The following is a 224,836-nucleotide window of genomic DNA, read 5'->3' on the forward strand; positions in this document are numbered from 1 at the left end:
CCAGCTCCTAAAGTACGCAGCTCTTGCTGTCGAACAGGGCGAAGGAAATGCGTAGTCGGGAAATGATCAGGATGATCGAGGAGGATGGCTGGTATCTGGTCGCCGTCAAAGGTAGTCACCACCAATACAAACATCCGGGCAAGCCAGGGAGGGTGACGATCAAGCATCCGGATTCGGATCTTCCCAAGGGTACGATCAACAGCATCTTGAAACAGGCGGGTTTGAAATGAAGCCCTTGATTGGAAACGAAAGTCCCTTTATGGACATGTCAGAGGAAGGATTCACTTACATGAAATTCCCGGTCGTTCTGCACAAGGATGCCGACTCAGACTACGGAGTGATTATCCCGGATGTACCGGGCTGTTTCTCCGCAGGCACAACGGTAGCCGAAGCTTTTGACAACACTCAGGAGGCACTGGCCTTGCACTATGAGGGATTGGTCGCTGATGGCGCGCCGTTGCCTCGGGTTCAGGACATTGATGCCCATCTAGAGAATCCGGATTACGCCGGCGGTATCTGGGGTGTAGTCGAGTTTGATATCACTCCCTACTTCGGCAAGTCGGTGCGCTTCAACGCTACGCTGCCGGAGCAGTTGCTGGAGCGTATTGACCAAACTGTACGACGGGATCAGCGTTACAGCTCTCGCTCCGGATTTCTGGCTGCTGCTGCCTTGCGTGAATTGTCGGCTTAAGGCCGGTTTACAGAATTTGGGGTCAGGTACTTTCCCGCTCGATGACTTGGCATTGCAGCAAATTAAGTCGCTGCACCTCATCGCTCGGCAGCACGCCCAGACTTTCCAGTACTCGCGTCGCCGCCAGTACGCCGATCTCCAGCGCCGGCGGTTTGATCGTGCTCAGACTCGGCAGCAGCATCTCGGCGAACGGGTAGTCGCCGAAGCCGAGGACGGCGCAGTCTTCGGGAATCTTGAGGCCGGCCCGTTGCCCGGCGAGCAGGCCGCCGGCGGCGAGGTTGTCGTTGGCGAAGATGATGGCGTCCGGGCGCGGTGAGGTGTTCATCAGCGCTTCCATCGCTTGCTTGCCGGCCTCGAACGGGGCGCGATCGGCATCTGGTGCGAATACCCACGGTTCCAGACCGAACTCGCGGACGGTCGCTGCGTAACCGTCGCGGCGTTCCAGTGCGCTGAAGTCGCCGGGTGCGCTGTTCTGCACGAAGGCGATTCGCCGATAACCTTTGCCGTGCAGATAACGAGCGGCGCTGACACCCACCTCGAAGTGCGAAAAACCGATCTGCATCGGCTCGCGATCCGGCTGGTAATCCCAGGTTTCGATCACCGGGATATCCGCTTCGGCGAGCATCTTTTCCGTGCCCGCGCTGTGAAAGTGACTGGTGACCACCAGCGCCGCCGGCGACCAGCCGAGGAAGGCCCGTACCGCGTTTTCTTCTTGCTCGGCGCTGAAGTAACTCGAGGCCAGCAGCAACTGATAACCGTGGCGGCTGAGGGTGTCGCTGAAGCCTTGAATGGTGTTGGCGAAGATCGGCCCGGAGATGTTCGGGATCACCATGCCGACGATTTTTCCCCGCGCCGAGGCGAGTCCGCCGGCCACCAGATTCGGTACATAACCCAGCTCGGCGACTACAGCTGCGATCCGTTCACGGCGTTCGGGCGACACCTGGTCCGGCTGGTTGAAGTAGCGTGACACGGTAATTGCCGAAACACCGGCCTGGCGCGCCACCGCGTTGAGGGTCACGCGACCGGCGCCACGGCGTTTGCGGGGCTTTTCTTCGCTCAAGGCTCGATCCTTCTTAAAAACCAAAACGCATATAAAAGTAATTTTTCAGTATTGGACGGTCTATGTCCGGCTTGCCAATACTGGCGATGTTAGCGCTAACAAGGCGCATTGTCTGCTACTCGCTCGAGCGAATGCCCAAGACACCGAGACAGGCGCTGTCGTCGCAGAACGGCAGCGGTTCAGGGCAACTTTTCGAGCGGGCAAACATGCACAACATTCCTGGGGCGACACACAAACTGGCGCAATCGATCCGCGCTGCGGGCTGGCTACTCACCGGGCTGGCCGCGCTGCCGCTGCCCGCCGCGTTCGCCGCCGACAGCACCGATCAGGAGCCGACACTCAAGTCCGTCACGGTCACCGCCACCCGCCGCGAAGAGTCGCTGCAAAAGGTCCCGGTGGCGGTGTCGGTAATCGACGGCGAGCAACTGGAGCGCGACAACCGCAACAGCGTGGCGAGCATCGTCCAGCAAGTGCCGTCGCTGAATTTCCGCACTGGCGCGTCGAACAAGGACACCTCGTTGTTCGTGCGTGGCGTGGGGACGATTTCCACCTCGCCGGGTGTCGAGCCGACGGTGGCCACGGTGATTGACGGCGTGGTTTATGCGCGTCCCGGTCAGTCGACCCTCGATCTGCTGGACCTGGAGCGCGTCGAGGTTCTGCGCGGCCCGCAAGGCACGCTGTTCGGCAAAAACGCGTCGGCCGGCGTGCTGAACATCACCAGCAAGGCGCCGACCGCCGAGACCCACGGTTACATCGATCAGTCGTACTACAGCGGCAACGAAAGCCGCACCCGTTTCGGCATTGGCGGCAGCCTGATTCCAGACACGCTCAAGGGTTCGATCAGCACCTTGTTCGGCACTTACGACGGCAACGTCGATAACAAGCACAATGGCCAGGAGGTCAACGGTTACAACCATCGCGGTGTACGCGGCAAACTGGAATTCACCCCGAACGACGACGTCACCTTCACCCTGATCGCCGACTACATGCAGTCCCACGATGACGGCCCCAACGGCGTCGTCACCAAGTCGTTGACTCCGGCCTTCGCCAACGCGCTGAGTCCGGTCAGCGCCACCAGCCACAACCGCGACATCAACACCGACACCCGCACCCACGTCGAAGACACCAACAAGGGCCTGTCCGGCCAGCTCGACTGGCAACTGGGCGATTACACCCTGACGTCGATCACCGCGTGGCGTGGCTGGGACAACACCCAGTATCAGGACGGCGACCGCCTCGGCACGGTGACGGCCGCGTTCCCCGGCACGGCGGACAAGGGCGATCTGGCCTTCGACCAGTACTCGCAGGAGTTGCGTCTGGCCTCGCCGAAAGGCGAGTTCCTCGAATACGTTGGCGGCCTGTTCTACATGCACGGCAAGGATGACGAGACCTATCAGCGCACGCTGACCACGACCACGCGGACTGATCGCGGCGTCGCCGATTACAGCACCACCAGCGACAGCTACGCGGTGTTCGGCGAGAGCACGCTGAATTTCACCTCGGATTTCCGTGGCATCGCCGGCCTGCGCTATACCCACGACGATCTGGAATACGATCACCGTCGCGTTTCCACTTCTGCAACCACGGTCAGCGGCATTCAACCGGCGACCAGCAGCTCTGGCTCGGTGGACGAGGACGGCTGGTCTGGTCGGCTCGGTTTGCAGTACGACCTGAGCGATACCGTCACCACTTATCTGACCTACTCGCGCGGCTACAAAGGCCCGGCCTACAACGTGTTCTTCAACATGCAGCCGCGCGATACCGAAGCACTGAAACCGGAAACCTCCAACACCTGGGAGGCGGGGATCAAGGCTTCATCCTGGAACAATCGCCTGACCACCAACCTCGCGGTTTTCCACAGCGATTACGACAACTATCAGGCGAACTTTTTCGACACCGTCGCCGGCCAAGTGGTAACGCGCCTGATCAACGCCGGCAGCGTCAGCACCGAAGGCGTGGAACTCGATTACGCCTTGCAGGCGACCCAGCAACTGAAGTTCTCCGGAGCGCTGGCTTACACCCGCGCCCGCATCGACCAGTTCGCCTGCCCGGCGGGTGCGGCGGCGTCGTGCAACGTCAATGGCAAGCCGCTGCCGTTCAGCCCGGACTGGAAAAGCTACGTGCGCGCCGACTACACCATCCCGCTGGAAAACGGTCTGGATATCGAACTCGGCACCGACTACAGCTGGCAGAGCGAAGTGCAGTACGACATCAGCCAGAACGCCGACACCAAGCAGGGCGCCTACGGCCTCTGGAACGCCAGCGTCGCCCTGGCCGATTACACCAACGGCTGGCGCGTGGCGTTGCTGGGCAAGAACCTCACCGACAAGTCGTATTCGCCGTTGCTCGCCAGTGGTGGCAATTACATCTACCGCGCCGTGCCTCGCGACGACGAGCGCTACTTCGGCGTGCAACTGCGCAAGGAATTCTGAGATGAGCAGACAGCTGAAACTCGGCGCGTTTCTCATGGCCACCGGGCACCATGTCGCCGCGTGGCGTCATCCGGATGTGCCGGCCAACGCCGGGCTGGATTTCGCCCATTACAAACGTCTGGCGCAGATTGCCGAGGCAGCGAAGTTCGATACGTTGTTCGTCGCCGACAGCGTCGCTGCGCCGACCCAGGATATCGCCAGCCGGATGGCCCGTTCGGATCACTTCGAGCCGCTGACGTTGCTCTCGGCCTTGAGCGCCGTGACCGAACGCATCGGCCTGATCGCCACCGCCACTACCAGCTACAACGAGCCGTATCACGTGGCGCGTAAATTCGCTTCGCTCGATCACCTCTCGGGCGGGCGAGCGGGGTGGAATCTGGTGACCTCGGACAACGCCGCCGAAGCGCAGAATTTCGGCCGCGACGAACACATCGGCCATGCCGAACGCTACAGCCGCGCCCGGGAGTTTCATCAGGTGGTCACCGGACTTTGGGACAGTTGGCAGGACGACGCCTTCCTCCGCGACAAGGCCAGCGGAGCGTATTACGACCCGGAAAAATTGCATGTGCTGGATCACGTCGGTGAGCACTTCCGGGTCAAGGGCCCGCTGAACGTCGCACGTTCGCCACAGGGTCAACCGGTGATCGTGCAGGCTGGCTCGTCGGAAACCGGGCGTGAACTGGCGGCGCAGACGGCCGAAGTAGTGTTCACCGCGCAGACCTCACTGGCCAGCGCCCAGGCGTTTTACGCCGACCTCAAGGGACGCTTGCCGAAGTACGGACGCAGCGCCGACTCACTGAAAATCATGCCCGGTGTGTTTGTCGTCGTCGGGCAGACGGAAGCCGAAGCGCAGGAAAAATGTGAAACGTTTCAGCAATTGGTCGAACCCGAGGTTGGTGTCGCCCTGCTTGGGCGTATGCTGGGCAACTTCGACCTGTCGAAGTACCCGTTGGACGGGCCGCTGCCGGAATTGCCGCTGACTGAAAGCGGCCAGCAAAGTCGGCAGAAACTGCTGACCGAACTGGCCGGCCGGGAGCATCTGACCCTGGCCGAACTGGGCCGCAGAATCGCCGGCGGTCGCGGGCATTACAGCGTCGTCGGCACGCCGGCGCAGATTGCCGACCGCTTGCAGGAATGGTTCGAGCAGGGCGCGGCAGACGGTTTCAACGTGCTGGTGCCGCACTTGCCCGGCGGGCTCGAAGACTTCGCCAATGGCGTGGTCCCGGAACTGCAACGGCGCGGACTGTTCAGAACCGAATACGAGGGCCGGACCTTGCGCCAGAACCTTGGCCTCGCCCGTCCCGGCAATAGATTTGCGTAGCAATCGACACCCATTTCAAGACCGACAAGAGAGGATTCGATGACTTACACCGCTGCCGAAAACCGTTATGACTCCATCCCTTACCGCCGCGTCGGACGCAGCGGTCTGGTGTTGCCGGCGCTGTCCCTGGGCCTGTGGCACAACTTCGGCGACAGCACGCCGATCGACACCCAGCGTGCCTTGCTGCGCACCGCGTTCGATCTGGGGATCAACCACTTCGACCTGGCCAACAACTACGGCCCTCCCTACGGCAGCGCCGAGACCAATTTCGGCCGCTTGCTGCGCGAAGACTTCAAGCAATATCGCGATGAACTGATCATCTCCAGCAAGGCCGGTTGGGACATGTGGCCCGGCCCTTACGGTCAGGGCGGCGGTTCGCGCAAATACGTGCTGGCCAGCCTCGACCAGAGCCTGCAACGCCTGGGCCTGGACTATGTGGATATCTTTTATTCGCACCGCTTCGACCCGGACACCCCGCTGGAAGAAACCGCCAGCGCCCTCGCCACTGCGGTGCAGCAGGGCAAGGCGTTGTACATCGGCATCTCGTCGTACTCCGGCGTGAAAACTCGTGAGATCGCCGCGCTGCTCAAAGAGTGGAAAGTGCCGCTGTTGATTCACCAGCCGGCCTACAACCTGCTCAACCGTTGGGTGGAAAAAGACCTGCTCGACACCACCGAAGAACTCGGCACTGGCGTGATTGCGTTCACCCCGCTGGCGCAGGGTCTGCTGACCGACAAATACCTCAACGGCGTGCCGGCGGATGCGCGAGTCAATCGTCCGGGGGGTGGTTCGTTGCAGGCTTCACATTTGTCCGAGGCCAACATCGCTCATGTGCGGGCGTTGAATGAAATCGCCAAGCGTCGTGGCCAGAGCCTGGCGCAACTGGCATTGGCGTGGACGCTGCGGGATCCGCGAGTGACCTCGGCGCTGATCGGCGCGAGCCGGCCGGAGCAGATTGTCGAGAACGTCGGGGCGTTGAAGAACCTGAGTTTCAGTGCGGAAGAGTTGGCGGAGATCGACCGGTTTGCCCAGGAGGGCGGGATCAATCTTTGGGAGAAGCCTTCGACGGCGGAATAACGACACACTGATCGTTCCCACGCAGAGCGTGGGAACGATCAATTGTTCAGCGAAAAAACGGCACATCCCCCAACACCGTAGCCCGCTGCATCACCCGCTGCGCCGGCCGGTAATCATCCACCGCGTAATGCTGCGTCACGCGGTTATCCCAGAAAGCAATGTCGTCCTTCTGCCAGCGCCAGCGAATGGTGAACTCCGGCCGCGTCGCGTGGGCGAACAGGAACTTCAGCACCGCTTCACTCTCGGTTTCCGACAGCTCATTGATCTTCGACGTGAAGCCTTCGTTGACGAACAGCGAACGCCGTCCGCTCACCGGGTGCGTGCGAATCACCGGATGCGACAGCGGTGGATTCTTGCGCCGCGCCTCTTCCCACTGCGCCCGTGCTTCTGGCGTGTTGCCATAGCGCTCCAACGGAAACGAGCGGGTGAAGTCGTGAGTCGCGGTCAGCCCTTCGAGCAGCGCTTTCATCGGCGTCGACAGCGCTTCATACGCGGCAATCCCGCTGGCCCACAACGTATCGCCGCCGAACTCCGGCAACAGCTTGGCGCTGAGCACCGCGCCCATGGCCGGGGTTGGCAGGAAGGTGACGTCGGTGTGCCAGATCGCGTTGTCGCGCACGTCGGTGACGGCGGTATCGAGGATCAGCACTTCCGGCTGTTCCGGCACGTTCGGGTAGATCGGGTGAATGTGCAGATCGCCAAAATAGTGGGCGAAGCGCGCCTGTTGCGAAGGTTCGATCGGCTGATTGCGGAAGAACAGCACTTGATACTTGAGCAGCGCCTGCTCGATGGCGTCGCGCTGTTCCAGGTTCAGCGGCTGGCTGATGTCGACGCCGCTGATCTGTGCGCCGAGGGCCGAGCTTAACGGGGTGATGTTCAGGCTGCTCATGGTGGTTCTCTTCAATTCCGGGGCCCCGAAACTGTCGGGGTAGTCAGTGCTGAAAAATCAGTGGGCCTGGCCGTGCCACGGCACCAGTTTGCGTTGCAGGGCGCGCAGGCCCATTTCCATGGCGAAGGCGATCAGGGCGATGACCAGAATCCCCAGCACCACCACATCGGTGACCAGGAACTGCGCGGCCGACTGCACCATGAAGCCCAGGCCACTGGTGGCCGCGATCAATTCGGCGGCGACCAGAGTCGACCAGCCGACACCCAGGCCAATGCGCACACCGGTCAGAATATCCGGCAGCGCGCTCGGCAAAATCACGTGGCGAATCAGTTGTGCGCGAGTGGCGCCCAGCGATTGCGCAGCGCGCAGTTTGGCCGGGTCGACGGTGCGCACGCCGGTGGCAGTGGCAATCGCGATCGGGGCGAAAATCGCCAGGTAGATCAGCAGCACTTTCGACAACTCGCCGATGCCGCACCAGATCACGATCAGCGGCAGATACGCGAGCGGCGGAATAGGGCGGTAGAACTCGATCAGCGGATCCAGCACACCTCGGGCGATGCGGTTGGCGCCGATGGCGATGCCCACCGGCACGGCAGTCAGAATCGCAAAACCCAGGCCCAGACCGATGCGGCTCAGGCTCGCGCCCAGGTGCTGCCACAACGTCGAATCCATGTAACCCGTGGTCGCCAGTAACCAGCCTTTTTGCAGCACGGCGGACGGTGGCGGCAGGAACAGTGGTTCGATCAGGCCGGTGGCCGTGACGGCCCACCAGATCACCAGCAACGCGAACAGAGTCAGCAGGCTGATCCAGCGAGTGCTGAGGCTGCGGCGCACGGGAATCACCACCGACGTGGCGGCGGGTTTCACTGCGGTGGCGGAAACGTCGTAACTGCTCATGCGCGCTCCTGCCGCTGAACGGCGCTGCGTTGCGAGAACACTTTGGCGAGCACGTGTTCGCGGGTTTCGATGAAGCGCGGATCGGACTTGATCGACCGCGCCGATTCGCCGGCGGCGTAGCGCTGGCCGAAGTCGAGGTGCAGGCGTTCGACGATCTGCCCCGGATTCGGCGCCAGCAGAATCAGGTCGGTGGCGAGGAACACCGCCTCTTCAATGTCGTGGGTAATCAGGAACACCGGTTTGGCGGTGCGTTGCCAGACTTGCAGCAACAGTTCCTGCATCTGTTCGCGGGTGAAGGCATCGAGGGCACCGAAGGGTTCGTCCATCAGCAGCACGCGCGGGTCGGCTGCGAGGGCGCGGGCCAGGCCGACACGTTGCTTCTGGCCACCGGAGAGTTGCCAGATGCGACGTTTTTCGAAACCGGAGAGATCGACCAGCGCAAGCATTTCCCGGGCGCGTTGTTCGCGTTTGTCCTTGGGCACACCGGCCAGTTCAAGGCCGAAGGCGACGTTGGCCAGCACGTCCTGCCAGGGCAGTAGGGCGTCGTCCTGGAACACCACGCCGCGCTCGGCGCTCGGGCCTTTGACTGGCACGTTGTCGAGGGTGATGCGGCCGGCGCTCGGTTCGACGAAGCCGGCAATCAGGTTCAACAGCGAAGTCTTGCCACTGCCGGACGGGCCGAGGGCGACCAGCAATTGCTGGGGTCCCAGGGTCAGAGAGATATCCGCCAGCACCGGTTCCGGGCTGCCGGGATACTGTGCGCTGATGCGCTCCAGCTGTAGCAAGGCCATCGCAATTAACTCCCGATCAGTTGGTGATGTACTTGGCGCTGACGTACGGCGCGTAGTCCGGCAGAACCGCTTCGACCTTGCCTTGCTCCTTGAGGAACGCAGCGGTGTCGGTGATGGCTTTGGTGGTCGGCGCGCCGAGGTCACTGACCTGATCCGCCGCCAGCGGGTAGACGTTGCCTTGCAGCAGCAAAGGAATGTCGCTGGCCTTGGCGCCGGAGAGTTTCACCAGTTTGTCGACGTTGCTCTGATTGGCGATCCAGGCTTTCGGATCCTTGCGGTAGTCGGCGTAGGCGTCGAGGGTGACCTTGGCGAATGCGGTAACGATTTCCGGGTGCTTCTCGGCGAAGTCTTTACGCACGATCCAGGCGTCGAAAGTTGGCGCGCCGAACTTGGCCAGCTCTCCGGAAGTGATCAGCACTTTGCCGTTTTCCTTGGCCACACCCAGCGCCGGATCCCAAACGTAGGTGGCATCGATGTCACCGCGCTTCCACGCGGCAATGATCGCTGGCGGGGCGAGGTTGAGGACGGTGACTTTCGAAGGGTCGATGTTCCAGTGCTTCAGCGCGGCCAGCAGGCTGTAGTGACCGGTGGACACGAATGGCACGGCGATTTTCTTGCCGACCAGATCCTGCGGCGTCTTGATGCCGGAACCGTCGCGAGCGACCAGCGCTTCAGCAGCGCCGATCTGTGTGGCGATGAGGAAGGTTTCCACCGGGACTTTGCGGGTGATCGCGGCAGTCAGGGGGCTGGAACCGAGGTAACCGATCTGCACATCGCCGGAAGCGATGGCGGTGATGACGTCCGCGCCGTTGTCGAACTTGCGCCAGCTGATGTCGGCCTTGGTGGCTTTTTCATAGGCGCCGTCGGCCTGGGCGACTTTCGCCGGGTCAACGGTGGTCTGGTAGGCGACGGTGAGGTCGGCGGCCTGAGCCAGGAAACTCGCGGCAGCCAGAGAGGCCACGGCCAGCAGGCGAAGCGGGACATTCAGTTTCATTGAAGAGCTCCATATCAGGCGACCGAGCGTCGGCGTGAAAGGAGACTAAATGATCTAAGAATCTAGAAATAAATAACTTTTTAGACTTAGCTTATGAGCGGAAAAATCTAAGGGAAGGCAGAGCAGATCGTTCCCACGCTCTGCGTGGGAACGCCTCAATGGACGCTCTGCGTCCCGGCGATAGTGACGCGGTGCGTCAGGAGCTGCATTCCCACGCGGAGCGTGGGAACGATCGGAGAAGGAAGTGTCAGTTGCTGATCGCCAGAATACTCGCCTGATACGACCCGACAAACACGTCGAAATCGCCCACCTCGTTCTGCTCCAGCTCAGCCTGTTGCGCCAGCGACGACCGCGCCAGTTCTTCAAACTTCGCCTGTTCCTCAGCCGCCAACGGCTCGCTGCGGAAGAACTCGGCGTGAGCCTGGCTCTGGCGCAGGGAGAATTGCGCGAAACTTTCCTTGTGCTCGGCCATCGCCGCCAGCACCTGGGCCGAAGGCGTCAGGGACGAATCCTTGACCTTGGCCAGTTGTGCGTCGAGTGCCTTGCTGTGGGCATCGCCGCCATGGCTTTGATCCAGCAGCGCCGCCAGCGGAGCGATTTTTTCCAGCAGTTCGGCGGCCCATTCCTTCAGTTCGACCGGTTGGCCGTCACGCTGCAATTGCAGGCCTGGACGACGACCTTCCTTGACCACGCTGAGGAAGTTCGACGTGGCGTTGCCGCAGCTGATGTTGGTCAGCAGCGGGCTGTCGTTCAGTGCGCAGTACAGCAGGAACGCGTCGAGGAAGCGCGATTCGGTGAGGTCGATGCCCATCGGCAGGAACGGGTTGATGTCCAGGCAACGCACTTCGACGTACTGGATGCCACGGGCGACCAGCGCCTGGATCGGCCGCTCGCCGGTGTAGGTCACGCGTTTCGGGCGGATGTTGGAGTAGTACTCGTTTTCGATCTGCAGGATGTTGGTGTTCAGTTGCACCCACTCGCCATCCTGGTGCGTGCCGACTTCTACGTACGGCGCGTATGGCGTGGCCACCGCCTTGCGCAGACTGTCGGTGTAGCTTGCCAGGTCGTTGTAGCAAGGGGTCAGGCCAGCCTGGGCGTTGCTCTGGTAACCGAGGTCACTCATGCGCAGGCTGGTGGCGTAAGGCAGGTACAGAGTGTCCGGGTCCAACTGTTCCAGCTGATGCGAACGGCCGCGCAGGAACCCCGCGTCCAGCGCCGGCGAAGCACCGAACAGGTACATCAGCAGCCAGCTGTAGCGACGGAAGTTACGGATCAGCGCGATATAGGACGACGACTGGAAATCCCGGTCGGTGCCGACGAAGCCTTCGGCTTCTTTCAGCAGCGGCCAGAGTTTTTCCGGCAGGGAGAAGTTGTAGTGAATCCCGGCGATGCACTGCATGGTCTTGCCGTAACGCAGGGCCAGGCCCTTGCGGTAGACATACTTGAGCTGACCGATGTTGGAGGTGCCGTAATAGGCGATCGGGATGTCTTCCTCGGCCGGCAACGGGCACGGCATCGATGGACTCCACAGGTACTCGTTGCCGAGCTTGCTGTAGGCGAAGCGATGAATCTTGTCCAGGCTGGCCAGGGTGTCGGCCGGGTCTGGCAGGGCAGGCGTGATGAATTCCAGCAGCGACTCGGAATAGTCGGTGGTGATCTGTTCGTTGGTCAGCGCGGAACCCAGGCTTTCAGGGTGCGGCGTTTGCGCCAGACGTCCCTCGCCGGTCACGCGCAGGCATTCACGTTCGATACCGTGCAGGCACTGCTCGAGCAGAGAGAGGTTGGCGCGCTCACCGAGCAGAGCCAGGCGGCGGTTGAGAAGTTCGCTCAATTTGGATTCCTTCACGCGTCAGTCGCCCCAATATGGGGGTGGGCAGGACGGTCTACAAGGGTGAAGTTGAAACTGGCGTTTTCGCCTGGTTTTCGGGCCATGAAAGCCCCATTGGAAACGCCAACTTCAGTCCCTGAATCTGGCAGACGCGGGCGAGGAAAATTCCGACGCTGCGATCACAGCGCCGAAATTAACTCAAAATGATGAACAACATCTACAGGACAGCGAACGTGCCTTGCGCTTTTGCGACCAGTTTGTCGCCCTGCATCACGTCGGCTTCGACCACCAGCGTGCGCCGGCCCGGGTGGATCACCCGCGCCGTGCACATCACCTCGCCCTCGGAGACGGCGCGGATGTAGTTGATCTTGCACTCGATGGTCGCGCTTTGCTGGTCAAAGCCGTGGGTGCTGGAGCAGGCCAGCCCCATGGCGATATCGACCAGACTGAACAGCGCGCCACCGTGCAGCTTGCCGCCGCGGTTGCGCAGTTCGGGTTCCAGCACCAGGGCGACTTGCGCCACCCCGGTTTCCAGGCTGTGCAGGCGGCAGCCCAACAGCTTGAAAAACGCGCTCTCGACGAGCCCGGCCGGAATTTCCATCAGCGTTTCTTCAACTGCTTGGCGTTGGCGAACAGCGACGCCATGGCGTTGTTCGCCGGAGCCGCCGGGGTGCTTTCCTTGCGCGGCGCCGAACCCTGCGACTGGCGTGGCGCCGAGCCTGGACGCGCGCCACGGGCACCGTCGATTTTCTCGCCCGGGGTGTCGCTCATGCGCATCGACAGGCCGACGCGTTTGCGCGGGATGTCGACTTCCATGACCTTCACTTTCACCACGTCACCGGCCTTCACCGCTTCGCGCGGATCCTTGATGAACTTCTCCGACAGCGCCGAGATGTGCACCAGACCATCCTGATGCACGCCGATGTCGACGAACGCGCCGAACGCGGTCACGTTGGTCACCACACCTTCGAGGATCATCCCCAGTTGCAGGTCTTTCAGGTCCTCGACGCCTTCCTGGAACTCGGCGGTCTTGAACTCCGGACGCGGGTCGCGGCCCGGTTTTTCCAGTTCCTGCAGGATGTCGGTGACGGTTGGCAGACCGAAGGTCTCGTCGGTGAATTTCTTCGGATCCAGACGCTTGAGGAACCCGGTGTCGCCGATCAGCGAGCGGATGTCGCGGTCGGTTTCAGCGGCGATGCGTTGCACCAGTGGATAGGCTTCCGGGTGAACGGCCGAGGAATCCAGCGGGTTGTCGCCGTTCATCACGCGCAGGAAGCCGGCGGCCTGTTCGAAGGTTTTTTCGCCCAGACGCGCGACTTTCTTCAGTGCAGCGCGAGTCTTGAACGCGCCGTGCTCGTCACGGTGAGTCACGATGTTCTGCGCCAGGGTCGCGTTGAGGCCGGAGATCCGCGCCAGCAGCGCCACGGAAGCGGTGTTCACGTCCACGCCCACGGCGTTTACGCAGTCCTCGACCACAGCGTCCAGGCCGCGTGCCAGTTTCAGTTGCGACACGTCGTGCTGATACTGACCGACACCGATGGATTTCGGATCGATCTTCACCAGCTCGGCCAGTGGATCCTGCAGGCGACGGGCGATGGACACGGCACCACGGATCGACACGTCCAGATCCGGGAATTCCTTGGCTGCCAGTTCCGATGCCGAGTACACCGATGCGCCGGCTTCGGAGACCATGACCTTGGTCATTTTCATCGCTGGGTATTTTTTGATCAGCTCGATGGCCAGTTTGTCGGTTTCACGGCTGGCGGTGCCGTTGCCGATGGCGATCAGGTCGACCGAGTGCTTGGCGCACAGGGCGGCCAGGATCGCGATGGTCTGATCCCATTTGTTGTGCGGCACGTGCGGGTAAACCGTGGCGTGATCCAGCAGCTTGCCGGTGGAGTCGACCACCGCAACCTTGCAGCCGGTGCGCAGGCCCGGGTCGAGGCCGAGGGTTGCGCGCGGGCCGGCCGGAGCGGCCAGCAACAGGTCGTGCAGGTTGTGGGCGAACACGTTGATCGCTTCGGTTTCGGCGCCATCGCGCAGCTCGCCGAGCAGGTCGGTTTCCAGGTGGGTGTAGAGCTTGACCTTCCAGGTCCAGCGCACCACTTCACCCAGCCATTTGTCGGCCGGACGGTTCTGGTTCTGGATGCCGACTTGCTGGCCGATCATGCCTTCGCACGGATGCATGGTGCCCGGCAGTTCGTCGCCAACCTTCAGTGCGGAGCTGAGAATGCCTTCATTGCGGCCACGGAAAATCGCCAGCGCGCGGTGCGACGGCATGCTTTTCAGTGGTTCGTCGTGTTCGAAGTAATCGCGGAACTTGGCGCCTTCCTCTTCCTTGCCGGCGATCACGCGGGCACTGAGGGTGGCTTCCTGCTTCAGGTAAGTGCGCAGTTTTTCCAGCAGGTTGGCGTCTTCGGCGAAGCGCTCCATGAGGATGTACTTGGCGCCTTCCAGCGCAGCCTTGACGTCGGCCACGCCTTTTTCGGCGTCGATGAAGCGTGCGGCTTCGGCTTCCGGGGCCAGGCTCGGGTCGTTGAACAGACCGTCGGCCAGCTCGCCGAGGCCGGCTTCCAGGGCGATCTGGCCCTTGGTGCGGCGCTTCTGCTTGTACGGCAGGTACAAGTCTTCGAGGCGGGTCTTGGTGTCGGCGAGTTTGATTTCGCGCTCCAGTTCAGGGGTGAGTTTGCCCTGCTCCTGGATGCTGGAAAGGATGCTGATGCGCCGTTCGTCGAGTTCTCGCAGGTAGCGCAGACGCTCTTCCAGATGACGCAACTGAGTGTCATCGAGGCTGCCGGTCACTTCTTTCCGGTAACGGGCGATGAAGGGAACGGTAGAGCCTTCATCGAGTAGCGCGACGGCCGCTTCGACCTGTTGTGGGCGTACGCCGAGTTCCTCGGCGATGCGGCTGTTGATGCTGTCCATAAAACCACCTGACAAATTGTGAAAGCAGGCTCGCAGGCACGTAAATAAAGGCCCGGAGTCTGGTTGGGCGGCCTGACGCTTGCCGCTGCCTGGGTCAAAAGGCATCCCATTGACCCGTGAAATCGAACAATTACTGCGAGGGCCGGGAAAATAAGAGACGGCCACCTGCGGTAACGATTCAGACGTTGCCTGACACAAAAGGCCGCGCATTATAACCAGCGTTCTGTCATTCGGGGGCGACGCAGTCTGTAGGCTCAAGCCCCGGTTTTCTGGCAGTGAAGGAAAAATCTGCTAACAATGCACACGGTGCGTATAACGGCAGCTACGCCATAATGCGCGCCGAGCTAAAAGGAGCATCCAATGAGCAGCACTGCACAAACTGCTGAAGGCGAAAAAATTCTTATTGTTGACGATGATCCGGGGCTGAGCAGCCTGCTGGAACGCTTCTTCGTCAGCAAGGGCTACCGCGCCCGCGCCGTACCGAATACCGAGCAGATGGATCGTCTGCTGTCGCGTGAAGTGTTCAACCTGGTCGTCCTCGACCTGATGCTGCCGGGCGAAGACGGCCTGACCGCTTGCCGTCGCCTGCGTGGCGCGAACAATCAGATCCCGATCATCATGCTCACCGCCAAGGGCGACGAGTTGAGCCGTATCAAGGGCCTGGAACTGGGCGCCGACGACTACCTGGCCAAGCCGTTCAACCCGGACGAGTTGATGGCCCGCGTCAAAGCCGTGCTGCGCCGTCAGGCCGCACCGGTGCCGGGCGCGCCGGGCAGCGAAGAAGAGAACGTCACGTTCGGTGACTACGTGCTGTCCCTGGCCACCCGCGAACTCAAGCGCGGCGACGAAGTGCACATGCTCACCACCGGTGAGTTCGCGGTACTCAAGGCCCTGGTGATGAACGCCCGTCAGCCGCTGACCCGCGACAAACTGATGAACCTGGCCCGTGGCCGGGAGTGGGATGCCCTGGAGCGTTCCATCGACGTGCAGATTTCCCGTCTGCGCCGGATGATCGAACCCGATCCGTCCAAACCGCGCTACATCCAGACTGTCTGGGGCGTGGGTTATGTGTTCGTGCCGGATGGCAACTCCACCAAGTGACGGGTGATTTGTAGGAGCGGGTCTGCGGGGAGCGGTCAAAATTGCCGCCTCCGCAGACTCGTTATCCGCAATATGCGAGCATTGCTCGCTCCTGCAAGTGCGTAGCGGTTATCCATGAAAACCCCTGTCTGGTTCCCCCAAAGTTTCTTCTCCCGCACCCTCTGGCTGGTGCTCATCGTCGTATTGTTTTCCAAGGCACTGACCCTGGTTTATCTGCTGATGAACGAGGACGTGCTGGTGGACCGTCAATACAGCCACGGCGTCGCCCTGACGCTGCGTGCCTATTGGGCTGCCGATGAAGAAAACCGCGCGAAGATCGCCGATGCCGCGACCCTGATCCGGGTGGTCGGTGCCGGTGTGCCGGAAGGCGAGCAGCACTGGCCGTACAGCGAAATCTACCAGCGGCAGATGCAGGCGGAACTGGGTGCCGACACCGAGGTTCGCTTGCGCATGCATTCGCCGCCGGCGTTGTGGGTGCGTGCGCCGAGCCTGGGTGATGGCTGGCTGAAAGTGCCGTTGTACCCGCATCCATTGCGCGGCCAGAAAATCTGGAACGTACTCGGCTGGTTCCTCGCCATCGGGTTGCTCTCGACCGCGTCGGCATGGATCTTCGTCAGCCAGCTCAATCAGCCTTTGAAGCGTCTCGTATATGCCGCACGGCAACTCGGCCAGGGCCGCAGCGTGCGCCTGCCGATCAGTGACACACCGAGCGAAATGACCGAGGTTTATCGCGCCTTCAACCAGATGGCCGAGGACGTCGAACAGGCCGGCCGTGAACGTGAACTGATGCTCGCCGGGGTTTCCCACGACCTGCGTACGCCGCTGACCCGTCTACGGCTGTCGCTGGAACTGATGGGTGACCGCACCGACCTGACCGACGACATGGTGCGGGACATTGAAGACATGGACGCGATTCTCGACCAGTTCCTCGCGTTCATTCGCGATGGTCGGGACGAGTCGGTGGAAGAAGTGGATCTGAGCGATCTGGTGCGCGAGGTCGCGGCGCCGTACAACCAGAGTGAAGAGAAGGTGCGCTTGCGTCTGGAGCCGATCCAGCCGTTTCCGCTACGCCGGGTATCGATGAAGCGTTTGCTGAACAACCTGATCGGCAACGCGTTGAACCATGCCGGCAGCGGCGTCGAAGTCGCGGCTTACGTATCCGGCGATACCAGTGCGCCGTACGTGGTGTTGAGTGTGATGGACCGTGGGGCGGGGATTGATCCGTCGGAGCTTGAGGCGATTTTCAACCCGTTCACCCGTGGCGACCGTGCGCGGGGCGGAAAGGGTACCGGGCTGGGGCTGGCGATCGTCAAGCGGATTGCTTCGATGCATGGCGGCAATGTCGAGCTGCGCAACCGCTCCGGTGGCGGGCTGGAGGCGCGGGTGCGCTTGCCGCTGGGGTTGATGCTGCCGCGAGACGCGGTTTAAGTTTCAGGCGGCCTTGCGGCCGCCTGAATCAAGGTTCATCCCTTGCCTTTGGTGCGGGTCATGTTTGGCCCGCCATTCTTCTCGAGATGCTCGATGATGATCCCCGCCACGTTCTTGCCGGTGGTGGTCTCGATCCCTTCCAGGCCCGGCGACGAGTTCACTTCCATCACCAGCGGCCCGTGATTCGAACGCAGGATATCCACACCCGCCACCGCCAGGCCCATGACCTTGGCGGCGCGCAACGCGGTCATGCGCTCTTCCGGGGTGATCTTGATCAGGCTGGCGCTGCCGCCCCGGTGCAGGTTGGAGCGGAACTCCCCGGGCTTGGCCTGACGCTTCATCGCCGCGATCACCTTGTCGCCGACCACGAAGCAGCGGATGTCCGCGCCGCCGGCCTCCTTGATGTATTCCTGCACCATGATGTTCTGCTTGAGGCCCATGAACGCCTCGATCACCGACTCCGCCGCCGTCGCGGTTTCGCACAGCACCACGCCGATGCCCTGAGTCCCTTCCAGCACCTTGATCACCAGCGGCGCGCCGTTGACCATGTCGATCAGGTCGGGAATGTCGTCCGGCGAGTGGGCGAAGCCGGTCACCGGCAAACCGATGCCCCGGCGCGACAGCAATTGCAGCGAACGCAGCTTGTCCCGGGAACGGGCGATGGCCACCGATTCGTTGAGCGGAAACACCCCCATCATTTCGAACTGGCGCAGCACCGCGCAGCCATAGAACGTCACCGATGCGCCGATCCGCGGGATCACCGCATCGAAACCTTCCAGCGGCTTGCCGCGATAGTGGATCTGCGGCTTGTGGCTGGCGATGTTCATGTAGGCGCGCAAGGTGTCGATCACCACCATTTCATGCCCGCGTTCGGTGCCGGCTTCGACCAGACGACGGGTGGAATACAGACGCGGATTCCGCGACAGCACAGCGATCTTCATGCAACACCTGTGGAGGAGGTAGATACCGGGAACACCGGCTTGTCTTGTACATACTTGATACCCGGATTGACCACCAACTGGCCGTCGATCAGGGCTTTGGAACCGAGCAACAGGCGATAGCGCATGGACTTGCGGCAGGCGAGGGTGAACTCGACCGGCCAGACCCGATCACCGAGGGCCAGGGTGGTGCTGATCACATAGCGCACCTGGGCCTGGCCGTTGGAACTCTTGATGGTCTTGCGGGTGACCAGCGGTGCTTCGCAACGCCGGTGGCGCAATTGCACCACCGTGCCCAGGTGCGCGGTGAAACGCACCCACTTCTCGCCGTCCCGTTCGAACGGCTCGATATCGGTGGCGTGCAGGCTGGAGGTACTGGCACCGGTGTCGATTTTCGCCCGAAGGCCTGCGACTCCCAAACCTGGGAGCGCCACCCACTCGCGCAGACCGACAACGGTCAAATGGTCAAATGTCTTCAAAAAAATGCTCAACCGGTGAAAACCGATCAGCCCGCAGGGGGCCGGATTTGCGGTATTCACGCAGAATAGTGGTTAAAAGGCGACAGATATCTACGGCCCGGATTTGCGCGCTCTCAAGCACGCCCCGGAATGTGTGCATTGTAATCCGGGACAGCACAATTCATGGCACGACAGAAACGGTAGTACAGTTCATCAATATTTCAGAATGAGGAAATTCCATGGCACAAAAAAGCGAAGAGGACGACAAGGTCCGTCTCGACAAATGGCTGTGGGCTGCACGTTTTTTTAAAACCCGCGCCTTGGCCAAAGCCGCCATCGAAAGTGGCAAGGTGCATTGTCGGGGAGAGCGCTGCAAGCCTGGCAAAGAGCCACGCATCGGCGATGAATTCGAGATTCGTACCGGCTTCGATGAAAAGACTGTCGTGGTCCAGGCCCTGTCGATCGTGCGCCGTGGCGCGCCGGAAGCGCAGACGCTGTATGCGGAAACCGAAGCCAGTATCGCCAAGCGCGAGGCGGCTGCAGCGATGCGCAAGGCGGGCGCGTTGGGTGTGACCACCGACGGCAAACCGAGCAAGAAACAGCGTCGGGACTTGTTTAAATTTCGTGGGAACAGTAGCGGCGAATAAAAAATCGCAGCCTGCATGCGCTCCCTGAGGAGCTGCCGGCGGCTGCGATCTTTTCAGGCGCATCGAATTAGCGGAGCGCCACCACACTCATCCGCGAAACCACCGGCAACTTGCCCACCAGCGCGAAAATCGGCGCTGTGATCTTCAGCCAGAAGTTCGCTGCGTGATAGGCAAACGGTGTGTAGTAACCCCAGCCCAACGCCCATACCGCCAACAGCAGGCCACCGATGTAATCGTCCTGGCCCCAGTGCGCGCCGGCCACCAGACGCGGCAGCATGAACAGCAGCGCCAGGCCCCAGACCGTCAGGAACTGGCCGGCGGAGCGACTGAAAACGCCCATGAACAGCGCCCAGATCAACAGCACCGAAGCATGGTCACCGGGGAAACTCTGGCTCGAGCGATCCTTCAGCTCAAAGGTCTTCTCGAGATGCGGGAAGTAGTCGCTCATATGAACGGCGCCCTGGAGCACCATGGATGGGCTATTGTGCTGCCAGCCCATGTGGTCGGCGAATTTGGAAAACAGCGCGCGGATCACCACCATCAGCAGCAGGATCGAGAAAAATCCGAAGAAGGCGCGACGCACGTCAATCGCCTTGAACACCCAATCGCCCTTGATCAGCAGGGTCAGCAGGATCAGTCCGACGACAACGTCGAACGGGCGCAGACTTGCAATTGCCCAGATGTGGAGCCATATGGGGTTGCTGGCCAGCGGTGCATTGAGTGAGCGGAACAGCCACTCGTCGAAAATCACACACAGCATCTGACCCGTAGGCCATAACCAGAAAGCCAGTAGTGCCAAAGGCACTGCATTGCACAGAACCAGCCGGCCGAGGTTCCACCTTGATTGGAACAAACCCGGATTGTTCATAAAATGCCTCCCGTGGCTGAACATAGGCATCAAAATGGATGCCAGAAGCGCGGGATTTTCATTCTTTGTAACCTTTTTGTCATTAAAATCAGATACCTAGACCTATGACCGATTTCCTCGATACCGATTACACCCAACGCTTCATCTTCGATGACAGCGACACGCGCGGCGAACTGGTGTCGCTGGAACGCAGCTACGCCGAAGTGCTCGCCAAGCACCCGTATCCGGAGCCGGTTGCGCAATTGCTGGGCGAACTGATGGCTGCTGCGTCGTTGCTGGTAGGCACCCTGAAATTCGATGGCTTGCTGATACTTCAGGCGCGCTCCGAAGGCCCGATCCCGCTGCTGATGATCGAGTGCTCCAGTGACCGCGAAATTCGTGGCCTGGCCCGTTATGAAGCCGACTTGATCGCCGCTGATGCGACCCTCTCCGACCTGATGCCCAACGGCGTGTTGGCGTTGACTGTCGATCCGACGGTGGGCCAGCGCTACCAGGGCATCGTCGACCTCGACGGCGAAACCCTGTCCGACTGCTTCACCAACTACTTCGTCATGTCCCAGCAGGTTGGCACCCGCTTCAAGCTGTGCGCCGATGGCCGTCGCGCCCGTGGCCTGCTGCTGCAGCAACTGCCTGCCGATCGCCTGAAAGATGAAGAAGAACGCGCCGCCAGCTGGCAGCACATCACCGCGCTGGGCAACACCCTGACCGCTGATGAACTGTTGAGCCTGGACAACGAAACGGTTCTGCATCGCCTCTACCATGAAGAACAGGTCCGTCTGTTCGATGTGCAGAAACTGCGCTTCCATTGCAGCTGCTCCCGCGAACGCTCGGGCAACGCACTGGTCAGCCTGGGTCTGGAAGATGCGCAGCAATTGGTGGCCGAGCAGGGTGGCAGCGTCGAGATCGATTGCCAGTTCTGCAACCAGCGCTACCTGTTCGACGCGGCGGATATCGCTCAATTGTTCGCTGGTGCGGGTGTCGAGACGCCGTCAGATACCCGGCACTAAAACGGTTCAGCGCAGGTAAATTCACTGCTCAACGACGGAATAACGCCGTTACGACGGGAGGGCCCTACTCTTTTTGGGCTTTTCTGGCATAATCCGGCCCACTTTTTTCGCGGTAGTAGTGCACGACTTTCTACTACAAAACGTTTGGAGCACACTCGGCCACTGGCCGACGGGGAACCTCATGACGCAAGCCAATAACGCCGTGTACACCGATCTGAGTGTTGATGATCTGGTAAAAGAAGCCCTGAAACGCGGTGAAGGCGAGCTTGCCGATACCGGCGCTCTGGTAGTTCGCACCGGTCACCGCACCGGCCGTTCGCCAGTCGACCGTTTCATCGTTGAAGAGCCTTCCACCCAGGACGCAATCGCCTGGGGCCCGATCAACCGCAAGTTCCCGGCCGACAAGTTCGACGCGCTGTGGGCTCGTGTTGAAGCATTCAACAACGCGCAAGAGCATTTCGTTTCCCACGTGCATGTAGGCGCGGCCGAAGATCACTACCTGGCCGTGAAGATGACCACCCAGACTGCCTGGCAGAACCTGTTCGGTCGTTGCCTGTTCATCAACCCGGCTCAGTACAACCCGGCCGGTCGTGACGAGTGGCAAGTGCTGAACGTGGCCAACTTCGAGTGCGTGCCTGAGCGTGACGGCACCAACTCCGACGGTTGCGTGATCCTCAACTTCGCCCAGAAAAAAGTGCTGATCGCCGGCATGCGTTACGCCGGTGAAATGAAGAAAGCCATGTTCTCCGTGCAGAACTTCCTGCTGCCGGCCGCTGACGTGCTGCCAATGCACTGCGCTGCCAACATCGGCGAAGAGGGCGACGTGACCCTGTTCTTCGGTCTGTCCGGCACCGGCAAGACCACCCTGTCCGCCGACGAAAGCCGTTACCTGATCGGTGACGACGAACACGGCTGGGGCGAAGGCGTTGTCTTCAACATCGAAGGCGGCTGCTACGCCAAGTGCATCGACTTGTCCGAGAAGAACGAGCCGGTCATCTGGAAAGCCATCAAGCACGGCGCTGTGCTGGAAAACGTCGTGATCGACGATGCCAAGCACGCCGACTACGCCGATGTCAGCCTGACCCAGAACAGCCGCGCAGCCTACCCGCTGGAGCACGTTGCCAAGCGTTCCGAGAAGAACCTGGGCGGCGAGCCGAACGCTGTGATCTTCCTGACTTGCGACCTGACCGGCGTACTGCCGCCAGTGTCGATCCTGAACAACGAGCAGGCGGCCTACCACTTCCTGTCCGGCTACACCGCACTGGTGGGCTCGACTGAAATGGGTTCGGGCAGCGGCATCAAGTCGACCTTCTCCACCTGCTTCGGCGCACCGTTCTTCCCGCGTCCGGCTGGCGAATACGCTGAGCTGCTGATCAAGCGCATCAAGGGCTTCGGCTCCAAGGTCTACCTGGTCAACACCGGCTGGACCGGCGGTGGCTACGGCGTCGGCAAACGCTTCAACATCCCGACCACCCGCGCCGTGATCGCAGCGATCCAGAGCGGTGCACTGATCGGTGCCGAAACCGAACACCTGGACACCATCAACCTGGATGTGCCACTGGCCGTACCAGGCGTCGAAACCAACCTGCTCAACCCACGCAACACCTGGGCTGACAAGGCTGCGTACGACGAAGCTGCCAAAGCACTGGCCGGTCTGTTCATCGAGAACTTCAAGAAGTTCGACGTGAGCGATGCGATCAAGGCTGCCGGGCCTAAGTTGTAAGACTTAGTTCTGGTGAATGAAAAAGCCGCCTCTTGTGGGCGGCTTTTTTGTGGGCGTTCAGTTATCGAGTAAGTGCCATTATTCCCGCACGATACGGTGTGAACTGCCAGAATTCTGCTACTTAAGATGCAAGCTTTTCGCCAATGCAGCGATCAAAAATTGCCTCAAGGCCCCGGTAATCGCATGCCACAGCATCGATGTTTGCCGGAATCCAGGCCTCATCCTTGATCAACCACCAATCTACTGCAAAACCAGCATTGATGATGATGTGCTCAAAAAGAATGCGTTGGGCACGACCATTGCCTTCACGAAAAGGATGAATGACGTTCAGATCGCCGTAGGCTTCAGCAACTTTTACTACAAGATCTGACCTTTCCAGCCCCTCGAACCATGCGGAGCGTTCCATAGAGAGAAAAATTTTGTCAGCTTCCGGGAGGATCCTCTCCGCAGTGCAAAAAAATGTTTCGCCTTTTTGGATGTTAACGGTACGCAGCAGTCCAGCCCAATCATAGACGTCGCAAAAAAGAACTTCATGGACGTGCTGCAAGCGCCTGAGGTCATAAGGAGGGGGGAGAAGATGAAATCGGCTGATTGCGATTTCAGAGAGCTCTCGCTCTGCTTTTTGAAGTTGTTCTTCACAATGGATGTTGAGCAAATTACGCAAAACATCGGTGCCAGGGTAACAATAAGGGTCTTGCCCAACCCCGTACTTGTCCACCATTAACGGCCGTTTTGACGATATTTTTCGATAACCGATTCCCGCGAAGGAAGTGGTTTTTCAGCGTCGGCACGGGTGGTGTCAAAGCCTTCAAGCCGCAGACTCGCCAGATAGTTGGACCGGCGGACCTTGTCGTAATAAGCCTGCTTTTGCTGGAACGTCAACTCGCTCATGTCATATGCCTCTTTGTGCTGGATTCCAGTGTAGCGCAATCGTGTTCCCGGATCGGTCGGGATTTTCGATGCTTACAGATGTGTTGCCTGTCATTGGGTTGATGGGGTTCTTTGGGAAATCCATCGATACTCGATTGGCAGTCGGTTCGGTGCTGACGGCGAAAGATTTCATCTGCCTGTTTGACGCTTTCCATCAGCTCATCAAAAAATTTGCTCACCGGAATCTCCATTGTTCGATTGCTGTTTTTTAGATCGCTCTCAGGTAATGCGTGAGAGCGATTCGATCACTCAGCTTCAGGCCGGGGCTTTCCAGCTGAGCATTTTCTGCTGGGCGACTTGCAGCAGGTCACAGCCGTCAAGGGCATGCATCAGTTATCTCTGTTTTTCAGGTGACCAAAGCTGAATCGCGGCTTGGGCAGCGACAGTCACAACTATAGATTTTGGCCAATCAGCGCCGATAGAAGACAAGGCGCCACTTCCTGTAGGAACGGGATGCAGATTTGGGCAGGCCGTTCCTACAGATCAATCACGGTTTTCAACAAATAGCCCGATACCCTTCAACATCCAGCACACTCGTCGTCAGTCCACTCGCCGGGCTGTAGATCGTGCCTTTCACTGTCGAAAACGGGACGCCTTTGCTGCCCAGCGACACGTAGCGTTCACCCTGGTCCAGTTCGGTGAACCAGGTGTAGGAGCATTTCTCCATGGCCTTGTATTTCGCTGCCGCGTTGACGAGGGCCGCGGTGTGGTTTCGCAGGGTGGCGTCGGTGAGGTTGAGGTTTTTGTCGAGTACGGTGCCCCAGCGTTTCAGGCAGACCTCGGCAAAGTGGCGGACGATGAGGCCGGGTTCGGCCAGCACTTTGGGACCACTGTTGCCATCGGCGGAGGCGTTACCGACCAGTGTGGCGTGACGGCCAGGCATGGGGAAAATGCTGGTTTTGGTGCCGGTCGCGGTTTGCGGGATGACGCAGCTGAAGCCTTTCGAGCGTTCGTCCCGTGCATAGAAGCCTACATATTCTTTTACGTTGGAATTGAGCTTTACCCGATGTTCCTGAAAGTTACCAATACCTGGCACGGGATCAATGGCGAAGATATTTACCGGGATGTTTTTCAATGCGTTGTCCTTGAACATTGCGTTTGCCAACATGTGGCAACTAATACCGCCGCGGCTCCAGCCCACCAGATTGACTTTTGTTGGAATAACTCCGTCCTTGCGAAAGGTTTTAATAATTTGCTCCTGTAACTTCTGTTGCGTGACGCTGCGATCGCCATAGTTATATTTACGCCACAGCCAGGAACCTTCGACTTTTACATCTTCAATGGGAATGCCTGCAGCCTTGAGGCGGTTGTATTCCGCTTCGGTCAGTTGCTCGCGCTGCCAGTCGCATTGGCCTTTGATGATGTTCATCGCGTGCTGGACGTTTTCCTCCCAGCCCTTGCCGAACAGGGTTCCGCTGAGGCCGTAGTCCTTGGATCGGGTGAACAGTTCATCGGCTTGCAGGTTGCTGGTGCCGGGGCCGTCGACCACGATCCATTCGGCGAACTCGCGACCGGTATGATGGGAGGCCAGTGTGGAGACCAATTCGCCATCCCAATAGTTTTCGTGGGCGTTATCAAACTTTGTCGAACCTGTACCGCAAAAGAAAATAGTCAGCGTAGTCATGTTGTTGCTCTTGGTTGATGTAAGAACAAACAGGCTAGTTCTGAATTTTGCAGTAATGGAAGCGATGGGTTGTTGCGAACTTTGTAAGTTTGGCTGGCGGTGTTAATTATTTATTCGTTGTCTGGCAACTTCCAGCAAGTCACAGCCGTCCTGCGTCAACAAATACAGCGCATTGACGATGTTGGGGATGTCTTTCACGTCAGCCTGTTTGAAACACAGGCAGTAAAGAGTTTCCAGCAGATCACTGGCGGCACGGAGGCGTTGATCGGCAGCATTGAGCAGATCCCCAGGTTTGGCTTCGGTGTCGATGACCATGACCGGGATGTCGCCGTCGCAGGTTTTGAGAGGGCGAAAACGAGTATTCAGCGGTTTGAACATGTTCATGATTGAGGCGTGTCCTTTACGAAGTCGCGTCGGTGGGCCGACACAGTGTTTTCAGCCGCGCCGGCCACTATAGAAGGGCGCCATCGAGTGGGACAAGACAGCCACAATGGACAGGATTCGTAGGGGTTTTTCCGGGGTTCGGGCATTTGCCCTACGCGGTTTTGCGGCGTTTTCACAGCCAAACCCTGAGGAGAGAAATTTCCCACGTGTTTGTCGGGCGATTCCCGGTAAACCTCTGTATGGTGCGCGCCAGAATCCGTAGGGCGTTTCCAGACGTCCGACACACGCTTAAAGGGAATTAGGTATGCAGTGGCTACGAATGGCCTCGATCATTTTGCTGTGGGCCAGTGGTTGTCGTTTGGCGGTGGCCTCCGACACGGGCAACGGGCTGGCGCTGGCCAACCTGGAGCGCAGCGGTTGGCCCGATGCACTCACCACTCAGGCCAGCATCGACACAGCCTCCCGCGCTGAGGTGCTGATCTTCGGCAAGGCTCTGTTGGCGAGCGAAGCGCTGGACGAAACAGGACTCAAGCAACGACTGGGCGTGCAGCAAATGCAGCTCAAGTCGATCAGGCAAGTGCGCGACGGTCTGTGGGATCGCTTGCTCAACACCTACCGCAACGCCAGCCAGAACTGCGACGAGCAAGCGTTTTGCCCGCGGGTGCGCAGCGTCGCCGACTTGCGTCAGTTGGCGGCGGCATTCACTGGCGGCATCAGCCCGGCCCATGCACTGTGGGCGAGCAAGAGCCTGGATGTGCATGAGCGGGTACTGGATGAGCAATTGCGGGTAGCCGTATTGCGGCCATAGCAGCGCGCTTGCGGCTGCTAAGTCGACGAGGCTTCATCCGCTGTCACGGCGATCGCCAAGGGCGGTGGGAAGCCATCGGGAACTGGCGTGCATGCGCCCAGCAACAGGGATGCAAAGACCAGGGCGACAGGCAGTTTCAGGTTGTTTGACATATTCACTCCTTGATAAAAATCCATGCGCCTCGGCCGTCCTGGCTCGAGGCGTGACGGACATTACCCTCGGGTCGATTCACGCGGCGATGAACAAAGTGTTTCATTTGTTTGATCCCGTGGCGGAGCTGCCGACGCTGTATCATCCCGTATCGATTTGCCCCCCGACCTTTTCTCGATTCGCTGCGATCGCCCGCTAGGCTGTTGGCATCACAGCGGTCAACGGAGTGACAGCGAATGCACAACACCCTGGAACAGGTTTTCGGTTATCCACAATTTCGACCCGGTCAGGAAGCGGCAATCAGCGCCGTGCTGGCCGGGCGCTCGGCGGCGGCGATCTTTCCCACGGGCTCCGGAAAATCCCTTTGCTACCAGGTGCCGGCTCTCCTGCTGCCGCACCTGACGCTGGTGGTCTCGCCGTTGCTCGCGCTGATGCAGGATCAGTTGGCGTTTCTGCAGCGACATGGCATTTCGGCAGGCAGCATCGATTCGGCGCAGAGTCGTGAAGACGCCAACGATGTGATGGCCCGTGCCCGTTCCGGCGAACTGAAGATCCTGATGATTTCCGTGGAGCGCCTGAAGAACGAGCGCTTCCGCAATTTTTTGCAGCAGGTGCCGATCTCGCTGCTGGTGGTGGATGAGGCGCACTGCATCTCCGAATGGGGCCACAACTTCCGGCCTGATTACCTCAAGCTGCCGGACTACCAGCGTCAGTTCAACATCCCGCAAACCTTGCTGCTGACCGCCACGGCAACACCGAAAGTCATCGCCGACATGCAGGCGAAATTCGCCATCGCTGCCGAAGACGTTGTGACCACGGGTTTCTATCGGCCCAATCTCAATCTGCTGGTGGAGCCGGTGCGCGGTGAGGACAAGCGGCGACGGCTGGTGCAGTGGATGGCCGAGCGGGCGGGTCAACCGAGCATCGTCTACGTCACCCTGCAGAAAACTGCCGAGCACATCGCCGAGCATTTGGGGCGCAATGGTATTCAGGCCGAGGCTTACCACGCCGGGCTGCCCCACGAACAACGGGAAGCGATTCAGAAACGCTTCATGGGTGGGCAGTCCAATTGCATCGTCGCGACCATCGCGTTCGGCATGGGCATCGACAAGAGTGACATCCGCAATGTGGTGCATTTCGACCTGCCCAAATCCATCGAGAACTACAGCCAGGAAATCGGCCGCGCCGGTCGTGACGGGCAACCGTCCGACTGTCTGGTGCTGGCCAACCGCGACAGCCTCAATGTGCTGGAAAACTTCGTCTATGGCGACACGCCGGAGCGCGACGGCATTCGCCATGTGCTGGACGAGTTGCAGGCCGCTGCGCCTGAAGGTCAGTGGGAGTTTTTGCTCGGGCCGCTGGCGGATCAGAGCAACATCCGTGCGCTGCCATTGAAGACATTGCTGGTGCAACTGGAGCTGCGAGGGCTGATTGCCCCGCGATACGCGTACTACGCCGAATACCGCTTCAAGTACCTGCTGGAACCCGAGGTGTTGCTTGAGCGTTTCGAGGGTGAGCGCAGGGATTTCGTCGCGGCGATCATCCAGACCTCGAATCGCGCGCGGACCTGGGCCACGGTGAATTTCGAGGCGATGTACACGCAACATTCCGCTGAGCGCAACCGCGTGGTGAAGGCGCTGGATTACTTCCAGGAAAAGGGCTGGGTCGAGCTGGAAAGCAAACAGATGACCGAGGTCTACAACGTGCTGCACAGCAGCTTCGACAGCCAGGTCTTGAGTGGCGAGCTGCATGATTATTTCTCTCGCCACGAACAGACCGAAGTGGCGCGGATTCACGCCATGCTCGAATTGTTCGCCACCGAGCGCTGCCTGGGCTATCGACTGGCGGAGTACTTCGGTGATCACAACGCCCCCGAGCAGTGCGGGCATTGCTCGGTGTGTCACGGGCAGGTTGCCCGGCTCCCGGCGCCTCCGGAATTGCTGGCGCTTGTGGATAAAAGTTTCCCGGCGTTGTGCGGCGATTTTATCCACAGGCATGAGCAGCAGACAGGCAGTGCGCCTTCAGCGGAGCGGCTGACGCGCTTTCTGTGCGGGATCAGTGTGCCGCTGTTCACCAAGCTCAAGGCACGGACCATTTCCGGGTATGCAGCGCTGGAGGCGTATCCCTACGCGGACGTGCGGGCTTGGGCTCAGGCGCATCTCTGAAGCAACGAATCCATTTGCTGAATGTCGATCATCACAGCAATAAACTTCAAAAATACCCGTTGGCTGACTATGGTGAAGGCTGTCTTTGGATCTCCAACAAGAGAACAACAATGAGCCAGACATCCTTCGAAATTCGGCAGGCCGCCGTGATCGGCGCCGGCACCATGGGCCGTGGCATTGTCATGTGCCTGGCCAACGCCGGCGTGTCAGTGCAATGGGTCGATAACAATCCACAAATGCTTGAGCAGGCGCTGAAGACGGTGGCCGATACCTATGCGCACAACGTGCGTCAGGGGCGGATCGATCAGGCCGAGGCCGATGCGCGAATCGCCCGGATCAGTGCGGCGGCGGATTATGTGGCGATCCGCAATGTCGACCTGGTGATCGAAGCGGTGTACGAGAATCTCGAACTCAAGCAGAAGATCTTCCGTGAGCTCGATGGCTTGCTGAAACCCGAAGCCCTGCTGGCAAGCAACACTTCGGCACTGGACATCGATGCGATTGCCGCCGCGACACGACGGCCGACGCAAGTGCTGGGTCTGCATTTCTTCAGCCCGGCGCACATCATGAAACTGCTGGAAATAGTCCGTGGTGCACAGACCTCGCCAGCCGTGCTTGAGGCTGCACTCGAGCTGGGCAAGCGTATGGGTAAGGTCAGTGTGGTGTCGGGCAACTGCCACGGATTCATCGGCAATCGCATGCTCCATCCTTACGTGCTCGAGGCGCGCAAGATGCTGCTTGAGGGGGCCTGGCCGCAGCAGATCGACGCGATATTGCAGGGCTTCGGTTTTGCCATGGGGCCGTTTCGCATGTACGACGTGGTCGGCATCGATCTTGAGTGGCGTGCTCGTGAGCTGGCCGGCAAGGGCCAGGATGCGCCAGAGGTTCAGGTGGATAACCGCTTGTGCGAGTTGGGTCGGTTCGGGCAGAAGTCTGGCAATGGTTACTACCACTACGAACCGGGCAGTCGTCAGGCCGAACATGATCCCGAGGTGGATGCACTGGTGTTGAGTGTCAGTGAAGGTCTGGGGTTTCATCGCCGTGAGATCGGATCTGAGGAGATCCTTGAGCGCTGTCTTCTGGCGTTGGTCAATGAGGGCGCAAAGATTCTGCAGGAAGGGATTGCCGAGTCGGCGCATGACATCGATCAGGTGTACCTGAACGGCTATGGCTTCCCGGCGGAGAGAGGCGGGCCGATGGCCTGGGCGGACGATCAGGGGCTGGCAGACATTCATAAACGACTGCTGGCGCTGGAAACACGACAGGGTGATCAATGGCGGCCGGCGCAACTGATTGGCGAGCTGGCGGCACGAGGCAAAGGTTTTTACCTTTAGACTGGGCCGATCACTCAAGGAATCGACACTGATGTCCAACCCGATGCCGCAACGCGCCGATTACCCACATTTCCAGCCGATCACCACGCGCTGGCATGACAACGATGCCTACGGCCACGTCAACAACGTCACCTACTACAGCTTTTTCGATACGGCCGTGAACACCTACCTGATTCAGGTCGGTGGCCTGGATATCCACGATGGCGAGGTGGTGGGGTTTGTGGTGAGTTCGTCTTGCGATTATTTCGCCTCGATTGCGTTCCCGGACTTGATCGAAGTTGGTTTGCGGGTCGGCAAACTGGGCAACAGTTCAGTGCAATACGAGCTGGCCGTGTTCAAGGCTGGCGAGCATGAAGCCTGTGCGGCGGGGCGTTTCGTGCATGTGTTCGTTGATCGTGCATCGAATCAGCCGGTGGCGATCCCTGCGGGGTTACGCGGAGCGCTGGAACGGCTGGCGGTTTGACAGGCAAAAAAAATCGCAGCTCGGGGGAGCTGCGATCTGGCTGTACCGGCAACGAGGTCAAGCCTCAGTCGCGGTAGTAGCGGTGATGCTTGCGATGGCCGTAGGCGTGGCCACGACCACGGTGGTCGTCGCGGTAGTAGCGACCACGGTCACGGCCGCGATCGTAACTGCGGTCTTCGCGATTACTCTCGTTGCCCATGTAGTTACCCAGCGCGCCACCGGCGCCGCCACCTGCTGCGGCACCGATCAGGCTGCCGGTGGTGCCGCCCATGCTGCGGCCAACCACGTTACCGCCGGCTGCGCCCAACGCACCGCCAATGGCCGCTTCGCCACGGCTGTGTTTGTTGGCGCCTACCGCGCTACCACCCGCGCCGCCCAGGGCCGCGCCAATGGTTGAACCTGTGCTGCCGCCTAAAGACTGACCGACGACCGAGCCAAGAACCCCGCCCAATGCGCCGCCCACACCTGCTTCGGTGGTGCCTCCGGCAGAAGCGAAGCCACTGACCAGGCCAAGGGACAACAAGAGAATCTGGGAGAACTTCATAGAGGAGCCTCAAAGGGATGACGGCGCGATCCTGAGGCTGTGTAACAAGGCTGACAATCGAAATCCGACGAATAACACGACTTGTATACAATTATGCAAGTTACTGATTTTTGGGTGGAACTTAACCGATTTTCACCGGTCTTTAACTGCTTCGGACAGGCCGCTTTTATACAAAAGCGGCCTTTTTTGTGGGCGCTGAAAAGTTTGGTGTCAGGCCGACCTGGCCATGATCAGCCCTGTCTCGCTCGCCGCTTCCAACCGGATCGCGATGAACTTCGACGTCGGCGTATGGCTGCCGTCCCCGGTGCTTTCGAGCGGCACCAGCGGGTTCACCTCAGGGTAATAAGCCGCCGCTTGCCCCGCCGGAATATCGAACGCCAGCAGTGTGAAGCCTTTCACGCGACGCTCACGGCCATCGTCCCACAGCGACACGATGTCAGCCTTCTGCCCAGGCTTGAAGCCCAGACGGATGATGTCCGCCTCGTTGGCGAACAGCACGTCACGCTGTCCCTTCACCCCGCGATAACGATCGTCTAGACCATAAATCGTGGTGTTGTACTGATCGTGAGAGCGCATCGATTGCAAGATCAGATCCGGCAGTTGCCCGGTGGCGCGAGTGCGCTCATGGATCAGATCCTTGGGCAGCATGTTCGGCTTGAAGTTGGCCCGGCCCGACGTGGTGTTCCACTTGCGCGCGCCGGCACTGTTACCGAGGTAGAAACCGCCCGGGTTCTTGACCTTCTCGTTGAAGTCCTTGAAGCCCGGGATGGTGTCGGCGATCAGTTCGCGGATGCGCCGGTAGTCGGCCACCAGCCAGTTCCAGTCCACCGGTTTGCTGCCCAGGGTCGCGGCGGCGATGCCGGCAATGATCGACGGCTCCGAGCGCATCTGGTTCGACAGCGGCTGCAACTGGCCGTTGGAGGCGTGCACCATGCTGAACGAGTCTTCCACGGTGACGGCCTGCGGGCCTTCGGTCTGGATGTCGATGTCGGTACGACCCAGGCACGGCAGGATCAATGCGTCTTTGCCGTGGGCCAGGTGGCTGCGATTGAGCTTGGTGCTGATCTGCACGGTCAGGTCGCAGTTGCGCAGGGCCTGGAAGGTGCGCGGGCTGTCCGGCGTGGCCTGGGCGAAGTTGCCGCCCAGACCGATAAACACTTTGGCGCGGCCTTCAGCCATCGCGTGAATCGCTTCGACCACGTTGTGCCCGTTATGACGTGGCACCTTGAACTGGAAGCGACGCTCCAGGGAATCGAGAAACGCCACCGGCGGACGCTCGTTGATGCCCATGGTGCGGTCGCCCTGCACGTTACTGTGACCGCGCACCGGGCACAGACCGGCGCCGGGCTTGCCGATGTTGCCGCGCAGCAGCATCAGGTTGGCGATTTCCTGGATGGTCGGCACCGAATGGCGGTGCTGGGTGATGCCCATCGCCCAGCACATGATGACGTTCTTGCCTTTGGCGTACATGCGCGCCGCTTGCTCGATTTCAACCAGCGTCAGGCCGGACTGCGCAACAATCTGCTCCCACGGCGTGTCATCGACGACACCGAGGTATTCCAGCACGTTGACGCTGTGTTCATTGAGGAAGTCGTGATCGAACACCGCCGGCGCACCGGCCTTCTGCGCATCGCGTTCCCATTGCAGCAGGAACTTGGCCATGCCGCGCAGCACCGCCATGTCACCGCCCAGTGCCGGGCGGAAGTACGCGGTGTTGGTCGGCTTGTCGCCGTTGGTGAGCATTTCGATCGGGTGCTGCGGATGCTGGAAGCGTTCCAGTCCACGCTCTTTCAGCGGATTGATGCACACCACCTGAGCGCCGCGTTTCACCGCTTCACGCAGGGGTTCGAGCATGCGCGGGTGGTTGGTGCCGGGGTTCTGACCCCAGACGAAAATCGCATCGGCGTGTTCGAAATCGTCGAAGGTTACGGTGCCTTTGCCGACACCGACGCTTTGCGCGAGCGCCACGCCGCTGGCTTCGTGGCACATGTTCGAGCAGTCGGGGAAATTGTTGGTGCCGTAGGCGCGCACGAACAGTTGATACAAATAGGCGGCTTCGTTGCTGGCACGACCCGAGGTGTAGAACTCGGCCAGGTCCGGACTCGGCAGGGCTTGCAGGTGCTTGCCGATCAGCGCGTAGGCATCGTCCCAACTGATCGGCTTGTAGCGGTCGGTTTCGGCGTCATAGACCACCGGTTCGGTCAGACGGCCCTGATATTCGAGCCAGTAGTCGCTCTGCTCCAGCAACGAGGTGACGCTGTGTTTGGCGAAGAACTTGCCGTCCACGCGGCGCTTGGTCGCTTCCCAGTTCACTGCTTTGGCGCCGTTCTCGCAGAACTTGACCATGCCGCTTTCCGGCGAGTCGCCCCAGGCGCAACCCGGGCAGTCGAAGCCGCCGTTCTGGTTGGTCTTGAGCATCATGCGCAGGTTCTTCAGCGCGTTGTCACTGGTCAACCAGGCCTGGGCCACGCTGATCAGTGCGCCCCAGCCGCCGGCTGCGCCCTTGTAGGGCTTGTAGCGCGGGACGGGTTTCTGGTCGGCTTGATGGTGTTGGCTCACGAGTGTTTCTCCATTTCTGGGCTATACACCCGCGGCGCGTTTTTCTGCGGCAGGTGGATGAGATTGAGGTTGTGGCGGCGGGCCCATTGCACGGCGAGGCCGGTGGGCGAGGACAGACTGACGAGGGTCTGGATCCCGGCGCGCAGGACTTTCTGGATCAATTCGAGGCTGCAACGGCTGGTGACAATCGCCAGGCCGCCGGTTGTGGATATCTTTTGCCGGATCAGGCCACCGATCAGTTTGTCGAGGGCGTTGTGTCGGCCGATGTCTTCGCGGCCCAGCAGCAATTCACCGCTGGCGTTCATGAACACCGCCGCGTGCACCGCGCCGCAATGCTGGCCCAGCGGCTGGAACGCACCGATGCGCTGGCGCAAACCGTCGAGCCATTCAATCGGCGGCAAAGGGGCGCCGGGCAAGACCTTGAGATCGGGCAGCGCCTGTTCCACCGCTTCTACGCCGCACAGCCCGCAACCGCTGGTGCCGGCCAGTTGCCGACGCTGCTGCTTGAGATTCCAGAAGGCGCGGTTGGCGATGGTCACCTGGGCGTATTGCGCCGAGCCTGAACCGATCAGTTGCAGGTCATAGATGTCCGAGGCGTCTTCGATGATGCCGCTGCCCAGGCTGAAGCCGACGATGAAGTCTTCGAGGTCGGTGGGCGTCACCAGCATCACGGCCTGGCTGATGCCGTTGTAGGCAATCGCCAGTGCGACTTCCTCGGCCAGCGCGGTGCTGGCCGACTCCGCCAGGGGCAGGTCGCTGTAGCTGTAGGTCTGACTGGCGGCGGGCGCGGGCGTTTCGAGTGCAGGCGCCGCGCAGGCCGGGCGCTTGGCGTTCATGGCATCACCGACGGATTGATCAACGTTAAGACTAGGCGCGGCAACTTGTCGCGTCTAATCGCTAGTGTCGATCTATCGATAGATGCCGTCGATCAAGCGGCCGCTGGCGATTTCTGATAGAGCGCGAAACAGGCCTCGGCCAGTGCCGAACGCGGGGCGCCGCGGCGCATGATCAGGCCCAGCCGGGCGAGAGTCTGGGCGTTTTCGATCGGTTGCAGGCGCAGGTGATCGGTGAGGCGTTCGAGGCCGCCGTCCAGCGGCATGATCGCGCAGCAGAATCCGCCGTGCACAGCTTGTAACAATTGATGCACGGCGTCGGTCTGCAACAACGGCTGCGGTGTCAGGCCCCGGCTGTGGAAGTTGTGGTCGATGGACTGGCGAAAGTGCATACCGCTGGTGAGCATGCCCAGCGGCAGTTCGATCAGCGCCTGCCAGCTCAATGGCGCCTCGCCGAAGCTGAAGGAACGCTGATCGTAGAGCAGGCCCATGCGGGTTTCGTCGAACGCCAGGGATTCGAAACGCTCGTTGTCGAGACGATCCAGGTAGGACACGCCGATGTCGATCCGATTGTCTGCCAGTTGTTCGAGGATCTGCTCCGAACTCAGTGCAGACAATTCGAAGCGCAGCTCCGGGTGTGCAGCGTGCAGGCGTTGCATCAGCGGCAGCGGATCAAAACTCGACAGCGGCACCACCCCCAGGCGCAAGGTGCCGATCAGGTTGCCGCGACAGGCTGCCGCTTCCGCTTGCAAGCCGTCGTAAGCCGCCAGCACCGTACGCGCCCAGGCCAGCACTCGCTCGCCTGGCGCGGTGAAACCTTCGAAGCGCTGGCCGCGATTGACCAGCGGCAGATCGAGCTCTTCTTCGAGGCTGCGCAGGCGCATTGATAGAGTCGGCTGGGTGATGTGGCACCGGGCGGCGGCCTGGCCGAAATGGCGGGTTTCGTCGAGGGCGATGAGGAATTTCAGCTGCTTGATGTCCATCTTCGCTCCGGGGCGCTGACAAGGGTGGGCGATTCTACCGTTTGCGCGGCGACAGGGTCATTGGTCGGTCTGGAACCGGGTTGGTTTGTGGTGGTCTAGGCTTGGGCGTCTGGAACTTAAATCAAGGAGTGTGCGCTATGAGTCTTTTGAGCTTTGTAAAAGAGGCCGGTGAGAAGCTGATCGACCTGCTGACCCCTGGCAACGCCAATGCCAGCGAGCAATTGAAGGAACACATCAGCAAGGTCGGGTTGGGTAACCCGAATGTTCAGGCGACGGTGGATGGCGACAAGGTGACGGTCACCGGCGAGGTGGCGAGCCAGGAAGAGAAAGAGAAGATTCTGCTGGCGGTGGGCAATATTGAAGGTGTCGGCAGTGTCGATGACCAGATCACGGTCACTGGGCCGGTGGTGGCTGCCGCACGTTTCGTGGTGGTGAAAAAGGGCGACACCCTCAGTGCGATTTCCCTGGCGGTGTATGGCAATGCCAACCAGTACAACAAGATTTTCGAGGCCAACAAGCCGCTGCTCAAGGACGTGAACAAGATCTATCCGGGGCAGACGCTGCGTATTCCTGAGTAACAACAGACTTGCAGGAGCTGCCTCTGGCAGCTCCTGCAACGTTCAGAGTCCTGCTATCAAGTCCCGATAATCTTCGACGGCCACAAACTCCGCCGTGTCCTTCGGTCCCTTGCGACTGTCCGGTTCCTTTACGGCCAACAGATGCGCCACACCAAAGTCCCGTGCACTGCGCAGGATCGGCAGGGTGTCGTCGATGAACAGGCTGCGCGCCGGGTCAAAACCGATATCGGCCTGCAAGGCATCCCAGAACTGCGGGTTCTCCTTGGGAAAACCGTAATCGTGGGAGCTGATCAGCCGCTCGAAGTACGGCGCCAGTTCAACCCGTTCCAGTTTCAGCGACAGCGAATCGCGGTGCGCGTTGGTGATCATCACTACGCGTTTACCGGCCCGTTTGATCGCGGCCAGAAAAGTGTCGGCGTCCGGGCGCAGGGCAATCAGGTGTGCGGTTTCCAGCTTCAGCTCGCGCACCGACAGCTTCAATTCCGCGCTCCAGAAGTCCAGGCAATACCACTGCAATTGACCGGCATGACGTTCGAACAACGGCTGCAATTCCATTTCCGCCATCGCCCGGCTTACGCCATGCAGCTCGGCGTAGCGCTGCGGCAAGTGTTCCAGCCAGAAATGGTTGTCGAAGTGCAGATCCAGCAACGTGCCGTCCATGTCGAGCAGAACGGTATCGATGTCGGACCACGGTAATGAAGGCATGGCAACGTCTCGAACGGTAGAAAGATATCCGACGCAAACAATCGGAAAAGCCGCGTTATAGTAGCGCGTTCACGCCAAGGAGCTTTGCATGCGCCAGAAACCAACCGTACTTGCCCGCGAAATCGTCGCCACCAGTCGTCTGTTCTGCGTGGAAGAGCTGAAACTGCGCTTTTCCAACGGCGTGGAGCGCACCTACGAGCGGCTGGTGGGCAAGGGCGCCGGTTACGGCGCGGTGATGATTGTGGCCATGCTCGATGCCGAGCACGCAGTGCTGGTCGAGGAATACTGCGGCGGTACCGACGAGTACGAGCTGTCCCTGCCCAAGGGCTTGATCGAACCGGGTGAGGATGTGCTGGCGGCGGCCGAGCGTGAGCTCAAGGAAGAGGCGGGCTTTGGTGCCCGGCAATTGGAACACCTGACCGAGTTGTCGTTGTCCCCCGGCTACATGAGCCAGAAAATCCAGGTGGTGCTTGCCAGCGATCTGTACGAGGAGCGACTGGAAGGCGACGAGCCGGAGCCGATGCGGGTGGACAAGGTCAACCTGCGGGATCTCTCTTCATTGGCGCAAAATCCGCAGTTTTCCGAAGGTCGTGCCTTGGCGGCGTTGTACCTGGCCCGCGATCTGCTGACCCAGCGCGGTTTTTTCCAGTCATGAGTGAGATGTCTATGAGTTTTTCCCATCCGTTGATGGCGCCGGTGGTTGAACTGGCGCTGCGGGCCGGCGAGGCGATTCTGCCGTTCTGGCGCGCCGATGTGGCGGTGACCGCCAAGTCCGATGATTCGCCGGTGACCGCTGCGGATATCGCCGCGCACCATGTGATCGTTGCGGGCCTGACCGCCCTGGATCCGAGCATCCCGGTGTTGTCCGAAGAGGACGCCAACATCCCGCAAAGCGTGCGTGCCGGCTGGCAGCGCTGGTGGCTGGTGGATCCGCTGGATGGCACCAAGGAATTCATCAGCGGCAGCGAAGAGTTCACCGTCAACATTGCCCTGATCGAAAATGGCCGGGTGGTCTTTGGCGTGGTATCGATGCCGACCAATGGGCGTTACTACGTTGGCGGTGCCGGGCTCGGTGCCTGGCGTGGCGACACGGGCGGCACGCCGGTGGCGATTCAGGTTCGTGACGTGCCGGGGCCTGGCGAAGCCTTCACTGTGGTTGCCAGCCGCCGTCATTCGAGCCCGGAACAGGAACGCTTGCTGGCCGGTTTGAGCGCAAGCCTTGGCGAGTTGCAATTGGCCAACATTGGCAGTTCGCTGAAGTTCTGTCTGGTGGCCGAAGGTGCGGCGGATTGTTATCCACGACTGGCGCCGACGTCCCAGTGGGACACAGCGGCGGCTCAGGGCGTGCTGGAAGGTGCCGGTGGCGAGGTGCTGGATTTGAACGGTGATGCGTTCTGTTATCCACCACGGGAGTCGTTGCGCAACGCATTCTTTCTGGCGCTGCCGGCGAAAGCGGCGTGGCGTTCGAAGTTGCTGGAACTGGCCCGTTCGTAAGCGCGTTCCCGGACTCGGGAACGCTCAGCCTTCAGCGGTGCAGAACGTACTGCCCGCTGAAGGTCACCGCATCCTCATCGCTCCCCGCATTGACGACTCGCGTATGCAGCGTCAATCGCGCCCGCCCGTAGCGCTGATACATCGTCAGAAATTTCTTCCATACGGCTGCGTTCGGCGCCGCGCAGATGGCGTTGGCATCGCCGGTTACCGGCAGCGGATAACTGATCTGTCCTTCCTGGATCACGATGTGTCCGTCGGTGATGCCTTCTTCTTTCAAACGCAAGTGCAGCCAGCCCCAGCCGGCCAGCACCGCGCCGCAATACAGACTGCCGCCGAACATGGTGCTCTTGTGGTTGACGTTGGCTTCCAACGGCAGATGCAGGCGTAGTTGCTGTTCCTGCCAGTCGAGCACCTTAAGGCCCATGTCCCGGGTCAGCGGAATGTCGTGATGGAGGACGGATTCCAGATAGCGGCTGTCGCGATTCATTCGGATTCGTCTCCATGGCTGCTGCTGTCGGCGAAATTCAGACCGTGCTTGCGCAGTTTGTCGTGCAGAGTCTTGCGCGGAATGCCCAAGGCTTCGGCGAGACTGCGTACCGAGCTGTGCGAGCGGGCCAGCTCGGCGGCGATCAATGACTTCTCGAAATTCTCCACCTGTTCACTGAGGCCACCGCTGGTGACCTCGATGGCGGTGCTGCTGCCGTCAGGCTGAGTGTTGTCCAGCGCCAGCTCCAGGCCAAGGGCGAAACGCTCTGCCGCGTTCTGCAATTCCCGCACATTTCCCGGCCATGAGTGACGCAGCAGCAATGCCCGTTGCGCCGGTTGCAGTTCATGAGGCGGCAAACCGTGGCGGGCGCTGGCTTCGTCGGCATAGTGCTGGAACAGCACCAGCGCGTCTTCGCCCCGTTCGCGCAATGGCGGGATACGTAGTGGCGCTACATTGAGGCGGTAATACAAGTCGGCCCGGAACCGCCCTTGATCGGCGGCCTGGCGCAGGTCTTCCTTGGTGGCGGCGATGACGCGGATGTCCAGCGGGATCAACTGATTGCCGCCCAGCCGTTCGACGACTCGCTCCTGCAGCATGCGCAGCAGTTTGACCTGCACGTCCATGCTCATGCTCTCGATTTCATCGAGGAACAGCGTGCCGCCATTGGCGAATTCGAACTTGCCGATCCGGCGCTTTTGCGCACCGGTGAACGCGCCGGGCTCATGGCCGAACAGCTCGCTTTCGACCACCGACTCGGCCAGTGCCCCGGCGTTGATCGCCACGAACGGGCCGTTGCGCCGGCTCGACAGGTCGTGCAATGCGCGGGCGACAACTTCTTTGCCGGCACCGGTTTCGCCGAGGATCAAGACGTCGGCCTTGGTCGCGGCCAGTGCGCCGATCTGCTCGCGCAGGCGCGCCATCGGGGCCGACTGGCCGACCAGTCGCGCGCTCAGTTCGTTGCGGTCGCTCAGGGCCATGCGCAGGCTGCGGTTGTCCAGCACCAGACGCCGCAGGGCCAATGCGCGGCGTACACTGTCGAGCAGGGCGTCACTGGCGAACGGTTTTTCGAGGAAGTCGTAGGCGCCGGCACGCATGGCCTGCACGGCCAGCGGTACGTCGCCGTGGCCGGTGATCAGCAGCACGGGCAGCTCAGGGTCCTGCGCGTGCAGTTCGCTCAATAACTCAAGACCGTCCATGCCGGGCATGCGGATGTCGCTGACCACCACGCCCGGCCAGTCACGCTCCAGTTGGGCGGCCAGCCCCTTGGCTTCGGACAGCGGAAGGATTTTAAGGCCGGCCAGATCCAGCGTCTGGCCCAGGGCCTGACGCAGGTGCGGATCGTCGTCGATCAGCACCACCTGAATGCGGTTGTCGATGGTCATGCACTTCGATCCTCGGACGGTTGCAGGCTGACCCCGGGCGCGCCGGCGCGCAGCCGCAGGGTGATCAAGGCGCCACCTTGCTTGTGGTTGGCGAACGACAGTTCACCGCCGAAGGCGCGCATCAGGGTTTCGCAGATGGCCAACCCCAGGCCAAGCCCCTGTGTGCGGGTCTTGGTGGTGTAAAACGGTTCGCTGGCGCGGCCCAGCGCTTCCATGCAGAAACCCGGGCCGTTGTCGCGAATGTACAGATTGACGCCCTCGCCGGTGGATTCGGCACTCAGCCACAATTTGCGCGGCGGGCCTTTCTCGGTCAGGGCATCGAGGGCGTTGGCCAGCAGGTTGCCGAGGACCTGGCGCAGACGGGTTTCCCCGGCTTCAACCCACAAGGTTGCGGCGGGCAGGTCGCGGATCAGCTCGACGTCCATGCTCCGGCGACGTTTGGCCAGCAGCGCCAATGCATCGTCCAGTGCCGGTTGCAGGGCCACGCTTTCCGGGGCGTGGCGATCGCGGCGGGCGAAGGCGCGCAGGTGAGCGATGATCGACGCCATGCGCCCGGTCAGTTCGCTGATCAACTTGAGGTTGCCGCGAGCGTCGTCGGTGCGCTGATGGTCAAGCAGCACCTCGGCGTTTTCCGCGTAACTGCGGATCGCCGCCAGCGGCTGGTTGAGTTCGTGGCTGATGCTCGCCGACATCGTCCCGAGCGCTGACAGTTTGCCGGCCTGCACCAGATCGTCCTGGGCCCGGACCAGTTCCTGCTGAGCCTGTTCGCGCTCCAGCACTTCCTGTTTCAGGCGCCGGTTGAGTCCTTCCAGATCGCTGGTGCGCTCGGCGACCCGGCCTTCGAGTTCCCGTCGCGCCTTGGCTTCGAAAGCGATCCGTTCCAGGTAATGGCGGCGGCGCTGCATCATCAGCCCGAGCAACAGCATGACCACCAGCAACGTGGCGCCGCCGACGGCCACCACGGTGCGCACCGGACGGTCGATCAGGGTGCGCGGTGCAAGAATGCTGACGCTCCAGCCGGTTTCTTCGATGTCCCGGGTCTGGGTCAGCCAGGCGGTCGGGCTGAGGTTCAATGGCCGCGGCTCGCGAGTCGGATACGGCTGGATCGCGGTGATTGCCGAACGTTCGTCGTTACTCAATGGACGGGTGGAGCGGAAGCGCCACTCCGGGCGCGAGGTGAGAATGACCACGCCGTTGTGATCGGTCACCAGCAGTTGTTCCGGGGTTTTGCCCCACAGGCTTTCGGTGTGGTCGAGGTCGACCTTGATCACCAGCACACCGATGATTTTCTCGCCATTGCGCACGGCGGCTGCGAAGAAGTAGCCGCGTTTGGCGGAGGTGGTGCCAAGGCCGAAGAAGCGGCCCAGGCGTCCGGCCATGGCTTCGCTGAAGTAGGGCCGGAACGAGAAATTGCGCCCGACGAAACTGTCGTGCTTGTCCCAGTTCGACGCCGCCAGCGTTCGGCCAGTGGTGTCCATCAGGTACATGACTTCGGCGCCGGTCTGGGAAGCGATGTTCTTCAGCAGGCGGTTGGCATTGCCCTGGGTGACACCGTCGTCCGGCGCGCCGACGACCGCGCGCAGGGCCGGCAGATCGCCGAGGATCTGTGGCAGCACTTCGTAACGATGCAGAGTGCCCAGCAGGTTGGCGACGTAGAGGTCGAGAGTCTGGCGGTTCTGGCCAGCCAGCTCACTGCGGTAGTAACGCTCGGCGAGATGCTCCAGCGGCCACAGCAGCGGGGCCAGGCACAGGGCCAGCAGGGCGAGGCTGCGCCAGCGGGGGCGGCGGGGAAGGGTCGGAGTCATGAGCATCGAGCGCCTGTGGATACAGGCGCATTATGCCTAGGCTTGCAGTCGCAGTCTGCGCACCCGTTGTCGGGTGCACAGCAGCGCTGAAGTTTCACACAGGCATTCAGGAAAAGACGTCGGCGTCCTTGAGGAGTGCGCCCGCCTGATCCTTGGCCGACAGTTTCGGTTCTTCGTCCAACTGCCAGTCGATGCCCAGATCCGGGTCGTTCCAGCGAATGCTGCGCTCCGCGGACGGGGTGTAGTAGTTGGTGGTCTTGTAGAGGAACTCGGCGAATTCGCTCAACACCACGAAACCATGGGCGAAGCCTTCCGGTACCCAGAGTTGGCGGTGGTTTTCGGCCGACAGCCGTACAGCAACCCATTTGCCGAAGTTCGGCGAGCTGCGGCGGATATCTACCGCCACGTCGAGCACTTCACCAACGGTGACACGGACCAGTTTGCCCTGAGTGTTTTCCAGTTGGTAATGCAGGCCGCGCAGCACGCCTTTCTGCGAGCGCGAATGGTTGTCCTGGACGAATTGCGTATCCAGACCGGTCGCTTCCTGAAAAGCCTTGGCATTAAAGCTTTCGTAAAAGAAACCACGCTCGTCACCAAACACCTTGGGTTCGATGATCAGAACGCCGGGCAGATCGGTAGCGATTACATTCATGAGTTTTTTCCAGTGAGAGGTGTGAATGGTCGACATTCTTGCGCAAAGTGCCGGTGGGCGCGAGTGGTCTGAAACATTTCGCCCGAACTTGCGATCCCGTCCGACGGAGCAGGGGTTGCGAATCGTCCAAAGCAATGGCGATATAGGCGTCTAATAAAATTTCAGGGGTCGTTCCATGTCGTTCGCCACGTTGATTCATCGCGCCAGTCTGCCAGGCCCACAGGTCGCTGCGGAGCAGGCGTTGCAGGTTCTGGCGCAGCATTACGGGCTGAACGGCACGTTGCAGGCACTGGGTAGCCAGCAGGACCTCAACTATCGCGTGGACAGCGAGCGCGGGCGATTCGTGCTGAAAATCTGCCGGGGCGACTATTCGCTGGTGGAGTTGCAGGCCCAGCATGCTGGCCTGAAATATTTGGCCGAACACTGCGATGTCCATGTTCCCCGGGTCATCCCGGCCAATGACGGCCAGGACCTGTTGTCGCTGGAGATCGGCGGTGAAGCGGTGCATGTGCGGTTGCTCGATTACATCGAAGGCCAGCCGCTGACGGCGCTCGATCATCTCGGCCACGAAGTCGTCGCCGGATTCGGCCGGCTCTGCGGTGAAATGGACCTGGCCCTGGCCGGGTTCGACCATCCGGGGCTCGTGCGCACGTTGCAATGGGATGCGCGCCACGCCAGTGCCCTGATCGAGCATTTGCTGCCGGTGATCGAGGATCAGCGCCAGCGCGCACTGATCGCCGAGGCCGCCGAACAGGCTGGTCGCCGTCTGCAACCGTTGCTGGAAAAGCTGCCGGTGCAGGCGATCCACATGGACATCACCGACGACAACGTGGTCTGGCAGCGTGATGCCCGGCGACACTGGCAGTTGCAGGGCGTCATCGATTTCGGTGATCTGGTGCGCACCTGGCGTATCACCGATCTGTCGGTCACCTGTGCGGCGTTGCTGCATCACGCCGGGGGCGATCCGTTCGTGATCCTGCCGGCAGTGCAGGCCTACCACGCGGTCAATCCGTTGCAACACGAAGAATTGCAGGCGCTGTGGCCGCTGATCGTGGCGCGCGCGGCGGTGCTGGTGCTCAGCGGCGAGCAACAGGTCAGCATTGATCCGGGCAATACCTACAGCCGCGACAACCTTACTCATGAGTGGGAAATCTTCCGGGTCGCCACTTCGGTTCCGCTGGCGCTGATGGAGGCGGCGATTCTCTCTGCAGTCGAGCAGACGTTGCCGGCCATCGACAGTGAAGGCTTCGCGCCGTTGTTGCCCGGTCTGGTCGGGCGCGAGTTCGCGCTGATTGATCTGGGTGTGTTGAGCGCGCACTTCGAGGCGGGCAATTGGGAGCAATCGGGCATTGATCAACGTCTGTTGAACGAGGCCGCCGCCATCCACGGTCTGGCCGCCAGTCGATACGGGCAATACCGTCTGTCTCGTACCCGGCCTGACAGTGCCGAGGAGCCAGAAACATTCCCGCTGCACGTTGAGTTGCGCGTACCTCAGGGTACGACGGTGGAAGCGCCGTTTGCGGGCGTTCTGCATCTGTCGGCTGACGGCGCGCTGCGACTCGATGGCCCGCAACTGAGCGTGCGCCTGTGGGGCGTGACGCCGTCGCTGCACAGCGGCGCGGCGCTGGTCAAAGGCCAGGTGCTGGGTTCGGTGGACGGTCCGCTGATTGTGCAACTGGTTCGCGATGCGCACCTGGAGGCACCGCTGTTCTGCACGCCGACCCGCGCGCTGGCGTGGCAGGCGCTGTCCCCATCGCCAGCGGCGCTGCTGGGCCTGGCCTGCGACGCGGAGCCGGAGCTGGATGCGAAAACCCTGCTGGCGCGCCGTGATGCCAGTTTCGCCCGCACCCAGAAACATTATTACGTCGACCCGCCGCGCATCGAGCGCGGCTGGCGCAATCACCTGATCGACATGCAGGGCCGTTCCTACCTCGACATGCTCAATAACGTCGCGGTGCTCGGGCACGGTCATCCGCGCATGGCCGCGGTTGCGAGCCGGCAGTGGTCGTTGCTCAACACGAACTCGCGGTTCAACTATGCGGCGGTCGCCGAGTTTTCCGAACGCTTGCTGAAACTGGCGCCGGAAGGCATGGACCGAGTGTTTTTGGTCAACAGCGGCAGCGAGGCCAATGATCTGGCGATCCGTCTGGCCTGGGCCTACAGCGGCGGGCGCGACATGCTCAGTGTGCTGGAGGCCTATCACGGCTGGACGGTCGGCGCGGATGCAGTGTCGACCTCGATTGCCGACAACCCGCAGGCACTGAGCAGTCGTCCGGACTGGGTGCACCCGGTGACTGCGCCGAATATCTATCGTGGCGAATTCCGAGGCCTCGATTCGGCGCCGGACTACGTGCGCAGCGTCGAACACAACCTGGCCAAAATCGACGAGCAGAAGCGGCAACTGGCCGGGTTCATCTGCGAGCCGGTCTACGGCAATGCGGGCGGGATCTCGCTGCCGCCGGGCTATCTGAAAAAAGTCTATGAATTGGTGCGCGCCCGGGGCGGCGTGTGCATCGCCGACGAGGTGCAGGTCGGTTACGGGCGCATGGGCCACTTCTTCTGGGGCTTCGAAGAGCAAGGCGTGGTGCCGGACATCATCACCATGGCCAAGGGCATGGGCAACGGCCAGCCACTGGGCGCCGTGATCACCCGCCGGGAAATCGCCGAAGCGCTGGAAGCCGAGGGTTACTTCTTCTCGTCCGCGGGCGGCAGTCCGGTGAGTTGCCAGGTCGGCATGGCCGTGCTCGATGTGATGGAAGAAGAAAAACTCTGGGAAAACGCCCAGGTGGTCGGCGGGCACTTCAAGCAGCGGCTGGAGGCATTGATCGATAAACATCCGCTGGTCGGTGCGGTGCATGGCTCGGGGTTCTATCTGGGGGTCGAACTGATCCGCAATCGGCAGACCCTGGAGCCGGCAACCGAAGAAACCACGTTGCTGTGCGATCGCCTGCGAGAGCTGGGGATCTTCATGCAGCCGACCGGTGATGACCTGAATATCCTCAAGATCAAACCGCCGATGGTCACTTCGCGTCAGAGCGTGGATTTCTTTGTCGACATGCTGTCGAAGGTGCTGGAAGAAGGCCTCTGAGCCTGTGATAGGTCGATTAATGCCGATTTGTATCGGCATTAATCGGTAGATTCAAAAGCGATCATTTGTTTTTAGCTTTTAAAGTCGATATTTATCGTTTATAAAGTCGCCATAGTCCGTCGTCCAAACCTGTTCGGCGCGTTGAACACCCTCGACCGTTCCCTGGAGTCCTGATCGACATGACCACCTTGAAAAGTACCCCACGCGCCGATGGCTTCCACATGCCGGCCGAATGGGCGCCGCAAACCCAGACCTGGATGATCTGGCCCGAGCGTCCGGACAACTGGCGTCTGGGCGGCAAGCCCGCGCAGGCCGCTCACGCCGCCGTGGCCAAGGCCATCGCGCGTTTCGAACCGGTGACCGTGGCGGTGTCCGCCGGCCAGTACGAAAACGCTCGCGCTCGCCTCGATGTACCGAATATCCGTGTGGTCGAGATGTCCAGCGATGACGCCTGGGTCCGCGACAGCGGCCCGACCTTCGTGATCAACAACAGCGGCGAAGTGCGCGGTGTGAACTGGGACTTCAACGCCTGGGGCGGCTTTGACGGCGGCCTGTATTCGCCGTGGAACCGTGATTCTCAGGTTGGCGGCAAGATCCTCGAGATCGAACGCAGACCACGCTACCGCACTGAAGGTTTCGTGCTTGAAGGCGGCTCGATTCACGTCGACGGCGAAGGCACCCTGATCACCACCGAAGAATGCCTGCTCAACCGCAATCGCAACCCGCACCTGGGCCGCGACGAAATCGAAGCGGTGCTCAGCGAAAACCTGTCGGTGGACAAGATCATCTGGCTGCCGGATGGCCTGTTCAACGACGAAACCGACGGCCATGTGGATAACTTCTGCTGCTACGTGCGTCCGGGCGAAGTGCTGCTGGCGTGGACCGACGATCCGCAGGATCCGAACTACCCGCGCTGCCAGGCTGCGATGAAAGTGCTGGAAAGCAGCACCGACGCCAAGGGCCGCCCGTTCACGGTGCACAAGATGCCGATTCCGGGGCCGCTGTTTGCCACCGAAGAAGAGTGCGCGGGCGTGGACCCGGTGGACGGCACTCAGGAGCGCAACCCGAGCGTGCGTCTGGCCGGTTCCTACGTGAACTTCCTGATCGTCAACGGCGGCATCATCGCACCGAGTTTCGACGATCCAATGGACGCCCCGGCCCGCGAAATCCTGCAGAACCTGTTCCCGCAACACGAAGTGGTGATGGTGCCGGGTCGTGAACTGTTACTGGGTGGCGGCAACATTCACTGCCTTACCCAACAGCAACCCGCGCCGCACAAAGAGTGAGTGCGGATGTAACAGCTTGAGTTGATTGAAAAATCGACCGGGCAGTCATTTGTTGCCCACGCTTGAAGAGAAACCCGCAGCCCGTCAGGACTGCGGGTTTCTTTATGTCCGCTGGTCGACAATTTCACTACGTTGGCATAGCTCTTGTATCGCTCATGACGCACTAGGGAGGGGGGAGAACTTCAACAGTTCTGTCATAAACCTTGGATAACGTAGCCGCTCACGAACGGGGAGAGAGCGCTGAAATGAACGCCGAAGTGAACGTAATCAGCGAGCGGACGTTGCATCCCATGGCTGTAAATAGTGAGTCGCTCCAGATTGTCGCGCACTGGTTGAAATCCAATGGAACGCGTCAGATCAGGGAACCTGATCCGCGCCGGATGATGATCGAGCGTTACCCCGCTGGCCTGTTCAGCGAGGCCGAACTGGACGCATTGTGGGATGTGATGGAAGGATAAGAAGAACAAACAAGGATTGTAAAAAGCGCTGCCGGGATGGCAGCGCTTTTTTTATGGGCGTGAATCAGAAGCTGTAGGTGCCGGTCATGACCAGGCTGCGTGGTGCGCCTGGCTGGATCTGGAAGGCGCTGGTGGCCGACGAGTAATACTCGCGGTCGGTGATGTTGTTCAGCGCTGCGCGCAAGTCCCAGTCCTTGTGGCGGTAGCCGACCAGGGCGTCCCAGCGACCGTAGCCCGGCAACACGGTGGTGTTGGTGTTGTCGGCGTAACGCTGACCGACCAGGGTCAGACCGGTTTCGCCGTACCAGCCCATCTCCGGTTTCCAGGTCAGGAACAGGCTGCCGTTGTGCTTGGCGACGTTGTTGACGCGTTTGCCTTCCAGGCCGTTGTTGTCCTTCTCGATGGTCGCGTCCTGCACACCAACGCCACCGCGCACGTACCAGTTGCCGACGATCTTGCCAGTACCGGTCAGTTCGATCCCGCGCGAGCGCTGCAAACCGCTCATCACGGTCAGCGTCGGATCGACCGGGTCGGTGGTGCGGCGGTTGTAGAGTTCCAGCTCGTAGACGGCGAGGGTGGTGCTCAGGCGATCGTCGAGCCAGTCGCTCTTGACGCCGATTTCCTTTTGCTTGGTCAGCTCCGGGCTCAGGTCGTTGGTGTTGCCGGCCGCGCCGGGGGTGATACCGATCAGACCGCCGCCAACCGGCGAAAACGTCTTGGTCCATGAAGCGTAGAACGAGTGATTCTGCAGCGGCGTCCAGACCACGCCGAAACGCGGGCTGGTGCTGTGGCTGTCGCGGTCCTCGGAGATGTTGCGCAGTTTGTTGGTCGACTCGATATCGAAAGTGTCGTAGCGCAGACCGGCCAGCAGTTGCCATTCATCGTTCAGGCGCAGTTGATCCTGAACATAGATCGCGCGGCTTTCGACTTCGGTGTGGCTGCTGCTCGACACCTGCATGCGCCCGGTGTGGCGCTGGCTGCGATCCGGGTTGTACAGATCCAGCGACGGCACCGGTTGGGTGCCACGGCCGGTGGCCGCGTTGTACAGGGTCGGGTCGCGGCGCTGGCTGCCGGTTTCGATTCCGGTCAGCAGTCGATGTTCGAGGCCGAAGGTATCGAAGCCGCCTTCCAGTTCGACGTTGTTGAACACGTTGCGGGTGGTCAGGTCCTGTTGCCAGTGCTGGCGGGTGACCTTGTTGGTCTTCGCATCGAAGCCGGTGAGGTAGGTGTTGTCGAAATCGCTGTCGAGCTTGAACACACCGAGCGTGTGGCGCAGTTGCCAGTTGTCGTTGATTTCATAGCTCAGTTTCGAGCGCAGGGACTGCGTCTTGTCGTCGATGAAATCGTGATCGTTGCCGTAGGTCGTGTCCCGGCCGACATCCGCCGGACGTCCACCGACCCCGGGAATGCCGCGATCCGGCGTGCGGTTGTAGCGGCTGTATTCGTATTGCACCAGCCAGTTCAGGTCAGGGGTAAGCTGCCAGCTCATCGACGGCGCGAACAGTTTGCGGTTGCCGCTCACGCCGTCGCGGAAGCTGTTCTCGTCCATGTTGCCCATGTTCAGGCGCAGGCTGATGTTTTCGCTCGGGTCGGCGCTGAGGTCGGCGTACAGGCTGCGCAGATCTTCGCTGCCGCCCTGGGCCTCAATGGTCGAGCGGCGGCCGGCCTCGGGCGCCTTGCTCACCCGGTTGACGATCCCGCCCTGGCTGCCACGGCCGTACAGCACGGCGGCGGGGCCCTTGAGCACTTCGACGCGTTCGATGTTGTGCAGATCGCGCTTGTACTGGCTGTCGTCGCGGATGCCGTCCAGATAGAAGTCGTTGCTGGCGTCGAAACCACGGATGCGCAGGCTGTCGAAGCGCGTGTCGCCTCCGCCGCTGACGTTGGGAATCCCGCTCAGGGCATCTTCGATGTCATTGACGCCGTAATCCGCAACGTTGGCGGTCTTGATCGAATCGATCGCCTGCGGCACGTAACGCACGGGGGTGGACGTGCGGGTTGCGGTGTTGCTGACCTTTACGCGCGGGTCGTCGGCCTGCGCTTCAGCACTGATCGAAGTGGTGGGAAGTTCGGTCGCGGAGTAAGCGAAACCGGAGGACAAAAAGGCAGAAAGCCCAAGCGTGACGGGCGTGAGACGGAACGGGGCAGGCATTGAAAAGCGCATCCGGAAGGGTGGAAGAATTCGAGTGCGCGAATGGTAATGCTTTGCATTTGCTTCCGTTAATTATTCCGGAAAAGTTCCGTGGTTTGATTGTGTCAATTTGTTTCGTGTCTGTTTCAAGACTGTCACGGGACTCACAACAAGCGCATTCGACCGATTGCCGAAACAGACTGAAAGCCATTCCGGCGTTTTTCTGCAACGGCCGAGGGACTAACGTGGCCGCCATCGATTTCCGGAGTTTTCAGATGATCCTTCACTACATCTACGACCCTCTGTGCGGCTGGTGCTATGGCGCCAAACCGTTGGTACAAGCCGCACAACAAGTGCTGCCGGTGATCGCCCACGCGGGCGGTATGATGACCGGTGCCAACCGCCAGAGTGTTTCACCGCAACTGCGCAATTACGTGATGCCTCACGACCGACGCATCGCCGAATACACCGGACAGCCGTTTGGCGAAGCCTATTTCGAAGGTCTGTTGCGCGATCACACGGCGGTTTTTGATTCCGCGCCACCGATTGCTGCTGTCATGGCAGCAGAAAGCATCGATGAGCGTGGCCTGGAACTGCTTGGCCGTTTGCAAACCGCACACTATGTAGAAGGCCGGCGTATTGCCGATGAAGCCGTGCTCGTGGAGTGCGCGGCAGAGATGGGCTACGAGGCGGATACGTTCCTCAAAACCCTCAAAGCGACTGACACCGATCAACACATAAAGAACAGCCGCGCATTGTTGGCGAAACTCGGTGGCCAAGGCTTTCCGACCTTTGCGCTGGAACAGGACGGGCAGTTCACCCTGATCGATATCGGCCCGTGGCTCGGCAAACCGCAGGCCTTTGCACAGTGGTTGAGCGAGTCGATTCCGTCGGCACCATCGGCGCAAACCTTGCCGGTTTGCGGCCTCGACGGTTGCGCGTGAGACGGCATCAAAATCCCTGATTACAGGCGTTTCCCTGCACGCAGCCATCGAAAAATTTACTTTTTTTAGACGATTTTTGCCTATTTAAAGACGATTCTTGAAATTGACACATTGTTCAGGGCGCGGCTACGATTCGGCCCAACGCCTGTGGCCAACCGCCATGACTCAAAAATAATAAGAAGGCCCGCCACGACTTTGTCGTGGGCGGGCCTTTTTGTTTCGGGGTGAAAAAAGAGTGCATTAGCGCCGTTTCAGCCGTTCGACACAGCGCGTTTCAACCCGTAATAAGGAAAACAAAATGTTGAACAAGCGGATCAGTCTGATCGCATTGGGGATGTTGAGCGCCACTCAGGCCATGGCTAACGACCAGGCAGAGTCCAAGGGTTTTGTTGAAGACAGCAGCCTCAAAGTGCTGCTGCGCAATGCCTATATCAATCGTGACTATAAAGACGGCAACAAGGACAAATCCGAGTGGGGCCAGGCGGCCATCGGTACGTTCTCGTCCGGTTTCACCCAGGGCACCGTCGGTGTCGGTGTGGACGCATTCGGTCTGTACGCCCTGAACCTGGAGCGCAGCGAAGATCGCAGCGGCGCCCAAGGTATCGACTTCTTCAAGAAGGGCGATAGCGGCCACCCGGCCAATGACCTGTCCAAGGGCGGCGCAGCGGTGAAATTCCGCCTGTCCAACACCACCCTGACTTACGGTGACCAGATGCCGGCCCTGCCGGTGCTGAACTACGACAACTCGCGTCTGCTGCCGGAAAGCTACACCGGTACCTTGATCACTTCCAAAGAGATCAAAGGTCTGCAACTGGATGCCGGTCGTTTCACTGCCGAATCGCGCAAAAGCGCTGAAGGCCGTGACAGCGGTGGTCTGAAGTCGATCAACGTGTTGGGCGGTAGCTACCAGTTCACTGAACAGTTCAAGGCTGCGCTGTACGCTTCCGACGTCGAAGACGTGCTGAAGAAGCAATACGTGAACGCCAACTACGTGTTCCCGATCGACAAGGATCAGTCCCTGACCCTGGACTTCAACGGTTACCGCACCAAGCTGGACAACTCCTATGTCCGCGAAAACGGTGTGACCGGCGACGACAACAAGATCTGGAGCCTGGCAGCGACCTTCGCTACCGGCCCGCACTCGTTCACCGTGGCGCACCAGCGTTCCACCGGCGACAGCAACCTGGGTTACGCCTATGGCGGCTACCAGAAAGGTCAGGGTCGCGTGGGTGACGGTGGCAACACCATCTACCTGGCCAACTCCTACTGGTCGGACTTCAACGCTGAAGACGAGCGCAGCTGGCAGTTGGGCTACGGCCTGGACTTCGGCGCATTCGGCGTACCGGGTCTGAGCTACAACTTCGCTTATGTGCGTGGCGACAACATCACCACGTCCACCAGCGAAGGCGGCACCGAGCGCGAAATCTTCAACCAGTTCAAGTACGTCGTGCAAAGTGGCCCGGCCAAAGACCTGAGCGTGAAACTGCGCAGCTCGATCCTGCGTGTTTCGCAGAAATCCAGCGAATACAACGTCAGCGGCAACGAGCTGCGTGTGTTCGTGGATTACCCGATCAACATCTTCTGATGATCGGTTAAGGCTGCGAAACGCCATAAAAAACCCCGACTGGTTCGGGGTTTTTTTTTGACGTTTTTTGAAAAAAAAGCATAAAAACCCGTGTTTTTGTCATTTGAAACGCACTTTGAAGGCGTTTCAAATCGCGTTTCAAACAGGGCTTTAAATGCCTGAAATTCTTTCTCATGGACGCAAATTCTCCACCTAATAGATTAGGCCGCTCAATGCAGCGGAGAATTTGGTAATGATCGTTTTAACCAGAGAAGTGGGCGAATCGCTACGGCGTGACAAGTACGCCAATGTGCAGGGTGCTGACTTCAATCTCTACGGTCATTTCGCCGACTTCGTCAGACTGACCAAAAGTTGGGAAAACATGGAGCCTGACAGTTACTACGGTCAGGCCGAAGCCGGCATGCGTTACCGTCGTTACAGCGACTTTGAGTACAACCCCAAGACACGCGAACTGAAGCAACTGGAACATCGCGCGTACGTGCAGTCCAAGGAAAACAATGCTTACGTGGGCGGCGTTGTACGGCACTTCCAGGACTTCTCTGATGAAGTCATCAGTTCGCCGGTGATGCGCAGCCTGATCGACACCGATTTCGAAGTGTACAAAAGCGTGTTGCCGGAAGAGCTGCACGATGAAATCTGGCAATGCCAGATCCATCAGATCCGCATCGAGATCAAACCCGGCAAACAACTGGAAATCACGCCGGAAGGCATTCATTGCGACGGTTACCCGTTCAGCGGTGTGCACTTCTGGGGCCGCAACAATGTCGAGGGCGCCGAAAGCCGTCTGTACGACATTCACGAGCAGCAACTGGCGTCGACCACTTACCTGGAAATCCTCGACACCACTTACTTCCTCGACCGCGACATGCGCCACTACGTGACACCGGCACGCAATACCCACTCCCATGCCATGGCGTACCGGCAGATTCTGGCGATTTCCTTCTCGCGGCCCGGGACCGCTTTCGACATTGTTCGCTAATCAGATCACTCAAATTGACGGCGTCGAATGCTCGACGCCGGTGGTGCTGCGGCGCGCGACGGCCAAGGATGCGCAGCGCATGGAGCGCTTCTTCCGCCAGTTCGACGAAGTGTCGTTCTGCGAATGGCAGGACGCCAAATGCCTGCGCGGCGTGCTGATCCAGAAGACCACCACGGCGTATCTGGCCTTCGATGTCGAAGGCGAGATCGTCGGCGCGGTGCTGGGCGGCATGCTGGGCAGTCGCGGCACGATCAACCATCTGGCGGTCAGCGCGCGCTATCGCAGCCAGGGCGTCGGCCAGCGGCTGGTGGAAGCGGCGTCGGCCGACATGAAACGAGTCGGTGTGCTGCGGATGTTCCTGTTCGTCGATGATGCTAACCTCGCGGGCAAGCGTTTCTGGACTGCCCAGGGTTTTTGCGAACCACACGGCGAGCGGACATTTGAGAGGGATCTATGAATGAAACATCCGGCAGTGCGCCGCTGATGGTCGACCGTCAGCCGTCGCGCACTTTTGCCGAAGCCAGCCCGGTGGTGGCCGGTTATTTCACCGTGTCGTTCGTGTTCGGGCTGATGGCGGTCAACGCCGGGCTGCCGCTGTGGCTGCCGGTGGCCATGTGTCTGTTCGTGTATGCCGGGGCTTCGCAATTCGCGGCGCTGGCGCTGATCAGCAGCGGGGCGTCACTGACCACCATCGTGCTGACCACGTTTCTGATCAATGCGCGGCACATGCTGATGTCGGTGTACATGGCGAAGGCCCTGCGGGCGCTGGGCCTGAGCCGCATGGAGCGTTGGTGCTACGCCGGTGGCCTGACCGATGAATCGTTCGCCTTCCACAGCGTCAAGCTCGGCACCGGGGTGCCGGTGAACATCCGTTATCTGATCGGCTTCAACCTGTTCTGCCACACCTCCTGGGTGATCGGCGGATTGCTCGGCGCCCTGTGCGCGCAGTACGCGTCGCATCTGATCAAATACCAGCTCGACTATGCGCTGACCGCGATGATGCTCTACGTGCTGGTCTCGCTGTGCAACACCCGCAACAAACTCATCGCCGCACTGGCCGCTGTGGTCTGCATGGGCGCACTGAGCCTGGTCGGCAGCTCGCCATTCAACGTTTTCATCGCCACGTTTGTGGGCTGCGGAGTGGGTGTATGCCTGACCAAACGTTCCTGATTCTGGTGGTCGCGCTGATGATGGCCGTGACCTTCCTGCCGCGTGCCTTGCCGTTGCAGGTCAACACCGAGCACTGGCCGCCCTTCATCGCCCGGGCGCTGGAATACCTGCCGGTGGCGATCGTCGCTGCGATCAGCCTGACTCCCTTGTTGATCAAGGATCAGCACATACAGCTCGATCGCCCGGAATTCTATGCAGCGATTCCGACGCTGTTATGTGCGTATTTCAGCAAAAACCTCTTTCTCAGTGTGGCGGTTGGGACGGCTGCGTACATTGCGCTCGGCTCGTTCATGTAGCGGCAAATCGACCACATCGTTCAACGCCTGGCCGGACAGATCCGGGTTGTTCACCGCCAGGCGCACTTCGAGGAAATCCTCGAACCCGGGGAAAATCGTCAGACCGTTCTTCTGTGCGGCCTCGCGGGAGACCATGCCGACCGCGTCCATCTGCGTGATGAGCGACAGGGTCAGCGTTTCGCTACAGGAATAAATCGTCCGCTGACTGTTCTCGTGATTACCCAGCCCGGCGTCGAGAAAACGCAAAAAGCTGTGGGAATACGGACAATCCTCTGCCGGACGCACCTGAAACTTGTTGCCGAGCAACGTCAGCGGATCGTTTTCCTGACCGCAATGCGCGCCGACCACTTGCACCTGCACTTCAGGCAGGACAATGCTCGGCAAACCCGGACGCTGCGGGCCGATCAACACCGCGAGGTCGAAGTCCTCGTTCTTCAGCTTGCTGAGGTTTTCCATCGACTCGGCGTAGCTGAATTCCATCTGGTAGTCGGGAAACACGTCGATCAGGCGTCCGATCAATCGTCGGTTGAAGTCCGGGTCCAGCGTGGTGTTCAACGCCACTTTCAACGTGCGCTGTCCCGGCACCTTCAATGCTTCGACTTTCTCTTCCATCTGCCGCGTGGCAATCAGCACTCTGTCCATATAGGGCGTCAGCTCCGTGCCTTGCGGCGTCAGCGTCAGCCCTTTGTTGGAACGGCGAAACAAGCGGAAACCGAACTGTTCTTCGACCTTGTTCAACTGTGCGGCCAGGGCCTGCACAGTCAGGCACGAATGCTCGGCTGCGGCCGACAACGAGCCGGTCTGCACGATGCGCATGAGGTTGCGTAAGGTTCTGCTATCCATGGGTAATGCCCTCTGAAGTGGGCTGGGTATTGTTGTGTACGTGACGGCCTGAACGGCTCCATTTGCCGGCTATATTCCTGCACCTGAGCATAGTTGTCGCGCAATTAGTAGCGAATTGATGTCCCTGCCGATGGCTGGAGGCTGACACAGGATCGGGGTTTTTGGTGACGCTGGGGTGATTGGGGTCAAAAAAAGTGCACGGTTTGGGTGCGTTTCCGGGGTTTTTCAAAGGGAAACGACTGACACGAATGGGGGCTTTCGCCCGCAAATTTTACGGATAGGTCTCAGAGATCACTGCGAATGAGCTGATATCGGACGCGGTCTTTTGCTCAAATTCAGGCCTGGTTGTGACAAGTTATTCATTACACCACCTCACAAATGAAGTACCCCACCCCTACTTTTTCCCCTCCCGGCACACGCCTAAATTGAGCTCCAACACCTGACCATCATCCCGAGGCCAGGTCACTGGAGTAATCGTCATGCCATTTGTCAGCGTACGCATCACCCGCGACGGTGTTACCCGTGAGCAGAAAGCTCAGGTGATCGCCGAAATCACGGAAACCCTGGAACGCGTCCTCAACAAACGCCCGGACCTGACCCACATCGTGATCGAAGAAGTCGACACCGATAACTGGGGCTACGCCGGTATCACCACCACCGAATACCGCCGACAACTGGCGGAACGGGGCCAGTCATGACCCCGACTGTGACCATCGATTTCATCTCCGACGTGGTGTGCCCCTGGTGCGCGCTCGGGGCGACAGCGCTGGAGCAGGCGATCGGCAATCTGGCCGGCGAGGTTTCGGTGGAGCTGACCTACAAACCCTTCGAACTGAACCCGGACATGCCCGCTGAAGGCGAACCGGCGGTGCAGCACTTGATGCGCAAATACGGCCGCACCGCCGAAGACGTTGCTGCCGGCAAGAAGATGCAGATCGAACGCGGCAAGGCCATCGGTTTCAAGTTCGACTTGGAGAAACGTACGCACTTCCACAACACCTTCGATGCCCATCGATTGCTGATGTGGGCGGCGCAGGAAGGGCGGCAGATTGCGCTGAAGAAGATCCTGCTGCGGGCTTATTTCCGCGACGGCGACAACCCGAACGACCACCCGACACTAATACGTCTGGCGAGCGAAGCAGGACTGGATGCAGCGAGGGCCCGCAAGGTGCTGACCAACGACGAATTCGCCAGCGAAGTGCGGCAACTGCAGGCGTTCTACCGGCAGCACGGGATCAATTCGGTGCCCGCGCTGATCCTGAACGGCAAGCACCTGGTGTCTGGTTCGCAATCGGTCGAGTACTACGAACAAATGCTGAAACAACTGGCTGCGGCCTGATTCAACACTTACTTATTGATTGAGGATTTCATCATGAGCCATTCGAAAAAAACCGTCGTCATCACTGGCGCCTCCCAAGGTCTGGGCGAAGGCATGGTCAAGGCCTTCCGTGAACTGGGCTACAACATCGTCGCCACCTCGCGCTCGATCAAACCGTCGAACGACCCGCAGATCCTGACCATCGCCGGCGATATCGGCGACCCGGTCACCGCTCAACGCGTGATCAGCGAAGGCGTGGCACGCTTTGGCTGCATCGACACCCTGGTCAACAACGCCGGCATCTTCGTCGCCAAACCGTTCACCGCCTACACCCCGGAAGACTACGCCGCAGTGCTGTCGGTCAACCTAAACGGCTTCTTCTACATCACCCAACTGGCCATTGCCGAAATGGAAAAACAGGGCAAGGGCCACGTGGTCAACATCACCACCAGCCTGACCGACCACGCGGTCGACGGCGTGCCCTCGGTTCTCGCCTCACTGACCAAGGGCGGCCTAAACGCCGCCACCAAATCCCTGGCCATCGAATACGCCAAACGCGGGATCCGGGTGAACGCGGTGTCGCCTGGCATCATCAAGACGCCGATGCATGGCGAGGAAACCCACGCGGCACTGGGGGCTCTGCACCCGGTTGGGCACATGGGCGAGGTCGACGATATCGCGCAGGCCGTGGTGTATCTGGATAACGCGGCGTTTGTGACCGGTGAGATTCTGCATGTGGATGGCGGGCAGAGCGCCGGGCACTGACCGTTGGTGTGTCGATCGGGCGCAGTTGATTGACCTGATGCGGCTGGCCGAGGCTTCGGTCAGCTGCATCCATACAAAATTGTGAACGATAGGTTCAAGCCGCAAAGGGGCTTGTTTTGCTTTTAGCCTGTCAATGAAACCAGGATTGCAGAATCAATCTGATACCGAATGGATCGTTGAAATTCGGCTCAATCATTTTGATCTTTTTTGTTGATCAGCTTCGTTCCTCGTCCCACTCGCAGCGCTTTCGAGACCACATTACGAAGGCTGTTGTCCACAATACCCAGCAGGCGACGACCCGTTTCTTCCGGGCGGCCACTGAACGACGTTACGTGAAAGTATTCGTGATCATCCGGCGAAGTTGCCGAGAAGTAATAGTTGGAAACACAGCACCGAGGCATTTCGGCGCGAACACCGCTCACGGAGTGCCAGGAGTATTTGTTGGTTTCCATCACCACCAGGCGATTGCACTTGGACACGATCGTTTTCTGCTGCTTGACCTTCGGATCCCACAGCTCAAAGTTGCCGCCATTTTCAAGCACCCAGTCGGGCGACACGTAATAGAGCAGATTCAGGCGGCGGTACAGGTTGCGCGTGCCATCGTGGCTGTTGTCGATGTGAGGGTTCAGAAAGTCGCCTTGGAACATCATCGACAGACCGCCGGCGTACAGGCTTGGGTCCGGCACGACATCGTCCATCCCGACCAGTTGTGCAACCTTGGCCACAACAGATTCGTGCTGCATTGCGTAGGTCACGGCGCTCAGGATCTGCGGATAGTCGGAGAGATTGGTCAGCGTCTTTTTCTTCTCCCGGAACGACTGGCGGTCAAAGAACCCATCAGCATTACGCGGGAACGCCTCATAAATCGCCTCGGCCATTTCGTCCGTGAGCAGGTCGTCAACGAAGAAGTGGCGAGTGTGGGTGCCCTCGGGATTGTTCCACTGTCTCTGAATGTCAGTGCCCATTTCGTCAAGCCGATTGACGATAAGCGCAGCGATTTGTGTGACTTCCATTTGAGATCCTTGGCCTGGTGGCATTTGAGCGACCAACATTCTCCCCGAAACGGATCGTCGTATTCAAACGGAAGCAGTTATTTTGGGAATGGTGACAGATCTATTTTTAGCACGCTCATCTGATACGGAGGGGTAATGTTGAGCGTGGGAGGGAAGCTCACTGGAAATAAATCTGTCCCCATTTTTCAATGAGAGGAAGCGTGATGTTCGAATATGCGTTGGAAATCCACGAAGAGCCGGGCAGTGCCTGGTTGTCCTGCGCAGAAATTCCAGAGATGCACGCCGCTGGCGACACCCTAGAGGAAGTGCTCGATGGCGCCATTGAGGTTATGGAAACAGCCTTCTCAATCTACGTTGATGATCGGCGGTTGATTCCGACAGGTGATGCGGAGGAACAGGACGGTGACGCTGTTTTGCGTCTGCCTGCGTTGACTGCCGCGAAGGTTGCGCTGTGGAATACGCTTCTGGAGTCTGGAATGAGCAAAGCGGAGTTGGCACGCCGTTTGGGTGTGCAACGGCCTCAGGTAGATCGGTTAGTCGATTTCCTTCATCACTCCAAGATCGAGAGTGTCGAGCGTGCGTTGCAGCAGCTTGGGCGGTGGATTTTGCTTTCCGTTGAGGCCGCGTAGGTTCAACAACCGAATGATGGAGAAAAGCCCCCGACAGCGAAAACTGTCGGGGGCTTTTTCATTTGGGGCGGAAAACCAAACCCCAGAAACAACGAAGCCCCTGCATTTCTGCAGGGGCTTCGTTTTGTATGGTGCCGGCACCAGACGAACGGTATGTTTCGGGGAGGCTAGGTTTTCCGGGCGCATGGATTTTGGTGGAAAACTCGGCGTACCCCAACCAGTAACTATAAATACATCAGCTAGTTGTGGCCTTAAGTGGAATCGAATCCGGATTCAGCAGCTATCGGGACACTTGTACAATTTGTACGCAATTCGTTCAACGTCGGCTATGTGAGTCAAGTTTTCCAACTGCTATGGCGTCTGAGGCTTCACCGGCTTCCCATGAGGGGGGGGCTTCTGCCCCGAGAGGGCCAAATCTCTGGGTGACCGCCTTCCTCGCTAATGAAGGACGTGTCGCTACACTTGTTCGAGTGCCGAACGTCACTTGGAGTAGTGGTGGCCTTATGCCTTTCATGACTAACACTCAGTATTTTCATACGTTATGCCGTCAAAAAAAGGCACGGCGGGCATATGACGGAGGCTCAGATCAAGGAAGCGATCTCGAAGGAATTTCTTCGAATCCTCGCTAACGGGCACGGATATAAGGTTACGGAGCCCTCGCTTGACCATGGAGTGGACATGGTTGTCTGCCCTGTTCAGTGCGACACACTCCCCAAGGAGGGATGCGTTACCTTGACTCCCCTACAAGCCAGATTTTCAGCTCAAGGCAACCACATCTGCTGGAGTCACGGACGATGGCGATCAGATCAGGTTTGATCTCGAATCCAAGACCTATAATGATCTCGTCGCCAGACGTCCTCAGTTTTTAACCATGCACCTAATTCTTGTAGTGTTCGATTCAGCCCCACCGGACTGTATAGCCATAGACGAGTTCCAATTGTCAGTTGCTGGAAGTGCATACTGGTACCTACCAGATGAGGGGGTTAATGAGACCGAGAACGCGCACCAAATTAGGATTTCGATTCCGAAGGCCAATCGTCTTGGGCTCGGTTTCGTCCGATCTTGCTACGAGCAGCTGGGGATAGAGGTATGAGTCATAGATCTGAAGACCTGTCTATCCTCGCCGAAAAGCTCCAGACTTTTCTCACCGCCTCAGGATGGGTAGAAGGGCGTCAAACCAAGGGACTTCGTTTTTTTTATCCGCCGGCTGCCCTTGGGATCGAGGGGAAGTACTCCATCGCGCTACCCGATGACTCATTCAAGCCTGGTGTAGATAGTCTTTTGCAGGCCGCTGCTGACTCTCTATTGGATTTGTATGGTTACAGTCGCTTCGGCGAAATGGTTGAGAGCGCCGTTTCAAATGCAGATTCAAGTCCTGCTCGTATCTCATCACGATTCGTGGATTCGTCTACTCGCTGGGGTGCGATGCCGCTTTTGGCGTTTGGGGAATTTTTGACTCATATGGGAGCAGGGTTATATGAAAGCGTCAAATTTAAGCTGGGTGGGGATCATAACTATAATCGAGTAACAGCCAGTACTTTCGCAAACGAATGCCTTTTACTTCAAACAAAAGTCGGTAGTTTCATTGCTAACATCGAGGTGCCAAGAACAACGCTCCGGCAAGCCGATTTGTTCGGGTATGAGGTGATTGACTCGAATAAAGTTTGTTCGTCATTATTTTCGGCTATTGAATGATCGAGTACTCAGCGATACACAGTCTTTATACACCGAAGAGTCAATGGCGGACGCCATTTCACTGCTTGATGTGGAACTGTTGGAAGACTTGCCGAAGATGATTTTAGGGCCTGGTATGGATACCATTGAGTTTTCTCTAGAAACAGGAGCCTCTATACGGACCTCTGCTGCCGGTTGGATTGCCGAAGATAAGATTACACGATTAAGGGACTATGTCGCCTTTATTAAGGAGTACTTCCGTGGGGAACATAATATAACGGTGACTGGCTCCATAGTCGAGCTCCGCTCGTGCGACCCTGAAGGTAATAGGAACTATATCCGAGTAGTCGCAGACTTCCAGAGGGAACGAACTTTTATGGCTGCGATATTGACTAATGTACAGTATCAACGTGCTGTAGATGCCTACCGTACCAAGCGATCGGTGACCATTCGCGGTAACGGAATGCGATTGACAACTCAGATTCCTATTGCAAACGTAGCTTATTTTACTGCATGGCGCTGTTTCGCTGAGGCAGTCAATAAAAAGACTGCTTGTGCTGACTTCAAAAAATTAGCCACAAACCGTCAGGCGTTATGCCTCTGGTAATCTATTCATAGTTAGTCATTAAATATAAAATGTTTTATTTGGTGAAATAAATGCCTATACCAGTGAATACGCAATTGGCGGCGCTGCCGGCGATGCTTCCAGCGATGATCGCGGCGTACAACATACCAAACTCACGTACTGCTAATTACAATATTACATATGAAAGCTTTATTGTTGGCAGAACACAAGGGATTGCTACCCATGGAAGCCTCGCAAACTGGATTAAAAATGGGAACGCCGCTGCGGAAATTCATAATCTATTGACCGCCTTTGGTATGAGCGCACAACGCTCGGTTCTCGTCGCTCTTCCGGTGCTACATGGGGTTCTAAATGGACTTCCTGCTGGAATCCTAAACTGGATACAAAATTTCTCACTTCCATTGCCAACATCGCCTTGCACCATTATCAACTCCTCGACGCATTCTAATTTATCACTGGAGTTGCAAGAGCTCTTTAACGTTTTGGCCGCACCGGGCTCAGTGACCTTGAGCGGCGGTTTTGTTGCTGCAAGCAAGACATTACATTGCTTGTTTCCAGATTTGGCCCCGATGATTGATGGGAGACACTCTGGGCTCTCGTATTTTCACATATCCCGATCTACATATTTACCTCCACTCGGTTTGCGCACGTGGGATCAATGGAATGGCACTTTGCCTCGTGGCATACCAAATCCAAGTCCGCGGGGAGCCGGACGCACAAATTGGGACTCTGCAAGATTCGTTGCGGCTATAGGTATAAATCAGCATATTTATGAGATTTGGCTAAGTAACAACCATAATCAAAATCTGTGGGATTTTTTGGCACTAGACTCTACGCGTGGGACGACCGGAATACCACGTATCGTGGACAAATTACTGTGGTAACGGGCTAACTATTTATTGCAGATGAGTTCTACGTAGAATCGGTGGTAAAGCTTGTTGCCGGTCATTAGCGAAAGACTTTTTTGGGAGGTCTGATTCGTTTCGCGCAGGCCGCAGCGGTTCGACCGTTCGCCAGCGGTAAAATTAATCTCACAGGGTTGGCCAACTAAATAACAAAAGCAACAAGGCGGGATTATCTTGGCCTTGTTGCTACTAAAATAGTCGCTTTTTTTTAATACCCTCGACGAATCTTCGTCTTGAGTTCCGAGTGAAATTTATCAGCGTTGCTCTTGTTTATTTTGTGGAGTGATTCGCTGCCCACGATCGATTCAAGGCTTATCGAGCGTTCGGAGATGAGTTCGCTTTTATAGGATTCGATGAATAAGTCGATATCTGTGGCCTTGGTCATTTTTGGCCACTTTTCAAGGTACTCGGGAAGCTCAGTTCCTCCAGTTTTGAAGGAGCAGATTCGTCGATTGCTGATTGTAGCCTCACCAATTTCAAATGGCACCCACCACGACAGTGCGGTTCTCTCCGAAACGACGGCGAGCAAATGTGTGCATTGGGTGATGTTACGGGTAATAACAGCTGTGATGTCTTCGGTGGATTGAGATTCAGCATCCAATACGTCTAAGTAGGTATTGATGTTTGCTTTTTTCAGTCGACTGTTTATTTCTATGGCTTGGTCACGGTCGGTGTGGCGGTAACTGATAAATACAGGCATCAGAAATGTCCTTTGATTGCAAGTTCTCGGTAATAGGCTCCTAGGGCAGTGAGACGACAGCCGGTGGAGTTGATTGCGGCGTAATACATGTGGTCAGCGTTCACTGGCTCTATCAAGCTGTGGCGATTACATTTTTGCAACTGAGCGAAGACGTCGCCTTTGTCGGAGTTGAACACTGCGGTTTCAGTAGGTTCGTAACTAGGGTCTAAGGGGAACTCAAAGCTTGCATCGGGAAACCAGTCGGGTAGTTTGCGCAGTATTTCCTCGGAAATTAGAGGTGCGACTTCTCGCAACGCAATAAATTGCGATACGTTGGTTTTGAAGACGGGCCGCTGTTCCCATGCTCCAAGTGCATTGTCGACAAACGAGTAGACGCTGCCAGGCGTGACCTTGCCGAGAACGTTAGCAGCTCCCCCGTGTAAAGCCTGCAGAAGTAGGCCGGTGAATACGCCATGGCTGTTTTTCTCCAGCGCAGGCTCTGTTTTTTTGCAGGCTGTGAGGATAGTCACTCCTTCGCTCAACATGCTAGCTCCGCCCCTTAGAGCGCGACTATCTCCTGCACCACCGGCCTCGCAACAGTCCAGTATGATTATTTTGTTTTCAATCTGCGTGGCATCATGTGCCCATTTCAAAATGTCGCTGACTCGTAGGCCGTCACCTCCCATTTTGTAGTCCTGCGGTATAAGCATCCCCTCATCAATATCCGTATCAAACTGACCATGCCCGGCGAAATACAATAACGCGACATCGCATTTTCCAGAAAATAGACTACGAATATTGTCTTTGAGTAACGTCAGACTCACGTCCTCTTCAGCCGAGGTCAAAATTTTATTGCTGAAATTTGGTCGCCCACTGGAATGACGCTCCAGTACAGAAGCCATCGCCATAGCATCGTTGTTACAGCCACTGAGTTTGGAAACATGGCTGTAGTTGTTTATTCCGACAAACAAGCCTTTGCGCATAGCTCACCCTCCTTGTGCGTACAAATTGAATCTAAAGTAACCTAAGCTATCGACAGCTTGTTAAAGGTCGCTTTACAAACCTAGAAACAGCTTCTCTTAGAAGAAGGTTTATTTTGCGAGATTAGTGCCAAATGGTATTAAGATGTTGGATGCTTCATCAAAGTCGCTAGTAATGGTTAGCTGTGACTTTGGGATCATCATCTGCGTGGTAATCATTTTTACTAGGCTGTCGTATCTGATTGGGTGAGCGGTAATATCTTCGTAGCTTTTGTTGAAAGTGAGATTAATGATATTGGTCCCTTCGAAAAAAATCCCAGTGATCAGTTGCTCGCCTGAGTCGAGCTGCTTCGATTTAATGTCGATGCTGATCTGTCTGGGCTTTCCAGGTATGACATAAAATCGATTTTGGTACGTAATTAGCACATCTGATATAAGCTCAAAGCTAGAGGCAAGGGACTCAATTTTTCGCAACTCAAAAAGCTGATCGAACTTTGATGTCTTAAATGTTTCTCTGATCTCACCTTTTGAATTGAAAAACACTTCAAATAGCATGCCGTCCAATATGGATTTTCTGTTTTTCTGGGAAAGCTCCGAAGTTTTGTTATTGAAATCAATTATGTAATTGATTGCGTCGTTCGCCGAGCCACATGCGGCTTGATAGATATTTCTGCCCAAAACGAACAGCGTGTTTATATCCGATGATTCAAGCCTTTCCTTCGTGAGCTTAGCAATGGCAGGATTTTGAGTATACCAATTCCTGGATTTTAAGTCGCGAATACATTCAGCAATTAGTGTTCCAGCCTGAGGAGTGAACGTTGAGTCCGCGATAGCTGCTGCGCTATAGATTGTAAGTCGTCGCCCAGCGCTAATGTTAAAGAAAAAATCACCAGAAAGAGAAGTGTGCTCCCATGATGTCTGTTTGTTGGTCGTGGTGACGCTTAGCGTATTTCGAACTCGTTTGAAAAGATCTTCAACGGAAATGTCTAGGGTGTTGATGTGCTTAAGGAGCGCCTCGGTGTAACTTCCATTACGATTTGGACCGTCTGCGGCCACTTCGCCTGGCGACGTGGCAAATGCGATCAGCGTTCCTTTCGGAGTATATACCGAGGCCAGCCCAGACAATTCAGGCCCACGATTCCAAGCTCGCACAAAAGGGTTGTTGCGACATGCATCCAAAATTATCAAATTTGTTGGATTTGAACAGTCATCCATAACTTCGATAAGCCGATTCAAAGCAAACGATGTGTGTTTTACTGAAATTTCATCCGAAAAATTTGTATCGGTAGTAATTAGGTAGTTTTCGCCTTTTATTTGAATGCCGTGACCTGCAAAATAAAATAGCCCTACATCATTACTATTAAGATTGTCCTTGAAATTTTGTATAGATCTATCTATATCTTCAGCTGTGCAATCAGTCTTTAATATTACTGAAAAATCCAGAGTTTCAAGTGCTGAGGCCATATCGATGGCGTCATGCGTAGCGTTAGCTAAAGCTCCACCGTTAGGGTAGTTTGAAATTCCAATTACAAGTGCCGTCAAACGCCGTTTCATCCAGATTCTTCCTTGATTGGGTGGAGCCGTTCTGCGAGATGCTACTATTTTGATATCATTATGTGCAATGAATTGATAGGCTCATCCGCTTCACGTGTTCGCGGTCTTGGCCCTGCGGCACCGAGCAACGAACGCCCGTGCGCCGCGTTCCCAGCACCTTGCTCGGACTCAGTACTTTCACATGCTGATCACCACGAAGCGTGGCCATGGTTCGGTCCACACTGGACAACCGGTTTTGAGCGGTGGCAATGGTGAGCTCACCTTGTTCAACTTGCTGGCGTAGATGTCCGGCGTAATCCAGCAAAGTCTGCCGATCAATCTGCCGCGCATCGTTAAACCCCGGCCCATCTTCCGAGTGACACCAGCGTACAAATGCCTGCCAGCGATCACTGTGCGCTTTGACTGTGCCGTAATGCCTTCCGCCAAATAGATCTCGCAATGCCTGTGGCCCGGCATAACTCAACTGCCGGCCATAGCCAAAATTTCGCCCGTCTCGTCTACCGACCAATGCCATGATCGAACTCCTCTCGAAGCAAACTCTTAAAACTTTCCCCACGTCATCCCGCCAAGAATGTTGAGTGTTATCAGGGATCAAGGCCCCTGCGACCTGTGAGGGTTGTCCACTAACACCGGACTGGCGGCTCCTTACGACCGGGAGCTTGGGCATAATTCGCGGGCAATGGTGACAGATCTATTTTTTAGACACGGTCATCTGATACAGAGAGGCATGTTGAGCGTGAGTGGGAAGCTGTAAGCGCGACCTGTTGCCGAGAAAACCTTGCACCTTGATTATGTGTTGAGTGCCGGTTATGGGCAGGCGCTGAAAATGATCCTTCCCAGGCCAAGAAGGGCTGAAGCTACAGTTTGTGTTTATCGATCTGCATCAGACAAACGTGCATTACTCACTTGTACGGCAGGGCCGTATAGTGCCGCCCATGTATACCATTATCGAAACCGAAATTTTCTAGCGCTATGTTGACGGTATCTGGGCCGATGGTGAGCGGCATGAATTCATAAACTGGCTTGCTGCAAAGCGCTGGCCGGTGACGTCGTGCCGGGTAGCGGAGGCCTGCGCAAGGTTCGCTGGTCTCGTAGCGGCATGGGCAAGCGAGGTGGTACACGTGTCATTTATTACAACACGCTTTCCGAAGGCTCAATCTGGTTGCTGATTGCCTACACCAAGGCCAAATTCGACAACCTGCCTGCAGCCTTTCTTAAGCAACTGAAGGAGGAAATCAGCGATGGTCAATGAACTGGAGCAATTCCAGCAGGACTTGCTGGACTCTGTCCGCCAAATGAAGGCGGGAAAAGCCGCTCGTGTGACAGAGGTGCCACTCTCGGCGGCTGCTGAAGCGCGGGCCAAGATGGGCGTTTCGCAGAGTGCGTTCGCCAAATTGATCGGTGTAAGTTTGCGGACGTTACAGGATTGGGAGCAAGGTCGCAGGCAGCCAACAGGTGCGGCACAGACACTATTGCGTGTTGCGAGCCAGCATCCGGAAGCGTTGCGGGATTTGCAGCCAGCCTGAGGTGCGATCGTCCATGGAATCTTCCGATTAGAATCGGCTCGCGGTTGCCGATAATCGGAGATGTGGACGAAATGTGGACATTCCAGAAACAACAAAGCCCCTGCATTTCTGCAGAGGCTTTGTTTTGTATGGTGCCGGCACCAGGAATCGAACCCGGGAGCTACTGATTACAAGCCGTTTGCTCTGAGGCTTCGTCCCGCTTCATCGAATCTCACAAGTTTTGCTCTGTCTAGTGTTTACATGGTCTGTAGCCAGTTTTGTGTCTTTCTATGTTTCACCTGTTAGCGTACCTTTGCATGAGAAACGGGGAACGGATGGGGAAAACGGGGAAAGAATGGCTAAGCGTACGCGAATGACCGAGATGGAAGCCTATGCGGTAAAGACTCGTCAGTCGGAGCCGGTCGGCTCTCGCGGAAAGGGGACTTTGCTGCTCGAGCGTAAAGCTTCCGGAGCGATTCAGGCCTACTACCGGGAACGCACCTCGGATAGCGACAAGCGGCTGCCTCTCGGGACGCTGGCGAAGAAGCCGCGTGTGGGTACAGACGAGCAAAGCTTGGATGGCATTCGCGCGCAGGCGATGCGCATTTCAGTTGAGGTCGCAGTTGCGGGCGGTATAGCGAAGTACTTGGAGAGCATATCTGAACAGCAGGCCGCGGCCGCGGCTAGTCGAGAAGCTGCGGCTGCAATTGAGGAAGCGGACCGGCTCGAGCGTCTACGCTTGGCGGAAATTGAGGCCTCCCGCGGAAGCTTTCACGATCTGTTTCAAGACTACATTGAATCCCGTCGGATCAAGGCAACACCAGGCGTCGTGAAGGAGTTAGAGCGTCTTCTCAAGACCAACATGCAGGAGCCTCACCCGGAGGTGATGAGGATGAAGGCTCGGGATATTAGGGCTGATCATATCCTCACCATCCTCAATCCGATTTGGGAGCGTGGCTCCAAAGTGCAGGCGGATCGTATGCGTTCGTTCTTGGTTGCGGCATTCAATCATGGGCTCACGGCGGAGAGCGTGGTCGGCCGCTCCAATGCGAAAATTTATAGTCTCGAAATCAACCCGGCAGCAATGGTAAAGGTCGATAAAGTCTCGGCTCCTGTCGAACGTTCATTATCTGACGCTGAGTTGAAGCGATTCTGGGATACGGTTGAGAGTACGGCCGGTATCGGTCCGGTTATGGGGCTGCTATTTAAATTTGTCATTTCGACTGGCGGCCAGCGTATCAAGAATCTGATCGAAACCACTTGGGCTGACTATGATCTGGACGCCGGTACGGTGCTATTAATCCACCGCAAGGGAAGAGGAGGTCAGACCATGAGTCGGCCGCACCTCGTCCCGCTATCTGGCCGGGCCATTACCATCATGCGCCAAGTGCGGGAAATCAATGGTGACCATTCCTGGCCCTGGACGACACATGGTAAACAGCCCTTCGTAATTAGCAGTCCTACTCATGCAGTAGCAGACTGGCTTGATTCCAAGCATTCCCTAATCGATGGTGTGAAGATCCCTGCATTCTCTCCAAGGGACCTGCGCCGGACCTGCACACAGCTTATGCAAAAGCACGGTGTTGACGATCGGTTGTCGGATCTCCTTCAGGCTCATGGCCAGACAGGTGTTGTATCTCGGCACTACCGAAACAATCCTGAAGCGGCGCTGCCAGAGAAGCGTCGAGCAATCGAGCTATTCGACCAAGCATTGGCTAAAACGTTAGGAGAATCCAAAGGCGTCGGGAATGTACTTTCGATCTCGCGTCGGAAAAAGAAATCTAACTCAATGTCCTGATGGCCCTACGACTGAAAGCCTTTTAGGCGGGATCAGCAGCCTGAGCCATCGTCAAAAGCGGCAGCTCAACGTCCAAATCGCTGCCAGTGAAGCTATAGGACACCACCGTCAGTCCTCCGCCCATTCCCCAGAATACGCGGGGTGCAGCGATTTTCCGTTCCATAACTCTGGCTTAAAAGGCGCAGAAACTACGTATAAGTGGGAATAACAGCAAATAAGCGCAAATAAACAGGAAAACTGTTCATAACAGAGCTGAGCACACTTTAAGTGTAAGTTTCCACTTTGAGTGGAAGTCCAGTCCGCACACTTCAGTGTCACCCTCTATCAAGGTCGCGACACGTTTTCGTAATTCTCAAAACGTGTCGCGGCTGGTTAAACATTAGCGAAACTATGTATAAAAATTCTCAGCTACGAAAGGCGCATGATTTGTGCTAGGGACTATTGAGGGCCTCATCAGTCCCCATGAAGCCCCCGTGATTAGGGCATTTCGCCCTAATCCGACGAACGGTGCCTTCTTGCTTTTTGCCTTCTCATGAGTGCTCATGGGGGCTTATGAGTGCTGGTGGGACGCAGCGGTACAGTAAGTTTCGGCCAGAAAATGTCCGGGGATAAGAAGTTATGCAAAGTATGCAAAGGAGATTCAAAAAAAACAGGTTCTTTTTTTTGAAAAGCGCCGCTACCATGCGAACACGCCTACAGCGTTCTGTCGATGTATGAGACACCTTGAAAGTTGATTGTCTGGTGTTTGCTGACAGGATCGCTGACAGTTGGAATTGCAGACAAAGAAAAGCCCCTGGTCTTCGACCTCCAGGGGCTGCTCGAGAAAGGACGTTGTAGCGTCCTCTGCATACCAGCTAGGCCAGCACACAACCCCGAGGGGAGAAGCGTTTGAGACGGCTTCAATGGCTCTACCAGTTTACGGTTTACCGTAAAAGGTAAAGCTCGGGCGGACTGTAGTACCGGAGGGAATAATACGCTACTGGTTTCTTAACCAGTGGTACTGTTTCCGATGACTTGCCATCTTTTGACCTGTTCGCAGGTACTGGTGGTCTACAGATCGATCCTCTCGGTTTTTCCAGTCTTTGGAGATACCGCAAATGGCACAAACCGCCACCCGCATTACCGATGTTCCTAACCTCCCGATCCCCGGAGCACGTGCTACCGCAGCGCAGCTTTGCGCCAAGTACCAGGTCAGCCGCGCTACTTGGTGGCGCTGGTCCAAGACTCCCGGTTTTCCCGCCCCGATTCGCTTCGGTCGCTCCGTCCGTTGGGAGCCTGAGTCTGTGGAATCCTTCCTGCTTAACCAGGAGGCTTAATCCATGATGACCAATCAACTCTGCGCTGGCGCGGGGACAGGTTCGCTTTGCCTGGAAAAAGCAGCTGTATCCCTTTCTGTACCCTTAAACGCATTGGTGCCCAATCGTTTTCTCGTTTGCCGCTCTCAACTCGTCGTTGCCGAAGTTAACGCTGACGATGGGGTGGCCTGACATGGAAAAGATCCTTCCTTCCGAGATGAGTTGCTCAGCGCAAACCAATAACGACACCAGTGGGAGCGCCCAGCGCATGCGCCTCTTGGCGTATCTGAGCCAGCATGGCTCGATTAATACCTTCCAAGCCATCGCGCTACTGAACATTTTGCGCCCGGGGGCGCGCATAGCTGAGTTGCGTGCGCAGGGGCATGGCATCGTTACCCACCTGAGTACGCTGAAGGATGACCACGGTCGCGATCATCAGAAGGTTGCAACCTACTACCTGAGTGCTGGCCCTGTGCAGAAGGTGGCGTCATGACGGCGAAGACCATCAAAACGACTGTTGAGAGTGATACGGGAAATCCCCGCATTATCCTCGCCGAGTATCAGGGCGAACCTCGCGTGGACAGCCGATTGCTTGCCGAGCAGTTGAACAACAAACACAAGAACTCCATCGCGCTGATCGAGCGCTACCTGTTCAAGTTCAAAGAGTTCGGCTTGCTGGCGTTTCAAACGGAGGCAAGACCGGTGGGCCGGCATGGCGGTGGTGATGTTCGGTTTGCCCTGCTCAATGAGGATCAAGCATTCTTCCTGCTGTCGCTGTCACGCAACACGAACCGCGTCGTGGAACTGAAAGCGAGCCTCATCATGGCGTTTCGCGAAGCCCGCTATGGGCACGCCTCACAGACGCTGTTAGCCCGCAGGAACGAAGCCAGCATCAGTGGTCGCCGCCTGGCGCACTGGCGCTATGACAAACCAGGCGTGTACGCCCACGTCGCCCATCTGAGAGAACAACTGAAGCTGCCGATCGACGTGGAGGACTTGCGCCCATGAACGCCTTGCTCATTATCGGGGATGAACAGTCGATAACTTTTCTTGCCAGCAGTCGCACCCGTCGGTATGGTTTGTCTGTCGCTGCAAATTCAGCGACCGACCTTGGCGGGTCGAACAGTAAACGGCGCAACAGCGCCCCCATTACGATTGCAGGCGCTTTTTTTGCGCCCGCATTCTCGTGTTATGGCGGGTTGCGCAGGAGCACTCTCGGGTGCGCCGGGTTCCGTTTACCCCGGTCCGCCAATCCTGTGCAACTCGCCACCCTTCTCTGCTTGGCGGCAGTTAGGAGTGGCTCCAATGAAGTAAACGGAGCTACATCAATGAAATACGCCCTCATTCCGTCCGCAATTCGCGCCCTTGCTCACCGCCGAATGGCCTTGAGCGCTCTCCGCGCAAACTCGTCCCTTTCTGTTCGACTCGCCCGCTACAACACTCACATGACCATCGTCCGCACATTGGAAACCTCAGGGGGCGTTCAATGAGCCAGCCAATCGCTCGCCTCGCCGACGAAGCCCTTGAGCTGCTGCGCGCCACACACGAACGCATCAGCAATATGCGGGTGTTGTTCAACGCGATCACAAAGGACCTGAAGCACGGCAAGTCGCACGATATCGAAGAGCTGGCCAGCCTTGGCAGCTTCCTCGGGTACGACTGGGCGAACTATGTCGACAGCGAAGTCGAACAGATGCAGAAGGCGCTGGATGCCGCGGAGGTGGCCAAATGAGCGCCTCTATCCGATCACGGGAGCACCTGAGCTTCACGAAGCGCGATCCTGAAGGGCGACTGATCAACTGGCCTCGGAACAATCCCGGTGTAGCGGCTGACTGGCAGAAGGGTATCGAGTTCTTTGAAGGCGAAGTATTCGAGTTAGCCACCCACGATGAAACCGAAGCGTTCAACGCTATTCAATTTGCCATTGCCGGAATGGGCGGGCGCACCACCAATCTTGAAATCGGATTTATAGAACGCGTGGCACGTGCTGCGGTGCTTGGTTTGCGCGTGATTCGCGGCGGCGCAGCACGGTTCGAACCCAAAGACTTCGAAGAGATTTAAAACATGAAAATTCAAAACGGCGCATTTGCGTCGACGGGATCGGCTTGCCCAAAGAAAGCCTGCGAATTGTTTTACGTCACGCATCCAAAGGTGCCCAAGGCATTGTTGGGACCGTTCTTGACCGAGGCCGACGCTGAGTGCGGGCGCTTTGTTATGCGCAGTGCTGACGCTCAGGTAACGGCCCGCCTGGTTGACTCAATCGACGACATCACCCACTGGCACGGCGTGAACAACGGCCAGGTTTGCCGGGCCTTTGCTGGCGCTGATCGACAGGAGGTCAGCCATGGGTGACGTGACCCCAATCAATCGCAAGAGCAGTGGCGGCCCACCCGCTGCTGGCGCTCATATCGACAGCGCCAGCTATGTGCTGCTGGTGGAAACGCTGGTCGGCTTTCTGGAACTGCGAATCTCGGAAGGCGACCAAGGCCGTCACTGCGATGAGCTTGAGCGCCTGACTCAGAAACTGGAGAGTTTGGCCAAGCGGTTTACCCCGCCGAAGGGGGCCGCATGACTGACGCAACCATCCAGTTCCGTGATGCCCTTCAGGCCGTCTACGGTTTGCTCGATTGGATGCCAGAACCTGATGGCCACATTCACCGGTTCCACGTGCCTGAGGATAAGCCCGGCTCCCTCAACGGCTGGTATGTGCTGTACCTGGACGGCATTGCATCCGGCGCATTCGGCAGTTGGAAGGCGGGCAGCGCCAGCACTTGGTGTAGTCGTGAACCGGTGGACGCCCGCGAAGCAACCCAGATCCGCGAGCGGGTTGAGCAGGCCCGGCGCCAGCGCGAAGCCGAGCAACACCGGCGCCAGCAGCAGGCCGCCGAGAAGGCCAATCACTGGTGGCGCAATGCGCGCCGCGCCTCACCCGACCATCCGTATCTGGTGGCGAAGGGCGTTCGCTCCTACGGCTTGCGCCAGCGTGGGGCTGAACTGCTCGTTCCGCTGTACCTGGACGGTCAGTTGATCAACCTGCAACGCATTGCACCGGACGGCGGCAAGCGCTTCCTGTTCGGCGGCCGGATCAAAGGCACCTATTCGCCGCTGGGCATCATCGAGCCAGGTTCTGTGCTTTGCATCTGCGAAGGGTGGGCGACCGCCGCCAGCCTTCACCAGCACGGTGGCTATGTCGTGGCGGCAGCCATGAACGCCGGCAACTTGATCCCGGCGGCGATGGCCCTTCGCGCTCGCTACCCGGGCCAGCCAATCGTCATCGCCGGCGACGACGACCGGCTCACCGATGGCAACCCGGGGCGCGCAGCGGCAAACGCAGCGGCGGCGGCCGTGGGTGGCCAAGTGGCTTTCCCTGAGTGGCCGGAAGGCGCCCCCGATGACCTCACTGATTTCAACGACCTCGCCAACTGGAAGCTCGCCCATGTCCAAGCCTGACACCAACGTGATCAACCTTCGGCCGGACGCCGCGACCATTGCGCCAGATCGCCCCTGCTGGGCGGTGTATGAGCATTGGGTAATCAACGAGAAGGGCCGCAAGCTTCGTCCCGGCGTTTACTGGCATAGCTTCAAGCGCGCTGCCGCTGACCAGGACGACGCCGAGAGCGATACCGGCGACCGGCCTATCACCGATGAGTGGATCTCCAGCCCCGTTACAGTCGTGGCCCGCACCACCAATAGCGACGACGGCAGCGAGGGTCGGTTGCTGCGCCTGGTCACAGATGGCGGCATCAAGGAATGGATCATCGCCATGGAAGTGTTCGGCGGCAGCGGCGAGGACGCACGGCGCGCCTTGTTCGGGATGGGCGTCATCATTGCCCTGAAGAAGCGCGGCACGTTCATGGAGTACCTGCTCGACCAGCATCCTGCAGAAGTGTTCGCCACCACCAACCGGCCGGGTTGGCATGAATCGGGCGCGTTCGTGCTGCCCGGGAGGACGATCGGCAGCGACAAAGTGCGATACCAGGCCAGCAACAAGGCGCAGGTTCTTTTCAGCCGCCGCGGTGAGCTGGCGCTGTGGCAATCGGAGGTGGCTGCCAAGTGCGCAGGCAATCCGGTGCTGACGCTGGCGATCGGCTGCTCGCTGGCCGGCCCGCTGCTAAGTCTGGTCGGCGTGCTGGGTGGAGGCGTTCACCTGGTGGGCGACAGCTCGAGCGGCAAGTCCTTGGCGCAGTTGATCGGCTCGTCGGTGTGGGGTGACCCGGGCGTCTTCGCCGCCAGTTGGGACATGACCAAGGGCGGCCTTGAGATCGAGGCGTCGAGCCGAAACGACACCATCCTGCCGCTAGATGAGATTAAGCGCGCCGACCCGAAGCGGGTACAGGAAATGGCCTATTCCCTCGCCAACGGCCAAGGCAAAGGCACCATGACCCGCGAGCGTGAAGGCCGCGCCAAATTGAGCTGGCGCCTGCTGACCCTTTCCAGCGGCGAGCGCTCGCTCTCCGAGCACGCCGCCATTTCCGGCAATGCCGCCCACGCTGGCGCCGAGCTGCGCATGGTCGACGTGAATGCCGGCACCCGCACGCATCGAGCCTTTGACGAGTTGCATGGGCTGGAGGGCGCGGACTTTCACCGGCAGCTCACCGTCGCGGTGGGTGCCCACCATGGCCACCTAGGACCGGCCTTTGTCGAGCGATTGGTCGCGACCGACGACAAGCCGGGCTTGCTCAGTGACTTCGACGGCATCCGCGCTCAGTTCGTCGAGGACAACGCCCAGGCCGGCCGTGTGGCTGACCGGTTCGCCGTGATCGCGCTGGCCGGCGAGATGGCCATCGCCTACGGACTGCTCCCGTGGGAGCCGGGTACCGCCCTCGCCGACTGCCGCCTTCTATACGGCGAATGGCTCTCCCGTGTCGGCGGAGGGAATGCCGAAGACCGCCAGATCCTGGCCGGCATCATCGACTTTATCGACAAGCACGGCAGCAGCCGTTTCTCGGACGTGGACGCACCTGAGGCGGACACCAAGGTTTTCAACCGCGCCGGGTACTGGGAGGTGATCGCCAACAAGCGACTGTTCTTGTTCAACAAGTCCGCGCTCATCGAAGCCGCTCACGGGTTCGGCCTCACTCGCGTAATCAAGGCATTGGAGGTTGGCGGAGCGCTGGCTAAGCGCGACACCGATCGAGATAGCCGAAAGACCAAAAAGTACCGCATCCCCGCCGGCGGATCTGCTCGGATGTACGTCATCGACCCGGAAGCTCTGGACGGCGAAGGCGGTGCCTCATGACCCCCTCCACCAGAGACGAGTGCCCGACTTCACAGGAACCTACAAACGTGGGGAACAGGGGGAACGGGGGAACGGCCAGCAAATACGCGGCCTGTAGCCATTCCCCTTTATTGAGTGTTTGGGGAACAGGGGGAACACAAACATGCTTTTGAATATAAGCGAATGCCGCTCCCCTGCCGTTTGGTTATCACTGTTCCCCACAAAAAAGCGTGGGGTACGGAATCCCCCTCTGAAAGGCCCGGAATCACTAGGTGTTCCCACTGTTCCCCCGTTCCCCCGTTTTTTTTCTACAGACACATATGGGCAATGGAGCAAATCGAGGGAGGCGACGACATGAGCCTCCTTTCCTGCCTGCTCGATCACATGCCGCCAGCTATCACCGGTACCGACTCCGCAATTTTGCGGAGTCGCCCTGAACCTCGTTCGCGCCTAGCTCTGGTCAGCCCCGTCGAGCGCGCTCCCCTGCTCATCACAAGCCCAAACGCTAGCGCCGCCACTGCCACGCCTGAATGGCGACAGGCTCGCGACCAGTACCTCAACCACATCATGGTTTGTCGGAGTTGCTACGCGCCCACCGGCCGCCATTGCAAGGCTGGCGCCGACCTGCGCGCCAGCTATGACAACACGCCCATGGAGGCGCACCAATGACGCCCAGCCTTATCACCCGCTTGTGCAACATCGCTTTGAAACCCGGCATCAGCGCCAGCACACAGCTCATCACAACCCGGCGGATCTGCCGCGCCATTGCTGACCAGCTCGACGCTATCCGCGGTGAGCGTCGAGCCATTCGCCGCGAAGCCGGAAAGTTGAAAGCGTTTCTGCCATTCACGCGGCTAGCGATCGAGGAGCTGGAGGAAAGAGCTCGGGAACATCAGGAGGTTATCCGCACCGGAGCACAGGATGCGCTCGCCGGGTTCGGCCAATCACTGATGTTCGACCGGGAAGGGCTGGCACAGGCGTTGGGATTCCACCGGATGTGCGACCTGCTGAGCGTCAACCCGGTACATCGCCAGCAAGCCAGAACAGATGGAGACACCAGCCTTCGCGAGTTGGCCTACCTCTCCCAACTGGAGGACAGCGCCGACCACAAGAGTGAGGAATGGGGTGCCGGAGGCCCTCTGTATCGCGCCTGCCATGCCGCGATGATCCGGTTCATCAGGGAATGCCCGGAAGAACAACTGCCCGATCCCTTCTCGCCTGGTGCTCCGTTCGGTCCGAGGCTCCCGCCCACTCTGAGCATCGTCGGCAAGTAGAAACCCAATTACGCGACACGTGTTGCGAATCACGAAAACGTGTCGCGACACGGAGCAACACAACCGGGCATCAGCCCATCAATGGCGCCAAGGCGCCGAAGGAGGCAACACATGTCACACCACATACGCTTCGCCGAAGCGTGTAAGGACACAGATTTCACCACTGACCCCGGCACGATCGGCGGGTACATCGTCTGGACGGTAGAGCATGTGCGCGACGGCCAGCGGGTTGAGATTGAGGGGCCTTTCTTCACTGAGGAAGAGGCCAGGATCTCCGCCGAACTGATGCGCATCGAATACCGGGGAGCCCGGGCGTACAAATCGACTCACTGTTCGGCCTGGAATCCAGACGTGAAACGCGAAATCGCGATTCGAAACGATGCAAGGGCCGCCCGCATGATCCTTGCCGGCCAGCTCGGCATGGAAATCCCCAAACATAGCGCACATGGCGCCCAGGAGTAAGAAATGGCAATGGCAACTAATTTTGGCGATAAGACGCTGATCCTACTTGGAGGTAGCGCTGGGAAATTATTTGGTCGGGAACACCTGTACGAGCTCTCCACGGGCGACGTTCGCGAAGCGGTGAAGGCCGTCGACGTAAATCACCCTGGTTTTGTGAAGTACCTGGCTAACGCCAAGAGCAAAGGCTTGGAGTTCGCTGTTTTCCGTAATCGGAGAAACATTGGCGAGCGCGACTTGAAGCTGGGTGGGGCGCAGGAGATTCGAATTGTTCCTGTAATAGCTGGTAGCAAGCGCGCCGGCGTTCTGCAGACAGTGATCGGAGTTGCGCTCATCGTCATAGCGTCGTTCATGACCGCTGGCGCTGCGGCGACTGCGGTCATGGGTGCGGGGATTGGCACAGCCGCCGGTGGCGTTATCCAGATGCTCAGCCCGCAGGCTGGTGGTCTGAAGCAAAGCGCCGGGCCTGAGAACTCTCCGTCCTACGCTTTCGGCAGCGCCAAGAACACCACGGCCAGCGGTAACCCGGTCCCGATCTGCATCGGACATCGTCGGTGGGGTGGAATGATCATCTCGGCCTCGATCTACGCCGAAGACAAGGCGTAAAGCGGTTATTGGGCTTTCAGCGAGCGCATGCTAGCGTCACGGCTTTATCAGTTACGGATGACGCCACCATGCGCTTTCTTGAAGCCGCCGCTCTCGCCACCTCGACCCTTATTTTGGCTGGGTGCTATTCACCAAGCGCCCTTGTTGAAAAAGTGCCAGCGCTTTCAGCATCCTCCACCAAGACACCTAAAATCTACGCTCTATGTGTCCTCCCTCAATGGCAGGAGTATCGACCGGACGCCACCATGTCCGAAACAGAAACAGGCTATCGGATCATCAGCGGCAACGACATGAACACCAATGAGATCCTGAGCATTAGCAAAACCGCCTCGGGCAGCTCGGTGAAATTTTACCAACGCGCGTACCTCGACTTTGGTTCAGGCAAAGAAAACGCCCTGCGGTCCACAAAAGCCTGTCTTTGATAAATAACCTGAATGCGGAGGTAGATCATCTGATCCCACCACGCCCATTTGGTCTATATCAAGCAGAAATCAGTTTGAGACCGCCTAAATAGTTCACTACTTTTTGTCAACACTCATTGCCCTCAGCCCATCAACGTGAACAGATGGATTCTTCTACCAACATTCAAGTCAAGTCCATGACACCAACTAGAAGATGTAACCTATGTCTCAAGCGTTCCCTAATGACCGAGGATCACCTATTCCCACAGGGATTGGCCAAGCCAGGTCAGCGCAAAGTAACCAAAATCCTACATAAAGTTGATCCGAATTATCGAGGACACCAGGGCACCTTCTTGGCACAAAACGGGATAAAAAAAGCCACACTTTGCGCCGACTGCAACAATCGTGTTTTGGGAACAGATCTCGACCCGTGGTTAATCGAGCTCTATCGAGCTGCGTCTGAGGCGCTGAGGAGGGGGCGCTTCCCTGTAATAGAGCCGTTAGAGCTTAGGGGTATCAATATTAATAGAGTTGCTCGTGCTGTAGCCGGTCATTTATTAGCACTGGACGATGTTGCCCAGCCCCGGCACAGGATGGCTCGCCAATTGCGAAGGTTCGTACTCCGGGACGTTACAAAGCTACATCCATCTCTGCGCTTTCAAATGTGGCTGTATCCATTTAATAGGCAGGGCATTTTGAAAGACCTCAACCACGCGGAATTCGGTACTACTCAACAATATGATCCTCTTTGGATTTCCGCATTTAAAACCTATCCACTGGCATTTGCTTTTAGCACCGAGATCCAAAATCCAAATTACCGACTCAATGGAGTTCTCGATTTGACGCCTTGGGTAACTACGGACATAAACGGTCTTTTTGGAATTAACATCCCAACAAAACCGATCGTCGATGTGAACTGGCCATTCGCTCCCCATCGCAATGGCGCAATCCTGACAGGTGATAACGGCAGCGTAACAACAGCGCCCTATCGAAATCAGAAACGCAACCGAGCGGAAAGTTGAAATCACATGGGTAATATGGGTATCCACGGCTTGGGTAGTGATCAGAGCGGTGACCACCTCCAGTGACCACTCCCCGCTGGTCACTGACGTATCAAATTCCCTTTGCCGAAATGCGGCTTGGAAGACCGGCGCCAGATTCCGGCCGGCGTGTCTCGCGCAGTTCGTCGCACACGTCCGTAACGCACTGGGTCGATTCGCGAAGCCATCTCCCGGCAAGTTTTCACGCACCCTTCACGCAGTGTCTTCACGCACGGGGTGCGGGTAACCCCTGTGGGAGCGAGCTGTTTGGCGTTGGTACGCAGTCAGGTGCGCACGCAGTCGCCGATGCGTACCGGTAGGAAGTTCGCACCCGAGGTTCGCACTTCTGGTTCGCACCCTCTTACGCGAAGCTGGTGCGAACCCGGCCAGTGGTTATCACGGATAATTTACCAGTACGATCGGTTGTTTCCACTGCATATATCAGCGTTTTGCAGTGGCTTCCACTGACAACCTGAGCTAAAGATTAGATTACACGCGGTGGCTCTGCACTGAACTAGCGTTCGCATGAGAATCGAACAGCTAATGTCACTGGCAAAAATCGGGGTAATGCGTTTTGGTTCCTTTGCACCGGGGAAAACGCTTGCAGCCCCAGAATTTCCCGCCTGCATTCTTGCCTACCCTGGCGGTTCTTACTGACATACCTCCACCACAGATTGGGCATTTAACTTTGGACGAGCTCTTGGAGTGAGCTGCCTTTGGGGGTGGCACTGAGATGTTCGCTGGCGGCGGGATAACCTTCGTATCGATATTAGGCATTTCGATTTCGGTGGCGGTAGCGGTAGTTGGAATCTCGCTATTTGCTCGAAGCTTCGCTAGCCACTTTTCCCTCCCTGCGCTGTATGCGACCACTGCCCAGACAGTCGCTCCAATGCTAAGCAAGAATTTTATAACGCCAGCCGTTCGATCAATTCCGCCATGGGAGGAACATGCCCCACGCCGACCAATCGACGCAGAAGCCCAACCGTCACTACAAACAGCTCCGCCAAAAAGAATCGACAACAAGATCATCGCCCCCAGAAAGACGACTATTCCAACAAGCCAAGTCCGGTCCTTGGAATACAAAATTAGGCCTCTCATCACACATTATCGGGATCGGGCGTATGACCCGAACAAGCTTGGCACGTTGATATCACATCGGATTTGAATGGTCATCAACAGCTGTTTGGCCGTGCCGGTCTTGAGTGATGAAACCAACACAGTGGCGCCACTACCTACTTTGACCACGCTTTGACGGAATGTGAGACAGGCATGACACGGAATCCATGCCCGGCGGGCGTCCGAGGCTTTTTCCACGCGGCGAGCCGTCAAAGAACCGGGCTTTGACGTCTCATACACCTCACAGACCCCAGACGGATTCTGGACAGGCTCTGGACAGATGTAGAGGCCCTATATCATCCAAGTCTGCCCATAAGCCAAATACAGTGCTGGCTGGTGGCAGATCGGGCATGCGGCCGGATAGCTATCTCGTCCAGAAATAGGCAGGGGCGCGGCGGGCGCTTACGGGGCAGGGTTGCACGGTCCCCTCCCTAAAATACTCCGCCATTATCCTTGACCAGCCTTGACGGATTTTTTGACAGGCCTTGACGGTTTTCTCCGGCGCCAATATCAGTTGGACCGCTGAAAGCCAAGCCGAGCAAGGCTTTTCGGACATTCGCGCATCTTGGCCAGCACCAGCCCCGTCAAGAAATCAATAGGTGGCCGTCAAGGTAATTGCTCGGCCAATATCCAGACCCACCCTGGCGGGATGGGGGGGTGAAATACTGGGCCATAAAAATGCTTAGCGCGCCAGGCAATACTAGACTGGCCCTAGACGGATTTTCGCCGTAAGACCACTGGCAAACTGTCCGCAACCCAAGCAGCACGCCGCCGCCAACGTTAAAGGTGGCCTACTGGTGCTTGATGCCCGTCAAGTATTTTCCGGATCTTCCAGCGACCTGACAGCAGGTAGGAGCAGGAGCTCGGTCAGCTTTCGAAGGACGCCCGGCGCGCTCTTTCGCAGAGAGCCAAGGCGTGCAATCAGGGAAATGCGCTTTTAGGCGGAAAAGGGAATTACCGGGATCTCGGTAGTTTATCCAGTACCTGCCATACCAAAATGGGAGCCCAGGCTAACTAGGAAAAATCCCGGACAACATCCTTTCGCGAAACACTATGCGAACGATCACTACCCTGATCCGGGGTGGTGCTGGCGCGAACGCCTGCGATGGTGGGGTTGCCGAGTAGTGGCATGGCCTTCGGTCTTTGGATCACCTACACTCCCCCCACAGAGCAACGCGACCTAGTGGTGAATTCGCTTCCTGTTGGGGTGTCTGTTAATCGACACGATTGGCGTGCTGCTCTAGAATCGCGCGCCCACAGCATTAATGCCGGAAGGGCCGAGCGTAATCCCTTTTCTTTGAGAAGGAGCTCAGAATCGAATGGGAGGAGTAAGTCAGGTGGGGCAAGAGATGGCTGGGGCAGCTATGCCAATCAAGCTGGGCAAAGAGCCGCTGATAGACGCAGTGTTCGAGATGCGTTTTGAAAGCGATGTGCCAGTCGCATCTATTTGGCCTGGGATGCTCTACAGCCAACTGCCGGGCGAAAAGTTTTTGGAAAACTTACCTCTGACCTCTCTGCCAAAGGAAATCCGTGACCAAGACCCAAATTTGATCCACTCTCCAATCTGCCGCATCAGTTGGGGAGACTTCTGGATTTTGCTGGGCGACCACATTTTTTGCGTTGCAGCAAAGCTTCCATACCAAGGTTGGGCCAATTTTTCAGAAGCGATTCACACCGCATTTAGCGCGGTTTTGCGGACGCAGATGATAACTGCTGTGAATAGATGCTCTATTAAATATGTTGATATTCTTGACAGTTCACCTCTGGAGGCGAGCGACTGTTTCAATTTTGAGCTTTCGTTAGGCCGGCGCTCTCCAACCGGCAATAATTTCCATGTCAGAATGGAATCACGAGAAGGGGAGCTGCTTCATAGTATTCAGGTCGGCTCGGCGGCGCACTACGTCCTAGCGAACGGCACAACGCGAACGGGCCCAGTCCTTGATATTGATTCTGTGCTAGACCTACAAGCGGAAAACCCTCAGGTTTTCTTGGAAAAATTAGCTGAACGTACCGAACGGTTGCACACTGCCAACAAACGAGTAGTGTTCGATTGTATTTCTGCGGCCGCACTGGAGTTTTTGGAGCCTGTCTATGAGTAACTACACTCTTCAGTTCTCCCCTGCAACCTACAGTGCCACTGCCTCCGCACTCGTACTCGCGGCTGTGATGGCCGCCCATTCCCAGGTAGAAGCTATGGATAGCATTACTGGAAGAAACGTTTCAACCATGGTTGTCGGTAATTATCGAGAATCCGGCACAAGCCCAACCATCAGGGTTAACGTAGGTGAAACCGTTGAACTTGATATCCATCGATATCTGGACAACGCCTCCCAATCGTTTGTCACGCAGCTGTCAGGAGGCATGCAGCCCTTGGGGGCTGACTTTGCTGAGGTTCTTGAAGATAACTTCTGGGATCTAGTGCTAGGGTAATATTCTTGGATGAACATTGATCGGTTTGATTACAAGGATTTTTTACCCTACTACCTCACAGCAGAGCAGAAGCTCGGATTGGCGGGAGCTCTTAGGGATTTCTCTGAAAAGACTAATCTTTATACTGCTGATTTTGCAGATGAAACCTTGCAAGGCGATCTTTGGGGGCAGACTCCGTTTATGGATTTTCCTTCAGGAAAAATTAGGTCTGTTCGAGTTCTGGTAATATCTAATAGTTGTGACGTATCTCCGGATAACAAACGAGAGCTGCCCATCTATATCACCTACGCTCCAGTAATAGGGCTGGCGGGCTACGCTAGCGTCTTGGAAAAAAGCGGAATTGATACGGACGCCATAAGATCCAAGATCCAGTCAATCCGCGAGCAAAAAATCACCAGCATGCTTTTTTTGCCTGTGGGATATGGAATGGATGAGGAGGGTGTAGCGCTCCTGGACAGAGTGACCTCGATCCCTTACAAGTCGTTTGACAATCACGCCGAAAAAACAAAAAACAAAGCTGACTTCGCTTAGCCAGATGGGCCATTACCTGCTTTCCTTTAAGTTGGCGATCCATTTTTGTAGGATGCATGAAGCGATCGCGCGCGGATGAGCTATCCAATAGATTATGGCGTTGTGGCGTCGCGTCTGGCGCTCTTCAGAGCGCGCGGCTTTAGCGAGCTTCCTGCGGGCTCCAATGTCCGCTGTGCCGCAATGGAACGACCGTCTTGAGGCGTCAATTGACGGGTATGGCCATCACGATATTGAACATCGATAACATTTTGCCAGCCTGAAGGTAAGCAAGAAGTATCAGCACGTAAGACGCCAAGACTAGCGAAACAGCAGACCACTGGCATACATCCCCAGCTCTCTCATGCCACTTCAAACGCTCAGCAAAAAAATACTGCGCCAGATAAGTAACGGCAGTTGCTATCCCTGTGCTGAAAAGCGCCCATCCGAGCAATGCCATGGTCGTTGCAAGAGCCTCAAGCCCCTCTGGCTTCAATGCTGACCAAGCAGACCCACCGAATGCTAGAAGCGCCGCAGCGGAGCCCCCTGATACCAAGAAGCATGTTTTTAGGGCACTAGTGCCAGCTTCCCAGCCGGACCTAACCATTTCAATATCCCATTGATGCGAATGCTCGGCGTCCTGAAGCTCTGTCTCGGGGGTGCCGGCGTTTTGCATTGCATGTTCTTTAAGTTGATCGAGATATTGATTTAAAGCATCGACGTTGACAGTCGTAAGACCTTTTTCCTTGTTGGTCTTCAGATCGTTCTGAAGAACCTCAATCGCTTGTTTCGCATCCATTCCAGCTAACCCCTTGGATTTTGATTGGCGCTGATGATATCAGCCGTCAATTTTAAAGACGTCGGGCCAAAAGGGGCCGCTGCTCAATCTGGGATGGATTGCTTCTGATGGGAAGGTTTGTGTGAGATAGGCCGTAGTGCGTATAACTGGTGAAAAGCCATCAGCTACTAAGAAACGGGGAGCGAACGGGGAAAATTTCTGTTCACGGAAGCTGAAAACGAAAAAGGCCCACCGTAAGGTGAGCCTAAGTCGTTGTTCTATATGGTGCCGGCACCAGGAATCGAACCCGGGACCTACTGATTACAAGTCAGTTGCTCTACCATCTGAGCTATACCGGCGTGTGGGCGACGATTATAGCGACTCGGTTGCTTCTGTAAACCCCTGAATTCAGACTATTTTTGCGCGGGCTCCGATCAAGCCCGACGCAGGACGTTGCGCAGTTTCTGGATCGTTCGCCAGGCGCGGTTGTTCTGGATGGCGCGCAGTTGGGCTTCGGCGTGTTCGGCGCGTTGCAGAGCGGCGCTGATTTGTTGCAGGGCGTCGGCTTCGCCGGGGCTGACGGGGTGGGCGAAGGGGTGGCCGAGGCATAGCTGGAAGTTGTCGAGTTGGCAGGGCGCCATGTCGAAGGCCGGTTTCAGATTCAGGTGTTCGTCGGCCAGGAAATAGCTGTTGAGGCCGTCGAAGCAAACGTTGGTGTAGCCGGCGTCGGTGACCAGGTGTTCCCAGGTGTGGTCGCGTTCGAACGGAGTTTCGATGAGGATGATCCATGGACGGAAGCGGCTGAAGTCCATGCCGCGCAGCACGGTCTCTTCGTGGCCCTCGACGTCGATTTTCAGGAAATGGATTTCGCGGCCGCTGGCGTGTTCTTCGCAAATCGAGGTCAGGGTCCGGGCCTGGACAGTGAGGCTGCGCACATCGAGGCCGAGATCGCGGCGCTCCTGGGCGGTGACGGGGTCGGCGGTGGACAGGCCGGTCCCGGGAATGCCGTAGAAGGTCACTTCACCGGGCTTATCACTGGCAATACATTGCAAGGTCGTGTCGCGCGGGCGTTGTTCGCACAGGGCGTCGTGGAAGTTCTGCATCGGCTCGACGTTGATGCCGCTCCAGCCGCGATCGTAGAACGCCTTGGTGACCGAGTCGTGGGTCGGATCGTTGGCACCGACATCGATGTAGAACCCGTTTTCAAAGAACTTGAGGGCGCGCCACAGGCGGATGTCTTCGAAATTCTGTGCGTAAGAGATGAACGTCACGGTCGCTCCCTGTCAGTCAGGTTCTTCTTGTTCGTGCGTGCGCTGCCGGCACAGTGTGAGCCTGTATAGCAAGGGTGGTGGGCAGTCGCAATTTTCCGTTGCCGGCGTCCGTGATTCGGCGGTTATGTCCTTTTGCTTGGGGGCTTATGCACAACAGGCGTTTAATTCGACAGGGTCAGGCGGGATTTTGTGGACGGGTTCTCATTTGAATCGCAAATCCCTGTTTTACCGGTTTTTTATTCATATGAACAAAAAATGACCAGGGCTGTTAATGGCTTGAAACAGCCGTGGATATTGGATCCACGATAAATCCATCAACAGAGTTATCCACAGGCTGCAAGGAATTAAGCGCGTTCGGCCAGCAGCAGGAAATTGCGGGGTGTGAGCGGCGCCTCGCAGAAGGTACCGAGACGTACGATGTATCCCTGTTCAGTGAGGAAAAGTGCCCGATCAAGATTCAGCCAAAGCTCCAACGGTCGTCGGAAGAGTCCGCGCATTAATTCCAGGTTGCGAACTTCGGCCAACCGCTGCCAACCCGCTGCTTCCAGTGCCGGCCAATCGTGCTCGCCGATTGTGGATAACTCTTTCAACGCCGCCAGGTCGCGACAGAAGTCGTCGAACGGCTTGTCCAGCCAGGCGCTGGGAAGGGATGGCGTCGGGAGGTACTCGTCGATACCCCGCACTTGCCGTTGCAGCAGATCGAAGGCCAACCGACGGGCCATGGAGGTATCACGTTGACGTCGGACGCGGGCCCCGGCAGTGACGGTTTCGCTCATCGGTAGGGACAGATCTTCCAGCGACAGCTGGAGGTCTGATCGCGAACCAGCGGAGGACAATGCCTGATATTCAGTACGACTGATCCGGTTGTAGCAGCACGGTGCGATCGCCAATTGTCGGCAGCCAGCGTCGGAAGCCAGTTGCATCAGCCGCACATGCAGATCGCCGCAAGCGTGCAGGGCGACGGGTGTGTGCTCGGCGTTCAGTAATAAAGCGGTGTTCGCCGCGAGCACATCCTGTTCGACATGCAGCGCACGCAGGCGATGACGCTGACTCAGCGCCTGACCGCTGGCAACCAGCGCCGGGTCATATTCAAGGCATGTGAGTTGCTGGTCAGCCCCAAGCAGACGCCGGCCCAAGTGACCTTTTCCCGAACACCAATCCAGCCAGTGCTTCGGTTGCGAGGCAAACGACAAACGGCTGGCGAAGGCCTCGATCTGCTGCCATTTTCGCCCCGGCACATCGACATTCAGTCGATGGCTGGGAGCTTCCATCTCGTGTGCAGGTAATTCACCCACCGAGCTCAGCTCAAGCGATAACGCCGCCAATGAAGCAAAGGGTTCGGGCGCACCCAAAAGCTCGGCAGGTTGGTTATGGGCGCTTTCCGCATCCTCCAGCGACCGGCCACGTAGCCACGAAGACAGTTCTGGGTAGGACGATTCCCAGGGCAGTTGCAGATGAGTGAAGGGGCGGGGTTTCCACAGCGCCTGATGCGCCGTGAGAAATGTATCCAGTGCCGTGAAGCGGGCGAGTAGATCCTCGCCCGTCAGCACGTAAGAAGCTTCAGCGCCCCTGGCACGCATCGACGCGCAGCCAGCGTTCCAGCAACTTGAAGCCGCGAACCAGCACGTAGGCCATTACCAGATAGAACACACCGGCCGCGAAGAAGATCTCCACCGGCAAGTAAGTGCGGGCAATGATCGTACGGGCCATGCCGGTCAGTTCCAGCAAAGTCACCGTACTGGCCAGGGCACTGGCCTTGAGCATCAGGATCACTTCGTTGCTGTAGGCAGGCAAACCAATGCGCGCAGCACGCGGCAGGATGATGTAGAACAGCGCTTTCGGCCGGGACATGCCCAGCGCCCGCGCCGCTTCGATTTCACCCGGGGGAATCGCCTGGATCGCGCCGCGCAGGATCTCGGCGATGTACGCCGCGGTGTGCAGGGTCATGGTCGCGGTAGCGCACCAGAACGGATCGCGCAGGTACGGCCACATCGAGCTGTTACGCACCGCGTCGAACTGCGCCAGGCCGTAATAGACCAGGAACAACTGAACCAGCAACGGCGTGCCACGGAAAAAGAAGATGTAGGCGTAGGGCAATGCGCGCACGTACCACAGCTTCGAAGAACGGGCGATGCCCAGCGGGATTGCCAGCAGCAATCCGGCGATCACGGCGATGGCCACCAGTTCCAGGGTCAGGGTCGCGCCCTGAGCCAGTTTCGGCAGCCACTTGATGATGACTTCCCAGTTCATTGAGCGCTCCTCGCGAAGCCGCGTGCGGCGCGTTTTTCCAGGAAGTGCATGCCGGTCATGGCCAGTACGGTCAGGCCCAGGTACATGAAGGCGGCGACCATATAAAAGGTGAACGGCTGTTTGGATACGGTCACGCCGATCTGCGCGTGTCGCATGATTTCTTCCAGACCGATCACCGACACCAGTGCGGTGTCCTTCATCAGGATCATGAACAGGTTGCCCAGACCGGGCAGGGCGATGCGCCACATCTGCGGCATGATCAGCCGGGTGAAGATCCGCCATTTCGACAGGCCCAGGGCCACGCCGGCCTCACGGTGGCCTTTGGGAATGGCGAGGATCGCGCCGCGGAACACTTCCGTGGCGTAGGCGCCGAAGCACAGGCCCAGCGCAATGACGCCGGCGGCGAAGGCGCTGAGTTCCAGATCGGGATTGCCGAAGAACTCACCGAGGGCGCGCATGGCGTTGACCGTACCGAAGTAGATCAACAGCACCCAGAGCAATTCCGGGACGCCGCGCACCAGGGTCGAATAAGTGCCGCCAAGCCATTGCAGCGGCTTGTACGGGGAAGTCTTGGCCAAGGCACCGAGCAGACCGAGCACCAGCCCGAGGCACAGGGCCGAGAGTGCCAGTTTGACGGTCATCAGCGCGCCGGCGGCGAGCGCCGGGCCGAATCCGTAGAGGTCGATAATCATGGATTTCTTTTCAAATCGCGGCAGGCAAGGCCGGGGATCGGCGCCGCTGTGTAGCGGCGTCGATCCGGCAGGTCAGGATCAGTAGATGCTGAACGGGAAGTACTTGTCGTTGATCTTCTTGTAGGTGCCGTCGGCAACGATTTCCTTCAGCGCGACGTTCAGCTTCTCGCGGATGGCGTCGCCTTTACGTACAGCGATACCGATCTTGTCGCTTTCTTCCACCGGGTCGCCCTTGAATTCGTAGGCTTTGCCGGCGTCGCTTTTCAGCCACTCGTAGTTGACGTATTTGTCGGCGAGGATGCCGTCCAGGCGACCGGAAGTCAGGTCGAGGTAGGCGTTTTCCTGGGTGTCGTAGAGCTTGACGGTGATGTCGTCACCGAAGTGATCTTCCAGGAAGGTGCCGGCCAGGGTCGCGCGCTGGGCCCCGATCACTTTGCCCTTCAGCGCAGCCTTGTCGGTTTTGAAGTCGACGTTTTTCGGCGCGATGAATTGCAGCTTGTTGGAGTAGTACGGGTCGGTGAAGTCCACCGCTTGCTTGCGCTCGTCGGTGATCGACATCGAAGAGATCAGGAAGTCGAACTTCTTGGCATTCAGGGCCGGGATGATGCCGTCCCAGTCGGAGGTGACCACGGAGCACTCGACTTTCATCTTGGCGCACAGGGCGTCGCCGATGTCTTTGTCGAAGCCGACGACGTTACCGCTGGCATCTTTGTTGTTGAACGGCGGGTAAGCCGCTTCGATGCCCATCTTCAGGGTCTCGGCCATGGCGCCGGCGCTGAACGCCAGGGAGACGGCGGCGGCCAGGAAGACCTTTTTGTAGTTCTGCATGCGGGTAGCTCCGTTAGCGGTTGCTGGACATGAATTGTTTGCAGCGCGCCGAAAGCGGGTTTTCAAACACCTGCTGTGGCGATCCTTGCTCTTCGACCAGGCCCTGGTGGAGGAACACCACTTCACTGGAAACCTGACGGGCGAACCCCATTTCGTGGGTCACGAGCAGCATGGTGCGGCCTTCTTCGGCCAATGCGCGGATGACATTAAGTACTTCCTGGACCATTTCCGGGTCAAGGGCGGAGGTGGGCTCGTCGAACAGGATCACCTTGGGCTGCATCGCCAGCGTGCGGGCAATCGCCGCGCGTTGTTGCTGACCACCGGACAGTTGCGCCGGGTAGGCGTGGCGCTTGTCGGCGATGCCGACCTTGGCCAGCAGGGCTTCGGCGACTTCGATGGCTTCGGCCTTGCTCTGGCCGAGCACGCGGCGCGGGGCTTCGATGATGTTGTCGAGCACGCTCATGTGCGGCCACAGATTAAAGTTTTGAAACACAAAACCAATCTCGGAGCGCAGGCGATTGATCTGCTTGCCGTCGGCGGCAACCAGCTCGCCATTCTTGGCGGCCTTGAGCTTGAGTTCTTCCCCGGCCACCAGGATCTGGCCCTGATGCGGGTTTTCCAACAGGTTGATGCAACGCAGGAACGTGGACTTGCCGGAACCGGAGGAACCCAGGATCGAGATCACATCGCCGTCGCGGGCGGTCAGCGAGATGCCTTTGAGCACCTCAAGCTGTCCGTAGCGTTTGTGCAAGTTGCGGATTTCAAGCGCGGGCGTGGCCTCAGCCATGTGCGTTCCTCATATATGTTGCGCTCCTGCTGTTGGTTGGCCTTCCTGGCGAGGCGGCCAAGCTAGCATAGCGTTTCAATGGCAGCCAACAGCGCTACGGGCGGTAAACGGATGGCGTGTGGCAGGTTGTCGCATCGGCGCAGCAGACTGTCGCCCCATCAACAACCGAACGGGTGTTTGAACGTTGATTCCCGTGGGTGCCGCGTAAAAAAAGGCGCGATGTTGCCACCTTTGGCGGGGTGTTGGAAGCGCTAACCGGCCGAACGTTCCTCATTCGCCCTTTTATTGTGCATCCCACACTTTTTCAGTGTGTTTCTGGTGCGTCGATTCGTTTGAAAAGTGAGTCGCAGGGTAACGCTTTGGCGAAAGGCCAGCATTCTCAAGGACTTGCGATGACTGTCCGGTCGCGCTGAAAACCGCAGGCCAGAAGAGTTTGAAACATTTTGGCGCAATTATTGCGTGCAGAATCTGGAACGCCCCGTTGGATTCTTTTTACGAGAAGGAACGCCAGACGGGACGGACTGAATCGCTTTCCTCGCAAAGGTAGTTTCAATGAGCAGTACCCAAAGCTCCAATGGCCTCGAACAGGGGCTCAAACCGCGTCATGTGACCATGCTGTCGATCGCCGGGGTGATCGGTGCAGGTCTGTTCGTAGGCTCCGGCCACGCCATCGCCGCCGCTGGTCCCGCTGTTCTGCTGGCGTACGCCGCTGCTGGCGCGCTGGTTGTACTGGTGATGCGCATGCTCGGCGAAATGGCTGTTGCTTCGCCTGACACCGGCTCCTTCTCGACTTATGCCGACCGCGCCATCGGCCATTGGGCCGGTTTCACCATCGGCTGGCTGTACTGGTGGTTCTGGGTACTGGTGATCCCGCTGGAGGCCAACGCCGCCGCGACCATCCTGCACGCCTGGTTCCCGAGCGTGGAAATCTGGGCCTTCGCGCTGATCATCACCATGCTGCTGACCGTGACCAACCTGTTCAGCGTGAAAAACTACGGTGAGTTCGAATTCTGGTTCGCCCTGCTCAAAGTCGTGGCGATCATCGGTTTCATCATCCTCGGTATCGCGGCCATTTTCGGCTTCCTGCCGAACAGCCAGGTCAGCGGCGTTTCGCACATCTTCGACACCCAGGGCTTCCTGCCAAACGGCATGGGCGCGGTGTTGGGCGCGATCCTGACCACCATGTTCTCCTTCATGGGTACCGAGATCGTGACCATCGCGGCCGCGGAATCGAAGAACCCTGGCAAGCAGATCTCCAAGGCCACCAACTCGGTGATCTGGCGGATCGGCCTGTTCTACCTCGTATCGATCTTCATCGTTGTGGCCCTGGTGCCATGGAACGACCCGGTTCTGGCGAGCCTCGGCTCCTACCAGACTGTGCTTGAGCGCATGGGCATCCCGAACGCCAAGATGATCGTCGACATCGTGGTTCTGGTCGCGGTGACCAGCTGCCTGAACTCGGCGCTGTACACCTCTTCGCGCATGCTGTTCTCCCTTGGCAAGCGTGGCGATGCTCCTGCCATGGCAACCCGCACCAACAAAAGCGGCACCCCTTACTGGGCAGTGATGTTGTCCACTGGCGCGGCGTTCCTGTGCACCTTCGCCAACTACGTGGCCCCGGCTGCGGTGTTCGAGTTCCTGCTGGCCAGCTCCGGCGCCATCGCGCTGCTGGTGTACCTGGTGATCGCGATTTCGCAACTGCGCATGCGTAAACAACGCATGGCTCGCGGCGAAAAAATCGTCTTCAGCATGTGGCTGTTCCCGGGCCTGACCTACGCGGTGATCGCCTTCATCGTGGCAGCCCTGACCATCATGCTGTTCCAGGACGCCCATCGTGTGGAGATCCTCGCGACTGGTCTGCTGAGTCTGGTGGTTGTCGCCACCGGTCTGTTGGTGGCTCGCCGTCGCAAGACGGAAAAGCGTGGTGCGGCGGTTCTGAACTGATCCGTATCGCGTAATGCAAAACGGCCGCTGTCAGTGATGACAAGCGGCCGTTTTTTGTTACTGAGCGGGGTTTATTCGCTCTTCTCTTCCGGTGCATCAACCGACTGACCGTAGCTATCCAGCGCAATCCCGAAGTCGGTGATGAACTGCGGTTCGCTCAGCCAGGCCTGGGCGGTCTCGCGGTCCATGCCGTCGGCCCACATGCGGTAGTCGATCAGCATGTCGGCGGCCAGGTGGGTGGCGGCCATGCCTTCGTTGTCGGCGTTTTCCATGTCCAGCAGTTCAGGATGATCAACGATGATGAACGCCAGCTCCCGCAGCAGCGTCAGCAGCATGTCGTTGCGGCTGACGGCTTCGGCGTCGCGCATCTTGCTGAACATCGCCAGGGTGTATTCCGGGATCGGCTCGGCCAGGTGACCGAGGTCATCGTCCTGGGCCAGAGGTTTGCGGCCGACCATGCGGATCTGCTTGGCTTTGGCCTTGGCGCGTTTGGCGCGTTTCTGCTGCTTGTTCAGGGATGCCATGGGAACTCAGTTTTTCTGTTGGGTTTGTGCGGCGATTGCGTCGGACGCGGCCACATAGTCTTTCTGGAAGGCAGGCGATTCGATCCACGCCAGGGCACCGGCCTCGTCGGTCTCGGTGGACCACTGGCGGTACTCGATCAGTGCGGCGAGGATGAAGTCCATCGCGCCTTCTTCGCCTTCCTGTTCGTACACCAGTTCCAGCAACGGGTCTTCGAGGAACGCAGCGCACATGGCCTGCTGGCTGATCTTCTCGGCGTCGATCATTTTCTTGAACAGCTCGGTCAGATCCACCGATTCGAAATCGATGCGGTCGTCGTTCGGGTCCAGCTCGATTGGCGCTTCCGCACGTTTGGTGCGGTTCTGCTTGGCCTTGGTCTTGGCCCGGGCGGCGCGTTTTTGCTGCTTGTTGGCGGAAGCCATGGTGTGTGTTCCGTGGTGCGTTGGAGGGGTTCAGCTGCGTGGTACTTGCCGCCCAGGTGTGTCGGGGGCCAGTGCGCCGGTTTGCAGCCAGGTCAGAGCGATGGGCCATAGTGTGGCTTGGTATGCGCTGCGAAAAAAGGCGAAATGTCCGACTTCTTGTTCGCCGATGTCCTGGGGTTCGATTCGCAGGTGGGTCTTTTGCGCACTGTCGAAGTAATCGAGCAGGCGTTCGGTTGCCGGAATGGTCCCGTAAGGATCGTCGCCGATACTGATTGCCAGGGTGTTTGCGTGGACATTGGAGAAGGGCAGGCGGCCGTTTTTCGCCAGCATCGCCCGACCGCTCGGACGCTGCTCATAACGTGCACCAGGCGTGCTCCAGTCGCGCACCACGCCCGCGGGCGTGTCTTCCAGCCAGCCGAGGCGTTTGCCCGGGAAGTAGCCACAGAGCAGCGTGACCAGCGGCATCAGCAGATGCCACTTGCCGAACATCCGCCAGCGATGCTCGGGCGCGTAATCGCGCCAGTAAGCGAATTGCGCGCCGACCGTAACCAATCGTCGGATTACCTGCCCGGAGGCCCCCAGCCCCGCCGCACAACCACCGAAGCTGTGCCCGACCACATCGATCGGCTGACCGGGAAACTCCCTCTGAGCGCGTTTGAGCATCGTCTCGAAATCCAGCGCGCCCCAATCCGTCCACGAAGCCTGCAAATGCCTCATCGACTTCGGGCGCGATTCACCAATGCCCCGGTAGTCATAAATGATCACGTCGAAACCGTTGGCGAACAGGTACGCGGCGAAGCGCGAATAGTGACGGCAGCGCACGGAAGTGGCGGCGTTGATGATCACCACCGGGCGCTGTGGGTCGGGCGAAGCGTGGCGCCAGGTGAAACCACCAAGGCGATAGCCATCGGCGGCGGGCTCCTGAAAGGGTGCGTCCTGAACATCGCTTGCGAGCGCGGTTCTGTTCTGGGCATCTTCCAGTGCGTGCGTCTCTTGAAAACCCATGGCTCTCGACCTTCGCGGAGTAGCTGCCAACGATAGTCTCAGGCGGCTCGGTGAACAATCCGTCGTCGGTTAATCATCCGGCTGATCAATCAAGCGTTCTTCCAGCAGCGTGTGTTCCCGGTTCAGCTCCGCTCGTAATTCCTCCTCGCTCGGCAGCACCAGTTTGTAGCTGCTGGCGAACAGTTGTTCATTGCCCTTGAGGATTGTGTAGCGCGCAACCGATTCATTTTGTTGTGCACAGAGAATGATCCCCACCGTAGGCCCGTCGCCCTCACTGCGTTTCAGGTCGTCGTACATGCGTATGTACATGTCCATCTGTCCCACGTCCCGAGCGCTGAGTTTGCCGCGCTTCAGATCCAGGATGACGAAGCATTTGAGCAGATAGTTGTAGAACACCAGGTCGATGTAAAAATCATCGTCTCCAGCACTGATGCGTTGCTGACGGCCGACAAAAGCGAAGCCCTTGCCCAGTTCGAGGAGAAAACCCTGGAGCTGATCGATCAAGGCCTGTTCCAGTTCTGACTCCTGAAGCTTGCCCGGTGATGGCAGGCCGAGAAATTCCAGAAGGACGGGGTCGCGGATGAATTCCCGGGGATTGCTTTTCATCGCGGCAATGTTGGTCGCTGCCTCTGCATAGACGTCGGTTCTGTCTCGGCTCATCAACAGACGTTCGTAGTAGAGCGTGTTGATCTGGCGATCCAGGGCGCGGCTTGACCAGTTTTGCGTGGCGGCTTCGTTCATGTACCACTGGCGGGCTGATTCGCTTTCTATCCCCAATAGCTTGCGATAGTGGGTCCAGCTCAATTCGTGACGCAGTGCGTCACGAATTGGAAATGCCTGATAAAACAAACGCATGTAGCGAAGGTTTGAAGAATCGAAGCCTTTCCCAAAGTCCGCAGTCAGTTCTTTTGCCAACGTAGCCAGAAGTTGTTTTCCATACCCCGCCCGTCGGGCTCCCTGTTGTTCGAACTCGACAATATGTCGCCCGATCTGCCAGCAGGTCTGGACCTGAATCGTGTCGACCGTTCGCAGCACTTTCTGCCGCGCCTGGCGTATCAGGTCACCCAGATCGCCCAACAGCGAATCGAATTTTGGATCTTGCGTATCAGCAGGTTCAAGTTGGCTCATCAGGTCTTCCGGCTCAGGAGAAACAGAAGCAAGAGCATGCCAATAACTCACGGACTGGCGATGCCGGCCGTGTCTGGCTCAAACGAAGGAAGGGGGGACGGGGTTTGCAAGATACGACCGACGAAGATAGCGATTGAGGAATACAACGCGTAGTCCTTTTCGTACCCGCTCCAAGTTCCAATCAATCTAAAACCCGTCCCGCTCAGCAAAATCTAAACAGGAGTAACGATTGGGTTCTGCGAGAACCCGGGAGTACTCATCATGAAACGCGTCATTTCATTCATGCTGCCGGTCGCTGCAGTGGCTGTTCTGATGTTCCCGCTCATGGCGCAGGCGAGCAGCGCCGAGCCGATCGACAGTGCCGGTGTGCAAGTCCAGCAACAACAGCAAAACGGTATCAATTACCTGTCCGGAGGGATTGGCCTGGACGAGTCGCGAGCCATTCAGCAAGCCGCCGGCTACAACCTGCACATGACCTTCTCCGTAGGCGCACAAAATCTGTACACCTCGGACGTCGACCTGGTTGTCCAGAAAGCGACAGGACAACCGGTGCTGAACCTGAGTCAGATCGGGCCGCTGGTCTATGCGCAACTGCCGCCAGGCAAATACACCGTGGTTGCCACGCGCAATGGTGAGGTGCGGCGGGACGTTGCCAATGTTGGCAGCGGCGGGGCAAGTAACCTGGTGTTCCATTGGGACTGGCATCAATAAGGCAGGCGAGGGCGGGGTTCGGCGGGCGATAGCCGGTACAATCCCGCCCTTCTTTTTTTGATTGCAAGGATTTGGCTTTGAAATGGATTTTGCGTGCGGGCTTGTTGGCGGCCCTCGTACCGGAGCTGGTTGGGTGTGGAACCATGATCGGGCGCGTGAGCAACGGAATGTCCGATGTGGATTACTACAAGGGCGTCGACGGAAACCTGCAATTGTTTGGCGTGAGAGGGAAAGAAAGCAAGCCCGCCGCGATCATCTGTTACTTCATGATTGTGTGCCCGCTGATCACGGTTGTCTCACTGCCGGTCGACGCTGTGCTCGATACGGTTTTACTTCCGGTTGACTACGTCAATACGCTCTAGGTCCGGTCTTGGTGTTACTAATCAGCGCGCCTGTGTTTGTGTTTTTTCACAGGCCCGCGCACCTTGCGATAGATCCGGAACCCATACAGCGAAACGCCCAGCAACAACAGGGGGACAAGGCTTTGCCCGGCGACCTCGAACCAATACCGCCGTGGCTGCTGGGCCAGAGTGTAAGTCGTGCGCGGGCCGCGATTGGTTGTGGTGATCGAGCCACTGATCAGGCTGTCGATGATCATGTAAATCGACGCGCCAATGGCGAACGTTATCAACAGCCCGACAAGAAGCGTCAGCCAGAACGAAGCCCGGCTCTGGCGATAGGGTGGTGGATGGGGTAGGGGGACGCGGGTTCTTTTCTGGTTCATCGACTGGATGACCCTCTTCCGTAAGGGCTGGGAAAAATATCGCGAATTCCGGCCTGCAAGAAGCGCGGGATCAAGCCTCCATCAAATCGCAGGCAAAAAAAAACCCTGAATCTTGCGATTCAGGGTTTTCGGTATTTGGTGCCCAGAGACGGAATCGAACCGCCGACACGGGGATTTTCAATCCCCTGCTCTACCGACTGAGCTATCTGGGCAACGGGGCGCATTAAAAGGGTTTTTCGGATTTACGTCAAACACTTTTTTAAAATTTCTTAAATTAATTCCGTCGCTTACGATCCGACCCCCGATTTTCGGGGGTTATTCCGCTGGCGGCACGTAGCCTTCCGCCTGGGCGTATTCCTCGCCGGAGAAGTACTTGTCCATTTCTCCCTGCAGAAATTTGCGATCTTCGGCGTTCATCATGTTCAGGCGTTTTTCGTTGATCAGCAGGGTCTGGTGTTTCTGCCAGTCGGCCCAGGCCTTGGCCGAGACGTGTTCGAAGATGTCCTGGCCCTTGGCGCCCGGGTACGGTGGGCGCTCCAGACCTTCGAGTTGTTCTTTGTACTTGCGGCACATTACGGTGCGGGTCATGTCGACTCTCCTGCATTCAAGACGGCGGCCGCGCGTTCGAGCAAGGTTTTGACCGGGGCGGCGAGGCCCAGGCGCGGCGGGGTGGCGAGGTTATACCAGAGCCAGTCGGCCTCGGCCACGTGACCGCCGGCTTCCTGCACCTGAACCAGCCAGGGTTCGATGGACAGCTGGAAATGGCTGAAGGTGTGGACAAGGCTCGGCAGCGCCTGCTGCTCGCCGAGTTCCAGCGAGTGCTGCGCGGCGAGGTGTTGCAGGTCGTCGAGGTTGTCGAGTTCCGGCAGGCTCCACAAACCGCCCCACAATCCGCTGGAGGGGCGGCGATAAAGCAGAATCGCGCCCTCCTCGTTGGCCAGCAGCGGCATCAGCGTGCGTTTCTGCGGGATGGCTTTACGCGGCTTGGGAATCGGGTAGCGCGTCTCCAGACCGAGCATATGCGCTTCGCAGCCCTTCTCCAGTGGACACAGCAGGCAGCTCGGTTTGCTGCGGGTGCACAGCGTGGCGCCCAGATCCATCATCGCCTGGGTGTAGGCGTTGACCCGATCCTGCGGCGTGAAGCGTTCTGCGTTGGCCCACAGCTGTTTGGCGACCTTTGGCTCGCCGGGGTAGCCCTCCTGCGCAGTAAAGCGCGCCAGCACCCGTTTGACGTTGCCGTCGAGGATCGGTGCGCGCAGGCCCATGCTGATACTGGCAATCGCGCCAGCGGTGGACAGGCCGATGCCCGGCAAATCCGTGAGCTTCTCGACATCACGGGGAAACTCGCCGCCGTACTGGCTGACGACGATCTTCGCGGTCTTCTGCAAATTGCGCGCGCGGGTGTAGTAACCCAGGCCCGTCCACAGGTGCAGCACTTCGTCCTCCGGCGCTTCGGCCAGGGCTTCGACCGTCGGCAACGCGGCCATGAACCGGTCGAAGTAATTGAGCACGGTGCTGACCTGGGTTTGCTGCAACATGATCTCAGACACCCACACCCGGTATGGGTTGATGTCCTGTTGCCAAGGCAAATCATGGCGGCCGTGGCGGTCGAACCATTCCAGCACCGCCGTGGAAAACTGCTCCGCTCTCATCGCTTGAACAGCCCCTTCAATGCGTTTTTCAGTTCAGGGCTGACTTTGTCGCCCAGTTTCTCTTCGATTTTTTCGCTGAGTTTGTCGCCGGCCATTTTGGTCGCGACCTGGCCGAGCCGCTCGTTATCCACACGGCAAGCCTTGGCACCGAGCTCCAGCGGGCCACGGCAGCGCAGCGGCCACTCGATGCCGACGAATTTGTCGCCGACCTGACAGGCCGGGTCCGGCATGGCGCTGGTGTCGCCTTCGACGATGATGCCGACGCGATAGTCCATGCCCAGCACTTTCAGGTCGATGTCGCCGTCACCGTTGACGGTCATGCCCGGGATCCGCACTTTCAGGTCCGGGTTGCTGGCGACGCCGTTGCGGAACGTCAGGTTGCCCTTGAGCTCCTGAAACGGCGTGTCCTTGCCGCGTGGCTCGCCGCTCAGGGATTTGCGGTTGAGCGTGGCGATGCCTTTGCACAGTTGCTGTTCAAGGTTGGCATTGAGCAGCACGCCGTTGTTGATCACGAAACTGGCATTGCCGTTGAGGGTGTCGATCAGCGCCTGTTGGCTGTTGCCGCTACCGGTGACGGTGCTGGTGAGGTTCACCAGACCTTTGACCGGTGGATTCTTGCCCTGGCTTTCGAGGATTTTTTCCACCGGTACACGGTTGATCCGGGTTTGCAGATTCTGCACTGGCGCGGTCTGGCGTACATCCAGCGTGCCCTTGGCTTCGAAGTCGCCGTTGTACAGCTCGCCGCGCAGGTTCTCCAGGGTCAACAGGCCGCCTTGGCCGGTGGCTTTCAGTGCGGCGTTCTGGATCGGCAACTTGTCGAGGGTCAACTGGCCGAAGGTCAGGTCGGCGTTCACGTCCAGTTTGCTCAGGCGCTCCACCGGAAACAGTCGCTCGGTGCTCCAGGCACTTTTGCTCGGTTTGTCCGGCAGCGGGGTGCTGCCGGCGCCGGCCATGGCATCGGCTTCGGTGCTGGCGACTTCGGTCTGACGTGCCTGGGTGGCGCTGGTGGCTTTTTCCGATTTTGGCGGCAGGTAGCGGTCGACGTTGAAAGTGTCGGCCTTGAGGATCGCCCGCAGCGATTGTTTGGCGAAGTCTTCGACGGCGATGCGACCGCTGAAGCTGCTGTCGTCGAGTTTCAGATTGATGTTGTCCAGCGCCACGCTGGTGGGCGTGGCAGACACGCGGCTGACCAGCTCGACCTTGCTCAGGCTGCCTTCGGCCATGGCCGGCAGGGTCTGGCCGATGCTGTCGACAAATTTCGCCAGATCGAACTGGGCGATGGAAATCCCGCCGGTGATCTGCGGGGTCTTGTCGAGATCGTTGGCCTTCAGCTCACCCAAGGCGCGCAACTGGTTGGCGGAGATCTTGATCCCGGTCCATTCGGCGACGTTCGCAGCCTTGTCCAGCAGCATCTGCCCCTGGGCGGAGAACGTCATGGCCTTGCCTTGCAGTGGATCGCCGGTCAGTTCGCCGGACAGCTTCAAGTCTTCGAACTTGTAGCGTTGCAGGGCGCGCTCGATGCGCAACTCGCCATTGAGCTCGGTGCGTACTCGCAACACGGGCTGATTGGTGCTGAGGAACGCCGTGGCTTTCAGCGGAATGTTGGTTGAATCGTGTACAGCGCCGGTGCTCAGCTGGATGCTTTCGGCACTGAACTGCTTGCCGGTCTGCTCGTCGTTGTATTCAACACGGGCGTTGTTGACGGTCAGGCTGTCGATGTCGAGGCGGATCGGCTGCGGCGGTTTCTCCGGCTGGGCAGGCGTTTCGGCAACCGGCTCGCCAGCGGCAACTGGCGGGGTGCTGCCCGGCGCAGGCGCTGCGGCAGGCAGCTTGCCGATGTCTTCCCAGTTGCCGTGACCGTTCTTGTCACGGTTCAGGCGCAGGTTCAGGCCTTCGACACGCACATCGCTCATCTGCACTTCGCGGCGCAACAGCGGCAGCACGCGCACGGACAAGCCGAGCATCTGCAGATCGGCAAACGGTTCGGCAGGCTTGATCAGGGTGGCGACGCTGGCCTCGTGCAATTCCAGGCCGAGCCACGGGAACAGGCTCCAGCCGATATCGCCATTGAGCGTCAGTTCGATGTGGGCCTTGTCGCGGGCTATCTGGCGGATCTCGTCTTTGTAGTCGTTGGGATCGAAGAGGTGGGTCAGGGCGAAGCCCGCCGCCACAATGATCAGCAACAGCCCGAGAAGTACCAGACCCAGGATTTTGCCGAACGCTTTCATGGGCGAGTCCTTGTAGTTAGTCGAATTCGTAATTTAGCCGGGGAGTATAGCGCTGCATAACCCCGCGCTGGTGCGGCGTCCTGAGGAACCTGTTGATCCGCGACGTGCAGCGCTTCGACAACGGTCGGCAGGAGGGTTCCCCGGTCACAGGAGATCAGATGACTCAAAAAAGGTGATATCAGTTTGGTTTTTCTGTCACGTGCAGATGGTAACCTTCGCCCGTTCGTCCGCCCTTCTGCGACTTTTGGTCGCGCCTCAAGGAGCTTCACCCACCAACACGGTCATGCCTGCGTGCATAAAGGCCGGGGGTGAGCAGTGGCTGGCGAACCATACTAATAATTGGGGGATACACAATGAGCACGAGCATTACGGCGGACGGCCTCAGCGCCGCCCAGCCTGCGTTCCTGTCCAAGGAACGCATCATCGCCAAGCCCGGTTTCAACCGCTGGCTGGTGCCACCGGCCGCTCTGGCCATCCACTTGTGCATCGGCATGGCCTACGGTTTTTCCGTGTTCTGGTTGCCGCTGTCCAAGGCGCTGGGCATCACCGCTCCGGTGGCTTGCGCGCCGGACATGAGCTTCATCGCACAAGTCTTCTCGTCGCAATGCGACTGGCCGATCTCCATGCTCGGCTGGATCTACACCCTGTTCTTCATCTTCCTCGGCTGCTCGGCAGCGATCTGGGGTGGCTGGCTCGAACACGCCGGCCCGCGCAAGGCCGGTGTCGTCTCGGCACTGTGCTGGTGTGGCGGTCTGCTGATCTCGGCGTTGGGTATTTATACCCACCAGATCTGGCTGATGTGGATCGGCTCCGGCGTGATCGGCGGTATCGGTCTGGGCCTGGGCTACATCTCGCCGGTCTCGACCCTGATCAAATGGTTCCCGGACAAGCGCGGCATGGCCACCGGCATGGCGATCATGGGCTTCGGTGGTGGCGCGATGGTCGGTGCGCCACTGGCGACCGCTCTGATGAGCCATTTCGCTTCGCCGGCTGGCGTGGGCGTGTGGCAGAGCTTTGTGGCCATGGCCGCGATCTACTTCGTGTTCATGATCGGTGGTGCGCTGTCGTACCGCGTCCCGCCGACCGGCTGGAAGCCTGAAGGCTGGACAGCGCCAGCGAAGAAAGCGTCGAATGCGATGATCACCCACCGTCACGTACACGTGAATGTGGCGTGGAAAACCCCGCAATTCCGTCTGGTGTGGCTGGTGCTGTGCCTGAACGTGTCCGCCGGTATCGGCATCCTCGGCATGGCTTCGCCACTGTTGCAGGAAGTGTTCGGCGGCAAGCTGCTGGGCAATGATCTGCCGTTCGGTCAACTGGATGCCGGGCAACTGGCGTCGATCGCAGCGATTGCGGCCGGTTTCACTGGTCTGCTGAGCCTGTTCAACATCGGCGGCCGGTTCTTCTGGGCGTCGTTCTCGGACTACCTGGGTCGCAAGAACACCTACTTCGTGTTCTTCGCGCTGGGCTTTGCGCTGTACGCGCTGATTCCGAACCTCGGCCATCTGGGCAACGTTGCGCTGTTCGTGGCGGCGTTCTGCATCATCCTGTCGATGTACGGCGGTGGCTTCGCAACCGTTCCGGCGTATCTGGCCGACCTGTTCGGCACGCAGATGGTCGGCGCGATCCACGGTCGTCTGCTGACGGCATGGGCTGCTGCTGGCGTGCTGGGTCCGGTGCTGGTGAACTACCTGCGTGAGTATCAACTGAGCATCGGCGTTGAACGCGCGGCGGCTTACGACATCACCCTGTACATCCTCGCCGGCCTGCTGGTGCTGGGTTTCCTGTGCAACCTGCTGGTACGTCCGGTGGCAGACAAGTACTTCATGACCGACGCCGAACTGGCTGCCGAGCAGGCGCTGGGCCACGACAAGGGTGCTGACAGCAGCACCGTGCTTGAGTGGAAAGCCGCGCCGGGCAGCAAGCCGTTGGCGGTTGCTGCGTGGCTGGCGGTCGGGATTCCGTTGGCGTGGGGTGTGTGGGTGACCCTGCAGAAGACTGCGGTGCTGTTCCACTAAGTAAAACGTCGTAACCCTGTGGGAGCGAGCCTGCTCGCGATAGCGGTCTGACAGTCGACAGTGATGTTGAATGTGCGGCCCTCATCGCGAGCAAGCTCGCTCCCACAGTTGTTTTGGGCTGTCCGAAATGGCTTGTATGGACATGTCTATCCCCGACAGTACGGGCTTCTATCCGTCTGCCATATCACGTCTCGTGTTTCTGTTTCGGCCCCGCGCCCCTATAATGGCTGCCTTTTTCGCCCAATGATTTTGCGGAGCTGGTGATGGCCGAACGTAAGGCGTCTGTCGAGCGCGACACTCTGGAAACCCAGATCAAAGCCTCGATCAACCTTGATGGCACCGGAAAGGCCCGATTCGATATCGGTGTTCCTTTTCTTGAGCACATGCTGGATCAGATCGCCCGTCATGGGTTGATCGACCTGGATATCCAATGCAAGGGCGATCTGCATATCGACGACCACCATACCGTGGAAGACGTCGGTATCACTCTCGGCCAGGCCTTCGCACAAGCCATCGGCGACAAGAAAGGCATCCGTCGCTACGGCCATGCCTACGTGCCGCTCGATGAAGCGCTGTCGCGCGTAGTGATCGACTTCTCCGGCCGTCCGGGCCTGCAGATGCACGTGCCGTACACCCGCGCCACCGTCGGCGGCTTCGACGTCGACCTGTTCCAGGAATTCTTCCAGGGCTTCGTCAACCACGCGCTGGTCAGCCTGCACATCGACAACCTGCGTGGCACCAACACTCACCACCAGATCGAAACCGTGTTCAAGGCTTTCGGCCGCGCGCTGCGCATGGCCGTCGAACTGGACGACCGCATGGCCGGCCAGATGCCTTCGACCAAGGGCGTGCTGTAATGCAGACGGTTGCGGTAATCGACTACGGCATGGGCAACCTGCACTCGGTGGCCAAGGCCCTCGAGCACGTTGGCGCCGGCAAAGTGCTGATCACCAGCGATGCGGACGTGATCCGCGAAGCCGACCGCGTGGTGTTCCCCGGCGTCGGCGCGATTCGCGATTGCATGGCGGAGATCCGTCGCCTCGGTTTCGATTCGCTGGTACGTGAAGTCAGCCAGGATCGCCCGTTCCTCGGCATCTGCGTCGGCATGCAAGCCTTGCTCGACACCAGCGAAGAGAACGACGGCGTCGACTGCATCGGCCTGTTCCCGGGCGCGGTGAAGTTCTTCGGCAAAGACCTGCATGAAGACGGCGAGCACCTGAAAGTCCCGCACATGGGCTGGAACGAAGTGAAGCAGTCGGTGGATCACCCGCTGTGGCACAACATTCCGGACCTGGCGCGTTTCTACTTCGTGCACAGCTACTACATCGCCGCCGGTAACCCGCGGCAGGTGGTCGGCAGCGGTCATTACGGTGTCGATTTCGCCGCGGCGCTGGCCGAAGGTTCGCGTTTCGCCGTGCAGTTCCACCCGGAGAAGAGCCATACCCATGGCCTGCAATTGCTGCAGAACTTCGCTGCGTGGGATGGTCGCTGGTAAATGGCCGTCAAGAAATCCAAGCCGCCGATCCTGACCCTCACGCCCGAGCAGGAAAGCGACGCCAATCGCAAGATCCAGCGGTTCATGGAGGATCGTTTCGAACTGGACCTGGGTTCGTTCGAGGCGGCGGAAATTCTTGAGCTGTTTACCCGCGAAATTGCTCCGCACTATTACAACAGGGCGATTTTCGATGTGCAGACCCACCTCAAGGAGCGGTTTGAAAGCATCGAAAGCGACCTGTGGGCGCTCGAGAAAAACTGATTTCCGAGCCAAGCTGAACATTCAAATTTGAAGGTTTGCCAGATGCTGATTATTCCCGCTATCGATCTCAAAGACGGTGCCTGCGTACGTCTGCGCCAGGGCCGCATGGAAGATTCCACAGTGTTCTCCGATGACCCGGTGAGCATGGCTGCCAAGTGGGTGGAGGGCGGTTGCCGTCGTCTGCATCTGGTCGACCTGAACGGCGCTTTCGAAGGCCAACCGGTCAACGGCGAAGTGGTGACCGCGATCGCCAAGCGCTACCCGACTTTGCCGATCCAGATCGGCGGCGGCATTCGTTCGCTGGAAACCATCGAGCACTACGTCAAGGCTGGCGTGAGCTACGTGATCATCGGCACCAAAGCGGTGAAGGATCCGGTGTTCGTCGCGGAAGCCTGCCGTGCGTTCCCGGGCAAGATCATCGTCGGTCTGGATGCCAAAGACGGTTTTGTCGCCACCGATGGCTGGGCTGAAATCAGCACCGTGCAGGTCATCGACCTGGCCAAACAGTTTGAAGCCGACGGCGTGTCCTCGATCGTTTATACCGACATCGCCAAAGACGGCATGATGCAGGGCTGCAACGTACCGTTCACCGCTGCGCTGGCTGCTGCCACCAAGATCCCGGTGATCGCGTCCGGCGGCATTCACAACCTGGGTGACATCAAGTCGCTGCTCGACGCCAAGGCGCCAGGCATCATCGGCGCCATCACCGGCCGGGCGATCTACGAAGGCACTCTCGACGTCGCCGAAGCGCAAGCTTTCTGCGACTCGTACCAAGGCTGAGGACTGACCATGGCGCTGGCCAAACGCATCATCCCTTGCCTGGACGTGGACAACGGCCGGGTCGTCAAAGGTGTGAAGTTCGAGAACATCCGTGACGCCGGCGATCCGGTGGAAATCGCCCGTCGCTACGACGAGCAGGGTGCCGACGAGATTACCTTTCTCGACATCACCGCCAGTGTCGATGGTCGCGACACCACGCTGCATACCGTCGAGCGCATGGCCAGCCAGGTGTTCATTCCGCTGACCGTCGGCGGCGGCGTGCGGACCGTGCAGGACATTCGCAATCTGCTCAATGCCGGTGCGGACAAGGTGTCGATCAACACCGCTGCCGTGTTCAACCCGGAATTCGTCGGCGAAGCGGCGCAGCATTTCGGCTCGCAATGCATCGTCGTCGCCATCGACGCGAAGAAGGTTTCGGGCCCGGGCGAAACCCCGCGCTGGGAAATCTTCACCCACGGCGGTCGCAAGCCGACCGGCCTCGACGCGGTCGAGTGGGCGAAGAAAATGGAAGGCCTGGGTGCCGGTGAAATCCTCCTGACCAGCATGGATCAGGACGGCATGAAAAACGGTTTCGACCTGGGTGTGACCCGCGCCATCAGCGATGCGCTGGGGATCCCGGTGATCGCTTCCGGTGGCGTCGGCAACCTGCAGCATCTGGCCGATGGCATCCTCGAAGGCCACGCCAGCGCCGTACTGGCGGCGAGTATTTTCCACTTCGGCGAATACACCGTTCAGGAAGCCAAGGCCTACATGGCTAAACGTGGAATCGTAATGCGTTAAACGATACAGGCCAGTGGACAGCATGGCGTACCCGAGGCACTCTTGGGCACGCCATGGATTTCGGTAGCCCGACATGATCAAACGCCTGCTTCTCGCTCTCGCCAGTGCCTCCGTGTTGTTGATCAACACTGGCCACGCCGAAGAAAGTCCCGACACCGATCTGGTGCTCCTCACCGAAAACTTCCCGCCGTACAACATGGCGAAGAACGGCAAGAATTTCGCTCAAGACGAAAACATCAACGGCATCGCCACAGACATTGTGCGCGAGATGTTCAAGCGTGCCGGTATCACTTACAGCCTGACCCTGCGCTTCCCCTGGGAACGGGTCTACAAGCTGGCGCTGGAGAACCCCGGTTACGGTGCGTTCGTCATGGCACGCCTGCCGGATCGCGAGACGCTGTTCAAGTGGGTCGGCCCCATCGGCCCGGATGACTGGGTCATGCTGGCCAAAGCCGACAGCAAGATCACCCTCGAAACCCTGAACGATGCGCGCAAGTACAAGATCGGCGCTTACAAAGGCGATGCGATTGCCGAGACCCTGGCCAAGCAGGGCCTGAAACCGGTGGTGGTGTTGCGCGATCAGGACAACGCCAAAAAGCTCGTCAGCGGTCAGATCGACCTGTGGGCCACCGGCGATCCTGCCGGGCGGTATCTGGCGCGACAGGATGGCGTGACCGGGTTGAAAACCGTGCTTCGTTTCAACAGCGCCGAACTGTATCTGGCGCTGAACAAGGACGTGCCGGATGAGGCTGTTGCCAAACTTCAGGCAGCACTTGATCAGATGCGCAAGGACGGCGTGGTCGACGAGATCATGGGGCGGTATCTGTAGCTGCTGACGATTCCGATGACGACTGCTGAACAACGCTGACGCCGCCTTTGATGGTTTCCGTCGATGGGCTTCCCGCCATTACAGTTATCAGTGTTGCTGTCTCGACTGCTTCTGGCGGGTATTCACTCATGACAAAACTGATGTCATCGGTGTAACCAAGCGGGACGGTGACTTCAGTGCCATCCTCCCGTACCAGCTCGTAGTGACTTTCCATCTGATACACCGCGACCGATTTGTGTTTCGCCGCCATGGCGATGACGACCCGAGAGTCCGATTCGCTCCACTCGTTCGAGGATGTTTCGGTGTGAGTGAAACTCCTCGGCAGGCACGCCGAGAACTTTGTCGCACGGATATCACTGAGCATCGCCGCCGGCCAGGCCTTGGTGAATTCGATGGCGGTATGGCGATTGAATAACCGCATGACTGCTGCATTTTGCGCCCTTGGCGCTTTCCATTTGATCGACTGAGTCTGTTCCGTGGTATTTCGGCCATACCCGACCAGCACATATTGGTCGGTTCTTTTCAGATCGTAGTAACGCGAACTGTGAAATCCATCATTGGGTTGAGCGTAATCCCTGACTGTGAACCACGGAAGGCGGGCAATCTGTGTGACCTTCGCCGCCCCGCTTTCAGGATTCATGTGTGTAGAAAGTACCGGAGCTTCTGCAGGTTCGCTGACTTGAACCGGAATATGTATCCGCAACGCATACGCGGAAGGGTTGATTGCCGGTTTGTTGTGGGTCGGGACACCGATGAAGGTGCCGGGCGCAAAGCAGATTTCGCCCGCTGCGGCGGTCGGAGGATCAATGCTCCAAGCGCTGAAGTTCAGCGTTGCACCACTGCCTTTGTCATCCCAGACCAGATCGCCGAGGTCGGCAGAAACGACCAGATCGGCCCTGACGCAACGGATTGCGTTGATTGAGGGTTTGCCGTGATCGCTGGAGCAGGTCATACCCAGCGCGACGTAGCCCTGCGGCGCAATCGGGCGCCAGATCGAAGTACGGGTGGCGGCTCCCGCCCCGGATTCTTTCCAGACAAGTTCGAAGTCGGTGGGGCGGCTGAGTGCTTTTCCTCTGCTGTTACCGTCGTCTTGGAACGCTCCCTCGCAGACCACTGCGGCGACAATTTCGCCGTTGATGGAGGTGTTGTTGGGTATGACGATGTCTCCCAACGGAAAGTATCCCGGCAAGAGATCAGGAGCAGGCGCGGGGCGCCAGAAGGTAGCGGATTTTGCCCGCGAGCCTTGGGTATTCCAGATTCGGTGAAACTCGCTCGTGAAATTGATCAGTAGGTTATCGAGCTTGATGGGTTCCATTGCTCTGGTGGGCAATGAAGTATTGTCGTTGGTAGTCATAGTCAGTCCTGAAAGTTGAAAGGCAACTCAAAAGAGTCGCGACCTGTTGCAGGTCTAACTATCCGGAAGCCGCTCAGGTGCCTGGCGGTAACTATGTATAGGCGTGTTTCGGTTCGCTACCGGTAAGTCCCGTCTTTGCCATGAGCGGCCGTGGCGCGATTGCTGCGCACGCTGATCATCTGCTTGATGTCGATCCACTCGATGCCTTGGGCTTTCAGCTTCGGCAGTTCCCGTTCCAGCACAGCCAGCGTCTGTGGATAAGGATGGCCGATCATCACCGCCGAACCCTGCTTGCGAGCCAGGCTGATCGCCGTCTGCAACTGGGTGAAAATCGCCGCTTCAGTGCGCTCGTCATCGAGAAACACATCCCGCGAGACGCTCGCCAGATCGATCTTCTGTGCCTGTTGAGCAGCGACCGTTTGCGCGCTGGTGCGGCTGTCGACGAAGAACTTGTGACGGCGTTGCAGCTCCCCCATCAACCACGCCATCGCCACCGGCTGCGCCGTCATGCGACTGCCCATGTGGTTGTTGATGCCGGCGGTGTGGGGGACCATTTTGAACGCGGCGTTCAGCCGTTTCTCAAGCTCTTCGATGGGCAGTTCAGGATGCCAGGCAAACGGGCCGGTGGCCGGGTCCATCGGCATGTGCAGGATCACGATCTTGCCGGCGCGATGGGCTTCGCGGGCAAATTCGGTGGCGTGCGGGGTGTCGGGCATGATTGCCGTGGTGACGGGCCCGGGGAGGGCCAGCACGCGGCGATCCCGGGGCAGGTTCTGCCCCAGGTCGTCGATGATCAGTGTCAGGTAGGCTTTTTGTGGTGTCGGTCTGGCAGGCTCTGCGTGAGCAGCACCTGCCAGACAGCACAGCAGGACAAAGACAAAACGCAAAGACATCCTCAACGGCCGGACGTGATGCTCAGGCCTTTGAGCAGGCTCAGGGCCTGGGCCAACTGGTAATCGTCATCCTGCGGCATGGCTTTCGGTTTCGCGCCGGAGCCGGTCGGTTTGTCTGCGCCGCCGTTGCCGTTGCCCAGGTGACCCTGCAGGTCGGCTTCCTTGAAGTATTCGCCGTCCGCTTCGTTGGTGATCTTGGCCTTGCGTACTTCGATGTCCGGGACGATGCCCTGGGCCTGGATCGAGCGGCCGTTCGGCGTGAAGTACAACGCGGTGGTGATCTTCAGCGCGCGGTCGTTGTTCAGCGGCAGCACGGTTTGCACCGAGCCCTTGCCGAAACTGGTGGTGCCCATGACCACGGCGCGTTTCTGGTCTTGCAGGGCGCCGGCGACGATTTCCGAGGCCGAGGCACTGCCACCGTTGATCAGCACGACCATTGGCACGGCTTCGCTTTCGTCTTTGCCGGTGGCGGAGAAGCGCAGTTCGGAGTTGGCGATCCGGCCCTTGGTGTAGACGATCAGGCCTTTGGTGATGAAGTGGTCGACCACTTCCACCGCTGCCTGCAGCACGCCGCCCGGGTTGTTGCGCAGGTCGAGGATGATGCCGTTGAGCTTCTTGCCGTTGTCCTTGCGCAGCTTGGCCAGAGCCTTGGAGACTTCCTCGCCGGTCTTGACCTGGAACTGGGTGATGCGGATCAGGCCGTAACCCGATTCCAGCAGTTGCGCCTTGACGCTCTTCACCTGAATTACCGCACGGGCCAGGGTCACGTCGAACGGTGTACCGCCGTCGCGCACCAGGGTCAGGGTGATTTTCTGGCCGATCTTGCCGCGCATCTTGTCCACGGCTTCGGTCATGGTCTGGCCACGGGTCGGCGCGCCGTTGATCTTGACGATGAAGTCACCGGCCTGGATGCCGGCCTTCGACGCTGGCGTATCGTCGATTGGCGACACGACCTTGATGAAACCGTCTTCCGAGCCGACTTCGATGCCCAGGCCGCCGAACTCACCGCTGGTGCTTTCCTGCAGCTCGGTGAAATCTTCCGGGCCGAGGTAGGCCGAGTGCGGGTCGAGGTTGCTGAGCATGCCCTTGATGGCGTTTTCCAGCAGGGTCTTGTCGTCCACCGGTTCGACATAGGCGGCCTTGATCCGGTCCATGACCTCGGCAAAGGTGCGCAACTCTTCCAGCGGCAACGGGGCCTTGGAAGTCGCGGCAGTGCCTGCCGGAGCGACAGCCGGAGCCGGTTGAGCGGCGAACGCCAGAGGCGCGCCGATCACCAGGGCGATCGTCAGGGCCAGCGAGGTAAGACGGGACAAATGCAGCATGTCGAACGAACTCCTAAAGTTGGTGACTCAACGCCTATCCTTGCGCGCGGCACCATTGCGCCGGATCACTCGGGTGACCCTGCTGACGAATTGCGAAATACAGCGCTGGTGTGTCCTGCCCGCCACTGCTACCGACAGTGGAGATGGACTCACCGGCTTTTACCACGTCACCAGCCGACTTCAGCAGCGTCTGGTTATGACCGTAAAGGCTCAGAAAACCGTTGCCGTGATCAAGGATCACCAGCAGCCCGGCACCGCGCAACCAGTCGGCAAACACCACGCGCCCGCCGTGTACGGCGTGCACCTGGCTGCCGGCGGAGGCGCTGATCATCACGCCATCCCACTTGGTGCGGGCATCGTCGCCACGGGTTTCACCGAAGCGTGCCAGCAGTCGACCATCAACCGGCCATGGAAGTTTTCCCCGGGTGGCGGCAAAAGGGCCGCCGAATGTCTCGCCGCTGCTGGAAACCAGCGCACCAGGTGTGGGTCTGGCTTGTTTTCGCGGGGCGTCGCTGGTGTCCGAGTCCGCATCGGCGCGGGCCTGGGCCTCACGCAAACGCTTTTTTTCGGCTTCCTGCTGGGCGATGAGCGCTTTCTGCCGCGCTTCTTCTGCCTCACGGGCCTGGCGGGCCAGGGTTTCTTCAATGGTTTTAAGGACTTTAGACAGGTCTGCCTGATCCTGCTCGCGGGAGGCCAGTTTCTGATCGCGCGCCTTCACGTCGTCGTTGAGCTTGGCCAGCACCTGCTGGCGCTCCTTGCGAACCTTGTCGAGTGCGTCGCGCTGGGTGTCGAGGTCGCTTTTCTGCACCAGCAACTGGGCTTGCTGCGTGGAAATGTCTTTTTCGACATTGGCCAGTTGGCGCAGGGTTTCGTTGAAGTTCTTCAGCTGCTCCAGGCGGGCCTGGCTCAGGTAGTCGTAATAGGTGAGGGTGCGGGCGAACTTCTCGGGATTCTGCTGATTGAGCAGCAGCTTGAGGTATTCCTGCCGGCCGTTCTGATAGGCCGCGCGGGCCTGGATGGCGATCAGTCGTTGCTGTTCAGTGCGCGCGCTCTGGAGTTTTTTTTTTCTCCGCATCGAGCCGCTGCAGCTCGGATTCGCTCTTTTTCAGCTCTTTTTGCAGGGCGTCGACCTGTTTTTCGAGATTGCCCATCTCGGTTTCAGTGCCCTTGAGCTCTTTCTGAACGCCGGATTTTTCTTCCTGGAGCTTGCCCAGCAGCTTTTTCAGCTCGGCGATATCCTGACGCGTGGCGTCCAACTGTTGTTGGGTTTGCGCGCGCTCGTCAGCGAAGGCCGGTTGGAGCAGGCATGTCAGAGCGAGGGCGATCAGGACGCGAAGCATAGAGGCGGGCGGCACCAGGGTAAGGGACGGCCTAGTATGCCCGCCCCACGCGGCAAAAAAAACGCCTCAAAGCCAACTGCTTTGAGGCGTTCGTCATAAAAAGCCGTTTCAGGCTGATTACAGGGCGTTTTTGATATCAGACCAGAATCGAAGTGCCAGTCATTTCCACCGGTTTTTCCAGCCCCAGCAGTTTGAGCATGGTCGGCGCCACGTCCGCCAGCACGCCACCTTCACGGACCTTGAGGTCGCGTTTGCCGACATAGATGAACGGCACCGGTTCGGTGGTGTGAGCGGTGTGCGCCTGGCCGGTGGCTTCGTCGGCCATTTGTTCGACGTTACCGTGGTCGGCGGTGATCAGCGCTTCGCCGCCGACCTTTTCCAGCGCCTCGACGATGCGGCCGACGCAGGTGTCCAGGCATTCCACGGCTTTTACCGCCGCCTCGAACACACCGCTGTGGCCGACCATGTCGCCGTTGGCGTAGTTGACCACGATCACGTCGTAGCGCTGATTCTCGATGGCATCGACGATGCGGTCGGTGACTTCCGGTGCGCTCATTTCCGGCTGAAGGTCATAAGTGGCGACTTTCGGCGACGGGATCAGGATGCGCTCTTCGCCCGGGAACGGTTCTTCGCGACCGCCGGAGAAGAAGAAGGTCACGTGGGCGTACTTTTCGGTTTCGGCGATGCGCAGTTGGGTCTTGCCGTTTTTCGCCAGATAGTCGCCGAGAACATTTTCCAGGCTGCCCGGCGCAAAGGCTGCGGGGGCCGGGATGCTGGCGGCGTATTGGGTGAGGCCCACGTACTGCACTTTTGGCTGGCGTGCGCGCTCGAATTCCTTGAAACCGTCTTCGACAAACACGCGGCTCAGCTCGCGGGCACGGTCAGCGCGGAAGTTCATGAACACCACGGCGTCGCCGTCTTCGACTTTTACCGGCTCACCGATGCTGGTGGCTTTGACGAATTCGTCGCTCTCGCCACGGGCGTAGGCGGCTTCCAGGCCTTCCTGGGCGGTGGCGGCGTTGAATTCACCCTTGCCGTCGACGATCAGGTTGTAGGCCTGGGAGACGCGGTCCCAGCGGTTGTCGCGATCCATGGCGAAGTAGCGGCCGATGATGCTGGCGATGCGGCCCTTGCCGAGCGCCTGGAAGGTCGCGTCGAGCAGTTCGATCGACGACGCGGCGCTTTTCGGCGGCGTGTCACGGCCATCGAGGAAGGCGTGCAGGTAGATTTTTTCGGCGCCACGCTTGAAAGCCAGTTCGGCCATGGCGATCAGATGATCCTGGTGGCTGTGAACGCCGCCGTCCGACAGCAGCCCCATGAAATGCACGGCCTTGCCGGCGGCCACGGCTTTGTCCACGGCGGCGCAGATGGTCGGGTTCTCGAAGAACTCGCCGTCGCGGATCGCTTTGGTCACGCGCGTGAAGTCCTGATACACCACGCGGCCGGCGCCGAGGTTCATGTGACCGACTTCGGAGTTGCCCATCTGGCCGTCCGGCAGGCCGACGTCCATGCCGCTGCCCGAGATCAGGCCGTTCGGCACGGTGGCCCACAGGCGATCCAGCACAGGCTTTTTGGCCGCGAAGACGGCGTTGGATTCGGGGCTGTCGCTGTGACCGAAGCCGTCGAGAATCATCAGGACCAAAGGTTTAGGCGTGGTAGTCATGGAATCCACTCGTGGCTAATAAAGAAGAGGGCGATGGAAAAGGGAGTTGGAGTTTAAAGCGAAGTTCCGACCGCGTCACCGCCGGACGGGGTTTGGCCGACCATAGTGGCTGTGTATACTGGCCGACATTTTAACGCCCTGGAACCTCCTTCGATGGTTGCTCACCTGATTGAATTTGCCACTAACCACTACATTCTTGTCGGTATCTTCGTCGTACTGCTGGCATTGCTGCTGGCGCACACAGTGCAGGGCGGCGGTAAAAGCCTGAGCACGGGCGAGCTGACCGCACTGGTCAACAAGGAAGCCGGCGTGGTGGTGGACATCCGTCCGAGCAAGGATTACGCCGCCGGTCACATCGTTGGCGCGGTGAACATTCCCCAGGACAAACTGGCCGCCCGCATCGGCGAGCTGGAAAAACACAAGGCCAAGACCATCATTCTGGTCGACGCCCTGGGCCAGACCGCCGGCACCCACGCCCGCGAGCTGATGAAATCCGGCTTCACCGCCGCCAAGCTGTCCGGCGGGATTTCCAGCTGGAAAGGCGACAACCTGCCGCTGGTGAAGTGATATGAGCGAAGTCATCGTCTACTCCAGCGATTACTGCCCTTACTGCTCGCGCGCCAAGTACCTGCTCGCGAACAAAGGCGTGGCCTTCGAAGAGATCAAGGTCGATGGCAAGCCGCAAGTGCGCGCCGCCATGGCCCAGAAGGCCGGACGCACGTCCGTGCCGCAGATCTGGATCGGCGACACCCACGTCGGCGGATGTGACGATTTGTTTGCCCTGGAGCGCGCCGGCAAGCTCGACGCGCTGCTCAAGGCCTGAACTGCTGCACCTGCAAACCAAGAACCCTAAAAGACCCAAGATCAGAAAGGATCTGAGATGACTGACCAACAGAACACTGCAGCCAGCGAAGAAGAAACCGCACCGCAATTCTCCTTGCAGCGCATCTACGTACGCGACCTGTCCTTCGAAGCCCCGAAAAGCCCGGCGATCTTCCGCCAGCAGTGGGACCCGGCGGTCGGTCTGGATCTGAACACCCGTCAGAAGGCGCTGGAAGGCGATTTCTACGAAGTCGTGCTGACCCTGTCCGTCACCGTGAAAAACGGTGAAGAAGTCGCCTTCATCGCTGAAGTGCAGCAGGCCGGTATCTTCCTGATCAAGAACCTGGACGCGGCTTCGATGAGCCACACCCTGGGTGCGTTCTGCCCGAACATTCTGTTCCCGTACGCTCGCGAAACCCTGGACAGCCTGGTGACCCGTGGTTCGTTCCCGGCCCTGATGCTGGCCCCGGTGAACTTCGACGCCCTGTACGCGCAAGAGCTGCAGCGCATGCAGGAAGCCGGCGAGACCCCGACCGTTCAGTAAGCGGTCGATGCAACAACGAAAAAAGCGCCGTTACAGGCGCTTTTTTCTTGGGCGATCGTATGGTGTTACTTGAAGTCGTTCTGCCGCCACGCTTCGTACACGGCCACCGCTACGGTGTTGGACAGGTTCAGGCTGCGGCAACCTTCGCGCATCGGCAGGCGCAGACGCTGTTCGGCGGGTAGGGCATCCAGCACTTCCGCCGGCAGGCCACGGCTTTCCGGGCCGAAGATGAACGCATCGCCGGGGACGAACGCCGCATCGTGAAACGGTCGCGAACCCTTGGTGGTGAAGGCGAACAACCGAGGGTTACCGAGGCTTTCCAGGCAACTGGCCAGGTCGGCATGGCGCTGCAGAGTGGCATACTCGTGGTAGTCGAGACCGGCGCGACGCAGGCGCTTGTCGTCCATCTCGAAGCCCAGCGGTTCGATCAAATGCAGGTGGCAGCCGCTGTTGGCGCACAGCCTGATAACGTTACCGGTGTTCGGTGGAATTTCCGGTTGAAAAAGGATGACGTGAAACATGCACGGCTCCGAAGGTAAAGATGACGCGCATTCTACGCCGCAAGCCGACCCGCGTTCGAAACTATTCCCGCGGGTGATGGCGTCGCTGGCGATCGTCGGTGTGATGGTCGGGATGATGATCGGCCGTTTGACCACGCCTGACCCGAGCGTCTTGCAGCAGGTCGAGGTGATCGATGGCGGTCTGGCGGTCTGGTTCAACAACGAGCCGAAGCTGCACGGCGAGATCGTCGATGGCAGCGTTGCGCTGTTGTTCGAGGCCGAAGGGAAGGCGCAGAAGGGCCAGCTCAAGCTCAACGGCAAGGACGTGAACTGGCGGACGCGATTGAGTGATGGGGGCCTGTTGCTGACGCTGGTAGCAGCGCGCCCGCTGCAAGGGGAGTGGGCCGGCAGCAAGGTCGATGACCGCTGGCGGCTGGAGATCCATCTCCGGGAGCAATAAAAGAGGGAATCCCCGGCCTGCCTGTACCAAGGTTCCCGAAACGGGCGGGCTCATCGCATCGCGTACTGAGCCGGTGTAAAGAAGGAACCCCTGACCTGCCTGTATCAAGGGCCCCAAAAGGGTGGACTCATCGAGTCCGGTGTAAAGAGGGGAATCCCCGGCCTGCCTGTACCAAGGCCCCCGAAAGGGTTGGTGAAACGAATCACCTGATTGGGTTATTGCAGGGGGCGTGCCAGTTTTTATCGTTTTGAAACAAAAAAGCCCGACACAATGATGAAGGCCCCGTAATACGGGGCCTTCGTCTTTTCACCGGATGGTTTTTTCAGCGGGTTGCGGTGCAGGTCTGAGCCAGCGGCCGTGCCCGATTACGGGTCACGGTGCCTTGCGGCGGTGCAGGCGGGCGCTGAAGGTCAGCCTTCTTCGCCTTCGTCGTCATCCCCGCCATCGACCTTCATTCCCAGTTCCTTGATCTTGCGGGTCAAGGTGTTCCGGCCCCAGCCCAGCAGCACGGCAGCGTCACGGCGACGCCCTGCGGTGTGCTTCAAAGCGGTCTCGATCATGATCCGTTCGAACGCCGGTACCGCGCTGTCGAGCAGGCTCGACTGGCCACGCGCCAACGCCTGATCGGCCCACTGACGCAGCGCCTGTTCCCAATTGGTCACCGGTGCCGAGTCCTGCGGCAGGCTCAGCAATTCCGGCGGCAGGTCGCTGATGTGCACCTCGCGCCCGGACGCCATCACCGTGATCCAGCGGCAGGTGTTTTCCAGCTGACGCACGTTGCCCGGCCATGGCAGGTTTTTCAGGTATTCCTCGGTCTCGCTTTTCAGCAGCTTCGGCTCGACTGCGAGCTCTTGCGCAGCGCGGCTGAGGAAGTGCTTGGCCAGAGTCGGGATGTCTTCGCGACGGTCCGACAGGCGCGGAATGTGGATGCGGATCACGTTGAGGCGGTGGAACAAGTCCTCACGGAATTTCCCGGCGTGAACCAGGGTTTCCAGATTCTGGTGAGTCGCGGCGATGATTCGTACATCGACCTTGACCGGCACGTGCCCGCCGACGCGGTAGAACTCGCCGTCGGCCAGTACCCGCAGCAGTCGGGTCTGGGTGTCCGCCGGCATGTCGCCGATTTCATCGAGGAACAGCGTGCCGCCGTCAGCCTGCTCGAAACGCCCGCGACGCAGGTTGGCCGCGCCGGTGAAGGCGCCTTTCTCGTGGCCGAACAGCTCGGACTCCATCAGATCCTTCGGGATTGCCGCCATGTTCAGCGCGATGAACGGCGAGGCCGCACGCGGGCTGTGGCGGTGCAGGGCGTGAGCCACCAGTTCTTTACCGGTGCCGGATTCGCCGTTGATCAGCACGGTGATGTTGGAGTGGCTCAAGCGCCCGATGGCGCGAAACACTTCCTGCATCGCCGGTGCTTCGCCGATGATTTCCGGGGTGCGGGTCAGGGTCGGCGCGACTTCCAGGCCCTGTTGTTCCTGGGCGTGCTGATTGGCGCGTTTGACCAGCGACACCGCTTCGTCGACATCGAACGGTTTTGGCAGGTACTCGAAGGCACCGCCCTGATAGGAGGCGACAGCGCTGTCCAGATCGGAGTGAGCGGTCATGATGATGACCGGCAGTCGTGGGTGTTGCTCGCGAATCCGCGCCAGAAGGTCCAGACCGCTGGCACCCGGCATGCGGATGTCGGAGATGATCACGTCCGGCTGCTGGCGCGCCAGGCGACTCATCACGCCATCGGCACTGTCGAAGCTCTGGGTGGTCATGCCTTCCTGTTGCAGGGCTTTTTCCAGGACCCAACGGATAGAACGGTCGTCATCGACGATCCACACGGTTTCACTACGGCTCATGTCGATGTGGCTCCTTGTTCCAGTGGCAGAAAGATCGAGAACGTGGTGTGGCCTGGATGGCTGTCACACTCGATCAGGCCCTGGTGCTGGCTGATGATGTTCTGGGTGATGGCCAGGCCCAGCCCGGTACCGTCCGGACGGCCGCTGACCATGGGAAAGAAAATGGTTTCCTGGAGTTCCGCCGGGATCCCCGGACCGTTGTCGATGATCTCGATCTTGGTCACCAGGCGATGGCGGATGTGGCCAATGGTGAACTGGCGCATGGCGCGGGTGCGCAGGCTGATGCGGCCCAGGCGCAACTCGTTCTGGCTGCTGATCGCCTGCATCGCGTTGCGCACGATGTTCAGCACGGCCTGAATCATTTGCTCGCGGTCGATCAATACGTCGGGAATGCTCGGGTCGTAATCGCGTACCAGCGTGATGCAGCCCTGGCTTTCGGCCTCGACCAACTGGCAAACGCGCTCCAGTACTTCGTGGACGTTGCACAGGGCCAGCGACGGCAGTTTGTTCGAACCGAGCATGCGGTCGACCAGATTGCGCAGGCGGTCGGCCTCTTCAATGATCACGTTGGTGTAGTCGCGCAGGCTGTCTTCCGGCAGTTCCCGGGCCAGCAGTTGCGCGGCGCCACGGATGCCGCCCAGCGGGTTCTTGATCTCGTGGGCGAGGCCGCGCACCAGCATCTTGCTGGTTTCCTGCTTCGACAGTTGCGCCTCTTCCTTGGTGATCCGCAGCAAGCGGTCGCGAGGGTGAACCTCCAGCAACAGCAGGGTCGCGCCGTTGCTGAGAATCGGTGTCACCGCGTAATCCACGGTCAGGGTCTGGCCGGTGAGGGCGGTGAGCATTGCTTCGCGCTTGGTGAACGGATGCGCCTGTTCCACCGCCTGGCGCAACGAATTGAGCGCCTCGGTGGACTCGGTGAACAGCTCACTGATGAACTGGCCATGGCTGCGCTGACCGCTGATGGCCAGCAGCATCTCCGCCGCCGGGTTCATGTACTCGAGGCGCAATTCGGCATCGAGCAGGATGGTGGCGGTGGTCAGGTTGTCGAGCAGCAAACGGTGGAGTGCGTCGCTTATGGTCATCAGGACCTCTTTTGGAGCAAGGCGTGCGCGAGAACTAGGCGCCGATGTGTGGAAAATGCAAAAACCAAACCAAGGCTCCGAAAAGAAGCGTTCGACCCCTGAAACGGGCGTTTGACGCTCGTTTGCGTGGCGATCGGCCGGCCCTGGCGGGTACTTTCGAACCAAAATGGGTTGCAATGTGGGTACGGTGCAGACTGTTGCACCAATATAGTGCGCAAAGCTGAACGGCGTTAGAAGAAACGCAGGAAGGGATTTTTCGGTTCGACGGGTTTGTCTTTCAGCGGGCATTCCGGGCGAACGCCGTAGTCTTCGGTGGTGCAGGGTTTGACCTGGCGTTTCTGTGCCAGTGAAATGCGCTGCATGTGGAACGGCTGATTGGCGGTGCGCTCGACGATGCGATCCTGCGCGTCGAGAATCTCCACCGACAGGTTATGGCTGCCGCGATCGATATTACTCAGCGGGAACACCGGGCTAAGGCCGGGCTCGCCGGTGGCCTGGCCGTCCAGCAGCAGGCGATAGCGATGACCTTTTTGCAGCCCCGGCTCGCTGGTGATGCTGACGATCAATTCGCCGGCGCTGCTGCGAATGGTCGCGTCCGGTTCGGGAACCAGCACCCGCAGCATGTCGTAGCGGAACAGCGGTTGCTCCGGTGATTTTTTAGCTTTGGTAATGGGCGCCGCCCCGGTCGGGTTGGAGGCCATGCGATTGCTGGTGGCCAGCGGCACACGCTTGGCATTGCCGCGCGGTTGATCGGTGTAGACCCGATTGCCTTGCGAATCGACATACGTGAAGACCTCGGCGGATGCGCCAAGCGCGAACAGAGCCAGACACACGGCAATCAATCCGCGAGTCATGGCTTGTGCACCCGCTGCACAGTGAAGACCACTGCCGGGCTCTGCTGAATGATCGCCTCGCCATTGATCACCTGAACCGCCAGGCGATGGTCTCCCCGGTCAATGTTCACCAGTTGCAGGATCGGCACGTTGCTCGGCTGGCCATAAGGCGCGTCGTCCAGCAGCAGGCGCAATTGATGTGGCGGTTGCAGTCGCGGCTTGATCTGCACGCTGACGGTGAACGTGCCGTTGTTGGCGCGCAGAGCCTCTTCGGTGGGCAGGCCGGTCAGTTCCAGCACGTCATAGGCATTGCGCGCAGGCGCCCGGCTGGCCGTGTCCGACGACGGCACGCTCGGTGCCTGAGGCTGGACGCTGTTGAGCGGCGGCAACTCCACCGGCTGCGCCTTCACGCCGTCCGGCGCATGATCGCTGTACACCGTGTTGCCGCTGGCGTCGGTGTATTTGTAGATCTGCGCGCTGGCGGGCAGGGCGATCAGCAGCAGGATGTAGAGAAAGGTGCGACCCATGAAATCGACCGGAAACGAAAACGATGGGTTGCAGCATAGGCCAGGGGCGGCGGTTAGCCCAACCGGGACAACATCCGCTCACACAAGCGCCCCGGAATTATTGTGAGATGCTAGGCGTAACCGCACTTTCGCGGGCGCCGGACAGGACATCGGCCTTGTAGTGCTCGATGAAGAGCAGCACACCATTGGCGTCGACTTCACGCAACTCGCCTTCCTTTTTGTCGTCAGCGAAGTGGACACTCCGGGTGTGGCCATTGTCCGCCTTGGTCACCCAGAGGCCTTCGCGTTTGCCATCGCGATATTCGCCGCGCTCGGTCGTACCGCGAACAGTCAATTCACTGGGGCCGTTGAGTTGGCCGTGGGCATAGGTCTGGAATCCTGTGGCGACCCATTCCAATTCGTCGTAGTTGTGATGCTGCCAGCGGCCCTCGCGCAAGTCATTGTGGTAGTCGCCCTCCAGAATTTGACCATCCTGGTACAGACTCCATGGCCCCTCTCGTTTGCCCTCTACGAAATTGCCGGACTCCGAGTATTTTTCGTCTTTGGAAGACGACCACGGACCGATGCGTACGCCTTGCTTGTAGGCCCCTTGGGCCGAGATCGATACGGAATCATAAGACACCGATTGGCCGTCTTCGCCGCCAGTGAATCTCGTCGGTTCGGTTTCCCAGGCAATACGCCTGACCCGATAGTTGTAGAGCGTGCGGTTACCCTCGACGAGGGTCTTGTCGAGCCAGCGCCAGAAGGTCACGGTGAGAAACCGGCCGTCTTTTTCCTGGTAGGTCTTCTTGAAAAAGTAGGGCTCGTCATCTGGCGTCGGGTTGCTCAGTGGGTCGTAGTACTGGCTGTAATAGCTCACCAGTTTCCCTTGGCTGAGATCGAGCTGGTCGAATTCCGGTACACCGGACTCTTCAAGGAGGAGGCTGTAGTTGAGCGGGGTGATCTGGCTCAACGCCTTCTTGATGGTCAGGGCGTCGAGCTGCTTGCGGCCTTGAGTGATACGGTCCAGCGCTGGCTGCAGTCGCGTTACACGGCTATAGAGGTGATCGTTGTCGTTGTACTTGTAGGCGTAGATCCTGTAGCCGTCGCTTTGCCGAAAAAGCACGAAGCGAGTGGGGTCTTCACTGTCGAGCGACATGAGAAAAACCGACTCGATACTCGCCTGGCCGAAGTCATCAAGCAATTGCGGACGTTCGCCCGGTGTCTCGCAACGGCAGTAATAGCCTTTGACGCCGTTCGCTTCCTTGATGAACGCCAGGGTCGTCGAGCTTTCTTGCAAGCCCTGGATCAGCGGGTGAGCCAGCGGCTTGTCTTCATAGAACTCGGCAGCGCCGGCTGTCGAGCAGGCGAGGCCGGCCATCAGGGCGATAGCCCGTAACCACTTCATGCGAATCCCTTCGTCAAGGCGCCGGTCATGGCGCGAAAGCGGCGGATTATCCATGGATGAGCGGGCACAAAAAAGGCCTCCCGAAGGAGGCCTCTCTTTTGTCACGCCGCGTAGTGCAGCGCTACCGGATCAGCAGCTGTAGTACAGCTCATATTCCAGTGGGTGTACGAAGGTGCGAACCTTGATTTCTTCTTCGGATTTCAGCGCGATGTAGGCGTCGATGAAGTCGTCGGAGAACACGCCGCCCTTGGTCAGGAACGCGCGGCCCTTGTCCAGCTCTTCCAGGGCTTCTTTCAGGCTGCCGCAAACTTGCGGGATCTCTTTCGCCTCTTCAGGCGGCAGGTCGTACAGGTTTTTGTCAGCCGCATCGCCTGGGTGGATCTTGTTCTGGATACCGTCCAGACCAGCCATCAGCAGCGCTGCGAAGGCCAGGTACGGGTTGGCAGCCGGATCCGGGAAACGTGCTTCGATACGACGGCCACGTGGGCTGTTGACGTAAGGAATACGGATCGAGGCGGAACGGTTGCGAGCCGAGTAGGCCAGCATCACCGGAGCTTCGAAACCTGGCACCAGACGCTTGTAGGAGTTGGTGGCCGGGTTGGTGAAGCCGTTCAGGGCCTTACCGTGCTTGATGATACCGCCGATGAAGTACAGGGCGGTTTCGGACAGGCCGGCATAGCCTTCGCCAGCGAAGGTGTTCTTGCCATCTTTGGCGATGGACATGTGAACGTGCATACCCGAACCGTTATCGCCGTACAGAGGCTTCGGCATGAAGGTCGCGGTGCGGCCATAGGCATCGGCCACGTTGTGTACAACGTATTTCAGAGTCTGAACTTCGTCAGCTTTCTTCACCAGGGTGTTGAACTTGACACCAATTTCGTTTTGACCGGCAGTTGCCACTTCGTGGTGGTGAACTTCAACGGTCTGACCCATCTCTTCCAGTGCGTTGCACATGGCGGTACGGATTTCGTGGTCGTGGTCGAACGGCGGAACCGGGAAGTAACCGCCTTTCACGCCTGGACGGTGGCCCTTGTTGCCGCCTTCCACGTCCTGGTCGGACATCCACGAGCCTTGCTCGGAGTAGATCTTGAACATCGAGCCGGAGATGTCGGACTTGAACTTCACTTCGTCGAAGATGAAGAACTCAGGCTCCGGACCGGCGAATACGGTGTCACCGATACCGGTGGTCTTCAGGTATTCCTCGGCACGGTGGGCGATGGCGCGCGGGTCGCGATCGTAGCCTTGCATGGTCGACGGTTCGATGATGTCGCAGACCAGGATCAGGGTCGGCTCTTCGGTGAACGGGTCGAGAACGGCGGTTTCGTCGTCCGGCAGCAGGATCATGTCGGAGGCTTCGATGCCTTTCCAGCCAGCGATGGAGGAACCGTCGAACATCTTGCCAACTTCGAAGAAGTCGTCTTCCAGCGCATCGCGAGCCGGCATGGTCACGTGGTGCTGAGTGCCTTTGGTGTCCGTGAAGCGCAGATCAATCCACTTGACGTCATGATCTTTGATGAGTTGAACCGACTTCGACATAGTGTCCTCCGGGTGGCTTAGGGCTGGTAGTGGATGCCCTTAAATGTTGGTGATGCCGGCGCGAATACTCTGCCAAGGCAACCTGCCTCACAAGGGAGCAAATTGCATGCCAGTGCCCCAGCATGGGTTTTTTGCCCCAAATTCACGCTTATAAAGGTGCGAAGCGCATAAAGGGTGAAAATCTCGCCCTTTAATGTAGCGCTTTAAGTCGAAAATGACCCGTTTTGGTGCATGCAAAACCTTCTGCACATTAACTGGTTAAACCTTGAGCAATTTCCGCTATAATCCGCGCCCCCCTTTTTCGGCTGGCCCTGCGCGCGCTGTTTTCATGAAACTAATCGTAAAAGTCTTCCCCGAGATCACCATCAAAAGCCGACCTGTCCGGACGAAATTCATCCGCCAGCTGGCCAAGAACATCCGCACCGTGCTCCGCGACTTGGACCCGGCCGTGGTGGTGAACGGTGTGTGGGACAATCTCGAGCTGGAAACCCGCGTTACCGACCCCAAGGCCCTGAAAGAGATGGGCGAGCGCCTGACCTGCATGCCGGGCATCGCGCACTTTCTGCAGATCGACGAGTACCCGCTGGGTGACTTCGACGACATCACCGAGAAGTGCAAAGAGCACTACGGCGATGCACTGGCCGGGAAGATTTTCTCGGTGCGCTGCAAACGTGCGGGCAAGCATGCGTTCAGCTCGATGGACGTCGAAAAACACGTCGGCAGCAAGCTGCGCCGTGAGTGCGGTGCTGCCGGAATCGACTTGAAACAGCCGGAAATCGAAGTCCGCATCGAAGTTCGCGACAAACGGTTGTTTGTGATCCACAGCCAGCACAATGGCATCGGCGGCTACCCGCTCGGTGCGCTGGAGCAGACGCTGGTATTGATGTCCGGCGGCTTTGACTCGACGGTTGCCGCCTACCAGATCATGCGTCGCGGCCTGATGGCGCACTTCTGCTTCTTCAATCTGGGCGGTCGTGCCCACGAATTGGGCGTGATGGAAGTCGCGCATTTCATCTGGAAGAAGTACGGCAGCTCGCAACGCGTGCTATTTGTCAGTGTTCCGTTCGAAGAAGTGTTGGGCGAAATTCTCGGCAAAGTCGATAACAGTCATATGGGCGTCGTATTGAAGCGTATGATGTTGCGCGCGTCCTCGGCCATCGCCGAGCGTCTGCACATTGATGCGCTGGTCACCGGTGAGGCGATCTCCCAGGTGTCGAGCCAGACGCTGCCGAACCTGTCGGTGATCGACTGCGTGACCGACAAACTGGTCCTGCGTCCGCTGATCGTCGCCCACAAGCAGGACATCATCGACACGGCCAACGAGATCGGTACCGCCGATTTCGCCCGGCACATGCCGGAGTACTGCGGGGTCATTTCGGTCAATCCGAAAACCGCCGCCAAGCGTGGTCGCGTTGAGCACGAAGAGCAGGAATTCGACATGGCGGTGCTTGAGCGTGCGCTCGCAAACGCCAGACTGGTGCCGATCGATCGGGTGATCGACGAATTGGGCCAGGATTTGCAAATCGAAGAAGTCAGCGAAGCACTGGCCGGCCAGATCGTCATCGACATCCGTCACCCGGATGCCGCCGAGGATGAGCCGCTGGAGCTCGAGGGCATAGAAGTACAGACGATGCCGTTCTACGCAGTGAACGCTCGTTTCAAGGAGCTGGATCCGACTCGCCAGTACCTGCTGTATTGCGACAAAGGCGTGATGAGTCGCCTGCATGCTCACCATTTGCTCAGTGAGGGGCATGCCAATGTGCGCGTTTATCGACCGAGCTAAGTGCCCGGGGCTGTTTGCCTGTGGCCTGCGTCACCGGCCCCCCGACACCGCCGTCAAGCTGTAACGGCCATGCCGGACACTACTGCTAATCGCTGCCAAGACTTGTCAGCAAACCGAATCCTCTGATCGAGATACACAAGTGATCGAAAATCTACGCAACATCGCCATCATTGCCCACGTTGACCATGGTAAAACCACCCTGGTAGACAAACTCCTGCGTCAATCCGGCACTCTGGAGCGCAACGAGCTCAACGACGAGCGCGTGATGGACTCCAACGACCAGGAAAAAGAGCGCGGCATTACCATTCTGGCGAAAAACACCGCCATCAACTGGAACGGCTACCACATCAACATCGTGGACACCCCGGGCCACGCCGACTTCGGCGGCGAAGTTGAGCGCGTAATGTCCATGGTTGACTCCGTGCTGCTGCTGGTCGACGCTCAAGACGGCCCTATGCCGCAAACCCGTTTCGTGACCAAGAAGGCTTTCGAAGCCGGCCTGCGTCCAATCGTGGTCATCAACAAGGTTGACCGTCCGGGCGCGCGTCCTGACTGGGTTCTGGACCAGATCTTCGATCTGTTCGACAACCTGGGCGCTACCGAAGAACAACTGGACTTCCAGGTTGTTTACGCTTCGGCCCTGAACGGCATCGCCGGTCTGGACCACACCGCCATGGCGGAAGACATGACCCCGCTGTACCAAGCGGTTGTCGACCACGTTCCAGCGCCTGCTGTTGACCGTGACGGCCCGTTCCAGATGCAAATCTCCGCTCTGGACTACAACAGCTTCCTGGGTGTTATCGGTGTTGGCCGTATCGCTCGTGGTCGCGTCAAGCCGAACACTCCGGTTGTCGCTATCGATGCCAACGGCAAGCGCCGCAACGGCCGTATCCTGAAGCTGATGGGTCACCACGGTCTGCACCGCATCGACGTTGAAGAAGCAGCTGCCGGCGACATCGTCTGCATCAGCGGTTTCGACGAGCTGTTCATCTCCGACACCCTGTGCGACATCAACACCGTCGAGGCGATGAAGCCTCTGACCGTTGACGAGCCAACCGTTTCCATGACCTTCCAGGTAAACGACTCGCCATTCTGCGGTAAAGAAGGCAAGTTCGTGACCTCCCGTAACATCAAGGATCGTCTGGACAAAGAGCTGCTGTACAACGTTGCACTGCGCGTTGAAGAAGGCGACTCGGCTGACAAGTTCAAGGTTTCCGGCCGTGGTGAGCTGCACCTCTCGGTACTGATCGAAACCATGCGTCGCGAAGGCTTCGAGCTGGCCCTGGGCCGTCCTGAAGTGATCATCCGTGAAGTTGACGGCGTGAAGCAGGAACCGTTCGAAAACGTAACCATCGACATCCCTGAAGAATCCCAGGGCAAGGTCATGGAAGAGATGGGTCTGCGTAAAGGCGACCTGAGCAACATGGTGCCGGATGGCAAGGGCCGTGTTCGTCTGGAATACAACATCCCTGCTCGCGGTCTGATCGGTTTCCGTAACCAGTTCCTGACCCTGACCAACGGTGCTGGCATCCTGACCTCGATCTTCGATCGTTATGCTCCAGTGAAGTCGGGCCACATGTCCGGCCGTCAGAACGGCGTTCTGGTTTCGGTTGAAACCGGCAAGGCGCTGACCTACTCCCTGGAAACCCTGCAGGCTCGTGGCAAGCTGTTCGTAGAACACGGTCAAGAGATCTACAACGGTCAGATCGTTGGTCAGAACTCCCGCGACAACGACCTGGGTGTAAACCCGACCAAAGGCAAGAAGCTCGACAACATGCGTGCTTCGGGTAAAGACGAAACCATCGCTCTGGTTCCACCTGTTCGCTTCACCCTGGAACAGGCTCTGGAATACATCCAGGAAGACGAGCTGTGCGAAGTCACTCCTAAGTCCATCCGTCTTCGCAAGAAGATCCTGGACGAAAGCGAGCGTACCCGCGCTGCCAAGAAAGCCAAGGCGTAATTTAGCCCAGGCTTAAAAAAACGCCCCCGGTCGAGAGACCGGGGGCGTTTTTGTTTGTCCGGGTTTTTTTGATGTCTCGTTCCCACGCAAGGCGTGGGAACGATCAAGGGCAGATCAGAACTTCTCGATCGCCCGGAAATTCTGCACCCGCTCCACTTCCTTCGGCTTGTACGCGCAATACCCCGGACGCGGGCCGATTTTCGGGTGGTTGCGGCAGGTGTCCGGGCGCTTGTCATAAATGGTGCACAGCCGGCTCTTACGATCCAGGTAGTAGCAATCGTTGTTGCTCATGCGCTGTAGGGTGAAGATCCCCGACTTCTGGTTGAAGCGTTCCACCAGGCCTTCCTTTTGCAGGCGCTTGGCGATGTTCTTCGGCGGGTCGCCCAGTTCGAACTCGTCGACCACACCGATACGCACCAGATCCTTGATCTTGACCTCGACCGGCAGCGTGCAGCAGCTGGACATGCACGATCCGCACATCGGGGCCGAATATTTGGCCCAGGTATCGAGACGGTCGATCTCGGCTGCGGCGATCAGGTTGGGCTTCATCATCGGGGTTTACCAGGCATGTGCATCAGGGCGCGCGATCATACCGGGACTGGTGGATTTTTGAACAACCTTTCGCCAGATTTTTTCTTCATGCCTCCACAAGGACTGACAATTCGGCACGGCCCCTGCATTCATTCAGGCATTCGCCAGGGTAGTGCCGGACGAACGCTCACTCTCAGGAAAAACTGCCGAACCAGAGCCAACACCGTCGGTCAGACCGTCTAGGCTCTGACAATTCCCCGCTCGCTCGAGGTCCTATCGATGACTCAAGAACCACTAGTTCGCGAAGCAGAGGTGGCCGCATTCCGCGACGCCGTCCTGACCAAACTCACCTACGCGGTGGGCAAAGACCCGGATCACGCCTTCGACCATGACTGGTTCGAAGCCATCGCCCTCGCGGCGCGCGATCACATGGTCGAGCACTGGATGGACCACACCCGGCAGATCTACCGCAAAGGTCAGAAGCGGGTGTATTACCTTTCGCTGGAATTCCTCATCGGCCGTTTGCTGTACGACAGCCTGAGCAACCTCGGTCTGCTGGACGTCGCCCGTGAAGCATTGACCGAACTGGGCGTGGATCTGGAGCGCATCCGCCTGCTGGAACCTGACGCGGCACTGGGCAACGGTGGCCTCGGACGGCTGGCAGCGTGCTTCATGGAAAGCATGTCGACCCTCGGCATCGCCGGTCATGGTTACGGCATCCGATACGAACACGGGTTGTTCCGTCAGGCCATTGTCGATGGCTGGCAGCAGGAACAGACCGAGCACTGGCTGGATTTCGGCAACCCGTGGGAATTCGAACGGCCGGAGGTCGTGTATTCCATCGGGTTTGGCGGCAGCGTCGAGACCGTCACCGATGTCAGCGGCAAGAGCAAACAGGTCTGGCACCCGGCGGAAACCGTCCGGGCGATTGCCTACGACACCCCGGTGGTCGGCTGGCGCGGGGCGAGCGTCAACACCTTGCGCCTGTGGCGGGCTCGGGCGATGGAAGATCTGCACCTGGAGCGCTTCAACGCGGGTGACCACCTAGGCGCCGTCGCCGAAGTGGCCCGGGCCGAAAGCATCTCCCGTGTCCTTTATCCGGCGGACAGCACTGAGGCTGGCCAGGAATTGCGCCTGCGTCAGGAATACTTCTTCGTCGCCGCATCGCTTCAGGATCTGCTGCGCCGTCATCGCAACATGCACACCTCGGTGCTGACCCTGGGCGATCACGCGGCGATCCAGCTCAACGACACGCACCCCTCGATCGCCGTCGCCGAACTGATGCGCCAACTGGTCGACGTCTACGACGTGGCCTGGGATGCGGCGTGGCAAGTCACTGTCGACACGCTCTCGTACACAAACCACACGCTGCTGCCCGAAGCGCTGGAAACCTGGCCGGTGGGGCTGATGGAGCGCATGTTGCCCCGGCACATGCAGATCATTTACCTGATCAACGCCCAGCACATCGATTCGCTGCGGGCCAAGGGCATCCACGATTTCGACGTGCTGCGCGCGGTGTCGCTGATCGAAGAGGACAACGGTCGCCGGGTGCGCATGGGCAACCTCGCGTTCCTCGGCTCCCACAGCGTCAACGGCGTGTCGGGGCTGCACACGCAACTGATGCGCAAAACCGTGTTCGCTGAACTGCACAAGCTCTACCCGGAACGAATCAACAACAAGACCAACGGCATCACCTTCCGCCGCTGGCTGTACCAGGCCAACCCGGAGCTGACGTCGATGCTGGTCGATTCCCTCGGCCCGGACGTTCTGGATAACCCCGAACAGCGTCTGCTCGATCTCGAGCCTTTCGCCGAAAAACCCGCCTTCCGCAAAGCCTTCGCCGAGCAACGGCTGCACAGCAAAAAGGCCCTCGCTTATCTGATCCACGAGCGGCTGGGGATCGCGGTCAACCCGGCGGCGATGTTCGACGTGCAGGTCAAGCGGATCCACGAATACAAACGCCAGTTGCTCAACCTGATGCACACCGTCGCGCTGTATCAGGCGATTCGCGCCGAGCCGGAAATCGACTGGGTGCCACGGGTGAAAATCTTCGCCGGCAAAGCGGCGGCGAGTTATCACCAGGCCAAGCTGATCATCAAACTGACCAACGATATCGCCCGCGTGGTGAACAACGACCCGACCGTGCGCGGGCTGCTGAAAGTGGTGTTCCTGCCCAACTACAACGTCAGCCTGGCGGAAAGCATCATTCCTGCGGCGGACTTGTCGGAGCAGATCTCCACCGCCGGTTTCGAAGCCTCGGGCACCAGCAACATGAAGTTCGGCCTCAACGGCGCGCTGACCATCGGCACCCTCGACGGCGCCAACGTGGAAATGTGCGAGCGCATCGGTGCCGAACACATGTTCATCTTCGGCCTGAGCGCCCAGCAGGTCGAAGCGCGCAAGCAGAACCACGAGTTCAGCGCGGTGCCGGATATCGCCGCCTCCCATCGTTTGAACGATGTATTGCAGGCGATTCGCGGCGGTGTGTTCTCGCCGGATGACACGTCGCGCTACACCGGGCTGATCGATTCGCTGGTGGATTACGACCGCTTCCTGGTCTGCGCCGATTTTGACTCCTACTGGGAGGCGCAAATGCGCGTCGATGCGCTCTGGCACGATTCCAACAAGTGGTGGCGCTCGGCGGTGTTGAACACGTCGCGGATGGGCTGGTTCTCCTCCGACCGGACGATTCGCGAGTACGCCACGGATATCTGGAAGGCACTGGAGTAACTTTTAGCGACAAATGTGCGCCCGGCCCCCACGCTTGTTGGGCCGGGCCGATATACTGAGCCCTGGTTCGGCCCCGCTTCGGGGCTGCTCAGGGATATCGACCATGCAATGGATGTTCATGTTGATCGGGCTGCTGCTCGGTTGGCTGCTCGACGAATCGTTCAGTTCTGCGCTATTGGGCGCGTTGTTGGGCCTGGCGATCGGGCAGACGATCCGCATCATGCGGCTCGGCTCGCAGGTGGCGGAGCAACAGCAGCAACTTGAACAGGCGAAAGTAGCTTTGCAGGGCGTCGCGCAGCGTCTGTATCTGCTGGAGGGTTCGCCTTCTCACGCGGTGCCGGCGCCAGGCGTAGAGCCGGCCCCCGAGCCTTTGGTCGAGCCCGTCGATGTCGTCGAAGAAGCGCCGGCCCCCGACCTGGTCTGGGAGCTGCCGCCCGAACTCGAACCTCTCTCTGCCGTCGCCAGCGAAACCAGTCAGCCGCTGCCGGCCGATGTCTGGCGTCTCGACGCCGTTACTGCCGACCTTCCCGAACCGCAGCAACCCGCTGAACCCCGTGGCCCGAACCTTATCGAGCGCGGCATCAGCGCTGCGCGCAACTGGCTGTTCGGTGGCAACACCGTGTTGCGGGTCGGCGTGGTGCTGTTGTTTTTCGGTCTGGCCTTCCTGCTGCGCTACGCCACCGAAGGCATGGTGGTGCCGATCGAAATGCGCTATGCCGGAGTCGCAGCAGCGGCGCTGGGGTTGCTGGCGCTGGGCTGGTGGCTGCGCCATCGCAACAGCAGCTACGCCTTGATGCTGCAAGGCACCGGGATTGCGGTGTTGTACCTGACGGTGTTTGCGGCGATGCGTCTGCACCCGCTGCTCGATCCGTCCGCTGCACTGGGATTGCTGGTAGCAGTGACGGTGTTCTCGGCCATTCTGGCCATCACCCAGGATTCCCTCGCCCTGGCCTGCGTTGCGGCCTTGGGCGGTTTTGCCGCGCCGATCCTGACCTCCACCGGCGCCGGTAATCATGTCGCGTTGTTCAGTTATTTCGCGCTGCTCAACGCCGGCATCCTGGCCATCGCCTGGTTCAAGGCCTGGCGCCTGCTCAACCTGATCGGTTTCGCCGGCACCTTCGGCATCGGTTTCGCCTGGGGTGTGCGTTCGTATGCGCCGGAACTGCTGTGGAGCACCGAGCCGTTCCTGATTCTGTTCTTCCTGATGTACCTGGCCATCGGCCTGCTGTTCGCCCGACGCAAGTTGCTGGACATGCCGGACGCCCCGGCAGAGAACGATCGCGAGGCGCTGCTGAATTGGTCGGCGCGCAAGGGGGATTACGTCGACGGCACCATGCTGTTCGGCCCGCCGCTGGTGGGTTTCGGTCTGCAATTCGCGCTGGTGCAGCATCTGGAGTTCGCCGCCGCGTTCAGCGCGTTGGCACTGGGCATGATTTACATGACGCTCGCTCGGGTGCTGATGGGCGGCCGGGCGTTGTTGCTGGGCGAGACCTGCCTGGCGCTCGGCGTGATTTTCGCCAGCCTGGCGATTCCACTGGGGCTGGATGCGCGCTGGACATCTGCTGCCTGGGCAGTGGAGGGCGCGGGGATTTTCTGGCTCGGCCTGCGTCAGCACCGGCCGTTTGCCCGGGCCTTCGCATTGCTGCTGCAACTCGGTTCGGCGATGGCGTTTCTCAGCCAGTTGCGCGTTGGCGAAAGCAGCCTGCTCGACGGTGCACCGCTGGGCGCGCTGATGCTCGGCATCGCGCTGCTGTTCAGTTTCTATCAGTTGCGCAAAGCCCCGGCGGAATACACCTCGGCTTGGGAACGGCAGGGCTTGCCGGTATTGGCGAGTCTCGGTCTGACGTTCCTCTATCTGCTGGCGCCGCTATTTTTCTTCACCCACGGTACGGCGATCAGTTGGGCGCTGGCCGGTCTGGTGACCTTGTTCGTCGGCTTGCGCCTGCAATCGCGCACGTTCCTGTTCACCGCGTTTGCCGTGCAGTTGCTGGGTGGTGCGTTGTTCCTGTTGCGCCTGCAAGGGGCGGGCGAGGATTCGGCGGCCGTGTTCAGCGCCGGCTGGAGCGGTTTGCTCAGCGCCTCGCTGATCGGTCTGGCCTTGATCGCCGGCATGCTGCTGGCGGCGCGCGACGAGATGGTGCGCAACGATGTTCGTCTGTTGCGCGGTTTGTCGGTGGTGCTGCTGGCGGGGTTGGTGCTGATCAATCTGGCGGTGTTGTTCGTCCTGCCGTGGCAAACCGCGAGCGCCGTGTGGGCGGCCAGTGGGTTGCTGATCATCTGGCTCAGTCTGTACCTCAAGCAGCGCGTGAGTTTTGTCTTCGGTCTGCTGTTGCAACTGATCGGCGGCGCGGCGTTTTTGCTGGCCGGTCCCGAGCTGCTCGGGCCGCTGTCCAGCGAAGGTCTGCGGCCGCTGGCCCATGGCGGGTTCTGGACGCCGCTGGTGCTGGGTCTGGCGGCGATGATCGGGGCGTGGCGCCTGCAACTGGGCAATCACGCTTCGGCGTTCGATGTGCTGAGTTTGCAGCGACTGTCCGAAGTGTTGCTGGTGTGGGGCGCCGGTTGGTGGGCGCTGGCGTGGGTCAGCGAAGTGCTGCGCTTTGCGCCGCTGAATCTGCAGGCAACGCTGTTGCTGCTGGTCGCCGCGCTGAGCGTCGCATTGTGGGCGCTGTTGGCATTGCGTTTGAAATGGCCTTCGCTTGGTTTGCTCTGCACCTTGCTGATACCGGCAGCCGGGCTGGTGTTGCTCGCTGCGTGGCATTCGCGTTATCACCCGGCGGCCAACTTCGGCTGGCTGGCGTGGGCAGCAGTGTTTGCGGTGCATTTCTTCAGCCTGCGGCGTCTGGCGCCGATGTTGCCGGCGCGGGCCTTGAGCACGGCGCATGTGCTCGGCTGCTGGCTGCTGATCGGCGTGCTGACGCTGGAGCTGCGCTACGGCCTGCTGCTGTTGTCCGAGCAGTACAACGCCTGGCGCTGGCTGGGCTGGGCGATTCTGCCGAGTGTCTATCTGTTGCTGATGGCCGCGCCGCGCAACTGGCCGTGGCCGGTGGCGGCGTTCCCTCGTGAGTACCGCTTGTACGCGGCGGCGCCGCTGGCGGTGTTGATGCTTGTCTGGTTTTGGCTGGCGAACGGAGTGAGCGACGGCAACGCCGAACCGCTGCCTTACGTGCCGCTGATCAACCCATTGGAGCTGGGCCTGTTGATCGCGTTGTTCAGCGTCTATGTCTGGTCACGCAGCGCGGTCACCGAGCTGTCGATCCGCAAGGATTACGCCGCTCACGCCTCGCAACTGATCGCCGGTGTTTCGCTGTTCGCGTTCTGCACCGCGATGGTGACCCGCGCCGCGCACCATTGGGCGGGGATTCCGTTCGAGCTGGACCTGTTGCTTGAGTCGATGCTGGTGCAGGCCGGGTTGTCCATCGTCTGGACGCTGATGGCGCTCGGGCTGATGATCGGCGGGCATCTGCGTCATCGCCGCGAAGTGTGGCTGATCGGTGCGGCGCTGATTGCGCTGGTGGTGGCCAAATTGATTTTTGTCGAACTGAGCAACCGTGGCGGGCTGGCCCGGATCGTCTCGTTTATCGGCGTCGGCGTGTTGCTGCTGGTGGTGGGCTACTTCGCGCCACTGCCGCCCAAACGCGTCGAAGCTGCACCGGAGGCGGACAAACCGGCCCCGGAAACCGAAGGAGTGTCGTCTTGAGTCGCAAGCTTAATCTGGGGTGGCTGTTGCTGGGCGTGGCCATGACGGCCGGCGCCCAGGAAAAACCGGCGGACTTCGCCGCACAGGTGCCGTTGTCGGTCAGTGGCGCAGGCCCGTGGTATCGCCTCGAACTGCCGCTGAGCGTGCAATTGCAGGCGCGTCAGACCGATCTCAGCGACCTGCGCGTGTTCAACGCCGCCGGTGAACCACAGGCTTATGCGCTGGCCCGGGAATCAGCGCAGACCCGCGACGATGGCCAGTTGAACACGGTGAAGTGGTTCCCGTTGTACAACTCGGCGGATGCCACTGAGCGCGCGCCGAGTGTGCGGGTGCAGTCCACGACTACCGGCACGCTGGTGGAAGTGCAGCCATCCAGCCAACTGGAAGCGGGGGAAGAGGTGCTGAGCGGCTGGCTGCTGGATGCCAGTGCGATCAAGGCACCGTTGCAGCAACTGATCCTCGACTGGACCAGCGAGCGTGACGGCTTCCAGCGTTTCAGCATCGAGGCCAGCGACGACTTGCAGCACTGGCAAGCCTGGGGCGAAGGCCAGGTCGCGCGCCTGACCTTTTCCGATGAGCGCATCGAGCAGCATGAAGTCGCGTTGCCGGGACAATCGGCGCGTTATCTGCGCCTGCTGTGGGATTCGCCGAATGCGGCCCCGACCCTGACGTCGGCGCAGTTGAAAAGCAGCGACCCGCAAAACCTGCCGCTGCCGCTCGTCTGGTCGCCAGCGCTGGCCGGCAGCAGCACCAAGGCCGGGGAGTACACCTGGCAGTTGCCGATGGGGCTGAATATCGAGCGGGTCCAGGTTGAGCTGAAGCAACCCAACAGCCTGGCGCCGGTGACGCTGTCGGGACGCCGCGAAACCAGTCTGCCGTGGCAGCCGTTGAGCAGCGGCTTGCTCTATCGCCTGACCCAGAATGGCCAGGACGTGGTGCAGAACGAATTGCAGCTCTACGGGCAGACCGTCCAGCAGTTGAAACTGACGGTCGACGAACGCGGCGGCGGTCTCGGCGAGCAGGCGCCGAGCGTCAAGTACGCGGTGCGCGCCACCCAGGTGATCTTTCTCGCACGCGGCGACGGGCCCTACAGCCTGGCGCTGGGCAATCCGACGGTGAGAACGGCGAACCTGCCGCTGACCACGCTGATCCCCGACTTCAAACCGGAGAAACTGGCCGCATTGGGAAAGGCTACGGTGCAGGGTGAAGCGGTAGCGACCCAGACGTCGACAGCCACCTCGACGGCCACAACCGACACCAACTGGAAGAAATTCGGCCTGTGGGCGGTGTTGCTGCTCAGTGTGTTGTTTCTGGCCGCGATGGCCTTCAGTCTGCTGCGCAAGCCGCCGGCCAAGTCCTGAATATGACGGGTGTGGCCTCTACACCCGTCGGGTTTCCAACTACGCTGAATCCGGTGCATGAACTCTCTCGGTTCGATCACGTCTGATAGCAGGAATTGCACCCGACGCACGTTACCGGGCGTCATTGCTCGCTACGGTTTCAGACTCCCTGTAAACTGCGCGGGTTTTTAGCCCCCCATTCCACCGGAGCCGTCCATGTCCCGCGTTACCCTGAGTCGCTATTTGATTGAGCAGACCCGCAGCAACAACACTCCTGCCGATCTGCGCTTCCTGATCGAAGTGGTGGCGCGTGCCTGCAAGGAGATCAGCCACGCCGTGTCCAAAGGCGCCCTGGGCGGCGTTCTGGGCAGCATGGGCACTGAAAACGTGCAAGGTGAAGTGCAGAAGAAGCTCGACGTGCTGTCGAACGAAATTCTGCTCGAAGCCAACGAATGGGGCGGTCACCTGGCCGGCATGGCGTCCGAGGAAATGGACAACGCCTACCAGATCCCGGGCAAATACCCGAAAGGCGCCTACCTGTTGGTATTCGACCCGCTGGACGGTTCGTCGAACATCGACATCAACGCACCGGTCGGCACCATCTTCTCGGTACTGCGTTGCCCGAACGAATACCTGAGCCAGAACGAGCCTCTGAATGAGAAGGCCTTCCTGCAGCCAGGCACCCAGCAAGTTGCCGCCGGTTATGCCATCTACGGTCCGCAAACCATGCTGGTGCTGACCTTGGGCCACGGTGTGAAAGGCTTCACCCTGGACCGCGAAATGGGCAGCTTCGTCCTGACCCACGAAGACATCACCATTCCTGAAAGCACCCAGGAATTCGCCATCAACATGTCCAACCAGCGTCACTGGGAAGCCCCGGTACAGCGCTACGTTTCGGAACTGCTGGCTGGTGAAGAAGGCCCGCTGAAAAAGAACTACAACATGCGTTGGGTCGCGGCGATGGTTGCCGACGTGCACCGCATCCTGACCCGTGGCGGTCTGTTCATGTACCCGCGCGACAGCCGCGAGCCGTCCAAACCGGGCAAACTGCGCCTGATGTACGAAGCCAACCCGATGTCGTTCCTGGTGGAACAGGCGGGCGGCGCTTCCACCGACGGTCACCAACGCATCCTCGACATTCAGCCTGAAGGCCTGCACCAGCGCGTAGCGGTGTTCCTCGGCTCGAAAGAAGAAGTCGCTCGCGCCACGGCTTACCACAAGGAATAAACCATGACCGCGCCCTGGCAGCCGTTGCTCGATTGGTGGTTCGGTCACTCCGAGTCAGCCACTGAAGTGACGGCGCAACAGGGCGGGTTGTGGTTCGGCAAGAAAGACAGCCAGGACCTCGAAGCGCGTGAGCGTTTCGGGGTCTTTGTCGATCAGGCCCTCGCTGGCGAATTGACCGAGTGGACGCAAGGTCCCGAAGGTTGGTTGGCGGTGGTGCTGCTGCTCGATCAACTCCCGCGAATGATCTTTCGCGATACTCCCAAAGCTTTCTCTGGTGATCTACGGGCACAGAAGCTGGTTGCCCAAGGCATTGAGGCGGATTTCGATCGGCAGTTGAAGCCGATCCAGCGACTCTTCATCTACCTCGTCTTTGAACACTGCGAAAACCTCGCGGTGCAGAATGAAGCGGTCTCGCGATTCATCGAACTGGTGGCCGAACAGCCGGAGGCGGAGCGCGGGGTGTTTGCCGACAACCTGGATTATGCCGAGCGGCATCAGCGGGTGATTGCGCGGTTTGGAAGGTTTCCGCATCGCAATGCGGTGTTGGGGCGGGTGTCTACGGCGGAGGAGTTGGCGTTTCTTTCGCAGCCGGGGTCGAGTTTCTGAATCAGCATCAAGACGACTGACCTCTTCGCAGAAAGGCCCGCGAAGAGATCAGTGAGAGCGCCTTATATCCTGAAGCTGCCTACCAACTGCTTCAACCGCGCCGCCTGCTGCTCAAGATCCGCACAAGCGCGCAACGTCGCCTGCAAGTTCTCCACACCTTCCTGGTTCAGCGTGTTGATCTCGTTGATGTCGACGTTGATCGACTCGACCACAGCCGTCTGCTCTTCCGTCGCGGTCGCCACCGACTGGTTCATGCCGTCGATCTCGCCGATGCGCTGGGTCACGCTGCCCAGGCGTTCGCCGGCCTGGTTGGCGATGCCGACGCTGCTTTCGCTCTCACGCTGGCTTTCGGTCATGATGCCGACCGCCTGACGCGCGCCGACCTGCAGCTCTTCGATCATTTTCTGCACTTGCTGTGCCGAATCCTGGGTGCGGTGCGCCAGGTTGCGGACTTCGTCGGCGACCACGGCGAAACCACGACCGGCCTCACCGGCACGGGCTGCTTCGATGGCGGCGTTGAGGGCCAGCAGGTTGGTCTGTTGGGAGATGCTGGTGATCACTTCCAGAATCTGCCCGATGTTCACGGTGTTGCTGTTCAGCGTTTCGATGTTGCCGCAGGAATCGCTGATCTTCGCCGACAGTTGCTGCATCGCGTGGATGGTTTTATCCACAACCTGCTGGCCGTCTTCGGCCAGGCTGCGCGCGTCGCTGGAGTGTTGCGAGGCGAGGGCGGCGTTCTGGGCGATTTCCTGGGCGGCGGCGCCGAGTTGATTGATCGCGGCGGCCACGCTGTTGGTACGCGAGGCTTGCTGGTCAGAGTTGTACATCGACGAGTTGGACGCCGCGACCACGCGCAGGGCAACTTCGTTGACCTGGCCAGTGGCAGAAGATACTTCGCGGATCGAGGTATGGATACGTTCGACGAAGCGGTTGAACGACAAGCCCAGCGCGCCGAATTCGTCGTGGCCGTGGATGGTCAGGCGTTTGGTCAGGTCGCCTTCGCCTTCGGCGATGTCATGCATGGCGCGGCCCATGGTCAGCAGCGGTTGCATCAGCACGCGGATCAGCATGCCGAGCAGGGCGATGATGATGACGACGGCGATGACCATGGCGATCAGTGCCGAGGTGCGGAACTCGCTGAGCATCGAGAACGCAGTGTCCTTGTCCAGCACCAGGCCCACGTACCAGTCGGCCGACGGTACGCCGTTGACGCGGGTGAAGGAGATCAGTTGGGTCTTGCCGTCGAACTCGACTTCCTTCAGGCCCGGGCTGACTTTCGGTGCGCCGTTGGGATAGGCCTCGGCCAGGGTCTTGAGTACCAGTTTGCTGTCCGGGTGGATCAGGATCTTGCCGTCGGCACTGACGATGAACGCGTGGCCATGGCCGCCGAAGTTCAGCGAGTTGATGATTGCGCTGACACTCGACAGATCGATGTCGGCACCGGCCACACCGATCATCTGGCCCTGGCGCTGCACCGGGGTGGCAACGGTTATCACCAGTTTGCCCGACGAGGCGGCGATGTACGGTTCGGTGACGATGGTTTGCTGGGCGCTGTTCGCGGCCTTGTACCAGCCACGGGCGCGTGGGTCGTAATCCGGTGCGCGGTTGCCGGCCGGGACCGAGAACATCACGCCGTCGGCACCGCCGAAATAGCTGAGTTGGAAATTGCCGGTGTAGGCGGGCAGGTCGATGATGCGTTTCAGGCTCGCCGGGGCGTTGCCGTCGGCGACAACCTGCTGCGACATCGATTCCAGCAATTGAATGCGGCTTTCCAGCCAGGTCTGGATGTTGCTGGTGGTCAGGCTGCCCAGTTCCTGCATTGACGCTTCGGTGCTGGTTTGCAGGGCTTCGCGTTGTCGATAGTCGTTGAACAAAATGAAACAGGCGAACGCAACGGCCACCACGAGGGCGGCAGCCAACAAGATCTTGTGGCTGAATTTCATGTTTCTGGTCATTAAGTGAGCTACCGCGAAGGGGCTGGTCAAGAAAGGGCGGCAATTTGCCACACTATCGGGCTTTGCGCTGCTCTTATTTCGACCGCTGCGCGCCAAAGATTAGGCAGCTTTTGCTAAAGGCGACGAAATGCTCAATAGCCCTACAAAGTGTCTGATTTACCGATGAATGCCGGACGAGCGGGCTAACAAATAGCCAGTGCCCCAGGGAACCAGACAGGGGTTTTCTCTTCTAAGCTTCTGGTTGGCGCCATGCCATCCCCCTTCCGTTCCAGGAGTTACACCATGTCGCTGCGATCTATCGCCCTTCTGTCGTTTTGCGTGCTGTTGGCCGCATGCAGCAAGGTCAATCAGGAAAACTACTCGAAGCTCTCGGCCGGCATGGCCAAGGCCGAAGTGGAGACGCTGCTCGGCAAGCCTACCGATTGCTCGGGCGCGCTCGGCATGTCCAGTTGCACCTGGGGCGACAAGAACAGCTTTATCAGCGTGCAGTACGCCGGTGACAAAGTGTTGATGTTTTCCGGCCAAGGCCTGAAGTAAACCGGGGCTACGCGCCCACGGGAGAAAAACAATGAAGCGGTTATTGCTTGTCCTTTTTGCCGGCCTGGTATTGGCCGGCTGCGCCACGACCGGTGAAGATCCGCTGGCGCCCAAGACAGTCCACAGCGTCAATCTCAAGCGTTACCAGGGCACCTGGTACGAGTTGGCGCGGCTGCCGATGTATTTCCAGCGCAATTGCGCTCAATCCGAAGCCCGCTACAGCCTCCAGCCTGACGGCAACCTCGGCGTGTTCAACCGTTGCCTGACCAAGGACTGGCAGTGGGAAGAGGTCAAGGGCAAGGCTTATCCACAGGTGCCGGGCAAGACCGACAAATTGTGGGTCGAGTTCGATACTTGGTTCTCGCGGCTGATTCCGGGTTCGGCGAAGGGTCAATACTGGGTGCTGTACGTCAGTGACGACTACAAGACCGCCATTGTTGGCGACCCGAGCCGACGTTACCTGTGGCTGTTGTCCCGCACGCCGACCGTCAACGGTGTGGTGCGCGAAGAACTGCTGAGCAAGGCGCGTCAGCAGGGTTACGACACCACGCGATTGATCTGGCGCGCATCGGATCAGCAGATGGCCAAGACGTCCAACTGACGCGCAACAAAAAACCTGTGGAGGTTGCCCTCCACAGGTTTTTTTGTGTCAGCCCAAAAGGTCTCGCAGGACTTGGGTGAAGGCGCGATTGCTGTCCTCCTCCCCGGCATGTCGCCCGTCACGAACGACCCACTGACCGTTGACCAGTACGTCACGCACCTGACGGTCGCCACCGGCAAACAGCCAGCGGTTGAGGATCCCGTCACCGCTGGCCGTCGCCAGATACGGATCGCTGCCATCGAGCACAATCCAGTCGGCGCGTTTGCCAACTTCCAGTGCACCGATCGGCTGGCCCAGAGCCTGAGCACCACCGTCCAGCGCCGCGTCATACAAGGTGCGGCCGACCATCGGTTGATCCGCGCCGTACAAACGGTTGCGTCGTTGATCGCGAAGACGCTGGCCGTATTCCAGCCAACGCAATTCTTCCACCACGCTCAACGACACATGGCTGTCGGAGCCGATACCCATGCGTCCGCCCTGAGCCAGGAAATCCACCGCCGGGAAGATCCCGTCGCCGAGGTTGGCTTCGGTGGTCAGGCACAGGCCGGCGATGGCGCGGCTCTTGGCCATCAGCGTGACTTCTTCCGGATTGGCGTGAGTGGCGTGCACCAGGCACCAGCGCTGATCGACTTCGGTGTTTTCGTACAGCCATTGCAGCGGACGGCGACCGCTCCAGCTCAGGCAGTCGTCGACTTCCTTCTGCTGTTCGGCGATGTGGATGTGCACCGGGCATTGCTTGTCGCTGGCCGCCAGCACTTCGCTGATCTGCTGTGGGGTGACCGCGCGCAACGAGTGGAAACACAATCCCAGCGACTGAGCCTTTTCCTGAGCCAGCAGCGGTTGCAGGCGCGATTGCAGCTTCAGGTAGTTTTCGGTGCTGTTGATGAAGCGGCGCTGGCCTTCGTTCGGTGTCTGGCCACCGAAACCGCTGTGGCTGTAGAGCACCGGCAACAGCGTCAGGCCGATGCCGGCAGAGCTCGCGGCCTGGCTGATACGCAACGCCAGCTCGGTCGGATCGGCATACGGCTGACCGTTGTGATCGTGGTGGACGTAATGGAATTCGGCGACCGAGGTGTAACCGGCCTTGAGCATTTCGATATACAGCTGGCGGGCGATCACGCCGAGTTGGTCCGGGCTGATTTTTCCGACGAGCCGATACATCAGATCGCGCCAGGTCCAGAAACTGTCATTGGGATTGCCGGCCACTTCTGCCAGCCCGGCCATCGCTCGCTGGAACGCGTGGGAGTGCAGATTCGGCATCCCCGGCAGCAGCGGACCGCTCAACCGTTCGGCGCCATCTGCAGTGGAATCGGCCTGGATTCGGGTCAAGACGCCTTCGGCGCTGACCTCGAGACGTACATTGTTGGCCCATCCGTTAGGCAGCAGCGCGCGTTCGGCAAAGAAGGCGGACATGGTTCAGCACCCCATCGTGTGTTATTTGTATATACATATACAGACGTTTGCCTGCCCGGTAAACTCCGGCAAGCTAGCAACCTTATCCAATGAACAGGGATCCACCGTGCCGACTCCGCCTCCAGTCTCTCCGTTGGCCGCGAACATGGGCGACAGTCCGGCGCCCTTGTACGCCCGCGTCAAACAGATGATCACCCAGCAGATCGACAGTGGTAACTGGCCGCCGCATTACCGCGTGCCGTCGGAAAGCGAGCTGGTCAGCCAGTTGGGCTTCAGCCGCATGACCATCAACCGAGCGCTGCGGGAAATGACCGCCGACGGCCTCTTGGTGCGCATGCAGGGCGTCGGCACGTTCGTCGCCGAGCCGAAGAGCCAGTCCGCGCTGTTCGAGGTGCACAACATCGCTGATGAAATCGCCTCCCGTGGCCATCGCCACACCTGCCAGGTGATCACCCTGGAAGAAGAGGCCGCCGGTTCCGAGCGCGCCCTGGCGCTGGACATGCGCGAAGGGCAGAAGGTGTTCCACTCGCTGATCGTGCATTACGAAAACGATATTCCGGTGCAGATCGAAGACCGTTTCGTCAACGCGCTGGTCGCCCCGGAATACCTCAAGCAGGACTTCACCCTGCAAACGCCTTACGCCTACCTCAACCAAGTTGCGCCGCTGACCGAAGGCGAGCATGTGGTCGAAGCGATCCTTGCCGAGCCGACCGAATGCAAATTGCTGCAGATCGAAAAAGGCGAGCCGTGCCTGCTGATCCGCCGTCGCACCTGGTCGGGCCGTCAGCCAGTGACGGCGGCGCGCCTGATCCACCCCGGTTCCCGTCATCGTCTGGAAGGTCGGTTTCATAAATAAAAAGCATAAATAGAGAGCATAAATGAGCGAGTTGAAGGTTCTACGCGCCGAAGGCTACCCGCGCATGCCGTGGAAAAACGGCGGCGGCAGCACCGAGGAAATCACCCGTGACGCCGGTGCCGGTCTCGAGGGTTTCGGCTGGCGTCTGTCGATTGCCGACATCGCCGAATCCGGCGGCTTCTCGACGTTCACCGGTTATCAGCGGGTGATCACGGTGTTGCAGGGCGACGGCATGACCTTGTGTGTCGACGGTGACGACACTCGGCCGCTGTTACCCCTCGACCCGTTTGCCTTCAGCGGCGAAAGCCAGGTGTCCTGCACCTTGCTCGGCGGCGCGATCCGCGATTTCAACCTGATCTACGCACCGCAGCGCTACAGCGCGCGTTTGCAGTGGCTGGATGGCGAGCAACGGTTCTTCAGCTCCGCCGGCACCGTTCTCGTCTTCAGCGTCAGCGAGTTGCTGGAAGTGACGGTCGGTGACAGCGCTTCGCAACTCGGCCGGCATGATTGCCTGCAACTGGACGGTAACACCGGTCTGGTGGAAATCGCCGTCAACGCGGGCTGCTGTGTGATCGAACTGACTGCACACTGATCCGATCCTTGAAAAACCGCCGCTTTGAACAGTGCCCGTAAGGGCTGTTGAAAACGGCGGTTTTTTTCATCCCGACGTTCCCGAACGCGCACCAACTTGTTACCGAACGCCCCAGCGTGGCGCAAAACCACGCTTATGAACCAGCCTCCCGCTTGCTCAAACCATCCCCGCGAAAAAAATCATACACGCCACAACCCTTGATTCAGGCGTCCTCCAGCCATGCCCGGCATTTTTGTTGAGCAGCCCTCCAACAAGTTGGCCGCTCGATTGCATATGCTTGTATGTACAAGTAAAGACGTATGCGTATGAGTCGTTAGAGGTTCTCCGCAGCGTCCCTGATTCGCTTGTCGCGCATTGAAGCGCACAAGCCGCTTGCCCATCGCCAGGGTTGGTTTGAATTGATCGCTGAGGAGTCTTTTTCGTGACTGACAACAACCGCACCAAATTCCGTGACGTTGAAATCCGCGCCGCCCGCGGCAACAAGCTGACCGCCAAGAGCTGGCTGACCGAAGCGCCGCTGCGCATGTTGATGAACAACCTCGACCCGGAAGTGGCCGAGAACCCGAAAGAGCTGGTGGTCTACGGTGGCATCGGCCGCGCTGCGCGCAACTGGGAGTGCTACGACAAGATCGTCGAAAGCCTGACCAACCTGAACGACGACGAAACCCTGCTGGTGCAGTCCGGCAAACCGGTCGGCGTGTTCAAGACCCACAGCAATGCGCCGCGCGTGCTGATCGCCAACTCCAACCTGGTGCCGCACTGGGCGACCTGGGAACACTTCAACGAACTCGACGCCAAGGGCCTGGCCATGTACGGCCAGATGACCGCCGGCAGCTGGATCTACATCGGCAGCCAGGGCATCGTCCAGGGCACCTACGAAACCTTCGTCGAAGCCGGTCGCCAGCATTACAACTCCAACCTCAAGGGCCGCTGGGTCCTGACCGCCGGCCTCGGCGGCATGGGTGGCGCTCAGCCGCTGGCCGCGACCCTGGCCGGTGCCTGCTCGCTGAACATTGAATGCCAGCAGGTGAGCATCGATTTCCGCCTGAAAAGCCGCTACGTCGACGAGCAAGCCAAAGACCTCGACGACGCCCTGGCGCGCATCACCAAATACACCAAAGAAGGCAAGGCGATCTCCATCGCGCTGCTGGGCAACGCTGCGGAAATCCTCCCGGAACTGGTTCGTCGCGGCGTGCGCCCGGACATGGTCACCGACCAGACCAGCGCCCACGATCCGCTCAACGGCTACCTGCCGGCCGGCTGGACCTGGGACGAATACCGCGCCCGCGCCAAGACCGAACCGGCTGCGGTGATCAAGGCTGCCAAGCAATCGATGGCCGTGCACGTCAAGGCGATGCTCGACTTCCAGAAGCAAGGCATCCCGACCTTCGACTACGGCAACAACATCCGTCAGATGGCTCAGGAAGAGGGCGTGGAAAACGCCTTCGACTTCCCGGGTTTCGTTCCGGCCTACATCCGCCCGCTGTTCTGCCGTGGCATCGGCCCGTTCCGCTGGGCGGCGCTGTCGGGTGATCCGCAGGACATCTACAAGACCGACGCCAAGGTCAAAGAACTGATCCCGGACGACGCCCACCTGCACAACTGGCTGGACATGGCCCGCGAGCGCATCAGCTTCCAGGGTCTGCCGGCACGCATCTGCTGGGTCGGCCTGGGCCAACGCGCCAAGCTCGGCCTGGCGTTCAACGAAATGGTCCGTCGTGGCGAGCTGTCGGCACCAATCGTGATCGGTCGCGACCACCTCGACTCCGGCTCGGTGTCCAGCCCGAACCGTGAAACCGAATCGATGCAGGATGGCTCCGATGCCGTCTCCGACTGGCCACTGCTCAACGCCCTGCTGAACACCGCGAGCGGCGCGACCTGGGTTTCGCTGCACCACGGTGGTGGCGTCGGCATGGGCTTCTCGCAGCACTCGGGCATGGTGATCGTCTGCGACGGCACGGATGAAGCGGCCGAGCGTATCGCTCGTGTGCTGCACAACGACCCGGGCACCGGTGTGATGCGTCACGCCGACGCCGGTTACCAGATCGCCATCGACTGCGCCAAGGAGCAAGGGCTGAACCTGCCGATGATCACCGGTAAATAAAAACGGCGGGAGCGAGCATGCTCGCTCCCGCTCAAGCCAATACAACAACAAAACCCAGAACAATCCACAGAGGTTGAATCATGGCTGGCAACACCGATCGTGCAAGCAACAAACCGTTGATCGAAAAGCGTTCGATCGACTACATCCCGGAAGCGGAAAGACACGGTCGTCTATTCAGTCAGTTCACCCTGTGGATGGGTGCCAACCTGCAAATCACCGCAATCGTCACCGGGGCCTTGGCCGTGGTGCTGGGCGGCGATGTGTTCTGGTCGCTGATCGGTCTGTTGATCGGTCAACTGCTGGGCGGCGGTGTCATGGCGCTGCACGCGGCACAAGGTCCGAAGCTGGGCCTGCCGCAGATGATCTCCAGTCGTGTGCAGTTCGGGGTCTATGGCGCGGCGATTCCGATCGTGCTGGTGTGCCTGATGTACCTGGGTTTCACCGCGACCGGGACCGTGCTGTCGGGTCAGGCGCTGGGCCAGTTGTTTGGTGTCAGTGACACTGTCGGCATCCTTCTTTTCGCCAGCGTCATCGTCGTGGTCACGGTGCTCGGCTATCGGGTGATCCACTGGATCGGCCGTATTGCCAGTGCCATTGGCGTGATTGCTTTTGTTTATCTGTTCAGCCGTCTGCTGAGTCAGGTGGACGTCGGCGCACTTCTGGAAATCCGCCACTTCAGCTGGAGCAGTTTCCTGCTGGCGGTGTCGCTGGCAGCGTCCTGGCAGATCGCCTTCGGCCCTTACGTGGCGGACTACTCGCGCTACCTGCCGAGCAAGGTTTCCTCGGTGAAAACCTTTTTCGCTGCCGGTGCCGGTTCGGTAATTGGCGCGCAGGTGGCGATGATCCTCGGCGTGTTCGCGGCGGCTTCGGCCAACGGCCAGTTCGCCGGTCATGAAGTGGCTTACATCGTCGGCCTGGGCGGGACCGGTGCCACCGCTGCGCTGCTGTATTTCAGCATCGCGTTCGGCAAGGTGACCATCTCCACCCTGAACTCCTACGGCAGCTTCATGTGCATCGCGACCATCATCAGCGGTTTCCGTGGTGACCTGAAAGTAACGCGCCTGCAGCGTCTGGTGTTCGTGCTGGTCATCGTGGGTGCGGCGACGCTGATGGCGCTGCTCGGCCAGCACTCGTTCCTCGGGGCGTTCAAGTCTTTCATCCTGTTCCTGCTGGCGTTCTTCACGCCGTGGAGCGCGATCAACCTGGTGGACTACTACTGCATCACCCGCGAGCGCTATGACGTACCGGCGCTGGCCGATCCGAACGGTCGCTACGGCCGCTGGAACCTCCTCGGTATCAGCGTCTACGTGTTCGGTGTGCTGGTGCAGCTGCCGTTCATTTCCACCAAGTTCTACACCGGTCCGCTGGTGGCCGCGCTGGGTGATGTGGATATCTCGTGGATCATCGGCCTGGTGTTGCCTGCCGCGCTGTACTACGTGTGCGCAAAGAAATGGCACGGCAGCGTGCCCGATCAACTGATTCTGCCGGTCGAGCAGAACAGCGTTGTACAACCTAAAGCAAGCGGGGCCGGTCGCGCTGCGGCGCAGGCCTGATTTGGACGTGGACAGGGCTGGATGCCTCTTGACTGCCGTAAGCCAACTCATGATTAGGAGCGTCACAACAATGAAATCGAACAAGACCCTGCTGACCACACTGCTGTCCATGGGCCTGCTGGCCAGTGCCGGCGCCACTCAGGCTGCCGGCTGGTGCGAATCCGGCAAACCGGTGAAATTCGCCGGCCTGAACTGGGAAAGCGCGATGTTGCTGACCGACGTGCTGCAAGTCGTGTTGGAGAAAGGTTACGACTGCAAGACCGACAGCCTGCCGGGCAACTCCATCACCATGGAAAACGCCCTGAGCAGCAACGATATTCAAGTGTTCGCCGAAGAGTGGGTCGGCCGCAGCGAGGTCTGGAACAAGGCCGAGAAGGCCGGCAAGGTCGTCGGTGTCGGCGCGCCGGTCGTCGGTGCGATTGAAGGCTGGTACGTGCCGCGCTACGTGATCGAAGGCGATGCCAAGCGCAAGATCGAAGCCAAGGCGCCGGACCTGAAAAACATCGCTGACCTGGGCAAATACTCGGCAATCTTCAAGGATGCCGAAGAGCCGTCCAAGGGCCGTTTCTACAACTGCCCTGCCGGCTGGACCTGCGAGCTGGACAACAGCGAAATGCTGAAAAGCTACGGCCTGGAAAGCACCTACACCAACTTCCGCCCGGGCACCGGCCCGGCGCTGGATGCGGCGGTGCTGTCGAGCTACAAGCGTGGCGAGCCGATCCTGTTCTACTACTGGTCGCCAACCCCGCTGATGGGCCAGATCGACGCCGTCAAACTGGAAGAGAAACCGGGCGTCGACAAGACCGTGACCATCAAGGTCGGCCTGTCCAAGACCTTCCACGAGCAAGCGCCGGAGCTGGTGGCCGTGCTGGAAAAGGTCAACCTGCCGATCGACCTGCTGAACCAGAACCTGGGTCGCATGACCAAGGAGCGGATCGAGTCGCCAAAACTGGCCAAGATCTTCCTGAAGGAACATCCTGAAGTCTGGCACGCATGGGTGAGCGACGACGCAGCCAAGAAAATCGACGCGGCCTTGTAGGTCGAGCTTCACCGGCTGCCGGCAACGGCAGTCGGTCGCTTGATCGCAACCCCTTGATTGAGAGTCTCTTATGTTTCCCGAACGATTTACGTTTTCCATCGCCGACTGGGTCAACGGTTGGGTCGATGCGCTGGTCACCAACTACGGCGACGTGTTCCGCCATATCTCCGACACCCTGCTGTGGGCCATCGTCAACCTTGAAGGCCTGCTGCGCGCAGCACCGTGGTGGTTGATGCTGGCCATCGTCGCGGGCGTTGCCTGGCACGCCACGCGCAAAGTCGTGACCACCGCCGTGATCGTCGGTTTGCTGTTCCTGGTCGGCGCCGTCGGCCTGTGGGACAAACTGATGCAAACGCTGGCGCTGATGATGGTCGCCACGGTCATCTCGGTGCTGATCGGTGTGCCGCTGGGGATTCTCTCGGCGCGCAGCAATCGCCTGCGTTCGATCCTGATGCCGCTGCTCGACATCATGCAGACCATGCCCAGCTTCGTGTACCTGATTCCGGTGCTGATGCTGTTCGGCCTGGGCAAGGTGCCGGCGATTTTCGCCACCGTGATCTACGCAGCACCGCCGCTGATCCGTCTGACCGATCTGGGCATCCGCCAGGTCGACGGTGAAGTGATGGAAGCCATCAACGCCTTCGGCGCCAACCGCTGGCAGCAACTGTTCGGCGTGCAACTGCCGCTGGCCCTGCCGAGCATCATGGCCGGGATCAACCAGACCACCATGATGGCCCTGTCGATGGTGGTGATTGCCTCGATGATCGGCGCCCGTGGCCTGGGTGAAGATGTGCTGGTGGGCATTCAGACCCTCAACGTCGGACGTGGTCTTGAAGCCGGTCTGGCGATCGTGATTCTCGCAGTGGTCATCGACCGCATTACCCAGGCGTATGGTCGGCCACGGCATGAGGTGAGCAAATGAACAACGCAACCGTGAGCAAGATCGAAGTCAAAAACGTCTTCAAGATTTTCGGCAACCGCGCCAAGGACGCCCTGGCGATGGTCGGCCAGGGCAAGACCAAGGATCAGGTGCTGAACGAAACCGGTTGCGTGGTCGGGGTCAACGACTTGTCCCTGAGCATCGGCACCGGCGAGATCTTCGTGATCATGGGCCTGTCCGGCTCCGGCAAATCCACGCTGGTGCGCCACTTCAATCGCCTGATCGACCCGACCAGCGGCGCGATCCTGGTGGACGGCGTGGACATCCTGCAATACGACATGGAAGCCCTGCGCGAATTTCGCCGGCACAAGATCAGCATGGTGTTCCAGAGCTTCGGCCTGCTGCCGCACAAGACCGTCCTCGACAACGTCGCCTACGGCCTGAAAGTGCGCGGCGAGACCAAGCAGCTGTGCGCCGAACGCGCACTGCACTGGATCAACACCGTGGGCCTCAAAGGCTACGAAAACAAATACCCGCACCAGCTCTCCGGTGGCATGCGCCAGCGTGTCGGCCTGGCCCGCGCTCTGGCGGCGGACACCGACATCATCCTGATGGACGAAGCGTTCAGCGCTCTCGATCCGCTGATCCGCGCCGAGATGCAGGATCAGTTGCTGGAGCTGCAAAAGACCCTGCACAAGACCATCGTCTTCATCACCCACGACCTCGACGAGGCCGTGCGCATCGGCAACCGCATCGCGATCCTCAAGGACGGCCGCCTGATCCAGGTCGGTACGCCGAAAGAGATCCTGCACTCGCCGGCGGATGAGTATGTCGACCGCTTCGTGCAGCGGCGGGCGGCGGTGGTTTGAGGTTCGTTCCCGCGTCGAGGCGTCGAGCCGTCTGCGTGGGAATGCATTCCGTGACGATCAGGTTAAAGAGGTTTTAGATGTCCCAGGCTGAAAAAATCGTTATCGCCGACGCCTCGATGCGTTGGCAGGATGTGGTCGCGGTAGCCCGTCACGGCGCGCAGTTCGAGCTGTCGGCCCAGACCTGGGCGCGCATCGAAAATGCTCAGGGCATCGTCCAGCGCATCGTTGCCAGCGGCGAACGTGCTTATGGCGTCAATACCGGGCTGGGCGGTTTGTCCAATGTCTCGCTGCAGGGCGAACAACTCAGCCAGCTGTCGCGCAACACCTTGCTCAGCCATGCCTGCGGCGTCGGCCCGGTGCTGGCCGACGAGCAGACCCGCGCCATCATGTGCGCTGCGATTCGCAATTACAGCCACGGCAAATCCGGGATTCATCGGCAAGTGGTCGAAGCGCTGCTGGCGCTACTCAATCGCGGCATCACCCCGCAAGTGCCGTCCCAGGGTTCGGTGGGTTACCTGACCCACATGGCGCACATCGGTATCGCGCTGCTGGGTGTCGGTAACGTCAGCTATCGCGGGCAGGTTGTCTCTGCGCAGCAAGCGCTGGCCGAAGAAGGCCTGCAACCGGTGCAACTCGGCGCGAAGGACGGTTTGTGCCTGGTCAATGGCACGCCGTGCATGACCGGTCTCGGCTGCCTGGCCATCGCCGATGCCACGCGTCTGGTGCAATGGGCGGACGTGGTCGGTGCCATGAGTTTCGAAGCGCAGCGCGGCCAGATCGCCGCGTTCGACGCCGAGATCATCGCGCTCAAGCCGCATCCGGGCATGCAGCAGGTCGGCGTCAATCTGCGTGCGTTGCTCGATGGCAGCGAAGTGATTGCGACGAGCAAAGGCATTCGCACCCAGGATGCGCTGAGCATCCGTTCGATCCCGCAGGTGCATGGCGCCGCGCGCGATCAACTGGAACACGCGATCAAACAGATCGAAACCGAGCTCAACGGCTGCACCGACAACCCGTTGCTGCTGGGTACGCCGGACAACTTCCGGGTGATGTCCCAGGCCAACCCGCACGGTCAATCGGTCGCGCTGGCGGCGGACTTGCTGGCCATCGCGATGGCCGAAATCGGCTCGATTGCCGAGCGGCGTCTGGACCGACTGATCAACCCGCATGTCAGCGGTCTGCCGGCGTTCCTGGTGGCCAATCCGGGAGTGAACTCCGGGATGATGATCGTGCAATACGTCGCTGCGTCGCTGTGCGCGGAAAACCGCCAGTTGGCGCAACCGGCGGTGCTCGACAACTACGTCACTTCGGGCCTGCAGGAAGACCATCTGAGCATGGGTACCAACGCCGCGCTGAAGCTGCACCGCGCACTGGAAAACTGCACGCAGATCCTCGCCATCGAGTACCTGCTGGCGGCTCAGGCCTTTGAATTCCTCAAGGAACAACGCTTCGGCGCCGGCACCGATGTGGCGTGGCGACTGCTGCGCGAGAAAGTCCCGGCCTACGATCAGGACCGCTGGCTGGCGCCGGATATCGCCGCTGCCGCGAGCGTGTTGAAGGACTCGGATTTGCTGCACAACGTACTACCGAATTTGCACTGACAACTGCCCATACCAGCGTGCCAAGGCGCGGATCGTCCAAAAGACGAGAGGCGACGGATAACGGAATGCTCCGGAGCGACTGGTAGTTCATAACAAACTCTCAAAAGGAGCATTTAAATGACTGCGCTGAACCTGATCCCCGGCCAACTGAGCCTGGCCCAACTGCGTGACGTCTACCAGAACCCGGTCAAACTGACTCTCGACAACAGCGCTGCTGCGCAGATCGAAGCCAGCGTCGCCTGCGTCGAGCAGATCCTCGCCGAGAACCGCACCGCCTACGGCATCAACACCGGTTTCGGCCTGCTGGCCTCGACCCGCATCGCCAGCGAAGACCTGGAAAATCTCCAGCGCTCGCTGGTGCTGTCCCACGCCGCTGGCGTTGGTCAGCCGATCAGCGATGAGCTGGTGCGTTTGATCATGGTGCTCAAGGTCAACAGCCTGAGCCGTGGTTTCTCCGGCATCCGCCGCGTGGTGATCGATGCGCTGATCGCCCTGATCAATGCCGAGGTTTACCCGCACATTCCGTTGAAAGGTTCGGTCGGCGCATCCGGTGACCTGGCACCGCTGGCGCACATGTCGCTGGTACTGCTGGGCGAAGGCAAGGCGCGCTACAAGGGCGAGTGGATGGAAGCGACCGAGGCGCTGAAAGTCGCCGGTCTGACCCCGCTGACACTGGCCGCGAAAGAAGGTCTGGCGCTGCTCAATGGCACTCAGGTTTCTACTGCATTCGCGCTGCGCGGCCTGTTCGAAGGTGAAGACCTGTTTGCCGGTGCACTGGCGCTGGGCGGTCTGACGGTGGAAGCGGTGCTCGGTTCGCGTTCGCCGTTCGACGCACGCATCCACGCCGCCCGTGGCCAGAAAGGCCAGATTGACACCGCTGCTGCTTACCGCGATCTGCTCGGCGAGCGCAGTGAAGTCTCCGATTCGCACCAGAACTGCGAAAAGGTTCAGGACCCGTACTCGCTGCGTTGCCAGCCGCAAGTCATGGGCGCCTGCCTGACTCAGTTCCGTCAGGCTGCCGAGGTGCTGGTGATCGAAGCCAACGCCGTGTCCGACAACCCATTGGTATTCGCGGCTGAAGGCGACGTGATTTCCGGCGGTAACTTCCACGCCGAGCCAGTGGCCATGGCCGCTGACAACATGGCTTTGGCCATCGCCGAAATCGGTTCGCTGAGCGAACGTCGCATCTCGCTGATGATGGACAAACACATGTCGCAACTGCCGCCGTTCCTGGTGGCCAATGGCGGGGTGAACTCCGGTTTCATGATTGCCCAAGTGACTGCGGCCGCACTGGCCAGCGAGAACAAGGCACTGGCCCATCCGCATTCGGTGGACAGCCTGCCAACCTCCGCCAACCAGGAAGACCACGTGTCGATGGCTCCGGCTGCCGGCAAGCGGCTGTGGGAAATGGCCGAGAACACGCGCGGGATTCTCGCGGTGGAATGGCTGGCGGCGGCGCAAGGTCTGGACCTGCGCAACGGCCTGAAGACCTCGACCAAACTGGAACAGGCCCGGGCGATTCTGCGTCGCGAAGTGCCGTTCTACGAGAAGGACCGCTTCTTTGCGCCGGACATCAATGCGGCGACCGAGCTGTTGGCTTCGCGCATTCTGACTGAACTGGTTCCGGCGAAACTGTTGCCGAGCCTTTAACCCTATCCACTGATCGTTCCCACGCAGACGGTTCGACGCCTCGACGTGGGAACGATCGCAAGACGAGGACCTGGGATGAAAACCCTCTGGCAACACTGCCACGTCGCAACCATGGCGCAAGGCGTCTACTCGATCATCGAGGATGCGGCCATCGTGACGTCCGGTGCACACATCGAGTGGATCGGCCCGCGCACTCAATTGCCGTCGGGCGAATACCCGGCGGTCAACGATCTGCAAGGCGCGTGGGTCACCCCCGGCCTGATCGACTGCCACACCCACACCGTGTTCGGCGGCAACCGCAGCGGTGAGTTCGAGAAACGCCTGCAAGGCGTCAGCTACGCCGAGATCGCAGCGGCCGGCGGCGGCATCGCCAGCACCGTGCGCGCCACGCGCGAAGCGTCGGAAGACGAACTGTTCGCCAGCGCCGCCAAACGCCTGAAAAGCCTGATGCGCGACGGCGTGACCACGGTCGAAATGAAATCCGGCTACGGCCTCGACCTGGCCAGCGAGCGCAAGATCCTGCGGGTCATCCGCCGCCTTGCCGACGAATTGCCGATCAGCGTGCGCAGCACCTGTCTGGCGGCTCACGCGTTGCCACCGGAATACAAGGATCGCGCTGACGATTACATCGATCACATCTGCACCGAAATGCTTCCAGCGCTGGCCGCCGAAGGCCTGGTGGATGCGGTGGATGCGTTCTGCGAATACCTGGCGTTCTCCCCGGAGCAAGTCGAGCGGGTGTTCATCGTCGCGCAAAAACTCGGCCTGCCGGTGAAGTTGCACGCCGAACAACTGTCGTCGCTGCACGGCTCCAGCCTGGCTGCGCGTTATCACGCATTGTCTGCCGATCATCTGGAGTTCATGGACGAAGCCGACGCCATCGCCATGGCCGAATCCGACACTGTCGCGGTGTTGTTGCCGGGCGCGTTCTACTTTCTGCGTGAAACCCAGTTGCCGCCGATGGAAGCCCTGCGCAAGCACAAGGTGAAAATCGCCATTGCCAGCGACCTCAACCCCGGCACCTCGCCGGCGTTGTCGTTGCGGCTGATGCTGAACATGGCCTGCACCTGTTTCCGCATGACCCCGGAAGAAGCCCTGGCCGGCGCCACGATTCATGCGGCGCAAGCCTTGGGCATGGCCGATACCCACGGTTCGCTGGAAGTCGGCAAGGTGGCGGATTTCGTCGCCTGGCACATCGACCGGCCGGCGGATCTGGCGTACTGGCTCGGTGGTGAACTGGACAAACGCGTCGTGCGTCACGGCGTTGAATCAAGTCTGTAGGAGAACGGTTGTGGATAAGGTTCTGAACTTCAAACAAGGTCGCGTGCCGCTGCTGATCAGCATGCCCCACGCGGGTGTGCGCCTGACCCCGGCGGTCGAGGCCGGATTGATCCCGGACGCGAAAAGCCTGCCGGACACCGACTGGCATATTCCGCAGCTCTACGACTTCGCCGCCGAACTGGGCGCCAGCACGCTGGCGGCCGAGTACTCGCGGTTCGTCATCGACTTGAACCGGCCGTCCGACGACAAACCGTTGTACGCGGGCGCCACCACGGGCCTGTACCCGGCGACGCTGTTCGATGGCATTCCGTTGTTCAAGGAAGGCAAGGAACCGTCGAAAGAAGAACGCGCGTCGTACCTGGAACAGATCTGGACGCCGTACCACCGCACCTTGCAGGAAGAGCTGGCGCGGCTGAAGGCCGAGTTCGGTTACGTACTGTTATTCGATGCGCACTCGATCCGTTCGGTGATCCCGCACCTGTTCGACGGCAAACTGCCGGACTTCAACCTCGGCACCTTCAACGGCGCCAGCTGCGATCCGCAGTTGGCCACGCAACTGGAAGCGATCTGCGCGCGCCACGGCGATTACAGCCATGTGCTGAACGGACGCTTCAAGGGCGGCCACATCACCCGTCACTACGGCAACCCGGCCGAGAACATCCACGCCGTGCAACTGGAACTGGGCCAGTGCACCTATATGGAAGAGTTCGAACCGTTCCGCTACCGCGCCGATCTGGCGGAGCCGACGCGGGTGGTGCTCAAGGAGTTGTTGCAAGGGCTGCTCGCCTGGGGCGAAAAGCACTACAACTGAGTCTGTTTTGGAGAGCACCTGTCGCCACCGTGCAAATCCCGGTCGCCACAGGTCGCTTTTCCGTCTCGCCTGCTGCGTAATGTTTCGGCCACGGTGCAAGAAGACACCGATCCGAACAATAACCCGCTGCCGCACGAGACGATCCCACATGAAAAAACTGTTCACTCGTTGTGCGTTAATCCTCACCGGCAGTGCGCTGCTCAGCGCCGGCGCCATGGCTTCCGACGATGCTTCCTGCAAAACCGTGCGCATGGGTGTGGTCAACTGGACCGACGTGATCGCCACCAGCGGCATGGCCGACGTATTGCTCAATGGTCTCGGCTACGAAAGCAAACAGACCAGCGCCGTGCAGCAAATCATCTTTGCCGGCATCCGCGACAAGCGTCTGGATATCTTCCTCGGCTACTGGAAACCGGCGATGGACAAGAACATCGCGCCGTTCATCGCTGCCAATCAAGTCAAAGTGATGGACAAGCCAAGCCTGGCGGATGCTCAGGCGACCCTCGCGGTGCCGGACTACGTTGCGGCGGCGGGGCTGAAAACCTTTGGTGACATCGCAAAATTCAAGGATCAGCTCGGCGCCAAGATCTACGGCATTGAGCCCGGCAGCGGCGCCAACACCACGATCAAGACCATGATCGAAACCAACCATTTCGGTCTGAAGGATTTCAAGATCATTGAATCCGGTGAGGCCGGCATGCTTGCCGCCGTGCAGCGGGCGGTGAACCGCAAGGAATTCGTGGTGTTCGTCGGCTGGACCCCGCACCCGATGAACATCAACATGAAAATCACCTACCTGACCGGCAGCGACGATGTCTACGGCCCGAACGAAGGCGCCGCCACCGTTTCCACCGTCACCGCGCCGGACTATGCCGAGCGCTGCCCCAACGTCCATCGACTGCTGGAAAACCTGACCTTCACCGCCGCTCAGGAAAGCCAGTTGATGGTGCCGATCATGGAGCGCAAGACACCCCAGGAAGTGGCAAAGAACTGGCTGCGTGAGCACCCGGAAGATTTGCAGCGCTGGCTGGCGGGTGTCAGCAGTTTCGACGGCAAGGATGGCGTGGCCACGGTTCAGGCCAGTCTGAAAAACTGATGGGTACTTATCCACTGTCGCCGGCGATGGCGGCGTTTGTCGCCAGGACCGAAAGCTTCGCCAGCGATGACAGCAGCCTTGCTGGATTGCGCCGGGGCTATGACGAGATGTGCCGGGCGTTCACTCCACCGCGACCGGCAGGGCTTGAGGTAGAGGACTTTCGATTGGGCGCGGTGTCGGTCCGTGCCTATCGCCCACCCCTGGCGTTACCGTCCTGTGTGGTGTACCTGCACGGCGGTGGCTGGGTGGTTGGCGGGCTGGATTCCCACGACTTCATCTGCTGCGAACTGGCCGTGGCGCTCGGGGCAATGGTGGTGGCGGTGGATTACCGGCTGGCGCCGGAGCATCCGTTTCCCGCCGGGTTCGACGATTGCCTGAATGTCTGGCGTGCCCTGCGCGACGGATCGTTCGGCTTCGACCGCGAGCGGATGCTGGTGGCCGGCGACAGCGCCGGTGGCAATCTCGCCGCCGCGTTGTGCCTGGCCTTGCGCGATACCGGCGAGCCTCTGCCCGGCGCTCAGGTGCTGATCTATCCCGGACTGGGCGGCGACGAACATCTGCCGTCACGCAGCGAATGCGCCGATGCGCCACTACTGACCAGCAGCGATGTCGACTGTTATCACGCGTTGTACCTGCGTGGCTCGACGCAACCGAATGCCTGGGCCATGCCGTTGCTCGCCGATGACGTCAGCCGATTGCCCCCGGCCTGGATCGCCGTGGCGCAGTTCGATCCGTTGCGCGACGACGGGGTGCGCTACGCCGAACGACTCGCCGCCGCCGGGGGCGAGGCCGCGTTGTATTACGGTGAAGGGCTGGTGCATGGCTGTCTGCGGGCGCGGCATCAGGTCGCCGAAGTCGATCGTCTCTACGAAAGCCTGCTGGGGTTCATGGCTGACAAATTGTGACAGTGCACGGGCATGCTCATTGACGTAAATCGGGTTTATGATGCCGGACGGCAGAATAATAGAAGTCCCCCCAGGGATGACCTCGACCCCTTACGGAGCACGCAATGCAGACATTGTTTCCGCAGATCAAACCTCACGCACGGCACGATCTGGCCGTCGACGACACCCATACGCTGTACGTCGACGAAAGCGGTTCACCGGAAGGTTTGCCGGTGGTGTTCATCCACGGTGGTCCCGGTGCCGGGTGCGATGCCCAGAGCCGTCGCTACTTCGATCCTAACCTGTATCGCATTGTCACCTTCGACCAGCGCGGTTGCGGTCGCTCCACCCCGCACGCCAGCCTGGAAAACAACACCACCTGGGATCTGGTCGAAGACCTCGAGCGCATTCGCAAACACCTGGGCATCGAGAAATGGGTGTTGTTCGGCGGTTCCTGGGGTTCGACCCTGGCGCTGGCTTATGCGCAGACCCACCCGGAGCGCGTGCATGGTCTGATCCTGCGTGGGATCTTTCTCTGCCGCCCGCAGGAAATCGAATGGTTCTACCAGGCCGGTGCCAGCCGTCTGTTCCCCGATTACTGGCAGGACTACATCGCGCCGATCCCGCTGGACGAGCGTGATGACCTGCTCAGCGCGTTCCACAAACGCCTGACCGGCAACGACCAGATCGCCCAGATGCACGCGGCCAAAGCCTGGTCGACCTGGGAAGGACGCACCGCGACCCTGCGGCCGAACCCGCTGGTGGTCGACCGTTTCTCCGAGCCGCAGCGCGCCTTGTCGATTGCGCGGATCGAATGCCACTACTTCACCAACAACGCTTTTCTTGAGCCGAACCAGTTGATTCGCGACATGGGCAAGATCGCCCATCTGCCGGGTGTGATCATCCACGGCCGCTACGACGTGATCTGCCCGCTCGACAATGCCTGGGAACTGCATCAGGCCTGGCCGAACAGCGAGCTGCAGGTGATCCGCGACGCCGGTCATGCTGCGTCCGAACCGGGCATCACCGATGCGCTGGTACGTGCCGCCAGCAACATGGCCCGGCGCCTGCTCGACCTGCCGCCCGAAGAAGCATGAAGGGGCTTTTGCAGCGCGTGAAAGGCGCGCGGGTCGAAGTGGCGGGTGAGGTGGTCGGCAGCGTCGATCAGGGGTTGCTGGTGCTGGTGGCGGTCGAACCCGACGACACGCAGGCCAGCGCCGACAAACTTCTGCATAAGCTGCTTAACTATCGAGTATTCAGTGACGCCGAAGGCAAGATGAATCTGTCTTTGGCGGATGTGGGCGGCGGGTTGCTGCTGGTCTCTCAGTTCACCCTGGCTGCCGACACCAAAAGCGGGTTGCGCCCGAGTTTCTCGACCGCTGCCCCTCCGGCTCTGGGCGAGGAATTGTTCGACTATCTATTAAGCAAAGCGAAACAGATGCATGGCACTGTGGCATCAGGTAGATTCGGCGCGGATATGCAGGTGCACCTGGTCAACGATGGCCCGGTAACCTTCCTGTTACAGACATGAAAGTGCTTGAAACAACTTTTTAAGGGCTTTTCGGCTGAAAACAGGGAATTTTCGCGATAAATACTTTGTTACCCCTGATGCGTTGTCACGCGGGCTACTAGATAATCGCGCGCTACGGGGATCAGCGTTCGTTGGTCCATTTTGACTTAGGTAGAGACTTGTCCGGATCCGATTGGGGAATCATTTTGACCCAGCGGAGTCGGAACAATGCTCGCCAACTTGGCAAGGGTGCCCTGCAAGGCCGGTATTTTTGTACCGAAAACCTCACAGGCACTTCATCTGGCCGTTGGTTTATTGATCTGTTTTCGGCGAGGGTTGCTCGTGATTGTTAGTCCCTGTAATGCAGCAAAATTGTCTGCCAAACGCTTGCGCAGCGCTCTGGTAGCGGGCTCGGCACTGCTGTGCCTGCTCAGCGCCGGCCAGCTTTGGGCATTCAATCTTGACGATGTGTCGGCCAAGGCTAAAGAACTGGCCGGGCAGAAATTCGAAGCCCCGCGCAGCAACCTGCCGAACGAATTCCGTGACATGAAATTCGCGGACTACCAGAAGATTCGTTTCCGCACCGAAAAAGCCGAATGGGCCGACCAGAAGACCCCGTTCAAGCTGTCCTTCTATCATCAGGGCATGCACTTCGATACGCCGGTGAAAATCAACGAAATCACCGCGAACACCGTCGAAGAGATCAAATACGATCCGAGCCGTTTCGATTTCGGCGATCTGCAGTTCGATCCAAAGGCCACCGAACAACTGGGCTATGCCGGTTTCCGTGTGCTGTACCCGATCAACAAGGCTGACAAGCAAGACGAAATCATGACCATGCTGGGCGCGAGCTACTTCCGCGTCGTCGGCAAGGGTCACACCTACGGTCTGTCGGCCCGTGGCCTGGCGATCGATACCGCTCTGCCGTCCGGCGAAGAATTCCCGCGTTTTCGCGAGTTCTGGATTCAGCAGCCGAAGCCGGGTGACAAGCACCTGGTGATCTTCGCCCTGCTCGATTCGCCGCGCGCCACCGGCGCCTACCGTCTGATCCTGCGTCCTGGCAGCGACACCATCGTCGACGTCAAAGGCCAGATGTACCTGCGTGACAAGGTTGGCAAGCTCGGCGTCGCGCCGCTGACCAGCATGTTCCTGTTCGGCGCCAACCAGCCGTCGAAAGTGCTCAACTACCGTCGTGAACTGCACGACTCCAGCGGTCTGTCGATCCATGCCGGCAACGGCGAGTGGATCTGGCGCCCGTTGAACAACCCTAAACACCTGGCTGTCAGCCAGTTCAGCGTCGAGAACCCGCGTGGTTTCGGTCTGCTGCAACGTGGCCGTGACTTCAGCCACTACGAAGACCTCGACGACCGCTACGACAAGCGTCCAAGCGCCTGGATCGAGCCGAAGGGCGACTGGGGCAAAGGCACCGTTGATCTGGTCGAGATCCCGACCGCCGACGAGACCAACGACAACATCGTTGCGTTCTGGAACCCGGAAAAACTGCCGGAGCCAGGCCAGCCGCTGGACTTCGCCTACCGCATGCACTGGACCATGGACGAAGCGGCGATTCACGCGCCGGACAGCGCCTGGGTCAAGCAGACCCTGCGTTCGACCGGTGACGTCAAGCAATCGAACCTGATCCGTCAGCCGGATGGCAGCGTGGCCTACCTGGTTGACTTCGAAGGCCCGTCGCTGTCGGCCCTGGCCCCGGATGCGGACGTTCGCAGCCAGGTCAGCGTCGGCGACAACGCCGAACTGGTCGAGAACAGCGTGCGCTACAACCCTGAAACCAAGGGCTGGCGCCTGACCCTGCGGATGAAGATCAAGGACGCGAGCAAGTCGACCGAGATGCGTGCCGCACTGGTGCAGAACATCGTCCCGGCCGATCTGGCCAAGACCTCGCTGCCGGCTTCCAATTCCTCGGTTGCCAAGGCCGACAAGGTCGCCGCCAAGCAACAGGAGAAAGCCGACAAGGAAGCCAAGGCCGCCGAAGCCAAACAGGCCGACGCCAAGCCAGCGACAGACGCCAAGGACAAGGCCAACAAAGACGCCAAGCAGCCAGCCGCTGCGGACGCGGCCCCAGCCACACCGGAATCGGCACCGACTGAAGAAGTCCTGACCGAGACCTGGAGCTATCAGTTGCCTGCCGATGAGTAACTCTCAAGTACAGCCAGAGACTCTGTCCGAGTACCTGGCGCATCTGCCGATGACCGACGAGCAGCGCGCGGAACTCGCGGGCTGCCAGTCCTTCAGCGAATTGCATGAACGCCTGTCGTCCTCGACGTTCGACGCGCCGACCGAAGCCGCCCAGGCTTCGGTGGGCAAGCGCCTGACCCTGAGCACCGCCGAAGAGCTGGAAGACGCGGAAATGCTGGGCGTGGACGCCAGCGGTCGAGTCCGTCTCAAGGCCACGCCACCGATTCGTCGGACCAAGGTCGTGCCGGAGCCGTGGCGCACCAATATCCTGGTGCGTGGCTGGCGCCGCCTGACCGGCCGGACCAATCCGCCGCAACCGCCGAAAGACGAAAACGTGCTGCCTGCTGCGCGCTGGCGCACCGTCGGTTCGATCCGTCGCTACATTCTGCTGATCCTGATGCTCGGTCAGACCATCGTCGCCGGCTGGTACATGAAAGGCATCATGCCGTACCAGGGCTGGTCGTTCGTCGATCTGGAAGAAGTCCTGCATCAACCGCTGCTGCAAACCGCCACGCAAGTGCTGCCGTATGCGCTGCAGACCAGCATCCTGATCATGTTCGGGATCCTGTTCTGCTGGGTATCGGCCGGTTTCTGGACCGCGCTGATGGGCTTCCTCGAATTGCTCACCGGTCACGATAAATACCGGATCTCCGGTAAAAGCGCTGGCAACGAGCCGATTCCGAAAGATGCGCGCACCGCACTGGTGATGCCGATCTGCAACGAAGACGTGCCTCGGGTGTTCGCCGGTCTGCGTGCGACGTTCGAGTCGGTGGCGGCCACGGGTGACCTGGATCGCTTCGACTTCTTCGTGCTCAGCGACAGTAACGACACCGATATCTGCGTTGCCGAACAGCAGGCCTGGCTGGACGTCTGCCGTGAAGCCAAGGGCTTCGGCAAGATCTTCTATCGCCGTCGTCGTCGTCGCGTCAAACGCAAGAGCGGCAACCTCGACGACTTCTGCCGTCGCTGGGGCGGTGACTACAAGTACATGGTCGTGCTCGACGCTGACTCGGTGATGAGCGGCGAGTGCCTGACCAGTCTGGTGCGCCTGATGGAGGCCACTCCGGACGCCGGTATCATCCAGACCGCGCCGCGTGCTTCGGGCATGGACACGCTGTATGCACGTATGCAGCAGTTCGCCACTCGCGTTTACGGTCCGCTGTTCACCGCCGGCCTGCACTTCTGGCAGCTGGGTGAATCCCACTACTGGGGTCACAACGCGATCATCCGCATGAAGCCGTTCATCGACCACTGCGCCCTGGCGCCGTTGCCGGGCAAAGGTGCGTTCTCCGGTGCGATCCTCTCTCACGACTTCGTTGAAGCTGCGCTGATGCGCCGTGCCGGCTGGGGCGTGTGGATTGCCTATGATCTGCCGGGCAGCTACGAAGAACTGCCGCCGAACCTGCTCGACGAACTCAAGCGTGACCGTCGCTGGTGCCACGGCAACCTGATGAACTTCCGCCTGTTCCTGGTAAAAGGCATGCACCCGGTGCACCGTGCGGTGTTCCTGACCGGCGTGATGTCTTACCTGTCGGCACCGTTGTGGTTCTTCTTCCTGGTGCTGTCCACCGCGCTGCTGGCGGTGAACACGCTGATGGAACCGCAGTATTTCATGGAGCCACGCCAGCTCTATCCGCTGTGGCCGCAATGGCATCCGGATAAAGCGGTCGCGCTGTTCTCGACGACCATCGTGCTGCTGTTCCTGCCGAAGCTGTTGAGCATCATCCTGATCTGGGCCAAAGGCGCGAAAGAGTTCGGCGGCAAGTTCAAAGTGACCCTGTCGATGCTGCTGGAGATGTTGTTCTCCATGCTGCTGGCGCCGGTGCGGATGATTTTCCACACCCGTTTCGTCCTCGCCGCGTTCCTCGGCTGGGCCGCGACCTGGAACTCGCCACAGCGTGACGACGACTCCACGCCATGGAGCGAAGCGGTCAAGCGCCACGGCCCGCAGACTCTGCTGGGCTTCTTCTGGGCACTGCTGGTGATCTGGCTGAACCCGAGCTTCCTGTGGTGGCTGGTGCCGATCGTCGGTTCGCTGATGCTGTCGATTCCGGTGTCGGTGATTTCCAGCCGCGTGGGTCTGGGCCTGAAGTCCCGTGACGAGAGCCTGTTCCTCATCCCCGAGGAATACAATCCGCCACAGGCGTTGCTGGCCACTGATCAGTACACCCACGAAAACCGCTGGCATGCGCTGAACGACGGCTTCGTCCGCGCCGTGGTCGATCCGCAGCAGAACGCCTTGGCATGCTCGCTGGCGACCTCGCGTCACGGTGAGGCCGAGCCGATCGAGTGGCTGCGTCAGGAACGTGTGCGTCACGCGATCAAGGTGGGCCCGGCCGGGCTGAACAACCATGATCGCCTGCAACTGCTGAGCGACCCGGTCGCCCTGGCGCGCCTGCACGAGCAGGTGTGGGCCGAAGGTCACGCCGAGTGGCTGGACGCCTGGCGGGCCTCGGTGAAAGCCGACCCCCATGCGCCGTTGCTGCCGCTCAAGCCTGTGAGCTTGCAGGCGCAACCGGCCTGATGAAGAACCCCGCGAAAGCGGGGTTTTTTTTTGTTCTCGATAAAGGAGCCCCTCGGCCCGGCCCTTGATTGTTAAACAAATCGTCCATTAAACCTTGTGCAAAAAATCGAGTGCGTTAGCATCCGTCCCCGAATTGGCGCACCCGGACAATCTTGTCCACCTCTGTCGGTTTTCGCGCCGCAAACGCAATGGTTTTGGGGACTTGAAGATGAAGAAGTATCTGTCGATGCTGCTGGTCGGCGTCACGGCACTGGTTGCAGTCAATGCGGCGCAGGCCGGCGCAATCGATGACGCGGTCAAGCGCGGCACCTTGAAAGTCGGCATGGACCCGACCTACATGCCGTTCGAAATGACCAACAAGCGCGGCGAGATCATCGGTTTCGAAGTCGACATCCTCAAAGCCATGTCCAAGGCCATGGGCGTCAAGCTGGAGCTGGTTTCGACTGGTTACGACGGCATCATCCCGGCGCTGATGACCGACAAGTTCGACATGATCGGCAGCGGCATGACCCTGACCCAGGAGCGCAACCTGCGCCTGAACTTCAGCGAACCGTTCATCGTGGTCGGCCAGACCCTGCTGATCCGCAAGGAACTGGAAGGCACCATCAAGTCCTATAAAGACCTGAACACCGCCGACTACCGCATCACCTCCAAGCTCGGTACCACCGGTGAAATGGTCGCCAAGAAGCTGATCGCCAAGGCCAAGTACCACGGCTACGACAACGAGCAGGAAGCCGTGCTCGACGTGGTCAACGGCAAGGCCGACGCCTTCATCTACGATGCGCCGTACAACGTGGTCGCGGTGAACAAGGTCGGCGCCGGCAAACTGGTGTTCCTCGACAAGCCGTTCACTTACGAGCCGCTGGCCTTCGGCCTGAAGAAGGGTGACTACGACAGCATCAACTTCATCAACAACTTCCTGCACCAGATCCACGAAGACGGCACCTACGATCGCATCCATGACAAGTGGTTCAAGAGCACCGAGTGGCTCAAGGACATGGAATAAGCGCTGGTCAGACTGACCGCGTCGCGCCCATCGCCAGCAGGCTGGCTCCCACATTGGAATGCGCTTCCCTGTGGGAGCGAGCCTGCTCGCGATAGCGGCCTCCCAGGCGACACAGAATTCGGAACCTGCAAATCCAATGAAACAGAAAAAAGCCCAATGGCCCTGGCACGTGCTGACCGTGCTGGTGCTGATCGGCCTGGCTGGCGCGCTGTATTACGCCACGTCGCTGATGTCCTACGAATGGCGCTGGAACCGCGTGCCGCAGTACTTCGCCTATCAGGCCGAGGAAACCCAGCGCGCCACCGACATTTCCACCGTCAGCGAACTGGTGCGCAAGGGCGGCAGCGCGCAAGTCACCCTGCGCAACGATGCCGGTGACGAGCAGCACCTGACCGTTGACGAAAACAGCCTGCAATTCGCCCAGGGCGACGATGTGGCTGAAGGCGACGTCGTGGGTGTTACCCGACATTGGGCGGCGGGGCCGCTGCTGTGGGGCCTGTGGACGACGCTTTGGCTGTCGGTGGTGTCCGGCGTGCTGGGGCTGCTGATCGGTCTGGCGACCGGGCTGTGCCGGCTGTCGAGCAACCCGACCCTGCGCGACCTGTCGACGATCTATGTCGAACTGGTGCGCGGCACGCCGCTGCTGGTGCAGATCTTCATTTTCTACTTCTTCATCGGCACGGTGATGAACCTGTCCCGGGAGTTCGCCGGGATCGCCGCGCTGTCGCTGTTCACCGGCGCCTACGTGGCGGAAATCATCCGTTCCGGCGTGCAGTCGATTGCCCGTGGCCAGAATGAAGCCGCCCGTTCGCTGGGTCTGAGCGCTGGCCAGTCGATGCGCCACGTAGTATTGCCGCAAGCCTTCAAGCGCGTGCTGCCACCGCTGGCCGGGCAGTTCATCAGTCTGGTGAAAGACACCTCGCTGGTGTCGGTGATCGCCATCACCGAGCTGCTGAAAAGCGGTCGTGAAGTGATCACCACCTCGTTTTCGCCGTTCGAAATCCTGTTCTGCGTTGCCGGCCTGTACCTGTTGATCAACCTGCCGCTGTCGAAAATTGCCAGCCGGCTTGAGCGGAGGCTCGCGCAAAGTGATTGAAGTCCGCGATCTGGTAAAAGTCTTCGACACCCGTGGGCAAGTGGTCCGGGCTGTGGATAACGTCACCACTTCCGTCGCCAAGGGCGAGGTGCTGGTGGTGATCGGTCCGTCCGGCTCCGGCAAGTCGACTTTCCTGCGTTGCCTCAATGGTCTTGAGGCATTCGATTCCGGCTCGGTGAGCATCGACGGCCTGCAACTGGCCGACCCGAAAACCGACGTCAACGCCTACCGCCGCGAAGTCGGCATGGTGTTCCAGCATTTCAACCTGTTCCCGCACATGACCGTGCTGGAAAACCTGTGCCTGGCGCAGAAAGTCGTGCGCAAGCGTGGCCAGAAGGAAAGCGAGGCCAAGGCCCTGGCGTTGCTGGAGAAGGTCGGGATTGCTCAGAAGGCCCGCGAATATCCTTCGCGCCTGTCCGGCGGTCAGCAGCAGCGCGTGGCGATTGCCCGGGCACTGGCGATGGATCCTAAGGTCATGCTGTTCGATGAGCCGACCTCGGCCCTCGATCCGGAAATGGTCGGTGAAGTGCTGGACGTGATGAAGAACCTGGCCGTGGAAGGCATGACCATGGTCTGCGTGACCCACGAAATGGGCTTTGCCCGGGAAGTGGCGGATCGGGTGCTGTTCTTCGATCACGGCAAACTGCTGGAAGACGCCTCGCCAGCGGAATTCTTCGATGCACCGAAGGATCCTCGGGCCCAGGCTTTCCTGCGCCAGGTTCTCTAAGCGCGGGGCAAAAAAAATCGCAGCCATTGGCTGCGATTTTTTTGTTTGCGCGGTTTAAACCTTGAAGCGTCCCACCAACGTTTGCAGGTGAGTACCCAGGCGCGCCAGCTCGACGCTGGAGGCCGCTGTCTCTTCACTCGCCGCCGACGTCTGGTCCGATACATCCCGCACGTTGAGCACGCTACGGTTGATCTCTTCGGCCACGGCACTCTGCTGCTCGGCCGCCGCTGCGATTTGCTGGTTCATCGCCTGAATCGCCGACACGGTGCGCGTGATGTTTTCCAGCGAGCCACCGGCACGACGGGTCAGTTCCACGCTGCTCTGGGTCAGCGTGCGGCTGTTGTCCATGATCGTCGCCACTTGCTGGGTGCCGTTCTGCAGGCCGACGATCAGCTCTTCGATTTCTTCGGTGGACTTCTGGGTGCGTTGCGCGAGGCTGCGCACTTCGTCAGCAACCACCGCGAAACCACGTCCGGCTTCACCGGCACGGGCCGCTTCGATGGCAGCGTTGAGGGCCAGCAGGTTGGTTTGCTGGGCCACGGACTTGATCACGTCGAGGACGCTGCCGATCTTGTCGCTTTCGCGCTTGAGCTCGCCCATGGCCTCGGTGGAGTGGCCGACTTCAGTGGCCAGGCGTTCGATCTGGGCGATGGCTTCGCCGACCACTTTGTCGCCTTCGCGGGCCTGTTGGTCAGCGGCGACGGCCGCTTCTGAAGCTTCCTCGGCGTTGCGCGCGACTTCCTGCACGGTGGCAGCCATTTCGTTCATGGCGGTGGCGACCTGATCGGTCTCGACTTTCTGATTGTTCACGCCGGCACTGGTCTGCTCGGTCACGGCCGACAGTTCTTCGGCGGCGCTGGCGATCTGAGTGACGCCGTCGCTGATCCCGCCGATCAATTCGCGCAGGCCTTGAGTCATGCTCTGCATCGAACGTTGCAACTGACCGAGTTCGTCACGGCGCAGGGACACCAGATTGTGGGTCAGGTCACCGGCGGCCACGCGCTCGGCGACTTTCAGGGTCTGCTCCAGCGGGATGATGATCTGCCGGGTGATCGCCCAGGCGGCGAGCAGGCCGAAGGCCACGGCCAGCAAGGTGGCGATCAGCAACTGGTTCTTGGCGCTGGCGGCATCGGTGTCACGCACAATGGTCTGGGAGTCGGTGAGCTTCTTGCTGATGTCCATCAACAGGTCGCCCTGGGCCGACATGCGGGCCAGTGCCTTGGCGCTGGCAACCTGCGAATCACGGAACTGGCTGACAGCGGCGCGATAGGCTTTCAGCGACTCGGTAGCCTGTTGCAGATTGGCGATGTGCTGTTCCGGCAATTTGGCCGGCAGGGTCTCGAGGTTTTTCAGGGCGTTGTCGATGGCGTCGAGGGCCGGTTGTTCGGCCTCGGCCTTGGCGCTGTAGGTGTAGCCGCGCACCTGGAAGCGGGCCTGCTGGATCAGCTTGCTGAGGTCGATCACCGCGTTGAACTGGGCAACGCTGTCGCCTTGCAGCATGGATTTCTCGACTTCGGCAACCTTGGCCACGGCATTGTCGGCGGTGGCGCCGAGTTTGCTGCGGGCGTCTTCGCGCAGGGCGGTGGCCTGGGTCATGTCGGCGAAGGCGCGTTTGTATTCGGCAACGGCGGCCAGTTGCTGATCGACCATCGCCGCGTCGGCTGACTGTTCGATCAGGCTGCGGGCGGTTTGCAGGCCGCTGTCGAGTTTGCCGAGCAGGTCGTTGACTGTGCCCGGGCCTTGTTCGCCACGGCGCATTTCGTAGTCCAGACGCGCCAGGCGCAGGTCCTTGGTCAGCTCGTTGAGGCTCGAGATGAAACCGAGTTTGTCACCGCGGCTGATGATGCCGCTCATGCCGGTCCAGCCGGTGAAGGTGATCAACAGGGTCAGCAGCAGCACCAGGCCGAAACCGATGCCCAGCTTGCGTTTGACGCTGACGTTTCCAAGATTCTCGGCTAACCAACGGTACATGCGACGACTCCCCTCGGACCACTAATTGGACTTATGGAGACTGTATCGGCTGGATGATGGCAATCTGTAACGCAATTTGTCTGGCGCCAAATGGCGCCAGAGCGCTTCAGAACAGGCGGGCGAGCAGGGCAGTGACGGCGGTTTCGACGCGCAGGATGCGATCGCCGAGTTGCACCGGTTGCAGGCCGGATTTGCCCAGCAGGTCGATCTCGTAGGGAATCCAGCCACCCTCGGGGCCGATGGCCAGGGTCACCGGTTCGCTCAGGGCGCGCGGGCAGGGCGGGAAGTTGCCCGGATGGCCGACCAGGCCGAGGGTGCCGTCGGTGATGGCCGGCAGACGATCTTCGACAAACGGCTTGAAGCGCTTCTCGATGATGATTTCCGGCAGCACGGTATCGCGGGCCTGTTCGAGGCCGAGGATCAGATTCTCGCGAATCGCTTCCGGCTCCAGAAACGGCGTTTGCCAGAAGCTCTTCTCGACGCGATAGCTGTTGACCAGAATCACCTTTGACACACCCATGGTCGCCACGGTCTGGAACACCCGACGCAGCATCTTCGGGCGTGGCAGGGCGAGTACCAGGGTCAGCGGCAGCTTGGCCGGCGGTGGCTGATCGAGGGTGACCCGCAGTTCGGCTTCGCCCGCTTCCAGACGCAGCAGCTCGGCCGAACCCATCAACCCGTTGATGCGCCCGACCCGCAGGCTGTCGCCGACTTCCGAGCGGTGGACTTCCTGCATGTGGGTCAGGCGTCGATCACGCAGCACGACGCGGTCGGCCGCAATGAAATCGGCCTCTTCGAGCAGCAGCAGGTTCATGGCTGCGTCGCTGGCGGCTGGTCGTTGTGGTCGTCGGCGGTTTCTTCCGGGCGTTCGCGCTTGCTGACCAGGCTGCCGAACAGGATGCCGACTTCGAACAGCATCCACATCGGCACGGCCAGCAGAGTCTGGGAGAAGATGTCCGGCGGGGTCAGGATCATGCCGACCACGAAGCAGCCGATGATCACGTACGGGCGGATCTTCTTCAGGTATTTGACGTCGACCACGCCGATCCACACCAGCAGCACCACGGCCACCGGGATTTCGAACGCCACGCCGAAGGCAAAGAACAGCGTCATGACGAAATCGAGGTAACTGGTGATGTCGGTCATCATTTCCACGCCGGCCGGGGTGGCCGAGGCGAAGAACTTGAAGATCAGCGGGAACACGAAGTAATAGGCGAATGCCATACCGGTGTAGAACAGCAGGATGCTGGAGATCAGCAACGGCACCGCGACACGTTTCTCGTGCTTGTACAGGCCCGGCGCGATGAAGCCCCAGATCTGGTGCAGGATCACCGGGATCGCCAGGAACAGCGACACCATCATCGTCAGCTTCAGTGGCGTCAGGAACGGCGACGACACGTCGGTGGCGATCATCGTCGCGCCGGCCGGCAAGTAACTGCGCAGCGGCGTCGAGACGAAGGTGTAGATCTGCTGGGTGAAGGCGAACAGCCCGGCGAAGATGATGAAGATCGCCGCGACGCAACGCAGCAGGCGGGTGCGCAACTCGGTGAGGTGCGAAACCAGCGGCATGTGCTGGTCGTTTTCGGGGAGATCGCTCATGGGGCTCGCGGCGGCAATGTTGGGTCGTGAGGGGCCGGCGTGGTTGGCGCGGCGGCTGGAGCAACAGGTTCAATCGGCTTCATGATCGGCGCCGCTTCAGCGGCGGCGGCAGAAACGTGCTCGACGCTTGCCGGTTGTTCCGCAACGGGAGCCACTGGCGTTTGCTCTGCAACCGGCGGCACCGGTGTCGGCTCCTGCTGAGCCGGAGGCGTGAAAATCTTCCGCGCCTCCTGCTCCAGCGACAGAATGTGTTCGTTGTGCAGTTGCCGACGGATTTCGTCGGCACCGATTTCACGTTCAACTTCCTGTTTGATCGCGTTGAAGCTGCGCTTCAGCCGTCCGACCCACAGGCCAGCGGTGCGTGCAGCGCCCGGCAAACGCTCGGGGCCCAGCACCAGCAGGGCAACGAGGCCGACGAGCAGCAGTTCAGAGAAGCTGATACCAAACATTAGTCAGTGCTCACACGTCTTTGCGGATCGGCTCTTCGACTTTTTGCGCCTGCACGTCGATGGTGTGCGGCGGGTTGGCCTGAGCGGTGGCTTGCGGCTGAACCGGTGGCACCGGTTGTGCAGGCGTGACGGTCGGATCGGCCGGTTTTTCGTCGTCGTTCATGGCTTTGCGAAAGCCCTTGATCGACTCGCCGACGTCGGTGCCGAGGTTTTTCAGTTTCTTGGTGCCGAACACCAGCACCACGACAACCAGAATGACGATCCAGTGTTTCCAGTCAAAAATGCCCATCTTGCTGTTCCTCTCTAATAGTTGTTCAGGCGGACGGACGCGAGGCTTTCTCGACGTGTCCGGACAGACCGAAGCGACGATCCAGCTCGTCGAGTACAGCCTGCGGATGCTGCCCCAGTTGGGCGAGCATGACCATGCTGTGAAACCACAGGTCGGCGGTCTCGTAGATCACGTCGCTGCAGTCGCCACTGACGGCGGCGTCCTTGGCGGCAATGATCGTTTCGACCGATTCTTCGCCGACCTTTTCCAGAATCTTGTTCAAGCCCTTGTGATACAGACTGGCCACATACGAGCTGTCGGCAGCAGCGCCCTTGCGCTCTTCAAGCACCTGAGCGAGGCGGGTCAGGGTGTCACTCATGTTTGTGTCCTGCGGAATAAATAGCGTGCGGGTCTTTCAAGACCGGGTCGACCGTTTTCCAGTCGCCGTTTTCGAAGACGCGGTAGAAGCAGCTCTGACGGCCGGTATGGCAAGCGATGTCGCCAATCTGTTCGACCATCAGGATGATCACGTCGGCGTCGCAGTCCAGGCGCATTTCATGCAGGGTCTGCACATGGCCGGACTCTTCGCCCTTGCGCCACAGCTTGCCACGGGAACGTGACCAGTAGATTGCACGGTTTTCCGCGGCGGTCAGCTCCAGGGCTTCGCGGTTCATCCAGGCCATCATCAGCACGCGTCCGGTCTTGTGATCCTGGGCAATCGCCGGCACCAGGCCATCGGCGTCCCACTTGATCTCGTCCAGCCAGTTTTTCATCTTCGACTCCGACAGCGAACCCACACTTCAATAGTCGGGTTCAGGCGTTGAAACAGTGTGCCAGCCGATCACGGAACTGGCTATCGGCGAACGACCAGATACAAGCCGACTGCCACCATGATTCCGGCGGGCCAATGCCCCAGTTCGTGCAACGGGCCGCCGGCGGCGAGGATCGTGCCGCCCGCCAGATGCGCGCTGCCGAGCAGGCGCAGGAACCAGTCGTCCTTGCGTTTGTGCCATGGTGGCGGCGGGTCGTTGGCGTGGGGCTGGGACATGCGTTCGAGCAGGTCGCGGGCCATGTTGGCCAGGTGCGGCAGCTGTTCGAACTGGCTCTGGACGTTGCCGATCAAGGCTTTCGGGCTGACGCGCTCGCGCATCCAGCGTTCGAGGAACGGCTGCGCGGTGTTCCACAGATCCAGGTCCGGGTACAGCTGGCGGCCCAGACCTTCGATGTTCAGCAAGGTCTTTTGCAGCAATACGAGCTGTGGCTGCACTTCCATGTTGAAGCGGCGTGCGGTCTGGAACAGGCGCATCAGCACCTGGCCAAATGAAATATCTTTTAACGGTTTTTCGAAGATTGGCTCGCACACGGTACGGATCGCCGCTTCGAATTCGTTGAGCTTGGTTTCCGCCGGCACCCAGCCCGAATCGATGTGCAATTGCGCCACGCGGCGGTAGTCGCGCTTGAAGAAGGCGAACAGGTTGCGCGCCAGATAATCCTGGTCTTCCGGGGTCAGGCTGCCGACGATGCCGCAGTCGATCGCGATGTACTGCGGGCTCCACGGGTTGACGGTGCTGACGAAGATGTTGCCCGGGTGCATATCGGCGTGGAAGAAACTGTCGCGGAACACCTGGGTGAAGAAGATCTCTACGCCACGCTCGGCAAGCATTTTCATGTCGGTGCGCTGGTCGGCGAGGGTCGCCAGGTCCGTCACCTGAATCCCGTAGATACGCTCCATCACCAGCACTTTCGGCCGGCACCAGTCCCAATAGACTTGTGGCACATACAGCAGCGGCGAGCCTTCGAAGTTGCGCTTCAACTGGCTGGCGTTGGCCGCCTCGCGCAACAGGTCGAGTTCGTCGTAGATGGTTTTTTCGTAGTCGCTGACTACTTCCACCGGGTGCAGCAGACGGGCGTCGGCGGAGACCTTTTCGGCCGCGCGGGCGAGGATGAACAGCCACGCCAGATCCTGCGCGATGATCGGCTTCAGGCCCGGGCGGATCACCTTGACCACCACTTCTTCGCCGGTTTTCAACTGCGCGGCATGCACCTGCGCGACCGAGGCCGAGGCCAGTGGCTCGACGTCGAAGCGGCTGAACACTTCGCTGATCTTCTTGCCTAGCTGTTCTTCGATGAGCTTGACCGACAGCTGCGAATCGAACGGCGGCACGCGGTCCTGCAACAGCATCAGCTCATCGGCGATGTCTTCCGGCAGCAGGTCGCGGCGGGTCGAGAGGATCTGCCCGAACTTGATGAAGATCGGCCCCAGGTCCTGCAAGGCCAGGCGCAGGCGTGCGCCACGGCTCAGGTCCAGCGGCTTGCGCGGGAACCAGCGCCACGGCAAGGCGTAGCGGAGCGCCAGCAGGAACCACGGCAATGGCAGATCGAACAGCAGGTCATCGAGGCGGTAGCGGATCACGACGCGCTGGATGCGCAACAGACGGCGGACGGCGAGCAGCTTCATGCGTTATCGCTTGGGTCGAGGGATCGGGAAAGGCGCTCGAAGCGCGCCTCGAGACGTTCCAGATCGAGTTTGATCCGGTCCAGTTCGCTGAAACGGGCTTCGGCTTCGCGTTGCCCGACGAGGGTGCGCGATTCTTCGGCCAGGTATTCGGCGAGGTTCTGGTTGAGGCTGGCAAATCCTTGTTGATACCAGCGGGCGCGGCTGCGCAGGTGACCGCCGACCAGTTGCGTGGCGACCGGTCCCAGCCAGCGCGAGAGTTCGTACTCCCAGTCCAGCTCAAGGTCCTGCAGCACGCCCGCCAGTTCCAGCAGCACGCCGCTGTCGCCGTCGAGTTCGACTTCCGGTGCGTGCAGCACCGCCGTCTTGTCCTTGCTCAGGGCCAGTTTCACCAGGCTCGAGGCCGGGGCGCGCAAAGTGCAGTCGACGCCGGTTTCCCAGTGGGACGCCAGCATCAGGCCTTCGTCGCTCGGCAGGATGAACAGTTGCAGCGCCGGGCTGCGGCAATCCACGGCAATCACTTTGCCGGTCAGATGCGCCAGTCGCGGCAGCGCCGTGCTGTCGAGACGCAGCACACGGTTCAGGCCGAGTTCGACGCTGGCCAGCAGCCCGGTCAGCAGCATCAGGGTTTGATGCCGCGGTGCAGGGCAACGATGCCTGCGGTCATGTTGTGATAGGTCACACGGTCGAAACCGGCGTCGACCATCATCGACTTCAGGGTTTCCTGATTCGGGTGCATGCGGATCGACTCGGCCAGATAGCGATAGCTTTCCGAGTCGTTGGTGATCAGCTTGCCCATCAGCGGCATGAAGGCGAACGAGTAGGCATCGTAGGCCTTGGACATCAGCGCGTTGGTCGGCTTGGAGAACTCCAGCACCAGCAGGCGGCCGCCAGGCTTGAGTACGCGCAGCATGGAGCGCAGGGCGTCTTCCTTGTGCGTCACGTTGCGCAGGCCGAAGGCGATGGTCACGCAGTCGAAATGGTTGTCCGGGAACGGCAGTTTTTCAGCGTCCGCCTGGACGAATTCGACGTTGCCCGACACGCCGACATCCAGCAGGCGGTCACGACCGACCTTGAGCATGGATTCGTTGATGTCCGCGAGAACCACCTGACCGGTCGGGCCGACCAGGTGCGAGAATTTCTTGGTCAGGTCGCCCGTGCCGCCGGCGATGTCCAGTACGCGGTTGCCTGCGCGCACGCCCGACAATTCGATTGCGAAGCGCTTCCACAGACGGTGCATGCCGCCCGACAGAAGGTCGTTCATCAGGTCGTACTTGGCGGCTACGGAGTGGAACACCTCAGCGACTTTTTCCGCTTTCTGGCTTTCCGGAACGTTTTTGAAGCCGAAGTGAGTGGTGGGTTCGGCATCGCTGCCTTTGCGCTGATCAGTCATATCGCTGTCACCAAAAGAGAATGCGCGACATTCTAATCCCCAAGCCATGCTTTGTCTTGGAATGGCTAAAGGTAAGATGGGCAACCTTCGGGACGATTTGCCGCAGTGGCGGTCAAGATTCGTTGCAGGCATTCATAGCCCCATTCAAAAAGCAGGAGTCATTCAATGGCCCATATCAGTGTTGAGCGTGCCCACAGCCTGGGCAAGGAAGTTGCCCGCGAGAAAGCCGACAAGCTGGCGCAGAAACTGTCCGATCAGTATGGCCTCGAGCCGCAGTGGGCGGGTGACACCCTGAACCTCAAGCGTTCGGGCGTGAAAGGCGCGGTGCATGTGGCCGAGGATTCGATCCGCGTCGACGTGGAACTGGGCCTGATGATGTCGGCCATGAGCGGCATGATCAAAGCCGAGATCGAGAAGGCGCTGGACAAGGCGCTGGTCTGAACAGAACAGAGGGGGAGCTTCGGGCTCCTCTTTTTCTTTGTGGTGCACCTGCCTTTTATGTCAGTTGTTAGGGTGCCGTTTCTAATTTTTCTCCCTACTTTGTGCCTGAGCCCGACACACGTCCGGGCAGTTCCTCAAACCTTCTGCGCGTGAGGTGCACCATGGCCAAAGTTATTTTGAAGAAAAAAATCGACGCCTCGACTTCTGCTCTGAGCGACGTCAAATCCTATGCCCGCAAGATCTGGCTGGCAGGCCTGGGTGCCTACACCAAGGTCGGTCAGGAGGGCAGCGAGTACTTTCAGGAGTTGATCAAGGCTGGTCAAACTGTTGAAAAGAAAGGCAAAAAAGTCGTCACCGAAAAACTCGAAGCGGCCAATGCCGAGATCGACGAAGCCAAGAGCGAAGTCAGCTCTTTCAAAGGTCGCGTCGAAGTTCAGCTCGACAAGGTCGAGAAGGCGTTCGACACGCGTGTCGCCAGTGCCTTGAATCGTATCGGCATTCCGTCTAAACATGACGTTGAGGCACTCTCTGCTAAGCTCGATGAGCTGACGGCATTGCTCGAACGCGTCGCGCGTAAATCTTAAGGAGAACGGGATGGCTGGTAAAAAGAACACCGATAAAGAAGGCAGCTCGTGGATCGGGAAAGTCGAAGACTACTCCCGCAAGATCTGGCTGGCTGGTTTAGGCGTGTACTCGAAGATCGACACTGACGGCAGCAAGCTCTTCGATACATTGGTCAAAGACGGCGAGAAAGCCGAGAAGCTCACCAAGGCTGCAGTCGGCAAGACAGTCGATGCTGCCAAGGACTCTGCAAACTCGGCCAAATCGCGCATCAGCGGCGTGAAAGATCGCGCGCTGGGCACGTGGGATCAACTGGAAGGGGCTTTCGACAAGCGCCTGAACAGTGCGATTTCGCGCCTGGGCGTACCGAGCCGCAACGAGGTGAAGGATCTGCACAAGAAGGTCGATACCCTGACCAAGCAGATCGAAAAACTCACCGGTCTGAAAACTCAGCCTGTGGCGGCCAAAACCGCAGCAGCCAAACCGGCGGCAAAACCTGCTGCCAAACCATTGGCCAAGGCTGCTGCTAAACCTGCCGCCAAGCCAGCGGCCAAAACCGCAGCCGCCAAGCCAGCAGCGAAAGCCGCGGCCAAACCGGTTGCCGCCAAGGCCGCCGCGAAACCTGCAGCTAAACCAGCGGCCAAGCCAGCAGCGAAAACCGCTGCCGCCAAACCCGCTGCCAAACCGGCTGCGGCGAAAAAACCAGCAGTGAAAAAACCGGCCGCGCCGAAAGCCGCTGCGCCGAAACCGGTGACCACACCGGCAGCACTGGCAAGCACGTCGAACTCCGCCTCGGCTCCAACCCCGGCGCCTGCTCCGACTGTTGCATCGACCCCGTCGACGCCGACCAGTCAGTCCTGATTTTCAGGGCTCAAGAAAACGCCCGGCCTGTGAAGGTCGGGCGTTTTTGTTTGGGCGGTCACTCGTGATCTTCGAGGTACTGCAGCGCCATCCGCTCCGTCGCCACCTTCACCGGCGGCAACAGGTGCGGTGCCACCAGCATCATGATCTGGTACACCACCAGCCTCACTTCCCCCTCGCGATCGAGAATCCGCTGATAGTCCAGCGAGAACAGCAAGGTCATGGTGATCTGCTCCACCAGTTGCCCCAGCGCCTGGGTATCACTGACCAACTGCCCGGACGCCTTCAAGCGCGCCAGCAATGACGCCAGCGTGCGCTTCAGGACGTTGAGAAAGTTGCGAATGCCCTTGGCCAGTTTCGGCAGCCGTCCGGCCAGGTTCGACAGGTCCTGGAACAGGAACCGGTACTGCGCCAGCCGCTCGACGATCAAGTGCAGGAACAGCCAGTAATCCCCCGGCGCCAGCTCTACATCCGCGGGCGGGTCGAGCAGCGGCGCCAGTTCGTTCTGGAAGCGCTCGAACAACCCGAGGATCAGCGGCTCCTTGCCGTGAAAGTGGTAGTAGAGGTTGCCGGGGCTGATCCCCATTTCATTGGCAACCTCCATGGTGGAGACGTTCGGCTCGCCCTTTTCGTTGAACAACTGCAGGGCACATTCGAGGATCCGTTCGCTTGTTTTCATCCAGTCTTCTTAAAGGGCGTTTGGGGCTGGTCAGCGCACACGCACGTAAGTGCCGGGCGCCGCCTCCATCGGTGGATAGTTCGCGTTGCCAAGGGCCATCTGGGTTTCGCGCAGGGTGCCGGAGCGCTGCTGAACCCATTCCAGCCACTGCGGCCACCAGCTGCCGTCGACTTTTTTCGCGTCGTAGTACCAGGCACGCGGGTCGCTGCTCATCTTGCCGTTTTCGACGTAGTTGGCCTTGGGGTTGCTCGGCGGGTTGAGAATGCTCTGCACATGGCCGCTGTTGGACAGCACGAAGCGCCGCTCGCCACCGAGCAGCAAGGTCGAGCGATACACCGCGTCCCATGGCGTGATGTGGTCGTTCATGCCGGCCACGCTGAAACTGTCGACCGTGACTTTCTGCAGGTCGATCGGCGTGCCGCAGACTTCCAGGCCGCCCGAATGAATCAGCGGGTTGTGCTTGAAGAAATCCAGCAGATCGCCATGAAACGCGGCGGGCAGACGGGTGCTGTCGTTGTTCCAGTAGAGGATGTCGAACGCCGGCGGCTCCTTGCCCAGCAGGTAGTTGTTGACGAAATAGCTCCAGATCAGATCGTTGGGACGCATCCAGGCAAACACCTTGGCCATGTCGCGACCGTCCAGCACGCCTTTCTGGTAGGAGCGGCGTTTGGCCGCTTCGAGGGTCTGTTCATCGGCGAACAGTGTGGCCGGAGAGTCGATCTGGCTGTCGAGCAGGCTCACCAGATAGGTCGCGCTGGAGACCCGGCGCAACTGCCGCTTGGCCTGCAAGTGCCCTTGCAGTGCGGCGATGGTCAGCCCGCCGGCGCAGGCGCCCATCAGGTTGACTTCGCGGGCGCCGGTGATCGCCCGGCAGATGTTCATGGCTTCTTCCACGGCTTCGACGTAGGTCGACAGGCCCCATTCGCGATGGCGCACGTCCGGGTTGCGCCAGCTGATCATGAAGGTCTGCAAGCCGTTCTTCAGGGCGTACTGGACGAAGCTGTTGTTCGGGCTCAGGTCGAAAATGTAGTACTTGTTGATTTGCGGCGGCACCACCAGCAGCGGTTTTGAATACTGCTTTTCGCTCATTGGCTTGTACTGGATCAGCTCAAGCATTTCGTTGCGAAACACCACTGAGCCGGTGGTGGTGGCGACGGTCTTGCCGACTTCGAAAGCCTGCTTGGTCACCTGGCGCGGCAGGCCGTCGTTGTGCAGCAGGTCATCGAACAGATGGCTCAGCCCACGCACCAGGCTGTGGCCGCCGGAGTTGAACAGCTCCTTGACCGCCAGCGGATTGAGCAGCGTGTTGGAGGGCGCGACGGCGTCGTTGATCAGGGAAAAAGCGAAGTGCGCACGGGCGCGATCGTCATCGCTCATGCTGCTGTCGTCGATCCAGCTCTTGACCTGTTTCTGCCAGCTCAGATAAGCCTGCAGGCTCCGGCGGTAGAACGGGTTGAGGCTCCAGGCCGGGTCGGCGAAGCGGCTGTCATTGGGGTTGGTCGGGTGCAGGGTTTCGCCGAGCAGCACGCGTCCGAGCGCGCCACCGAGTTTCAACGCGTGCCTCGCGCTGTGAATCGGGTTGCGCAGGCCGTGGGCGGCTACGCTGCGCAACGTCGAAATCAGGTCGCGGCCACGCAGGCCGGTCATTGCACTTTGTGCATTGATGAAAACGGCAGGACTGGGCACTACGCCCGTCGCTGGTTTGTCGCGCATGACTCAACACTCCTTCGTCTTCAGGTCAAAAACAAACACACCGAACCAGAACACCATAGACGCTGTTGCGGGTTGTTGCCTGCGCGGCGTCCTGCCACGCACTTTGAAAAGGCTCTGCAAGGAGCTGTCCAGAAAACCGGACCGGGCCGGTTATCCGCCCAGCGGTGTCGGGTGGGGGTGCATCACCGCACGAAGACGTTCCTCCTGGAGGAACTTCATGATGATCGGCGCCACGGCTTCGGCCCGGGTGATCAGGAACAGATGACCGTCATCGATGATGTGCAACTGGGCGTTGGGAATCCGCCAGGCCAGCATGCGCATGTTGATCAGCGGGATCAGCGGATCGTCGTCACCGGCCAGCACCAGGGTCGGCTGATGGATCTTGTGCAGCCAGTGAATGCTGGTCCAGCCAAGGCCCGCGAACAGTTGCCAGTAGTAGCCGAGCTTGCCCGCCGAACGCACCTTGGCCGCATGGCTGGCGGCGAGTGTCGGGTCGCGGCGGAACGAGCCGCCGTAGATCATCGGGGCGATGCGGATCACATGGGACGGCTGGATGTAGCGCCGTGGACTGGCCATCATCCACAGCACCTTCGGCTTGCCCGGCACCATCACCGCGCCCGCCGCTGTCGCTGCCAGTACCAGCTTCTTGCAGCGCTCGGGATAGTCATAGGCGAACTGTTGCGCCAGCGCGCCACCCCAGGACACGCCGATCACATTGACCTGTCCGTAGTCGAGGTAGTCGAGCATCCGTGCAGTGAGCTTCGCCAGTCCCGGAAAGCGATACGGCCGTCTCGGCGTCGAAGAGCCACCGACACCGGGCACGTCGAAGGCGATCACTTCCAGGTCCGGATCCAGCGCCGCGACAAAAGGAAACACCAGCTCCAGGTTGGCGCCGATGCCGTTGAAAATCAGCAAGGGCGTCAAGTGAGGCTTGCCGGGGCGAACCGCCGTGCGGATGGTCTGGCCATCCAGCTCGACAGTACGAAAGATGAACGGTTGCGGCATGCTTCAAGGCCCTGTGGGTCGCAATCTCAGTGTTCACCTCACTCCCCGGAGGGAGTGAGGTGTATCGGTTACCGCTCGTGTACGTAAGTGCCCGGCGATGCTTCGCCTGCCGGATACGCTTTGTTGCCCAGTTTCGTCGGTGCCTTTTTCAGCTCGCCCGAACGCGCCGCTTGCCACGCCTGCCAGTGCAGCCACCAGGAGTCGGCATGCTTGGTCGAGTTTTCCTGCCAGTCATCGGCATTGGCGGTCATTTCGTCGCTGGTCATGTAGCGCGATTTCGGGTTGCCCGGCGGGTTCAGAATGCTCTGGATATGCCCGCTGCTCGACAGCACGAATTCCACCTTGCCGCCAAACAGCTGCGCCGACTTGTAGCAGGACTTCCACGGGGTGATGTGGTCGTTGGTGCCGGCCAGCGAGAAGATGTCGGCGGTCACCTGCTTGAGGTCGATCGGCGTGCCGCACACTTCCAGTGCATCGGGGCGGATCAGTGGGTTGTTTTTGAACATCTCGATCAGGTCGCCGTGGAACGCCGCCGGCAACCGGGTGGTGTCGTTGTTCCAGAACAGGATGTCGAACACCGGCGGCTCGTTGCCGAGCAGGTAGTTGTTGACCCAGTAGTTCCAGATCAGATCGTTGGGGCGCATCCAGGCGAAGACCTTGGCCATGTCTTTGCCTTCGAGCACGCCGGCCTGATACGAATGACGCTTGGCCATTTCCAGGGTCTGCTCGTCGACAAACAGCGCGACGTCGCTGTCCAGGGTGGTGTCGAGCACGCTGACCAGCAGGGTCAGGGCATTGACCTTGTTTTCGCCAGTGGCGGCATAGTGGCCGAGCAGGGCGGTGCACGTGATGCCGCCAGAGCAGGCGCCGAGCATGTTGACGTCCTTGCTGCCGGTGATCGCGGTGACCACGTCGACCGCTTCCTTCAGGGCTTCGATGTAGGTCGAAAGGCCCCACTCGCGCTGTTCCTTGGTCGGGTTGCGCCAGCTGACGATGAAGGTCTGCACATTGTTGCGCAGGCAGAAGCGCGCCAGGCTCTTGTCCGGGCTCAGGTCGAATACATAGAACTTGTTGATCTGCGGCGGTACGACCAGCAGCGGGCGCTCGTGCACCTGCTCGGTGATCGGCTTGTACTGGATCAGCTCCAGCACGTCGTTGCGAAACACTACCGCGCCTTCGGTCACGCCCAGGGTCTTGCCGACCTCGAACGCGCCCATGTTGACCTGGCTCGGCATGCCGCCGTTGTGTACCAGATCCTTGGCCAGATGCGAGAGGCCATCGAGCAGGCTCTTGCCGCCGGTCTCGAAGAAACGTTTGACCGCCGCCGGGTTGGCCGCCGTGTTGGTCGGCGCCATGGCTTCGGTCATCAGGTTGATCACGAAGTGCCCGCGCGCAATGTCCTTGGGCGAGAGGCTGCTGTCGTCGATCCAGGCATGGAGTTCCTTGCGCCACGCCAGATAGGTTTGCAGGTAACGCTTGTACAGCGGGTTCTGACTCCACGCCGGATCGGCAAAGCGACGGTCATCGCCAGCCGGTTGCAGTTCTGATTTGCCGAACAGCACGTTCTTCAATTCGAGGCCGAAATGAGTGACGTGTTTGACACTATGGATCGGTTGTTTGATGGCCTGGGTCAGCACCATTCGAGCAGAGGCCAGCAGATCCTTTCCGCGAAGCCCAACGACAGGATTCAGCCCCAGGGTGTTTTCCGAGGCTTGGTACTTCAAATCATCGTTATTCTTGTTACTCATCTACGACGCTCCATTGTCCTGAGACGAGTACCCGGTTTTCTGCTGTGCAGTTCCACAGCCAATGCCAGGTACTACTGCTCGGGTGACCGTTGATTCTGCATAGCTGCTTTACAGTCGTAGAGCACTGCAGGGAACTTGCCAGCTCCATTGGTTACCCGAGTTTAATTTTTTTCGCAAGCAGCCGATCCCGGGCCGCTTTAGCGGAGCATTCAAACAGATGAATTTAGAAAATGCCCTCTAAACAGTCCGAGGCGCGGACTAGAGCATCAGCTTGACGACGGACTCGTCCGGGTCGCGGGTTTTGCCGGCGGCTTTGAGCTCGGCCAGATAATCCGCCCAGAGTGCGTCATAACGTCGCCCCAGTTCGTAGAGGTAATCCCAGGTGAACAGGCCGCTGTCGTGACCGTCGTCGAAGGTCAGTTTCAGTGCGTACTGACCGGCCGGTTCTACCTTGGACAGGCCGACGTGCAGCTTGCCGAATTGCAGGATCGGTTTGCCGTGGCCCTGGACCTCGGCGGAGGGCGAATGCACGCGCAGGAATTCGGCGGGCAGGGTGTACTCCTCGCCGGACGCGTATTTGAGCGACAGGGTTTTCGAGGCTTTGTGCAGTTTGATGTCGGTGGGGAGTTGGGTCATTGCCGGCGTTCCGTCAGGTGAAAAAAATTGTGGGAGCCGATGGCTCCCACAGTTTCACGACCACTGTCAGTATGGCTTACAGGATATAACGAGACAGATCTTCGTTCTGCGCCAATTCACCCAGGTGGCTGTTGACGTACTCGGCGTCGATCAGGATCGCCTTGTCGTCGTGGGCGCTGGCCAGATCGCCGGCGCTGAACGACACCTCTTCCAGCAGGCGCTCGAGCAGCGTGTGCAGGCGACGGGCACCGATGTTCTCGGTCTTCTCGTTGACCTGCCAGGCAATCTCCGCCAGGCGCTTGATGCCGTCAGGCTGGAACTGGATGTTCAGGCCTTCGGTCTTCAGCAGCGCGCAGTATTGCTCGGTGAGCGAGGCGTGCGGTTCGCTGAGGATGCGCTCGAAGTCTTCCGGGCTCAGGGCCTTGAGTTCGACGCGGATCGGCAGACGGCCTTGCAGCTCCGGCACCAGGTCGCTCGGCTTGCTCAGGTGGAACGCACCGGAGGCGATGAACAGGATGTGGTCGGTCTTGACCATGCCCAGCTTGGTGTTGACGGTGCAGCCTTCGATCAGCGGCAGCAGGTCGCGTTGTACGCCTTCACGGGACACATCGGCGCCGCCGACATTGCCGCGCTTGGCGACCTTGTCGATTTCGTCGATGAACACGATGCCGTGCTGCTCGACCGCTTCCAGGGCCTTGGCCTTCAACTCTTCTTCGTTGACCAGGCGACCGGCTTCTTCATCGCGCACCAGCTTCAGCGCTTCCTTGACCTTGAGCTTGCGAGACTTCTTCTTGCCCTTGCCCATGTTGGCGAACAGGGACTGAAGCTGGTTGGTCATCTCTTCCATGCCCGGCGGCGTGGCGATCTCGATGCCGGCCATTTCGGCGACTTCGATCTCGATTTCCTTGTCGTCCAGCTGACCTTCGCGCAGGCGCTTGCGGAACAGCTGGCGGGTGTTGGAATCCGGGCTCGGCGCTTCTTCGTTGCTGAAGCCCATGCGTGCCGGCGGCAACAGCGCGTCGAGGATGCGGTCCTCGGCAGCGTCTTCGGCGCGGTGGCGAACGCGGGTCATTTCCTGCTCGCGCAGCATCTTGATCGCGGCATCGGCCAGATCACGGATGATCGACTCGACGTCGCGGCCGACGTAGCCGACTTCGGTGAACTTGGTCGCTTCGACCTTGATGAACGGCGCGTTGGCCAGCTTGGCCAGGCGACGGGCGATCTCGGTTTTACCGACACCGGTCGGGCCGATCATCAGGATGTTCTTCGGGGTCACTTCAACACGCAGCTCTTCAGGCAGCTGCATGCGGCGCCAGCGGTTGCGCAGGGCAATCGCGACGGCGCGCTTGGCATCGTCCTGGCCGATGATATGGCGATTGAGTTCGTGGACGATTTCGCGGGGAGTCATGGACATAATAATTGACGGTCCTCAAGCAGAAACAAGCCGTGGCACAGGGCCGACTCAGGCTTCTTCAGCGAGATCCTGCTCCTCAATGGTCTGAGTGTGGTTGGTGAATACACAGATGTCGGCGGCGATCCCGAGAGCGGTCTCGACGATTTCGCGGGCCGACAGATCGGTCTTTTTCAGCAGCGCGCTGGCAGCGGCCTGGGCGTAACCGCCACCGGAACCCATGGCGATCAGGCCGTTTTCCGGTTCGACCACGTCACCGTTGCCGGTGATGATCAGGGAGGCGTCCTTGTTGGCGACCGCGAGCATGGCTTCGAGGCGGCTCAGGGAACGGTCGGTACGCCACTCTTTGGCGAGTTCGACGGCGGCGCGGATCAGGTGGCCCTGATGTTTCTCGAGCTGGCCTTCGAAACGTTCGAACAGGGTAAAGGCGTCGGCGGTGGCACCGGCGAAACCGGCGATGACCTGGCCGTGGTACAGGCGACGAACTTTCTTCGCGTTGCCTTTCATCACGGTGTTGCCGAGAGAAACCTGGCCGTCGCCGCCCATGACGACTTTGCCGTGGCGGCGGACTGAAACGATGGTGGTCAAGGGAAGAGTCTCCACACTGCGGGGCGAAAATGCCTTATGCCCATTCATATGGGGGTGGTGGAGAGGATTTCAACTGCGGGAAGGGAGAGGGGACGAGCGGTGTTGTCGCGCTGATCCTCCCCACGCAGAGCGCGGGAAGGATCATTCGGGGGAAATCAGCGGCTCTGGCGTTGTTGTAACAACAGGTTGCTGAAGCCCGCGCCCGCCAGTTGTTTCTGGGCGGTGGTCAGTTGTTCGCGGTTGCTGAACGGGCCGACCAGTACGCGATACCAGGTTTCATCCTTCACCGTCCCGGATTCAACCGCTACCGCCTGGCCGAGCAGAATGATCTGCGCGCGCACCTTGTCGGCATCGGCCTCTTTGCGGAACGAACCGGCCTGGAGGAAGAACTTGGTTACCGGCGCAGCCTTGGTCACCGGCGGCGCTGGCGGTGGGGTAATCCCGGCCAGTGCAGCCTGGGCGCGCGCCGTGTCGATCTTCGCCGCTTCCGCCGGGGTGACCGGCGTGGTCGGGATCGCCGGCACCTGTGGCGTCGGCAGGGTTTTCTCCGGCACGGCGTCAGGCGGCACGATCACTTCCGATTCCGGCAGCAGGGTGTAGAAGTCGTACTTCGGCTTCACCGGTTGCGTCGGGCTCGGCGGGGTCTTGTTGGCCTCGGCGATCTTGGTGGCTTTCTGTTGCTGCTGTTGCTCGATCTTCTCGCGCTTGACCGTGTCGCTGCCCTTGCCCGGCTCCAGTTTCATCAGGAACACGATGAACGCGCCGACCGTCAGGCCGATGGCCATCCACAGCCAACCCGGGATCGGTTGCTTTGCAGGAGCTTGGTAACGGCTGGCGCCACGCTTGGGTGCAGGTTTTTTCTTGGCAGCCAACTTACATACGCTCCAGGGTTTCCAGGCCGAGCAGTTCCAGGCCTTGCTTGAGGGTACGGCCGGTCAGCGCGGCAAGGCGCAGACGGCTTTGCATTTGTGCCGGGGTGTCGGCGGCGAGGATCGGGCAGTTCTCGTAGAAGCTAGAGAACAGGCCGGCGACGTCGTACAGGTAGGTGCACAGGGTGTGTGGCGTGCCCTTTTCCGCGACGTTGTTCAGCACTTCACCGAACTGCGCCAGTTTGGCCGCCAGTTCCTGTTCGTGCGCCGCTTCGAGAACGATCTGGCCGTCGACCTCGCTGAAGTCCTTGCCCAGTTTGCGGAACACGCCAGCCACGCGGGTGTAGGCGTACAGCAGGTACGGCGCGGTGTTGCCTTCGAAGTTGAGCATCAGGTCGAAGTTGAAGCTGTAGTCGCTGGTGCGGTGCTTCGACAGGTCGGCGTACTTCACCGCGCCGATGCCCACGACTTTGGCGATGTTGCGCAGCTCGTCTTCGGCCAGCTCCGGATTCTTGTCCTTCACCAGGGTGTAGGCGCGTTCCTGAGCTTCGGTCAGCAGATCGATCAGCTTCACGGTGCCGCCATCACGGGTCTTGAACGGACGACCATCGGCGCCGTTCATGGTGCCGAAGCCCATGTGTTCCATTTCCATCGGATGGGTCACGAAACCGGCCTTGCGCGCCACGGCGAACACTTGCTGGAAGTGCAGGGCCTGACGCTGGTCGACGAAGTACAGCGCACGGTCGGCCTTCAGCTTGCCGCTGCGGTAGCGCACGGCCGCCAGGTCGGTGGTGGCGTACAGGTAGCCGCCGTCAGCCTTGACGATGATCACCGGCAGCGGCTCGCCTTCGGCGTTCTTGAACTCGTCGAGGAACACGCACTGGGCTCCGTTGCTTTCGACCAGCATGCCGGCGGCCTTCAGGTCGTTGACCACGTTGATCAGGTCGTCGTTGTAGGCGCTTTCGCCCATCACGTCGGCCATGGTCAGTTTGACGTTGAGCAGTTCGTAGATCTTCTGGCAGTGCGACAGCGAGATGTCCTTGAATTTGGTCCACAGCGCCAGGCATTCGGCATCGCCGGCCTGCAGCTTGACCACCAGGCCACGGGCGCGGTCGGCGAATTCCGGGGACTCGTCGAAACGCTGCTTGGCGGCGCGGTAGAAGTTTTCCAGGTCCGACAGCTCGTCGCTGGTGATCGGGTTTTCCTGCAGGTACGCCATCAGCATGCCGAACTGGGTGCCCCAGTCGCCAACGTGGTTCTGACGGATCACGGTATCGCCGAGGAACTCGAGCACACGGGCCACGCCGTCGCCGATGATGGTCGAGCGCAAGTGGCCGACGTGCATCTCTTTGGCCAGGTTTGGCGCCGACAGGTCGACCACGGTGCGTTGCGCCGGGCCCGCCTTGCGCACGCCAACGTGAGCGTCGGCCAGTGCGGCGTCGAGGCGCGAGGCCAGCGCTTGCGTGTTCTGGAAGAAATTGAGGAAGCCGGGGCCGGCGATTTCGGCCTTGGTGACGTTCTCGTCAGCCGGCAGGGCGGCGATGATTTTCTCTGCCAGGTCGCGCGGCTTCATGCCCGCAGGCTTGGCCAGCATCATCGCGATGTTGCTGGCGAAGTCGCCGTGGGTCTTGTCCCGGGCGTTCTCCACCTGGATCGCCGGCGTCAGGCCTTCAGGCAACACACCTTCGTTGACGAGTTGGGTGAGGGCTTGTTGGATCAGCTGGCGAATGGTGTCTTTCATGGTCTTCTCTTTCGACCGCAAGCGCGGCGGCGCATCGATGCGCGGGTGGAAAAACTGGGCATTATCCGTTGCGAAGACGGGCTTGCCAACCTTAGCAGGCAGGATGTGGATGTGTGGTGACAATTCGAGCGGTTTTGCCCGGTCAGTACAGATCCACCGGATCGACATCCAGCGACCAGCGCACCGCCCGGCCGCTCGGCATCTGCTCCAGCGCCAGCAGCCAGCTCGCCAGCAACCGGTGCAGCGGCGCCCGGGCCGTGGCCTGCAACAGCAGCTGCGCGCGGAAGCGTCCGGCCCGACGTTCCATCGGCGCCGGCACCGGTCCCAGCAGTTCGATGCCGCTCAGGTTCTGCTCAGCCAGCAAGCGCTCGGCTTCGCTGCAGGCTTCATCAAGAAAGCCTTCGGCCTGCCCCGGCTTGTGGGCTTCGGCGCGCAACAGCGCCAGATGCGAGAATGGCGGCAGCCCGGCGGCGCGGCGTTCGCTCAGGGCCTGTTCGGCGAAGGCGAAATAACCCTGTTCGGTCAGTTGTACCAATAAAGGGTGGTCGGCGAGGTGCGTCTGAATGATCACCTTGCCAGGCTCCTCTGCACGCCCGGCGCGGCCGGCGACCTGCACGATCAGCTGCGCCATGCGCTCGCTGGCGCGGAAGTCACCGGAAAACAGCCCGCCATCGGCATCGAGGATCGAAACCAGGGTGACCCGTGGGAAGTGGTGCCCCTTGGCCAACATCTGGGTGCCGACCAGGATGCACGGCTGACCTTTCTGAATCGTGGCGAACAACTGATTCATGGCGTCTTTGCGCGACGTGCTGTCGCGGTCGACGCGCAGTACCGGATAGTCCGGGAACAGAATCGCCAGCCGTTCCTCGGCCCGCTCGGTGCCGGCGCCCACCGGCCGCAGATCGACCTTGTTGCACTTCGGGCACTGGCGTGGCACGCGCTCGACGTAACCGCAGTGGTGGCAGCGCAGTTCGCCATAGCGCTGGTGCACGGTCATCCGCGCATCGCAGCGCTGGCACTCGGACATCCAGCCGCAATCGTGGCACAGCAGGGTCGGGGCAAAACCCCGGCGGTTGAGGAACACCAGCACTTGTTGGCCGGCGGCGAGGGTCTGGCCGATGGCCTGCTGCATCGGCCCGGAAATACCGCTGTCCAGCGGACGACTTTTCACATCCAGGCGCAGGAACCGTGGCTGCTTGGCGCCGCCGGCCCGTTCGTTCAGGCGCAGGAGCCCGTAGCGACCGGTGTAGGCGTTGTGCAGGCTTTCCAGCGACGGCGTCGCGGAGCCGAGGACGATCGGGATGTTTTCCTGCCGCGCCCGCACCAGCGCCAGATCCCGTGCGTGGTAGCGCAGGCCTTCCTGCTGTTTATAGGAACCGTCGTGTTCTTCGTCGATGATGATCAGCCCCGGATTTTTCATCGGGGTGAACAGCGCCGAGCGGGTGCCGATAATAATGTCGGCCTCGCCGTCGCGGGCAGCGAGCCAGGCGTCGAGCCGCTCACGGTCGTTGACCGCCGAGTGCAGCAGGGCGATGCGCGCATTGAAGCGTTGTTCGAAGCGCGCCAGGGTTTGCGGGCCGAGGTTGATCTCCGGGATCAGCACCAGCGCCTGCTTGCCGGCTTCGAGGGTTTCGCGGATCAGCTGCAGATAGACTTCGGTCTTGCCGCTGCCGGTGACACCGGCCAGCAGGAACGCGTGATAACTGTCGAAACCGGCGCGAATCGCTTCATACGCGGCGCGCTGTTCGCTGTTGAGCGGCAACTCCGGCTGGGCCAGCCAGTGCTCGTGGCGTGCGCCGGGGGCATGGCGACGCACTTCGACCTGCACCAGATCCTTGGCCAGCAGCAGATCGAGGCTGTCCTTGTTCAGCATCAGTTTGCTCAGCAACTGATGGGCGACGCCGTGAGGGTGCTGGGCCAAAGTCGCCAGGGCTTCACGCTGGCGCGGCGCGCGGGCGATGCGCGGGTCATCGAGACTGGCACCGGGGGCAGCGGACCAGAAACGCTCCTGCCGGGCCTCGGCCAGTTCGCCCTGGCGCAGCAGCACCGGCAGTGCCCAACTCAAGGTGTCGCCGAGGCTGTGCTGATAATACTGAGCCGTCCACAGGCACAGCTTGAACAGTGCCGGCGGCAGCGGTGCCGTGGCATCGAGCAGGGCCAGCGCCGGTTTGAGCTTTTCCACCGGCACTTCACTGGTGTCAGTGACTTCCACCAGAATCCCGATCATTTCCCGCCGACCGAACGGCACCCGCAGGCGCATGCCCGGTTGCAACTGCGAGCGCAGCACGCCGGCCGGGGCCCGATAGTCGAACAGGCGGCGCAGGGGCGAAGGCAGGGCGAGGCGCAGAATGGCGTCGGGCACGCGGAGGATTCTCATAGGCGGGGCGGTGAAGAAGGGCGGGAGCCTAGCAGACGGTCGGTCTCAGTGACAGCTTGCGTGATTAGCATTGTCTGGTAGAATCCGCGGCCTAATTACGTGCGGTATTCAACAATAGTGTTGGGTGGCGGCACGCTAGCCTGAGGAAGACACCATGAAAGCTGATATCCATCCAGAATACCCAGCAGTTGCTGTTACCTGCAGCTGCGGCAACAAGTTCGAAACCCGTTCGACCTTCGGCAAAGCCCTGGCGATCGACGTTTGCAACGAGTGCCACCCGTTCTACACCGGTAAGCAGAAGACTCTGGACACCGGTGGTCGCGTTCAGAAGTTCGCCGACCGTTTCGGTGCTTTCGGCGCGAAAAAGGCCTAAGGCCCTTCATTCTGGAAAGCCTCAAAGGTTTTTCCGGTCTGATGAAAAAGGCGTCCCTTGCGGGCGCCTTTTTTGTGTCCGCGATTTGGCTGTCCGGCGCCCAGGCCTTCTGCCCGGCTCCCGCCGGCCTGACCAGCGTCTCCGTGCAGCGCGTGGTCGACGGCGACACCTTGCGCCTGAACGACGGGCGCAGCGTGCGGATGATCGGGCTCAACACCCCTGAGCTCGGCAAGCAGGGTCGCAGCGACGAACCATTCGCGGTAGCGGCGCGCAAGCGTCTCGAAGCATTGGTCGCAGAGAGCGACAGTCGGGTCGGCCTGCTGCTCGGCGCCGAGTCCAAAGATCATTACGGCCGGACCCTGGCCCATGTTTTCAGCGCCAAGGGTGACAATCTCGAAGCGCAAATGCTCGCCGATGGCCTCGGTTTCCAGGTCGCGGTGGCGCCGAATGTCGATCTTGTTGATTGCCAGCAGGCTGCCGAACGCCGTGCACGGCAGGCCGGTCTTGGCCTGTGGAAGCGCTCACCTGTACTGAAAGCGGAGCAGATCGAGCGATCGGGTTTCGCCGTGGTCGGCGGTCGTGTGAGCAAGGTTCAGCGCAATCGCGGCGGAATCTGGATCGAATTGCAGGACAAGCTTGTACTGCGCGTTGCACCCAATCTGCTGGATCGTTTCGATGACGCTTCGTTGCTAGCGCTGAAGGGCAGGCAGATCGAGGCCCGGGGCTGGGTGCTCGACCGTTCGCGAAGGGGTGGATTGAAACCGGGTCAGGCTCGCTGGTTGTTGCCGCTGACCGATCCTTCGATGTTGCAATCGTCTCGCTGAAGAAAAATTGTAGACATTTTTTCTGTCGATTGTGAACAGTCAAGCCCTTGTGCGCCGTGGCTCTTGGCCCAAAGTCGTAGGGCAGGGCGCTTGACAGGGGTGACCGGGCAGTCTTGTGGGGACTTTGCGAGGCGCGTATCCTCGCTGACCAGTCTGTCCAACAGTAAAAAGCGGAATGCCAAAATGTCTGATCTGAAAACTGCCGCTCTCGAATATCACGCCCATCCTCGTCCAGGAAAGCTGAGTGTCGAGCTCACCAAGGCCACTGCTACCGCCCGCGACCTGTCGCTGGCCTACAGCCCCGGCGTAGCTGAACCAGTGCGCGAGATCGCTCGCGATCCTGAACTGGCCTACAAGTACACCGGCAAGGGCAACCTGGTTGCAGTCATTTCCGATGGCACCGCGATTCTGGGCCTGGGTAACCTCGGCCCACTGGCTTCCAAGCCAGTGATGGAAGGTAAAGGCGTGCTGTTCAAGCGCTTCGCCGGCATCGACGTGTTCGACATCGAAGTCGATTCCGAAAGCCCGCAAGCCTTCATCGACACCGTAAAACGCATTTCCATCACCTTCGGTGGCATCAACCTGGAAGACATCAAGGCGCCTGAGTGCTTTGAGATCGAACGCGCTCTGATCGAGCAGTGCGACATTCCGGTGTTCCACGATGACCAGCACGGCACCGCGATCGTGACCGCTGCGGGCATGATCAACGCCCTGGAAATCGCTGGCAAAACCCTCGGCGAAGCCAAGATCGTCTGCCTGGGCGCCGGCGCTGCCGCTATCTCCTGCATGAAATTGCTGGTGAGCATGGGCGCCAAGGTCGAGAACATCTTCATGATCGACCGTACCGGCGTGATCCACGCTGGCCGTGACGACCTGAACCAGTACAAGGCTGTGTTTGCTCACGCTACCGAGAAACGCACGCTGGACGACGCCATCGAAGGCGCTGACGTATTCGTCGGCCTGTCGGGCCCGAACCTGCTGAGCGCCGAGCAACTCAAGCGCATGGCGGCCAACCCGATCGTCTTCGCGTGCTCCAACCCGGATCCGGAAATCTCCCCGGAACTGGCCCACGCCACCCGTAACGACGTGATCATGGCCACCGGCCGTTCGGACTACCCGAACCAGGTCAACAACGTGCTGGGCTTCCCGTTCATCTTCCGTGGTGCCCTGGACGTTCGCGCCAAGCGCATCAACGAAGAAATGAAAGTGGCTGCTGCCAACGCCCTGCGTGAACTGGCCAAACTGCCGGTTCCACAGGAAGTGTGCGACGCCTACGGCGGCATCAAGCTGGAATTCGGTCGTGAGTACATCATTCCGAAGCCAATGGACAAGCGCCTGATCACCCTGATCTCCGACGCCGTGGCCAAGGCCGCGATCGAGACCGGTGTGGCCACCCTGCCGTATCCGAAGCACTACCCGCTGAAAAGCGTGGATGACGTGTTCAACGGCTAAGCCGTTGTAGCGCTTCAACCGAAAGCCCCGGCTCGTGAGAGTCGGGGCTTTTTTGTGCCTGAGGGTTTTGTGTCGGGTGTGGCCGGTTCATCCAGCACCAATCCTGAAGGCAATAAAAAGCCCCGCACTTCTCACGAAGGCGGGGCTTTTTGGCGGATCAGGATCGGGATCAGAACAAGTCTATCGGCGCCTGTTCATCCGCTGGCAACGGACTGCCCGGTGCTGTGCCGTTACCGATCTCGTTGACCGACGGCGGCGTGTCTTCGGCCTTGAACAGCTCGAAGTAGGCGCCCGGTGTGCTCGGTGTGGCCGCGCGGCCGCTGACCGGATCCACCCGCAGGCTCAGGATGCCTTCCGGCTCTGGCTGGACATGCGGCGGCTTGTCCTTGAGCGCGGCGCTCATGTAGTTCATCCAGATCGGCAGCGCCACGGTGCCGCCGAACTCCCGGCGACCAAGGCTTTCCGGCTGGTCGAAACCGGTCCAGACCGTGGTCACGTAATCGGCGTTGTAACCGGAGAACCACGCATCCTTGGATTCGTTGGTAGTACCGGTTTTACCCGCGATGTCGCTGCGGCCCATGGCCAGTGCACGGCGACCGGTGCCGAGCTTGATCACGTCCTGCAGCATGCTGTTGAGGATGTAGGTGGTGCGGCCATCGACGATGCGCTCGGCGACTGCCGGCACTTGCGGCATTGCGGCACTGCCCGGCGCTTCACCCGGAATCGGCGCTGCGTTGACGGTGATCGATTGGGTCGCCGGTGCCGCGATGCCGTCGGTGGCTGCGCCGCCCTGCGGTACGGTCGGCGGGTTGGCGACAAACAGCGTGTCGCCATTGCGGCTTTCGATCTTGTCGATGATGTACGGGGTGATCTTGAAACCGCCGTTGGCGAAGGTGCTCCAGCCGGTGGCGATTTCCATTGGCGTCAGGGTCGCGGTGCCCAGCGCCAGGGACAGGTTAGGCGGCAGGTCCTGTTTGTTGAAGCCGAAGCGGGTGATGTAGTCGATGGTCTTGCCTACGCCCATCGCCTGCAGCAAGCGGATCGAAACCAGGTTACGCGACTTGTACAGCGCCTCACGCAGACGGATCGGGCCGAGGAAGGTGTTGGTGTCGTTCTTCGGACGCCAGACCTTGTCCAGGTACTCGTCGACGAACACGATCGGTGCGTCGTTGACCAGGCTGGCGGCGGTGTAGCCGTTATCCAGCGCGGCGCTGTAGACGAACGGCTTGAAGCTCGAGCCCGGCTGACGCTTGGCCTGCATTGCGCGGTTGTAGTTGCTCTGCTCGAAGGCGAAACCGCCGACCAGCGAACGGATCGCGCCGTTTTGCGGATCCAGCGACACCAGCGCGCCCTGAGCCTGTGGAATCTGGCTGAACTTCAGCGAATTGTTCGGCTGGCGCTGCACGCGCACCAGATCGCCGACCTGCGCGACATCCGATGGCTGGCGCGGCGCGGCGCCCATGCTGTTGGTATTGAGGAACGGACGGGCCCATTTCATGGTGTCCCACGCCACGTGCTCTTCACCGGTGCGGGTCAGCACTTGCAGACCGTTCTTGTCGACCTGGGTGACGATGGCCGGCTCGAGGCTGCTGATGGTGCGCTGCTTGGTCAGCTCGGTGGCCCAGGCTTCATGGGTCTTGCCCGGCAGACGCGATTCAGGGCCACGGTAGCCGTGACGCTGGTCGTAGGTCATCAGGCCTTCGTGCAGCGCGGTGTTGGCCATTTCCTGCAGGTTGCTCGGCACCGTGGTGGTGACGCGGAAACCTTCGGTATAGGCGTCGCTCCCGTAGCGGCCGACCATTTCGGCGCGGGCCATCTCGGCGATGTACGGCGCGTTCACTTCCGGGGTTGGCACGTGATAGCTGGCGTTCAACGGCTCGTTGATGGCGGCGGTGTAGTCGGCCTCGGTGATCTTGCCGAGCTTGTACATGCGCCCGAGGATCCAGTCACGACGCTCCTTGCTGCGCGCCGGGTTGGCCAGCGGGTTGAAGCGCGACGGGGCTTTCGGCAGGCCGGCGATCATCGCCATCTGCGCCAGGCTGACCTCGCGGATCGACTTGCCGTAATACACCTGCGCCGCCGCCTCGATGCCGTAGGCGCGGTTGCCCAGATAAATCTTGTTCACGTACAGCTCGAGGATCTCGTCCTTGGTCAGCTGCCGTTCGATCTGCAGGGCCAGGAGGATTTCCGTGGTCTTGCGCGAGAAGCTGCGTTCGCTGGTCAGGAAGAAGTTCTTCGCCACCTGCATGGTGATGGTGCTGCCGCCGGACTGGATGTGCCCGCTCTTGACCAGTTGGGTCGCGGCACGCATCAGGCTGCTCGGATCGACGCCATAGTGGTTGGCGAAGTTGTCGTCTTCAGCACTTAGTAACGCATTGATGAAATTGGGGGGAATGTCGGCGAAACGGATCGGCGTGCGGCGCATTTCGCCAAATTCTGCGATCAACTTGTTGTCGCTGCTGTACACCCGGAGCGGAATCTGCAACTGAATGCTTCTCAGCGCCTCCACAGATGGCAAACCCGGACTAAGGTAAAGAAACGCGCCGCTGAGACCTAAAAGCAGTCCGCAGAAAACGGCGACGATGGACCAACCGAAGAATTTCAGCAGACGAATCAAGGCTTTTGGACATCCAGGGCAAAGAATGAATTGGGCGACAGGGTTCCGGAAACACACAGAACGGCCCGCGCCGGCAGTAAAAAGCGGAAAAAATCGCTGGGCATTATAAGCACTTTTCCGCTGGGGGCGTCATTTGCGCTTCTGTCAAGACGGGGCGAGGGAACGCAATGCGCATTACAGAGTCCGTAACTCACGGATAGTCATAGGGAATTGGTAGTGCTAGGACTCTTCAACAAAAAGACCAACACGTTACTGGGGATCGACATCAGCTCCACTTCGGTGAAGCTGCTGGAGCTGAGCCGTCAGGGTGAGCGCTACCGGGTCGAGGCGTACGCGGTGGAGCCGTTGCCGGCCAACGCCGTGGTCGAGAAGAATATCGCCGAACTCGAAGGCGTCGGGCACGCCTTGTCCCGGGTGCTGGTCAAGGCGCGTACCGGGCTCAAGAGCGTGGCGGTGGCGGTGGCCGGCTCGGCGGTGATCACCAAGGTCATCGAAATGGACGCCGGGCTGTCCGACGACGAGCTGGAAAACCAGCTCAGGATCGAGGCCGATCAATACATCCCCTATCCGCTGGACGAAGTCGCCATCGACTTCGAAGTCCAGGGCGTTTCACCGCGCAACCCCGAACGGGTCAATGTGTTGCTGGCCGCCTGTCGCAAGGAAAACGTCGAAGTCCGCGAGGCGGCACTGGCCCTCGCCGGCCTCACTGCGCGGGTGGTGGATGTCGAGGCGTATGCGCTCGAGCGCTCGTTCGGCTTGCTGGCCATGCAGCTGGCGGCTTCCCAGGAGCGCCTGACCGTTGCGGTGGTCGATATCGGCGCCACCATGACCACCCTCAGCGTCCTGCACAACGGCCGGATCATCTACACCCGCGAGCAACTGTTTGGCGGGCGCCAACTGACCGAGGAAATCCAGCGCCGTTATGGCCTGACCATTGAACAGGCCGGGCTGGCCAAAAAGCAGGGCGGTCTGCCGGACGATTATGTCAGCGAAGTCCTGCAGCCCTTTCGCGAGGCGCTGGTGCAGCAGGTCTCGCGTTCCCTGCAATTCTTCTTCGCCTCCGGCCAGTACAACGCGGTCGACCACATTCTGCTGGCCGGCGGTACGGCGTCGGTGCCCGGGCTGGATCGGCTGATCGAAGAGCGCCTGGGCACGCCGACCCAGGTCGCCAACCCGTTTTCCGACATGGCCTTGAGCAGCAAGGTCAACGCCGGGGCCCTGGCCAGTGATGCGCCGGCCCTGATGATTGCCTGCGGGCTCGCGCTCAGGAGTTTCGACTGATGGCGCGGATCAACCTTTTACCCTGGCGTGAGGAGCGCCGCGAAGAACGACGCAAACGCTTCCTGCTGGCCCTGACGGGCGTGGTGGTCGGTTCGGTCGGCGCGGTCTTCATTGCTGCGCAGATCTTCAGCACCGCCATTGAGCGGCAGCAGACGCGCAACGATTACATCGGCAAACAGATCGCCGTGGTCGATGAGCGGATCAAGCAGATCAGCGAGCTCAAGGCACGTCGCCAGCAATTGGTGGAGCGGATGCGCATCATCCAGGACCTGCAGGCCAACCGGCAGGTCAGCGGGCGGATTTTCGATCAATTGGCGCGCACCCTGCCTGACGGGGTGTATTTCACCAGCGTGAAAATGGTCGGCAAAACCCTGTCGATCAGCGGTGCGGCGGAGTCGAACAATCGGGTGTCCGACCTGATGCGCAATCTCGATGCATCCGACTGGTTCGATGCGCCGAGCCTGAACGAGGTCAAGGCGACCACGGCCGGGCAACTGGATCAGGCCAACGTCTTTCAACTGACCGTCCGTCAAACCCGGCCCAAGAACCTGGAGGACGATCAATGAAACCGTCCGAATGGTTCGCAAGCCTGCGCAATATCGATTTCAACGACCTGGATACCAGCAACATCGGCTCCTGGCCGCAGGCCGTCAAAGGCCTGGCCGGGGCGCTGTTGATGATCCTGGTCCTGGCGCTGGGCTACAACTTTTTCGTCAGTGACATGGAAAACCAGCTTGAGCTCAAGCGTACGGAGGAAGCCACGCTCAAGGAACAGTTCACCAGCAAGGCACACCTGGCGGCCAATCTCGAGCTGTACACCCAGCAGATGAAGGAAATGGAGAACTCGTTCGGCGTCCTGCTGCGGCAATTGCCCAGCGACACCGAAGTGCCGGGGCTGCTGGAAGACATCACGCGCACCGGTCTGGGCAGCGGTCTTGAATTCGAGGAGATCAAGCTGTTGCCGGAGGTGACGCAGCAGTTCTACATCGAATTGCCGATCCAGATCACCGTCACAGGCGCGTATCACGACCTCGCCACCTTCGTCAGCGGTGTGGCCGGATTGCCACGGATCGTGACCCTGCACGACTTCGAGCTGGCGCCGGCCAACCCGGAAGGCGGGACGAAGTTGCGCATGAGCATCCTCGCCAAGACGTACCGCTACAACGACAAGGGGCTGCAAAAATGAGCCCGATCCGTTTCCTTCTATTGTCGACCTTGACGCTGGGCTTGAGCGGTTGCGGCGGCAACGACTTCAGCGATCTCGACGCCTACATGAATGAAGTGCGCCTGCGACCGCCGGGCAAGATCGAGCCGACGCCGACCTTCCGTTCCTACCCGACGTTCACCTACAGCGCCGCCAGCCTGCGCAGCCCGTTCTCGCGTCAGGTGCGGGTCGATCTGGCCGGGCAGCAGCATGGTTCGCGCAACGTCAAGCCGGACCCGAACCGGGTCAAGCAGTACCTCGAAGGTTTCAACATCGAGCAATTCGAGATGGTCGGCACGATTGCCAATGCCTCCGGCTCCTTTGCGCTGCTGCGCGGGGCGGGCGGGGTGCATCGGCTGAAAGTCGGCGATTACCTGGGGCGCAACGACGGGCGCATCGTCGCGATCAGCGCCTCCCAGGTCGATGTGGTCGAAATCGTTCCCGATGGCGAAGGGGCCTGGCTGGAGCGGCCGCGCACCATTCCTTTGAAAGAGCACTCATAGTGGAAGTCGAACAATGAACAGGATTTTCTCCACCCTCGGTTTTTCGCTATGGATAGCGCTGCTGTCGCCGATGGTTCAAGCGGCCAATCTGAAGACGCTGGACGTTGCGGCGCTGCCGGGCGATCGCGTCGAGTTGAAGCTGTCGTTCGACGGCCCACCGCCACAGCCCAAGGGCTACACCACCGATTCGCCTGCGCGGATTGCTCTGGATCTGCCGGGAGTGGCCAGCCAGCTCGCGAGCAAGACTCGCGACCTCGGTAGCGGAAATGCGCGCACTGCCACAGTGGTCGAGGCCAACGACCGTACCCGGTTGATCATCAACCTGACGCAGTTGGCGCCGTATGACGCCCGGGTCGAGGGGAACACGCTGTTCGTGGTGGTCGGGCAGGGCAGCAAAGTTACTGCGCCGCGACCTGCTACCAAGGCTCCGCGCGCCACGCCGGTGGCCGCCCCGGCCCGGACGTTTGCGCCTACCGCCAAGGCCATCCGTGGCGTGGACTTCCAGCGTGGCACGGCGGGTGAGGGCAATGTCGTCATCGACCTGTCCGACCCGACCATTGCGCCGGACATCCAGGAACATGACGGCAAGATCATCCTCAATTTTTCCCGCACCCAATTGCCCGAGCCGTTGCGGGTGCGCCTCGACGTCAAGGATTTCGCCACCCCGGTGCAGTTCGTCAATGCTGGCGTCAGCGGGGATCGCGCGACCATCACCGTCGAGCCCAGCGGCACCTTCGACTATTCCACTTACCAGACCGACAACAAGCTGACCGTGAGCATCCGGCCGTTGACCGTCGATGACCTGCAAAAGCGCAACGCCGACCGCAACAGCTACAGCGGCGAAAAGCTTTCGCTGAATTTCCAGGACATCGATGTGCGTTCGGTGCTGCAACTGATCGCCGATTTCACCAACCTCAATCTGGTGGCCAGCGACACGGTGCAGGGCGGGATCACCTTGCGCCTGCAAAACGTGCCGTGGGATCAGGCGCTGGATCTGGTGCTCAAGACCAAAGGGCTGGACAAGCGCAAGGTCGGCAACGTGTTGCTGGTGGCGCCGGCGGATGAAATCGCTGCCCGCGAACGGCAGGAACTGGAATCGCAGAAACAGATCGCCGAGCTGGCACCGCTGCGCCGCGAGCTGCTGCAAGTGAATTACGCCAAGGCTGCGGACATCGCCAAGCTGTTCCAGTCGGTCACCAGCGCCGAGGCCAAAGTCGACGAACGGGGTTCGATCACCGTCGATGAGCGCACCAACAACATCATCGCCTACCAGACCCAGGATCGCCTCGACGAGCTGCGGCGGATCGTGGCGCAACTGGATATCCCGGTGCGTCAGGTGATGATCGAGGCGCGGATCGTCGAAGCCAACGTCGATTACGACAAAAGCCTGGGCGTGCGCTGGGGCGGATCGATCCAGAACAAGGGCAACTGGAATACTTCCGGGGTCAGCAACGGCTCGTCGACCACCATCGGTACACCGGGGAGCACCAGCACCAACTCACCGTTCGTCGACATGGGCACGGTCAACAACACGTCCGGGATCGGCATTGCGTTCATCACCGACAACGTCTTGCTGGACCTTGAGCTGACGGCGATGGAGAAGACCGGCAACGGTGAAATCGTCTCGCAGCCCAAGGTCGTCACCTCCGACAAGGAGACCGCGAAGATCCTCAAGGGCACCGAAATTCCGTATCAGGAAGCCAGCTCCAGCGGCGCTACGTCGGTGTCTTTCAAGGAGGCCTCGCTGTCGCTGGAGGTCACGCCGCAGATCACTCCGGACAACCGCATCATCATGGAGGTGAAGGTCACCAAGGACGAACCGGACTACCTGAACAAAGTGCAGGATGTACCGCCGATCAAGAAAAACGAGGTCAATGCCAAGGTGCTGGTGAACGACGGCGAGACCATCGTGATTGGCGGGGTTTTCTCAAATACTCAAAGCAAGGTCGTAGATAAGGTGCCATTTCTTGGCGATGTGCCGTATCTTGGCCGCCTTTTCCGGCGTGATGTGGTTTCGGAGAAAAAATCCGAGCTGCTGGTATTCCTCACTCCGCGTATCATGAATAACCAGGCGATTGCTGTGAGTCGTTGATTCTGTGCGAAATTTGATTCTTGTAGGACCGATGGGGGCTGGAAAAAGCACCATCGGCCGATTACTGGCCAAAGAGCTGCGCCTGCCGTTCAAGGATTCCGACAAGGAAATTGAACTGCGTACGGGCGCCAATATCCCGTGGATCTTCGACAAGGAAGGCGAGCCCGGTTTTCGTGATCGTGAGCAGGCGATGATCGCCGAGCTGTGCGCGTTCGACGGCGTGGTGCTGGCGACGGGCGGCGGCGCGGTGATGCGCGATGCCAACCGCAAGGCCCTGCATGAGGGCGGACGGGTGGTGTATCTGCACGCCTCCGTCGAGCAGCAGGTCGGCCGCACCTCCCGCGACCGCAACCGGCCGCTGCTGCGCACGGCCAATCCCGAGAAAACCTTGCGCGACCTGCTGGCGATCCGTGATCCGCTTTATCGGGAAATCGCCGATCTGGTGGTGGAAACCGACGAGCGGCCACCACGCATGGTCGTGCTCGATATTCTCGACCGCCTGCAGCAGCTTCCGCCCCGTTAAAGCGCCGCCCGAAATGCGCTATCCTCGGCGTCCTGTCGAGGGTTGTGGCCGATCGCATGCAAGCGGCGTCACATCACTCAAGACCGGGGACATCCGATAATTCAAGGCAGGACGCCTGCTTCCATCTTCACTGTGGGGACACATGCAGACACTCAAGGTCGATCTAGGCGAGCGCAGCTACCCGATTCATATTGGCGAAGGACTGTTGGATCAGCCTGAATTGCTGGCTCCGCACATCCACGGGCGGCAAGTGGCAATCATCTCCAACGAGACTGTTGCGCCGCTCTATCTCGAGCGTCTGACCCGCAGCCTGGCGCAATTCTCGGTGGTTTCCGTGGTGCTGCCGGACGGCGAAGCCTTCAAGAACTGGGAAACCCTGCAACTGATCTTCGACGGCCTGCTGACTGCTCGGCACGATCGTCGTACCACCGTCATCGCCCTTGGTGGCGGTGTGATCGGCGACATGGCCGGTTTTGCAGCCGCCTGCTACCAGCGCGGCGTCGATTTCATCCAGATTCCTACCACGCTGCTGTCCCAGGTCGATTCGTCGGTGGGCGGCAAGACCGGGATCAACCACCCGCTGGGCAAGAACATGGTCGGCGCCTTCTATCAGCCGAACGTGGTGCTGATCGATACGGCGTCCCTGAAAACCCTGCCAGCGCGCGAGCTGTCGGCAGGTCTGGCGGAAGTCATCAAGTACGGCCTGATCTGCGACGAGCCGTTCCTGACCTGGCTCGAAGACAATGTCGACGCCCTGCGCGCACTGGATCAGAAAGCCCTGACCTATGCCATCGAGCGCTCCTGCGCGGCCAAGGCGGCGGTGGTCGGCGCCGATGAGAAAGAAACCGGCGTACGCGCCACGCTCAACCTCGGCCACACCTTCGGCCACGCCATCGAAACCCACATGGGCTATGGTGTCTGGTTGCACGGTGAAGCGGTCGCTGCTGGCACGGTAATGGCGATGGAGATGTCCGCGCGCCTCGGCTGGATCAGCGAGCAGGAGCGCGATCGCGGGATTCGTCTGTTCCAGCGTGCCGGCCTGCCGGTGGTGCCGCCTGAAGAGATGAGCGAAGCCGATTTTCTCGAACACATGGCAATTGACAAAAAAGTGATCGACGGTCGTTTGCGCCTGGTGCTGCTGCGCCGGATGGGCGAAGCGGTAGTGACCGACGATTATCCGAAAGAGGTTCTACAGGCCACGCTGGGAGCGGATTACCGCGCTCTGGCTCAGCTTAAAGGTTAATAAGATTCCGATGACTAGTTTGCATGCCGACGAGGCGTTCCTCGGCCATTTCCAGTTAAGTCATGACCCTTTCGCTCCACGGGTCCCGGGCTTCAAATTCTTCCCGGCCCAGCGCAAACCGGTGCTGGGTCAACTGCACCACCTGGCGCGTTACAGCCAGTTGCTGCTGGTGGTCACCGGCCCTCAGGGCAGCGGCAAGACGTTGCTGCGCCAGGCGCTGGTTGCCAGCACCAACAAGCAGTCGGTTCAGAGTGTTGTCGTCTCCGCCCGTGGCGCCGGCGATGCGGCCGGTGTGCTGCGTCAGGTCGCCCAGGCGCTGGACGTGGCCCAGGCCGATGTCGGAGCGATCCTCGATCAGGTCGTACAGTTGGCGCTGACCGGCCAGGAAGTCTATCTGCTGGTGGACGATGCCGAGCAGCTCGACGAGTCTGCGCTTGAAGCCCTGATGGCGCTGGGCGCCGGCGCGCCGGAAGGCCGTCCGCATGTGTTCCTGTTCGGCGAGTCGTCGCTGATCGCTCAGCTTGAGGCGCTGCACCTTGAGGAAGAGCGTTTCCACGTCATCGAATTGCAGCCGTACACCGAAGAAGAAACCCGCGAATATCTCGACCAGCGGCTCGAAGGCGCGGGCCGTGGCGTCGAACTTTTCACCGCGGATCAGATCTCTGATATTCACGAAAGCTCCGAGGGTTGGCCGGGCAACATCAACCAGGTCGCTCGCGATGCTCTGATCGAAGTCATGATTGCCAGCCGCTCTGCGGTCAAGCGTCCAAGTATGGGGTTCAACATGCCGAAGAAACACGTATTGGCGATTTCCGCCGTCGTCGTGGTGGCGGTCGCTGCCGCCTGGCTGATGCCTGGTCGCAACAAGGCGCCAACCACCGGCGCACCGGCCAATGAACAGGCACAGCTGCCATTGGGCCAGGGTGGCGCACCGAACGTGGAGTTCGCCGGTAACACCCAGCCGATGCCGTTGCCGCTGGTCGGCAATTCGCAACCGGTCATGCGCAAGCCATTGGCCGAAGCGGCGGGCGGGATTACCGAGGGTGACGACGGTGTGCCGCTGGAAGGTTCCAGCAATACGCCGCCAACCGTGACCACCACCGCGCCACCGGCCGGTGTGCCGGCCGGTCCAGCACCGACGCCGGTTCCGGTCCCTGCGGCCAAACCGACACCGGCACCGACTCAGGTTGCCACGGCCAAGCCAGTGCCTGCTCCGGCCGCGCCAGTCGCCAAGCCTGCTCCGGTGCCGGCCAAGCCTGTAGCAGCGGCCAAACCGGCCGAGAAAGCCGCCGAGAAGCCGGTCACCGTCGCCAAGGCCGCTGGCGGCAGCTGGTACGCCGGCCAGGCGCCGGGCAACTACGTGGTGCAGATCCTCGGCACCAGCTCTGAAGCCGCCGCACAAAGCTTCGTCAAGGAGCAGGGCGGCGAGTACCGTTATTTCAAGAAAGTCCTCAACGGCAAGCCGCTCTACGTGATCACCTATGGCAGCTTTGCCAATCGTGATGCGGCCGTTTCTGCCATCAAGGCCTTGCCAGCGAAGGTTCAGGCTGGTAAACCTTGGCCTCGCACTGTCGCCAGCGTCCAACAGGAACTGGCAACAACTCGCTGAAGATTCGGCGGCCTTACCCAGGCCGCCTCTCCAAGCACCTCAAAATTTCTACAAGTGCGCGCCGCCCTTACGGGCCGCGTGCCTTGTGGTGTCTGCGTCACAGTAGTCTTTGAGTCGTTGCGGTCAAAATTAAAAAAGTTTTGACTAGCACAGCAGATCGCTTTAAACCTTTCACAAATGCGACATGAATTTGCGACATTTCGTCGTCAAATTTGTGAGCCTCTGTGTCGCTGTGTACAATGACCACCCTTTTGCCCCCGCTAAGCCGGCGTACGTTCGGCGCGAGATGCAAGTGGTTGAATTGAAAAGAAATTTGCCTCGAAAAGAGGCAGCCTGGTGAGAAAGTGTCTATGAAAGCAGGTCTGTACCAACCAGATGAATTCAAGGATAACTGCGGTTTCGGCCTGATAGCCCATATGCAGGGCGAACCCAGTCATACCCTATTGCAAACGGCCATTGAGGCCCTGACCTGCATGACCCACCGCGGTGGGATTAATGCCGACGGCAAGACCGGTGACGGTTGCGGTCTGCTGATTCAAAAGCCTGACGCCTTCCTGCGCGCGATTGCCCAGGAAGCCTTCAGCGTCGAGCTGCCCAAGCAATATGCCGTGGGCATGGTCTTCTTCAACCAGGATCCGGCCAAGGCCGAAGCCGCTCGCGAGAACATGAACCGCGAGATTCTGGCCGAAGGCCTGCAATTGATCGGCTGGCGCAAAGTGCCCATCGACACCAGCGTCCTCGGCCGCCTCGCCCTTGAGCGCCTGCCGCAGATCGAGCAGGTGTACATCGGCGGCGAAGGCCTGAGCGATCAGGACATGGCGGTCAAGCTGTTCAGCGCACGTCGTCGTTCGTCCGTGGCCAACGCCGCTGACACCGACCACTACATCTGCAGCTTTTCCCACAAGACCATCATCTATAAAGGCCTGATGATGCCGGCCGACCTGGCCGCGTTCTATCCGGATCTGGGTGACCAGCGCCTGCAAACCGCGATCTGCGTGTTCCACCAGCGCTTCTCCACCAACACCCTGCCGAAATGGCCGCTGGCTCAGCCATTCCGCTTCCTCGCCCACAACGGCGAGATCAACACCATCACCGGCAACCGCAACTGGGCCCAGGCCCGTCGCACCAAGTTCAGCAACGATCTGATGGATCTGGAAGAACTCGGCCCGCTGGTGAACCGTGTTGGCTCCGACTCTTCGAGCATGGACAACATGCTCGAACTGATGGTCACCGGCGGCATCGACCTGTTCCGTGGCGTGCGGATGATCATTCCGCCTGCGTGGCAGAACGTCGAAACCATGGACCCGGATCTGCGTGCGTTCTACGAGTACAACTCGATGCACATGGAGCCGTGGGATGGCCCGGCCGGCGTGGTGATGACCGATGGTCGCTACGCGGTGTGCCTGCTCGACCGTAACGGTCTGCGTCCGGCGCGTTGGGTTACCACCACCAACGGTTTCATCACTGTCGCTTCGGAAATCGGCGTCTGGAACTACCAGCCGCAGGATGTCATCGCCAAGGGCCGTGTCGGTCCTGGGCAGATCCTCGCCGTGGACACCGAAACCGGTCAGATCCTCGACACCGACGCGATCGACAACCGTCTGAAATCCCGTCATCCGTACAAGCAATGGCTGCGCAAGAATGCCCTGCGCATCCAGGCGACCATGGAAGACAACGATCACGGTTCGGCTTTCTACGACGTCGATCAGCTCAAGCAATATATGAAGATGTATCAGGTCACGTTCGAAGAGCGCGATCAGGTACTGCGTCCGCTCGGCGAACAAGGCTACGAAGCCGTTGGCTCGATGGGCGACGACACGCCGATGGCCGTACTGTCCCAGCGTGTGCGCACGCCGTACGACTATTTCCGCCAGCAATTCGCGCAGGTGACCAACCCGCCGATCGACCCGCTGCGTGAAGCGATCGTGATGTCGCTGGAAATCTGCCTTGGTGCCGAGCGCAACATCTTCCAGGAATCGCCGGAGCACGCCTCGCGCGTGATCCTCAGCTCGCCGGTCATTTCCCCGGCCAAGTGGCGTTCGCTGATGAACCTCGACCGCCCGGGTTTCGAGCGGCAGATCATCGACCTCAACTACGACGAAAGCGTCGGCCTCGAAGCGGCGATCCGCAACGTCGCCGATCAGGCTGAAGAAGCCGTGCGCGCCGGTCGTACCCAGATCGTTCTGAGCGACCGCCATATCGCTCCGGGCAAACTGCCTATCCACGCCTCGATGGCCACTGGCGCGGTACACCACCGCCTGACCGAAAAGGGCCTGCGTTGCGACTCCAACATCCTCGTTGAAACCGCGACTGCCCGCGATCCGCACCACTTCGCGGTGCTGATCGGTTTCGGCGCCTCGGCGGTCTATCCGTTCCTGGCCTACGAAGTGCTGGGCGACCTGATCCGTACCGGTGAAGTCCTGGGCGACCTCTACGAGGTGTTCAAGAACTACCGCAAAGGCATCACCAAAGGTCTGTTGAAGATCCTGTCGAAGATGGGCATCTCGACCATCGCGTCCTATCGCGGTGCGCAGCTGTTCGAAGCCATTGGTTTGTCCGAAGAAGTTTGCGAGCTGAGCTTCCGTGGTGTGCCGAGCCGCATCAAGGGCGCGCGTTTCGTCGACATCGAAGCCGAGCAGAAAGCATTGGCCACCGAAGCCTGGAGTCCGCGCAAGCCGATCCAGCAGGGCGGTCTGCTGAAGTTCGTCCACGGTGGCGAATACCACGCGTACAACCCGGACGTGGTCAACACCCTGCAAGCCGCCGTGCAGCAGGGCGACTACGCCAAATTCAAGGAATACACCTCGCTGGTGGACAACCGTCCGGTGTCGATGATCCGCGACCTGTTCAAGGTCAAGACCCTCGACACGCCGCTGGACATCAGTGAAGTCGAACCGCTGGAATCGGTGCTCAAGCGCTTCGACTCCGCCGGTATCTCGCTGGGCGCCCTGTCGCCGGAAGCTCACGAAGCCCTGGCCGAAGCCATGAACCGCCTGGGTGCGCGTTCCAACTCCGGCGAAGGCGGCGAAGACCCGGCGCGTTACGGCACCATCAAGAGCTCGAAAATCAAGCAGGTTGCGACCGGCCGTTTCGGCGTGACCCCGGAATACCTGGTCAACGCCGAAGTGCTGCAGATCAAGGTCGCCCAGGGCGCCAAGCCGGGCGAGGGCGGGCAACTGCCGGGCGGTAAAGTGAACGGGCTGATCGCCAAACTGCGTTACGCAGTGCCGGGCGTGACCCTGATTTCGCCACCGCCGCACCACGACATCTATTCGATCGAAGACTTGTCGCAGCTGATTTTCGACCTGAAACAGGTCAACCCGAAGGCGCTGGTCTCGGTGAAACTCGTGGCTGAAGCGGGCGTCGGCACCATCGCCGCCGGTGTGGCCAAGGCCTATGCGGACTTGATCACCATCTCCGGCTACGACGGTGGCACCGGTGCTTCGCCGCTGACCTCGATCAAATACGCTGGCGCACCGTGGGAACTCGGCCTGGCCGAAACCCACCAGACCCTGCGCGGCAACGACCTGCGCGGCAAGGTCCGGGTGCAGACCGACGGCGGCCTGAAAACCGGCCTCGACGTGATCAAGGCGGCCATCCTCGGCGCCGAAAGCTTCGGTTTCGGTACCGCGCCGATGATCGCGCTGGGCTGCAAATACCTGCGCATCTGCCACCTGAACAACTGCGCCACTGGCGTCGCGACTCAGAACGAGAAGCTGCGCAAGGATCACTACATCGGCACCGTCGACATGGTGGTGAACTTCTTCACCTACGTCGCCGAAGAAACCCGTGAGTGGCTGGCCAAGCTCGGCGTGCGTTCCCTCGAAGAGCTGATCGGCCGCACCGATCTGCTGGAAGTCCTCGAAGGCCAGACCGCCAAGCAGCATCACCTGGATCTGACCCCGCTGCTGGGCAGCGATCACATCCCGGCGGACAAGCCTCAGTTCTGCGGCGTCGAGCGCAACCCGCCATTCGACCAGGGCCTGCTGGCCGAGAAAATGGTCGAGATGGCGACGTCGGCGATCAACGACCTCAGCGGCGCCGAGTTCGAACTGGACATCTGCAACTGCGACCGTTCGATCGGCGCGCGGATCTCCGGCGAAATCGCCCGCAAGCATGGCAATCAGGGCATGGCCAAGGCGCCAGTCACCTTCCGCTTCAAGGGCACTGCGGGTCAGAGCTTCGGCGTGTGGAACGCCGGCGGTCTGAACATGTACCTGGAAGGCGACGCCAACGACTACGTCGGCAAAGGCATGACCGGCGGCAAACTGGTCATCGTGCCGCCGAAGGGCAGCGCCTATCAGACTCAGAACAGCGCCATCATCGGCAACACCTGCCTGTACGGCGCCACTGGCGGCAAGCTGTTCGCCGCCGGCACCGCAGGCGAGCGTTTTGCCGTGCGCAACTCCGGTGCCCACACGGTCGTGGAAGGCACTGGCGATCACTGCTGCGAGTACATGACCGGTGGTTTCGTCTGCGTCCTGGGCAAGACCGGTTATAACTTCGGCTCTGGCATGACCGGCGGTTTCGCCTACGTGCTCGACCAGGACAACACCTTCGTTGACCGGGTCAACCACGAACTGGTGGAAATCCAGCGGATCAGCGGCGAGGCGATGGAAGCCTATCGCAGCCACCTGCAGAACGTGCTGAACGAGTACGTCGCGGAAACCGACAGCGAGTGGGGTCGTGAACTCGCCGAGAACCTCGATGACTACTTGCGTCGTTTCTGGCTGGTCAAGCCGAAGGCTGCCAACCTGAAGTCGTTGCTTTCCAGCACCCGTGCCAACCCGCAGTGATATGCGCCTGAAGAGTTTGATGAGGTTTTAACAATGGCTGAACGTCTGAATAACGACTTCCAGTTCATCGACGTCGGGCGCAAAGATCCGAAGAAGAAACTGTTGCGTCAACGCAAGAAAGAGTTCGTGGAAATCTACGAACCGTTCAAACCCCAGCAGTCGGCCGACCAGGCCCACCGCTGCCTGGGTTGCGGCAACCCGTATTGCGAATGGAAGTGCCCGGTGCACAACTTCATTCCGAACTGGCTGAAACTGGTGGCCGAGGGCAACATCCTTCAGGCCGCCGAGCTGTCGCACCAGACCAACACCCTGCCGGAAGTCTGCGGCCGGGTGTGCCCGCAGGATCGTCTGTGCGAGGGTGCCTGCACCCTCAACGACGGCTTCGGCGCGGTGACCATCGGTTCGGTCGAGAAGTACATCACCGACACCGCGTTCGCCATGGGCTGGCGCCCGGACATGTCCAAGGTCAAGCCGACCGGCAAACGTGTTGCGATCATCGGTGCAGGCCCGGCGGGCCTCGGTTGTGCCGACGTGCTGGTGCGTGGCGGCGTGACTCCGGTGGTGTTCGACAAGAACCCGGAAATCGGCGGTCTGCTGACCTTCGGCATCCCCGAGTTCAAGCTTGAGAAGACCGTGCTGAGCAATCGCCGCGAAGTCTTCACCGGCATGGGCATCGAATTTCGCCTCAACACCGAGGTCGGCAAGGACGTGACCATGGAGCAACTGCTCGCCGAATACGATGCCGTGTTCATGGGCATGGGCACCTACACCTACATGAAGGGCGGTTTTGCCGGTGAGGATCTGCCGGGCGTTTATGACGCGCTGGATTTCCTGATTGCCAACGTCAATCGCAACCTGGGCTTTGAAAAGTCGCCGGAAGATTTCGTCGACATGAAAGGCAAGAAGGTTGTGGTGCTGGGCGGCGGCGACACGGCGATGGACTGCAACCGCACGTCGATCCGCCAGGGCGCCAAGTCGGTGACCTGCGCTTATCGTCGTGACGAAGCGAACATGCCCGGCTCGCGCAAAGAGGTGAAGAACGCCAAGGAAGAAGGCGTGAAATTCCTCTACAACCGCCAGCCGATCGCTATCGTTGGTGAAGACAAGGTCGAAGGCGTGAAAGTGGTCGAGACCCGTCTCGGCGAACCGGACGCCCGTGGCCGTCGCAGCCCCGAGCCGATCCCGGGCTCCGAAGAGATCATCCCGGCTGACGCCGTGGTCATCGCTTTCGGTTTCCGTCCGAGCCCGGCGCCATGGTTCGAGCAGTTCGAGATCCAGACCGACAGCCAGGGCCGCGTCGTTGCGCCTGAGCAAGGTCAGTACAAGCACCAGACCAGCAACCCGAAAATCTTTGCCGGTGGCGATATGGTGCGCGGTTCCGACCTGGTGGTGACGGCGATCTTCGAAGGCCGCAATGCGGCGGAAGGGATCCTCGACTACCTGGGCGTCTAAACCCGGTTCGAAACTGCACCGCAATACCTGTGGGAGCTGGCTTGCCAGCTCCCACATTGTTTTCAGGGTGTTGCTGAAATCCGCGAAATCATTGCGACAAATTGACCCGATAGACAAAAGGCTGACCTGCAACCGTGCCTTTTGCGTCGCGCTCTGAGAAAATGCCCGCACTTTTTTTCCGGATGCCGACATGACTGCCCTGAAGAACGACCGTTTCCTCCGCGCCCTGCTCAAGCAACCCGTAGACGTCACCCCTGTGTGGATGATGCGCCAGGCCGGCCGCTACCTGCCGGAATACCGCGCCAGCCGCGCCCAGGCCGGTGATTTCATGAGCCTGTGCATGAATCCGGAATTCGCCTGCGAAGTCACGCTGCAACCTCTCGACCGCTATCCGCAACTGGACGCGGCGATCCTGTTCTCCGACATCCTCACCATTCCCGATGCCATGGGCCAGGGCCTGTACTTCGAGACCGGTGAAGGTCCGCGCTTCAAGAAGGTCGTCAGCACCCTGGCCGACATCGAAGCCCTGCCGATCCCGGATCCGCACAAAGACCTCGGCTACGTGATGGACGCGGTCAGCACCATCCGCCGCGAACTGAACGGCCGCGTGCCGCTGATCGGTTTCTCCGGCAGCCCATGGACCCTTGCCACTTACATGGTCGAAGGCGGCTCGTCGAAAGACTTCCGCAAGACCAAGGCGATGCTCTACGACAACCCGCAAGCCATGCACCTGTTGCTGGACAAGCTGGCGCAGTCGGTGACCTCGTACCTGAACGGCCAGATCCAGGCCGGTGCGCAAGCGGTGCAGATCTTCGATACCTGGGGCGGCAACCTGTCGGCGGCGGCGTATCAGGAATTCTCCCTGGCCTACATGAAGAAAATCGTCAGCGGCCTGATCCGCGAGCACGACGGTCGCAAGGTGCCGGTGATCCTCTTCACCAAGAACGGCGGCCTGTGGCTGGAAAGCATCGCCGACGCTGGCGCCGACGCACTGGGCCTGGACTGGACCTGCGACATCGGCAACGCCCGCGCCCGCGTTGGCGACAAGGTCGCACTGCAAGGCAACATGGACCCGACCGTGCTGTACGCCAAGCCGGAAGCGATACGTACCGAAGTCGGGCGCATCCTCGCCAGCTACGGCAAGGGCAGCGGCCACGTGTTCAACCTCGGCCACGGCATCACGCCTGAAGTCGATCCGGAACACGCTGGCGCGTTCCTGCGTGCGGTGCACGAGTTGTCGGCGCAGTACCACGAGTGATTGTGCCTCAATAAAAAACGCCCGGCTTATGCCGGGCGTTTTTTTGTGGGCGTGGATCAGGCTTTGACGCCACCTAACGGCGGCAACTTCGCCAGCTTCAACGCCACCAACAGCGCCACCAGCAACAACGCGCCGATAAACAACCCAATCCCGTTCCACCCGGCCATGTGCCAGAACACCCCGCCCGCTGTCCCGGCGATGCTCGAGCCGGCGTAATAGCTGAACAGGTACAGCGACGACGCCTGCCCCTTGGCCTTGAGCGCCCGACGGCCGATCCAGCTGCTGGCCACCGAGTGTGCGGCGAAGAAGCCGAAGGTGAAGATCAGCATGCCGATGATCACCAGAGGCAGCGGTGTAAACATCGTCAGGGCGAGGCCGGCGAACATCAGGGCGATGGTCGCCCACAGCACTTTGCGGCGGCCCAGTTTGTCGGCCAGCGAGCCGATTTTCGCCGAACTGTAGATACCTGACAGATAGACCACCGACAACAACCCCACAAACACCTGATCCAGGTGATACGGCTCGGCCAGCAGGCGGTAGCCGATGTAGTTGAACAACGTGACGAACGCGCCCATCAGCACGAACGCCTCAAGGAACAGCAGCGGCAGGCCGGCATCGCGAAAGTGCATGGTGAAGCCGTCGAGCAGGCTGCGCGGATGCAGCGAGCGGGAGCGGAAGTTGCGCGACTCCGGCAGGATCTTCCAGAACACCGCTGCCGCGATCAGCGCCAGACCGCCGATCACCAGCATCGCCGTGTGCCAGCTGACGAAGTCGATCAGTACGCCGGTGATCAAGCGCCCGCTCATCCCGCCAATCGCGTTGCCGCCGATGTACAGGCCCATCGCCAGACCGATGTGCTGCGGATGGATTTCCTCGCTGAGGTAAGTCATTGCAACCGCCGCCAGACCACTCAACGACAACCCGATCAGCGCCCGCATGATCAGCACGCCGTGCCAGCTCGGCATCATCGAACTGGCGATGGTGCACAGGGCTGCGGCAAACAGTGCGGCGACCATCACCAGTTTGCGCCCGACCCGATCGGAAATCGGGCCGGTGATCAGCAGACCGAAGGCCAGCATGCCGGTGGCCACCGACAGGATCAGGCTGCTCTGCGCCGCGTTGATCGAATATTCCTGGGACAGCAGCGGCATCATCGGCTGCACGCAGTACAGCAGGGCAAACGTCGCGAAGCCGCCGCTGAACAGCGCGAGCACCGTGCGCATGAACGCGGGCGTGCCTTTCTCGATGTAGATCTCTTGCAGTTCGGTCAGCACATCGTCCGCCGCAGCGGGCGGGACTTCATGGGCCAGTGGAGCGACGGCGGTTTTCACATCAGACCTCGGAGGGCGCGGGCAGGCAGGCAATGAAAAAATCATATAGCTGGCTAATGTTTCTATCCAATATATTGTTCGACCTGTTTGATAGCTTTCACGACCTAATGGGGTTTTCATGGAATTGCGTCACTTGCGCTACTTCATCGCCGTCGCCGAAGAACTGCACTTCGGCCGCGCCGCACAGGTGCTGGGCATCTCCCAGCCACCGCTGAGCCAGCAGATTCAGGCGCTGGAGCAGGAAGTCGGCGCACGGCTGTTCGAGCGTACCAATCGTCGGGTCGAGCTCAGCGAGGCCGGACGACTGTTTCTGGAAGAGGCGCGGTTGGTGCTGGCCCAGGTCGATAAAGCGGCGGACGTGGCGCGGCGGGCGCAGCTCGGAGAGCTGGGGGAACTGAAGATCGGCTTCACTTCGTCGGCGCCGTTCAACTCGACGATTCCCCAGGCGATTTTTTCCTTCCGCCAGCGTTTCCCGGCCGTGCACCTGAATCTGCGGGAGATGAGTAGCACCATGGTGGCCGACGCACTGGTGGACGAGTCGATCGAGGTCGGCATCATGCGCCCGCTGGGCCTGCCGGATTCGCTGAGCGTGGTCGAACTGATGCGCGAGCCTTTGGTAGCGGTGCTCAGCTCCAAACATCCGCTGGCCCAGGGCAGTGAGGAAGGCCTGTTCCTCTCGGCGCTGGCTCTGGAGCCGTTCGTGTTCTTCCCGCGCAGCTACGGCAGCGGTCTTTACTCGCAACTGATCAGCCTGGCCCGTGACGCCGGTTTCAGCCCGCACTTTGCACAGGAGGCGGGGGAGGCGATGACGATCATCGGCCTGGTGGCGGCGGGCCTGGGCGTGTCGGTCATGCCGGCCTCGTATCAGCGGATGCGCATCGATGGCGTGGTCTATCGGCCGCTGCTGGATCCCGAGGCGGTGACGGCGGTGTGGCTGGTGCAGCGCAAGGATCAGAAATCACCGATGGCCAAGGCGTTCGTCGAGCTGCTCACGCGCAAGGTCGAAGCCGGTTGATCAGGGCAGCCGCACCAGATCCCCCTTCAACGCCACCCGCGTCACAAACACCCCGGCCCGACATTCGTAAGTGTTCAGATCCTTGCGCACATGCTGGTCGTAGTAGCTGACGATATTGGTCACCGCGTTGGCCCCGACGCGCTTGGCCTGGGCCTGCAGCGCAATCAGATTCGACTGCAACACCCACTCGCAGGAGTCGTGATCGCTCTTGTTGAAGCCATTGGTCTTCAGATCGCTGACCACCCCGCGCTGCAACATCCGCTGAGTCCCCAGTGGTCCATTGCCGATCAGGTAGAACTTCACACTGCCATCCAGCCGCCCGGCACGAATCGCATCCGACAGCACGGTTTCGAACGGCATGTACATCAGGTTGGTGGCGTGGCTGGCGCTGGGGAGCAGGCTGAAAAGGGCGGCGGCGATCAGGGCTTTCGCTTGCATGGTCATCTCCTTGACGTAACGCGCAGCAAATTACGGGTATGACGAGTGTAGACGCCGTATATCGGACAGAGAGAAGTCCATGTAGAGTGCGTGTAGCTCAACGGCTACACTTGCAGCCATGACTGAGATACTTCGAAGCTCCACATTCTCGAGCTGGCTTGTGAAGCTGGCTGATAGTCGCGCCAGGATGCGTATTCAGGTGCGAATTGATCGCATGGCTGATGGGAATTTCGGTGATGTCAAAGCCATTGGCGAAGGGATCAGCGAAGCCCGAATTGACTATGGCCCGGGATATCGGGTCTATTTCATGCTGCAAGGTCGTCAGCTGGTCATCCTCCTTTGTGGTGGAGACAAGAGCAGTCAATCTCGAGACATCAAGCAAGCCAGGCTCATAGCGGAATCCTGGCAGGAGCAAAACCCATGACCGAACAATTCACTCGTTGGGACTCAGCCGAGTACCTCAAGACAGAAGAGGACATGGCCAACTATCTGGACGCCTGTATGGAAGAGGCGGGTGACGACCCGGCTTTTATTGCCAAGGCACTTGGCACTATCGCTCGGGCGCGTGGCATGACGCAGGTTGCGCGCGATGCTGGGCTATCAAGGGAAAGTCTTTATCGCGCACTGTCAGGCGAGGTAAATCCTGAGTTTGGGACGATCCTCAAAGTCATGAAGGCGCTGGGGCTGAAGTTGCATGCCAGCACATGATCTGAACTGAAAAGGGCGCCGAAAGGCGCCCTTTGTCGTTTCTGGTGATTACTGAACCGTCGCCAGATCACCCTTCAAGGCAACGCCGGCCATGATCGCGCCCGCGTGGCACTCGTAGTTCTTCGCATCCTTGCGCTCGTTGCTCTTGTAGAAGCTGACGATGTTGGTCACGGCGTTGGCGCCGGCGTTTTTCGCGGCCTGGTGCAGGCTGATGATCGCCGATTGCACGACCCATTCGCAGGCCACTTCATCGGACTTGTTGAAGGCGTTGGTCTTCTTGTTGGTCACCGCGCCGCTGCTGACCACGGTGACTTTGCCGGCCGGGGCGTTGCCCGCCAGATAGAACTTCACGCTGCCGTCGATCTTGCCGGTGCGGGTTGCCTCGGCGACCGCCTTGTCGAACGGCAGGTACACCGCCGTGTCACGGGCCTGGCTGACGGCGGGCAAGGCGCAGAGTAGCAGGGTGGCGGCCGCGAGTTTGTTCAAACGCATGGAGGTCTCCTTGACCTGGATTAATTCGGTTGCGTCCAGCGGCGGAAGATCAGCGAGGTGTTGACCCCGCCAAACGCGAAGTTGTTGTTCATCACGTAATCGTGGTGCATCTGGCGGAATTCGCCGCGCAGGTAATCGAGCTTGCCGCAGTGCGGGTCGACTTCGTCGAGGTTGAGCGTGTGCACGTACAAGTCGCGGTTGAGCATTTCGATGCTGAACCAGGACTCCAGCGCACCGCAGGCACCCAGGGTGTGGCCGAGGAAACTCTTCTGCGAACTGATCGGCATACGCTCGCCAAACAGGCTGCTGGTGGCCAGGGTTTCGGCGATGTCGCCCTGCTCGGTGGCCGTGCCGTGACCGTTCACGTAACCGATGGCGTCAGGCGTCAGGCCCGCGTCTTCCAGTGCCAGCTCCATCGCACGACGCATGGTGACTTGCTCGGGACGAGTGGTGTGCTGGCCGTCGGCGTTGCTGCCGAAACCGACGATTTCGGCGTGAATGCGCGCACCGCGAGCCAGGGCGTGTTCCAGTTCTTCAAGCACCAGCATGCCGCCGCCTTCGCCGATCACCAGACCGTCGCGGCCCTTGTCATACGGACGTGGCGAGGTTTGCGGCGCATCGTTTTTCAGGCTGGTGGCGTACAGCGCGTCGAACACCATGGCCTCGGTCGGACACAGCTCTTCGGCGCCACCGGCGAGCATCAGCGGCAAACGACCGAACTTGATCGCCTCGTAGGCATAACCGACGCCCTGACTGCCACTGGTGCAGGCGCTGGACGTCGGGATCAGGCGACCGGTGAGGCCGAAGAAGATGCTGATGTTCGCCGCCGTGGTGTGCGGCATCATCCGCACGTAGGAGTTGGCGTTGAGGCCTTCGGCCACCGAATTCAGCAGCATGTTGCCGAACGCCTTGATCTCGTCGGTGCTGCCGGTGGACGAACCGCAGGCCACGCCCATGCGGCCGTCCTTGATTGATTCGTCGCCGAGCAGGCCGGCATCGGCCAACGCTTTTTCGGCCGCGCCGACTGCCAGCCGTGAGACCCGGCCCATGCTGCGCAGTTGTTTGCGGGTCCAGTGCGCCGGCACCACAAAATCGTCGATTGGCCCGGCCAGTCGGGTGTTGAGTTCGCTGAAACGATCCCACTCGTCCATCCGGCGGATGCCGCTGCGGTTGGCGGCGAAGTTGCCGGCGATGGTGTCCCAGTCGCTGCCCAGCGAGGTGATGCCGGCCATGCCGGTGACGACAACGCGCTTCATCAGCACAAGCCTCCGTTGACTGCCAGCACCTGGCGGGTGATGTACGACGCTTCCGCCGACATCAGGAAATTCACTGCACCGGCCACTTCTTCCGGCGTGCCCATGCGTTGTGCCGGGATCATTTTCATCAATTCTTCCACCGGCACGTTTTCATCGAGCATGGCCGTATCGATCAGGCCGGGAGCAACACAGTTCACCGTGATTTTGCGCTTGGCCAGTTCGATCGCCAACGCCTTTGCGGCACCGATCACACCCGCTTTCGAGGCGCTGTAGTTGACCTGGCCACGGTTGCCGATCAGCCCCGAGACCGAGGTGATGCAAACGATGCGACCGGCGGCGCGGCGGCGGATCATCGGCATCATCACCGGGTGCAGGACGTTGTAGAAGCCGTCGAGGTTGGTGCGCAGCACCACGTCCCAGTCGTCATCGCTGAGGGCCGGAAACGCGCCATCGCGGGTCAGCCCGGCATTGAGCACCACGCCGTAATAGGCGCCGTGGGCTTCGACATCGGCTTCGAGGATGGCTTTGCAGGTTTCGCGGTCGGCGACGTCGAATTGCAGGATGCGCGCATGGCGACCGAGCGCTTCGACTTCGGATTTCACCGCTTGCGCCTCGGCCACGCCGCTGCGGCAATGCAGGACGATATCGTGGCCAGCCTGGGCCAGACGCAGGGCAATCGCGCGGCCGATACCGCGACTGGAGCCGGTGACCAGTACGAATTCAGTCATCGTTCGACTCCTTCAATTGTTCAAGATATTGCGCCGCGTGCGGCGGGCGGAACACGTTCAGCCGGGCGCTGGCTTCGATGCCGGGCGCATTGATGTGGCATTCGAACACACCCATGCCGTTGTCGTCTTCCAGCGAGCGGATGCCGTGGATGATCAGTTCACAGCCGACGGGGAATGCCTCGACATTGCATTCGAACTTGCGGGTGCCAAGCAAAAAGCCCAGTTCCACCGCATTGCCTTTCTGCCGTGCATGGCAGCCAGCGAATGCAGCGACGCTCTGCGCCATCAACTCGACGCCGACCCACGCCGGCAGGCTGCCGTCGGGCAGGTTGAACAAACCATCGGGTTTGACCGTCAGGGTGGTGTGGATCTGCTCGTCGTCGAAGCTCAAGATCCGGTCGATCAGAATCATGTCGCCAGCGTGGGGCAGCAATTCGGCGAGCGGCCAGTCATTCATGGGGCGTCTCCGATAATCAGGCTGACGTTATTGCCACCGAAGGCAAACGAGTTGCTCATCAGGTAGCGGGGTGCAATGGACGCCAGGCGCTCGCTCGCGGTCACCCACTTCAGCGCTGGCAGGTCCGGATCGGCCTGGCCGTCCCAGACGTGCGGCGGCAAGGCGTGGTCGGGGTTGTCGGCGTTCAGGCTCAGCCAGCAGAACGCGGCTTCCAGTGCGCCGGCAGCACCGAGGGTGTGGCCGGTCATCGGCTTGGTCGAGGAACACGCCACACCCTGCGGGAACAGCGTGGAAACGGCCAGGCTTTCCATGGCGTCGTTGTGCTGGGTGGCGGTGCCGTGCAGGTTCAGATAACTGATTTGCGTGGCTTGCAGCTGCGCGCGATCCAGCGCCTGTTGCATGGCTTGCAACGCGCCACGGCCGGACGGCTCCGGCGCGGAAATATGGTGCGCATCGGAGCTGGCGCCAGCGCCCAGCAGGGCAATGGCCGGGCCGTCGCCGCGCTGTTTGCTCATCACGAACAGCACCGCTGCCTCGCCGATGTTGATGCCGTTGCGGTTGGCCGAGAACGGGTTGCAGCGCTCCCCGGACACCGCTTCCAGCGACGAGAAACCGTTGAGGGTCAGTTTGCACAGGCTGTCGACACCGCCGCACAGCACCGCGTCGCACAGCCCCAGATCCAGCAGACGCCGGGCGCTCATCAAGGCCCGGGCGCTGGAGGTGCACGCGGTGGAAATCACGTAGGTCGGGCCGCTCAGTTGCAGCCAGTCGGCGAGGAACGTCGCCGGGGCGCCGAGTTCCTGTTGCCGATAGTCGTAATCGGCCGGGAACTGTTGTTCGCGAATGTAATGCGCCAGACCCTGGCTGGCCTCGTCGATGCCCGAAGTGCTGGTGCCGAGCACCACGCCGACGCGGTCGGGGCCATAGGTCTGAATGGCGGCGTCGATGTCGTCGCGAATCTGCAACGCGGCTTCCAGCAGCAACTGATTGTTGCGGCTCTTGTGCGCCGCCATCTGCGGCGGAACAGGCGCTAGGTCACCGTGCACTGCGGCCACCGGCAACTCGCGTTCCGGCACCCAGCCCGACTCGTGGCGCATGCCCGAGCAATCGCCGGCGAACAGGTTGCGTGCGATCTCTTGCTTGTCACGGCCCAGGGCGCAGATCACGCCGAGGGCGTTGAGGTAGGCGGTCATGGCGTCGATTCACCTAAGGGAGAAACCCGATACTGCGGGCCTTGGGGCAGGTTCAATTCGAAGCTCAACGGTTGTGCATAACGGATGTCCCAGCGTGCCGGCAAGGAACGTTGCCCGCCGTGTTGCTGCGCGGTTGGGTAATTGCGCGACAGTTCGCCGGCAGGCGTCAGGGCGAACAGCAGCGCAGCGAACAACTCCCGGGCCTCCGGATTCGGCGGCAGCAGGCCGTCAGCCTGCCAGCGTCCGTCGATCAGTTGCTGACGCGCCTGAGGGATGCCCAACGGATCCATCATCGACCAGCGAATTCCCGGCCCCTCGCGCTGGATCACCAGCAACCAGTCCTGGCGCTGCTCGGCTTGCTGGCGCTCGATGTGCAGTTGCAGCGGCAAGGGCAGCGTAGGGTTACCCACAGGCAACGGCGCCTGGCTGGCGCACGCGGTCAGCAGCAGGACGCAGGCGAGCAGCAGAACACGCAGCATCAGACGGCCTCTTCCAGCGGTTTGCGCGCCACGACGTTGACCAGGGTTTCTTCACGCTGGCCAAACGGCTTCGGTTTGCGCAGGCCAAAACGTTCCAGCAGACCAAAATCCTTTGAGCGGCTCCACCACAGGTACGGGTAGGAAACATTCCGCTCGCCGAACTCGAAACCCTGCTGGCGAATCATCTCCAGATACTGCGCCGCACTCTTCTGCACGTGCATCGGATGGCGGAACAACCAACGGATGACCCAAGTATCAATGTAAGCCTCGGTGGACTCGGCGAACAGCAGATAACCGCCCGGCTTGAGCACCCGGTAGAACTCGGCCAGGACTTTTTCCTGTTCCACCAGATGATGGAAGGTCTGGTGACAGAACAGCAGATCGACGCTCGCATCCGGGACATTCAATGTCGCGCAGTCGCTGCCGATCAGCTCGACGGCGAAGCCCTGACGCGCGGCTTCTGCGGCGCTCAATTCCAGGCTGTGCGGATCGGCATCGACGCCGATCAAACGCTGTGGCGCGAAGGTCTGGCGCAGATGGCCGAAGGATTTGCCCTGGCCGCAGCCCGCATCCAGCAGCACCGGATTGGCCGGCAGCGACTCGCTGAACAGTCCGCGCAAATCGTTGATCGCCACGCGCAACACATGGTGCTGCCAGGTGTGGCTGCGCAGGAACCAGAAGCCGAAACGGGTTTCCTCGACGTAGCTGTCGCTCAAGTAATTCATGTGTCGTCCCTTGCACAGAGTTCGGAGATCGTCTTCAGCCGACGGCGCGCTTCGCTGACGAACGGGTTGCGTTCATCCCAGGCGTAACCGGCGAGGATCGAGCAGATCATGCGACGGATTTCGGGGGAGCCTTGCTCGTGGAAAATCACGTCCTGGAAGGTGCCGGCGTACCAGCCCTCGACATAGCAGCGGAAGGTATCGACGCCGCGCTTGAGCGGTTCGGCGAACTCGCTTTGCCAGTCCACCGTTTCGCCCTGCAACTGTCGATGCAGCACACCGGCGGCCATGCTCGCCGAGCGCATGGCAATGGTCACGCCGGAAGAGAACACCGGGTCGAGAAATTCCGCCGCGTTGCCCAGCAAGGCAAAACCGGGGCCGTGCAGGGTTTTGACGTTGGCCGCATAACCGCCGAGGGTACGCGCCGGAGTGTCCCACACCGCATTGTTCAGCACCTTGGCCAGGCTCGGGGTTTCGGCGATGAAACCGCGCAGGCAGGCGTCGAGGTCGGCATCGCGCCCTGCGAAATGTTCGGCTGCCGCGACCACGCCGACCGAGCAGCGACCGTTGCTGAACGGGATCGTCCAGAACCAGATGTCACGATGCTGCGGGTGGGTGGTGACGAGGATTTTCTCGCGGTCGAAGGCCGGGTGGTCGATGTGATCTTCGACGTGGGTGAACACGGCCTGGCGCACCGGGAAATTCGACGGCGCCTCCAGGTCCAGCAAGCGCGACAGCACGCGGCCGTAGCCGCTGGCATCGAGGACGAAACCGGCCTCGACACGGTACTCGCTGCCGTCTTCGCGACGCACATCGAGTTGCGGACGCGGTCGGTCGAAATCGACGCTGACAATCGCGTCGCCGTAGCGGATTTCCGCACCCTGCAACGCCGCCTGATCGGCCAGCAATTTGTCGAAGTCGGCGCGTTGTACCTGGAAGGTAGTCGGTTTGCCGCCGCTGAACGTATCGCCGAAATCAAACGCGCTGTAGCGCTCGCCCCAGGCGAATGCCGCGCCGGTCTTGCGCTGGAATCCGGCCGCGTTCACCGCTTCGAGCATCCCCGCTTCTTCGACGAAATCCAGGCAATGGCTGAGCAGGCTTTCGCCGATGGAGAACCGTGGGAAATGCTGGCGCTCGATAACCAGCACGTCGTGGCCCTTACGCTTGAGCAACGCGGCGGCGATGGCGCCGGACGGGCCGGCGCCGATGATCACGACCTGACGGGATTCCATTTCAACGATTGGCACGCGAGCTCCTGGGTACGGCAATAGGGTTCAGTGACGCCCGGTGCAGGCCGATGAAGGCCGGCAGCAGCGTCGCGATCAGACCCATCAACATCAGCGCAAAGTACAGCGCCGGGCTGATGAGTTGTTGTTGCAACAGCAAGTTGAGAAAGACGATTTCGCTCAAGCCGCGAATGTTCAGCAGCACGCTTTCGCGCCAGCGGCTGGCGCCTTCGAACGATGCGCCGGCCCAGCCGAGGCCGAGCCAGTTGCCCACGATTTTGCTGGCGACCGGCAACAGCAGCAGTGCTGCCCATTGCGCAGCGCCGAGGCTGGCGAGGGCGCTGTGCACATCGATCTGCACGATGCCAAACGTCAGGATCAGCGGAATCGCGATCCACGTCTGCAAACGGTTCATCCAGCGTGCGGGCAACGGCAGCACCAATGGCACCTTCAACGCGGCCATGCACAGCAGATAGCCGATGCCGAAAATCAGCGCATTGAGTTTGTAGTGTTCGGCCAGCACCAACAGCGCAAAAAAGCCAAGGCTGTAGGTCAATGGCCGGCGGACGCCGAACACACGCAGCAGCACTGGCACGCAGGCCAGCCCCAGCGGCAGCAACAGGCTGCTCAGGTGCAGACTGCCCTGGGCGAGGCCGAACAGGGTCCAGCAAGTCAGGTCGATCAGGATCGCAGTCTGCACCAGACGCCGGGTGGCGGCGGGCGGATAGTCGATGTGGCGCAGGTACAGATACAGCACCGGGATCGCGGTGATGGCGAACACCAGACCGATCGCCAGCGAGTTGATCCACGGTTGCGCCGGCAGCAGCCAGTACGCCGTCGCCAACCCGCAGGCGAACGGCACGGCAAAACTCGGCAGGGCAATTTTCACGCTCTGGCGATCCAGGCGCAGGTCGATCACGTCGCTGAGAATGTGCCCGAGCAACAGCGCGAAGCTCAGGCTGTAGAGGTTTTTCAGCCAGGCCGGCGCAATCAGTTCGGCACCGCTGAGCTGCCAGCCCGGTTCGATCCAGACGTACATCAACAGCGGCAGCACGAAACTGGCCAGCAGCAACTGGCTGACGATCGGAATCAATCCGAAATATCGACCGACACGGGTGGCCACGGCGAACAACGCCAGCGCCATCAGCCAGAAAATCACGATCATCATGCTGCCGGCTCCGCGACTGTCACCGCATGGGCATGACGCCCGGCCCACGGCGCCAGCATGAAACTGAACGCCAGCCCCAGGCTCACCGACAACCCGAAGTTGCTCACCGCCGGCGTACTCGACACCGCCAGCAGGCCGAACGACAGCCAGGTCGTCAGCGCCGCCAACAAAGTGCCGAGCAGACTGACGGCTGCGCCGCCGACCTGCTCACGCATGAGGATCGCGTAGTCGACGCTGATCGCCGTCACCAGCAGCAGGCCGAACAGGCTGAACAGGGTCAGCGGCTGACCGAGCCAGCCGAGGCTGGCCAGGCTGCACAGCGCTGCGAGCAGTGGCAGGGAAACGATGCGCAACGCGCCACCGAGACCGAACGGCAGGATCAGCACCAGCACGATCAGCACGCAGGAGGCGAGTTTCAGCTCGGCGGCGCTGATCTGGGTTTCGGCAAACACCCGGTTCAGGTCACCGAGGCGATCTACCAGTTCCACGCCGGGCAAATCCAGTGCCTGTACCCGCAGCAGCGCCGGGTTGTTCAGGCCTTGCAGGCTGACCATCGCCGCCACGCCTTCTTCGGTCGGACCGAGCCACAAGGTGCGGTAAGGCTCACCGAGCGGGCCGACCAGTGCGGCGTCGATGTCTTCGGCGGGCAGGGCCTGCAATTGCGTCAGTTCGGTTTGCAGGGCTGCCAGCGGTACGCCGACTTCAAGCAGGGGCTGCCAGAACTGCGGCAATTTGTTCAGCGCTTCGCGAACCTGTTGCTGCTGGCTCGGCGGGCTGACCAATTGGTTGAGCGCCAGATAACCCTGCAACTTGTCGAGGTTGACCAGTTGATCCAGCCGCTCGCTCAGGGCTGCCTGGCGCTCCAGCAGTTGCTCCTGGTTTTCTGCACGCACCAGGAAAAACTGGCTGGTCGGCTGATAACCGGTGATGCGGGCGATGGTCTGCGCCTCATCGGTCAGGTGCTGCGGCGCGCCGACCCATTGGCGGATGTCGTTCTTGCTTTGCAGCTGTACCAGGCCACCGGCGCAGAACGCGATCAGCAGTGCCGCCAGAATCGGTGTGCGCACGTGTTCCAGCAGCATTTCCCGAAGACTGACCATGCGCTCGGCCAGACGCAGCGGCCACTGCGCCGGGCGCAACTCGACGTTGCTCAACAGCGCCGGCAGCAGGCACACCGCGGACAGGTAAGCGCCGAGCAGGCCAGCAGCGGAGAACACGGCGATCTGGGTCAGGGCCGGGAACGGTGTCCAGGCCAGCGCCAGATAGCCGATGGCGCTGGTGATCAGGCTCAGGGTCAGGCCCGACACGGTCAGGCGCAGCGCCGGCCAGCTGCGCCACGGCTTGAGGCTCCAGCTCTTGGACAGATAGTGCAGCGGGTAATCCACAGCCACGCCGATCAGGCTCGAACCGAGCACCAAGGTCATGACATGCAGGTGCCCGAACAGTGCCACGCAGGCCACCGCGCCGAACAGCATGCCCACCAGCACCGGAATGAACGCCAGCAACACCCGCCAGCGGCGGAAGGCGAGCAACAGCAGCAACAGAATGCCGAGGGTAGCGCCGCCGCCAACCCAGGAAATTTCCCGCGAGGCTTGTTGTTGACCATTGGCCGCGTAGAGCAATCCGCTGGCGGCCAGCAGTTGCACATCGGATTTCGCCGCTTGCTCGCGGCTGTGTTGCAGCAGCGCGGCGACTTGCAGCGGCAGGTTCATGTCGAAGGCGTTGCCGGTGGTGCGCGCGCGCAACAGTACCCAGCTCTTGCCGTCGGCATCGGCAATCAGCGCGCCGCTGCCGATGTCCAGTTGTACCGCGCCGTGCTGCGGCTGGTTGTTCTGGATGCGTCCGGTCAGGCCCAGCCAGTCGTCCTGGCTCGGCACCAGACTGAAACCGGTGAACGGATCGAACAGCGCCTGCACCCGTTGCTGGATGAAGGCGTCCGGGTGTTCGATCAGCAACTGTCGATCATCGGCCGAGAGCATCGCCAGTCGCCCTTGCAGCAATTGCGTGCGCAATGCGGGCAGATCGGCTTGCAGGTTCCACTGCACTTTTTCGAACAGTCCGCTGGCCTGCCATTGCTCGCCCAAAGTCTGGGCCATGGCCACGGCTTGCTGGCGATCGGTGTGCCCGACCAGCACCAGCATTTCCCGGTTGAGCGGTTCCTGCATGCGTTGTTCGGCACGCTGCTCGACGGCGTCCGGATGGGTGCCGGGCACCAGCTCCATCAGGTTCGCCGACAGCGGTGCGCCGTTGCGCCACTGCCAGGCGCCCAGTGCAACGACGGCCAGCAGCAGGATCAGGAACAGCCAGGGCAGCCTGCGTTCACTCGGCAAAGTCATGTTGCTCCGCGTCGCTCAACGGTTGGCCGGCGGTGCTGTCCTGCATGCGCAGCACAGTGCTGTCGCCCTGGGTTTCCAGCAGTTCGATGGTACTCACCAGCGTGCCGCCGGTGATGTTGATCTGGTTGAACACTTGCTTGAGCAGCACCGAACGCGGGGTGAGCGTCAGTTGCCACTTTTGTGCGTCGCCGCTCAGGGCCAGTTCGAAATCCCGTTGCAGGCCGCTGCTGTCGCCTTGCAGGACGGCAAGGAACAGACGGTTCTGTTCGGCACCGGCGCTCTTGCCGGGCAACAGTTGCCAACCGTTGAGGTCACGACGGGCAATGCCTTTGGCGCTGATGCGGTAGTCCTGCTGTAGCGGGGTCTTCAGCAGCCAGAGCAGGCCGTGGTTTTTGGCGAGGACAAAGCTGCCCTTGCTGATCAGCGGCTGTGGCAGGGCGCGCAGGTGCTTTTCCTGGATGAACTGGCCGTGGATCACGTCCGGTTTCGCCAGTTGATCGCTCAACTGTTGCAGGTCGAAGGCGTTGGCCAGCGTCGACAGACCCAGCAGCGCCAAGGCCCCGAGGGATTTCAGAAACACATTCATCGCAGCATCCTTTCCACGGCATCGGTGAAGACTTTCGGCGACGCCAGTTGCATCTCGCGGCTGCTCACCTCGACGGCGACCTGCACCGAGCTGGCGCGGGTGAGGCGTTCGCCGGTCTGGGCGTCGGTGATCAGGTAGTGAATCTTCAGGCGGTTTTCCCATTCCACCAGGCTGGCGCGCACGTTCAGCCGCTGACCAAACACCGCGCCGCGCACGTAGCGCAATTGCAGGTCGATCACCGGCCAGGCATAGCCCGAGTCGACCATCTGGTTGTAGTTGTGGCCGATCTTGTCGAGCAACGCGCAGCGCGCCACTTCCAGGTATTTCACGTAATGGCCGTGCCAGACGACGTGCATGGTGTCGACGTCAAAGAACGGCACGAGGATTTCCGTATCGGCGTGAAGCACTCCGGCGCTACGCATGCAGCCTCCAGTGTTGCTCAGCGATGCGTTGCAGACACAGGCGCAGTTCGCCTTCCAGGGCACGGTCTTCGATCACCGGCGGGAAGTCCTGGGCCAGTTGCTCGTGCATGGCGGCCAGCGATGGCGGCAGTGGTCGTGCGTCGTCATCACGGCTGCGCAGCCACACGCCCTGATTGGCCGCGAGCAAGGTGGCGGCGGCGACCTGTTCGGTCAGCTCCAGCACGCGAATGGCATCGCGGGCGGCGATGGTGCCCATGCTCACCTTGTCCTGGTTGTGGCATTCGGTGGAGCGCGAGAAGACGCTGGCCGGCATGGTGTTTTTCAACGCTTCGGCAGTCCAGGCGCTGGCGCCGATCTGCACAGCCTTGAAGCCGTGGTTGAGCATCGCCCGATCCGCGCTGGCGCCGGACAGGTTGCTCGGCAAACCGTGGTTGTAGCGCTCATCCACCAGCAGCGCGAGTTGCCGGTCGAGCAGGTCGGCGACGTTGGCCACGAGATTTTTCAGGCTGTCCATGGCGAACGCGATATGCCCGCCGTAGAAGTGCCCGCCGTGCAGCACGCGCTCGGCTTCGGCGTCGATGATCGGGTTGTCGTTGGCGCTGTTGAGTTCGGTCTCGATGAACGAACGCAGCCAGTTCAGGCTGTCGGCCAATACGCCGAGCACGTGCGGAGCGCAGCGCAGCGAGTAGCGGTCCTGCAAGCGGTGCAGCGGCGCGGTCGGCGCGTCGATCGCCAGATCCTTGCGCAGCCACGCGGCAACCTGCATCTGCCCCGGATGCGGCTTGGCTGCGAACAGGCGCTCGTCGAAGTGCTCCGGATTGCCTTGCAGCGCCACCACGTTCAACGCGGTGATGCGGGTGGCCAGTTGCAGCAGGTAATCGGCGCGGGCGTAGGCGAGGCAGGCGAGGCCGGTCATCACGGCGGTGCCGT

At 60.2% G+C, this 224,836-nt stretch carries 212 protein-coding genes, 2 tRNA genes and 5 pseudogenes (1 of these 219 cut by a window edge); 118 read left to right on the forward strand and 101 right to left on the reverse strand.

Features of this window, described 5'->3' with window-relative positions; translation table 11 throughout:
- Positions 1–47: 47 nt before the first annotated feature.
- Both IF199_RS01215 and IF199_RS01220 read left to right on the forward strand, forming a co-directional pair.
- Complete coding sequence (locus tag IF199_RS01215; RefSeq protein WP_065261145.1) at positions 48–230, forward strand: type II toxin-antitoxin system HicA family toxin; 183 nt, start codon at positions 48–50, stop codon at positions 228–230.
- Complete coding sequence (locus IF199_RS01220) at positions 227–691, forward strand: type II toxin-antitoxin system HicB family antitoxin (protein ID WP_244142429.1); 465 nt, start codon at positions 227–229, stop codon at positions 689–691. The genes IF199_RS01215 and IF199_RS01220 overlap by 4 nt, the downstream gene beginning before the upstream one ends.
- Before the next feature lie 22 nt (positions 692–713).
- On the opposite strand, the gene IF199_RS01225 is transcribed toward IF199_RS01220, so the two are convergent.
- Positions 714–1,751, reverse strand: a complete 1,038-nt coding sequence (locus tag IF199_RS01225; protein ID WP_192559488.1) for a LacI family DNA-binding transcriptional regulator — start codon at positions 1,749–1,751, stop codon at positions 714–716.
- A gap of 206 nt (positions 1,752–1,957) precedes the next feature.
- On the opposite strand from IF199_RS01225, the gene IF199_RS01230 reads away from it, so the two are divergent.
- The 3 genes from IF199_RS01230 to mgrA are packed head-to-tail and all read left to right on the forward strand — an operon-like array spanning position 1,958 to position 6,581.
- Positions 1,958–4,183 carry a TonB-dependent receptor gene (locus tag IF199_RS01230; RefSeq protein ID WP_192559489.1) on the forward strand — a complete coding sequence of 742 codons (2,226 nt, stop codon included), beginning with the start codon at positions 1,958–1,960 and terminating at the stop codon, positions 4,181–4,183.
- A 1-nt stretch (position 4,184) separates the two neighbouring features.
- The gene (locus IF199_RS01235; RefSeq protein WP_192559490.1) at positions 4,185–5,504 is read left to right on the forward strand and encodes an LLM class flavin-dependent oxidoreductase; all 1,320 of its coding nucleotides are present in this window, start codon (positions 4,185–4,187) and stop codon (positions 5,502–5,504) included.
- 39 nt (positions 5,505–5,543) lie between these two features.
- The gene (gene mgrA / locus IF199_RS01240) at positions 5,544–6,581 is read left to right on the forward strand and encodes an L-glyceraldehyde 3-phosphate reductase (protein ID WP_192559491.1); all 1,038 of its coding nucleotides are present in this window, start codon (positions 5,544–5,546) and stop codon (positions 6,579–6,581) included.
- A gap of 46 nt (positions 6,582–6,627) precedes the next feature.
- Here mgrA and tauD read toward each other — a convergent pair whose 3' ends face one another.
- The 7 genes from tauD to IF199_RS01275 all read right to left on the reverse strand — a co-directional run bounded on the left by tauD (position 6,628) and on the right by IF199_RS01275 (position 14,905).
- On the reverse strand, positions 6,628–7,470 hold the full coding sequence (gene tauD / locus IF199_RS01245) for a taurine dioxygenase (protein WP_192559492.1): 843 nt from the start codon (positions 7,468–7,470) through the stop codon (positions 6,628–6,630).
- Between the two features lie 57 nt (positions 7,471–7,527).
- The gene (gene tauC / locus IF199_RS01250; RefSeq protein WP_064382739.1) at positions 7,528–8,367 is read right to left on the reverse strand and encodes a taurine ABC transporter permease TauC; all 840 of its coding nucleotides are present in this window, start codon (positions 8,365–8,367) and stop codon (positions 7,528–7,530) included.
- Positions 8,364–9,158, reverse strand: coding sequence for a taurine ABC transporter ATP-binding subunit (tauB, locus tag IF199_RS01255; RefSeq protein WP_192559493.1), 795 nt, complete (start codon positions 9,156–9,158; stop codon positions 8,364–8,366). Before tauB ends, tauC begins: the two co-directional genes overlap by 4 nt.
- A gap of 16 nt (positions 9,159–9,174) precedes the next feature.
- Entirely contained in the window at positions 9,175–10,152 is a 978-nt protein-coding gene (tauA, locus tag IF199_RS01260; RefSeq protein ID WP_192559494.1) for a taurine ABC transporter substrate-binding protein, read from the reverse strand.
- Positions 10,153–10,399: 247 nt separating this feature from the next.
- Positions 10,400–11,983: a glutamate--cysteine ligase gene (gene gshA, locus IF199_RS01265; protein ID WP_102620597.1), complete on the reverse strand. Its 1,584-nt coding sequence runs from the start codon at positions 11,981–11,983 to the stop codon at positions 10,400–10,402.
- A gap of 214 nt (positions 11,984–12,197) precedes the next feature.
- Positions 12,198–12,581 carry a PaaI family thioesterase gene (locus IF199_RS01270; RefSeq protein WP_085712709.1) on the reverse strand — a complete coding sequence of 128 codons (384 nt, stop codon included), beginning with the start codon at positions 12,579–12,581 and terminating at the stop codon, positions 12,198–12,200.
- Positions 12,581–14,905 carry a Tex family protein gene (locus IF199_RS01275; protein ID WP_192559495.1) on the reverse strand — a complete coding sequence of 775 codons (2,325 nt, stop codon included), beginning with the start codon at positions 14,903–14,905 and terminating at the stop codon, positions 12,581–12,583. Before IF199_RS01275 ends, IF199_RS01270 begins: the two co-directional genes overlap by 1 nt.
- 360 nt (positions 14,906–15,265) lie before the next feature.
- Here IF199_RS01275 and ompR point away from each other — a divergent pair, with 360 nt between their 5' ends.
- Positions 15,266–16,006, forward strand: coding sequence for an osmolarity response regulator transcription factor OmpR (ompR, locus tag IF199_RS01280; protein WP_007952694.1), 741 nt, complete (start codon positions 15,266–15,268; stop codon positions 16,004–16,006).
- Positions 16,007–16,120: 114 nt separating this feature from the next.
- On the forward strand, positions 16,121–17,434 hold the full coding sequence (locus IF199_RS01285; RefSeq protein ID WP_096821905.1) for an ATP-binding protein: 1,314 nt from the start codon (positions 16,121–16,123) through the stop codon (positions 17,432–17,434).
- Between the two features lie 35 nt (positions 17,435–17,469).
- Here IF199_RS01285 and rimK read toward each other — a convergent pair whose 3' ends face one another.
- Positions 17,470–18,375 carry a 30S ribosomal protein S6--L-glutamate ligase gene (gene rimK, locus IF199_RS01290; protein WP_007949201.1) on the reverse strand — a complete coding sequence of 302 codons (906 nt, stop codon included), beginning with the start codon at positions 18,373–18,375 and terminating at the stop codon, positions 17,470–17,472.
- Positions 18,372–18,851, reverse strand: a complete 480-nt coding sequence (gene rimB, locus IF199_RS01295) for a retropepsin-like aspartic endopeptidase RimB (protein WP_102620599.1) — start codon at positions 18,849–18,851, stop codon at positions 18,372–18,374. Before rimB ends, rimK begins: the two co-directional genes overlap by 4 nt.
- Positions 18,852–19,069: 218 nt before the next feature.
- Between rimB and IF199_RS01300 the strand changes: the two genes are divergently transcribed.
- Positions 19,070–19,477 (forward strand): RNA-binding S4 domain-containing protein, encoded by a 408-nt coding sequence (locus tag IF199_RS01300; protein ID WP_096821906.1) that lies wholly within the window; start codon positions 19,070–19,072, stop codon positions 19,475–19,477.
- A 67-nt stretch (positions 19,478–19,544) separates the two neighbouring features.
- Here IF199_RS01300 and IF199_RS01305 read toward each other — a convergent pair whose 3' ends face one another.
- Positions 19,545–20,345 (reverse strand): phosphatase PAP2 family protein, encoded by an 801-nt coding sequence (locus tag IF199_RS01305; RefSeq protein WP_192559496.1) that lies wholly within the window; start codon positions 20,343–20,345, stop codon positions 19,545–19,547.
- A gap of 104 nt (positions 20,346–20,449) precedes the next feature.
- Here IF199_RS01305 and hslO point away from each other — a divergent pair, with 104 nt between their 5' ends.
- The gene (gene hslO, locus IF199_RS01310) at positions 20,450–21,352 is read left to right on the forward strand and encodes an Hsp33 family molecular chaperone HslO (RefSeq protein WP_096821908.1); all 903 of its coding nucleotides are present in this window, start codon (positions 20,450–20,452) and stop codon (positions 21,350–21,352) included.
- A 181-nt stretch (positions 21,353–21,533) separates the two neighbouring features.
- A complete protein-coding gene (locus tag IF199_RS01315) occupies positions 21,534–23,075 on the forward strand; it encodes a phosphoenolpyruvate carboxykinase (protein ID WP_102620601.1) in 1,542 nt (513 codons plus the stop codon).
- Between the two features lie 121 nt (positions 23,076–23,196).
- Here the strand turns inward: IF199_RS01315 and IF199_RS01320 are convergent, their stop codons facing one another.
- Together IF199_RS01320 and IF199_RS01325 are read right to left on the reverse strand one after the other, a co-directional pair.
- On the reverse strand, positions 23,197–23,796 hold the full coding sequence (locus IF199_RS01320) for a Fic/DOC family protein (RefSeq protein WP_192559497.1): 600 nt from the start codon (positions 23,794–23,796) through the stop codon (positions 23,197–23,199).
- Positions 23,796–23,966, reverse strand: coding sequence for a YhfG family protein (locus IF199_RS01325; RefSeq protein WP_096821911.1), 171 nt, complete (start codon positions 23,964–23,966; stop codon positions 23,796–23,798). Before IF199_RS01325 ends, IF199_RS01320 begins: the two co-directional genes overlap by 1 nt.
- A gap of 68 nt (positions 23,967–24,034) precedes the next feature.
- On the opposite strand from IF199_RS01325, the gene IF199_RS30280 reads away from it, so the two are divergent.
- Positions 24,035–24,217, forward strand: a complete 183-nt coding sequence (locus IF199_RS30280; RefSeq protein WP_208491899.1) for a hypothetical protein — start codon at positions 24,035–24,037, stop codon at positions 24,215–24,217.
- Between the two features lie 284 nt (positions 24,218–24,501).
- On the opposite strand, the gene IF199_RS01330 is transcribed toward IF199_RS30280, so the two are convergent.
- Positions 24,502–25,629, reverse strand: a complete 1,128-nt coding sequence (locus IF199_RS01330) for a hypothetical protein (RefSeq protein WP_192559498.1) — start codon at positions 25,627–25,629, stop codon at positions 24,502–24,504.
- Positions 25,630–25,731: 102 nt separating this feature from the next.
- Positions 25,732–26,013, reverse strand: coding sequence for a hypothetical protein (locus tag IF199_RS01335; RefSeq protein ID WP_176504883.1), 282 nt, complete (start codon positions 26,011–26,013; stop codon positions 25,732–25,734).
- 304 nt (positions 26,014–26,317) lie between these two features.
- On the opposite strand from IF199_RS01335, the gene IF199_RS01340 reads away from it, so the two are divergent.
- The 4 genes from IF199_RS01340 (at position 26,318) to IF199_RS01355 (ending at position 30,933) form a co-directional block, all read left to right on the forward strand.
- Entirely contained in the window at positions 26,318–26,821 is a 504-nt protein-coding gene (locus IF199_RS01340; protein WP_192559499.1) for a polysaccharide deacetylase, read from the forward strand.
- 386 nt (positions 26,822–27,207) lie between these two features.
- Positions 27,208–29,136, forward strand: coding sequence for a RecQ family ATP-dependent DNA helicase (locus IF199_RS01345; RefSeq protein WP_192559500.1), 1,929 nt, complete (start codon positions 27,208–27,210; stop codon positions 29,134–29,136).
- Positions 29,137–29,246: 110 nt separating this feature from the next.
- Complete coding sequence (locus IF199_RS01350; protein ID WP_192559501.1) at positions 29,247–30,470, forward strand: 3-hydroxyacyl-CoA dehydrogenase; 1,224 nt, start codon at positions 29,247–29,249, stop codon at positions 30,468–30,470.
- 31 nt (positions 30,471–30,501) lie between these two features.
- The gene (locus IF199_RS01355) at positions 30,502–30,933 is read left to right on the forward strand and encodes an acyl-CoA thioesterase (protein WP_096821918.1); all 432 of its coding nucleotides are present in this window, start codon (positions 30,502–30,504) and stop codon (positions 30,931–30,933) included.
- 64 nt (positions 30,934–30,997) lie between these two features.
- On the opposite strand, the gene IF199_RS01360 is transcribed toward IF199_RS01355, so the two are convergent.
- The 4 genes from IF199_RS01360 to IF199_RS01375 form a co-directional block, all read right to left on the reverse strand.
- The gene (locus IF199_RS01360; RefSeq protein WP_096821919.1) at positions 30,998–31,477 is read right to left on the reverse strand and encodes a glycine zipper domain-containing protein; all 480 of its coding nucleotides are present in this window, start codon (positions 31,475–31,477) and stop codon (positions 30,998–31,000) included.
- A gap of 210 nt (positions 31,478–31,687) precedes the next feature.
- Positions 31,688–34,036 carry an FdhF/YdeP family oxidoreductase gene (locus IF199_RS01365; protein WP_096821920.1) on the reverse strand — a complete coding sequence of 783 codons (2,349 nt, stop codon included), beginning with the start codon at positions 34,034–34,036 and terminating at the stop codon, positions 31,688–31,690.
- Positions 34,033–34,872: a formate dehydrogenase accessory sulfurtransferase FdhD gene (gene fdhD / locus IF199_RS01370; RefSeq protein ID WP_192559502.1), complete on the reverse strand. Its 840-nt coding sequence runs from the start codon at positions 34,870–34,872 to the stop codon at positions 34,033–34,035. The genes IF199_RS01365 and fdhD overlap by 4 nt, the downstream gene beginning before the upstream one ends.
- Before the next feature lie 92 nt (positions 34,873–34,964).
- Positions 34,965–35,852 carry a LysR family transcriptional regulator gene (locus IF199_RS01375; RefSeq protein WP_102620609.1) on the reverse strand — a complete coding sequence of 296 codons (888 nt, stop codon included), beginning with the start codon at positions 35,850–35,852 and terminating at the stop codon, positions 34,965–34,967.
- Positions 35,853–35,989: 137 nt separating this feature from the next.
- On the opposite strand from IF199_RS01375, the gene lysM reads away from it, so the two are divergent.
- On the forward strand, positions 35,990–36,430 hold the full coding sequence (lysM, locus tag IF199_RS01380) for a peptidoglycan-binding protein LysM (RefSeq protein WP_008080501.1): 441 nt from the start codon (positions 35,990–35,992) through the stop codon (positions 36,428–36,430).
- Positions 36,431–36,472: 42 nt separating this feature from the next.
- Here lysM and yrfG read toward each other — a convergent pair whose 3' ends face one another.
- Complete coding sequence (gene yrfG, locus IF199_RS01385) at positions 36,473–37,135, reverse strand: GMP/IMP nucleotidase (RefSeq protein ID WP_096821922.1); 663 nt, start codon at positions 37,133–37,135, stop codon at positions 36,473–36,475.
- Between the two features lie 88 nt (positions 37,136–37,223).
- On the opposite strand from yrfG, the gene nudE reads away from it, so the two are divergent.
- On the forward strand, positions 37,224–37,790 hold the full coding sequence (nudE, locus tag IF199_RS01390) for an ADP compounds hydrolase NudE (protein WP_065257777.1): 567 nt from the start codon (positions 37,224–37,226) through the stop codon (positions 37,788–37,790).
- 5 nt (positions 37,791–37,795) lie between these two features.
- Positions 37,796–38,629 carry a 3'(2'),5'-bisphosphate nucleotidase CysQ gene (cysQ, locus tag IF199_RS01395; protein ID WP_096821923.1) on the forward strand — a complete coding sequence of 278 codons (834 nt, stop codon included), beginning with the start codon at positions 37,796–37,798 and terminating at the stop codon, positions 38,627–38,629.
- Positions 38,630–38,660: 31 nt separating this feature from the next.
- Here cysQ and IF199_RS01400 read toward each other — a convergent pair whose 3' ends face one another.
- The 4 genes from IF199_RS01400 to rfbC all read right to left on the reverse strand — a co-directional run bounded on the left by IF199_RS01400 (position 38,661) and on the right by rfbC (position 42,955).
- Positions 38,661–39,116: a YiiD C-terminal domain-containing protein gene (locus tag IF199_RS01400; RefSeq protein WP_102620612.1), complete on the reverse strand. Its 456-nt coding sequence runs from the start codon at positions 39,114–39,116 to the stop codon at positions 38,661–38,663.
- Positions 39,113–40,498, reverse strand: a complete 1,386-nt coding sequence (locus IF199_RS01405; protein WP_102620613.1) for a sigma-54-dependent transcriptional regulator — start codon at positions 40,496–40,498, stop codon at positions 39,113–39,115. Before IF199_RS01405 ends, IF199_RS01400 begins: the two co-directional genes overlap by 4 nt.
- On the reverse strand, positions 40,495–42,303 hold the full coding sequence (locus IF199_RS01410) for a sensor histidine kinase (protein WP_096821985.1): 1,809 nt from the start codon (positions 42,301–42,303) through the stop codon (positions 40,495–40,497). Before IF199_RS01410 ends, IF199_RS01405 begins: the two co-directional genes overlap by 4 nt.
- Positions 42,304–42,409: 106 nt before the next feature.
- Positions 42,410–42,955, reverse strand: coding sequence for a dTDP-4-dehydrorhamnose 3,5-epimerase (gene rfbC / locus IF199_RS01415; protein ID WP_096821926.1), 546 nt, complete (start codon positions 42,953–42,955; stop codon positions 42,410–42,412).
- Positions 42,956–43,130: 175 nt separating this feature from the next.
- Here rfbC and IF199_RS01420 point away from each other — a divergent pair, with 175 nt between their 5' ends.
- The 3 genes from IF199_RS01420 to IF199_RS01430 all read left to right on the forward strand — a co-directional run bounded on the left by IF199_RS01420 (position 43,131) and on the right by IF199_RS01430 (position 47,787).
- Positions 43,131–46,043 (forward strand): aminotransferase, encoded by a 2,913-nt coding sequence (locus IF199_RS01420; protein ID WP_192559503.1) that lies wholly within the window; start codon positions 43,131–43,133, stop codon positions 46,041–46,043.
- 179 nt (positions 46,044–46,222) lie between these two features.
- A complete protein-coding gene (gene aguA, locus IF199_RS01425; protein WP_192559504.1) occupies positions 46,223–47,329 on the forward strand; it encodes an agmatine deiminase in 1,107 nt (368 codons plus the stop codon).
- Between the two features lie 245 nt (positions 47,330–47,574).
- Complete coding sequence (locus IF199_RS01430; protein ID WP_065257771.1) at positions 47,575–47,787, forward strand: hypothetical protein; 213 nt, start codon at positions 47,575–47,577, stop codon at positions 47,785–47,787.
- A 64-nt stretch (positions 47,788–47,851) separates the two neighbouring features.
- On the opposite strand, the gene IF199_RS01435 is transcribed toward IF199_RS01430, so the two are convergent.
- Positions 47,852–49,939, reverse strand: coding sequence for a TonB-dependent receptor (locus IF199_RS01435; protein ID WP_192559505.1), 2,088 nt, complete (start codon positions 49,937–49,939; stop codon positions 47,852–47,854).
- A 254-nt stretch (positions 49,940–50,193) separates the two neighbouring features.
- On the opposite strand from IF199_RS01435, the gene IF199_RS01440 reads away from it, so the two are divergent.
- The 6 genes from IF199_RS01440 to IF199_RS01465 all read left to right on the forward strand — a co-directional run bounded on the left by IF199_RS01440 (position 50,194) and on the right by IF199_RS01465 (position 54,892).
- The gene (locus IF199_RS01440; protein ID WP_192559506.1) at positions 50,194–50,862 is read left to right on the forward strand and encodes a DsbA family protein; all 669 of its coding nucleotides are present in this window, start codon (positions 50,194–50,196) and stop codon (positions 50,860–50,862) included.
- Positions 50,863–51,160: 298 nt separating this feature from the next.
- Positions 51,161–52,447 (forward strand): OprD family porin, encoded by a 1,287-nt coding sequence (locus tag IF199_RS01445; protein ID WP_096821931.1) that lies wholly within the window; start codon positions 51,161–51,163, stop codon positions 52,445–52,447.
- Positions 52,448–52,679: 232 nt separating this feature from the next.
- Positions 52,680–53,426 (forward strand): 2OG-Fe dioxygenase family protein, encoded by a 747-nt coding sequence (locus IF199_RS01450; RefSeq protein WP_096821932.1) that lies wholly within the window; start codon positions 52,680–52,682, stop codon positions 53,424–53,426.
- A 79-nt stretch (positions 53,427–53,505) separates the two neighbouring features.
- Complete coding sequence (locus tag IF199_RS01455) at positions 53,506–53,883, forward strand: GNAT family N-acetyltransferase (RefSeq protein ID WP_096821986.1); 378 nt, start codon at positions 53,506–53,508, stop codon at positions 53,881–53,883.
- A complete protein-coding gene (locus IF199_RS01460; RefSeq protein ID WP_192559507.1) occupies positions 53,880–54,596 on the forward strand; it encodes an AzlC family ABC transporter permease in 717 nt (238 codons plus the stop codon). The genes IF199_RS01455 and IF199_RS01460 overlap by 4 nt, the downstream gene beginning before the upstream one ends.
- Positions 54,575–54,892, forward strand: coding sequence for an AzlD domain-containing protein (locus IF199_RS01465; protein ID WP_007909127.1), 318 nt, complete (start codon positions 54,575–54,577; stop codon positions 54,890–54,892). The genes IF199_RS01460 and IF199_RS01465 overlap by 22 nt, the downstream gene beginning before the upstream one ends.
- Here the strand turns inward: IF199_RS01465 and IF199_RS01470 are convergent.
- The gene (locus IF199_RS01470; protein WP_085712740.1) at positions 54,809–55,735 is read right to left on the reverse strand and encodes a LysR family transcriptional regulator; all 927 of its coding nucleotides are present in this window, start codon (positions 55,733–55,735) and stop codon (positions 54,809–54,811) included. The two genes, IF199_RS01465 and IF199_RS01470, sit on opposite strands and share 84 nt — an antisense overlap.
- A gap of 479 nt (positions 55,736–56,214) precedes the next feature.
- Between IF199_RS01470 and IF199_RS01475 the strand changes: the two genes are divergently transcribed.
- Genes IF199_RS01475 through IF199_RS01485 form a run of 3 tightly spaced genes read left to right on the forward strand, consistent with a single transcriptional unit; the run spans position 56,215 to position 57,818 of the window.
- Entirely contained in the window at positions 56,215–56,433 is a 219-nt protein-coding gene (locus IF199_RS01475; protein WP_007952610.1) for a tautomerase family protein, read from the forward strand.
- A complete protein-coding gene (locus IF199_RS01480; protein ID WP_192559508.1) occupies positions 56,430–57,074 on the forward strand; it encodes a DsbA family oxidoreductase in 645 nt (214 codons plus the stop codon). Before IF199_RS01475 ends, IF199_RS01480 begins: the two co-directional genes overlap by 4 nt.
- A 33-nt stretch (positions 57,075–57,107) precedes the next feature.
- Positions 57,108–57,818, forward strand: coding sequence for an SDR family NAD(P)-dependent oxidoreductase (locus tag IF199_RS01485; protein WP_192559509.1), 711 nt, complete (start codon positions 57,108–57,110; stop codon positions 57,816–57,818).
- Between the two features lie 188 nt (positions 57,819–58,006).
- Here IF199_RS01485 and IF199_RS01490 read toward each other — a convergent pair whose 3' ends face one another.
- Complete coding sequence (locus IF199_RS01490) at positions 58,007–58,831, reverse strand: 2OG-Fe(II) oxygenase (protein ID WP_192559510.1); 825 nt, start codon at positions 58,829–58,831, stop codon at positions 58,007–58,009.
- A 203-nt stretch (positions 58,832–59,034) separates the two neighbouring features.
- Between IF199_RS01490 and IF199_RS01495 the strand changes: the two genes are divergently transcribed.
- From IF199_RS01495 to IF199_RS01515, 5 genes and pseudogenes are all read left to right on the forward strand, one after another.
- Positions 59,035–59,460 carry a type II toxin-antitoxin system HicB family antitoxin gene (locus IF199_RS01495; RefSeq protein ID WP_192559511.1) on the forward strand — a complete coding sequence of 142 codons (426 nt, stop codon included), beginning with the start codon at positions 59,035–59,037 and terminating at the stop codon, positions 59,458–59,460.
- A 766-nt stretch (positions 59,461–60,226) separates the two neighbouring features.
- Positions 60,227–60,553, forward strand: a pseudogene (locus IF199_RS30520) (hypothetical protein); the annotation flags it as partial.
- Positions 60,550–61,155, forward strand: a complete 606-nt coding sequence (locus IF199_RS01505; protein WP_192559512.1) for a hypothetical protein — start codon at positions 60,550–60,552, stop codon at positions 61,153–61,155. The pseudogene IF199_RS30520 and the gene IF199_RS01505, both read left to right, overlap by 4 nt.
- A 43-nt stretch (positions 61,156–61,198) precedes the next feature.
- Positions 61,199–61,741, forward strand: a complete 543-nt coding sequence (locus tag IF199_RS01510; RefSeq protein ID WP_192559513.1) for a hypothetical protein — start codon at positions 61,199–61,201, stop codon at positions 61,739–61,741.
- A gap of 50 nt (positions 61,742–61,791) precedes the next feature.
- The gene (locus IF199_RS01515; protein WP_192559514.1) at positions 61,792–62,604 is read left to right on the forward strand and encodes a hypothetical protein; all 813 of its coding nucleotides are present in this window, start codon (positions 61,792–61,794) and stop codon (positions 62,602–62,604) included.
- Positions 62,605–62,833: 229 nt separating this feature from the next.
- Here the strand turns inward: IF199_RS01515 and IF199_RS01520 are convergent, their stop codons facing one another.
- From IF199_RS01520 to IF199_RS01535, 4 genes and pseudogenes are all read right to left on the reverse strand, one after another.
- A complete protein-coding gene (locus IF199_RS01520) occupies positions 62,834–63,325 on the reverse strand; it encodes a toll/interleukin-1 receptor domain-containing protein (protein WP_192559515.1) in 492 nt (163 codons plus the stop codon).
- Complete coding sequence (locus IF199_RS01525) at positions 63,325–64,287, reverse strand: caspase family protein (protein WP_192559516.1); 963 nt, start codon at positions 64,285–64,287, stop codon at positions 63,325–63,327. The genes IF199_RS01520 and IF199_RS01525 overlap by 1 nt, the downstream gene beginning before the upstream one ends.
- A 108-nt stretch (positions 64,288–64,395) precedes the next feature.
- On the reverse strand, positions 64,396–65,838 hold the full coding sequence (locus IF199_RS01530; RefSeq protein WP_192559517.1) for a caspase family protein: 1,443 nt from the start codon (positions 65,836–65,838) through the stop codon (positions 64,396–64,398).
- Positions 65,839–65,920: 82 nt separating this feature from the next.
- Positions 65,921–66,352, reverse strand: a pseudogene (locus IF199_RS01535) (integrase domain-containing protein); the annotation flags it as partial.
- A 469-nt stretch (positions 66,353–66,821) separates the two neighbouring features.
- Here IF199_RS01535 and IF199_RS30285 point away from each other — a divergent pair.
- The 17 genes and pseudogenes from IF199_RS30285 to IF199_RS01620 all read left to right on the forward strand — a co-directional run bounded on the left by IF199_RS30285 (position 66,822) and on the right by IF199_RS01620 (position 79,416).
- Positions 66,822–67,090 (forward strand): annotated as a pseudogene (locus tag IF199_RS30285) (transcriptional regulator).
- A complete protein-coding gene (locus IF199_RS01545; RefSeq protein WP_192559518.1) occupies positions 67,080–67,364 on the forward strand; it encodes a helix-turn-helix domain-containing protein in 285 nt (94 codons plus the stop codon). The pseudogene IF199_RS30285 and the gene IF199_RS01545 overlap by 11 nt, the downstream one beginning before the upstream one ends.
- A gap of 352 nt (positions 67,365–67,716) precedes the next feature.
- Positions 67,717–69,141: a tyrosine-type recombinase/integrase gene (locus tag IF199_RS01550; protein ID WP_192559519.1), complete on the forward strand. Its 1,425-nt coding sequence runs from the start codon at positions 67,717–67,719 to the stop codon at positions 69,139–69,141.
- Between the two features lie 1,319 nt (positions 69,142–70,460).
- Entirely contained in the window at positions 70,461–70,628 is a 168-nt protein-coding gene (locus IF199_RS01555) for a hypothetical protein (RefSeq protein WP_192559520.1), read from the forward strand.
- Position 70,629: 1 nt separating this feature from the next.
- Complete coding sequence (locus IF199_RS01560) at positions 70,630–70,929, forward strand: helix-turn-helix domain-containing protein (RefSeq protein ID WP_244142430.1); 300 nt, start codon at positions 70,630–70,632, stop codon at positions 70,927–70,929.
- Positions 70,926–71,444: a Rha family transcriptional regulator gene (locus IF199_RS01565; protein ID WP_192559521.1), complete on the forward strand. Its 519-nt coding sequence runs from the start codon at positions 70,926–70,928 to the stop codon at positions 71,442–71,444. The genes IF199_RS01560 and IF199_RS01565 overlap by 4 nt, the downstream gene beginning before the upstream one ends.
- A gap of 478 nt (positions 71,445–71,922) precedes the next feature.
- Positions 71,923–72,168 carry a hypothetical protein gene (locus IF199_RS01570; RefSeq protein WP_192559522.1) on the forward strand — a complete coding sequence of 82 codons (246 nt, stop codon included), beginning with the start codon at positions 71,923–71,925 and terminating at the stop codon, positions 72,166–72,168.
- On the forward strand, positions 72,165–72,497 hold the full coding sequence (locus tag IF199_RS01575; protein WP_192559523.1) for a hypothetical protein: 333 nt from the start codon (positions 72,165–72,167) through the stop codon (positions 72,495–72,497). Before IF199_RS01570 ends, IF199_RS01575 begins: the two co-directional genes overlap by 4 nt.
- 3 nt (positions 72,498–72,500) lie before the next feature.
- Positions 72,501–72,788 carry a hypothetical protein gene (locus IF199_RS01580; RefSeq protein WP_192559524.1) on the forward strand — a complete coding sequence of 96 codons (288 nt, stop codon included), beginning with the start codon at positions 72,501–72,503 and terminating at the stop codon, positions 72,786–72,788.
- Entirely contained in the window at positions 72,781–73,008 is a 228-nt protein-coding gene (locus IF199_RS01585; protein WP_192559525.1) for a hypothetical protein, read from the forward strand. Before IF199_RS01580 ends, IF199_RS01585 begins: the two co-directional genes overlap by 8 nt.
- Entirely contained in the window at positions 73,005–73,886 is an 882-nt protein-coding gene (locus tag IF199_RS01590; protein ID WP_192559526.1) for a toprim domain-containing protein, read from the forward strand. The genes IF199_RS01585 and IF199_RS01590 overlap by 4 nt, the downstream gene beginning before the upstream one ends.
- Entirely contained in the window at positions 73,873–75,675 is a 1,803-nt protein-coding gene (locus IF199_RS01595; RefSeq protein ID WP_192559527.1) for a DUF927 domain-containing protein, read from the forward strand. The genes IF199_RS01590 and IF199_RS01595 overlap by 14 nt, the downstream gene beginning before the upstream one ends.
- Positions 75,676–76,319: 644 nt before the next feature.
- Complete coding sequence (locus IF199_RS01600) at positions 76,320–76,928, forward strand: hypothetical protein (protein ID WP_192559528.1); 609 nt, start codon at positions 76,320–76,322, stop codon at positions 76,926–76,928.
- A gap of 111 nt (positions 76,929–77,039) precedes the next feature.
- Positions 77,040–77,390 (forward strand): hypothetical protein, encoded by a 351-nt coding sequence (locus IF199_RS01605; protein WP_192559529.1) that lies wholly within the window; start codon positions 77,040–77,042, stop codon positions 77,388–77,390.
- A gap of 3 nt (positions 77,391–77,393) precedes the next feature.
- The gene (locus tag IF199_RS01610; RefSeq protein WP_192559530.1) at positions 77,394–77,993 is read left to right on the forward strand and encodes a tail assembly protein; all 600 of its coding nucleotides are present in this window, start codon (positions 77,394–77,396) and stop codon (positions 77,991–77,993) included.
- A gap of 68 nt (positions 77,994–78,061) precedes the next feature.
- Positions 78,062–78,415 (forward strand): hypothetical protein, encoded by a 354-nt coding sequence (locus IF199_RS01615; RefSeq protein WP_192559531.1) that lies wholly within the window; start codon positions 78,062–78,064, stop codon positions 78,413–78,415.
- A 221-nt stretch (positions 78,416–78,636) separates the two neighbouring features.
- Positions 78,637–79,416 (forward strand): hypothetical protein, encoded by a 780-nt coding sequence (locus IF199_RS01620; RefSeq protein ID WP_192559532.1) that lies wholly within the window; start codon positions 78,637–78,639, stop codon positions 79,414–79,416.
- Between the two features lie 564 nt (positions 79,417–79,980).
- On the opposite strand, the gene IF199_RS30525 is transcribed toward IF199_RS01620, so the two are convergent.
- Positions 79,981–80,532, reverse strand: a complete 552-nt coding sequence (locus IF199_RS30525; RefSeq protein WP_192559533.1) for a topoisomerase DNA-binding C4 zinc finger domain-containing protein — start codon at positions 80,530–80,532, stop codon at positions 79,981–79,983.
- A 1,382-nt stretch (positions 80,533–81,914) separates the two neighbouring features.
- Between IF199_RS30525 and IF199_RS01630 the strand changes: the two genes are divergently transcribed.
- Genes IF199_RS01630 through IF199_RS01640 form a run of 3 tightly spaced genes read left to right on the forward strand, consistent with a single transcriptional unit; the run spans position 81,915 to position 83,511 of the window.
- Entirely contained in the window at positions 81,915–82,649 is a 735-nt protein-coding gene (locus IF199_RS01630; RefSeq protein WP_244142432.1) for a TIGR04255 family protein, read from the forward strand.
- A complete protein-coding gene (locus IF199_RS01635) occupies positions 82,642–82,980 on the forward strand; it encodes a hypothetical protein (RefSeq protein ID WP_192559534.1) in 339 nt (112 codons plus the stop codon). The genes IF199_RS01630 and IF199_RS01635 overlap by 8 nt, the downstream gene beginning before the upstream one ends.
- A 9-nt stretch (positions 82,981–82,989) precedes the next feature.
- Entirely contained in the window at positions 82,990–83,511 is a 522-nt protein-coding gene (locus IF199_RS01640) for a hypothetical protein (RefSeq protein WP_244142433.1), read from the forward strand.
- Positions 83,512–83,713: 202 nt separating this feature from the next.
- Here IF199_RS01640 and IF199_RS01645 read toward each other — a convergent pair whose 3' ends face one another.
- The 8 genes from IF199_RS01645 to IF199_RS01680 form a co-directional block, all read right to left on the reverse strand.
- Entirely contained in the window at positions 83,714–84,286 is a 573-nt protein-coding gene (locus tag IF199_RS01645) for a hypothetical protein (RefSeq protein ID WP_192559535.1), read from the reverse strand.
- A gap of 262 nt (positions 84,287–84,548) precedes the next feature.
- A tRNA-Thr gene (locus tag IF199_RS01650) sits at positions 84,549–84,624 on the reverse strand.
- Between the two features lie 75 nt (positions 84,625–84,699).
- The gene (locus IF199_RS01655; protein ID WP_192559536.1) at positions 84,700–85,536 is read right to left on the reverse strand and encodes an FkbM family methyltransferase; all 837 of its coding nucleotides are present in this window, start codon (positions 85,534–85,536) and stop codon (positions 84,700–84,702) included.
- 344 nt (positions 85,537–85,880) lie between these two features.
- A complete protein-coding gene (locus tag IF199_RS01660) occupies positions 85,881–87,116 on the reverse strand; it encodes a methyltransferase (RefSeq protein ID WP_192559537.1) in 1,236 nt (411 codons plus the stop codon).
- Positions 87,097–87,786: an ABC transporter permease gene (locus IF199_RS01665; RefSeq protein ID WP_007952568.1), complete on the reverse strand. Its 690-nt coding sequence runs from the start codon at positions 87,784–87,786 to the stop codon at positions 87,097–87,099. The genes IF199_RS01660 and IF199_RS01665 overlap by 20 nt, the downstream gene beginning before the upstream one ends.
- On the reverse strand, positions 87,783–88,478 hold the full coding sequence (locus tag IF199_RS01670; RefSeq protein ID WP_096821938.1) for an ABC transporter permease: 696 nt from the start codon (positions 88,476–88,478) through the stop codon (positions 87,783–87,785). Before IF199_RS01670 ends, IF199_RS01665 begins: the two co-directional genes overlap by 4 nt.
- A 78-nt stretch (positions 88,479–88,556) precedes the next feature.
- Positions 88,557–89,306: an ABC transporter substrate-binding protein gene (locus IF199_RS01675; protein ID WP_096821939.1), complete on the reverse strand. Its 750-nt coding sequence runs from the start codon at positions 89,304–89,306 to the stop codon at positions 88,557–88,559.
- 13 nt (positions 89,307–89,319) lie between these two features.
- Positions 89,320–90,093, reverse strand: a complete 774-nt coding sequence (locus IF199_RS01680; protein WP_007897462.1) for an ABC transporter ATP-binding protein — start codon at positions 90,091–90,093, stop codon at positions 89,320–89,322.
- Positions 90,094–90,645: 552 nt separating this feature from the next.
- Between IF199_RS01680 and gabP the strand changes: the two genes are divergently transcribed.
- Positions 90,646–92,037 carry a GABA permease gene (gabP, locus tag IF199_RS01685; RefSeq protein WP_192559538.1) on the forward strand — a complete coding sequence of 464 codons (1,392 nt, stop codon included), beginning with the start codon at positions 90,646–90,648 and terminating at the stop codon, positions 92,035–92,037.
- Between the two features lie 71 nt (positions 92,038–92,108).
- On the opposite strand, the gene IF199_RS01690 is transcribed toward gabP, so the two are convergent.
- The 4 genes from IF199_RS01690 to IF199_RS01705 form a co-directional block, all read right to left on the reverse strand.
- Positions 92,109–92,561, reverse strand: a complete 453-nt coding sequence (locus tag IF199_RS01690) for a hypothetical protein (RefSeq protein ID WP_096821941.1) — start codon at positions 92,559–92,561, stop codon at positions 92,109–92,111.
- Between the two features lie 6 nt (positions 92,562–92,567).
- A complete protein-coding gene (locus IF199_RS01695) occupies positions 92,568–92,981 on the reverse strand; it encodes a hypothetical protein (RefSeq protein ID WP_192559539.1) in 414 nt (137 codons plus the stop codon).
- A gap of 30 nt (positions 92,982–93,011) precedes the next feature.
- Positions 93,012–93,986: an alpha/beta hydrolase family protein gene (locus IF199_RS01700; RefSeq protein WP_192559540.1), complete on the reverse strand. Its 975-nt coding sequence runs from the start codon at positions 93,984–93,986 to the stop codon at positions 93,012–93,014.
- 69 nt (positions 93,987–94,055) lie between these two features.
- A complete protein-coding gene (locus IF199_RS01705) occupies positions 94,056–95,114 on the reverse strand; it encodes a PDDEXK nuclease domain-containing protein (protein WP_102620622.1) in 1,059 nt (352 codons plus the stop codon).
- 261 nt (positions 95,115–95,375) lie between these two features.
- Here IF199_RS01705 and IF199_RS01710 point away from each other — a divergent pair, with 261 nt between their 5' ends.
- Together IF199_RS01710 and IF199_RS01715 are read left to right on the forward strand one after the other, a co-directional pair.
- On the forward strand, positions 95,376–95,825 hold the full coding sequence (locus IF199_RS01710) for a hypothetical protein (RefSeq protein ID WP_096821945.1): 450 nt from the start codon (positions 95,376–95,378) through the stop codon (positions 95,823–95,825).
- Positions 95,826–95,902: 77 nt separating this feature from the next.
- Complete coding sequence (locus IF199_RS01715; RefSeq protein ID WP_192559541.1) at positions 95,903–96,187, forward strand: YceK/YidQ family lipoprotein; 285 nt, start codon at positions 95,903–95,905, stop codon at positions 96,185–96,187.
- A gap of 17 nt (positions 96,188–96,204) precedes the next feature.
- Here IF199_RS01715 and IF199_RS01720 read toward each other — a convergent pair whose 3' ends face one another.
- The 5 genes from IF199_RS01720 to IF199_RS01740 form a co-directional block, all read right to left on the reverse strand.
- On the reverse strand, positions 96,205–96,549 hold the full coding sequence (locus tag IF199_RS01720; RefSeq protein ID WP_192559542.1) for a hypothetical protein: 345 nt from the start codon (positions 96,547–96,549) through the stop codon (positions 96,205–96,207).
- A gap of 136 nt (positions 96,550–96,685) precedes the next feature.
- Positions 96,686–96,761 (reverse strand) — tRNA-Phe (locus IF199_RS01725).
- Positions 96,762–96,864: 103 nt separating this feature from the next.
- Positions 96,865–97,137: an oxidative damage protection protein gene (locus tag IF199_RS01730; protein ID WP_007952551.1), complete on the reverse strand. Its 273-nt coding sequence runs from the start codon at positions 97,135–97,137 to the stop codon at positions 96,865–96,867.
- The gene (gene mutY / locus IF199_RS01735) at positions 97,134–98,201 is read right to left on the reverse strand and encodes an A/G-specific adenine glycosylase (RefSeq protein WP_192559543.1); all 1,068 of its coding nucleotides are present in this window, start codon (positions 98,199–98,201) and stop codon (positions 97,134–97,136) included. The genes IF199_RS01730 and mutY overlap by 4 nt, the downstream gene beginning before the upstream one ends.
- On the reverse strand, positions 98,198–100,429 hold the full coding sequence (locus tag IF199_RS01740; RefSeq protein WP_192559544.1) for an AsmA family protein: 2,232 nt from the start codon (positions 100,427–100,429) through the stop codon (positions 98,198–98,200). The genes mutY and IF199_RS01740 overlap by 4 nt, the downstream gene beginning before the upstream one ends.
- Positions 100,430–100,782: 353 nt before the next feature.
- Between IF199_RS01740 and IF199_RS01745 the strand changes: the two genes are divergently transcribed.
- The 7 genes from IF199_RS01745 to IF199_RS01775 all read left to right on the forward strand — a co-directional run bounded on the left by IF199_RS01745 (position 100,783) and on the right by IF199_RS01775 (position 106,592).
- Complete coding sequence (locus IF199_RS01745) at positions 100,783–102,447, forward strand: OFA family MFS transporter (RefSeq protein ID WP_096821954.1); 1,665 nt, start codon at positions 100,783–100,785, stop codon at positions 102,445–102,447.
- Positions 102,448–102,710: 263 nt separating this feature from the next.
- Positions 102,711–103,304, forward strand: coding sequence for an imidazoleglycerol-phosphate dehydratase HisB (hisB, locus tag IF199_RS01750; protein ID WP_085712764.1), 594 nt, complete (start codon positions 102,711–102,713; stop codon positions 103,302–103,304).
- Entirely contained in the window at positions 103,304–103,942 is a 639-nt protein-coding gene (hisH, locus tag IF199_RS01755) for an imidazole glycerol phosphate synthase subunit HisH (RefSeq protein WP_085712765.1), read from the forward strand. The genes hisB and hisH overlap by 1 nt, the downstream gene beginning before the upstream one ends.
- Positions 103,943–104,203 carry a DUF2164 domain-containing protein gene (locus tag IF199_RS01760; protein WP_096821955.1) on the forward strand — a complete coding sequence of 87 codons (261 nt, stop codon included), beginning with the start codon at positions 103,943–103,945 and terminating at the stop codon, positions 104,201–104,203.
- Between the two features lie 42 nt (positions 104,204–104,245).
- On the forward strand, positions 104,246–104,983 hold the full coding sequence (hisA, locus tag IF199_RS01765) for a 1-(5-phosphoribosyl)-5-[(5-phosphoribosylamino)methylideneamino]imidazole-4-carboxamide isomerase (RefSeq protein ID WP_192559545.1): 738 nt from the start codon (positions 104,246–104,248) through the stop codon (positions 104,981–104,983).
- Positions 104,984–104,992: 9 nt separating this feature from the next.
- Complete coding sequence (gene hisF, locus IF199_RS01770) at positions 104,993–105,763, forward strand: imidazole glycerol phosphate synthase subunit HisF (RefSeq protein WP_007909211.1); 771 nt, start codon at positions 104,993–104,995, stop codon at positions 105,761–105,763.
- 73 nt (positions 105,764–105,836) lie between these two features.
- Positions 105,837–106,592, forward strand: coding sequence for a substrate-binding periplasmic protein (locus IF199_RS01775; RefSeq protein ID WP_096821956.1), 756 nt, complete (start codon positions 105,837–105,839; stop codon positions 106,590–106,592).
- Here the strand turns inward: IF199_RS01775 and IF199_RS01780 are convergent.
- From IF199_RS01780 to gpmI, 5 genes and pseudogenes are all read right to left on the reverse strand, one after another.
- Positions 106,573–107,946 carry a Vps62-related protein gene (locus IF199_RS01780; RefSeq protein WP_192559546.1) on the reverse strand — a complete coding sequence of 458 codons (1,374 nt, stop codon included), beginning with the start codon at positions 107,944–107,946 and terminating at the stop codon, positions 106,573–106,575. The two genes, IF199_RS01775 and IF199_RS01780, sit on opposite strands and share 20 nt — an antisense overlap.
- A 116-nt stretch (positions 107,947–108,062) precedes the next feature.
- Entirely contained in the window at positions 108,063–108,839 is a 777-nt protein-coding gene (locus IF199_RS01785) for a divergent polysaccharide deacetylase family protein (RefSeq protein WP_192559547.1), read from the reverse strand.
- Between the two features lie 2 nt (positions 108,840–108,841).
- A complete protein-coding gene (locus IF199_RS01790; RefSeq protein ID WP_096821959.1) occupies positions 108,842–110,161 on the reverse strand; it encodes a S41 family peptidase in 1,320 nt (439 codons plus the stop codon).
- A 34-nt stretch (positions 110,162–110,195) separates the two neighbouring features.
- Positions 110,196–111,501: pseudogene (locus tag IF199_RS01795) on the reverse strand (murein hydrolase activator EnvC family protein).
- Between the two features lie 136 nt (positions 111,502–111,637).
- On the reverse strand, positions 111,638–113,164 hold the full coding sequence (gpmI, locus tag IF199_RS01800; protein ID WP_102622642.1) for a 2,3-bisphosphoglycerate-independent phosphoglycerate mutase: 1,527 nt from the start codon (positions 113,162–113,164) through the stop codon (positions 111,638–111,640).
- Between the two features lie 153 nt (positions 113,165–113,317).
- On the opposite strand from gpmI, the gene IF199_RS01805 reads away from it, so the two are divergent.
- Genes IF199_RS01805 through secB form a run of 3 tightly spaced genes read left to right on the forward strand, consistent with a single transcriptional unit; the run spans position 113,318 to position 114,530 of the window.
- The gene (locus tag IF199_RS01805) at positions 113,318–113,731 is read left to right on the forward strand and encodes a rhodanese-like domain-containing protein (RefSeq protein ID WP_096821962.1); all 414 of its coding nucleotides are present in this window, start codon (positions 113,318–113,320) and stop codon (positions 113,729–113,731) included.
- 1 nt (position 113,732) lies between these two features.
- A complete protein-coding gene (gene grxC / locus IF199_RS01810) occupies positions 113,733–113,987 on the forward strand; it encodes a glutaredoxin 3 (RefSeq protein WP_096821963.1) in 255 nt (84 codons plus the stop codon).
- 57 nt (positions 113,988–114,044) lie between these two features.
- Positions 114,045–114,530 (forward strand): protein-export chaperone SecB, encoded by a 486-nt coding sequence (secB, locus tag IF199_RS01815; RefSeq protein ID WP_085733279.1) that lies wholly within the window; start codon positions 114,045–114,047, stop codon positions 114,528–114,530.
- Between the two features lie 65 nt (positions 114,531–114,595).
- Here secB and trmL read toward each other — a convergent pair whose 3' ends face one another.
- Positions 114,596–115,051 (reverse strand): tRNA (uridine(34)/cytosine(34)/5-carboxymethylaminomethyluridine(34)-2'-O)-methyltransferase TrmL, encoded by a 456-nt coding sequence (trmL, locus tag IF199_RS01820; RefSeq protein WP_027611265.1) that lies wholly within the window; start codon positions 115,049–115,051, stop codon positions 114,596–114,598.
- On the opposite strand from trmL, the gene IF199_RS01825 reads away from it, so the two are divergent.
- Positions 115,050–115,490 carry a hypothetical protein gene (locus IF199_RS01825; protein WP_192559548.1) on the forward strand — a complete coding sequence of 147 codons (441 nt, stop codon included), beginning with the start codon at positions 115,050–115,052 and terminating at the stop codon, positions 115,488–115,490. The genes trmL and IF199_RS01825 overlap by 2 nt on opposite strands.
- Positions 115,491–115,900: 410 nt before the next feature.
- Here IF199_RS01825 and ntrC read toward each other — a convergent pair whose 3' ends face one another.
- From ntrC to glnA, 6 genes are all read right to left on the reverse strand, one after another.
- Positions 115,901–117,337 carry a nitrogen regulation protein NR(I) gene (gene ntrC, locus IF199_RS01830; RefSeq protein ID WP_096821966.1) on the reverse strand — a complete coding sequence of 479 codons (1,437 nt, stop codon included), beginning with the start codon at positions 117,335–117,337 and terminating at the stop codon, positions 115,901–115,903.
- Positions 117,334–118,419 (reverse strand): nitrogen regulation protein NR(II), encoded by a 1,086-nt coding sequence (glnL, locus tag IF199_RS01835; RefSeq protein ID WP_096821967.1) that lies wholly within the window; start codon positions 118,417–118,419, stop codon positions 117,334–117,336. Before glnL ends, ntrC begins: the two co-directional genes overlap by 4 nt.
- Positions 118,420–118,649: 230 nt before the next feature.
- A complete protein-coding gene (locus IF199_RS01840) occupies positions 118,650–119,273 on the reverse strand; it encodes a DUF4124 domain-containing protein (RefSeq protein ID WP_192559549.1) in 624 nt (207 codons plus the stop codon).
- On the reverse strand, positions 119,270–119,779 hold the full coding sequence (locus IF199_RS01845; protein WP_192559550.1) for a DUF4124 domain-containing protein: 510 nt from the start codon (positions 119,777–119,779) through the stop codon (positions 119,270–119,272). The genes IF199_RS01840 and IF199_RS01845 overlap by 4 nt, the downstream gene beginning before the upstream one ends.
- A gap of 97 nt (positions 119,780–119,876) precedes the next feature.
- Complete coding sequence (locus IF199_RS01850; RefSeq protein WP_192559551.1) at positions 119,877–121,166, reverse strand: toxin-antitoxin system YwqK family antitoxin; 1,290 nt, start codon at positions 121,164–121,166, stop codon at positions 119,877–119,879.
- 129 nt (positions 121,167–121,295) lie between these two features.
- Positions 121,296–122,702 carry a glutamate--ammonia ligase gene (gene glnA / locus IF199_RS01855; protein WP_085712782.1) on the reverse strand — a complete coding sequence of 469 codons (1,407 nt, stop codon included), beginning with the start codon at positions 122,700–122,702 and terminating at the stop codon, positions 121,296–121,298.
- A 328-nt stretch (positions 122,703–123,030) separates the two neighbouring features.
- Here glnA and thiI point away from each other — a divergent pair, with 328 nt between their 5' ends.
- Both thiI and typA read left to right on the forward strand, forming a co-directional pair.
- On the forward strand, positions 123,031–124,485 hold the full coding sequence (thiI, locus tag IF199_RS01860) for a tRNA uracil 4-sulfurtransferase ThiI (RefSeq protein WP_192559552.1): 1,455 nt from the start codon (positions 123,031–123,033) through the stop codon (positions 124,483–124,485).
- 139 nt (positions 124,486–124,624) lie between these two features.
- The gene (gene typA / locus IF199_RS01865) at positions 124,625–126,445 is read left to right on the forward strand and encodes a translational GTPase TypA (protein ID WP_096821971.1); all 1,821 of its coding nucleotides are present in this window, start codon (positions 124,625–124,627) and stop codon (positions 126,443–126,445) included.
- A gap of 114 nt (positions 126,446–126,559) precedes the next feature.
- On the opposite strand, the gene IF199_RS01870 is transcribed toward typA, so the two are convergent.
- Positions 126,560–126,997 (reverse strand): YkgJ family cysteine cluster protein, encoded by a 438-nt coding sequence (locus IF199_RS01870; protein WP_025110918.1) that lies wholly within the window; start codon positions 126,995–126,997, stop codon positions 126,560–126,562.
- 258 nt (positions 126,998–127,255) lie between these two features.
- Here IF199_RS01870 and IF199_RS01875 point away from each other — a divergent pair, with 258 nt between their 5' ends.
- From IF199_RS01875 to IF199_RS01895, 5 genes are all read left to right on the forward strand, one after another.
- Positions 127,256–129,706, forward strand: a complete 2,451-nt coding sequence (locus IF199_RS01875; RefSeq protein WP_096821972.1) for a glycogen/starch/alpha-glucan phosphorylase — start codon at positions 127,256–127,258, stop codon at positions 129,704–129,706.
- 103 nt (positions 129,707–129,809) lie between these two features.
- Positions 129,810–133,403 (forward strand): DUF2339 domain-containing protein, encoded by a 3,594-nt coding sequence (locus IF199_RS01880; RefSeq protein WP_192559553.1) that lies wholly within the window; start codon positions 129,810–129,812, stop codon positions 133,401–133,403.
- Complete coding sequence (locus tag IF199_RS01885) at positions 133,400–134,764, forward strand: DUF3999 domain-containing protein (protein WP_192559554.1); 1,365 nt, start codon at positions 133,400–133,402, stop codon at positions 134,762–134,764. Before IF199_RS01880 ends, IF199_RS01885 begins: the two co-directional genes overlap by 4 nt.
- 195 nt (positions 134,765–134,959) lie before the next feature.
- Positions 134,960–135,970, forward strand: coding sequence for a class 1 fructose-bisphosphatase (locus IF199_RS01890; RefSeq protein WP_096821975.1), 1,011 nt, complete (start codon positions 134,960–134,962; stop codon positions 135,968–135,970).
- 3 nt (positions 135,971–135,973) lie between these two features.
- Positions 135,974–136,576, forward strand: a complete 603-nt coding sequence (locus tag IF199_RS01895; protein ID WP_192559555.1) for a DUF924 family protein — start codon at positions 135,974–135,976, stop codon at positions 136,574–136,576.
- Between the two features lie 62 nt (positions 136,577–136,638).
- Here the strand turns inward: IF199_RS01895 and IF199_RS01900 are convergent, their stop codons facing one another.
- On the reverse strand, positions 136,639–138,531 hold the full coding sequence (locus IF199_RS01900) for a methyl-accepting chemotaxis protein (protein WP_208491901.1): 1,893 nt from the start codon (positions 138,529–138,531) through the stop codon (positions 136,639–136,641).
- A gap of 282 nt (positions 138,532–138,813) precedes the next feature.
- Between IF199_RS01900 and IF199_RS01905 the strand changes: the two genes are divergently transcribed.
- Both IF199_RS01905 and IF199_RS01910 read left to right on the forward strand, forming a co-directional pair.
- On the forward strand, positions 138,814–139,068 hold the full coding sequence (locus IF199_RS01905) for a hypothetical protein (protein ID WP_007952486.1): 255 nt from the start codon (positions 138,814–138,816) through the stop codon (positions 139,066–139,068).
- A gap of 31 nt (positions 139,069–139,099) precedes the next feature.
- Positions 139,100–139,669 (forward strand): lipocalin family protein, encoded by a 570-nt coding sequence (locus tag IF199_RS01910; RefSeq protein WP_096821978.1) that lies wholly within the window; start codon positions 139,100–139,102, stop codon positions 139,667–139,669.
- A gap of 48 nt (positions 139,670–139,717) precedes the next feature.
- Here IF199_RS01910 and IF199_RS01915 read toward each other — a convergent pair whose 3' ends face one another.
- Positions 139,718–141,082, reverse strand: coding sequence for a formimidoylglutamate deiminase (locus IF199_RS01915; protein WP_192559557.1), 1,365 nt, complete (start codon positions 141,080–141,082; stop codon positions 139,718–139,720).
- A gap of 145 nt (positions 141,083–141,227) precedes the next feature.
- Between IF199_RS01915 and hutC the strand changes: the two genes are divergently transcribed.
- From hutC to IF199_RS02015, 20 genes are all read left to right on the forward strand, one after another.
- Positions 141,228–141,938, forward strand: a complete 711-nt coding sequence (gene hutC, locus IF199_RS01920; protein WP_173861404.1) for a histidine utilization repressor — start codon at positions 141,228–141,230, stop codon at positions 141,936–141,938.
- A gap of 22 nt (positions 141,939–141,960) precedes the next feature.
- Positions 141,961–142,530 carry a HutD/Ves family protein gene (locus IF199_RS01925; RefSeq protein WP_192559558.1) on the forward strand — a complete coding sequence of 190 codons (570 nt, stop codon included), beginning with the start codon at positions 141,961–141,963 and terminating at the stop codon, positions 142,528–142,530.
- A gap of 421 nt (positions 142,531–142,951) precedes the next feature.
- Positions 142,952–144,634: a urocanate hydratase gene (gene hutU / locus IF199_RS01930; RefSeq protein ID WP_192559559.1), complete on the forward strand. Its 1,683-nt coding sequence runs from the start codon at positions 142,952–142,954 to the stop codon at positions 144,632–144,634.
- Positions 144,635–144,714: 80 nt separating this feature from the next.
- Positions 144,715–146,187, forward strand: coding sequence for a purine-cytosine permease family protein (locus IF199_RS01935; protein ID WP_192559560.1), 1,473 nt, complete (start codon positions 144,715–144,717; stop codon positions 146,185–146,187).
- 70 nt (positions 146,188–146,257) lie between these two features.
- Entirely contained in the window at positions 146,258–147,226 is a 969-nt protein-coding gene (locus IF199_RS01940) for an ABC transporter substrate-binding protein (RefSeq protein ID WP_096819949.1), read from the forward strand.
- Between the two features lie 70 nt (positions 147,227–147,296).
- Positions 147,297–148,148, forward strand: coding sequence for an ABC transporter permease (locus IF199_RS01945; RefSeq protein ID WP_096819948.1), 852 nt, complete (start codon positions 147,297–147,299; stop codon positions 148,146–148,148).
- On the forward strand, positions 148,145–148,975 hold the full coding sequence (locus tag IF199_RS01950; RefSeq protein WP_102622793.1) for a quaternary amine ABC transporter ATP-binding protein: 831 nt from the start codon (positions 148,145–148,147) through the stop codon (positions 148,973–148,975). Before IF199_RS01945 ends, IF199_RS01950 begins: the two co-directional genes overlap by 4 nt.
- Before the next feature lie 77 nt (positions 148,976–149,052).
- Positions 149,053–150,576, forward strand: a complete 1,524-nt coding sequence (hutH, locus tag IF199_RS01955; protein WP_192559561.1) for a histidine ammonia-lyase — start codon at positions 149,053–149,055, stop codon at positions 150,574–150,576.
- Positions 150,577–150,693: 117 nt separating this feature from the next.
- Entirely contained in the window at positions 150,694–152,226 is a 1,533-nt protein-coding gene (hutH, locus tag IF199_RS01960; protein ID WP_192559562.1) for a histidine ammonia-lyase, read from the forward strand.
- Between the two features lie 75 nt (positions 152,227–152,301).
- The gene (gene hutI / locus IF199_RS01965; RefSeq protein WP_096819944.1) at positions 152,302–153,507 is read left to right on the forward strand and encodes an imidazolonepropionase; all 1,206 of its coding nucleotides are present in this window, start codon (positions 152,302–152,304) and stop codon (positions 153,505–153,507) included.
- A 10-nt stretch (positions 153,508–153,517) separates the two neighbouring features.
- Positions 153,518–154,318, forward strand: a complete 801-nt coding sequence (hutG, locus tag IF199_RS01970) for an N-formylglutamate deformylase (protein WP_192559563.1) — start codon at positions 153,518–153,520, stop codon at positions 154,316–154,318.
- 148 nt (positions 154,319–154,466) lie between these two features.
- The gene (locus IF199_RS01975; RefSeq protein ID WP_192559564.1) at positions 154,467–155,414 is read left to right on the forward strand and encodes a choline ABC transporter substrate-binding protein; all 948 of its coding nucleotides are present in this window, start codon (positions 154,467–154,469) and stop codon (positions 155,412–155,414) included.
- On the forward strand, positions 155,414–156,319 hold the full coding sequence (locus tag IF199_RS01980) for an alpha/beta hydrolase (protein WP_192559565.1): 906 nt from the start codon (positions 155,414–155,416) through the stop codon (positions 156,317–156,319). Before IF199_RS01975 ends, IF199_RS01980 begins: the two co-directional genes overlap by 1 nt.
- 104 nt (positions 156,320–156,423) lie before the next feature.
- Positions 156,424–157,395 (forward strand): prolyl aminopeptidase, encoded by a 972-nt coding sequence (gene pip / locus IF199_RS01985; RefSeq protein ID WP_096819940.1) that lies wholly within the window; start codon positions 156,424–156,426, stop codon positions 157,393–157,395.
- Positions 157,392–157,829: a D-aminoacyl-tRNA deacylase gene (dtd, locus tag IF199_RS01990; protein ID WP_065260939.1), complete on the forward strand. Its 438-nt coding sequence runs from the start codon at positions 157,392–157,394 to the stop codon at positions 157,827–157,829. The genes pip and dtd overlap by 4 nt, the downstream gene beginning before the upstream one ends.
- Before the next feature lie 321 nt (positions 157,830–158,150).
- Positions 158,151–159,965 carry a glucan biosynthesis protein G gene (locus IF199_RS01995; protein ID WP_096819956.1) on the forward strand — a complete coding sequence of 605 codons (1,815 nt, stop codon included), beginning with the start codon at positions 158,151–158,153 and terminating at the stop codon, positions 159,963–159,965.
- Positions 159,958–162,528 carry a glucans biosynthesis glucosyltransferase MdoH gene (gene mdoH / locus IF199_RS02000; protein WP_096819939.1) on the forward strand — a complete coding sequence of 857 codons (2,571 nt, stop codon included), beginning with the start codon at positions 159,958–159,960 and terminating at the stop codon, positions 162,526–162,528. The genes IF199_RS01995 and mdoH overlap by 8 nt, the downstream gene beginning before the upstream one ends.
- Positions 162,529–162,736: 208 nt before the next feature.
- The gene (locus IF199_RS02005; RefSeq protein ID WP_085711037.1) at positions 162,737–163,534 is read left to right on the forward strand and encodes a transporter substrate-binding domain-containing protein; all 798 of its coding nucleotides are present in this window, start codon (positions 162,737–162,739) and stop codon (positions 163,532–163,534) included.
- 136 nt (positions 163,535–163,670) lie between these two features.
- Positions 163,671–164,630, forward strand: a complete 960-nt coding sequence (locus IF199_RS02010) for an amino acid ABC transporter permease (protein ID WP_096819938.1) — start codon at positions 163,671–163,673, stop codon at positions 164,628–164,630.
- Entirely contained in the window at positions 164,623–165,357 is a 735-nt protein-coding gene (locus IF199_RS02015; RefSeq protein WP_192559566.1) for an amino acid ABC transporter ATP-binding protein, read from the forward strand. The genes IF199_RS02010 and IF199_RS02015 overlap by 8 nt, the downstream gene beginning before the upstream one ends.
- Positions 165,358–165,411: 54 nt before the next feature.
- Here IF199_RS02015 and IF199_RS30530 read toward each other — a convergent pair whose 3' ends face one another.
- From IF199_RS30530 to ubiE, 11 genes and pseudogenes are all read right to left on the reverse strand, one after another.
- Complete coding sequence (locus IF199_RS30530) at positions 165,412–166,284, reverse strand: methyl-accepting chemotaxis protein (protein WP_404822684.1); 873 nt, start codon at positions 166,282–166,284, stop codon at positions 165,412–165,414.
- Positions 166,267–167,328: pseudogene (locus tag IF199_RS30535) on the reverse strand (methyl-accepting chemotaxis protein); the annotation flags it as partial. The gene IF199_RS30530 and the pseudogene IF199_RS30535, both read right to left, overlap by 18 nt.
- A gap of 106 nt (positions 167,329–167,434) precedes the next feature.
- Positions 167,435–168,142, reverse strand: a complete 708-nt coding sequence (locus tag IF199_RS02025; protein ID WP_085711040.1) for a 16S rRNA (uracil(1498)-N(3))-methyltransferase — start codon at positions 168,140–168,142, stop codon at positions 167,435–167,437.
- On the reverse strand, positions 168,139–168,927 hold the full coding sequence (tatC, locus tag IF199_RS02030) for a twin-arginine translocase subunit TatC (protein ID WP_096819935.1): 789 nt from the start codon (positions 168,925–168,927) through the stop codon (positions 168,139–168,141). The genes IF199_RS02025 and tatC overlap by 4 nt, the downstream gene beginning before the upstream one ends.
- Positions 168,924–169,376: a Sec-independent protein translocase protein TatB gene (tatB, locus tag IF199_RS02035; protein ID WP_192559568.1), complete on the reverse strand. Its 453-nt coding sequence runs from the start codon at positions 169,374–169,376 to the stop codon at positions 168,924–168,926. The genes tatC and tatB overlap by 4 nt, the downstream gene beginning before the upstream one ends.
- 10 nt (positions 169,377–169,386) lie before the next feature.
- Entirely contained in the window at positions 169,387–169,665 is a 279-nt protein-coding gene (locus IF199_RS02040; protein ID WP_007952423.1) for a twin-arginine translocase TatA/TatE family subunit, read from the reverse strand.
- 25 nt (positions 169,666–169,690) lie between these two features.
- Positions 169,691–170,023, reverse strand: a complete 333-nt coding sequence (locus tag IF199_RS02045; protein WP_007952422.1) for a phosphoribosyl-ATP diphosphatase — start codon at positions 170,021–170,023, stop codon at positions 169,691–169,693.
- The gene (hisI, locus tag IF199_RS02050; RefSeq protein WP_007909357.1) at positions 170,016–170,417 is read right to left on the reverse strand and encodes a phosphoribosyl-AMP cyclohydrolase; all 402 of its coding nucleotides are present in this window, start codon (positions 170,415–170,417) and stop codon (positions 170,016–170,018) included. Before hisI ends, IF199_RS02045 begins: the two co-directional genes overlap by 8 nt.
- Before the next feature lie 80 nt (positions 170,418–170,497).
- Positions 170,498–172,102 (reverse strand): ubiquinone biosynthesis regulatory protein kinase UbiB, encoded by a 1,605-nt coding sequence (ubiB, locus tag IF199_RS02055; RefSeq protein WP_096819933.1) that lies wholly within the window; start codon positions 172,100–172,102, stop codon positions 170,498–170,500.
- Positions 172,099–172,722: a ubiquinone biosynthesis accessory factor UbiJ gene (locus IF199_RS02060; RefSeq protein ID WP_007952419.1), complete on the reverse strand. Its 624-nt coding sequence runs from the start codon at positions 172,720–172,722 to the stop codon at positions 172,099–172,101. The genes ubiB and IF199_RS02060 overlap by 4 nt, the downstream gene beginning before the upstream one ends.
- On the reverse strand, positions 172,722–173,492 hold the full coding sequence (gene ubiE, locus IF199_RS02065; protein WP_007952418.1) for a bifunctional demethylmenaquinone methyltransferase/2-methoxy-6-polyprenyl-1,4-benzoquinol methylase UbiE: 771 nt from the start codon (positions 173,490–173,492) through the stop codon (positions 172,722–172,724). The genes IF199_RS02060 and ubiE overlap by 1 nt, the downstream gene beginning before the upstream one ends.
- Positions 173,493–173,657: 165 nt before the next feature.
- Between ubiE and IF199_RS02070 the strand changes: the two genes are divergently transcribed.
- The 3 genes from IF199_RS02070 to IF199_RS02080 all read left to right on the forward strand — a co-directional run bounded on the left by IF199_RS02070 (position 173,658) and on the right by IF199_RS02080 (position 175,355).
- Positions 173,658–173,933: a polyhydroxyalkanoic acid system family protein gene (locus tag IF199_RS02070; protein WP_085711042.1), complete on the forward strand. Its 276-nt coding sequence runs from the start codon at positions 173,658–173,660 to the stop codon at positions 173,931–173,933.
- A gap of 161 nt (positions 173,934–174,094) precedes the next feature.
- Complete coding sequence (locus IF199_RS02075; RefSeq protein ID WP_096819932.1) at positions 174,095–174,517, forward strand: phasin family protein; 423 nt, start codon at positions 174,095–174,097, stop codon at positions 174,515–174,517.
- 10 nt (positions 174,518–174,527) lie between these two features.
- Positions 174,528–175,355: a phasin family protein gene (locus IF199_RS02080; RefSeq protein ID WP_192559569.1), complete on the forward strand. Its 828-nt coding sequence runs from the start codon at positions 174,528–174,530 to the stop codon at positions 175,353–175,355.
- 58 nt (positions 175,356–175,413) lie between these two features.
- Here IF199_RS02080 and IF199_RS02085 read toward each other — a convergent pair whose 3' ends face one another.
- The 10 genes from IF199_RS02085 to IF199_RS02130 form a co-directional block, all read right to left on the reverse strand.
- Entirely contained in the window at positions 175,414–176,034 is a 621-nt protein-coding gene (locus IF199_RS02085; RefSeq protein ID WP_096819930.1) for a TetR/AcrR family transcriptional regulator, read from the reverse strand.
- Between the two features lie 30 nt (positions 176,035–176,064).
- Complete coding sequence (gene phaC / locus IF199_RS02090; protein WP_096819929.1) at positions 176,065–177,747, reverse strand: class II poly(R)-hydroxyalkanoic acid synthase; 1,683 nt, start codon at positions 177,745–177,747, stop codon at positions 176,065–176,067.
- 150 nt (positions 177,748–177,897) lie between these two features.
- A complete protein-coding gene (gene phaZ, locus IF199_RS02095) occupies positions 177,898–178,752 on the reverse strand; it encodes a poly(3-hydroxyalkanoate) depolymerase (protein ID WP_085732561.1) in 855 nt (284 codons plus the stop codon).
- A gap of 68 nt (positions 178,753–178,820) precedes the next feature.
- A complete protein-coding gene (gene phaC / locus IF199_RS02100; RefSeq protein ID WP_096819928.1) occupies positions 178,821–180,500 on the reverse strand; it encodes a class II poly(R)-hydroxyalkanoic acid synthase in 1,680 nt (559 codons plus the stop codon).
- A 258-nt stretch (positions 180,501–180,758) separates the two neighbouring features.
- Positions 180,759–181,136: a gamma-butyrobetaine hydroxylase family protein gene (locus IF199_RS02105; RefSeq protein WP_102620210.1), complete on the reverse strand. Its 378-nt coding sequence runs from the start codon at positions 181,134–181,136 to the stop codon at positions 180,759–180,761.
- Positions 181,137–181,212: 76 nt separating this feature from the next.
- A complete protein-coding gene (hslU, locus tag IF199_RS02110) occupies positions 181,213–182,550 on the reverse strand; it encodes an ATP-dependent protease ATPase subunit HslU (protein WP_096819927.1) in 1,338 nt (445 codons plus the stop codon).
- 48 nt (positions 182,551–182,598) lie between these two features.
- A complete protein-coding gene (hslV, locus tag IF199_RS02115; protein WP_003220875.1) occupies positions 182,599–183,135 on the reverse strand; it encodes an ATP-dependent protease subunit HslV in 537 nt (178 codons plus the stop codon).
- 155 nt (positions 183,136–183,290) lie between these two features.
- Positions 183,291–184,007 carry an SPOR domain-containing protein gene (locus IF199_RS02120; RefSeq protein ID WP_096819926.1) on the reverse strand — a complete coding sequence of 239 codons (717 nt, stop codon included), beginning with the start codon at positions 184,005–184,007 and terminating at the stop codon, positions 183,291–183,293.
- A 1-nt stretch (position 184,008) separates the two neighbouring features.
- Positions 184,009–185,745, reverse strand: coding sequence for an arginine--tRNA ligase (gene argS / locus IF199_RS02125; protein WP_096819925.1), 1,737 nt, complete (start codon positions 185,743–185,745; stop codon positions 184,009–184,011).
- 142 nt (positions 185,746–185,887) lie between these two features.
- Entirely contained in the window at positions 185,888–188,107 is a 2,220-nt protein-coding gene (locus tag IF199_RS02130; protein WP_096819924.1) for a primosomal protein N', read from the reverse strand.
- A 169-nt stretch (positions 188,108–188,276) separates the two neighbouring features.
- Here IF199_RS02130 and rpmE point away from each other — a divergent pair, with 169 nt between their 5' ends.
- The 3 genes from rpmE (at position 188,277) to IF199_RS02145 (ending at position 190,771) form a co-directional block, all read left to right on the forward strand.
- A complete protein-coding gene (gene rpmE / locus IF199_RS02135) occupies positions 188,277–188,495 on the forward strand; it encodes a 50S ribosomal protein L31 (RefSeq protein WP_007975586.1) in 219 nt (72 codons plus the stop codon).
- Positions 188,496–188,536: 41 nt separating this feature from the next.
- Positions 188,537–189,319 (forward strand): thermonuclease family protein, encoded by a 783-nt coding sequence (locus IF199_RS02140; protein ID WP_192559570.1) that lies wholly within the window; start codon positions 188,537–188,539, stop codon positions 189,317–189,319.
- Positions 189,320–189,502: 183 nt separating this feature from the next.
- A complete protein-coding gene (locus tag IF199_RS02145) occupies positions 189,503–190,771 on the forward strand; it encodes a malic enzyme-like NAD(P)-binding protein (protein WP_096819922.1) in 1,269 nt (422 codons plus the stop codon).
- Positions 190,772–190,940: 169 nt separating this feature from the next.
- Here the strand turns inward: IF199_RS02145 and IF199_RS02150 are convergent, their stop codons facing one another.
- Positions 190,941–193,385, reverse strand: coding sequence for a penicillin-binding protein 1A (locus IF199_RS02150; RefSeq protein ID WP_371858309.1), 2,445 nt, complete (start codon positions 193,383–193,385; stop codon positions 190,941–190,943).
- A 219-nt stretch (positions 193,386–193,604) separates the two neighbouring features.
- Here IF199_RS02150 and IF199_RS02155 point away from each other — a divergent pair, with 219 nt between their 5' ends.
- The 11 genes from IF199_RS02155 to hemE all read left to right on the forward strand — a co-directional run bounded on the left by IF199_RS02155 (position 193,605) and on the right by hemE (position 209,349).
- Positions 193,605–194,669 carry a pilus assembly protein PilM gene (locus IF199_RS02155; protein WP_102620205.1) on the forward strand — a complete coding sequence of 355 codons (1,065 nt, stop codon included), beginning with the start codon at positions 193,605–193,607 and terminating at the stop codon, positions 194,667–194,669.
- Positions 194,669–195,235: a PilN domain-containing protein gene (locus tag IF199_RS02160; protein WP_192559571.1), complete on the forward strand. Its 567-nt coding sequence runs from the start codon at positions 194,669–194,671 to the stop codon at positions 195,233–195,235. Before IF199_RS02155 ends, IF199_RS02160 begins: the two co-directional genes overlap by 1 nt.
- On the forward strand, positions 195,232–195,855 hold the full coding sequence (gene pilO / locus IF199_RS02165) for a type 4a pilus biogenesis protein PilO (protein WP_192559572.1): 624 nt from the start codon (positions 195,232–195,234) through the stop codon (positions 195,853–195,855). Before IF199_RS02160 ends, pilO begins: the two co-directional genes overlap by 4 nt.
- Positions 195,852–196,376 carry a pilus assembly protein PilP gene (locus tag IF199_RS02170; RefSeq protein WP_096819917.1) on the forward strand — a complete coding sequence of 175 codons (525 nt, stop codon included), beginning with the start codon at positions 195,852–195,854 and terminating at the stop codon, positions 196,374–196,376. Before pilO ends, IF199_RS02170 begins: the two co-directional genes overlap by 4 nt.
- A 13-nt stretch (positions 196,377–196,389) precedes the next feature.
- Positions 196,390–198,468, forward strand: coding sequence for a type IV pilus secretin PilQ (locus IF199_RS02175; protein ID WP_192559573.1), 2,079 nt, complete (start codon positions 196,390–196,392; stop codon positions 198,466–198,468).
- Positions 198,469–198,472: 4 nt separating this feature from the next.
- Positions 198,473–198,991, forward strand: coding sequence for a shikimate kinase AroK (gene aroK, locus IF199_RS02180; RefSeq protein ID WP_045121685.1), 519 nt, complete (start codon positions 198,473–198,475; stop codon positions 198,989–198,991).
- Positions 198,992–199,133: 142 nt separating this feature from the next.
- Positions 199,134–200,234: a 3-dehydroquinate synthase gene (gene aroB / locus IF199_RS02185; protein WP_096819915.1), complete on the forward strand. Its 1,101-nt coding sequence runs from the start codon at positions 199,134–199,136 to the stop codon at positions 200,232–200,234.
- A gap of 10 nt (positions 200,235–200,244) precedes the next feature.
- On the forward strand, positions 200,245–201,843 hold the full coding sequence (locus IF199_RS02190; protein WP_192559574.1) for an AAA family ATPase: 1,599 nt from the start codon (positions 200,245–200,247) through the stop codon (positions 201,841–201,843).
- Between the two features lie 350 nt (positions 201,844–202,193).
- Positions 202,194–206,639: a glutamate synthase large subunit gene (gltB, locus tag IF199_RS02195; RefSeq protein WP_096819913.1), complete on the forward strand. Its 4,446-nt coding sequence runs from the start codon at positions 202,194–202,196 to the stop codon at positions 206,637–206,639.
- Between the two features lie 33 nt (positions 206,640–206,672).
- Positions 206,673–208,091, forward strand: coding sequence for an FAD-dependent oxidoreductase (locus tag IF199_RS02200; protein WP_007909438.1), 1,419 nt, complete (start codon positions 206,673–206,675; stop codon positions 208,089–208,091).
- 190 nt (positions 208,092–208,281) lie between these two features.
- Complete coding sequence (hemE, locus tag IF199_RS02205; RefSeq protein WP_007952372.1) at positions 208,282–209,349, forward strand: uroporphyrinogen decarboxylase; 1,068 nt, start codon at positions 208,282–208,284, stop codon at positions 209,347–209,349.
- 56 nt (positions 209,350–209,405) lie between these two features.
- Here the strand turns inward: hemE and IF199_RS02210 are convergent, their stop codons facing one another.
- A complete protein-coding gene (locus IF199_RS02210) occupies positions 209,406–210,680 on the reverse strand; it encodes an MFS transporter (RefSeq protein ID WP_192559575.1) in 1,275 nt (424 codons plus the stop codon).
- Positions 210,681–210,798: 118 nt separating this feature from the next.
- On the opposite strand from IF199_RS02210, the gene IF199_RS02215 reads away from it, so the two are divergent.
- Positions 210,799–211,695 (forward strand): LysR family transcriptional regulator, encoded by an 897-nt coding sequence (locus IF199_RS02215; RefSeq protein ID WP_039766450.1) that lies wholly within the window; start codon positions 210,799–210,801, stop codon positions 211,693–211,695.
- On the opposite strand, the gene IF199_RS02220 is transcribed toward IF199_RS02215, so the two are convergent.
- A complete protein-coding gene (locus IF199_RS02220; RefSeq protein ID WP_096819910.1) occupies positions 211,696–212,133 on the reverse strand; it encodes an excinuclease in 438 nt (145 codons plus the stop codon).
- A 118-nt stretch (positions 212,134–212,251) separates the two neighbouring features.
- Between IF199_RS02220 and IF199_RS02225 the strand changes: the two genes are divergently transcribed.
- Positions 212,252–212,557, forward strand: a complete 306-nt coding sequence (locus IF199_RS02225) for a type II toxin-antitoxin system RelE/ParE family toxin (RefSeq protein ID WP_192559576.1) — start codon at positions 212,252–212,254, stop codon at positions 212,555–212,557.
- Positions 212,554–212,841 (forward strand): addiction module antidote protein, encoded by a 288-nt coding sequence (locus IF199_RS02230; RefSeq protein ID WP_011332089.1) that lies wholly within the window; start codon positions 212,554–212,556, stop codon positions 212,839–212,841. The genes IF199_RS02225 and IF199_RS02230 overlap by 4 nt, the downstream gene beginning before the upstream one ends.
- Positions 212,842–212,889: 48 nt before the next feature.
- Here the strand turns inward: IF199_RS02230 and IF199_RS02235 are convergent, their stop codons facing one another.
- The 13 genes in view from IF199_RS02235 to IF199_RS02295 are tightly spaced (at most 20 nt apart) and all read right to left on the reverse strand, a layout consistent with a single transcriptional unit that may run on beyond the window.
- Entirely contained in the window at positions 212,890–213,333 is a 444-nt protein-coding gene (locus tag IF199_RS02235; RefSeq protein WP_192559577.1) for an excinuclease, read from the reverse strand.
- 20 nt (positions 213,334–213,353) lie between these two features.
- Positions 213,354–214,589, reverse strand: a complete 1,236-nt coding sequence (locus tag IF199_RS02240; protein ID WP_192559578.1) for a beta-ketoacyl-ACP synthase — start codon at positions 214,587–214,589, stop codon at positions 213,354–213,356.
- Positions 214,589–215,317 carry a 3-oxoacyl-ACP reductase FabG gene (fabG, locus tag IF199_RS02245; protein ID WP_192559579.1) on the reverse strand — a complete coding sequence of 243 codons (729 nt, stop codon included), beginning with the start codon at positions 215,315–215,317 and terminating at the stop codon, positions 214,589–214,591. The genes IF199_RS02240 and fabG overlap by 1 nt, the downstream gene beginning before the upstream one ends.
- On the reverse strand, positions 215,310–215,774 hold the full coding sequence (locus IF199_RS02250) for a hotdog family protein (protein WP_192559580.1): 465 nt from the start codon (positions 215,772–215,774) through the stop codon (positions 215,310–215,312). The genes fabG and IF199_RS02250 overlap by 8 nt, the downstream gene beginning before the upstream one ends.
- Positions 215,771–216,967, reverse strand: a complete 1,197-nt coding sequence (locus IF199_RS02255; protein ID WP_192559581.1) for a beta-ketoacyl-[acyl-carrier-protein] synthase family protein — start codon at positions 216,965–216,967, stop codon at positions 215,771–215,773. The genes IF199_RS02250 and IF199_RS02255 overlap by 4 nt, the downstream gene beginning before the upstream one ends.
- Positions 216,964–217,446: a hypothetical protein gene (locus tag IF199_RS02260; protein ID WP_192559582.1), complete on the reverse strand. Its 483-nt coding sequence runs from the start codon at positions 217,444–217,446 to the stop codon at positions 216,964–216,966. Before IF199_RS02260 ends, IF199_RS02255 begins: the two co-directional genes overlap by 4 nt.
- The gene (locus IF199_RS02265; protein ID WP_192559583.1) at positions 217,446–218,171 is read right to left on the reverse strand and encodes a class I SAM-dependent methyltransferase; all 726 of its coding nucleotides are present in this window, start codon (positions 218,169–218,171) and stop codon (positions 217,446–217,448) included. The genes IF199_RS02260 and IF199_RS02265 overlap by 1 nt, the downstream gene beginning before the upstream one ends.
- Positions 218,168–219,415, reverse strand: coding sequence for an NAD(P)/FAD-dependent oxidoreductase (locus IF199_RS02270; RefSeq protein ID WP_192559584.1), 1,248 nt, complete (start codon positions 219,413–219,415; stop codon positions 218,168–218,170). The genes IF199_RS02265 and IF199_RS02270 overlap by 4 nt, the downstream gene beginning before the upstream one ends.
- Complete coding sequence (locus tag IF199_RS02275) at positions 219,402–220,562, reverse strand: cation:proton antiporter (protein ID WP_192559585.1); 1,161 nt, start codon at positions 220,560–220,562, stop codon at positions 219,402–219,404. The genes IF199_RS02270 and IF199_RS02275 overlap by 14 nt, the downstream gene beginning before the upstream one ends.
- Positions 220,559–222,898 carry an MMPL family transporter gene (locus IF199_RS02280; protein ID WP_192559586.1) on the reverse strand — a complete coding sequence of 780 codons (2,340 nt, stop codon included), beginning with the start codon at positions 222,896–222,898 and terminating at the stop codon, positions 220,559–220,561. The genes IF199_RS02275 and IF199_RS02280 overlap by 4 nt, the downstream gene beginning before the upstream one ends.
- Positions 222,882–223,484 (reverse strand): outer membrane lipoprotein carrier protein LolA, encoded by a 603-nt coding sequence (locus tag IF199_RS02285; protein ID WP_192559587.1) that lies wholly within the window; start codon positions 223,482–223,484, stop codon positions 222,882–222,884. The genes IF199_RS02280 and IF199_RS02285 overlap by 17 nt, the downstream gene beginning before the upstream one ends.
- Positions 223,481–223,906, reverse strand: a complete 426-nt coding sequence (locus IF199_RS02290) for an acyl-CoA thioesterase (RefSeq protein WP_011332100.1) — start codon at positions 223,904–223,906, stop codon at positions 223,481–223,483. Before IF199_RS02290 ends, IF199_RS02285 begins: the two co-directional genes overlap by 4 nt.
- On the reverse strand, positions 223,899–224,836 hold the 3' portion of the coding sequence (locus tag IF199_RS02295) for an HAL/PAL/TAL family ammonia-lyase (protein ID WP_192559588.1). The gene runs 607 nt beyond the window's last position; the window shows 938 of its 1,545 coding nt (coding positions 608–1,545); its start codon lies beyond the right edge, outside the window — the gene reads right to left on this strand; its stop codon occupies positions 223,899–223,901. Before IF199_RS02295 ends, IF199_RS02290 begins: the two co-directional genes overlap by 8 nt.

Origin of the sequence: Pseudomonas allokribbensis (assembly GCF_014863605.1) — a bacterium.
Taxonomy (GTDB): Bacteria; Pseudomonadota; Gammaproteobacteria; order Pseudomonadales; family Pseudomonadaceae; genus Aquipseudomonas; species Aquipseudomonas allokribbensis.

What these genes read in the sequence shown, in the direction of transcription:
- IF199_RS01215 (WP_065261145.1), top strand. Translation starts at nt 48, where the DNA reads ATGCGTAGTCGGGAAATGATCAGGATGATCGAGGAGGATGGCTGGTAT.
- IF199_RS01220 (WP_244142429.1), top strand. Translation starts at nt 227, where the DNA reads ATGAAGCCCTTGATTGGAAACGAAAGTCCCTTTATGGACATGTCAGAG.
- IF199_RS01230 (WP_192559489.1), top strand. Translation starts at nt 1,958, where the DNA reads ATGCACAACATTCCTGGGGCGACACACAAACTGGCGCAATCGATCCGC.
- IF199_RS01235 (WP_192559490.1), top strand. Translation starts at nt 4,185, where the DNA reads ATGAGCAGACAGCTGAAACTCGGCGCGTTTCTCATGGCCACCGGGCAC.
- mgrA (WP_192559491.1), top strand. Translation starts at nt 5,544, where the DNA reads ATGACTTACACCGCTGCCGAAAACCGTTATGACTCCATCCCTTACCGC.
- tauD (WP_192559492.1), bottom strand. Translation starts at nt 7,470, where the DNA reads ATGAGCAGCCTGAACATCACCCCGTTAAGCTCGGCCCTCGGCGCACAG.
- tauC (WP_064382739.1), bottom strand. Translation starts at nt 8,367, where the DNA reads ATGAGCAGTTACGACGTTTCCGCCACCGCAGTGAAACCCGCCGCCACG.
- tauB (WP_192559493.1), bottom strand. Translation starts at nt 9,158, where the DNA reads ATGGCCTTGCTACAGCTGGAGCGCATCAGCGCACAGTATCCCGGCAGC.
- tauA (WP_192559494.1), bottom strand. Translation starts at nt 10,152, where the DNA reads ATGAAACTGAATGTCCCGCTTCGCCTGCTGGCCGTGGCCTCTCTGGCT.
- IF199_RS01270 (WP_085712709.1), bottom strand. Translation starts at nt 12,581, where the DNA reads ATGGAAATTCCGGCCGGGCTCGTCGAGAGCGCGTTTTTCAAGCTGTTG.
- IF199_RS01275 (WP_192559495.1), bottom strand. Translation starts at nt 14,905, where the DNA reads ATGGACAGCATCAACAGCCGCATCGCCGAGGAACTCGGCGTACGCCCA.
- ompR (WP_007952694.1), top strand. Translation starts at nt 15,266, where the DNA reads ATGAGCAGCACTGCACAAACTGCTGAAGGCGAAAAAATTCTTATTGTT.
- IF199_RS01285 (WP_096821905.1), top strand. Translation starts at nt 16,121, where the DNA reads ATGAAAACCCCTGTCTGGTTCCCCCAAAGTTTCTTCTCCCGCACCCTC.
- rimK (WP_007949201.1), bottom strand. Translation starts at nt 18,375, where the DNA reads ATGAAGATCGCTGTGCTGTCGCGGAATCCGCGTCTGTATTCCACCCGT.
- IF199_RS01300 (WP_096821906.1), top strand. Translation starts at nt 19,070, where the DNA reads ATGGCACAAAAAAGCGAAGAGGACGACAAGGTCCGTCTCGACAAATGG.
- IF199_RS01305 (WP_192559496.1), bottom strand. Translation starts at nt 20,345, where the DNA reads ATGAACAATCCGGGTTTGTTCCAATCAAGGTGGAACCTCGGCCGGCTG.
- hslO (WP_096821908.1), top strand. Translation starts at nt 20,450, where the DNA reads ATGACCGATTTCCTCGATACCGATTACACCCAACGCTTCATCTTCGAT.
- IF199_RS01315 (WP_102620601.1), top strand. Translation starts at nt 21,534, where the DNA reads ATGACGCAAGCCAATAACGCCGTGTACACCGATCTGAGTGTTGATGAT.
- IF199_RS01320 (WP_192559497.1), bottom strand. Translation starts at nt 23,796, where the DNA reads ATGGTGGACAAGTACGGGGTTGGGCAAGACCCTTATTGTTACCCTGGC.
- IF199_RS01325 (WP_096821911.1), bottom strand. Translation starts at nt 23,966, where the DNA reads ATGAGCGAGTTGACGTTCCAGCAAAAGCAGGCTTATTACGACAAGGTC.
- IF199_RS30280 (WP_208491899.1), top strand. Translation starts at nt 24,035, where the DNA reads ATGCTTACAGATGTGTTGCCTGTCATTGGGTTGATGGGGTTCTTTGGG.
- IF199_RS01330 (WP_192559498.1), bottom strand. Translation starts at nt 25,629, where the DNA reads ATGACTACGCTGACTATTTTCTTTTGCGGTACAGGTTCGACAAAGTTT.
- IF199_RS01335 (WP_176504883.1), bottom strand. Translation starts at nt 26,013, where the DNA reads ATGAACATGTTCAAACCGCTGAATACTCGTTTTCGCCCTCTCAAAACC.
- IF199_RS01340 (WP_192559499.1), top strand. Translation starts at nt 26,318, where the DNA reads ATGCAGTGGCTACGAATGGCCTCGATCATTTTGCTGTGGGCCAGTGGT.
- IF199_RS01345 (WP_192559500.1), top strand. Translation starts at nt 27,208, where the DNA reads ATGCACAACACCCTGGAACAGGTTTTCGGTTATCCACAATTTCGACCC.
- IF199_RS01350 (WP_192559501.1), top strand. Translation starts at nt 29,247, where the DNA reads ATGAGCCAGACATCCTTCGAAATTCGGCAGGCCGCCGTGATCGGCGCC.
- IF199_RS01355 (WP_096821918.1), top strand. Translation starts at nt 30,502, where the DNA reads ATGTCCAACCCGATGCCGCAACGCGCCGATTACCCACATTTCCAGCCG.
- IF199_RS01360 (WP_096821919.1), bottom strand. Translation starts at nt 31,477, where the DNA reads ATGAAGTTCTCCCAGATTCTCTTGTTGTCCCTTGGCCTGGTCAGTGGC.
- fdhD (WP_192559502.1), bottom strand. Translation starts at nt 34,872, where the DNA reads ATGAACGCCAAGCGCCCGGCCTGCGCGGCGCCTGCACTCGAAACGCCC.
- IF199_RS01375 (WP_102620609.1), bottom strand. Translation starts at nt 35,852, where the DNA reads ATGGACATCAAGCAGCTGAAATTCCTCATCGCCCTCGACGAAACCCGC.
- lysM (WP_008080501.1), top strand. Translation starts at nt 35,990, where the DNA reads ATGAGTCTTTTGAGCTTTGTAAAAGAGGCCGGTGAGAAGCTGATCGAC.
- yrfG (WP_096821922.1), bottom strand. Translation starts at nt 37,135, where the DNA reads ATGCCTTCATTACCGTGGTCCGACATCGATACCGTTCTGCTCGACATG.
- nudE (WP_065257777.1), top strand. Translation starts at nt 37,224, where the DNA reads ATGCGCCAGAAACCAACCGTACTTGCCCGCGAAATCGTCGCCACCAGT.
- cysQ (WP_096821923.1), top strand. Translation starts at nt 37,796, where the DNA reads ATGTCTATGAGTTTTTCCCATCCGTTGATGGCGCCGGTGGTTGAACTG.
- IF199_RS01400 (WP_102620612.1), bottom strand. Translation starts at nt 39,116, where the DNA reads ATGAATCGCGACAGCCGCTATCTGGAATCCGTCCTCCATCACGACATT.
- IF199_RS01405 (WP_102620613.1), bottom strand. Translation starts at nt 40,498, where the DNA reads ATGACCATCGACAACCGCATTCAGGTGGTGCTGATCGACGACGATCCG.
- IF199_RS01410 (WP_096821985.1), bottom strand. Translation starts at nt 42,303, where the DNA reads ATGACTCCGACCCTTCCCCGCCGCCCCCGCTGGCGCAGCCTCGCCCTG.
- rfbC (WP_096821926.1), bottom strand. Translation starts at nt 42,955, where the DNA reads ATGAATGTAATCGCTACCGATCTGCCCGGCGTTCTGATCATCGAACCC.
- IF199_RS01420 (WP_192559503.1), top strand. Translation starts at nt 43,131, where the DNA reads ATGTCGTTCGCCACGTTGATTCATCGCGCCAGTCTGCCAGGCCCACAG.
- aguA (WP_192559504.1), top strand. Translation starts at nt 46,223, where the DNA reads ATGACCACCTTGAAAAGTACCCCACGCGCCGATGGCTTCCACATGCCG.
- IF199_RS01430 (WP_065257771.1), top strand. Translation starts at nt 47,575, where the DNA reads ATGAACGCCGAAGTGAACGTAATCAGCGAGCGGACGTTGCATCCCATG.
- IF199_RS01435 (WP_192559505.1), bottom strand. Translation starts at nt 49,939, where the DNA reads ATGCCTGCCCCGTTCCGTCTCACGCCCGTCACGCTTGGGCTTTCTGCC.
- IF199_RS01440 (WP_192559506.1), top strand. Translation starts at nt 50,194, where the DNA reads ATGATCCTTCACTACATCTACGACCCTCTGTGCGGCTGGTGCTATGGC.
- IF199_RS01445 (WP_096821931.1), top strand. Translation starts at nt 51,161, where the DNA reads ATGTTGAACAAGCGGATCAGTCTGATCGCATTGGGGATGTTGAGCGCC.
- IF199_RS01450 (WP_096821932.1), top strand. Translation starts at nt 52,680, where the DNA reads ATGATCGTTTTAACCAGAGAAGTGGGCGAATCGCTACGGCGTGACAAG.
- IF199_RS01455 (WP_096821986.1), top strand. Translation starts at nt 53,506, where the DNA reads ATGGAGCGCTTCTTCCGCCAGTTCGACGAAGTGTCGTTCTGCGAATGG.
- IF199_RS01460 (WP_192559507.1), top strand. Translation starts at nt 53,880, where the DNA reads ATGAATGAAACATCCGGCAGTGCGCCGCTGATGGTCGACCGTCAGCCG.
- IF199_RS01465 (WP_007909127.1), top strand. Translation starts at nt 54,575, where the DNA reads ATGCCTGACCAAACGTTCCTGATTCTGGTGGTCGCGCTGATGATGGCC.
- IF199_RS01470 (WP_085712740.1), bottom strand. Translation starts at nt 55,735, where the DNA reads ATGGATAGCAGAACCTTACGCAACCTCATGCGCATCGTGCAGACCGGC.
- IF199_RS01475 (WP_007952610.1), top strand. Translation starts at nt 56,215, where the DNA reads ATGCCATTTGTCAGCGTACGCATCACCCGCGACGGTGTTACCCGTGAG.
- IF199_RS01480 (WP_192559508.1), top strand. Translation starts at nt 56,430, where the DNA reads ATGACCCCGACTGTGACCATCGATTTCATCTCCGACGTGGTGTGCCCC.
- IF199_RS01485 (WP_192559509.1), top strand. Translation starts at nt 57,108, where the DNA reads ATGAGCCATTCGAAAAAAACCGTCGTCATCACTGGCGCCTCCCAAGGT.
- IF199_RS01490 (WP_192559510.1), bottom strand. Translation starts at nt 58,831, where the DNA reads ATGGAAGTCACACAAATCGCTGCGCTTATCGTCAATCGGCTTGACGAA.
- IF199_RS01495 (WP_192559511.1), top strand. Translation starts at nt 59,035, where the DNA reads ATGTTCGAATATGCGTTGGAAATCCACGAAGAGCCGGGCAGTGCCTGG.
- IF199_RS01505 (WP_192559512.1), top strand. Translation starts at nt 60,550, where the DNA reads ATGAGTCATAGATCTGAAGACCTGTCTATCCTCGCCGAAAAGCTCCAG.
- IF199_RS01510 (WP_192559513.1), top strand. Translation starts at nt 61,199, where the DNA reads ATGGCGGACGCCATTTCACTGCTTGATGTGGAACTGTTGGAAGACTTG.
- IF199_RS01515 (WP_192559514.1), top strand. Translation starts at nt 61,792, where the DNA reads ATGCCTATACCAGTGAATACGCAATTGGCGGCGCTGCCGGCGATGCTT.
- IF199_RS01520 (WP_192559515.1), bottom strand. Translation starts at nt 63,325, where the DNA reads ATGCCTGTATTTATCAGTTACCGCCACACCGACCGTGACCAAGCCATA.
- IF199_RS01525 (WP_192559516.1), bottom strand. Translation starts at nt 64,287, where the DNA reads ATGCGCAAAGGCTTGTTTGTCGGAATAAACAACTACAGCCATGTTTCC.
- IF199_RS01530 (WP_192559517.1), bottom strand. Translation starts at nt 65,838, where the DNA reads ATGAAACGGCGTTTGACGGCACTTGTAATTGGAATTTCAAACTACCCT.
- IF199_RS01545 (WP_192559518.1), top strand. Translation starts at nt 67,080, where the DNA reads ATGGTCAATGAACTGGAGCAATTCCAGCAGGACTTGCTGGACTCTGTC.
- IF199_RS01550 (WP_192559519.1), top strand. Translation starts at nt 67,717, where the DNA reads ATGACCGAGATGGAAGCCTATGCGGTAAAGACTCGTCAGTCGGAGCCG.
- IF199_RS01555 (WP_192559520.1), top strand. Translation starts at nt 70,461, where the DNA reads ATGATGACCAATCAACTCTGCGCTGGCGCGGGGACAGGTTCGCTTTGC.
- IF199_RS01560 (WP_244142430.1), top strand. Translation starts at nt 70,630, where the DNA reads ATGGAAAAGATCCTTCCTTCCGAGATGAGTTGCTCAGCGCAAACCAAT.
- IF199_RS01565 (WP_192559521.1), top strand. Translation starts at nt 70,926, where the DNA reads ATGACGGCGAAGACCATCAAAACGACTGTTGAGAGTGATACGGGAAAT.
- IF199_RS01570 (WP_192559522.1), top strand. Translation starts at nt 71,923, where the DNA reads ATGAGCCAGCCAATCGCTCGCCTCGCCGACGAAGCCCTTGAGCTGCTG.
- IF199_RS01575 (WP_192559523.1), top strand. Translation starts at nt 72,165, where the DNA reads ATGAGCGCCTCTATCCGATCACGGGAGCACCTGAGCTTCACGAAGCGC.
- IF199_RS01580 (WP_192559524.1), top strand. Translation starts at nt 72,501, where the DNA reads ATGAAAATTCAAAACGGCGCATTTGCGTCGACGGGATCGGCTTGCCCA.
- IF199_RS01585 (WP_192559525.1), top strand. Translation starts at nt 72,781, where the DNA reads ATGGGTGACGTGACCCCAATCAATCGCAAGAGCAGTGGCGGCCCACCC.
- IF199_RS01590 (WP_192559526.1), top strand. Translation starts at nt 73,005, where the DNA reads ATGACTGACGCAACCATCCAGTTCCGTGATGCCCTTCAGGCCGTCTAC.
- IF199_RS01595 (WP_192559527.1), top strand. Translation starts at nt 73,873, where the DNA reads ATGTCCAAGCCTGACACCAACGTGATCAACCTTCGGCCGGACGCCGCG.
- IF199_RS01600 (WP_192559528.1), top strand. Translation starts at nt 76,320, where the DNA reads ATGACGCCCAGCCTTATCACCCGCTTGTGCAACATCGCTTTGAAACCC.
- IF199_RS01605 (WP_192559529.1), top strand. Translation starts at nt 77,040, where the DNA reads ATGTCACACCACATACGCTTCGCCGAAGCGTGTAAGGACACAGATTTC.
- IF199_RS01610 (WP_192559530.1), top strand. Translation starts at nt 77,394, where the DNA reads ATGGCAATGGCAACTAATTTTGGCGATAAGACGCTGATCCTACTTGGA.
- IF199_RS01615 (WP_192559531.1), top strand. Translation starts at nt 78,062, where the DNA reads ATGCGCTTTCTTGAAGCCGCCGCTCTCGCCACCTCGACCCTTATTTTG.
- IF199_RS01620 (WP_192559532.1), top strand. Translation starts at nt 78,637, where the DNA reads ATGACCGAGGATCACCTATTCCCACAGGGATTGGCCAAGCCAGGTCAG.
- IF199_RS30525 (WP_192559533.1), bottom strand. Translation starts at nt 80,532, where the DNA reads ATGAGAGGCCTAATTTTGTATTCCAAGGACCGGACTTGGCTTGTTGGA.
- IF199_RS01630 (WP_244142432.1), top strand. Translation starts at nt 81,915, where the DNA reads ATGCCAATCAAGCTGGGCAAAGAGCCGCTGATAGACGCAGTGTTCGAG.
- IF199_RS01635 (WP_192559534.1), top strand. Translation starts at nt 82,642, where the DNA reads ATGAGTAACTACACTCTTCAGTTCTCCCCTGCAACCTACAGTGCCACT.
- IF199_RS01640 (WP_244142433.1), top strand. Translation starts at nt 82,990, where the DNA reads ATGAACATTGATCGGTTTGATTACAAGGATTTTTTACCCTACTACCTC.
- IF199_RS01645 (WP_192559535.1), bottom strand. Translation starts at nt 84,286, where the DNA reads ATGGATGCGAAACAAGCGATTGAGGTTCTTCAGAACGATCTGAAGACC.
- IF199_RS01660 (WP_192559537.1), bottom strand. Translation starts at nt 87,116, where the DNA reads ATGCGTGCCAGGGGCGCTGAAGCTTCTTACGTGCTGACGGGCGAGGAT.
- IF199_RS01665 (WP_007952568.1), bottom strand. Translation starts at nt 87,786, where the DNA reads ATGAACTGGGAAGTCATCATCAAGTGGCTGCCGAAACTGGCTCAGGGC.
- IF199_RS01670 (WP_096821938.1), bottom strand. Translation starts at nt 88,478, where the DNA reads ATGATTATCGACCTCTACGGATTCGGCCCGGCGCTCGCCGCCGGCGCG.
- IF199_RS01675 (WP_096821939.1), bottom strand. Translation starts at nt 89,306, where the DNA reads ATGCAGAACTACAAAAAGGTCTTCCTGGCCGCCGCCGTCTCCCTGGCG.
- IF199_RS01680 (WP_007897462.1), bottom strand. Translation starts at nt 90,093, where the DNA reads ATGGCTGAGGCCACGCCCGCGCTTGAAATCCGCAACTTGCACAAACGC.
- gabP (WP_192559538.1), top strand. Translation starts at nt 90,646, where the DNA reads ATGAGCAGTACCCAAAGCTCCAATGGCCTCGAACAGGGGCTCAAACCG.
- IF199_RS01690 (WP_096821941.1), bottom strand. Translation starts at nt 92,561, where the DNA reads ATGGCATCCCTGAACAAGCAGCAGAAACGCGCCAAACGCGCCAAGGCC.
- IF199_RS01695 (WP_192559539.1), bottom strand. Translation starts at nt 92,981, where the DNA reads ATGGCTTCCGCCAACAAGCAGCAAAAACGCGCCGCCCGGGCCAAGACC.
- IF199_RS01700 (WP_192559540.1), bottom strand. Translation starts at nt 93,986, where the DNA reads ATGGGTTTTCAAGAGACGCACGCACTGGAAGATGCCCAGAACAGAACC.
- IF199_RS01705 (WP_102620622.1), bottom strand. Translation starts at nt 95,114, where the DNA reads ATGAGCCAACTTGAACCTGCTGATACGCAAGATCCAAAATTCGATTCG.
- IF199_RS01710 (WP_096821945.1), top strand. Translation starts at nt 95,376, where the DNA reads ATGAAACGCGTCATTTCATTCATGCTGCCGGTCGCTGCAGTGGCTGTT.
- IF199_RS01720 (WP_192559542.1), bottom strand. Translation starts at nt 96,549, where the DNA reads ATGAACCAGAAAAGAACCCGCGTCCCCCTACCCCATCCACCACCCTAT.
- IF199_RS01730 (WP_007952551.1), bottom strand. Translation starts at nt 97,137, where the DNA reads ATGACCCGCACCGTAATGTGCCGCAAGTACAAAGAACAACTCGAAGGT.
- mutY (WP_192559543.1), bottom strand. Translation starts at nt 98,201, where the DNA reads ATGAGAGCGGAGCAGTTTTCCACGGCGGTGCTGGAATGGTTCGACCGC.
- IF199_RS01740 (WP_192559544.1), bottom strand. Translation starts at nt 100,429, where the DNA reads ATGAAAGCGTTCGGCAAAATCCTGGGTCTGGTACTTCTCGGGCTGTTG.
- IF199_RS01745 (WP_096821954.1), top strand. Translation starts at nt 100,783, where the DNA reads ATGAGCACGAGCATTACGGCGGACGGCCTCAGCGCCGCCCAGCCTGCG.
- hisB (WP_085712764.1), top strand. Translation starts at nt 102,711, where the DNA reads ATGGCCGAACGTAAGGCGTCTGTCGAGCGCGACACTCTGGAAACCCAG.
- hisH (WP_085712765.1), top strand. Translation starts at nt 103,304, where the DNA reads ATGCAGACGGTTGCGGTAATCGACTACGGCATGGGCAACCTGCACTCG.
- IF199_RS01760 (WP_096821955.1), top strand. Translation starts at nt 103,943, where the DNA reads ATGGCCGTCAAGAAATCCAAGCCGCCGATCCTGACCCTCACGCCCGAG.
- hisA (WP_192559545.1), top strand. Translation starts at nt 104,246, where the DNA reads ATGCTGATTATTCCCGCTATCGATCTCAAAGACGGTGCCTGCGTACGT.
- hisF (WP_007909211.1), top strand. Translation starts at nt 104,993, where the DNA reads ATGGCGCTGGCCAAACGCATCATCCCTTGCCTGGACGTGGACAACGGC.
- IF199_RS01775 (WP_096821956.1), top strand. Translation starts at nt 105,837, where the DNA reads ATGATCAAACGCCTGCTTCTCGCTCTCGCCAGTGCCTCCGTGTTGTTG.
- IF199_RS01780 (WP_192559546.1), bottom strand. Translation starts at nt 107,946, where the DNA reads ATGACTACCAACGACAATACTTCATTGCCCACCAGAGCAATGGAACCC.
- IF199_RS01785 (WP_192559547.1), bottom strand. Translation starts at nt 108,839, where the DNA reads ATGTCTTTGCGTTTTGTCTTTGTCCTGCTGTGCTGTCTGGCAGGTGCT.
- IF199_RS01790 (WP_096821959.1), bottom strand. Translation starts at nt 110,161, where the DNA reads ATGCTGCATTTGTCCCGTCTTACCTCGCTGGCCCTGACGATCGCCCTG.
- gpmI (WP_102622642.1), bottom strand. Translation starts at nt 113,164, where the DNA reads ATGACTACCACGCCTAAACCTTTGGTCCTGATGATTCTCGACGGCTTC.
- IF199_RS01805 (WP_096821962.1), top strand. Translation starts at nt 113,318, where the DNA reads ATGGTTGCTCACCTGATTGAATTTGCCACTAACCACTACATTCTTGTC.
- grxC (WP_096821963.1), top strand. Translation starts at nt 113,733, where the DNA reads ATGAGCGAAGTCATCGTCTACTCCAGCGATTACTGCCCTTACTGCTCG.
- secB (WP_085733279.1), top strand. Translation starts at nt 114,045, where the DNA reads ATGACTGACCAACAGAACACTGCAGCCAGCGAAGAAGAAACCGCACCG.
- IF199_RS01825 (WP_192559548.1), top strand. Translation starts at nt 115,050, where the DNA reads ATGCACGGCTCCGAAGGTAAAGATGACGCGCATTCTACGCCGCAAGCC.
- trmL (WP_027611265.1), bottom strand. Translation starts at nt 115,051, where the DNA reads ATGTTTCACGTCATCCTTTTTCAACCGGAAATTCCACCGAACACCGGT.
- ntrC (WP_096821966.1), bottom strand. Translation starts at nt 117,337, where the DNA reads ATGAGCCGTAGTGAAACCGTGTGGATCGTCGATGACGACCGTTCTATC.
- glnL (WP_096821967.1), bottom strand. Translation starts at nt 118,419, where the DNA reads ATGACCATAAGCGACGCACTCCACCGTTTGCTGCTCGACAACCTGACC.
- IF199_RS01840 (WP_192559549.1), bottom strand. Translation starts at nt 119,273, where the DNA reads ATGACTCGCGGATTGATTGCCGTGTGTCTGGCTCTGTTCGCGCTTGGC.
- IF199_RS01845 (WP_192559550.1), bottom strand. Translation starts at nt 119,779, where the DNA reads ATGGGTCGCACCTTTCTCTACATCCTGCTGCTGATCGCCCTGCCCGCC.
- IF199_RS01850 (WP_192559551.1), bottom strand. Translation starts at nt 121,166, where the DNA reads ATGAAGTGGTTACGGGCTATCGCCCTGATGGCCGGCCTCGCCTGCTCG.
- glnA (WP_085712782.1), bottom strand. Translation starts at nt 122,702, where the DNA reads ATGTCGAAGTCGGTTCAACTCATCAAAGATCATGACGTCAAGTGGATT.
- thiI (WP_192559552.1), top strand. Translation starts at nt 123,031, where the DNA reads ATGAAACTAATCGTAAAAGTCTTCCCCGAGATCACCATCAAAAGCCGA.
- IF199_RS01870 (WP_025110918.1), bottom strand. Translation starts at nt 126,997, where the DNA reads ATGATGAAGCCCAACCTGATCGCCGCAGCCGAGATCGACCGTCTCGAT.
- IF199_RS01875 (WP_096821972.1), top strand. Translation starts at nt 127,256, where the DNA reads ATGACTCAAGAACCACTAGTTCGCGAAGCAGAGGTGGCCGCATTCCGC.
- IF199_RS01880 (WP_192559553.1), top strand. Translation starts at nt 129,810, where the DNA reads ATGCAATGGATGTTCATGTTGATCGGGCTGCTGCTCGGTTGGCTGCTC.
- IF199_RS01890 (WP_096821975.1), top strand. Translation starts at nt 134,960, where the DNA reads ATGTCCCGCGTTACCCTGAGTCGCTATTTGATTGAGCAGACCCGCAGC.
- IF199_RS01895 (WP_192559555.1), top strand. Translation starts at nt 135,974, where the DNA reads ATGACCGCGCCCTGGCAGCCGTTGCTCGATTGGTGGTTCGGTCACTCC.
- IF199_RS01900 (WP_208491901.1), bottom strand. Translation starts at nt 138,531, where the DNA reads ATGACCAGAAACATGAAATTCAGCCACAAGATCTTGTTGGCTGCCGCC.
- IF199_RS01905 (WP_007952486.1), top strand. Translation starts at nt 138,814, where the DNA reads ATGTCGCTGCGATCTATCGCCCTTCTGTCGTTTTGCGTGCTGTTGGCC.
- IF199_RS01910 (WP_096821978.1), top strand. Translation starts at nt 139,100, where the DNA reads ATGAAGCGGTTATTGCTTGTCCTTTTTGCCGGCCTGGTATTGGCCGGC.
- IF199_RS01915 (WP_192559557.1), bottom strand. Translation starts at nt 141,082, where the DNA reads ATGTCCGCCTTCTTTGCCGAACGCGCGCTGCTGCCTAACGGATGGGCC.
- hutC (WP_173861404.1), top strand. Translation starts at nt 141,228, where the DNA reads ATGGGCGACAGTCCGGCGCCCTTGTACGCCCGCGTCAAACAGATGATC.
- IF199_RS01925 (WP_192559558.1), top strand. Translation starts at nt 141,961, where the DNA reads ATGAGCGAGTTGAAGGTTCTACGCGCCGAAGGCTACCCGCGCATGCCG.
- IF199_RS01935 (WP_192559560.1), top strand. Translation starts at nt 144,715, where the DNA reads ATGGCTGGCAACACCGATCGTGCAAGCAACAAACCGTTGATCGAAAAG.
- IF199_RS01940 (WP_096819949.1), top strand. Translation starts at nt 146,258, where the DNA reads ATGAAATCGAACAAGACCCTGCTGACCACACTGCTGTCCATGGGCCTG.
- IF199_RS01945 (WP_096819948.1), top strand. Translation starts at nt 147,297, where the DNA reads ATGTTTCCCGAACGATTTACGTTTTCCATCGCCGACTGGGTCAACGGT.
- IF199_RS01950 (WP_102622793.1), top strand. Translation starts at nt 148,145, where the DNA reads ATGAACAACGCAACCGTGAGCAAGATCGAAGTCAAAAACGTCTTCAAG.
- hutH (WP_192559561.1), top strand. Translation starts at nt 149,053, where the DNA reads ATGTCCCAGGCTGAAAAAATCGTTATCGCCGACGCCTCGATGCGTTGG.
- hutH (WP_192559562.1), top strand. Translation starts at nt 150,694, where the DNA reads ATGACTGCGCTGAACCTGATCCCCGGCCAACTGAGCCTGGCCCAACTG.
- hutI (WP_096819944.1), top strand. Translation starts at nt 152,302, where the DNA reads ATGAAAACCCTCTGGCAACACTGCCACGTCGCAACCATGGCGCAAGGC.
- IF199_RS01975 (WP_192559564.1), top strand. Translation starts at nt 154,467, where the DNA reads ATGAAAAAACTGTTCACTCGTTGTGCGTTAATCCTCACCGGCAGTGCG.
- IF199_RS01980 (WP_192559565.1), top strand. Translation starts at nt 155,414, where the DNA reads ATGGGTACTTATCCACTGTCGCCGGCGATGGCGGCGTTTGTCGCCAGG.
- pip (WP_096819940.1), top strand. Translation starts at nt 156,424, where the DNA reads ATGCAGACATTGTTTCCGCAGATCAAACCTCACGCACGGCACGATCTG.
- dtd (WP_065260939.1), top strand. Translation starts at nt 157,392, where the DNA reads ATGAAGGGGCTTTTGCAGCGCGTGAAAGGCGCGCGGGTCGAAGTGGCG.
- mdoH (WP_096819939.1), top strand. Translation starts at nt 159,958, where the DNA reads ATGAGTAACTCTCAAGTACAGCCAGAGACTCTGTCCGAGTACCTGGCG.
- IF199_RS02005 (WP_085711037.1), top strand. Translation starts at nt 162,737, where the DNA reads ATGAAGAAGTATCTGTCGATGCTGCTGGTCGGCGTCACGGCACTGGTT.
- IF199_RS02010 (WP_096819938.1), top strand. Translation starts at nt 163,671, where the DNA reads ATGAAACAGAAAAAAGCCCAATGGCCCTGGCACGTGCTGACCGTGCTG.
- IF199_RS30530 (WP_404822684.1), bottom strand. Translation starts at nt 166,284, where the DNA reads ATGCAGAGCATGACTCAAGGCCTGCGCGAATTGATCGGCGGGATCAGC.
- IF199_RS02025 (WP_085711040.1), bottom strand. Translation starts at nt 168,142, where the DNA reads ATGAACCTGCTGCTGCTCGAAGAGGCCGATTTCATTGCGGCCGACCGC.
- tatC (WP_096819935.1), bottom strand. Translation starts at nt 168,927, where the DNA reads ATGAGCGATCTCCCCGAAAACGACCAGCACATGCCGCTGGTTTCGCAC.
- tatB (WP_192559568.1), bottom strand. Translation starts at nt 169,376, where the DNA reads ATGTTTGGTATCAGCTTCTCTGAACTGCTGCTCGTCGGCCTCGTTGCC.
- IF199_RS02040 (WP_007952423.1), bottom strand. Translation starts at nt 169,665, where the DNA reads ATGGGCATTTTTGACTGGAAACACTGGATCGTCATTCTGGTTGTCGTG.
- IF199_RS02045 (WP_007952422.1), bottom strand. Translation starts at nt 170,023, where the DNA reads ATGAGTGACACCCTGACCCGCCTCGCTCAGGTGCTTGAAGAGCGCAAG.
- hisI (WP_007909357.1), bottom strand. Translation starts at nt 170,417, where the DNA reads ATGAAAAACTGGCTGGACGAGATCAAGTGGGACGCCGATGGCCTGGTG.
- ubiB (WP_096819933.1), bottom strand. Translation starts at nt 172,102, where the DNA reads ATGAAGCTGCTCGCCGTCCGCCGTCTGTTGCGCATCCAGCGCGTCGTG.
- IF199_RS02060 (WP_007952419.1), bottom strand. Translation starts at nt 172,722, where the DNA reads ATGCTGCTGACCGGGCTGCTGGCCAGCGTCGAACTCGGCCTGAACCGT.
- ubiE (WP_007952418.1), bottom strand. Translation starts at nt 173,492, where the DNA reads ATGACTGATCAGCGCAAAGGCAGCGATGCCGAACCCACCACTCACTTC.
- IF199_RS02070 (WP_085711042.1), top strand. Translation starts at nt 173,658, where the DNA reads ATGGCCCATATCAGTGTTGAGCGTGCCCACAGCCTGGGCAAGGAAGTT.
- IF199_RS02075 (WP_096819932.1), top strand. Translation starts at nt 174,095, where the DNA reads ATGGCCAAAGTTATTTTGAAGAAAAAAATCGACGCCTCGACTTCTGCT.
- IF199_RS02080 (WP_192559569.1), top strand. Translation starts at nt 174,528, where the DNA reads ATGGCTGGTAAAAAGAACACCGATAAAGAAGGCAGCTCGTGGATCGGG.
- IF199_RS02085 (WP_096819930.1), bottom strand. Translation starts at nt 176,034, where the DNA reads ATGAAAACAAGCGAACGGATCCTCGAATGTGCCCTGCAGTTGTTCAAC.
- phaC (WP_096819929.1), bottom strand. Translation starts at nt 177,747, where the DNA reads ATGCGCGACAAACCAGCGACGGGCGTAGTGCCCAGTCCTGCCGTTTTC.
- phaZ (WP_085732561.1), bottom strand. Translation starts at nt 178,752, where the DNA reads ATGCCGCAACCGTTCATCTTTCGTACTGTCGAGCTGGATGGCCAGACC.
- phaC (WP_096819928.1), bottom strand. Translation starts at nt 180,500, where the DNA reads ATGAGTAACAAGAATAACGATGATTTGAAGTACCAAGCCTCGGAAAAC.
- IF199_RS02105 (WP_102620210.1), bottom strand. Translation starts at nt 181,136, where the DNA reads ATGACCCAACTCCCCACCGACATCAAACTGCACAAAGCCTCGAAAACC.
- hslU (WP_096819927.1), bottom strand. Translation starts at nt 182,550, where the DNA reads ATGTCCATGACTCCCCGCGAAATCGTCCACGAACTCAATCGCCATATC.
- argS (WP_096819925.1), bottom strand. Translation starts at nt 185,745, where the DNA reads ATGAAAGACACCATTCGCCAGCTGATCCAACAAGCCCTCACCCAACTC.
- rpmE (WP_007975586.1), top strand. Translation starts at nt 188,277, where the DNA reads ATGAAAGCTGATATCCATCCAGAATACCCAGCAGTTGCTGTTACCTGC.
- IF199_RS02140 (WP_192559570.1), top strand. Translation starts at nt 188,537, where the DNA reads ATGAAAAAGGCGTCCCTTGCGGGCGCCTTTTTTGTGTCCGCGATTTGG.
- IF199_RS02145 (WP_096819922.1), top strand. Translation starts at nt 189,503, where the DNA reads ATGTCTGATCTGAAAACTGCCGCTCTCGAATATCACGCCCATCCTCGT.
- IF199_RS02160 (WP_192559571.1), top strand. Translation starts at nt 194,669, where the DNA reads ATGGCGCGGATCAACCTTTTACCCTGGCGTGAGGAGCGCCGCGAAGAA.
- pilO (WP_192559572.1), top strand. Translation starts at nt 195,232, where the DNA reads ATGAAACCGTCCGAATGGTTCGCAAGCCTGCGCAATATCGATTTCAAC.
- IF199_RS02170 (WP_096819917.1), top strand. Translation starts at nt 195,852, where the DNA reads ATGAGCCCGATCCGTTTCCTTCTATTGTCGACCTTGACGCTGGGCTTG.
- IF199_RS02175 (WP_192559573.1), top strand. Translation starts at nt 196,390, where the DNA reads ATGAACAGGATTTTCTCCACCCTCGGTTTTTCGCTATGGATAGCGCTG.
- aroB (WP_096819915.1), top strand. Translation starts at nt 199,134, where the DNA reads ATGCAGACACTCAAGGTCGATCTAGGCGAGCGCAGCTACCCGATTCAT.
- IF199_RS02190 (WP_192559574.1), top strand. Translation starts at nt 200,245, where the DNA reads ATGACTAGTTTGCATGCCGACGAGGCGTTCCTCGGCCATTTCCAGTTA.
- gltB (WP_096819913.1), top strand. Translation starts at nt 202,194, where the DNA reads ATGAAAGCAGGTCTGTACCAACCAGATGAATTCAAGGATAACTGCGGT.
- IF199_RS02200 (WP_007909438.1), top strand. Translation starts at nt 206,673, where the DNA reads ATGGCTGAACGTCTGAATAACGACTTCCAGTTCATCGACGTCGGGCGC.
- hemE (WP_007952372.1), top strand. Translation starts at nt 208,282, where the DNA reads ATGACTGCCCTGAAGAACGACCGTTTCCTCCGCGCCCTGCTCAAGCAA.
- IF199_RS02215 (WP_039766450.1), top strand. Translation starts at nt 210,799, where the DNA reads ATGGAATTGCGTCACTTGCGCTACTTCATCGCCGTCGCCGAAGAACTG.
- IF199_RS02220 (WP_096819910.1), bottom strand. Translation starts at nt 212,133, where the DNA reads ATGCAAGCGAAAGCCCTGATCGCCGCCGCCCTTTTCAGCCTGCTCCCC.
- IF199_RS02225 (WP_192559576.1), top strand. Translation starts at nt 212,252, where the DNA reads ATGACTGAGATACTTCGAAGCTCCACATTCTCGAGCTGGCTTGTGAAG.
- IF199_RS02230 (WP_011332089.1), top strand. Translation starts at nt 212,554, where the DNA reads ATGACCGAACAATTCACTCGTTGGGACTCAGCCGAGTACCTCAAGACA.
- IF199_RS02235 (WP_192559577.1), bottom strand. Translation starts at nt 213,333, where the DNA reads ATGCGTTTGAACAAACTCGCGGCCGCCACCCTGCTACTCTGCGCCTTG.
- IF199_RS02240 (WP_192559578.1), bottom strand. Translation starts at nt 214,589, where the DNA reads ATGAAGCGCGTTGTCGTCACCGGCATGGCCGGCATCACCTCGCTGGGC.
- fabG (WP_192559579.1), bottom strand. Translation starts at nt 215,317, where the DNA reads ATGACTGAATTCGTACTGGTCACCGGCTCCAGTCGCGGTATCGGCCGC.
- IF199_RS02250 (WP_192559580.1), bottom strand. Translation starts at nt 215,774, where the DNA reads ATGAATGACTGGCCGCTCGCCGAATTGCTGCCCCACGCTGGCGACATG.
- IF199_RS02255 (WP_192559581.1), bottom strand. Translation starts at nt 216,967, where the DNA reads ATGACCGCCTACCTCAACGCCCTCGGCGTGATCTGCGCCCTGGGCCGT.
- IF199_RS02260 (WP_192559582.1), bottom strand. Translation starts at nt 217,446, where the DNA reads ATGCTGCGTGTTCTGCTGCTCGCCTGCGTCCTGCTGCTGACCGCGTGC.
- IF199_RS02265 (WP_192559583.1), bottom strand. Translation starts at nt 218,171, where the DNA reads ATGAATTACTTGAGCGACAGCTACGTCGAGGAAACCCGTTTCGGCTTC.
- IF199_RS02275 (WP_192559585.1), bottom strand. Translation starts at nt 220,562, where the DNA reads ATGATGATCGTGATTTTCTGGCTGATGGCGCTGGCGTTGTTCGCCGTG.
- IF199_RS02280 (WP_192559586.1), bottom strand. Translation starts at nt 222,898, where the DNA reads ATGACTTTGCCGAGTGAACGCAGGCTGCCCTGGCTGTTCCTGATCCTG.
- IF199_RS02285 (WP_192559587.1), bottom strand. Translation starts at nt 223,484, where the DNA reads ATGAATGTGTTTCTGAAATCCCTCGGGGCCTTGGCGCTGCTGGGTCTG.
- IF199_RS02290 (WP_011332100.1), bottom strand. Translation starts at nt 223,906, where the DNA reads ATGCGTAGCGCCGGAGTGCTTCACGCCGATACGGAAATCCTCGTGCCG.